This window comes from Actinoplanes sp. NPDC004185 (assembly GCF_053603475.1).
Genome location: NZ_JBSGFR010000005.1, coordinates 53,857 through 269,011, shown reverse-complemented (window position 1 = coordinate 269,011; position 215,155 = coordinate 53,857). Strand labels below are relative to the sequence as shown.

The window sequence follows — 215,155 nt, the reverse complement described above, 5'->3', positions numbered from 1 at the left end:
ACCGAGGTGGGCAGCCGAAATGAGAGCGACAGCCCGGACGTCTAGACCGAAGCCTGGCCGGGCCGCGGTCCTAGGGCAATGAAACAAGTAGCCGATGTCCGTGGAGGCCTACCTCGACCTCGGTGAGACAAACGAACGCATCGAGCTGTTCGACGGCAGCTTGTATCTGAGCGCTCGGGGTCATCCGCGGCATCAGTTCATCGTCGGCAGGATCATGGACGCTCTGCGCGCCGGTGCGGCAGCCTCCGATTGGCACCTGCTCGGCCGGGTCAACCTGCGACTCGGCCTGCAGCGGATAGCCAATCCCGACATGATCATGACCCGGGCCATCAACCTCGACGACCAGCTCGTCGACGCGTGCGCGGCCGTTCTCGTGGCCGAGGTGACGTCGCGGTCGGACGAGGTGAGCCGCGTCCTCAAGCGCCACTATTACGCGGCGGCCGGCATTCCCTGGTATCTCCTGGTCGAGCAGGAAAGTGCCACCCTGCACCTCTACCAGTTGCGCGGTGACTACTACGTCGAGCGTTCCGTCACCAGGCCCGGTGAGGTGCTCCATCTCGAGGAGCCGGTGACGGCCGATCTCGTACCTGAGGATCTACTTTCGCCCAACTGAGAAAACCGGACGCCCGCTGTCAGGTTTTGTGGACAGGGTCGACCGTATGACGAAGCAACCACTGACCGGAAAGGTCGCCCTCGTAGCCGGGGCGACACGCGGCGCCGGGCGGCAGATCGCCGTGCAGCTCGGTGCGGCCGGCGCCACCGTCTACGCCACCGGGCGCAGCACCCGCGCTCAACGCTCCGAGATGAACCGGTCCGAGACCATCGAGGAGACCGCCGAGCTCGTCACGGCCGCCGGGGGCACCGGCATCGCGGTTCCCGTCGACCATCTGGTCCCGGAGCAGGTCGAAGCCCTCGTGCAACGCATCGACACCGAGCAGGGCCGGCTGGATGTGCTGGTCAACGACGTGTGGGGCGGCGATCCGCTGGCCACCTGGCACAAGCCCGTCTGGGAGCAGGACCTGGACCCCGGGCTGCGGCTGCTCCGGCTGGCGGTCGACACGCACATCATCACCAGCCACTTCGCGCTGCCGCTGCTGATCCGTACGCCCGGCGGCCTGGTTGTGGAGATGGGTGACGGCACCACCGCCTACAACGCGGTGAACTACCGGCTGTCGGTCTTCTACGACCTGGCCAAGTGGTCGGTGAACCGGCTCGCCTTCGCGTGGTCGCAGGAGCTGGCGGAGCACGGCGCGACCGCGGTGGCGCTGACCCCGGGCTGGCTGCGCTCGGAGATGATGCTCGACAATTTCGACGTCACCGAGGAGAACTGGCAGCAGGCCACCGAGCGGGAGCCGCACTTCGCCATCTCGGAAACCCCGGCCTTCGTCGGGCGCGCGGTCGTCGCGCTGGCCGCCGACGAGGACCGGGCCCGGTGGAACGGCCGTTCGGTGTCCAGCGGCGAGCTGGCCCAGGTGTACGGCTTCACCGACCTCGACGGCAGCCGGCCGGACGCGTGGCGCTACCTGGTCGAGGTGCAGGATCCCGGCAAGCCCGCCGACGTGACCGGCTACCGGTAGAGCGCGCGCGTCCGCTCCGCGGCCGCGGCGACCCGGGACCGCAGCTCCGGCGGGTCGATCACTTCCACCTCCGGGCCGAGACTCAGCACGTACGTGTACGCCACGTCGGGCGACTCGACCGGCAGCCGGGTCCGGATCCAGCCGTCCGGGTCCGGCTCGCCGGCTGCCTGCTCGGCCTCCTGGCGGGCGATGGGCTCGACCACGTACCGCAGCAGCCGCAGACCGTCCGGGCTGAGCCGGACCGTGATGGTCTCGCGCAGCATCTGCCGGACGAAGTCCGCGGCCCGGCCCGCCCAGAACGACGGCAGGTCGAAGTCCGGCTCCCGTTCGAAGGTGTCCCCGGCCGGCTCCGCCGCGACGACCCGGTCCGCGCGGTAGACCCGCAGGTCGGCGCCGACCTTGCCGACGAGGTACCAGACGCCGTTCTTGAGGACCAGACCGTACGGCGCGACGGTACGGGTCACCTCGTCACGACTGCGGTACCGCAGGGTCAGGACCTGGTCGTGCCAGACCGCCCGGGCCAGGTCGGCCAGCAGCGGAGGCGGATCGGTGTCGCCGAACCAGCCCGGCGCGTCCAGGTGGAAGCGCTGACCGGCGCTCTGCGAGGCGTCCCGCAGCACCGGAGGCAGGGCGGCGAGCACTTTGCGCCGTACCGTCCGTACCGGCTCGGCCAGACCCATGTCCCGCGCCGGACCGGGGAGCCCGGCCAGGAACAATGCCTCGGCCTCGGCCGGGCTCAGCCCGGTCAGCCGGGTGCGGTAGCCGCCGACCAGGCGGTATCCGCCGGTGCGGCCCTGCTCGGCGTAGACCGGCACGCCGGCCGCCGACAACGCCAGCACGTCGCGGTACACGGTCCGCTCGGAGACCTCCAGCTCCGCGGCGAGCTCGGCCGCGGTCAGCATGCCGCGCGACTGCAGCAGCAGCACGAGGTTGATCAGCCGGGCAGCACGCACGGACCGATTCTGCACCCGGCACCGGGACGCCGGGCCGGCTCAGGCAGCGGCGAGCTGGTTACGGCCGGCCCGTTTGGCCGTGTAGAGGTGGGCGTCCGCGCGGTCGTAGAGGTCGCGGCCGCGTTCGCCGCTGTGGCAGGCGGCCAGGCCCATGCTGAGCGTCACCGTCAGGCCGGGCGCGATCGTGCTCCAGTCCCGGGCCAGGATCACCCGGCGGATGCGCTCGGCGATCTGCCGGGCCTCCTCCTCGCCGGTGGTCAGGAACATGGCGAACTCGTCCCCGCCGAAGCGGATGGCCACCTCGTCGTGCCGGCAGTGCGCGCGCAGCACCGCCGCGATCTCACCCAGCACCCGGTCGCCGACGCCGTGCGAGAACCGGTCGTTGATGTCCTTGAAGCGGTCCACGTCGATCAGCAGCAGCGAACCGCCGTCCGCGACCGTGTCGATCCGGCGGTCGAACATCCGGCGGTTGCCCAGGCCGGTCAGCGCGTCGGAGGTGGCGGCCAGGTCGGCGGTCGTACGGGCCGCCTCCAGCTCCACCCGGCGGTACGCCTGCCGCAGCATCGTGCGGCGGTCCAGCCGCAGCTGCCACAGCGCCTCGACGTGGCTGCGCAGCGATTCGAGCGCCGCCTGCGTCGCGTCGCCGGGGAACTCGTGCACGGCGGTGATGGCCAGCTCGTACTGGAACAGCAGCCGCTGCGACCGCAGCACGGACAGTTCCAGGGCGGCCCGGAACTCCCGGCGGGCGGCCCGCCATTGACCGGTGGCCCGCAGGGCCAGTCCGTGCGCGAGATGCAGCAGGCGGGCCTCGTGCTGCTGACCGGCCTCACGCATCTCCAGCAACAGCTCGTCGACCAGGGCGAACGCCTCCGCGACCCGGCCGCTCTTGGCGTGACAGACCGCGAGCAGCGCCACCCCGACCGGGGAGTCGATGCCCTGGTCGACCCAGTACTGCAGCACGGCCCCGCTCTTGTCGACCAGGGCGGCGGACTCCTCGGTCCGGCCCACCTGCTCCAGCCGCAGCGCCCACTCCAGCCACGTCTCGGCGTGGGTCAGCTCGGCGGCGGACCGGTACAGGTCGTCCGGCGACTCGAACGACTCCACACACAGGCGCATGGCGTGGTCGGCGAGCTCGAAGAGCTCCGCGCCGCGAGCGGCTTCGCCCAGCGACGACATGGCGGAGAAGTAGCGCAGTCCCTTGCGCGGCACCACTTCCAGCACGGCCATGGCCCGGGCGACATAGTGCAGGCCGTCGTCGATGCGGCCCAGGTGGATCAGCACCTCGGCGGTGTCGGCCATGATCTTGGCGTCGGTGGCCCGCGGACCACTCAGCTCGGCCGGATCGCTGACCAGCTCCTCGGCGATGGCCAGGGCCTCGTCGAGGCGGCCGAGGGCGCTCAGGGCGTACATCCGGCCCAGCCGGCTGACCCGGTAGGTGCGGCGGTCGCCGAGCAGCAGCGTGACCGCTTCCGCCTCGTCGGCGGCGACCAGGGTCTCCGCGTGATGGCCTCGGATGGTCAGGTCGTGCACGTGCAGAGCGAGGCCGGCGAAGGGACCGTACGGCGAGACCAGCACCGGCAGGCGGTTCATCGTCGTTCCCCGTTCCCCATGGCCCTATGGTCGGCTGATCCGGCCACGATGTGAGGGGTCCGCGCCGGACCGGGCAGAGAATGTCGGAGGGTTCGCCTAGGGTCTCGGGCATGAGCGTGGATCACTTCGACGAGGCCGGCACGGCGGTCCAGGCCGCTCTCGACGCCGGGGCCCGATACGCGGACGCACGGGTGATGCTGCGCCGCACCGAGACCATGAGCGCCCGGGACGGCGAGGTCGAGGACCTCAGCTCCGACGAGAGCGCGGGCATCGGCGTACGGGCGCTGGTCGGGTCCAGCTGGGGCTTCTACGCCGTGCCCGACCTGTCCGACGCCGCCGCCCGCGCGGCCGGCCGGCGGGCCGCCGAGATCGCCGCCGCCAGCGCCCTGGTGCCCGGTCCGGCGATCGACCTGGTCCCGACCGGCGCCGGCACGGCCAGCTGGGCCAGCGCCTGCGAGATCGACCCGCTGTCGGTGCCGCTGTCGGTCAAGGGTGACCTGCTGGTCGCCGCCACCGCGGCCGCCCGGGACGCCGGCGCCGACCTGGCCGAGGGCATCTACCAGATCTGGGACACCCGCAAGTGGTTCGCCTCCAGCGACGGTCACCGCATCGACCAGCACATCCGCGAGTGCGGCGCGGGCATCACCGCGAGCGCGTACGGCGACGGCGAGATCCAGCGCCGGTCCTGGCCCTCGCACCGCGGGCAGTACGGCACCCGCGGCTGGGAGCTCGTCGACGAGCTGGCCCTGACCGACAACGCCGCGCGGATGGCCGACGAGGCCCGGGCGCTGCTGACCGCCCCGCTCTGCCCGTCCGGCGAGACCACCCTGATCCTCGGCGGTGAGCAGCTCGCCCTGCAGATCCACGAGTCGGTGGGCCACGCCATCGAGCTCGACCGCATCCTCGGCTGGGAGGCGGCCTTCGCCGGCACCTCCTGGCTCGACCTGGACCAGCTCGGCACCCTGCGGTACGGCTCCGACCTGATGAACATCACCATCGACCCGACGATCCCGGGCGCCCTGGGCAGCTTCGGCTACGACGACGAGGGCTCACCGGCGGTCAAGCGCGACGCGGTCCGCAACGGCCGCTGGGTCGGCGTGCTGGCCGGACGTGACTCCGCGGCGATGGCCGGCCTGGACTACGCCGGCAGCGTGCGCTCCGACGGCTGGGCGCGGCTGCCGATGGTGCGGATGACCAACGTCGGCCTGGAGCCCGGCCCGCACACCCTCGACGAGATCGTCGCGGCGACCGACGACGGCGTGCTGATGGACATCAACCGGTCCTGGTCGATCGACGACCGCCGGCTCAACTTCCAGTTCGGCTGCGAGATCGGGTACGAGGTGAAGAACGGCAAGCGCGGGCGGATGCTGCGCAACCCGACGTACACGGGGATCGGCCCGAAGTTCTGGCAGTCGATGGACATGCTGTCCTCCGAGACGGTCGCGTGGGGCACGCCGAACTGCGGCAAGGGCCAGCCCGGCCAGATCGGGCACATTGGCCACCCGGCCGCCCCGGCCCGCTTCACCAACGTGCGCGTGGGGGTGCGGGGATGACCAGTCACGAGCAGCAGTCCGGCCGGCGAGACGGAGGATGCGCATGAGCGCCGAGCTTGATCTGGCGGCCCGGGTCGTCGAGCTGACCCGGCGGCTGGCCGGGCCGGGAGCGGAGGCCGAGGTGGTCGCGGCCCACTCCGCCGAGGCACTGACCCGCTTCGCGAACTCGGCGATCCACCAGAACGTCGCCGACGCCACCACAACCGTGCGCCTGCGCCTGCGCCTCGACGGCCGCACAGCCGGCGGCTCCACGACGGTGACCGACCCCGAGGGCCTGCAGTCGCTGGTCGAACGCACCATCGCCGCCTCCCGTCTCTCCCCGCCCGACCAGGCCTGGCCCGGCCTCACCCCACCCACACCGCTGCGGGAGTCCCCCGCCTTCGATGAGGCCACCGCCGCCGCGGGCCCGCACGAGCGCGCCGCCCGCGTCCGCGACTTCGTCCGGGCCGCCGACGGGCTGGAGACGGCCGGCTTCTGCCGGACGACATACTCCTCGGGCGGCTTCGCCAACACCGCCGGCCAAGCCGTCGAGGGCCGGGCCGCCGAGGCCGCGATGGACGGCATCGCCCGCCTCGCCGGGGCGGACGGCGTGGCCCGCCGCGCCAGCAGCCGCCTGACCGACCTGGACGGCACCGCGCTGGGTGCCCGAGCAGCAGCGAAGGCCCGCGCCGGCGGCCGCCCGATCGAGCTGCCCCCGGGCCGCTACGAGGTCGTCCTGGAGCCGACCGCGGTCGCCGACATCCTCGACAACCTGTCCACGTTCGGCTTCAACGGCAAAGCGTTCGCGCAGCACCAGTCCTTCGCCGAGCTGGGCGCCCAGCAGTTCGACCGGGCGGTGACCATCCTCGACGAGCCCCTGGGCGCGACCCTGCCGTTCGACCAGGAGGGCACGCCGCGCGACACCCTGATCCTGGTCGACGAGGGCACCACCACGGCGGTCAGCCACGACCGCACCTCAGCGGCCGAAGCCGGCTCCGTCTCCACCGGCCACGCCGGTGCGGCATCCCGCTCCTGGGGCCCGATCGCCGCCAACCTGCGGCTGGCGTCCCGGCCGGGCGGTGACTCCTCCCCCGAGACCGGCGAAGGCCCGACGGCGGCCTCGGCTCGCGCCCTGGTCAGCGGCATGCGGCGGGGTCTGCTGATCACCGACTTCTGGTACACCCGCGTGCTGGACCAGAAGAGCCTGGTCATCACCGGCCTGACCCGCAACGGTGTCTGGCTGGTGGAGGACGGCGAGGTGACGGCGGCGGTGGGAAACATGCGGTTCACGCAGTCCTACCCGCAGGCGCTGGGGCCGGGAGCGGTGCTCGGAGTGGGGGCGGAGGCGGTGGCGCTGCCGGACCGATGGTCCGGGGTCCGCTACACGGCACCGGCCCTGCATCTGCAGTCCTGGAACCTGACCGGCAACGCCTCCGGCTGACCCGCCTGCAGCGCGGTTCTTACGCTGGTCCCCGGCGTCACGCTCGCGCTTGGTCTCGGCGTCACGCCCGCGCCGGGCCCGGCGTCTAGCTGTAGTGCCCATGAGCGTTGTTGACGGCGTGTCGGCTTGAGATGTGAGAAGACCTCCGGCGAGGTGGAAGTTGCGACGCTTTCACCCTGACCGGAGGTCTCTATGGCCCACCGTAACGCCCGCCTGACCCTGCACGGCCGACGACTGCTCATCCAGCGTGTCGTCACCGATCGACGCCCGGTCGCCCACGTCGCCAAGGAACTCGGCGTGTCCCGCGCTACCGGCTACAAATGGCTAGCCCGATGGCGCGCCGAAGGCGACGCCGGGCTCCACGACCGGCCCAGCACCGCGCACCGTATCCCAGCCAAGACCACGCCCGAAGTCGAGGCCCGCATCTGCGCCCTACGCACCAGCCTCAAACGTGGCTCCCGCCGGCTCGCACCACTGCTGGGCATGCCCGCCTCAACGGTGCACGCCGTGCTGACCCGTCACGGTCTGCACCGCCTCGCCTGGCTCGACCGGCCCACCGGCCAGCTGATCCGCCGCTACGAACGCCAACGGCCCGGCGAACTCGTCCACGTCGACGTCAAGAAGATCGGTCGGCTCCGCGACGGCGGAGGCTGGCGCGCCCACGGCCGCGACAGCGACGCCCACCGCCGCGCCCGCACCAGCCCCCGCGTCGGCTACGAATACATCCACGCCGCGATCGATGACCACACCCGGCTGGCCTACGCCGAAATCCACCCCGACGAAACCAGCGCCACCAGCGCCGCGTTCCTACGCCGCGCAGCCGCCTACTTCACCCGGCTCGGCATCCCGGCCATCGAACGCGTCATGACCGACAACGCCCTGGCCTACCGACGCGGCCACGCCTGGCGCGACGCCCTGGCCGACCTCGGCGCCCAACCACGCTTCACCCGCCACTACCGTCCTCAGACCAACGGCAAAGCAGAACGCTTCAACCGCACCATGGCCGACGAATGGATCTACTCCAGGCCGTTCACCAGCAGCCAAGACCGCGCCGACGCACTGCCCAGCTGGTTACACACCTACAACCATCACCGCGGACACACCGCCCTCGCCGGCCAACCACCGATCACCCGCATCAACAACGGTGCTGGTCCCTACATCTAGCTCACGCCGGACCCGGCGGATTACTCCCGATTGGACCCGCGCCGGCAGCTCCACCGAGGATGAAGCGCCGGCGGGCTACCCGGGCGCGTCCCGGCCGGACCGCACCCGCAGCGGGCCGCCCGGGCCGGGCTGCCGGGTGGGACGGGTCCACGTCGCGCCACTGGGCGGGGCATTGACCGGCGTGTTTCACTGGGCCGGTGAGCGCTGGATCGATGAGTGACGGGCCGCGTGACCAGGAGTCCGACGGCTACCGCACGGCCGACGAGCCGACCACCGGCCCGCCCGCCGGTGCTGTCTCCGCGTCCGCCTTCGACGCCGACACGACATCGGAGACCCGAGCCGTGCCTCGAGCCACGGCCAGCACCGGGACCGCGAGCGGCGCCGGCAGCGCGAGCACCTACGGGACCGCAAGCAGCGCCGGTGGCGCGGGCAGCGCGAGCGGCGCCGGCAGCGGAACCGGCGCGGGCAGCCGGACCGGGACCGGCGGGGCGGAGCCATCCGATTCCGGCGAGGACGACGCCCCGAGCGGTGCATCAGCCGGACGCGACAGCCGGCTCGGCTCCGGGACCAGGCCCCGAGCGAGAACGACAAGGACGTCGAGCACACGCCCCGGGCAGCCGACCGGGTCCGAGGCCGAAACGAAGAAGCGCCGCCGCCGCCGGCTGTTCGTCGCCGGGATTTCGGTGGCCGCCGCCGTCATCGTCATCGTGCTCTGCGCCGGTGGGCTCGCCGTGCTGCGCGCCGTTTCCGGCTTCCGGGACGACGCCGCGGATGCCCGGGAGGATCGGCGCCTCCGCGACAGCGCCTGCCTCGAGCTCGAAGACCGGCTCAACCGGCTCGTCCCGCCCGGCGCCACCACCACCCCGCAGGCGCGGGCCGTCGCGGTCCGGGACGAGAACGCCGCCACCCGGATCTATGTCGGGCGGTTGGGCGATCAACGGGTCAGTGACGGCTGGCGGGAGCTGCTCGATGCGCGTACCGCCTTCGCCGAGGCGCTTGATGCGCAGGTCAAGTCCCGTACCCCCGCGTTTTTTGTCGCTCCCGCGCCCCGCGACGGGGTCTCGTCGGCCGATCAGCTGGCCCGGTGGTCGCCCGCCGCCTGCGCCGGGCCGATCCGCCGGCTGGCCGCCCCTGATCTGTAGCCGGTGGTAAGCCTTCCCTTACACAGCAGGAAGCTGACCTTCGTTGTAACGTGTGCCACACATTGCGGACGCACACCCCAAACAGGCGCGCCCGCCGGCAGATGCAGGCCACTGTCAGCACCGTCAGGGAGACGTCAATGACGACGACGGCAACGAGGTCGGATCCGGGGCGCTCGCGCGCTGCGATCGCGGCGAAGACGTTGCGTACGGACCGGTGGTGGTTCCCACCGCTGATCACCTTCGTGGGGTTGTCGGCGTGGGTGATCTACGCCACCGTCCGTGTGTTCATGCACAAGTGGTACTTCATCGAGGAGCACCACTACCTCACCCCGTTCTACTCACCGTGTCTGACCGACCGGTGCGTCGAGGGCTCGGCCCTGTTCGGCACCCCGCTGCCGAAGTTCTGGCTTCTGCCGGAAGCGGCGCTCACTCTGCCGTTCCTGCTGCTCTTCCGTCTCACCTGCTACTACTACCGCAAGGCCTACTACCGGGCCTTCTGGTTGTCGCCGCCGGCCTGTGCCGTCCCCGACGCGCACGAGAAGTACACCGGTGAGACGCGGTTCCCGCTGATCTTCCAGAACCTGCACCGGTACGCGTTCTACGCCGCCGCCATCATCTCCGTCATCAACACCTGGGACGCGATCATCGCCTTCCGGTCCGGTGACGAGTTCGGCTTCGGGCTGGGCAACGTCATCCTGGTCGGCAACGTGGTGATGCTGTGGGCGTACACGTTGTCCTGTCACTCCTGCCGGCACATCGCCGGCGGCCGGTTGAAGCACTTCTCCAAGCACCCGGTGCGCTACCGCTTCTGGACCTTCGTGTCGAAGCTCAACGCCCGGCACATGCTGCTCGCGTGGATCACGCTGGGCACCCTCGCCCTGACCGACTTCTACATCATGGCGCTCGCGGCCGGCTGGTGGCCCGACCTGCGCTTCATCAACTAGAGGGCCCCCATGACAACCCGAATCGAACGACACCACTACGACGTCGTCGTGATCGGCGCCGGCGGCGCCGGGCTGCGGGCGGCCATCGAGGCCCGGCTCGCCGGCAAGCGCACCGCGATCATCAGCAAGTCGCTGTTCGGCAAGGCGCACACGGTCATGGCCGAGGGCGGCGCGGCCGCGGCCATGGGCAACGTGAACAGCCGCGACAACTGGATGGTGCACTTCCGCGACACCATGCGCGGCGGCAAGTTCCTGAACAACTTCCGGATGGCCGAGCTGCACGCCAAGGAGGCGCCGGAGCGGATCTGGGAGCTGGAGACCTACGGTGCGCTGTTCGACCGCACCAAGGACGGCAAGATCTCCCAGCGCAACTTCGGCGGCCACGAGTATCCGCGGCTCGCGCACGTCGGCGACCGGACCGGCCTGGAGCTGATCCGCACCCTGCAGCAGAAGATCGTCTCGCTGCAGCAGGAGGACTTCGCGGAGACCGGCAACTACGACGCCAAGATCCGGGTCTTCTCCGAGACCACGATCACCGAGCTGCTGCTCGAGGGCGACCGGATCGCCGGGGCGTTCGGCTACTACCGCGAGTCCGGCGAGTTCATCCTGCTCGAGGCGCCCGCGGTCGTGCTGGCCACCGGCGGCGTCGGCCGCTCGTACAAGGTGACCTCGAACTCGTGGGAGTACACCGGGGACGGCCACGCGCTGGCCCTGCGGTCCGGCGCCACGCTGATCAACATGGAGTTCCTGCAGTTCCACCCGACCGGCATGGTGTGGCCGCCCAGCGTCAAGGGCATCCTGGTCACCGAGTCGGTCCGCGGTGACGGCGGCGTGCTCAAGAACACCGACGGCAAGCGGTTCATGTTCAACTACGTCCCCGACGTCTTCCGCAAGCAGTACGCGGAGACCGAGGAGGAGGCGGACCGCTGGTACAAGGACCCGGACAACAACCGGCGCCCGCCCGAGCTGCTGCCCCGCGACGAGGTCGCCCGGGCGATCAACAGCGAGGTCAAGGCCGGCCGGGGTACGAAGGCCGGCGGTGTCCTGCTCGACATCGCCAGCCGGCTCCCCGCCGAGGAGGTCCAGCGGCGCCTGCCGTCGATGTACCACCAGTTCAAGGAGCTGGCGGACGTCGACATCACCAAGGAGCCGATGGAGGTCGGCCCGACCTGTCACTACGTGATGGGCGGCGTCGAGGTGGACCCCGACACGGCGGCTGCTTTCGGCCACGTCGAGGGCCTGTTCGCGGCGGGTGAGGTCTCCGGCGGCATGCACGGTTCCAACCGGCTCGGCGGCAACTCGCTCTCCGACCTGCTGGTGTTCGGCAAGCGCGCCGGTGAGCACGCGGCCGCGTACGCCGACACGCTGGCCAAGCGGCCCAAGGTCGCCACCGGTGACGTGGAGAAGGCCGTGGACGCCGCGCTGGCCCCGCTGAGCCGGGAGAACGGCGAGAACCCGTACACGTTGCAGCAGGACCTGCAGGCCGTGATGGGCGACCTGGTCGGCATCATCCGCCGCGAGGGTGAGCTGACCGACGCGCTCAAGCGGCTCCAGGAGCTGAAGCTGCGGGTGGCCAACGTCGGCGCGGCCGGCGGACGCCGGTACAACCCGGGCTGGCACCTGGCGCTGGACCTGCGCAACATGCTCATCGTCTCCGAGTGCACCGCGAAGGCGGCGCTGGAGCGTGAGGAGTCCCGCGGCGGGCACACCCGGGAGGACTTCCCGAAGATGAGCCCGCAGTGGCGGCTCGTCAACCTGGTCTGCTCGCTGGACGAGGCGGGCGACGTGCACCTGGAACGCAAACCGGTGCCGGCGATGCGCACGGAGCTGATCCAGCTCTTCGAGCGCAGCGAGCTGAGCAAGTACATGACCGACGAAGAGCTCACGGAGGTGGAGTGATGAAGCGTCACTTTCGGGTGTGGCGGGGCGACGCTTCGGGCGGTGACCTCCAGGAGTTCGACGTCGAGGTGAACGAGGGCGAGGTCGTCCTCGACGTCATCCACCGGTTGCAGGCCACCGAGACCCCGGACCTGGCCTGCCGCTGGAACTGCAAGGCCGGCAAGTGCGGCTCCTGCTCGATGGAGATCAACGGCAAGCCCCGGCTCGGGTGCATGACGCGGATGTCCACCTTCGAGGAGGACGAGACCGTCACGATCACGCCGCTGCGCACGTTCCCGATCATCCGGGACCTGGTCACCGACGTCTCCTTCAACTACGAGAAGGCCCGCGAGACGCCGGCGTTCGCGCCGCCGCCCGGGGTCAAGCCGGGCGACTACCGGATGAAGCAGATCGACGTGGAACGCTCGCAGGAGTTCCGCAAGTGCATCGAATGCTTCCTGTGCCAGAACACCTGTCACGTGGTCCGCGACCACGAGGAGAACAAGCCGGCGTTCTCCGGTCCGCGCTACTTCATCCGCGCCGCCGAGCTGGACATGCACCCGCTCGACGACCGGACGGACCGCAAGAACTACTCCCAGGAGCACCAGGGCCTGGGCTACTGCAACATCACCAAGTGCTGCACCGAGGTCTGCCCGGAGCACATCAAGATCACGGACAACGCGATCATCCCGATGAAGGAACGGGTCGTGGACAACCGCTACGACCCGCTGGTCTGGCTGGGCCGCAAGATCTTCCGCCGGGACCAGCTCGAGAGCACCCCGGCCCACGCGGGCGGCGGCCGCAGCAACGGCAGCTCCGGCGGCGATTCGATGGCACCGAGCAACACCGAGGGTGTCACCGGGGTGGCGTCCGGGCTCGGACCTTCCGCCGCGCGCATGCCGGAGGGGCCTGCGGTCAACGCCGACGGCCGGCTGGACGTGGCCGAGCTGTTGTCGCACCAGGCCGGGGGACCGTCGCCGTTCGGCGACGACCAGGAATTCCCGCTGCGCGAGGACGGCATCACCTACCGGCATCCGGAGCAGGGCAAAAGCTGAGCAGCGTCACGAACGGCCCGCCTCCCCGGCGGGCCGTTCTGCTTGTCCGCCTCCGCCCGCCGCGTCGGCCAGGGCGGCCGACAACAACGCCCGCGCGGTCCAGCTCATCCGTCCGGGAATCTCCGACCGGGGCACCCCGGCGACGTCGGTGAGCCAGACGAGCGACTCGATCCCGGTGGCCGCCCGGATGGCCACGGCCAGCCGGGAAACGTCCAGGCCCGGGTGGGTGTCGCGCAGCGGGGCCAGCGCGTCCTCGATCCAGCCGATGGCCCGGCCCTGTCGCAGCGCGGGCCCTTCGCTCTCCGTCGGCGCGGTCAGCGACAGCCGCAGGGCCGCGCGGAGTTGCGGCTCCCACTCCAGGACGATGCGCGCGAACTCGGCCATGGTCAGGTCCAGCCGGGCGACGGGATCCTGCGGGCTGTCCGCGGGCAGCAGTGAGTCCTGCATGGTTTCCGGGTGGGCAGCCAGCACCAGGCTCCGCTGATTGGGGAAATAGCGGTACGCCGTCGTCCGCGAGATGCCGGCGGCCTCGGCGACCTCCTCCACGGTCGGCTCCGGCGCACCGCCCCGCAGCAGCTCACGTGCGGCATTGATCAGCGCTTCCCGGGTCCTGAGCTTCTGCCGAGATCGTCCGGTCGACTCATATGGTACTGGCATACCTTAATGGTACCGTCGTCCCACGAAGCCGAACCAGTCGCGAGGTGCACCATGAACCACGACCCAGTCGTCACCAATCCCGACCTCTACCGCGTGGTGATGGAGAACGAGCGCGTTCGCGTCCTCGCCTACGCCGACCGGCCGGGTGACCGCACCACCCCGCACCGGCACCCGGACAGCGTCATGGTGACGTTGAGCGACTTCCGGCGGTCACTGTCCTCCGGCGGACGCGAGATGCAGGTCGAGCTCGAGGCCGGCGAGGTGCGCTGGCTCGCCGCTCAGGAGCACTCGGGGGCGAACATCGGCGACACCGAGTGCCGGACGATCTTCATCGAGCTCAAGGAGCCTGCGCCGGGCGACGGGCGGCCACCGACCGGCGAGCAGCCGCTCGGGCCGGCTCCCTCATGACGGCAGCCGCCGGCCGTCCCGCAGAAACGCCGTGACGAGGTCCACGAACCGCTCGGGGTCGTCCAGCCACGGCTGGTGGCCCGCTCCCGGCTGCACTACCAGGGTCGCGTCCGGGAAGAACGCGGCGTAGTCGGCCACCGCGGGCGGCGGGCTGTTCAGGTCGACCTCACCGGCCAGCAACAGCACCGGTGCCGCGAAGGTCGCCAGGGCAGCCCGGGTCGCCTCCGGCGTGAACGCGCCGTCCGCCGCGACCGCTTCGGCGACGGCCAGGTTGGTCCGCTTGCTCAACTCCGCGTGGTGCTGCTGCGCCGCCGCGTCCCAGCGGCCGTACCGCAGCGGGGTGAGGGCTTCCCAGTCGGCCTCCGTGGCCGTGCCCGCCCCGATCGCGGCCAGGGCCGCGGCGGCGGCCGGGTACCACGGCTCGTCCTTGCGGAGCTGGGCGGTCGCACGACGCATCTCCGCGGGCACGGGGATGCCGACGCCGACGAGGCTGGGAGTGATCATGACCAGCTTGTTGAGCGTGTCCGGGTGGCGGGTCGCGTAGTGCACTGCCAGATTGGTGCCGCCGGAGTGGCCGAGCAGGTCCATCGTGCGCAGGCCGAGGTGGTCACGCAGGGCTTCGACGTCGCCGACCTGACGGTCGCAGCGGTACGACCCGGCGTCCGCCGGGGTCGCGGACTCCCCCGTGCCGCGCGGATCGAGCAGCACCAGCCGGCGGTGCCGGTCCAGGCCGCCAAGATCACCGAGGTACGCGGCGTCGGCCATCGGTCCCGGCAGGCAGACGAGCGGGTCACCCTCCCCGGCCGTGCGGTACGCGAGCCTGGTGCCGTCCGGCGCTGTGAAGGTGGGCATGGCGGGCAGCCTGGCAGCGTTATCCACACTGCCGGAAGCGATTTAGTACGCACGTACGAAGTCGCTGTAGAGTGGCGACGTGAGCGCTTACCAGCCTTCGATGCTCGACCTCATGGCCGGCCCGTCCGCCACCCTGGGCACCCTGCCCGGAAGCCTGGTCCGGCACCAGCTGACCGCCGGCGCCTGGGTCGACGTGTTCCCCGGCTGGGTGCAGGCCTCCGACGCGGTCTTCGAGACCCTCCTGACCGAGGTCGACTGGCGCGCCGAGCGCCGCCCGATGTACGACGGCGTGGTCGACGTCCCCCGCCTCCTACGCTGGTACGGCCGCGGCGAGACCCTCCCGCACCCGCTCCTGACCCAGGCCCGTGACCAGCTCTCCGCGCACTACGAGCCGGAGCTGGGCGAGGGTTTCGTGACCGCGGGCATGTGCCTCTACCGCGACGGCCGCGACAGCGTCGCCTGGCACGGCGACACCCTGGGCCGGTCCTCGCGGGAGGACACGATGGTGGCGATCGTGTCGTTCGGCTCCCCGCGCAACCTGATGCTGCGCCCCCGTGCGGGCGGCGCGGAGTCGCTGCGTTTCCCGCTGGGCCACGGCGACCTGATCGTGATGGGCGGCTCCTGCCAGCGCACCTGGGAGCACGCGATCCCGAAGACGGCGAAGCCGGTGGGTCCCCGGGTCAGCGTCCAGTTCCGCCCGATCAACGTGGCTTAGTCACAGACCGGCCACGGATCGTCGCCGACGCATCGACTTTCGGTAATGTTTTCCGGGCATTGACATGGCGTCTCAAGAACTTACACTCCAAGTGTAATAACTTGCGGCCGTACGATTCTCCATCGAGGACGGTGCGGCCAACCTCAGTGCCGAGGTGACGATGACCCGACCCGCGCCCGCCACCGATCCCGATTCCCAAGGCCTCTCCCTGCACCGGATCGGCGTCCGCTTCGGCGGCCTGGTCGCTCTCGACGACGTCTCCCTGCGGGTGCCACCCGGCCGTACGGTCGGCGTCATCGGCCCCAACGGCGCGGGCAAGACCACCCTCTTCAACGTGGTCTGCGGTTTCGTCGCACCGACCTCCGGCACCATCTCGCTCGACGGCCGTCCGCTGCGCCCCCGCCCGCACCGGCTGGCGCGGCTCGGCATCGCGCGCACGCTGCAGGGTGTCAACCTCTTCGCCGGCCTGACGGTCCTCGAGAACGTCATGGTCGGCGCCGAACACGCGGGCCAGAGACCCGAAAGCGCGTGGGAAGCACTCGAGCGCTGCGGCGTCGCCCCGCAGGCGCACGCGCTTCCCGGCGGCCTGCCGTACGCGGTCCGCAAGCGCGTCGCTCTGGCCCGCGCCCTCGTCGCCCAGCCGCGCCTGCTGCTGCTGGACGAGCCGGCCGGCGGACTCGGCGCCGACGAGATCGCCGAGCTGGGCGAGCTGATCACCGGCCTGTCCTGCGCGGTGCTGCTGGTCGAGCACCACATGGACCTGGTGATGGCGGTCTGCGACGAGATCCTGGTGCTGGACTTCGGCAAGCCGGTCGCGCACGGCACACCGGCCGAGATCCGCACCGACGAGGCAGTCGTGGACGCCTACCTCGGGGCCGCGGCATGACCGACTGCACCGCAGCGAAGCAAGGGCCACGAGGGCATGCCCCGGGAGGCACAGCATGACTGCGCTCTTGGAAGCCGAGCAGCTCACCGTCGGGTACGGTGCCGCGCCGGTTCTGCACAATGTGGACCTGACGGTGGCCGCGGGTTCCATCACCGCCGTCCTCGGGGCCAACGGTGCCGGCAAGACGACGCTGCTGCGTACCCTCTCGGGTCTGCTCCGTCCGGCCACCGGCCGGGTCGTGCTCGACGGGCAGGACCTGCGCGGGGTGAAGGTCGAGCAGATGGTGCGCCGGGGCGTGGCCCACGTGCCCGAGGGCCGCGGCGTGGTCACCGAGCTGACCGTGGACGAGAATCTGCGGCTCGGCGGGCTGTGGCGCCGCGACCGGGTGGACGCCAGGCGCGCCCTGGACGAGGTGTACGAGCTGTTCGAGCCGCTCGCCCGCCGCCGCCGCTTCCCCGGCCATCAGCTCTCCGGCGGGGAGCGGCAGATGCTCGCGCTCGGCCGGGCCCTGGTCGGCCGGCCGCGCCTGCTGCTGCTGGACGAGCCGTCACTGGGGCTGGCGCCCAAGGTGACCGCCCAGATCATGGGCCTGCTGCGCACCCTGCGGGACCGCACCGGGCTGACCGTGCTGCTCGTCGAGCAGAACGTACGCAGTGCCCTGTCGGTCGCCGACACGGGAATCGTGATGTCGCTGGGCCGGGTCGTCGCCAACGCGGACGCCGCCACCCTGCGCGACGACGAGGACATGCGGCACGCATACCTCGGTTTCTGATCAAGACAGGAGGGCGATGGACCGGTTCGTGTTCCTCACGTTCGACGGCCTGAGCCGGGGTGCGGTGTACGCCGCGTTCGCCCTGGCCCTGGTCCTGATCTGGCGAGCCACCCGGATCGTCAACTTCGCCCAGGGCGCGATGGCGGTCGCAACGGCGTACGTGGGCTATTCGGTGTCGGCGGCGACCGGCTCGTACTGGCTCGGTTTCGTCGTGGCGGTGCTCGGCGGGCTGCTGCTGGGGGCCGCGACCGAGCGGGTGGTGATGCGTTTCGTCGACCACTCCTCGCACCTCAACGGGGTGGTCGTGGCGCTCGGCCTGGTGCTGGTCATCCAGGGTGTGCTCGGCATGATCTACGGCAACGAGTTCCGGCCGGCCGAGGCGCCGTTCAGCCGCGAGGCCTTCACCGTGGGCGGGATCGCGCTGCTGTCACGCTTCGACCTGTTCGTCTTCGGCGCCGTCCTCGTCGTGGTGGCCCTGCTGGCATTGCTGTTCACCCGTACGTCGGTGGGCCTGCGGATGCGCGCCTCGGCGTTCGCACCCGACGTGTCCCGGCTGCTCGGCGTGAACGTCGGCGGGATGCTGACGCTGGGCTGGGCGCTGGCGGCGGCGGTCGGTTCGCTGGCCGGCATGCTGGTGCTGCCGACCGAGCTGGGTCTGCACCCGAACGCGATGGACATCGTCTTCGTGTCGTCCTTCACCGCGGCCGTGGTCGGCGGCCTGGACAGCACGATCGGCGCGGTGGCCGGCGGGCTGATCGTCGGGCTGCTGCTCTCCTACGTCAGCGGCTACCTGGGCGCCACCGTGGCCCCGATCGCGGTGCTGATCCTGCTGGTCGTGGTGCTGCTGGGCCGGCCCGGCGGGCTGTTCTCCCGATCGGCGGCGAGAGCCGTATGAGCGTCACGCTGGCTCCGAAGGTGGACGCGACCACCCGCATCCGCACCGTGCCCCGCAAGCATCGCCATCTGGTGTGGACGGTGGCCGCGGCCGTAGTGATCCTGGCGCTGACCTATGTGCTGCCGCCGTTCCGCAACTATCAGCTCGCGACCGTCGGGGCGTACCTGTGCGTCACGGCCGGGCTGACCGTCCTCACCGGGCTCAACGGGCAGCTCTCGCTCGGGCACGGCGCACTGATGGCCACCGGCGCCTACACGGTCGCGATGGTCCAGGAGAAGCTGGCCGGCCGGGGTCAGTGGACGCTGCTGGTCGCCGTACTGGCCGGGATCGCCGTGGCCACGGTGGCCGGCGGCATCGTCGGGCTGGCCGCGGCCCGGTTGCGCGGGCCCTATCTGGCCGGGCTCACGCTCGCGGTGGCCGTGGTGGTGCCGGCGATCGCCAGCACCTTCGACAAGACCTTCAACAGCGACCAGGGCCTGTCCGTGTACGTCGATCCGCCGCCGCTGGCGCTGGGCGCGACGTTCCCGTACGAACGCTGGCAGGCATGGCTGGCCTGGGCCGGCGCGCTGCTCACCGTGTTCCTCCTGGCGTTGCTGGTCAGAGGGCGGTTCGGCCGGGCGCTGCGGGCCGTACGCGATGACGAGGCCGCCGCCCGCATCGCCGGAGTGAACGTCGCCCGTACCCAGGTCCTGGCTTTTGTGGTCAGCGCGGCCTGCGCCGGCCTCGGCGGCGCGCTGTTCGCCGTGCTCGCCCAGAGCGTCTCCCCCGGCGCCTTCCCGATCTCGCTGTCGCTGTTCCTGGTGATGGCCATCGTGATCGGCGGCCTGGGCAGCCTGGCCGGCGCGGTCTGGGGCGCGGTCCTGCTGGTGGCCCTGCCCGCCCTCACCCACTCGCTCACCGAACTGTTCGACGTGTCGCCCGCGGTCGCCCAGCGGCTGGAGGGAAACCTGCCGCTGGCGCTGTTCGGCGTCACGTTGATCGTCGTCATGCTCGCCGCACCCGGCGGTATCGCTTCACTACGATTCAGAAGGAGAAAGGCATGAGACGTATATGGTCCACGCTCGCCGTGACGGCCCTGGTCGTCGCCGCCGCCGGTTGCAGCAGTGACGACGGGGGCGGAGGCAGCAGCGGGGGCGGCAGCGTTCCGGGCGTGACCGCCACCGAGATCCTGGTCGGCACGCACATGCCGCTGACCGGCCCGGCCGCGGCCGGCTATTCCAAGATCGCCCCGGCCACCAAGGCCTACTTCGACTACGTGAACGCCGCCGGCGGTGTGCACGGCCGCAAGATCACCTACAAGATCATGGACGACACCTACAACCCGGCGACGACCCAGCAGGTGGTCCGCGAGCTGGTGTTGCAGGACAAGGTCTTCGCGATCCTGAACGGACTGGGCACGCCCACGCACACCGGCGTGCTGGACTTCCTCAAGACCAACCGGGTCCCCGACCTGTTCGTGGCCTCCGGCAGCCGCAGCTGGGACCAGCCGGACAAATACCCCGGCACCTTCGGTTTCAACGTCGACTACACCACCGAGGGCAAGATCCTGGCCACCCACGTCAAGACCACCATGGCCGGCAAGAAGGTCTGCTTCCTGGGCCAGGACGACGACTTCGGCCGGGACGCCCTGGCCGGCATCGAGAAGATCCTCGGCCCGGTGACCGCCAAGCAGTCGTACGTGACCAGCAACCCGAACGTCGGACCGCAGATGGGCGCGCTCAAGCAGGCCGGCTGCCAGGTCGTGATGCTGGCGACCGTGCCCGGCTTCACCGCCCTCAGCCTCGGCACCGCGGCCAAGATCGCCTTCAAGCCGCAGTTCGGTCTCCCAGGTCGGCGCCGACCTCGGGACCCTGAGCAAGCAGCTGGGCGCGGCGGCACCGCTGACCGAGGGCCTGATCTCGGACAACTACCTGCCGCTGAGCAACGACGAAGCCAACCCGTGGATCCAGCTCTACAAGAAGGTCAACGCGGCCCACAACGGCAACGCCGAGTTCGACAACAACATCGTCTACGGCATGTCCGTCGGCTACCTCTTCGTGCAGAGCCTGCAGGCCGCGGGCAAGGACCTGACCCGCGAGGGGCTGATCTCGGCGATCGAGAAGAACGGCTTCCAGGGACCGGGCCTCGCGCCGCTGCGCTTCTCGGCCGACGACCATTCCGGGTACGGCGGCATGCAGCTCTCCAAGGTCTCCGGCGGCAAGCAGACCTACTTCGGCGAGCCGTTCGAGACCGATGACAAGGACGGGCCGGTGGCGGCGTACACGACACCGCCGGCCGCCCCGCCCGCCAACGGGATCCCGGCGGCCTCCTAGCCTGCCTGTGTCGGAGCAGTTGCGACTCGCCGCCGACCCGGGCAGGGTTGGCGGCGAGGAAGTTACTCACAAGTAGGAGGTTCTGACCGGATGACGAAGCTCAACGGCGCCGTGGCCGTCGTGACCGGGGCCAGCCGTGGAATCGGGTTCGCCATCGCCCAGCGCTTCGTCGCCGAGGGCGCCAAGGTGTGCATCACCGGACGCGACGCCGGCGCCCTGGAGAACGCGGCGAAGGACCTCGGCGGGCCGGACGTCGCCATCGGCGTCGCCGGCAAGGGCGATGACGCCGACCACCGGGCCGCCGTCATCGACACCGTGCTGGGCGCGTTCGGGCCGGTCACCGTGCTGGTCAACAACATCGGCATCAACCCCGCGTACGGGCCGCTGGGCTCGCTCGACCTGGGGGCGGCCCGCAAGATGATCGACGTCAACGTGCTCGGCACGCTGGGCTGGGTGCAGGAGGCGCTGCGCGGCGGGCTCGCCGAGCAGGGCGGCTCGATCGTCAACATCTCGTCGGTCTCCGGCGTACGCCCGGCCCCCGGCATCGCCTTCTACGGCGTGACCAAGGCCGCGCTGATCCACCTCACCGAGGAGCTGGCCGTGGAGCTGGCCCCGAAGATCCGGGTCAACGCGGTCGCCCCGGCCGTGATCAAGACCCGCTTCGCCACCGCGCTGTACGAGGGTCGCGAGGAGCAGGTCGCTGCCACGTACCCGCTGGGCCGCCTCGGCGTGCCCGAGGACGTGGCCGGCACGGTCGCGTTCCTCTGCTCGGCCGACGCCGCCTGGATCACCGGCCAGACCGTGGTCATCGACGGCGGCGTCACCCTGACAGGCGCGGTCCAGTGAGCCTGCGACGCGTGGTGGTCACCGGCGCCGGCAGCGGCATCGGTGCGGCCCTGGCCCGCCGATTCGCGGCCGACGGCGCCCGGGTGATCGTGAATGACCTGGACCCGGACGCCGCCGGGGCCGTGGCCGCCGAGATCGGTGGCGTGGCCGTCCCGGGCGACGCGGGCAGCGAGGACGACGTGCGCCGGCTCGTCGACACGGCGTGGGCCGAGCTCGGCGGCGTGGACCTGTTCTGCGCCAACGCCGGCATCCTGACCGCCGGATCGGCCGAGGCGCCCGACGACGCCTGGCAGCGAGCCTGGCAGATCAACGTCATGTCCCACGTGTACGTGGCCCGCGCGGTGCTCCCCCGCTGGCTGGAGAACGGTGGCGGGCGGCTGCTGTTCACCGTCTCCGCGGCGGGGCTGCTGACCCTGCTCGGCAGCGCGCCGTACTCGGTCACCAAGCACGCCGCGCTGGGCTTCGCCGAGTGGCTGCGCGCCACGTACGCCCACCGCGGCATCACCGTCCAGGCGCTCTGCCCGCAGGGGGTCCGCACCGACATGCTCGGCAGCGGCACGGACAGCGCCAGCCGGGCGCAGCTGGCCGCGACCGCCATGGACCCGGCCGAGGTCGCTGCCGTGGTCGTCGAGGCGCTGAAGGGCGACAGTTTCCTGGTGCTGCCCCATCCCGAGGTCGCCGAGTACTACCAGCGCCGCGCCACCGACACCGACCGCTGGCTGGGCGGGATGAACAAGATCCAGCGCAGCTTCGACACGGCGGCCACCGCATGACCGGCCCCCGCGGACTCGACCTGGAAAGGCTCCGGGCCCACCTCGGCTCCGGCCCGCTGACCGCCACCATGTTCGCCGGCGGACGGTCCAACCTCACGTACGCGGTCACCGACGGCACCGAGCGCTGGGTGCTGCGCCGTCCGCCGCTGGGTCACGTACTGCCGACCGCGCACGACATGGTCCGCGAGCACCGCGTGCTGCAGGCGTTGTCGGCGGCGGGCTTCCCGGCGCCCCGCCCGGTGCTGCTGTGCACAGACACGGACGTCATCGGCGCACCTTTCTATCTGATGGAGCACGTCGACGGCACGATCTACCGCGAGGTCGACGCGCTCGAGGCGATGGGTCCGGCGGCGATGCACACGCTGGTGCTCTCGCTGGTGGACACGCTGGCCGACCTGCACGCCCTGGACCCGGCCGAGATCGGGCTGGCCGACTTCGGCCGCCCGGAAGGTTTCAACGAGCGCCAGGTCCGCCGGTGGAAGAAGCAGCTCGACGCGTCCCGCAGCCGCGAGGTGCCGGGCGTCGAGGAGCTGCACGCCCGGCTGGCCGCGGACATCCCGGACGGCGCCGGCGCTGTGGTGCACGGCGACTACCGGCTCGACAACGTGCTGATCGGCCCGCGGATGGAGATCAACGCGGTGCTCGACTGGGAGATGTCGACGCTCGGTGATCCCCTCAGCGACGTGGCTCTGATGCTGGTCTACGCGGGCCGTCCACTGCTGCTGGGTGGCCGCTCGTCTATCTCCGTGCCCGGGCACCCGAGCCTCGCCGAGATGGCCGACCACTATGCCAAACGCTCCGGCCGGGACGTTTCCGACCTGCACTGGTATGTGGGCTTTGCCGCGTTCAAGCTCGCCGTCATCCTCGAGGGCGTGCACTACCGCTACGTTCAGGGCCAGACGGTGGGCGAGGGCTTCGACACAGTCGGCGCGCTCGTGGCGCCGCTGGTCGCGCAAGGTCATGAGTCGCTCGACGGAACGCTGGAGGGGAACTGATGGACTTCGCGTTCGATGCCCGCACCGAGAACTACCGCAAGCGCCTGCTCGCCTTCCTCGACGAGTACGTCTATCCCGCCGAGGCCACCTTCGACGAGGAGTACGCCGGCGACTGGTCCCCGCCGCCGGTCATCGCCCGGCTGCAGGCCAAGGCCCGCGAAGCCGGCCTGTGGAACCTCTTCCTGCCCGGCGAGCACGGCGCCGGCCTGACCAACCTGCAGTACGCGCCGCTGGCCGAGCTCACCGGCCGCAGCCCGGCGATCGCCCCGCCCGCGCTCAACTGCGCCGCCCCGGACACCGGCAACATGGAGGTGCTGGCCCAGTTCGGCCGCCCGGACCAGCAGGAACGCTGGCTGCGCCCGTTGCTGGAGGGCACCATCCGGTCGGCCTTCGCGATGACCGAGCCGCAGGTGGCATCGTCGGACGCGACGAACATCGGCACCCGGATCACCCGCGACGGCGACGACTACGTGATCAACGGCCGCAAGTTCTACATCTCCGGCGCGATGAACCCGAACTGCCGGATCTTCATCGTGATGGGCAAGACCGACCCCGAGGCCGCCCGCCACGTGCAGCAGAGCATGATCCTGGTCCCCCGGGACACGCCCGGCCTGACCGTGCAGCGCGGCATGACGGTCTTCGGCTACGACGACGGCGACCACGGCGGCCACGCCGAAATGATCTTCGACAACGTCCGGGTGCCGGCGGAGAACCTCATCGGCGAGGAAGGCTCCGGCTTCGCCATTTCCCAGGCCCGGCTGGGCCCCGGCCGGATCCACCACTGCATGCGCCTGATCGGCATGGCCGAACGCGCACTGGAACTGATGTGCCGCCGCGCGCTGACCCGCACCCCGTTCGGCAAGCCCCTGGCCGAGCAGGGCGTCGTGCAGGAATGGATCGCGGAATCCCGGGTCCGCATCGAGCAGGCCCGGCTGCTGGTCCTCAAAGCGGCCTGGCTGATGGACACGGTCGGCAACAAGGGCGCGCACACCGAGATCCAGGCCATCAAGATCATCGTGCCCGGCACCACCGAATGGATCATCGACAAGGCCATCCAGGCCCACGGCGCCGCCGGCGTCGGCCAGGACACCCCCCTCGCGCGCCTGTGGGCGCAGTCCCGCACACTACGACTCGCCGACGGCCCCGACGAAGTGCACAAGCGTTCGCTGGCGCGCCGCGAACTCAACCGCTATCGGAGCGCCTGATGCCGGCCGCCTCACCCCGCCCACCCCAGCGCATCGACGGCCGCACAGCCCGCTCGGAACGCACCCGCAACGCCATCGTCGAGGCCCACGTGGCGCTGATCCTGGAGGGAGATCTGCGCCCGACCGCGGACCGGATCGCCAAGCAGGCCGGGGTGTCCCTGCGCGCACTGTGGAGCCACTTCGCGGACATGGAAGCGCTGTTCGCGGCCAGCGGCGAACGAATCCTGGAACAGCGCGACGAGTCGCACCAGGCGGTACCGACGGACCTGCCGCTGGCGGCACGCATCGAGGCGTACTGCCAGCAGCGGGCCCGGCTCCTGGAACACATCGCCCCGGCGGCGAAGGCCTCGGCGCTGAAGGAACCGTTCTCCCCGGCACTGCAGAGTTACCGGCGCAGCCACACGGAACGGGTCCGGACTGAGCTGAAGATTCTGTTCGCCCGAGAGATCAACGGCGACGAGACCCTGCTGGCAGCCCTGACGGCGACGAGCATGTGGCCGACCTGGGGCACCCTGCGCGACGCGATGGGCCTGGAGCCGGACGCGGCCCGCCTCGTCTTGACCCGCGCGGTTACGGCGCTGCTCACCGCCACTCCCTGACCGCGTCGGCCTTCTGCTGCCCCTCTCGCTGCCCGCCCGCGTTCCCGCGGCTTCCCGCTCGCCCCCTTGGGTTCCTGCCGCTTCGCCGCTGGCCTTCTTGACGTCCCGGCTGACTTTCAACCGCCTTCTGGGCCTCGCGCATGCCCGCCTATCCCGCTGCCCACTCGCACCTCGATCCCCCGCGCTCCGCTCCGCCTTCGCGCCTCCCGCCGCCCCACCCGGCCGCCGCCGCCCCGCCCGTCCCGCCGCAGCCTCCGCCCGTCCTCCGTGGCCCCTGTGACCTCCCTGGCCTCCGTGGCCCCCGCCCCGCCTCCGCGCCTCCCGCCGCCACCCGGCCCGCCGCAGCCTCTCGCCGACCGGAGTCCCGGCGACACGCGAGAAAATCTGTCCGTGGAAAACTAGATTTCCTGGGCGATGGGGGCTAACGTACTGGTTGTCGAAACGAGAACGTCAAGACGCGGACGTACCCGCCCGGCCGTGAGGTCACGACGGGCGCAGCACCAGAAAGTGAGCAGTACCCACGCCTAAGCGGCGGGGTCTGCAGATCCGCCGCACGTGGCAGGGCCAAGTGGTTTGCGTGGGGCTCCACCACCGGCGGGGAAGTGCGCAGTACGCATCACGTCAGAGCAAGTGGAACGCAGAGGAAAGGGAGGGTTCACGCACCGTTGGATCGCCCGCTCCGACCGCTGTACCGGGTCGAGTGGACACCGCAGTTTCCATCGAACGAGAGGTGGTCTCCGGTCACGCTTACGCGATCCTCGCACCCGAAACCGTTACACACGGCCGGTGCGGATTAGACAAACCGACGCGACTGTCGGCAGATGGTGTTCTAAAACCCGATAACCCTGGGCCCCGGCGCGATCAGCGCCGGGGCCCTCGACACGGAGGTGACATGGCCCAACCCGACGACATGTTCGGTGACGAGGACTATCCGGCCTACACGATGGGCCGGGCCGCGGAAATCGTCGGCGTATCCCAGGACTTCCTGCGGAGGCTCGGCGACGCGAAGCTGATCGACCCGTTCCGCTCCCCTGGCGGACACCGGCGCTACTCCCGCTACCAGCTGAGGCTGGCGGCCCGCGCCAAGGAGATGGTGGACGAAGGTACGGCCCTGGAGGCGGCGTGCCGGATCATCATCCTGCAGGACCAGCTCGAAGAAGCGCTCCGGGTGAACGAGTCCCTGCGCAGAAACGAGAACAGCAACGCGGAATGACCACCCGCCGCCCCGGCACGCGGTCCCGCCCATAACCGGGTTGGGGCCGTTCGTCATTTCCGGCCTCCACTCGGCCCTACGCCCGAAACACCGCGGCGGATTCCACCTCGGCGCGCCCCCAGACAGGAGCGAGACCCGGCGGGGCCCAGGCTCGGCGGCACCTCGGCCGCATCCCGGCCGACAGCCCCCGGCTCGGCGGCACCCCGGCGCATTCGACCGGCGGCATCCCGGCTCAGCGACATCCCGGCCGACGAGCCGAGATTAGGGCGGCAAACACACTCAACGTCACGGTCAGCGGCCCAGGCAGCAGAAGGGCCAGACCCCGCAGCCTGCGATCCTGGCACCCAGGCCGACGGCGCCCAAGCTCAGCGACATCCCCCGCCGACAATCGCGGCAGTCACACTCAACGACGTGGGCAGCCCTTCCGGCAGCAGAAGGGCCACGGTCCCCCAGCCAGCGATCCCGGCACCCAGGCCGACGGCACCCAGGATCGGCGGCATCCGCTTTCGGCATGGTTACCCCATCGCCCCGCGCAAGGACTTCGCGCGGCGTCGCCGGCTGGAGCCGGAGCTGGTCACGGTGGCGGAGCCTGGGGACGGTCACGGTGGCGGAGCTGAGCGGTGTCCATGGTGGCGAAGCCCGGCGATAGTCACGGTGGCGACCATCGAGAAGGCCTCCCGTACCGGACGCGTCCCGCACCGCCAATGACCAAACCGGTGCGGGCCACACCCCCAGCTCACCTCAGCTCAGGTCGAACTCCTCGCCCCGCACCCCACGCAGAAAGTCCTGGAAAGTCTCCCGGCTGAACGACAGCACAGCACCCTGCGGATTCTTCGAGTCCCGGAGGTGGATCGCCTGCGGCCCGGCGCTCACCTCGACACAATTCCCGCTCGAGCTGCGCTTGCTCTTGCGCCACTGATGGACCTCGTCGGGCGTGTTCATCCGGCCTCCAGCTGTATAAGAGCGCCCGGCGCTCGAAGCGCCCGGGCTGATAAGTCTAATTTTACGTTTTTGTCCGCATCTGACCCGGAACTAACGCAAGCAAAACTGGATGCTAGACCATGCCGGTGCAAACATCCAGTTGCAAATTGCACTAGGGTAGTGAGATCCACGGTAGCCGACATCACCGGAGTTGATCATGAACGAGCCGGTCGGCCCAGCCATCGCGCGGCAGCGGCTGCACACCTATCTGCGGGAGCGACGGGAGACGCAGGGGCACACCGCTTCCGCTGTCGCCCGGAAGATGCGGTGGTCGCAGAGCAAGCTCAACCGCATCGAGAACGGCGTCGTCACGATCCAGCCGATCGAGGTCAAAGCCCTCCTGGAGTTCTACGACGTCCAGGATCCGGCCGAGGTCGAGCGGCTGATGGATCTCTCCGAGATCTCCCGCGAGCGCCGGTGGTGGCGTGAGGAGAAGCTGTCGCAGGAGTTCAAGGACTTCGTCGCCTTCGAGAGCGAGGCCTCCGGCCTGTACGGCTACTTCGCCCTGTTCATCCCCGGCCTCCTGCAGACCCCCGAGTACGCCACGGCCCTCAGCTCGCCGGTGATCAAGGAAGCGGTCGCCGACGCCACGGGCATGAACCTGACCGAGGTTCGCCGCAAGCGTCAGGAGACCCTGTTCGACCGGCTCGACAGCAGCCGTCCCCCGGTGCTCAACATGGCCGTGGACGAGGCCGTGCTGCTGCGCCCGGTCGGCGGGGCCGAGGTGATGGCCGCCCAGCTCGATCATCTGCTGGCCGTCTCCAAGCGTCCGACGGTGCATCTCACCGTGGTTCCGCTCGACCTCGGCGCCCACGGTGGCCTGGGCGGGACGTTCGAGCTGCTGGAGTTCGCCGGCCGCGAGGATGACGACGTGGTCTTCATCGAGACGCCGGCGGACGACTTCCTGCTGACCGACAAGACCAAGACGGAGACCTTCCGCAAGATCATGGACGACCTGCTCTCGTCGGGGCTGTCCGGCAAGCACGCCACCGACGAGATCAGCCGGGCCCGCCGGCGCCTGAAGGTCTGAGCGGATCACGGGAACGGGGAGCGGTTGATCTCGAGGGCCCGGATCAGCGCGCGGCGGACCCGTTCGAACTGGGCCCGGTGATCGGTGCCGTAGAGGACCACCTCCGTGCCCCGGTGCACGGCTCGGATCTCGCGCCAGCGCGGGCCGCGCCGGGGGTCGAGCACGACGGCGACGTCCTCCAGCTCGGGAACCCGGTAACGCTGGTGCTGCGTCTCGACGTACCAGCTGGTGACGATGATGCGGCGGTCGGCGTAGTAGACGGCCCAGCCGCATCGAGGGGCGCTCGGGGAAGTGCGGTCGATCGACATCTCGGTCCCCTTACCTCGATCCTGCCTCCGATTGTCCGCAGAAATTTCCGGACAGCAACAGTCTGGTCACAAATTTCTAACGGCTAAGCGCTATCTGCAAAATGCACTCCGGGCCGACGACCCTGGATCTTCACCCGGATAGAGTCTTGGTCTATCGATGAGCGCGCCGATTCGGCCTCGTCGTTTATCGTGGTGACACACCGGGACACCGAGTGGTCACGCAGCGAGAAACTGAAGGGGGAAGCGGCTCCCATCCAGCTCAGGACGACGGCGTAGTCGGACCTCACCAGTGGAAGAGGCTCGTCATGTCACAACCCACCGGACCGGCACTCGCGCGCGATCGGCTCCTGGCCCCGCTGAGCGAGCTGCGAGATTCACTGCGGCTGTCGTCTGATCACCGGGATCGGGACAGCGACTGGTGGGTGCTCCACCAGTTCACCAGCGAATACCCCCGCTTTCTCGACCATGAGGCCCGGGCCGCGCGGATCGGCGTGTGCCAGCCGCTGGTCGTGCCCGGCATCCTGCAGACCCCGGCGTACGCGCTGGCGGCGACCACGGCCATCACCGGGCGGGCCGCCGAGGACCCGGCCGCTCTGGCCCGCGTCGAGGTGCGCCTGGGACGGCAGTACGACCTGCTCGACCGGATGTGCGGGGCGGACCCGCCCAGGCTGACCGTGGTGCTGGACGAGTTCGTCCTGCGCCGGCCGGTCGGCGGCGTCGAGGTCCTGCGGGCGCAGCTGGACGACCTGCTCTACCTGGGCGAGCTCGAGACGGTGACGCTGGTGGTGAAGCCCACCGAGGACGGTGCGCATGCCGGCCTCGGCGGATACTTCGAGCTTCTGCGGTTCGCCGACGACAGCGCCGAGGTGCTCTTCCTGGAGTCGACCGCGACCGACTCGCTGCTCACCGACGCGGCGGCGACCAGGCCGTACAGCGACTGCCTGGACCGGCTGCTGGCCGGCACCGACGGCAACGCCGCGGCCCTGACCACCATCCGCCGGATCCGCGACTCGCTGATCTAGAAGACCACGACCCTAGAAGACCACGACCGAACGGGCCCCCTCGCCCCGGGCCATCCGCTCGAAGGCCGCCGGGACGCCGGCGAGCGCGATGCGGTCGGTGATCAGGTGGTCGAGTTTCAGCACGCCCGAGAGCACGTCCTGCGCCAGCGCCGGCACCTCGACGTCCGGGTCCGACGAGCCGTAGACCGAGGCCCGCAGCGTGCGGGCGCTGGAGAAGATGTCGAGCGCGCTCAGCTCCACCATGTCGTCCGCGCGGCCCATGCCCACCACCGTCACCTGGCCGCCGCGGCGGGTCGCCCGCCACGCCGCCCGGATGGTCGCCGCCCGGCCCACGCATTCGAAGGCGTGGTCCGCGCCCAGCCGGTCGGTGCGCGACCGGATGTCCTTGGACAGATTCTCCGACGAGACCACGAAGTCGGTCGCCCCCGCGGCTTCCGCGAGCGCCTTCTTGGCCTCCGAAACGTCCACCGCGATCACCGACGCGGCGCCGGCGGCCCGGGCCGCCGCGACCACCGACAGACCCACCCCGCCGAGGCCGATCACCACGACCGAGTCACCCTCGGCGACCCGCGCGGTGTTGCGCACCGCGCCGGTGCCGGTCAGCACCGCGCAGCCCAGCAGGGCCGCGCTTTCCCAGGCCAGATCATCCGGTACGGGGATGACGGCCCTTTCCGGCACCACGACCTGCTCGGCGAAGGCGCCCAGCCCCAGCGTCACGTGCACCGGCGCGCCGTCCAGCGTGCTGCCGTTCTCCAGCGCCGCGATGTTCGCCGTCGAGCACAGCCACGGCTCGCCGTGCGTGCAGAACCAGCATTCGCGGCAGGGCGGTGACCAGTTCAGCGCCACGTGGCTGCCCGCGCGTACCCGGGTCACTCCAGCGCCGGCCTCCACCACCTCGCCCGCCGCCTCGTGCCCGAGGACCAGGGGGTGCGGCGGGTTCAGGGTGCCGTTGACCATGGACAGGTCGGAGTGGCAGACGCCGGCCGCGCGGATGCGGATGCGGACCTGGCCGGGGCCGATCTCGGGCAGGCGCAGCTCCTCGACCGCGGGGGCCGTGCCGGCCTCCCGGACGACCAGGGCCTTGATGTAAGAGGTCACCGCTGAATCGCTTTCGTCTGCTGGAACTCGCTGAGGCCGTACGGGCCGAGCTCGCGGCCGAGGCCGGACTGCTTGTAGCCGCCGAACGGGGCCACCGGGTTGAACGAGCCCCCGTTGACGTCGACCGCGCCCGTACGCATCCGGCGGGCCACGGCCAGCGCCCGGTCCGGGGAGCCCCAGACGCCACCGGCCAGACCGTACTTCGAGTTGTTGGCGATCTCCACCGCGTGGTCGTCGTCGTCGAACGGGATCATCGCCAGCACCGGGCCGAAGACCTCCTCCTGGGCCAGCTCACTGGCCGGATCGACGTCCGCGAAGACGGTCGGCGCGACGAAGTAGCCCTTGTCCGGGACCGCGGCGTCGCCGGTCACCTGCCGGGCGTCGGCGCGGGTGATGAAGCCCCGGACCCGTTCGCGCTGCGCCGCGGACACCAGCGGCCCGAGCCGAGTGCCCTCGTCGAACGGGTCACCGGTGGTGTACGCGGAGGCGGCGGCCGCGGCGAGCTCGACCGCGGTGTCGTAGTGGCTGCGGTGCACCAGCATCCGGGTCCACGCCGTGCAGGTCTGGCCGGAGTTGAGGAAGGCGTTGCCCACGCCGACCTTGACCGCCTTGGTGAGGTCGGCGTCCTCGAGGATCACGTTGGCCGACTTGCCACCGAGCTCCAGGGCCACCCGGGCGATCCGGTCGGCGGCGGCATGGGTGATCGCCCGGCCGGTCGCGGTCGACCCGGTGAACGACACCATGTCCACGTCCGGGTGCCCGGCGATCGCCGCGCCCACCACCGGCCCGGTGCCGGGCACCAGGTTGAGCACCCCCGGCGGCAGCCCGGCCTCGTCGGCCGCGTCGATCAGCAGGTAAGCCACCAGCGGCGTCAGCTCACTGGGCTTGAGCACCACTGTGCAGCCGGCGGCCAGCGCGGCGGCCACCTTGGCGACGACCTGGTGCAACGGGTAGTTCCACGGGGTGATCGCCCCGACCACGCCGACCGGCTCGTGCGCGATCAGGGAGTTGCCGATGGTCTCCTCCGGCACCGGTTGGGCGGCCAGGTCGGCGTACCCCCGGAGGACCGTGAGCGGCAGTCCCGCCTGGACCGCCTTCGCGACCTTGAGCGGCGTGCCCAGCTCGAGCCCGACGGTGCGGGCGATGTCGCCCGCGCGGGCCGCGAGCGCCTCGTGCAGCTTGCCCAGCACGGCGCCGCGTTCGGCCATCGGCGTCTCCGCCCAGCCGGGGAAGGCCGCCCGGGCCGCCGCGACAGCCCGGTCCACGTCCTCGGCGGTGCCGGCGGGCACGTGGCCGAGGATCTCCTCGGTCGCCGGGTTCTCCACCGGGATGGTGCCGGTGCCGGACGGGGCCGCCCAGGCCCCGCCGAGGTAGATCCGGTCGCGGGAGAGGGTCATGTCAGGCTCCCTTTCAGCGGGTCGAGCCGGGCCTTGAGCGCGTCCAGGCCGGTGAGGACGGTTTCCAGACCGAGGGCGAACGCGCCTTCGTCGACGCTGCGCCGGTGTTCGGCCAGCAGGTGGGCGTCGCGCAGGTGCGGGTAGCGCTCGGCGTACAGCTGGGGGTCCTCGTCGAAGCCTAGGGCGAACGAGCCGAGGGCCGCACCGGTGACCAGATATCGCATGACCGCGCCGATGTGGGTGGCCCGGGCCGGCGGCCAGCCGGCGGCGATGAGACCGCCGTAGACGGTGTCGGCCATGGCCAGCGCGGCCGGCCGGCGGCCGGGGCCGTGGGCCAGGACGGGCACGATGTTCGGGTGGGCGGAGAGCTCGGCGTGATACGAGTACGCCCAGAGCCGCAACGCCTCCCGCCAGTCGTGCTTGCCGAAGAAGGAGACGTCCACCCGGGCCACCACCGCGTCGGCGACCGCGTCCAGGATCTCGGCCTTGGTCGGGAAGTGGTTGTAGAGCGAGGGGCCGGCGACGCCCAGTTCGGTGGCGAGCCGCCGCACCGAGACAGCCTCGAGTCCTTCGGCGTCGACCAGCTGGCCCGCCACCTCGACGATCCGCTCGCGGCTGAGCAGGGTGTGCCGGGGCCGGGCCATTTAACGCTCCTGAAACTCTGGACGGCACAAAACTTACACCGCTAGTTTTATCACGTGGACTTTCAACTCAGCGACGAGGAGCGGGCCGTTCGCGACACCGCCCGTCAATTCATCACCCGCGATGTCATGCCGCTGGAGCAGGAAGCTCTGCGGCGCGAGCGCAACCACCAGCCCGGGCTGGAGCGCAGCGAGCTGCGCGAGTTGCAGCTCAAGGCCAAGAAGTTCGGCTTCTGGGGCCTGTCGACCCCCGAGGAGTACGGCGGCATGGACCTCCCCGCGGTCCTGCAGTCCCTGATCTGGACCGAGGTCGGCCGCACGTTCGTGCAGTTCAAGTTCGGTGGCGAGGCCGACAACATCCTGTATTACGCCAACGACGCGCAAAAAGCCGAGTATCTGGTGCCGACCATCGAGGGCGACCGGATCTCCTGCTTCGCGATCACCGAGCCGGGCGCCGGCTCGGACGCGGCCAACATCAAGCTCAGCGCCCGCCAGGACGGTGACGACTGGATCCTCAACGGCGAGAAGACGTTCATCACCAACGGCAACGACGCGGACTTCGTCATCGTCGTGGCGGTCACCGACAAGGAGAAGGGCGTGCGCGGCGGCGGCACGACCGCCTTCCTGGTCGACCGGGACATGGGCTGGCGCTCGGAGTTCATCCAGACCATGGGCGAGGGCGGCCCGGCCGCGCTGATCTTCGACAACGTCCGGGTGCCGTCGCGCAACATCCTCGGCGAGATCGGCCAGGGCTTCGAGCTGGGCATGAAGTGGATCGGCAAGGGCCGCTACCTGATCCCGTCGAACGCGGTGGGCATCGCCGAGCGGGCCCTGGGCATGGCCATCGAGTACGCCAACACCCGCGAGACCTTCGGCCGCACGATCGGCTCCAACCAGGCCATCCAGTGGATGATCGCCGACTCCGAGGTCGAGCTGGAGGCGGCCCGCTGGCTGATCCTCAAGGCCGCCTGGACGGTGGACCAGGGCTGGGACCCGCGGCACGCGTCCTCGATGGCCAAGCTGTACGGCGCCAACATGGTCAACAACGTGGTCGACCGGGTCATGCAGATCCACGGCGGCATGGGCTACACCCGCGAGCTGCCGATCGAGCGCTGGTACCGCCAGGTCCGGCTGATGCGCATCTACGAGGGCACCGACGAGATGCAGCGCCTGATCATCTCCCGCGACCTGCTGCGCGGCTACACCAAGATCGGGGGTCACCTCTCATGACCATGCTGTCGCTGGCCGCGGTGCTGGCCGAGGGCGCGCGGCGGTATCCGGAGAAGGTCGCGGTCGTGGACCACGCCGAGCGGATCAGCTATCGCGACCTCTGGCAGCAGTCCCTGGCGTACGCGGCCGGGCTGCGGGAGCTGGGCATCGGGCCGGGTGACACCGTCGCCGTGCTGGTCCCCAACGTGGCCGACTTCCCCCGGGCGTACTACGGCGCGCTGGCGGTGGGCGCCCGGATCGTCCCGGTCCACCTGCTGCTCACCGCGGACGAGATGGCGTACGTCCTGCGCGACAGCCGGGCCGACCTGCTCGTGTCGCACTCCAGCCAGCTGAAGACCGCCATGGCCGCCGCGAGCATCTCCGGCACGCGGGTGGCCAGTGTCGGCCCGATGCCGCCGGGCGTGCCCGATGCCCCGCCGCGGCTGGAGGAGGTCTCGGCCGCGGTTCCGCCGCTGCCGACGTACGTGAGCCGCGAGGCCGAGGACGTCGCCGTGGTGTTCTACACCAGCGGCACCACCGGGGAGCCCAAGGGTGCCCTGCTCACCCACCTCAACCTGGTCATGAACGCGACCGTCAACGTCTTCGACGCCAACGAGGTCCGCGCCGACGACGTGGTCATGGGCTGCCTGCCGCTGTTCCACACCTTCGGCCAGACCGTCGGCATGAACGGCACTTTCCGGCTCGGCGGGACGCTGGTGCTGCTGGCCCGCTTCACCGGCGAGGCCGCGATCGACCTGATGGTGCGCGAGCGGGTGACGGTCTTCCACGGCGTGCCGACGATGTACATCGGCCTGCTGGAGGCGGCGGCGAAGGCCGACAAACTGCCGGAGCTGCGGATCTGCGTCTCGGGTGGCGCCTCCCTGCCGGTGGCGGTGCTGGAACGCTTCAGCGAGACCTTCCACTCGACGGTGTTCGAGGGCTACGGGCTGTCCGAGACCTCACCCACCGCGACCACCAACCAGCCGGCGTTCGGCACCCGGGCCGGCACCATCGGCCACCCGATCTGGGGCGTCGAGGTGGAGATCGCCCGCGCGGAGGTCGAGGAGCGCATCGAGCTGCTGCCCACCGGCGAGCTGGGCGAGATCGTGATCCGCGGTCACAACGTCTTCGCCGGCTACCTGAACCGGCCCGAGGCCACCGCCGAGGCGGTCGTCGACGGCTGGTTCCGCAGCGGTGACCTGGGCACCAAGGACGCCGACGGGTTCATCACGATCGTCGACCGCAAGAAGGACCTGGTGATCCGGGGCGGCTTCAACGTCTATCCGCGTGAGGTGGAGGAGGCGCTGGCCCGGCACCCGGCCGTCGTGCAGGTGGCGGTCATCGGCGTGCCCGACCCGGTGCACGGCGAGGAGATCTGCGCGGTCGTGGTGCCCGATCCGGGCGGCCTCACCGAGCAGGAGCTGATCGACTGGTCCCGGGAGAAGCTCGGCAAGCACAAGTACCCGCGGCAGATCCGCTTCGTGGAGGCGCTGCCGATGGGTCCCAGTTTCAAGGTGCTCAAGCGCGAGCTACGCCGCACCTTCGGCGAGTAGCACCGGTAGTTCCGCGACGATCGGCCTGTCCGCCGGCAGCCAGGGCACACTGTCCAGCTCGTCGGCGGCCAGCCAGCGCATCGCCGTGTGTTCGAGGGCGCGCGGCTCGTCGCCGTTCAGCAGCGTCACCGTGAAGACGCGCAGGACGGCCCGGCCGTGCGCCAGCGGCACGTCCGGCCCCACCCGGGCCCCGACGGCCACCCGTACGCCCAGCTCCTCCGCGCACTCGCGGGCCAGCGCCTGAGCGTCGGTCTCCCCGGCCTCGACCTTGCCGCCCGGGAACTCCCAGCGCCCGGCGACCTCCGGCGGCGCGGAGCGCTCGCAGGCGAGCACCCGGCCGTCCTGCACGATCACTGCCGCGACAATCACCCTCGGTGACGGACGGCCGTTGACGTGGCGTTCATGGGACATGAGCCAAGAGCGTGCCACAAAACTTGACCGATCAGGTTGAACGATGCGTCCCGATCGTCACGAGAACACGGATATGTGGGCGTGGACATAGTTGACGGGGAAGACAAGACTGTGGGCACCGACCATGACGACACGGCGACAGTTTGGCCACAAGCCGGCAACGACGCCAGGGAGGTGCGGCCATGCGGGGCAGGAAACTACGGGGTACCCGCTCCGACTACTTGAGTGACGCGCTCGCGGTGCTGGGCGGGTGGACCCAGGACGGGGTCCAGCTCAAGCGCATCCTCGCCTGTGACGACAGCCAGCATGCCGCTCTGACGGAGCGGATCAAGGTCGCCGCCGACACGTTGCGCCTTCGGCCCAGCATCCGGCGCATGGACGGTCACACCCAGATCCTGCTCGGCGCGTCCGACGGCGAGACCATCACCGACGGTGAGGTCACACTCGCGGCCCGGATCGAGGACGCGTACCGCACAGTGGTGGGGCCTCAGTAACCTCGGGATCATGACGGCTCCGATTTACGACAGCAAGGGCCAGCTCCAGCAGATCCAGAGCGGCCTGCTCGAGGGTGAACAGATCATCGCGGTGTACGACGCGGTCGGCGCCGGCACCGGCTTCATCGGGCTCACCACCCGTCGCGTGATCATCCAGGACAAGTCCTTCGTCGGGAAGCGCGTCGCGATCACCAGCATCCCGTATTCCAAGGTCAGCAGCGTGAGCGTGGTGAGCAACAAGAGCTGGGCCGGGCAGTTCTTCTCCACCGGCACCATCGCGATCAGCGTGGGCACGCACACCTACGAGGTCGAGTTCCGCGGCTCGGAGAAGACCCAGCACGTGCACAACGTGATCCTGCACTACGCGTCCTGACGCGTTCTTTCGTCATCACGATGCGTCGCCGACGTCGGGCGGCGCATCTTTTTGTTGCTATTGACGAAAGTCCATGCCGCCGTGTCAAAAGTATGGACAGCCGCGTAAGAAGTTACTAACGTTTGCTCACTGTTACACGCTGGTAACACGCGGCGCGGCCATTCCCCGGACCTCGCCATGCCTGGCAATTCCCCTACGTCAGGAAAGGGACGGTCACCCCATGTCCCCCAGATATCGACGCATGCCCAGATTTCGATACGCGGCCGGCGCGGCCCTGCTCGTCGCCGCGAGCCTGGTCGCCACCACCGCGCCGGCCGCGGCCCACGACATCAACCCCGCCGACTTCCAGCAGGTGACCTTGGCCAAGGGCGTCGCCGAGACCGGCGAGCCGATGGCCCTCGCGGTGCTGCCCGACTCCTCGGTGCTGCACACCGCCCGCAACGGCACGCTGCGGCGTACCGACAAGAACGGCACCACGACGGTCATCGGGACCCTCGCGGTCTACGGCCATGACGAGGAAGGACTGCAGGGCGTCGGGATCGACCCGGGCTTCGCCACCAACCGGCAGATCTACCTGTACTACGCGCCCCCGCTGAGCACCCCGGCCGGGGACGCCCCGGCCAGCGGCTCGGACTTCTCCGCCTGGAACGGTGTCAACCGGCTCTCCCGCTACACGCTCAACGCCGACTTCACCCTCAACACCGCCAGCAAGGTCGACGTGCTCGACGTGCCGGCGACGCGCGGCCTGTGCTGCCACGTCGGCGGTGACATCGACTTCGACGCGGCCGGCAACCTCTACCTGTCCACCGGGGACGACAGCAACCCGTTCGAGTCCGCCGGCTTCTCGCCGCTGGACGAGCGCACCGACCGCAACCCTGGATACGACGCGCAGCGCAGCGCCGGTAACACCAACGACCTGCGCGGCAAGGTGCTGCGGATCAAGGTGAACGCGAACGGGACGTACAGCGTCCCGGCGGGCAACCTGTTCGCACCGGGCACGGCGAACACCCGTCCCGAGATCTACGCGATGGGCTTCCGCAACCCGTTCCGGATGAGCGTGGACAAGGCCACCGGCGTCGTCTACCTCGGTGACTACGGCCCGGACGCCGGCTCCTCCGACCCCAACCGCGGACCCAGCGGCCAGGTCGAGTTCAACCGGATCACCAGCCCGGGCAACTACGGCTGGCCGTACTGCACCGGCAACAACACCAGCGCCGAGACCTACAACGAGTGGAACTTCGCCAACGGCACCACCGGCGCGAAGTACGACTGCGCCGGCGGGCCGACGAACAACTCGTTCCGCAACACCGGCCTGAGCAAGCTGCCCCCGGCCCGGGCGGCCTGGATCCGGTACGGGGGCGACGCCGGCACCCCGCCCGAGTTCGGCGGCGGCTCCGAGTCCCCGATGGCCGGCCCGGTCTACCGCTACAACGCGAACCTGAACTCCGGCACCAAGTTCCCCGCCTCGCTGGACGGTCACTTCTTCGCCGGCGAGCTCGGCCGCGGCTGGATCAAGCCGATCCACGTGGGCACCGACGGCTCGGTGGGTGAGATCTCGAACTTTCCCTGGGCCGGCAAGCAGGTGATGGACATGGCGTTCGGGCCCGAGGGCTCGCTGTACGTCCTGGACTACGGCACCGGCTACTTCAACGGTGACGTCAACTCGGCGCTGTACCGCTTCGACTACCTGGCCGGCTCCAACCGGGCACCGACCGCGGTGGCCGGCGCGAACCGGACCTCCGGGCAGGCGCCGCTGGCCGTGACGTTCTCCTCGGCCGGATCGTCCGATCCGGAGGGTGGCGCGCTGACGTACTCGTGGAACTTCGGTGACGGCACCACCTCCACCGCGGCCAACCCGTCGAAGACGTACACCGCCAACGGGACGTACCAGGTGACGCTGACGGCCAGGGACCCGGAGGGACTGACCGGCACGGCCAACGTCACCATCACGGTCGGCAACACCGCCCCGACGGTCACCATCAACAACCCGCCCAACGGCACGCTCTTCTCGTACGGCGAGAGCGTCCCGTTCTCGATCACGGTCACCGACCCCGAGGACGGCTCGATCAACTGCGCGGCCGTGAAGATGACCTACGTCCTCGGCCACGACAGCCACGGCCACCAGATCACCTCGCAGAACGGCTGCACCGGCTCGATCACCATCCCGGTCGACGGTGAGCACGACTCGGCGGCCAACATCTTCGCGGTCTTCGACGCCGAGTACACCGACGCCGGTGGCCTCACCACGCACACCCAGCACACCCTGCAGCCACGGCACCGGCAGGGCGAGCACTACAAGACGTCGTCCGGTGTGGACAAAATGACCAAGACGGCGGCCGAGGGCGGCCAGACCGTCGGCAACATCAACAACGGGGACTGGATCGCGTTCGAGCCGTACCGGCTCAGCGGGGTGACCTCCTTCACCGCCCGGGTCTCCTCCGGCGGTGTGGGCGGCACGCTGCAGCTGCGCACCGGCTCGGCGACTGGCACGGTCGTCGGCTCGGCCGCGGTGCCGGTGACCGGCGGCTGGGAGACCTTCACCGACGTCACCGGTACGGTCAGCGGCGCTCCGAACACCACCGGCCCGCTGTACCTGACCTTCGCGGGCGGCGCCGGCGCTCTGTTCGACCTCGACGCCTTCACCCTGAACGGCGCCGGTGCACGCGTCGGCCCGATCGTCGGACTCGCGAACAAGTGCCTCGACGTGGCCGGTGGCGCCACCACGGACGGTACGAAGATCCAGCTCTACACCTGCAACGGCAGCGCCGCGCAGACCTGGACCGTGGCTGCCGGCAGCACGGTCAAGGCCCTGGGCAAGTGCCTCGACGTGGCCGGGGGCGCCACCATCAACGGCACCAAGGTGCAGCTCTACACCTGCAACGGCAGCGCCGCGCAGACCTGGGCCGCCAACGCCGACGGCAGCCTGCGCAACCCCCAGTCGGGCCGATGCCTCGACGTCAGTCAGAACAGCCCGGCCGACGGGCAGCAGATCCACATCTGGGACTGCCTGGGCGCCGCCAACCAGAAGTGGGTGTTGCCATGATCGGCAAAGTGTTGACCGCCCTGCTGTTGATCCCGGCCTCGGTCGCGATCGCCTCCCCGGCCGTCGCCGCGGACGACCCCTACGACGTGCTGGTCTTCTCCCGCACGGCGGGCTTCCGGCACGACGCCATCCCGGCCGGCATCCAGACCATCCGGGAGCTGGGCGCGGCCAACGGTTTCTCGGTCACCGCGACCGAGGACCCGGCGGCGTTCACCACGGCCGGACTGGCCAATTACGAGGCCGTCGTCTTCCTCAACACCACGGGTGACGTGCTCAACGCCACCCAGCAGACCGCCTTCGAGGGCTACATCCGCGGTGGTGGCGGCTACGTCGGCGTGCACGCCGCGGCCGACACCGAGTACGACTGGCCGTTCTACGGGCAGCTGGTCGGCGCGTACTTCGCCTCGCACCCGGCGATCCAGCCGGCCACCGTGGTGGTCGAGGACCGCGCCCACTCGGCGACCGCGCACCTGCCGCAGCGCTGGAACCGCACCGACGAGTGGTACAACTACCGCACCAACGCCCGCTCCACGGCGCATGTACTGGCCACTCTGGACGAGAGCTCGTACTCGGGCGGGGGCATGGGCGCCGACCACCCGCACGTGTGGTGCAAGACCTACGAGGGCGGCCGGTCCTTCTACACCGGTGGCGGCCACACCATCGAGTCGTACGCGGACCCGGCCTTCCGGGCCCACCTGCTCGGCGGCATCCGGTACGCGGCCGAGGCCAGCAACGCCGACTGCCGCCCGGAGACGGGCTACACGCCGCTCTACAACGGCTCCACGGCCGGCTGGTCGCAGGCCGGTCCGGGCGCCTTCACCAACAGCGACGCGACCCTCACGTCGACCGGCGGTATGGGCCTGTTCTGGTACAGCCAGAAGCAGTTCACCAACTACTCGCTGAAGCTGGACTGGAAGCTGGCCGGTGACGACAACACGGGCGTCTTCATCGGTTTCCCGCCGTCGACCGACCCGTGGTCAGCGGTGAACAACGGCTACGAGGTGCAGATCGACGCGACCGACGCCGCCGACCGCACCACCGGCGCCGTCTACACGTTTAAGTCGGCGGACCTGGCGGCCCGCGACGCCGCGCTCAACCCGCCGGGCGAGTGGAACACCTACGAGCTGCTGGTCGAGGGTGAGCGGCTGCAGGTCTTCCTGAACGGCACGCGGATCAACGACTTCACCAACACCGATCCGGCGCGCTCGCTGGCCGGGCACATCGGACTGCAGAACCACGGTGACGGTGACGACGCCGCCTTCCGCAACGTCCGGATCAAGGAGCTCGGCGGCACCCAGCCGCCGCCCGCCGGCACCGGCCCGATCGTCGGGCTCGCCGGCAAGTGCCTGGACGTGGCCGGTGCCGGCACCGCCGACGGCACCAAGATCCAGCTCTACACCTGCAACAACAGCAACGCGCAGAAGTGGACCGTGACCGCGAACGGGCCGGTCAAGGCGCTGGGCAAGTGCCTCGACGTGGCCGGTGGCGCCACCGCCAACGGCACCAAGGCCCAGCTCTGGACCTGCAACGGCTCGGGCGCACAGGTCTGGTCGGCCCAGCCGGACCAGAGCCTGCGCAACCCGCAGTCGGGCCGGTGCCTGGACGTCAGCCAGAACAGCTCCGCCGACGGTCAGCAGATCCACATCTGGGACTGCCTCGGCGCTGCCAACCAGAAGTGGAAGCTGCCGGTCTAGTAGTCCAGCACTCGGGTGGGCAGCGGCGTCTCGGTCACCGAGCCGTCCGCTGCCCGCTTCAGTTCGTACCCCTGGGGTCCCTGCTTGTCGGCCACGACCTCCGCCAGGCGGGTGCCGCGGTAAACCAGCCCGGCCCCGTCGTCGGTCGCGTAGCCGTCGCCCAGGGTGCCGTCGCCGATGAGCTTGTGCATCGTCGGCCGGCGCTGCTCCTCGGCGTCGTAGTGCACCCCGTTGCTGTACGGCAGCCAGCCCAGCCCGTCGGTGAACGCCCGCAGGTCGGGGCCGAAGCTGTCGGTGCTGCCGCCCTGGTGCCAGCAGATCGAGCCGGCCGAGACGCCGCCGAGCACCACCCCGGCCTGCCACGCCTCGTGCAGGATCTCCTCGAGCCCGTGCACCCGCCAGACCGCCACGAGGTTGGCCACGCTGCCGCCGTTCACCCAGATCACGTCCTGGTCGAGCAGGTGGGCGCGGATGTCGTCGTGGTTGGGCATCGGGAAGAGCTGCAGGTGCGAGGCCCGGTAGCGGGTCTTGGCGAAGGCGGCGTAGGTGGCCCCGATCCAGTTGTCGGGGTCGCCGACGGCCTGGTGCAGGAAGCAGAACTTGGCGGTGTCCCCGGCGTTCGCCAGGTCGGCGGCGAAGCGGTGGACGGGGCCGGGACTCATGTCGAACGGGCCGTACCGGCCGCGGGTGAAGCCGGCGCTCGTGGCGAGGATGGTGGGTTGATCGGCGGTCATCGCGTCATCATGGCGCACGCGTCGGCGGTCTCCAGAACGAGGTCGGCGGCCGCGTCGAGCGCCGCGGTCAGATGCACCGGGTCGCCGTCCACCGCGGTGAAGACGGCGTCGACCTGCTCGCGGAACCGGGGCGGGGCGCCGGGCAGGGCGGCGGTCGCGGCGACGGCGCCCTTCTCGTTGACGAGCCAGCGGCCGGCGGCGCCGTGCAGGGCGTGCGTGCAGACGCCGACCAGACGGAACAGGCAGCCGGCCACGTAGGCCGCATCACCGCGGGTGACCGCCTTGCGGCCCAGCCCGACCAGGAAGTCGGCCTCCCAGAGCCCGGCCACCAGCGCCTCGCGCAACGCCGGCGGATAGGTCGACATCCGGGAGCGCAGGGCGGTCAGCTCACCCTCCGGGTCGGCCAGGACCACACCGAGGGCGACCTCACCCGCGTACGCGAAGTCGGGCACGCCCAGCGGATGGCCGGCCTGGGCGTGGAACGCGTACCGGCCCTGCTCGGCGTCCACCCAGGCGCCGGTGACCCGGTCGAGGTCTCGGTAGATCCAGTCGACGGCCGCGCCGTCCACGGTGAGCCACCCGCCGCCGTCCACCCACGGCCCCCAGCCGCCGACCGGCGTGACCTGCGCGGCCGGCCCGCCGAAGGTCCGGGCCAGCTCGCCGAGCACCGCCACGTCGAGCGGCCGGTGGTAGTAGACGCCCAGGTCGGTGTCGGACTCCGGGGTGTGGGTGCCGCGGGCCCGGCTCCCGCCCAGCAGCACCGCGGTCACGCCCGGCACCTCGGTCAGCCGCACCGCCAGCTCACCGAGCCGCTCGTCACTCAACGCCACGCCGCTCATCCTCGCCTACCTCAGCCGGGTTTGCGCGCCTCGATCAGGACCCGCCGGGCGTACGAGACGAACGGGCCGCCGGCCTGGATCCGGTCGTGCACGGCGCGCAGCTGGGGCAGGTACTTCTCGATACTGAAGCCGGGCACCGTCCAGACGACCTTGCGCAGGAAATAGGTCACCGCGGCCACGTCGAAGTACTCTGCCCGCAGGCTCTCCGCCCGTACGTCGAGTACGGTCAGGCCCGCCGCCCGGGCCGCCGCCGACAGTTTCTCCGGGTGCCGCGGGTCGGGCGGCGACAGCGGGCCGAGCATGGCCTCGGACAGCTCGCGGTTGGTGCCCGCACCGATCTGCTGGGACAGGAAGGTGCCGCCGGGCCGCAGCACCCGGGCGATCTCGTCCCACCGAGTCTCGACCGGATGCCGGCTCACCACCAGGTCGAACACAGCGTCGCGGAACGGCAGGCCGGGCGCGTCGGCGGCTTCCACGACCAGCGCCCCGAGGGGCCGCAGATTGCGGGCGGCGACCGGCAGGTTCGGACGCCAGGAGTCGGTCGCCACCAGCAGAGCGGGCGGTTCCGGCACGGTGGCCAGGACCTCCCCGCCACCGGTCTGCACGTCCAGCGCCGCCTCCGCGCGGGCCATCCGGTCGGCGATCAGCCGGGCGTAGCCCCACGACGGGCGCTGCTCGGTGGCCCGCCCGTCGAACCAGGAGAAGTCCCAGCCCTCCACCGGTACGGCCGCCGCCTCGGCGATCAGGTCCTCGAACGTCGCACCCATCGGGGCAGTGTCGGTCGCCGCACCCGGCCCCGGCCAGCGATTTACTCGGGCGCGGCCTCGGCCTGGCCGGCCTTGCTGTCCTCGTCCGGGCAGGGCAGCGTGAGCTCGAGCTCGTCGATGTCCGACGGGTCGAGCAGGCTCAGGTCGCCGTCGATGATGCTCTCCGGCCGGGCGTCGGACTTGTCGCCGTGGGTGCAGACCGCGCTCCGGCCCATCCGTACGCACGAGCCCAGCAGACGGCATTCGCGGTGGCCCTGCCCCCGGTCGTGCCGGCCACGGCCGCCACTGTTCTGGCCACCACCGCCGCGTCCCCGGTTGCCGAAGGCCACCACCCGGTCCTGCGGCTCGCGGGTCACCGTCGAGTCGAGCAGACGCCGGCTCGTCTCCCGGTCCCCGGTGTAGGTGACCTCGTAGCGCAGCAGCCGCTCGCCGGGCACGCCGGGCGTCTCGATCTCCCGGGTACCGGGGGGCAGCGACGGATCCCGGACCAGCGTGGTCCGGAACGGGATGGCCTCCGTCTCGGAGACCACCTCGGTGCGGACCTCCGGCGCGGCGGGTGCCCCGGCGGGAGCAGGCGCGGCCGCTGCGGCGCCGGCCGCGGGAGCACCGCCACCGCCACCCGTACGGCCGCGGCCGGCCGAGGTGGCGCGGCGTGGCGAGCGGGTCGCCGTGCGGTCCGCCTCGCCGGGCGCCGAGCGGGTCTCGTCGGCCTCCCGTTCGGCCTGGGCATGGCCGAGGACCCCGTCGCCGAGGCCGGTCGCGCCCGCCTGGGACGGGAGCGGCACCTCGGCCGCGGGCAGGTCGACGACCGGGGAATCCCGCCCCACGGCCGTCACGACACGCGTGTCTTCGCTGGTCAAGGCGGCGATCCCGCCTGCGGTGCCGGCCACGAGGGCGAGCACCCCGAGTCCGGCAGTGGCCATCCGTACCCCGAATGGCAGCCGCGCCCAGAGGGACTTACGCGGCATTTCGAGTAGATGCTGCCAGGAATCACTAGATGTCTGGTTTAGCACCAAAGCATTGTGCTGCCGCGGCGCCGCCGGACCAGCATCACAGCCGCACCCGAAAGGATGACGCCGAAACGCCCGACGGCTATCCGACACCGCCGAGAGGTGATCGATTTCGGTCCGCCGCGCCGCACTCGGTGTGCACCGCGCTGCCGCGCCACCGGCCGACAATGCTCCCGACCCGCCACGAAACCTGGAGGTACGGTGCGCAGAACGGTCAGCATCCTGGCAGCGGCAGCGGTGGCCCTCGCCGGCTCGTTCACGATCGGTGGCCCGGCCTCGGCCGCCTCACCCAGCCTGCGCTTCCACGGCGCCCAGTACGACTCGCCGGGCAAGGACACCCGCAGCAACGCCAGCCTCAACGCCGAGTGGATCTCGCTGGTCAACACCGGCAGCAAGGCGGTCAACCTCAAGGGCTACACCATCCGCGACGCGTCGCGGCACACGTACACGTTCGGCAGCACGACGATCGCGGCCAAGGGCGGCCGGATCTGGGTGAAGACCGGCAAGGGCACCAAGTCGGGCCGCAATGTCTTCTGGGGCAGCGGCAACTACATCTGGAACAACACGGGCGACACCGCGACCCTGCGCAACGCCTCGGGCAAGTCGCTCGACACCTGCTCGTGGAAGTCCAAGGCGAACCGCACCTGGGTCGCCTGCTGACGTCGCGCCACGCAGAGCGGGCCGCCGGGGTGCTCTGCTCACCCCGGCGGCCCGCCGTATCTGTGCTGCCGGATCGGGTCAGGCGGCGACAGCGGCCTGGCGCAGCGGCGCGAGGGCGGTGCTCCACGCCACGACCTGGTCCAGCACGGTGGTCAGCGCGCCGGCCTGGTGGGCGCCCGGGGTGAACTGGCTGTAGTTGACGAAGTCGGTGGCCAGCGACAGGGTGACCGCCGCACGGACGTCCGCCATCATCAGCTCGCCGGCGATGAGGCGCAGCGACTCCACGGCGCGCGCGCCGCCGACCGAGCCGTAGCCGACGAAGCCGACGGCCTTGTTGTTCCACTCGGCGAAGAGGAAGTCGATGGCGTTCTTGAGCACGCCGGAGGTGGCGTGGTTGTACTCCGGGGTGACCATCACGAAGCCGTCGAAGGACGCGATCTTGGCCGCCCACTCCAGGGTGTGGGCCTGGCTGTACTGCGCCATCGAGGGCGGTACCGGCTCGTCGAGGTGCGGCAGCTTGTAGTCGAGCAGGTCGACCAGCTCGAACTCCGCATCGGTGCGCTGCGACGCCAGGTCCAGGACCCACTTGGCGACAGCCTCACCGTTACGGCCGGGGCGGGTGCTGCCGAGAATGATTCCGATCTTGGTCATGACCAGTGCTCCGTTGCTCGATCCGTTGTTTGCTTCGTCAAGCAAATAGGTCTGGGCGGCGTGGTGTCAAGGTCGTAGGATCTTTGTCATGTCCGCCACTCCTCTCGCCGGACCCGCCGCGGTGGTGCCGCTGAGCCCCCCGGAGGAGGCGGTGATCCGGGCGCTGGGCCGGCTCATCCTGGTCATGCCCCGCGAGCTGGACGCAGACCTCCAGCACGAGCAGCGCATGTCGCTGAGTGAATACTCGGTCCTGCGGCACCTCTCGGAAGCCGAGCACGGTCGGATGCGGATGAACGAGCTCGCCGCCGCCTGCGACATGTCGATGAGCGGGATGACCCGGCTGGCCGCCAAGCTGGAAGCCCAGGGTCATCTGCACCGGATCCGCTGCGAGAACGACGCCCGCGGGCTGAACGCGGTGCTCACCGACGACGGCCTGGCCCGGCTCCGCGAGGCGTGGCCCACCCACCTGCGCAGTGTCCGGCGCCACATCGTGGATCACCTGGAAGGGTTGGATCTGTGCCGGCTCGCGACAGCCCTCGAGGCGATGGCGGGCGGTGCCGGGACCGCGTGTCAGAGTTCCCCGCATGACGTTCCACCCCGGTGACACCGTCGTCCGGCGCTTCCTGCACTCCGACCGGCGCCTCGCCGCCGTTCAGGCCGCCCGGGTGGTCAGCGACGACGACCGCGGTCTGCTGCTGTTCGTCGACCTCGGTGCCGAGTCGATGCGGCGCACGGACCTGACCGGCGCGCCGACCCGGCACCTGTCCGTGGCCGACGAGCTGGCCATGCCGACCATGCTGTCGCCCGTACGCCGCGAGACCTTCCGGTCGCTGCTGCTCCTGCCGCCCGGCGCGCCGCACTCCGTCTCGTGGAGCTGGCTGGCCGACGGCACCTTCGCCGGCTGGTACGCCAACCTGGAGACCCCGGCGCGCCGCTGGGCCGGTGGCGCCGACTCGCACGATCAGACGCTGGACGTCCTGGTCGGCGCCGACCGTTCCTGGTTCTTCAAGGACGAGGAGGACCTGGGCGCACTGGACCCCGCGGAGGCGGCGGCCGTCCGCGCGGAGGGCGAGCGGCTGGGCAAGCTGGCCGAGACCGCGACGTTCCCGTTCGACGGCACCTGGCTCGACTTCGCGCCGCCGCCGCAGTGGACGCCGGCCACCCTGCCGCCCTGGTGGGACGCCGTCACCCCGTAACGCATGCCGTTATGGGTATACGATCGGCCGATGGCACGAGCGGCGACGACGACGGACGCGTTCAACGCGGTGGCCGAGCCCCGGCGGCGGGAGATCCTCGACCTGCTGGCCGACGGTGAGCTCGGGGTCAACGACCTGGTCGCGCTGCTCGGCCTGGCCCAGCCGCAGGTCTCCAAGCACCTGCGGGTGCTGCGCGAGGTCGACCTGGTGCACGTCCGCGACCAGGGCCGCCGCCGGCTCTACCGGCTGAACCCGGAACCGCTCAAGCCCATCCAGGAATGGCTGAGCCAGTACGACTTCCTGCTCGATCTCCTCGCCCCGGCCGCCTGACCGGTGAGCGTCTCCACCGCCGACCGGACCGCCCGGATCGCCTCCGAGGTCCTCGCCCCCGCCGTCCTGGTCGCGGGCCTGCTGCTGGTGGTCGGCTGGCACGCCGGTGACCAGCCCGGCGTCTCCCGCTGGTGGGGCCTGCCGGGCGCCCTGTTCGCGGCCGGCATCCCGCTGGCCTACGTGCTGCGCGGCGTACGGCAGGGCCGGCTGACCAGCCACCACATCCCCGAACGCGAGCACCGCCGGCTCCCGCTGCTGTTCGGCATCGCCTCGGTGGCGGCCGGGCTGCTGGTGCTGGTGCTGCTCGGCGCCCCGCGCGAAGTGCTGGCCCTGCTGGCGGCGGGTGGCGTGGGCCTGGTCGTGTTCACGGTGGTGACCCACTGGTGGAAGATGTCGATCCACGCGGGTGTGGCGGCGGGCACCGCGACGACCCTGACGGTGGTCTACGGCCCGCTCGCTCTGCTCAGCGTGCCGCTGGTCCTGCTGGCCTGCTGGGCGCGGGTGCGCCTCTCCGCCCACACCGGCGCCCAGGTCATCGTCGGCGCCCTGGTCGGCGCGGTGATCGCCGGCACGGTCTTTCCCGTCCTGCGCTGACGGTCATCCGCTCGCCGCGACCCGGGCCCCGATCAGGACGGTCACCACTCCGAGCAGGGTGGTGAACACGAACGGGCCGGTGAACGGGGCCAGCGCGAACAGCAGGCCGGAGAAGGCCAGGGCCACGCTGCCGCCCACCGCATCGGTGATGCTCTTCGCCGCTGTGTTGAAGCCCTCCTCGCCCGGAGCCGACAACGCCAGCACCAGCGTGCTGATCCGCGGATACAGCGTGCCCATGCCCGCCCCCGCCGCGAACCAGCCGATCGCCGCCACCGCGGGATGCAGAGTCAGCACCACGGTGGCGAGTTCCAGGGCCGCCCCTCCCGCCAGCAGCGTGGCGCCGGCGCGGATCGCCGTACCCGGATCGAGCCGATCGCCCAGCCGGCCCTGCACCGCCGAGGCCAGCGCCCACGCGATCGCGCCCGCGGTCAGCGTGACGCCGGACAGCCAGGTCGGCAGGCCGTAGCGGTCGTGCAGCAGCAGCGGCAGGTAGACCTCGGTGCCGAAGAAGACCCCGCCGGCGACGCCGCAGAGCACCACCGTCGCCGGCAGACCGGCGCGGACCCGGTACGTGCCCGGCGGCACCAGGTGGCGCAGCGCGAAGCCGATCACCACCACGGCGATCGGGGCCAGCAGCCAGGCCGTCGCCCGGTCCAGCTCACCCAGCGAACTGAGCGCCACCACGGCGACCGCGACGACAGCCGCCTCGACGACCCGGCGCGCGTCCGCCGCCGACGCCGGCACCCGGTCGGCCGGCGTCCGGTCCCGGCCGCGTACGGCGGGCAGCATCAGCCCACCCGCCACCGCGACCAGCGCGACCACCCCGAGAAAGACCCAATGCCAGCTCAGGGTGTCGGCGACGAAGCCGGCGACGAACGGCCCGACCATCGACGGCAGCACCCAAGCGGACGCGAAGGCACCGAAGATCTTGATGTGCAGCGGGGTGGGATAGACGAGCGCGACGAGGACGTACAGCGCCACGGTCATCCCGCCCGAGCCGAGGCCCTGCAGGAAACGCGCCGCCACGAACACCGGCATCGACGTGGCCGTGCCCGCGACGGCCAGGCCGGCCGCGAAGACGGCGATCGCGGTGAACAGCGGGACCGCCGGCCCACGCCGGTCGGCCCACGAACCGATCGCGACCATGCCCACCACGCCGGCAGCCAGCGTCGACGAGAAGGCGAGGGCGTACAGGCCGCGCCCGTGCAGGTCGGTGGTGACGATCGGCATGATCGTCGTGACCGCCAGGGACTCGAACGCGGCCAGGAACACCAGGCTCCAGGCACCGACCGTGGTCAGGGCGTACGGCCGCCGCAGGATGCCGGCCCGGGTGATCTCGCTGTCGACGCTCACCGCAGAAACCTAGAACCTCACCCCGGGTTGAGGTCAAAGGCCGCGTCAGGTGGCGCCGGTCACCGCACGTCGACGTAGTCGCTTCCGCCGGTCACCGCGGTGGAGGCGGCGTCGCCCGGGTACGTCCAGCGGAACGAGCCGTCCGCCGTCGCCTTCACCGTGGTCTTGAGCTTGCCGCTGGAGTCGGTCTTGGCGGTCTTGACCGCCGTCCAGGTGGTCGTGCCCTTCTTCGAGTACTCCAGGGTGACCGTGCGGGAGCCGTACCCCTGGTAGGTCCAGCTCTCCCAGCCGGCGCGGGTCAGCGTGCCCGTCACGGTGATGGTCTTGCCCTTGGTGACCGGCTCCGGCGACGCGTCGGTCCCCAGCTTGCAGACCCGCTTCACGCCGACTGTCCCGGCGGCGTGCCGGTCGGTGAAACCGTCCCCGCCGGATGCCCGGGCCCACGCCGCGACGGTCCAGGCGCCGGACAGCGCGTTCCGGGCCACGTCGGCCTTGACGTCCATGCTGAACGGGACTGTGCAGACCGACGAGGTGTCACTGATCTTGTCGCAGTCGGCCGGGCCGGACGCGAGCAGCACACCGTCCGGCGCGGAGTAGCCACCGTGGTAGAGGTAGGCGTCCCCCGTGGCGATGCCGGCCGGATCCGTCGCGGTGAAGGCGACGGTGAAGACCCTGGTGCCGGATACGCCGTAGGTCACATCGGCACCCTTGTTGACCACGACGTTCGTGATCTTCGTGGCGCCGGTGGTCTCGTCGGCCGGAGCCGCCGGACCGGCGAAGGCGCGGATCACCGTACGCCGCAGCCGGCCGTCCTGGTCGCCGGTCGCGGTGACCCGCAGCGACACGAAGGCAGCCGTGGCCGGCGCGGTGAGCGAGGCGCCGTCGAGCTCGGTCCAGTCGGCGCCGTCGTTCGTCGAATACTCCACCTTGTCGACCGTGGCCGGGCCGCCGCCACGGGTGGACGCCGAGGTGGTGACTTGCACGGCCCCGGCCGCGCGGTTGAGCGAGTCCAGCCCGGAGACGTTGACGCCGAGGTCGATCAGCGGCAGCGGCCCGTCGTCGGGCGCCTGGAAGTCCCACTCGCTGCGGATCTTCGTGGAGAGCCGCGACCAGGCGACCCGCCGGGTGATGGTCTGGTCGTAGTGGTGGACGGCGCCGTCGGCGGTCAGCTTCCCGGCGACCGTGGCCCGGGCGTCCGAGCCGGGACTGCCGGCCGCGTCGGCGTACGAGGCGGGCTCGTCCATGCGCAGCTCGCCGCCGTCGCGGACCGAGGAACCCGGTCCACGCGGCAGGAAGGGTCCCGCGCCGAACGTCGTGCCGTCCGAGCTCCCGGCGGGCAGCGCGCGGTCGGGCAGCACCAGAGTGCTGTCCCCGGCGCCGAGGGTGAGCTTGCGGTGCAACGTCGGGCCGGGCGTGACGTACTCGGTGACCGAGCCCGGGAGCCGTACCGGCGACTCCAGATAGGACCCGCTCCACTTGTCCTTGAGCGCGGACCCCAGCGCGGCGTTGGTGGTGACGCCCTGCGCGCGCAGGGTGGTGACGGTCTTCGCGAGCTGGGCGGTGGTCACCTTGGAGATCGGCGCGGCGGGCACGCTGCGCCACGACGTCTGCAGGTCGTAGCGGTACGGGCTGGGCACGGAGGCCGACGAACCGGCCTTGGTCTGCAGCTCGTGCATGCGCATGGTCACCCCGGTCACGGCGTACGGCGTCACATAGGACTTGGCCGGACCGCCGCTGGCGAAGCCCACCCTGTCCCGGGGGCCGACCTCCAGCCAGAACGCCGACGTGGACCGCGTGGCGGTGGCGTCGTCGGTGCGGAAGCCGGTCTCCTTGGCGCCGGACTCGGCGAAGGAGACAGACAGCGCCGCGTTGGTGACCGTGAACGTACGGACCAGCAGATAGTTGCGCTGGCGGAAGTAGCCGTACCGCGCGACGGCGAAATAGTCGCCCGGAGGCAGCTGGGCAGTGCCGTTCGGGCTGTCACCGTCGCCCTGCACTACGTGGTACTGCCAGGTGTTGCGGTCCCAGACGTACATGAACTTGCCGGAGACGGCGGTGCTCGCGGTGATGGCGAACTTCACCTGATACGTCGTCGCGGCGCTCGCGGCCGGCGGTGCCAGCGTCAGACCCAGGGCAACCACCAGGGCGGCCGCGGCGGCCCGCAAGATTTTCACCATCGGGCCACATTAGAGCCGCAACGCCACGCGCGGGGTCCCCTTATCGGCCGCCCTCACCGGCCACACAGTCCAGCGGCTACAGGAACGACTCCGGATCAAAGGCATCGACCGGGATGATGCGTACGCGCGGCAGCACGCTGGTGAAGCAGCCGGCGTCGAGCTCCAGGTCGAACAGGGTCAGGCCACTGTCGGCCAGACCGGCGAAGCCGCCGTTGAAGAACTCCGGAAAACCGACCACCCCGACCCGCCGGTCGTCGTCACCCAGCAGGCGGGTGATGTGCGGCAGGAAATCACCGTCGTGACTGGCCAGCAGCACATCGCCCGACCGCCGGCCGATCGCGTCCAGCGTGCGCTGGATGCCGATGTCCACGACCTTCTGATGCGGCGCACCGGACAGCGGCACGGGCCGGTAACCCATCGACTGCAACGCCCGGATGAACGGCGTCGGCAACACCCCGGACGACGCGTTGAGGAAGAACAGAGCCGTGACCGGCTGACCCCACTGATCCTCGGCGAACTGCCGCAACCGCTCCCACCGAGGCCGCTCCTCGGAATTGGGCCGGCGCTCGAGGATCTGCTGCCCCAGCGTCGAATCGATGTTCTCGCCATCGATGATGAGGTACGTGACAGCGTCGGCCATGGTGGCTACCTCAGACGTCGGAGCGGAAATACCGAAGTTTAGATCCTCGGCAAAGCGCGAGCGCCCCGACCACGGAAGGAGAGCCCGAAACAGTGCGCCGGATCCATCGTTACGGAGTGCTACGGTGACGGCATGACTGCGGTGCCCGAGTGGATGCGGCCGCCCCGTCCCGAGGGTTGGTACGCCGAGGACCTCGACCGGCTTGCCGAAGCACCTCGCCACACCGAACTGATCGATGGAGCGCTCGTCTTCATGATGTCTCCCCAGCGGGTGTGGCACGCCCGAGTGATCACCGCACTGGTGAACTCCCTGACGAGTCAGGCGCCGGCAGGTATCGAGGTCGACCGGGAGATCACCATCCGCCTCGACAGATGGAACCGACCGGAACCCGATCTGCTGGCGACAACGGCAGCTTACGATCCGTCCCGCACCTATTACACGCCCGAAGAGACTGTCCTGGTCGTGGAGGTGGTCTCGGCCGAGTCGGCGCACCGCGACCGCAACGTCAAGTTGCGCAAGTACGCGGAGGCCGGCATCGCGAACTACTGGCGCATCGAGGACGAGGACGGATCACCGGTGGTCCACGCCTACGAACTCGATGCGCCGACCCGGTCGTACGTACCGACCGGGATCCACCGGCACGAGCTGCGGACGACGACGCCGTTCCCGATCAAGCTCGATCTGGACGGGTTGGTGCCTGGCCGCAAGAGCTGATCGGGCACCGGCTCCACCCGAGGTGGAACCGGACCATCACTACACGTTGAAGCGGAACTCCACGACGTCGCCGTCCTTCATGATGTAGTCCTTGCCTTCCATGCGGACCTTGCCCGCCGCCTTGGCCGCGGCCATCGAGCCCGCCGCCATCAGGTCGTCGTAGCTGACGATCTCGGCCTTGATGAAGCCGCGCTGGAAGTCGGAGTGGATCACGCCTGCGGCTTCCGGGGCGGTGGCGCCGACCGGGATCACCCAGGCGCGGGCCTCCTTCGGGCCGGCCGTCAGGTACGTCTGCAGGCCCAGGGTGTTGAAGCCGACCCGGATGAGCTGGTTGAGCCCCGGCTCGGTCTGGCCGGTCGACTCGAGCAACTCCATCGCCTCGTCCTCGGGCAGGTCGATGAGCTCCGACTCGATCTTCGCGTCCATGAAGACCGCCTCGGCCGGGGCCACCAGGGCCCGCATCTCGTCCAGGAACGCCGCGTTGCCCAGCTCGGCCTCGTCGACGTTGAAGACGTACAGGAAGGGCTTGGTGGTGAGCAGGTGCAGCTCGGCGAGCAGCTCCAGCTCGATGCCCGCGGCCTTGGCCCCCGTGTACAGGGTCGTGCCCTCGTCGAGCAGCTTGAACGCCGCCTCGGCGGCCGCGACGGTCGGCAGCCGGTCCTTCTTGAGCTTGGCTTCCTTCTGCAGGCGGGGCAGGGCCTTCTCGACCGTCTGGAGGTCGGCCAGGATCAGCTCGGTGTTGATCGTCTCGATGTCGTCGGCCGGCGCGACCTTGCCGTCGACGTGCAGCACGTTCGGGTCGGAGAACGCGCGGACCACCTGGCAGATCGCCGAGGCGTCGCGGATGTTGGCCAGGAAGGCGTTGCCCCGGCCCTGGCCCTTCGACGCGCCCCGGACCAGCCCGGCGATGTCGACGAACGAGACCGGCGCGGGCAGGATCTTCTCCGAGCCGAAGATCTCGGCGAGCTTGCCCAGCCGCTCGTCGGGCAGCCCGACCACGCCGACGTTGGGCTCGATCGTCGCGAACGGGTAGTTCGCGGCGAGCACGTCGTTCTTGGTCAGGGCGTTGAACAGAGTGCTCTTGCCGACGTTGGGCAGGCCGACGATCCCGATGGTAAGGCTCACGACAGGCCAGTCTACGGGGCGCGCCATTCGTGCAGGACGGTCCCGTCCTGGGTCCAGTCGGGGGTGATGACCTCACCGGCGACGACGGTGACCCGGGCCAGGATGCTGTACGTGTCCCCCGGCCCGTACCGCCGCTGGAGGTGGCTGCGGTTGCGGTCCCGGAAGCGCGGGTCGGTCAAGGTGCGGACGGCGGCGTACGTGCCCCGGCCGTGGACGCCGTTGCAGATGGTGACCGACCGCATGCGGTTGAACGGGTTCGGCGCCCGGCAGAAGTGGGCGACGTCCTCGACGAGGCGCTGGTCCGGCGCCGTGCCTTCCAGCCTCGAGCGGTACGTCACCGAACGCCCCTGCTCGTCGGTCACCCGGAATCCGGCCGCGTCCCGGTCCGGGGTGACCGGGAGGCTCAGGGCCTGCGTCACCCGGCGGGTCATCGGCCCCTCGATGCCGCCCAGCAGCACGAGGTGGTTGGTGACGTCACTCTGGTCCAGTTCGTCGGCGAGCTTGCGGTGCACCGGCACGCCGGGGTTGGCGGCGCAGACGTGACCGTAGAGCTCCATCAGGGCGTCGAGGTCGGCGTAGGCGTCCAGCTCGACGTGATCGGGGCTCTCCGGTGAGCTGTGCGCCCGCAGCCGGGCGCAGACCAGCGTGATCGGCGACCGGTCGGCGAAGTGCCACATGCCTTCCCACGGCAACCGGGTCGTCAGCTCGTCGATGCCCTGCTGCGCCGCCGGCGCGGCCGAGGTGGCGGCCGAGCGCAGCTCCAGCAGCTCACGACGCAGTTGCTCGAAGCGGTCCAGCTCCTCGCCGTGGAGCTCCTCCAGGGCCGGCAGCCGGCCTTCGGTACGCGCGCGGGCCCCGGCGAACAACCGGGCGTAGGCGGCCAGCCAGTCCTCGGACGGGACCGCCTTGCCCTTCTCCCACGAAGAGATCAGCGGAACGCTCTTGTGGAAGGCCCGCGCGACCACTTCCTGGGTGACCGGATCGCCGTTGAAGCCCGCCTCACGCAGGCCACGCAGGCGGTCGCCGAGGCGCCGCTTCCCGCCGTCCATCATCGCCGGCCCTTCAGCCCCACTTCAGTTTTCCACTGAACGTGCGCACCACGGTGGGTGCTACGGGCGGCGATTACCCCTGAAAGCCGCAATCATGCTTCAGCCGGGGCTGAAGTGCGGCTATCGGCTGGTGAGCCCGAGCGGGTTGTCGGCCATCGTGCGGAGCTGGGTCACCATGCTCCGGGCGTCGCCGTCCGGGTTGCCGGCCAGCGCCTCGGCCAGGGCCCGCAGCTGCGGTCCGGGCAGCTGCGCCATACCGACCCCGTGCAGCGGAACCGTGACGCCGGGACCGCCCGCCGGGTCCGTGGCGATCAGCGTCGGCGCCTGCATCACCGATTCGCGGCTGGTGCCCCGGTTACGGCGGTAAGCGGTCGCGCCCCCGGTGACCGTCGCCGTCGCCAGATCGACCGTGCGGCTGCGCAGCGCCGTACGCACCGTCACCCGGGTGCCCTCCAGCCAGGCCGCCGTGCGCAGGGCGCTGAGCGCCAGGTACAGCCCGACCAGCAGGAACGGGATGCCGAGCAGGCCGATCAGCCGCAGCGGGCCGAAGCCGTCGCCGCCGTTGAACCAGCTGCCGTCCGAGATGCACTCGCGGACCGACGGGGGCAGCATCTCCGGCGGGATGCCCGAGACCTCCGACGCGCCCGGGCAGGAGTCGTCCGCACCGAACGCCCGGCCCAGCCAGCCGTCCACCACGAACGGCAGCAGGGCGAAAGCCGCACCGGCGGCCGCGAAGATCAGGCCGAACGCGGCGCCGAAGGCCTTCTGCGCCGGTGGGGAGCCGATCGACAGCCGCAGTCGCTCAGTGATCACCGGCGAAGCATACGGCCCGCACGCTCATGTCCGAATCCCGCCAGCCGAGCGCCCGGTACGGGGAGCAGACTCAGTGGCATGGAGTTGGACTTCGAACGGTGTTACCGGGCCGTCGACAGCCGTGACCAGCGGTTCGACGGCTGGTTCTACACCGCGGTCCGGACCACCGGGATCTACTGCCGGCCGTCCTGTCCGGCGGTCACACCCAGACGCGAGAACGTCACCTTCTATCCCAGCGCCGCGGCCGCGCAGCGAGGCGGCTTCCGGGCCTGCCGCCGGTGCCGTCCCGACGCCGCCCCCGGCTCCCCCGAGTGGGACCTGCGGGCCGACCTGGTCGGCCGGGCCATGCGGCTCATCGCCGACGGGGTCGTCGACCGCGAGGGCGTGCCGGGCCTGGCGAGCCGGCTCGGCTACACCGAGCGGCACCTCAACCGGCTGCTCACCGCCGAACTCGGCGCCGGGCCGCTGGCCCTGGCCCGGGCCCAGCGCGCGCAGACCGCCCGCATCCTGATCGAGACCACCGATCTGGGCCTGGCCGACATCGCGTTCGCCGCCGGCTTCGGCAGCGTGCGCCAGTTCAACGACACCATCCTCGAGGTGTACGCGCGGTCGCCGAGTGCGCTGCGCGAACGCCGGACAGCCCGGCAGCCGGAGGCGGGCACGATCAGCTTGCGGCTGGCGTTCCGGGCACCCCTGCACGCGGGCGCGTTGCTCGGGTTCCTGGCGACCCGGGCACTGCCGGGCATCGAGGAGTGCGACGTCACGACGTACCGGCGGGGGTTGGATCTGCCGCACGGCAGCGGGACCGTCGCGCTCACGCCGGCCGACCGGTGGGTCTCCGCGACGCTGCGGCTCGCGGACGTCCGCGACCTCGCGCCCGCGGTCGCCCGCTGCCGGCGGCTGTTCGACCTGGACGCGGATCCGGTCGCCGTCGACGGCCTGCTGGGTGCCGATCCCGCGCTGGCGGCGGCGGTGCGGGCCGAGCCGGGGGTACGGGTCCCGCGCGCGGTCGACGGCTTCGAGCTGGCGGTACGCGCGATCGTCGGCCAGCAGGTCTCGGTCGCCGGGGCCCGCCTGACCTTGAGCCGCCTGCTGCCCCCGGCCGCCGCCGGTGAGCTGCGCGGCTTCCCGGACGCGGCCACGGTGGCCGAGCTGAGCGACACCGCGTTCCGGATGCCCGCCGCCCGCCGGCAGACCATCCGCGCGCTCGCCCAGGCGGTCGCCGACGGCAAGCTCGACCTGGAGCCCGGCGCCGATCGCGAGGAGTCCGTCGCCCGGCTGCTCGAGCTGCCCGGCATCGGCGCCTGGACCGCCGGTTACGTGGCCATGCGGGCCATCGGCGACCCCGACGTCTTCCTGCCCACCGACGTGGCGGTCCGGCGCGGCGCGCAAGCGCTCGGCCTGCCCGGCTCCCCCAAGGCGCTGGCCGCGCACGCCGACCGCTGGCGGCCCTGGCGCTCCTACGCCCTGATGAGACTCTGGAGATCAGCATGATGCAGTACTCGACCCTCGACACCCCGGCCGGACCGTTCACCTACGTCGTCAGCTCCGCCGGAGCGGTACGCGCCAGCGGTTTCACCACGGACACGCAGGCGCTGCTCGCCCTCGTCCATCCGGCACTGCTGGAGGAGGTGCGCCCGGTCGCCGACGCCGGTGGGATCGGCGCGGTGGTGCGGTCCTATCTGGACGGTGATCTCGGGGCGCTGGACGCCGTACCGGTGGAGCAGCGGACCGGCGGGCCGTTCATGACCCACGCCTGGCAGGTGATGCGCGAGATCAAGCCGGGCTCGCCGCTGACCTACCGGGGCTACGCCGAGCTGGCCGGGCGGCCCACCGCGATCCGGGCAGCCGCGGCCGCCTGTGCGCGCAATGCCGCCGCGTTGTTCGTGCCTTGCCACCGGGTGGTCGGCACCGACGGGACCCTGCGCGGTTACCGCTGGGGCCTGGACGTCAAGACGTGGCTGCTGGCCCACGAGAGCCACGGCGCGTAGCTGTTCGACATCGAAGATCAGCTGTTCGGCCGTACCCGTTGCCTTGATCCTTTGATTGGCTCGGACGTCCCCTGTCGTCCGTCCCGGGAAAGGTCTTCATGCGCACAGTGGCGCCGGTGCACCGCCGAGTCGTCCGGGCCGCCTTCGGCGTCGCGGTGATCCTGCTCTCGACGCTGACCCTGGCGCAGGCGGACGCGACCATGAGTGCCGGCGCGGCGCCGACCGTGCAGCCCGGCACCTTCTCCGGCCAGGCCTTCGACGCGTGCACGGCACCGTCCGGCACCAGCATGGCGGCATGGCGCAAAGCCTCGCCGTACCGCGGGATCGGCATCTACATCGGCGGCAACAACCGCGGCTGCACGCAGCAGAACCTCACCGCCAGCTGGGTACGCACCCAGGTAGCGGCCGGCTGGCACCTGATCCCGCTCTATGTCGGCCCGCAGGCGTCCTGCACGATCGCGACCAAGAAGAAGAACCTGATCAGCAACTCGAAGGCAGCCGCACAGGGGGCCACCGCCGCGCAGGACGCCGTGGTGCAGGCCCGCGCGCTCGGCCTGGCCGCGCAGAGCGTGCTGATCTACGACATGGAGGCGTACCGGACGGACGACGCCGCCTGCCGGAACGGCGTGCTGGCCTTCATGAGCGCCTGGACGGCCAAGCTGCACGACCTGGGCTACCTGTCCGGCTTCTACAGCAGCATGGGCTCCGGCGTGGCCGACCAGGTCGCCAACTACGCCGCCCCCGGGTACGTACGCCCCGACTACCTCGACTTCGCCCGCTGGGACACGGTCGCCACCCTGACCGACACCGGCCTGCCCGCCACCCACTGGTCACCGCGCCGCCGGATGAAGCAGTACCAGGGCGACCACAAGGAAACCTGGGGCGGCGTCACCATCAACATCGACAGCAACCTGGTCGACTTCGCCCCGCTGCCGGCGGCCAAACTGGCCGACTACAACCGCAACGGCTGGTCCGACGTCCTGGCCCGGACGTCGAGCACCGGCAACCTGTTCCTCTACCCGGGTAACGGCACCTACCCGGACGAGAAGACCCGCAAGAAGCTGGGCAGCGGCTGGGGCTCGATGAACGCGATCGAGCGGATCGGCGACCTCAACCGCGACGGCTACCCCGACGTGGTCGCCCGGGTGCGCTCCTCCGGCTACCTGTACTTCTACCCGGGCCGCAGCAACGGCACGCTCGGCTCACGCAAGCTGCTGTCGAAGAGCTTCAAGGCGATGCGCGAGATCACCGCGATCGGTGACCTGAACAAAGACGGCTACCCGGACCTGGTGGCCGCCCAGACCAGCAACCACAACCTGTACCTCTACCCGGGGGTGAAGGGCACGAAGCTGGGCACCCGCAAGCTGATCGCCGCAGGCGGCTGGGACCAGCGCAACGAACTGACCGGCGTGGGCGACTTCAACCGCGACGGCCACGCCGATCTGATGGTTCGCCAGGGCAAGGCCGGCCAGCTGTTCCTGTACCCGGGCCGTAAAGGGACGCTGGGCGCGAGGAAGCAGCTCGGGACGGGGTGGAACAACAAACGGGATCTGCTCGGGGTGGGCGACTTCGACCGGGACGGGTATACGGATCTGGTGGCGGTGCTCAAGACGCCGGGCAGCTTGATGCTCTATCGGGGGACGGGGAGCGGGCTGCGCTCGGGGCTGCAGCTTGCGACCGGCTACAAGGGACGGTCACCGCTCTTCTGAGCGGAGGAACGCGGCCGCGGCCTGCCGCAGACCGGATTCATCCAGGTCGCCCGGGTCACGCAGGCCGGGTTCGGCGCAGTATGCCTCCACGGCGTCGAAGAGGCGGCGAACCGCCAGCGCCACCTGCGGCTGGAACCGGTCGCCCTCGCCGCGGAAGACCGACAGGAAGACGGTCTCGAACTCCGGGCCTGACATCCTGCCTTCGACCAGGATCCGGCAGAGCGCCCGATACGGTTCCAGCTTCGCGACCATCTCCATCATCTCCACAGGTTTGTCGGCCGCTCCGCGGCGGTGCGACGGATGCGTCTGGTCCGGCCGGCCGAGCTCAGCCGGGAGATCACCTCGCGTTCCGGGGAGGTCTCGGCAAGACGTAGCTGGAGCCAGTCGGACCATTCCTGCTCGATGCCCTCCCCTAGCGAAGGCGCCAGCGGCCGGGTTTCCAGCACCTGCAGTTCCGCCGCCCGGCGGGCAGCGACCCGCCGCTGCGTGTCGCCGGTCAGCCTGTCGACCCACCGCTGCCGGTCGGCCTGCGGCACCACCTCGAGCTTCCGCAGCACGACGCTCAGCGCGACGTTGGGGTCCGGCTCGAGGCCGACAGCCTCCAGCAGCAGGTCGGCGCAGTCGTCAGCGTCCGCCGCCGGCGCATAGACCCGCCACCGAGCGTGCTCGTCCCGCACGTCGGTCACCGTGACACCGACCCGGGCCGCAAGGGACAGCAGCAACTCCTGCATCCGCTGGTCCAGGAACTTTCGGATGGCGCTCGCGGTGGCGGGGTTCGGCAGCGCGATGATGCTGATCGAGTCCTGCCAGGTGGTGCCGCCGATCAGCACGCCCTCATCCAGCGACAGCATCACGAACCCCGGCCGGCCCGGCGGGCCGCCGAGGACTCCGTTGTCGACGCCCGCGCCCACTACGTTCCACTGCTCCTCCAGCCTTACCCGCGCCCAGTGCGGTCTGGCCGGAACCTTCTGGTCCACGGGACCGACAGAGACGAGGAACGCGCGATCCTCGTCGAGCAGGCCGTACTCGACCGCGAGTTGCCACCAGGCTTCGTTCGCCTTGTCGACGAGACCGGGCTCGTCGAGGTCGAACGTGCGGTCGACCCTGCCGTCCTCGGACAGGCAGGCCGTCAGCATCCACGCCGCGTCGGCCGGCAGTGTCCGTAAGGGCCAGCTGAAGTCGAGCACGGCAATGCCCGCGGTCCGCAGTGACGCCGCAACGGCCTGCTCTCCAAACACCGCTGCTGCATGATCATCGATACCGCGGGCGAACTCCAGGATTCCGTCGGGGGATGTCGACGGGCGCCGGTCCCCGTCGCTCGCGGATACCGCTCGTCCTCCAGCCGCAACCGCCCTACGCTGGCCGCATGACGGAGCCTGCAAGCGGTCGGATGCCCGACCGCCCGACCCTCGACGGACTGGAAGACAAGTGGGCCACCCATTGGGAGGCCGAGGGGACCTACCGGTTCGACCGGTCGGTAGCCGAGCGGGCCAACGTGTACGCGATCGACACCCCGCCGCCGACTGTTTCCGGTGAGCTGCACATGGGGCACGTCTTCTCCTACACGCACACCGACACCGTCGCGCGGTTCCAGCGGATGCGGGGCAAGGCCGTCTTCTACCCGATGGGCTGGGACGACAACGGGCTGCCGACCGAGCGCCGGGTGCAGAACGTCTACGGCGTCTACTGCGACCCGTCGCTGCCGTACGACCCGCAGTGGCAGCCGCCCGCCGCGCCGCCCAAGCAGCCGCAGCCCGTGTCCCGGCGTAACTTCGTCGAGCTGTGCGGCCGGTTGACCGTCGAGGACGAGAAGGTCTTCGAGGCGTTGTGGCGGCGGCTCGGGCTGTCGGTCGACTGGGCGCTGACGTACACGACCATCGGCGCGCGGGCCCAGGCCGTTTCGCAGCGGGCGTTCCTCGACAACCTGGCCCGGGGCGAGGCGTACACGTCGGAGGCGCCGACGTTGTGGGACGTCGGGTTCCGTACCGCGGTCGCGCAGGCCGAGATCGAGGACCGGGAGCGGCCCGGGGCGTACCACCGGTTGCGTTTTCACGGCCCGGACGGGCCGGTCGAGGTCGACACCACCCGCCCGGAGCTGCTGCCGGCCTGCGTCGCGCTGGTCTGCCCGCCGGAGCATCCGCTGGCCGGCACCACCGTGCGCACGCCGCTGTTCGACGTCGAGGTGCCGGTGCGGGCCCATCCGCTGGCCGAGGCCGGCAAGGGCACCGGCATCGCGATGGTCTGCACCTTCGGCGACCTGACCGACGTCATCTGGTGGCGGGACCTGCAGCTGGAGACCCGGGTGGTGCTCGGCCGCGACGGCCGTTTCCTGGCCGATCGGCCGCCGGGCGTCCCGGCGGCGGCGTACGCGCAGTTCGCCGGGCTCACCGTCAACGCGGCCCGGCGGGAGATGGTCCGGCTGCTCACCGAGACCGGTGACCTGCTGGGCGAGCCGCGGCCGATCACCCATCCGGTCAAGTTCTACGAGCGGGGCGATTCGCCGCTGGAGATCGTCACCAGCCGGCAGTGGTTCATCCGCAACGGCGGGCGCGACGCTCAGCTGCGGGACGAGCTGGTGGCCCGCGGCGACGAGCTGACCTGGATCCCGCCGCACATGCGGCACCGCTACGACCACTGGGTCAACGGCCTGACCGGGGACTGGCTGGTCAGCCGGCAGCGGTTCTTCGGCGTGCCCGTGCCCATCTGGTACCGGCTCGACGACGCTGGCGAGCCGGACCACGACAAGCTTCTCATACCGGATGTTTCCGCGCTGCCGGTCGACCCTTCCTCGGAGTGTCCGCCGGGCTTCACCGAGGAGCAGCGCGACGCGCCCGGCGGCTTCACCGCCGACCCGGACGTCATGGACACCTGGGCCACCTCGTCCCTGACCCCGCAGATCGTCGGTGGCTGGGGCAGCGACGACGACCTCTTCCGGCGCGTCTTCCCGATGGACCTGCGGCCGCAGGGTCAGGAGATCATCCGGACCTGGCTGTTCTACTCGATCGTCCGCTCGCACGCCGCGCACGGCACGCTGCCGTGGCGCACCGCCGTGCTCTCCGGCTGGATCCTCGACCCCGACCGCAAGAAGATGTCCAAGTCCAAGGGCAACGTCGTGACGCCGATGGACCTGCTGGTGCAGAACGGTGCCGACGCGGTGCGCTACTGGGCTGCCAACGGGCGCCCCGGCGCCGACCTGGCGTTCGACCCGGCGCAGATCAAGGTCGGCCGGCGGCTCGCCACCAAACTGCTCAACGCGTCGAAGTTCGCCCTCGGGCTGGGTGCGGCGGACGCGCTGCGGCGGCCGGTCACCGCGGACCTGGACCGGGCGGTACTCGCCCGGCTGGCCGAGGTCGTGCAGGCGGCCACGGCGGCGTTCGACGCGTACGACCACACGACCGCGTTGCAGGTGAGCGAGGCGTTCTTCTGGACGTTCTGCGACGACTACATCGAGCTGGTCAAGGACCGGGCGTACGCCGAGGGGCCGGGCGGGGACTCGGCCCGGGCCACGCTGGCGGCCGGGCTGTCCGTGCTGCTGCGGCTGTTCGCGCCGTTCCTGCCGTACGCGACCGAGGAGATCTGGTCGTGGTGGCGCTACGGCTCGGTGCACACCTCGACGTGGCCGACGACGTACGAGCTGACCCGGGTCGCGCCGGACGGCGACGCCACCCTGCTCGACCTGGCCGGGGACGCCCTGCGTCAGGTCCGCCGGGCCAAGTCGGACCGCAAGCTGTCGATGAAGGCGGACGTGCCGCTCGCCGAGGCCCTGGGCCCGGCGGAGGTGCTGGACCGGCTCGCGCTGGTCGAGGACGACCTCAAGGCCGCGGGCCGGATCGCCAAGCTGGACCGGCTGCCCGGCCGCACGACGGAGCTGGTGATCGCCAGCGCTTTCTGAAGCTGGCACCGGGGGCGCCGCCGACACGGCAGCATAGGGGTCATGTCGATCCCGCCCGACGAGGTGGAGCCCCCGGCCGACGACGCGGTGCTCTTCCGCTCGTCGCCGTGGCGCACGTTCGCCCTGCTGGCCGGCACCCTGCTGGTCGCCTACGTCGTCGTGTCCCCGCTGGTCGCGATCGTCCTGGGTGCCCCGGACGACCCGTGGTGGTCCACGCTCGCGCAGGGCGCGGTGATCGCCGTCCTGGTCGCCGGGGCCTACTCGCTGTCCGCCCGCTCCGCGCTCAGCACCTGGGTGCGCGCCTCCTCGGGCGGGCTGGAGCTCGCCGCCCAGGGCAGCGACCCGGTGCTGCTGGCCTGGCCGGACATCGACCACGTGGTGGTACGCCGGGACGGCCTGCGCACGGTGCTGGACGTGACCCCGGTCGACCTGGACCGGGTGCACCCGGTCTCGGAGGAGGACGAGGGCTGGCCGGCGATCCGCGACGACGACGCCGATCCGCAGGGCCGGCCGGCGTTCACCGCGGACCTGACCCAGGTGTGGCCCGGCCCGCGGGCGCTGCGCCGGGAGCTGGCCCGCCGCATGCACTGAGCGTGGTCACCGTGTGCGGTGTCCACGCCCTGGGGATCAGAAGTCGCCGCCGCCGCCGAAGTCGCCGCCGCCGCCGAAGTCACTCCCGCCGAAGCCCCCGCCACCCCAGTCGCTGCCGCCACCACCGAAGTCGCTGCCGCCGCCACCGAAGTCGCCGGCCTGGATGGAGTCCCCACCGACGTCGCCGCCGCCGTCCCCGCCCACGTCACCGCCGGCCGCATCCTGGAAGCCGTCCTGGTAGCCGTCGCCGTAGCCCATGTCGCCGAAGCCCGGCGAGAGCAGCGCGTCGAAGATCAGCATGCCGCCGAGCACACCCGCGCCCGCACCCAGCGCTGTCTTCCAGACCGGCGTCGAATACCAGCCCGACGGGACCGGCCGGCCCTGCACCCGGCCGCCCGGGTAGTAGTAGGGGGTGTCCGGACCCGGCTGCGGGCCCGCCTTGTACTGGTGTCCCTGGACGCTGACCTCGCGCTCGCGGGTGAGCTGGCCGGCGCCCTGCGCACTGGTCAGCGGCGGCAGGTCGGGACCCGGGTCGATGCCCATGGCCAGCCGGGCCGCGCGCACGTACGCCAGTCCCTCCAGGGCCGACTCGCGGGCCAGCTCGAACTGGCGCACCGACCTGGCCTGCTGCAACTGCCCACCGGCGGCGTTGTAGCGCTCGCTCGCGTCGGCCAGCGCCTGCCGGGCCGCCGGGTCGTCGCCGTGCAGGTTCATCACCTGACCGCCGAGCCGCTCGTACCAGCGCTGGGCCTCGGCCCGGGCGTCCTCCAGCCGGCTCTGCTCGCGGGCCGCGCCGCTGCGCCGGGCGACCATGACGACGGCCAGGACCACGACGATGATGAGAACCAGAAGCAGCAACACCTTCATGTGTCGACGGTACCCTCGCCGATCTCGTCGTACCCCTCTGGCAAGCTCCGAGGGTGACCTTCTCGACGCTCGCAGTGGTGCTCATCTGTCTGGGGGTCGGCGCCGCACTCGGCTGGTCGGCCGCCCGGCTGCGTGCCGCCACCGACATCGCCCGGCTCGAGGCCACGCTGCAGGCCGGCAAGGACGGTGAGAGCCGGCTGGAGCAGTCCCTGCGGTCACTGTCCTACGAGGCCACGGCGCAGTCGCAGGAGGCGGTGGCCCGCGCGGTGGCGCCGCTGCACGAGACGTTGCGCCGCTACGAGCAGCGGGTGACCGAGCTGGAGCGCGACCGGGTGGACGCGTACGCCGAGTTGCGGGAGCAGGTCCGCTCGATGGGTGCGGTCTCCGGCGAGCTCCGCACCGAGACGAAACAGCTGGTCGCGGCGTTGCGCGCGCCGCAGGTCCGGGGCCGCTGGGGCGAGCACCAGCTGCGCCGCATCGTCGAGGCGGCCGGGCTGCTCGACCACTGCGACTTCAGTGAGCAGGTCACCGGGGCCACCGACCACCAGGGCGTACGCCCCGACATGCTGGTGCGGCTGCACGGTGGACGGTCGGTGGTGGTCGACGCGAAGGCGCCCTTCGACTCGTACCTGTCCGCCATGGAGGCCCGCGACGAGCGCACCCGCGACTCCCACCTCGACCAGCACGCCCGGGTGCTGCGCGGGCACGTGGACGCGCTGTCGGCCAAGGCGTACTGGACGGCGTTCGACCAGACGCCGGATTTCGTGGTGCTCTTCGTGCCGGCCGACCCGTTCCTGGACGCGGCCCTGCAGCGCGACGCCACCTTGATGGAGCACGCGTTCAGCCGCAACGTGGTGCTGGCGACCCCGGCCACCCTGGTCGCGCTGCTGCGCACGGTGGCCTACTCATGGCGGCAGGAGGCGCTGGCCCGCAACGCGCTGGAGGTGCACAGCCTGGCCCGCGAGCTCTACGGCCGGCTCGCCACTCTCGGCGACCACGTGGGCAAGCTGGGCAGCTCGCTCAGCGGCGCCGTGACCGCCTACAACCGCGCGGTCGGGTCGCTGGAGTCCCGGGTGCTGGTCAGCGCGCGCAAGCTGGCCGAGATGGGCGTCTCGGACGAGGAGCTGGCCGTGCCGGCGCAGGTCGAGCTGACCCCGCGCCAGCCGCAGGCCCCCGAGCTACTCGACGACAGCCGTGGCCTTTTTTAGCGCGGCCGCCGCCTTCATGTCGCGGCGCAGCTCCTGCGGCAGTGAGAAGGTCAGCCGCTCCTCGGCGGTGGTGAATTCGGTGACCTCGCCGAAGCCCCGGTCGGCCAGGTGCGCGAGCACCTCCATGACCAGGTCGTCGGGCACGCTGGCGCCCGAGCTGACCCCGACGGTGGTCGCGCCGGCCAGCCACTCGTCCTGGATCTCGGCGGCGTAGTCGACCAGGTGGCCGGCCCGCGCGCCGGCACCGAGCGCCACCTCGACCAGGCGCACCGAGTTCGACGAGTTGGTCGAGCCGACCACGATCACCACGTCGCACTCCGGGGCGATCTCCTTGATCACGTGCTGGCGGTTCGACGTGGCGTAGCAGATGTCGTCGCTGGGCGGCGACTGCAGCAGCGGCAGCCGGGTCTTGAGCCGGGCGACGGTCTCCATCGTCTCGTCCACCGACAGCGTGGTCTGGGAGAGCCAGACGACCTTGGCCGGGTCGCGGACCACGACGTTCTCCACGTCGTCCGGCCCGTCGACGAGCTGGATGTGCGCCGGGGCCTCGCCCGCGGTGCCGATGACCTCTTCGTGCCCCTCGTGCCCGATGAGCAGGATGTCGTAGTCGTCGGCGGCGAACCGCTTGGCCTCGTGGTGCACCTTGGTGACCAGCGGGCAGGTCGCGTCGATCGCCTTGAGGTTGCGCTCGCGGGCCTGCTCGTGCACCTCCGGCGCGACGCCGTGGGCGGAGAAGACGACGGTCGACCCCTCGGGGACCTCCTCGTTCTCCTCCACGAAGATCGCACCGCGGCTCTCCAGCGTGGTGACGACGTGCTTGTTGTGCACGATCTGCTTGCGCACGTAGACCGGGGCGCCGTAGAGCTTGAGCGCCTCCTCCACGGTCTGCACGGCGCGGTCGACACCGGCGCAGTAACCCCGCGGCTTGGCGAGGAGCACGCGCTTGCGTCCTGGGCTGATCGGGTCGGCAGTCACCCGGCCATGGTACGTGCCCCCGGCCGCCATCAGCAGGCGTGCGACGGGCGCCACAGCCCGGCGACCGGCCCGGCCCGCGCCGCCACGGCCTGAGCCAGGGTTGATCACGCGCCCGCGCGGCATACTCGTGCGGTGGATGCGACAAGCAAGACGATGCGGGACCGGGCCGGTGCCGCCGTACGGGGCGTGCTCGGCGCGGTGAGCCTCGTCGGCGGCCTGACCTGGATCCTGCTCAACCTGGGCGCGCCGAGGCCGGTGACCGACATGATCGTCGGCGTGGTGCTGGCGATCGGCGGCCTGGTGCTGCTCATGCCGCACCGCGTGACCCTGCCCGGCCGGACCACCGCGGCGGCGACGATCGGGGCCGCGGTGGCGGGCACCCTCGGTGGCTGCCTCGCCGAGAGCACCCAGCTCGGCGGCATGTACGTGTACCTGGCCAGCCGGGGCTGGCCGTCCGCCTGGCTCGCCCGGGCCGGCTCGGGCGGCGACCCGGCGACCGCCCGGCAGGTGGCCGAGCAGTCGCGCTGGCAGCTCGACGCGGTCAACCTCGCCGCGAACGTGTACTTCTGGGCGTTCGTGGGGCTGCTGCTGGTGACCGCCGCCGGGCTGATCCGCCGCGACGCGCGGACTTCGGAGCCCGCCCTCACCGGCCGTTTCGGCACGTAGCCCGGTCGCCGGGCGCGATACTCGGGCGATGAGCGCCGTGGGCAACGCCGGTGCACCCACCGGGGCGCCCGGCCTGTGGGGCTCATTCGGCGGTGGTCTACGGCTGCTGGTCGGCTGGTTCAGCGTGGCCATCGCGATCCTGAACGTGCTGGTCGACCTGGACCACGCGCCGGACCGGGCGTACCTGCTCTTCCACGCCATGCTGCTGGTCGGCGGGTCACTGCTGATCTCGCTCGGCCGGAGCGCCGCCGGCACCGGACCGGCGGGCTGCTCGGCCGGCGCGGCACTCCTGGTCGGCGGGATGCTGTTCAGCGCGCTGCCGGTCATCGACGCGGTGTGCTGCATGACCACCTTCTCGGTACGCCACGGCTACCCGTTCACCTTCCTGGCCCGCAACGACGGCGGCGGCTGGCACGTCGACGGTCAGCACCTGCTGGCCGATCTGCTGTTCTGGGCGTACGCGGGCCTCGTCCTGCTGGTCCTGCTGGCGCTGGCGCGCCGCGCCACCCGGCACCGCGCCGGGGGGTGAACCGCCCGTAGGCTGGCCCGGTGAGTCAGCCCGAGCAGCCCGCGAAGTCGAGCGCCGAGGAGCCCTGGCCGGTCCGGGTGGTCAGCCAGAAGATCGGCGCCTGGGTCGCCAAGCTGGGCTGGGTGTGGGTCGACGGCCAGGTCGCGCAGATCAGCCGCCGCCCCGGCGCCAGCGTGGTGTTCCTGACCCTGCGGGACCCGTCGGCCGACCTGAGCCTGACCGTCACCGCCCACCGCGACGTGCTCGACGCCGGTGCGCCCGAGCTGGCCGAGGGTGCCCGGGTCACGCTGCACGCCAAGCCCGAGTTCTATCCGGCCCGGGGCTCGCTGAGCCTGCGCGCCGACGAGATCCGCCAGGTCGGCCTGGGCGAGCTGCTCGCCCGGCTGGAACGGCTGAAGAAGCTGCTCGGCGCCGAGGGCCTGTTCGCCCGGGAGCGCAAGCGCCGGCTGCCGTTCCTGCCGCAGCGGGTCGGCCTGATCACCGGGCGGGCCTCCGCGGCGGAACGCGACGTGCTGATGAACACCCGCCGGCGCTGGCCGTCCGTGGACTTCCGGGTGATCAACGTGCCGGTCCAGGGGCCGACCGCGGTGCCGCAGATCATCGACGCGCTCAAGGTGCTGGACAACGACGACACGGTCGACGTGATCGTGCTGGCCCGCGGCGGAGGCAGCGTCGAGGACCTGCTGCCCTTCTCCGACGAGGCGCTGTGCCGGGCGGTGTTCGGGTGCCGTACGCCGGTGGTCAGCGCGATCGGTCATGAGACGGACGCGCCGCTGATCGACTATGTCGCCGACGTGCGCGCGTCCACCCCGACCGACGCGGCCAAGCGGATCGTGCCGGACCTGGGCGAGGAGACGGCGCTGATCGAGCAGGCCCGCCGCCGTCTCGACCGCGCGGTGATCACGCTGGTCGACCGGGAGACGCACCGGCTGGAGGCCTGGCGGTCACGGCCGGTGCTGGCCCGCCCCGAGGTCCTGGTGGACCAGCGGGCCGCGGACGTGACCGGCCTGCGGGACCGGGCCACGCGCAGCCTGGACCAGCGGCTGCGCCGCGCCGACGACGACCTGCGGCACACCCTGGCCCGGCTGCGGGCACTGTCACCGCGGGCGACCCTGGAACGCGGGTACGCGATCGTGCAACGGGCCGACGGCCATGTGGTCCGCGCGGCCGGCGAGGTGGGGACGGGAGACGTTCTCCGGGTACGGCTGGCCGACGGCGAGCTTCGAGCGGGAGTGCAGGAATGACGGACGAGAAACTCACCTACGAGCAGGCCCGGACCGAGCTGGCGACAGTGGTGGAACGGCTGGAGCAGGGCGGCAGCTCGCTCGAGGAGTCACTGGCGCTGTGGGAGCGCGGCGAGAAGCTGGCGGACGTCTGCCAGCGGTGGCTCGACGGCGCCCGCGAGCGGATCGAGGCCGCCCGGGCCGCCCGCACCGACAGGTGACGGTCAGCGCAGCGACGAGGCGAAGCGCTCCAGGCTCTTCGACTCCGCCTGGCCGACCACGATGATCGTGCGGCCCTTCTCCAGCAGGAGCAACGCGTTCTCGCCCTTGCGGGCCTCGTAGCGCTGCCAGGTGCGGGCCCCGTCGCTGTAGGTGCTGACCCCCTTGGGGTTCGCGCCCAGCTCGACCGGGAGCAGCTTCTCCGTCGGCACGCTGCTCTCGACGAGCAGGAGCGGGTCGTCGTCCGGGTCGACGTAGCCCAGCCGCAGCGTGGCGCCGTCGGTGTCGCGCTTGAAGGTCGCGCTCACCGTGTGCCAGTCGTCGCCCAGCCCCTGCGGCACGGCCACCGGGAAGACGGCGGCGCTGCGGGCCTGCTGGATCGTCGACTCGGCGTTCTCGATGCTGACCGGCTTGTCCCCGTCCAGCACGACCCGGTAGAAGAGCAGCAGCAGCACGATCGGCACCAGCAGGACGGCGAGCGACAGCGCCATGTCGCGCGGGGAACGGCCACCACGCTTGCCGACGGTCACGGGGTCGGCGGCTGCTTCGGGCACGGGTGCTGCGTCAGGGGTCGCCACCTCACCATTGTTAACCATGTCGCGGACACGGGACTTGGCGCATATCCGCGTGTGAGGATCTGTGCACCACACCCGCACCGTCGCGAGGAGGCCCCCATGCCCGTAGCGCAGAACCCGCAGGATCTCGACCGCAACATCGCCCTCGATCTGGTCCGCGTCACCGAGGCCGCCGCCATGGCGGCCGGCCGCTGGGTCGGCCGGGGCGACAAGGAGGGCGGCGACGGCGCCGCCGTCGACGCCATGCGCAAGCTGATCAACTCGATCCAGATGCGGGGCGTCGTCGTGATCGGCGAGGGCGAGAAGGACAACGCCCCCATGCTGTTCAACGGCGAGGAGGTCGGTGACGGCACCGGGCCGGAGGTGGACGTGGCGGTCGACCCGGTCGACGGCACGACGCTGATGAGCAAGGGGATGCCGGGTGCGGTCGCGGTGCTGGCCGTCGCCGAGCGGGGCGCGATGTTCGACCCGAGCGCCGTGTTCTACATGGAGAAGATCGCCGTCGGGCCGGACTGCGCCGACGTCATCGACATCAACGCGGGCGCGACCGAGAATCTGCGCCGCATCGCCAAGGCGAAGCGTTCCAGCGTCTCCGACGTGACCGTCTGCATCCTGGACCGGCCGCGGCACCAGAAGCTGGTCGAGGAGGTCCGCGCGGCCGGCGCGAACATCAAGTTCATCTCCGACGGCGACATCGCCGGCGCCATCTCGGCGGCCCGCACCGAGTCCGACGTCGACGTGCTGATGGGTATCGGCGGCACCCCCGAGGGCATCACGGCGGCGTGCGCGCTGAAGTGTCTCGGCGGCGAGATCCAGGCCAAGCTATGGCCGCTCGACGACTCCGAGCGGGAGAAGGCCCGGGCCGGCGGGCACGACCTGGACCGGGTGCTGACCACCGACGACCTGGTCACCGGCGACAACTGCTTCTTCGTGGCCACCGGCGTGACCAGCGGCGACCTGCTCAAGGGCGTGCGCTACCGGTCCGGCGGCGCGCACACCCAGTCGATCGTGATGCGTTCCAAGAGCGGCACGATCCGGGTCATCGACTCGTACCACCGGCTGGAGAAACTGGCGCTGTACTCGGCGGTGGACTTCGACGGGCATCTGCCGACGGTGCGCGAGTGACCCAGACCTCGGCTGCCCCGCCCGCGGTCTCGACCGCGCGCCGGGCCGGCGGGGCGGGTCTCGCGATGGTCGCGGGGATCGCCCTGGCCGTGCAGTCGAGGATCAACGGCGAGCTGGCGGTGCGCCTGGCCGACCCGATCGGCGCCGCGACCATCTCGTTCGGGTCCGGCCTGCTGGTGCTGGCGGTCCTCGTGCCGTTGCTGCCGGCCGGCCGGGCCGGGCTCGGCCACCTGCGCGCCGCCCTGCGCGAGGGACGCATCCGGCCCTGGCAGTGCGTGGGCGGGATGTGCGGCGGTTTCCTGGTCGCCACCCAGGGCCTGACCGTCCCGACGCTCGGCGTGGCTGTCTTCATCGTGGCCCTGGTCGCCGGCCAGTCGTCGAGCAGCCTGCTGGTGGACCGGGCGGGTGCCGGGCCGGCCGGTCCGCAGCCGGTGACCACCCCGCGGCTGGCCGGGGCGGTGCTGACCGTCTGCGCGGTGCTGCTGGCGGTCGGCGACCGGATCGGGCACCCCAGCACCCTGGCGCTGGCGGTGCTGCCGCTGGTGGCGGGCCTGGGCATCGCCTGGCAGCAGGCCGTGAACGGCCACGTCCGGGCCGTCTCCGGCAGCGCGCTGGTCGCGGGCCTGGTCAACTTCGTCATGGGTACGGCGGTGCTGGTGATCGCCTTCGCGGTGTCGGTGGCCGTGCGCGGCTTCCCCACCGACGTGCCCCGCGGCCCGTGGTGGCTCTACGCCGGGGGCACGATCGGCATCGTCTTCATCGCGCTGGGCGCTGCCGTGGTCCGCTATACCGGCGTGCTGCTGCTCGGCCTGGGCATGATCGCCGGCCAGGTCACCGGCGCGCTGCTGGTGGACGAAGTGGTCCCGGGGGACGCCGGCCGCCCGGGATGGAACACGATGCTCGGCGCGGCTCTGACCCTGACCGCGGTCGCCGTGGCAGTCCTGCCGTCCCGCCGCAGCCGAGCCTGATCAGCCCGCCCGGCGCGGCTCAGATGTCGGTGAGGGTTGGGCTGCCCGGGTCGTAGAGGGCCGGCGCGGGCCGCGGGCGCCGCCGGCGGAAGATGATCGCCGCGACCACGCCGCCGAGCAGGCCGAGCAGGTGGCCCTGCCAGGAGATCGGCTGGTCGGTCGGAAGCACGTTGTAGAGCTGGTACCAGTACAGCAGCCCGATGAACGCGGCCACGCCCAGATTCCACCAGCTGCGTTCGACGAAGCCGCGGGCCACCAGCAGGCCCAGGTAGCCGAAGACGACGCCGCTGGCGCCGACCACCACGCTGGTCGGGTCGCCGATGATCCATACGCCGAAGCCGCTGACCAGCACGATCACCAGGGTCGACCAGAGGAAGCGGCGGGTGCCGCCGGCCAGGGCGAAGGTGCCGACCAGGATCAGCGGGATGCTGTTGCCGTACAGGTGGTCCCAGCCGGCGTGCAGGAACGGGCTGAAGATGATGCCGTCCAGGCCGTCGATGCGGCGCGGGATGATGCCGCCCGCCACGTCGAGCCGGCCGGCGCCGAGGCCCACGTCGATCGCCTCGATCAGGAACAGCACCGGGATGACCGCGCACATCGCCACGAAGGCACGGCCGATGGAGGCGAAGAACGCCTCCGTGCCGAATCGCGCCGCCTGGTCCTCGCGCTCGCCGGGGTAGCTCATCCCCCGATGGTTGCCGATGGGCGCCAGCGACGCCAACCCGGTGTGGCGGATCGGACGCGCTCAGCTCAGCTTGCGGGTCGCCGCCTGGATGGCGTCGTGGAACTTCGACACCTGCGTGTAGACGCCGGGGTAGTTCCGCCGGGCACAGCCGAGACCGAAGCTGACGATGCCGGCCTGCACCCAGCGGCGGTCGGCGCGCTGGTGGATCATCGGCCCGCCGGAGTCGCCCTGGCAGGTGTCGACCCCTTTGCCGGCGGCGCAGATCGCCTCGTCCTGGACGAGTTCGACCCCGACCTTGCGGTACGCCTTGGCGCACTGCTTGTCGCCGACCGGGGAGACGGTGGCGTAGCGCAGCTTGTGCTGCTGGCGCATCGACGCCTCGCTGGTCTGGCCCCAGCCGAGGATGGTCATCGGGCCGGTCTCGTCGGGGCCGCCGCGGCCGAGCTCCAGCACCGGGAGGTCGAGCTTGCGGTCCAGCTTGACCAGCGCCCAGTCGTCCCCGCGGGTCTCGTCGCGGAAGCCGTCGGCCCGTACGACGGCGACCGAGCGGGCGTTGATAGCCGCGCCGGACTTGAGGTCGGTGGTCCCGGCGATCACGCCGATGGTGTCGTCCTTGCCGGAGCCGGTGACGCAATGACCGGCCGTGAGCACCACGCCGGGCGCGGTGAGCACGCCGCCGCAGCCCATCGAGAGTCGCACCATCCACGGGAACCGGCCGGTGGGGGCCAGGTTGCCGCCGACGACCTCGCGGACCGGCTCGCTGTGGTCGGCGGCCCGGGCCGCCGTGTGGCTGCCGGACAGCACGAGGGCGAGCACCCCGACCATGAACCCCGACGCGACTTTCCGGACCATCTGGTCATTTGATCACAGCCGGTGACGGCAAAAGGGGTACGCGCCGAAGCGCGTACCCCTTTTGTCACGCTGGGATCAGTACCAGCCCGTGTTCTGCGAGTGCGACCACGCGTTGCACGGGGTGTTGTAGCGGCCCTCGATGTAACCGAGGCCCCACTTGATCTGGGTGGCCGGGTTGGTCTTCCAGTCCGACCCTTCCGAGCCCATCTTCGAGCCGGGCAGCGCCTGCGGGATGCCGTACGCGCCCGAGCTGGGGTTCGAGGCCTTGTGGTTCCAGCCGCTTTCTTTCTTCCACAGCTTGTCCAGGCACGGGAACTGATCGATCTTGAAGCCCGCGTTGAGCATCAGGGCGCAGCCGGTGGCCCGGTTGCCGCTGTACTCGTCGCAGGAGGAAGGGATGTCGCCGGTGTAGGGCACCGTGCCGCCGGAGCTGGAGCTGGACGACGACTCGGCCTTCTTGGCGTCCGCCGCCTTCTTCTCCGCCGCCTTCTTCTCGATCAACTTCTTCTCGGCCGTGCGGGCCTTCGCGGCAGCCGCCTTGGCCTCCGTGGCCGCCTTCGTGGCTGCCTCGTCCTCGGCCTTCCGCTGGTAGGCGCGAGCCGCCGCGTGCTGGCCGTGCCGCTCCTTCAGGAGCTGCATCTCGGCCACATCGACCTGGGCGACGACGCTGGCCTGGGGGGCGCCCTGCGCCTGGACTTCCTGGTCCTTGCCGAGGTAGACCCCGCCGATCACGCCTGCCACGAGCAGGCCCACCGAGGCCACACGGATTCCGACCCGGCTCCAGAGCCGATTCACGAAGTATCCCTTCGTCGGGGGCAATGACGCGGCCGGAATTCACCGGGACGAATCCCGGCGACGCTTCCCGCCGCGAGCATCGACGACCCCTCGGGCCGTGCGACCCGGCGACTTCCGCCGGTCACGGTGACCCGCCAGATCGATCTCCGATCGGCCGGGGCACGCGAGTGATGCTCGCCAGCCACCATGGCGCACGGTGAAGTGGATGTGAAATGGCGACGCGCACCTGTGAAATGAATCACAGGACGTTTACGCGTTATTCCGGGCAAAAGCCCGCCATTTTCAGCACTTTCGAGGTAGCCAATTCCTCACTAAATGTAATTGCCCTCATTCGCAGCGTGAGGCGGGAACCCCTCGGATTCCCGCCTCGGCCGACTGCGGAGCGTTACTGCGGAATGTCCTCGAGCAGATCGGTGACGACCTCGGCGATCGGCGAGCGCTCGGACCTCGTGAGGGTGACATGGGCGAAGATGGGATGACCCTTCAGCGCCTCGATCACCGCCGTGACGCCGTCGTGCCGGCCCACCCGCAGGTTGTCGCGCTGGGCGACGTCGTGGGTCAGGACCACCCGGGAGCCCTGCCCGATCCTGGACAGCACCGTGAGCAGCACGTTGCGTTCCAGCGACTGGGCCTCGTCCACGATCACGAAGGAGTCGTGCAGGCTGCGGCCGCGGATGTGGGTCAGCGGCAGCACCTCGAGCAGCCCGCGGGCCATGACCTCCTCCATCACGTTGCCGTGCACCACCGCCCCGAGGGTGTCGAAGACCGCCTGGGCCCAGGGCGACATCTTCTCCGACTCGCTGCCGGGCAGATAGCCGAGCTCCTGGCCGCCCACGGCGTACAGCGGGCGGAAGACGACGACCTTCTTGTGACGGTTGCGCTCCATCGTCGCCTCGAGGCCCGCGCACAGCGCCAGGGCCGACTTGCCCGTGCCGGCCCGGCCGCCCAGCGAGACGATCCCGATCGACTCGTCGAGCAGCAGGTCCAGGGCGATCCGCTGCTCCGCCGAGCGGCCGCGCAGCCCGAACGCCTCCCGGTCACCGCGGACCAGCCGTACGGTCTTGTCCGGATTGACCCGGCCCAGCGCCGAACCACGGGCGGAGTGGATCACCAGGCCGGTGTGGCACGGCAGGGCCTCGGCCTCCTCGAGTTCGAGCTCCTCACCCGCGTACAGCTGGGCGACCTGGTCCTCGCTCAGTTTGAGGTCGGACATGCCCACCCAGGTCGGGTCGCTGGCCTGGCCGTGCCGGTACTCGTCGGCCGTCAGGCCGACCGACGCGGCCTTGACCCGCAGCGGCATGTCCTTGCTGACCAGCGTGACGTCGCGGCCCTCGGCGGCCAGCCCGAGCGCCACCGACAGGATCCGGGTGTCGTTCGAGTCGTTGCGGAAGCCCTGCGGCAGCACGCTCTGGTCGGCGTGGTTGAGCTCGACCCGCAGCGTGCCACCGGCGTCGTTGCAGAGCACGGGCTGGTCCAGGCGGCCGAACTTGATCCGCAGCTCGTCGAGCATGCGCAGCGACTGCCGGGCGAACCAGCCGAGCTCCGGATGGTGGCGCTTGCCCTCCAGTTCGGAGATCACCACGAGCGGAATGATCACCTCGTGGTCGGTGAACCGGCGGAACGCCGCCGGGTCGGACAGCAGGACCGAGGTGTCCAGCACGAATACCCGGCCGGCTGGGGCGGGCTCCGCGTCGGCGTGCCGATCGCGGGACGACCTGCGTCCCGTGCCGGTACGGCTGCTGGAGACGGTGGCGGCCGGGTCTTGCGAAGCCCCGGCGTCAGTACGGCGAGATGTCACAGGCCTGCTCCAGCGGGCGTGCAACCCGGTCCGCCCGCGGTCCGCCACGTCCGGCGCCCGTGCCTGGCACGGAGCCGGGATGCGGGGCCCCGTGGCGCTCTTGTCGCAGGTCCGGGCCGACCGGTTGGCCCGGGATGACCCCGTGCCATGACAAGAACGCTAGCGGTCAACCGCCACTGGCGGTAGTACCCGCGTGATCCGCCAATTCGGGGCGTCACGCCGACGTGCGCCGGGCCGCCCGGCGGGTAGGCTGGGACTCGTGCCTGAGTCCGAGCCGCACCCTGAGTTTGAACAGCACCTTGGGTCCGAACCGCAGCGGGGGCGCCCCACGCACCCGTTGAGCGCCGCCGAGGCCTGGCAGTTCACCGCCTCGCGGGCCGGGGACACGACTCTTTTCTTCGACTTCGACGGTGTGCTGTCACCCGTCACCGACGATCCCGACGCCTCCCAGCCGGTGCCGTCGGTGCTGGGCGTGCTCGAGGAGCTGGCCGGCGCGGTGGCCCGGGTGGCGATCGTCTCGGCCCGTCCGGTCAGCTTCCTGCGCTCGCGTTTCGAGTCGCTGGCCCACGTCGACCTCTACGGGCTCTACGGCCTCGAGGTGTGGCACGACGGCGCGGTTGTCACCGAGCCGGCCGCGCTGCCCTGGGTCCCGGCGATGGCCGAGCTGGCCGAGCGGGCCAAGGCCGAGCTGCCCGAGCCCATCCTGGTGGAATACAAGCGCCTGTCGGTGGCCCTGCACTACCGCACCGCGCCGCAGCTGGCCCAGACGGTCGAGCGCTGGGGGCACGAGCAGGCCGAGCGGCTGGGCCTGCGGATCCAGGGCGGCCGGATGGTCGTCGAGCTGAAGCCGCCGGTCGACCAGGACAAGGGCATGGTGATCGGCGAGGGCGTGCTGGACGCCCGCTGTGCCTGGTATTTCGGCGACGACATGTCCGACATCAAGGCGTTCGACGCGCTGCGCGCCCGCGAGGCGGTCGACCCGGACTTCTTCGGCATGTGCGTGGCGGTGGCCAACCCGGAGACCGGCGCGGAGGTGTCCAGCGCGGCCGACCTGACCCTGGAGTCACCCGAGGCCGTCGCCGGCTTCCTGGCCGACGCCCTGCACGCCTTCCGGCGCTGAGCCGGTCGCCCCGCCGCCCGGCACCTCGCCCTGAGACGTCGCACCGGCTGACGTCAGCGCTGACCAGCCGTAGGCGGTGCGGGCCAGCGCCAGCACCTCCCCGAGCTGGGCCGGCGGGTCGTCGCGCCACCAGGCCAGCCGCACCGAGATCCCGGGTGCGTGGCGCAGCACCCGGTAGGCGACGCCCGGCCGCGGATACTGGTGCGCTGTCGCCTCGGCGGTGACCCCGACGGCCTGCCCGGCCGCGATCAATGTCAGCCATTCATCGACCGCCGGCGTCTCCCGGACCGACGGGGGCCGGGAGTCCGCCGGCCACAGTTCCAGCGTCGTCGTACCCGTACGGGTGTCCATCGCGACGGTGAAACGGGACAGGTCCTCGATCCGCAGGGACCGGCGGCGGGCCAGGGAGCTGTCCGTGGCCACGGCGGCGTAACGGGACTCGCGGCCGATCTCGGCGGTGTCGAAGCGGAGGTCGTCGAGCGGGCGGCGGATGACGGCGAGGTCGGCCGTACCGTCGCTCAGGCCCGCGGTCGGGTCGTTGACCTGCACGAAAACCAGCGGTACGCGGGGATGCGCCGTGGCCCAGGCCTTCTGCAACCGCCGGGTGTGCCGGCCCAGCGCCGCCCACGCGTAACCCACCCGCACCTCGGTGCGCGCGTCCGTGGCGATGCGCTGGAGGTGGGCGATCTCGTCGAGGATGCGCCGGGCCTGGGCGACGATCCGGGTGCCGGTCGGGGTGAGGGCGACGTGCCGGGTGGTCCGCTGCAGCACCCGGGCGCCGAGGGCCTGCTCCAGGGCGGCGACCGAGCGGGAGACCGCCGCCTGGGAGATCCCGAGGGCCGTGGCCGCGTCGGTGAACGTACCCGCGTCGACCACGGCGACCAGGGCCCGGAGCTGGCGCACCCGCACATCCATACGGTCAGCGTATAGATCCGGCGGCCCGGTCATTTCCGTTCCCGGGCGGCGCCGCGAAGCCTGGATCGCATGAGATCTTCGCGGTTGGGTGGCCTGGCCACCATGCTCGCCGGCGCCGTCGGCAACCAGGCCGGCGCCGCGGTGGGGGCCCACGCGTTCGCCGGCGCCGGGCCGGCCGGGGTCGTCGCGGTACGCCAGCTCGTGGCCGCCGTGGCCCTGCTGGCGGTGGCCCGGCCCGACCTGCGCCGCTTCACCTGGCCGCAGTGGTGGCCGACGCTGCTGCTGGCCGGCACGTTCGCGGTGATGAACCTCAGCCTCTACACGGCGATCGACCGGATCGGTCTCGGCCCGGCCGTCACGCTGGAGGTGCTGGGCCCGCTGACGGTGGCGCTGGCCGGCTCCCGGACCCGCTTCGACCTGGCCTGCGCCCTCGCGGCCGGGGCCGGCGTCTACGTCCTCGTCCGGCCCGGACCGGCCAGCGACGTCGCCGGGATCGGCTGCGCGCTGCTGGCGGCGGCCGGTTGGGCCGCGTACATCCTGCTCAATCGAGTGCTGGGGGCGCGGGTGCCGGGGATCCAGGCGACCGCGGCGGCGACCACGGTGTCCGCGCTGGGCTATCTGCCGGTGGCTGTGACGCTTGTCGCACAGGGACGTCTCGGTGTCACCGGGCTGGTCTACGCCGGGTGTGCGGGGCTGCTCAGCACACTGCCGTACGCGCTCGATCTGATCGCCCTGCGCCGGGTCCCGGCCCGCTTGTTCGGGATGTTCATGAGCGTGCACCCAGTGCTCGCCGCGCTGGCCGGGCTGGTGCTGCTCGGCCAGGCCCTGCGCCCGCACGAGTGGGCGGGCATCACGATCGTCATCGCCGTGCTGGCGGTGAGCAGCCTCAGGCGCCGTAGCGACGCTGACGGCCCGCGTACGAGCGCAGGGCCCGCAGGAAGTCCGTCCGGCGGAAGTCCGGCCAGTTCGCGTCGTGGAAGTAGAACTCCGAGTGCGCCGACTGCCACAGCAGGAATCCGGACAGCCGCTGCTCCCCGCTCGTGCGGATGACCAGGTCGGGGTCGGGCTGGCCCTTGGTGTAGAGGTGCTCGGCGATGTGCTCGACGTCGAGGATCTCGGCCAGCTCCTCCAGCGTGCGCCCGGCCGCGGACTGTTCGTAGAGCAGCGACCGCACCGCGTCGGTGATCTCCCGGCGCCCGCCGTAGCCGACCGCGAGGTTGACCTCGACGCCCTCGACGCGGTCCCGGGTGCGCTCCTGCGCGGCCTTGAGCACGGTCGCCGTCGGGGCCGGCAGCACGTCGAGCGCGCCGACGATGCGCAGCCGCCACGGGTTGCCGTCCTCGGCCAGCTCGGTGGCCAGATCCTCGATGATCTTGACGAGCGGATCCAGCTCGGCGGCGGGGCGCTGCAGGTTGTCGGTGGCCAGCAGATAGAGCGTGACGTGCTTGATCCCCGCCTGGTCGCACCAGCCGAGCAGCTCCTTGATCCGGACCGCGCCGACCCGGTGCCCGTCGTTCGGGTCGACGTAGCCCATCTCGCGGGCCCAGCGACGGTTGCCGTCGCACATCACCCCGACATGCTGCGGCACCGGCCGGCCGGCGAGCTTGCCGGCGAGCCGTCGTTCGTACAGCGAATAGACCAGGGACCGCAGACTCATCCCGGCCAGCCTATCGAGAGCGCGCCGTGGCTCAAGAGGCCACGTCACGCTTCTGCAGCATCGCGGCCCCGATGCGTCCGATCGTGCGAAGGTCGAAAACCCCGTCACCCAGGCCCAGGTCCACCATCCGGTGGAAAACCGCACCATCTCGGCGGGCGGCCCGGACCGCGGCGTCGACCACGGAGGGCCGCCGGGTCAGCAGCGCGGCGAAGCCCGAGTGCCGCAGATGCCGGCCGAGCCGCCCACCGAAGGCCGCGGCGTAGCGCGCGGCGGCCCGCTGCGGACCCGCCACGGCGGCCGCGCCGGCCAGCGCACCGGAGAGCACGGCGTAGAAGATGCCCTCGCCGGTGAACGGGTTGATCAGCGACAGCGCGTCGCCGGCCAGCAGCACCGGGCCGCGTCCCGGCGGCGGCCGGCGGGTGGACAACGGCAGGTGGTGGGCCCGCAAGCCGGTCGGCGGACCGCCGGGCAGCAGCTCAGCCAGCCGGTCCAACAGGTACGCCTTCGTGAGCGGCGTCCCCCGCAGAGTCTCGCCGTAGCCGACGTTGGCGCGGCCGTCCCCGATCGGAAACGACCACGCGTACGCGGGCCAGCGCGCACTCGTCGTCCGGATGAGCTGCTCGGTGCCGACCGCCGGGGCGTAACCGCGGATCGCGATGGCCAGGTGCCCGTCCGGGTTGACCGGGTGGCCGAGCGCACGCCGTACCACCGAACCGGCGCCGTCCGCGCCGATCACCACCCGGGCCCGGATCCGGTCGTCGAGGGTGACGCCGTCCCGGTCGAGCCGGATGCTGCGCACGGCGTGCCGGCGCAGCTCAGCGCCCTGCGCGACGGCCGCCCGCACCAGCCGCTCATCGAACACCTTGCGCGGCACCGTGTGGGCCGGCCGCGGCAGGGGCCGGGCCACCTCGCCGCCACCGGGTGCGACCAGGCGCAGTCGTTCCACCGCCGGATATCCGTCGGTCACGCCGGTGACGCCCAGCTCGGCGAGCACGTCCACGGCGTCGGCCGCGATGCCGTCTCCGCACGGTTTGTCGCGGGGGAAGTCGGCCTTGTCCAGCAGCAGCACCGACGCGCCGGCCCGGCGGGCGGCCAGCGCCGCGGCGGCCCCGGCGGGCCCGGCCCCGACGACCGCGACATCGACTTGCTCAAGCGTCATCAGCTCGGACCCGCCCGCGACGCGCCACCGTGCGTGATCATGCTGGTGCTGCCGCGGTGGCGGAGTCGGTGGCGGCGGCCGTGCGGCCGGCCCGCCACACCGCGTAGCAGGCCAGCACCGCGGCGGCGACCAGCGGCGCCCCGTCGCGGATCAGTCCGTCCGTGCCGAGCAGCAGGTAGCAGAGCGGCAGATCGATCACGAGCACGCCCACGCTGACCCAGACCATCAACTGCCGGGCCCATGCCTTGCCGCGTTGCAGGAAGAAGGTGGTGAGCAGCACCGCGTAGCTGGCGCCGATGCCGACGAAGATCCAGAAAACCACCGCCAGGATGTACTCCGGCCGGCGGCCCAGCTCGCCGACCGAGATCACGGCGGGCACCAGGATCAGCGGGCTGTAGGTGAACGCGGCGACCCGCGCGGTGATCACCCAGGCTGCTACCGGTGGGCGGCGCGGCGCGGACTCGCGCCACTCCAGGCCCTTGCGGGTGGCCACCAGCTTGGCCGGATACCGGACCAGGTGGCCGCGCACGGTCGGGTGGCGGTAGAGCAGCACGACAACGGTGAGGCAGAGCGTGGTCAGCACACCGAAACCGACGAGGCCGGCCAGCGGCGGCACGCCGTCGCGCGGCACGATCAGGCGGCCGACGGCGAAGACGGTGGTCACGGCCAGGATCAGCCCGAGCGGCCGGGAGACCGCGCGGCTGCGCCGCACGTGCCAGACCAAGATCAACCAGCCGAGGGTACGCAGCAGCGCCCAGCCGGTGCGGACCGCGAGCCCGAAACCCTGCTCGGGCGCGTACCAGAAATTGAGCAGCTCGACCCCGGCGGTCGCCGCCGCCGTCGCGACCAGCAGCCAGGTCAGCGCCCGGACCGCGGGCGGCCGGATGTCGAGGGTTGTCACGGGGCTGAAGGTACCCAGGCCGCGCCCGCCTCGAACGCGAGGCGGGCGCGGGGTGTCAGCCGGCGTTCAAGCGGGACTTCAGTACATCCAGTTCGGACCAGAGCACAGCGGGAAGCTTGTCGCCGAACTTGGCGAACCACTCCTCCACCTGCGGGATCTCGGCCAGCCACTCGTCGGTGTCGACGCGCAGCACGGCCTCCAGGTCGGCCCGGCCGATGTCCAGGCCGCTGACGTCGAGGGCGTCCGGGGTCGGCACGTGGCCGATCGGGGTCTCCACCGCCTCGCCGGTGCCGTCCAGGCGCTCGACGATCCACTTCAGGACCCGGGAATTCTCCCCGAAGCCGGGCCAGAGGAAGCCACCGTCGGCGTCGCGGCGGAACCAGTTGACGTAGAAGATCTTCGGCAGCTTCTCGGCGTCGCCGGAAGCGGCCTTGCCCATCTCGATCCAGTGGTTGAAGTAGTCACCGGCGTGGTAGCCGATGAACGGCAGCATCGCCATCGGGTCCCGGCGCACCACGCCGACCTGGCCGACCGCCGCGGCGGTGGTCTCCGACGACAGCGTCGCGCCGAAGTAGACGCCGTGCACCCAGTCGCGGGCCTCGGTGACCAGCGGGACGGTCGTCTTGCGCCGGCCGCCGAACAGGATCGCGTCGATGGGTACGCCGCGCGGGTCGTCGTACTCGGGGGCGAGGATCGGGCACTGGTTGATGGGCGTGCAGAAGCGGCTGTTCGGGTGGCTGGACGGCGTGCCGGACTCCGGTGTCCAGTCGTTGCCCTTCCAGTCGATCAGGTGCGCGGGCGGCTCGCCCATGCCCTCCCACCAGATGTCGCCGTCGTCGGTCCGGGCCACGTTGGTGAAGACCGAGTTGCCCCGGGCCAGCGTGCGCATGGCGTTCGGGTTGGTGTGCTCGTCGGTGCCGGGCGCGACCCCGAACAGGCCGTACTCGGGGTTGGTGGCCCACAGCCGGCCGTCCTCCCCGAAGCGCATCCAGGCGATGTCGTCGCCGACGGTCTCGACCTTCCAGCCCGGCAGGGTCGGCTCGAGCATGGCCAGGTTGGTCTTGCCGCAAGCCGACGGGAAGGCCCCGGCGATGTAGCGGACCTGCCCGGCGGGCGAGGTCAGCTTCATGATCAGCATGTGCTCGGCCAGCCAGCCCTCGTCGCGGGCGGCGACGCTGGCGATCCGCAGCGCGAAGCACTTCTTGCCGAGCAGCGAGTTGCCGCCGTACCCGGAGCCGAACGACCAGATCTCGCGGGTCTCCGGGAAGTGCGAGATGTACTTGGTCTCGTTGCACGGCCACGGCACGTCGGCCTCACCCTCGGCCAGCGGCTTGCCCACCGAGTGCAGGGCCGGCACGAAGTCGGCGTCGTCGCCCATCGCCTCGAGCACGGTGGCGCCCATCCGGGTCATGATCCGCATGGAGGTGACCACGTACGCGCTGTCGGTGATCTCGACGCCGAACATCGGGTTGGGCGAGTCGAGCGGTCCCATGCAGAACGGGACGACGTACATCGTGCGTCCGCGCATGCAGCCGCGGTACAGCTGCGTCATCGTCGCTTTCATCTCGGCGGGGGCGGTCCAGTTGTTGGTCGGACCGGCGTCGGCCGGGTCGGCGGAGCAGATGAACGTCCGTTCCTCGACCCGCGCGACATCCCCGGGATCGGTACGGGCCCAGAACGAGTTCGGCCGCTTGCCGGGATCGAGGCGGACGAGCGAGCCGGCATCGACGAGCGCGTCGGTGAGCCGGGCCCACTCGGCGTCCGAGCCGTCGCACCAGACGACGCGGTCCGGCGTGGTCAGGGCGGCAACCTCGTCCACCCAGGTCAGGAGCTTGGTGTGAGCAGTGGGGGGCGCTGACATGTGATTCCCTTCGGTCGGCACTGACCTGTGACGAAGCAGGCCGGAGGACCGGCCGCTGTCACGGGAGTCACATCAGCCTAAGCCGAGGGAACGTTCAGTTCATCGGCGAATCCTGTGGACAACCGCACAAACTTCGGCCACGGTGCGCGATCACGACCGATTCTTCGCCGCTTGACGCACAAGCGCGCATCCGGACGTCCGGTGGTCACTCCCGGCCCGGCAATCGCCCGCTTTCACAAAACGGACGAAACGTCCTAAGCTTGCCGCTACTCGGGCTTTCCTCCCACTCCCGGCTACAGGAGGCAGGAATGACGATCCCGGCCGGCGACGGCGACGCCGACACAGACCTGCTCGCCGCCGTCCGCGCGGGCGACACCGCCGCGTACGGCGTCCTGTACCAGCGCCACCGGGCCGCCGCCCGGGCGCTGGCGTACGGCCTCGTGCACGACCCGGCCGACGCCGACGACCTGGTCGCCGAGACGTTCGCCAAGGTGTTCGCCAGCCTGCGGGCGGGGCGGGGGCCGCTGGTGGCGTTCCGCGCGTACCTGCACACGACCCTGCGGCACGTCTGCTACCACCGGGCGCGCCGGGACCGGCGGCTGGAGTTCACCGACGACCTGACCCGCTACGACGAGGGCGAGCCGTTCCTGGACCCCGCCCTCGACCGGCTGGAACGCACCTATGCCGCGCGGGCCTTCGAGGCGCTGCCGGACCGGTGGCGCGACGTGCTGTGGCGGACGGAGGTCGAGGGAGCCAGCCCGGCCGAGGTCGCACCGCAGCTCGGCCTCACCCCGAACGCCGTCGCCGTGCTCGCCCACCGGGCCCGGGAAGGCCTGCGCCGGCTCTACCTGCAGCAGCACGTGGCCGACGCCGGTCCGCCCGAGTGCCGGTGGACCGGGGACCGGCTCGGCGGGCACGTCCGGGGCCGGATCGCCCCGCGGGTGGCCGTCCGGCTGGAGGCCCACCTGGCCTACTGCGCCGGCTGCCGGGGCCGGCGCGCCGAGATCACCGAGATCAATCAGCGGGGTCACCGTCCGTACAAGCAGCGGGACCACGCTGCGGTGGAAGGGTTAAGAGTCGCTCACGAAAACGGCGGACAGTGACGCGCGCCGGTACTCTCGGGTGCGTGCCTGCCGCTTTCCTGCCCGCGCTGCGGGCACGCTTCGGGGCACTCGTGCGCGAGCTGAGCAAGTTCGGCACGGTCGGCGGCATCGCCTTCGCGATCGACTTCGCCATCTTCAACGTGCTGCTGCACCAGGGCTTCGAGTCGCTGCAGGCCAAGACCATCTCCACCGTGCTGGCCACCACCGTGGCCTTCGCCGGCAACCGGTACTGGACCTGGCGGCACCGCGAGCACGCCAACATGGCCCGCCAGTACACCCTGTTCTTCCTGCTCAACGCGGTCGGCCTGGGCATCGGGCTGACCTGCCTGGCGATCAGCCACTACGGCCTGGGCGCGTTCTGGCCCGAGTTCCAGACCCCGCTGGCCGACAACATCTCCGGCCAGTTCGTGGGCACCGCCGTGGGCACCCTGTTCCGCTTCTGGTCGTACCGCCGCTTCGTGTTCGGCGACACCGTGGTCCCGGATCCGACGCCCGAGCCGCCGGCGGAGGTCCCCACCAGGGAGTCCGCCACCACGCCGCCGTCCGCGCCGCCGCCCGCCCCGCGCGCTGTCCCGCGAATGTGACGTCGGAGTCACCGGCACGTCCGGCTCCGTTGTCCGCGCCCTTCCCCCCGTAAGGTTGGCCAATGCCTTCAGCTCGCCCGCTGGCGGAACGCCTGCGCAATCTCGCCCCCGAGGCGCTCGCCTTCGGCGCGATCGGCGCCGCCAACACGCTGCTCTACATGGCGATCACCTGGGCTCTGCTGCCCATCGGGGCCGTCAAGGCGAGCGTCGTCGCCACGATCGTCACCACCACCCTGGCGTACGTGGCCAACAGGTACTGGACCTACCGCAAGCACACCCGCAGCGCCCTGCGCCGGGAGTACACGCTGTTCTTCGGCTTCAACCTGGTCGGCATGATCATCCAGTCCGGCGCGGTGACCATCGGCAAGTACGGCTTCGGCCTCACCGAGGAGCACGACGAGCTGCTGTTCATGGGGGTCACCCTGCTCGGCATCGCGGTCGCCACGGTCTTCCGCTTCTGGGCGTACCGGACGTTCGTCTTCCTCAAGCCGCCCGTCGACGGTCACGAGGCCGTGGTGGCCGAGCTCGACGTGGTGGCCGGCCTGGCCGAGCTCAGCGCCGAGGCCGACGGCAGCCTCGACGAGGAGCTGGCCAAGGAGATCGACGCCCAGCGGCGAGCCGTCTGAGCCTCACCGCCGCCGGTTCCGCCCCCGCACGGGCTCCGGCTGCTCGTCGTCCTCGTCGTCGCCGTGCAGCTCCCGGCCCGTCTCGATGAGCTGGTAGAGCAGCGTCTGCACCTGCTGCACGTGCGGCACCGCGACGAGCACCGCGCTCTGGTCCCCGATCGAGTCGATCCGCAACGTGCCGCTGCCCAGCATCCGGTCCAGCAGCGACTGGCTCGTCACGTGATCGTTGACCCGGTTCAGCGGCAGGTCACGGCGCTCGCGGGCGATCACGCCGTCCTGCAGCAGGATCCGCTCGTCGGTGAAGACGTAGTGGGTGCCGCGCCAGACCAGCAGCGGCCACACCCCGCGGGTCACCGCCATGAACAGGGCCACGGCACCGACCAGGCAGACCCCGATCAGGCCACCGGTGGTCGGCGGCAGCATGATCCACACCCCGAGCACGGCGGCCAGGGCCACCAGCAGGACCAGGACCGGGCGTACGGCCGCCCGCGCGTGCGGGTGCAGATGGAGGACGACCTCTTCCTCGTCGGTCAGCACCTCGTCCGGGAAAGCCACGCGCTCAGCGTACGTGCAGGACGTCCCCCGCCGAGACGCGCCGCTCGCCGTCAGCCGTACGGACCACGAGCTGGCCGTCACCGTCCACCGTGGTCGCCGTACCGGTGAACTCACTCCTGTTGGGCAGCAGCACCCGCACGTCCCGCCCGATCGTCGAACAGTCCCGCTGGTACGCCGCGAGCAGCCCGCACATCTCGGCGTCGCCGCCGGCCTCGCGCCAGCCGCCGTACCACCGGGCGACGCCGCGCAGCAGTGCCCGCAGCAGCGGATCGCGGTCGGTGGCCGTGGCCCCGGCGATGCGCAGCGAGGTGGCCGGCAATCCGGTGGTCTCGGGCAGCTCCTCGGCCCGGGTCGTCACGTTGAGACCGATTCCGACGACCACCGCGTCGCCGGAGACCTCGGCCAGGATGCCGGCCGCCTTGGACTCCCCGGCGCCGGCGTCGAGCAGCAGATCGTTCGGCCACTTCAGTGCGGCGTCGACCTCGGCCAGACGCTGCACCGTCTCCCGCAGCGCCACCCCGGCCAGCAGAGGCAACCAGCCCCAGGTGCGCTGCGGCGCCGGAGCCCACCCGCGCTCGGCGTCGGCCACCCCGGGCCGCAACAGGAAACTCAACGTCAGCCCGGCCCGCGGCGGCGACACCCACTGCCGGTCGCGCCGGCCACGCCCGGCGACCTGCCGCTCGGCCACCACGACCAGCCCCTCGGCGGCGCCGGCCTGTCCGGCGGCCGCGGCATCGGCGTTGGTGGACCCGGTCTCGGCCCGGATCTCCAGCCGCTGCCAGAACCCGCCGGGCACGATGAGCGCCCGCTGCAGGGCCCGCTCACCCAGCGGCGGCCGGTCCAGATCCGTATAGGGCGAGGAAGCCATCAACCCACCCTAGACCGCCCTGATCAGCTCGGTTCGGCTGCGTGCCGGCTGACGTAGACGGTGCTTCGCGGCTCCGGCTGGCCGGCGCCCGGACGGGGACGGGGCCGGGGGCGGGCCCGCGGCTGATCGGGCCGGGCCGGCTCGACCGGGGGCAGCGCCTGGGTCGCTTCGGAGCCGGCGCCGCGACGGCGTCGCACCATGACGGCGGGACGGCGCGACCTGCGGGTGTCGTCCTGCGCTTCCTCCGGTGACCAGGTGAGGTCCGGCATGGCGGCTTCGGGCAGGTCGGGGACGGTCCAGATGGGGCCTTCCAGGCTTTCCTCGCGGGCCGCGTAGGGGCCGCTCTGATCGGTGGTCGGGCCGCGGCGCACCGGCACGCGGTTGGCGTTGGCGGTCCGGCGGTCCTTCCGGGCTCCCGCGTGCTCGGTGCCGCCGGTCGGGGCGTCCCGCGCAGGGCTTTCGGCCAGGCGGCGGGCTGCCTGAGCGCCCCGGCTGGAGCCGGGCCGGCCGGTCTCGTCCTCGTGGACGTGGGGGTTGGGGGCGAGCATGAGCCCGTCCGCGCCGAGGAACACCCGGTCGTCGGCGGCGGGCGCCGGCTCGTCGAAGCGCCGGCGACCGGTCACTTCCGGGGCCGGAGCGACCGCGTCGTCGCCGAACCGGCCCGCCGGCAGCTTCGCATCGCTGGGGAACCGGCCCGCCGGGGAGTTCGCCGGGCCGCTTTCCGCCGCGAGATCATCGACCTCGGCCACGTCGTCGACGCTCACCGGATCGGCGCTCTCCCCCAGATCGCCGTCCCTCAGCGGGTGGGCGGCTCCCTCCGAGAAGGCCGTAATGCCTTCGGCGGTTCCGGTGGAGTGAGAAATTGCCGCCGAGTCTGCGCCGGACTCCCGCCCGTGGTCCTCGATCGGCAGGTCAGCCACCGGCCGGAGCCCCACCGGCCCGCCCCGATCGACCGCCGTCCGGAACGCCGGACCGGTCCCGCCACCCCGGTGGGACCAGGAGCGCGGCAATTCGATCCGGTCGTCCGGGCGGGCCGGCGGCCACTGCGGCACCGGCCGGGTCGGTTCCGTCTCGATCTCCACCGGTACGTCGAAGCCGGACGACGGCGGGTACGGCGGCACCTCAGGAAGCCGTTCCACCGGGGTCGGCCAGCCGTACTCGGCCTCGTAGGAGTGCACCGGCGCGGGCGTCCAGTACTCCCCGGCGACGGGCTCGTCCGGGTATTCGGGGCGGACCCAGCCCTCGACCCGGTCGCCGTACCGCCGGTCGGCGCGTTCCGCCCAGGTGGGTCCGGCAGCCTCGTCGGGGACGGGGACGAAGCCGGTCTCGTCCGCGTCCTCCAGGGACGCGTCGGCGAAGAGGCCGGAGAACGTGCCGGTGCCTTCGGTGCCCGCCACCGAGTCGAACGGGCCGGAGAGGTCGGCGTCGTAGCCACCGTCCGGCGACTGCCGGCCGAGCAGGCCGAGGCCCGGCAGGTCCAGCGCGTGGGACCGGTCGGCCGGGTCGACGACGTCGGCGGCCCGGTCGAGGTCCTGGTCGATGTCCAGCTCCGGGTCGCCGGCCCGGTCGGCCGGTTCACCCGGATCGTCAGCCCGGCCGAGCGACGCCAGCCGCAGATCGGTCGGGGAGGCATCACCGACCGGCGCCGGGGCGCCGTCCTCGTCGAGTTCTACGAGCCGGCCGAACAAGGACCGGTCCGGGCGCTCGTCATCGGCCGGCGCGGTCCCCACGCCGGACTCCTCGGCGTCGACGTCCGGCTCAGGAGTGCCCGACGTCGGCCACAAGCGCCGCGAGCCCGGACCGGTGCGCCCGGCCCTGTCCGCTTCCAGCCGGGACCGGCCCGGACGGGCGGGATCGGCGTGACCGCGGGGGGCGGGAGCAGCCGGCTCGGCGGCGGCGGGATCGGCCCGACGGCCTCCGCGCGGCGCCGGCACGACCGCATCCGGTCCGGTGCCGTCCTCCTGGGAAGCAGCCGGCGCCGTGCGGGCCTTGGTCCGGGCGGTGGATCCGGCCCGCCCGCGGCGCCGCTGACGGCTCGGAGCTTCCCCGCCCCGGCCTGCGCCTGACGACGTATCGCCAGCGCCGGACGACGTACCGTCGGCGCCCGGGGAATCCGCGCGGCGGCGGGTCTCGCCGTGCTCGGCGACGCGCTGGTCGGTACGGGCGCTGCGGAACAGGGCGGCGCGGAAGACGATGAGCGTGGTGATGCCACCGACGATCAACGCCACGCCGACGGGGGTCATCCATGTCGTCACGGGGGTTGTAACGAATGGGGCATTGAGTGCGAAACGTCCTTTCCCTCGCACCCCCGCGTACGGGCACCGCGTGGCGGGTGCCGGAGCCTGGATACGATCTCTCCGGCGTGAATGCCGCCTGGCCGGCGGGCATGCGTGGTGAGCGGAGGACGGGGCATCGTGACGGCGCAGCAGGACGTGACGCAGCAGGATGACATCCACACGACGGCCGGCAAACTCGCCGACCTCGAACGGCGCACCGACGAGGCCGTGCACGCCGGCTCGGCCCGTGCGGTGGAGAAGCAGCACGCCCGCGGCAAGAAGACCGCCCGGGAACGCATCGAGATGCTGCTCGACGAGGGTTCCTTCGTGGAGCTCGACGGTCTGGCCCGGCACCGGTCCACCGCCTTCGGCCTGGAGAAGAACCGCCCGTACGGCGACGGCGTGGTCACCGGGCACGGCACGGTCGACGGCCGCCAGGTGTGCGTGTTCTCGCAGGACTTCACCGTGTTCGGCGGCTCGCTGGGCGAGGTCTTCGGCGAGAAGATCGTCAAGGTGCTCGACCTGGCCATGAAGATCGGCTGCCCGATCATCGGCATCAACGACTCCGGCGGCGCCCGGATCCAGGAGGGCGTCGTCGCGCTCGGCCTGTACGCCGACATCTTCTTCCGCAACGTGCGGGCCAGCGGCGTCATCCCGCAGATCTCGCTGATCATGGGCCCGTGCGCGGGCGGCGCGGTCTACTCCCCCGCGATCACCGACTTCACCGTCATGGTCGACCAGACCTCGCACATGTTCATCACCGGCCCGGACGTCATCCGCACGGTGACCGGCGAGGACGTCGGCATGGAAGAGCTGGGCGGCGCCCGCACGCACAACTCCCGCAGCGGCAACGCGCACTATCTGGCCAGCGACGAGGACGACGCGATCGACTACGTGCGCGCGCTGCTGTCGTACCTGCCCAGCAACAACCTGGACGAACCGACCACCTTCGACCTGCCCGCCGCGCTGGAGGTCTCGGACGCGGACCGCGGCCTGGACCAGCTCATCCCGGACTCGGCGAACCAGCCCTACGACATCAAGCGCGTGGTCGAGACCGTCGTCGACGACTTCCTCGAGGTCCAGCCGCTCTACGCGCAGAACATCGTTATCGGCTTCGGCCGGGTCGAGGGCCGGCCGGTCGGCGTCGTGGCCAACCAGCCGATGCACTTCGCCGGCACGCTGGACATCGCGGCATCCGAGAAGGCGGCGCGCTTCGTGCGCACCTGCGACGCCTTCAACATCCCGGTGCTGACCTTCGTGGACGTGCCCGGCTTCCTGCCGGGCACCGGCCAGGAGTGGGACGGCATCATCCGGCGCGGGGCCAAGCTGATCTACGCGTACGCGGAAGCGACCGTCCCCAAGGTCACGGTGATCACCCGCAAGGCGTACGGCGGCGCGTACGACGTGATGGGCTCGAAGCACCTCGGCGCGGACATGAACTTCGCCTGGCCCACGGCGCAGATCGCGGTGATGGGGGCCCAGGGCGCGGTCAACATCCTCTACCGGGGCGAACTGGCCGCCGCGGAGGACCCGGCGGCGCTGCGCACCGAGCTGATCAAGGAGTACGAGGACACGCTGGCGAACCCGTACATCGCGGCAGAGCGCGGTTACGTGGACGCCGTCATCGCGCCGTCGGCGACCCGGGCGCAGGTGACGCTGGCGTTGCGGACGTTGCGGACCAAGCGGGAGACCCTGCCGCCGAAGAAGCACGGCAACATCCCGTTGTGATCAACGCTGCCAGTGCAGCATGGTGACCCCGCCGTAGACCAGGGCCGACATGGTCGCGAGCCAGAACACGCCCAGCCACAAGACGTCCGGCAGCAGGGTCAGGCGCTGCAGCACCGCAGCGTCCGAGGTCGCGCTGCCCTTGTGCGTCGCCCAGAACAGGTCGGTGATCTTGCGAGTGCTGCCCATCAGCAGGAACCACACCCAGCTGTAGGCGAACGCCAGCTGTGCGGGGTCCGACCAATAGCGCGCCACCCAGTACAGGACGAACCCCGTACCGATGGCCACCGTGATGGACAGCGGATTGCGCATCTTCAGCAGGATGACCGCCAGCAGAGCGACGCTGATCCACAGCAGTGACTCCGGGCGGTCGTGCCGCAGCAGCCATACGCCACCGAGACCGACCGCCGACGGGCCGAGATAACCGACGAAGGTGATGACCAGATCCGCCAACCAGGGCATCTTCGGCGGCAGTGCGGTGGCGCCGCCCCGGCCGGGCACGAAGGTGATGCCGTCGACCTTCTGCTGGAAGACCACCGCTGCGGCCGTATGGAACCCCTCGTGCGCCGTGGTGATCGTCCACTTCGTGAACTTCCAGAAAGGCACGGCGGCCACAAAGCCGACGAGGGCCGTACTCCACGCCAGTCCGAGCGACCGGTCCATGGGGCGACGCTATCGACCGACCTCCGTGACGCGCATCACGACTTGGTACTCAAAGTGTTTCCGTTCGGCTACTCCAAGTCAGGGCGTGTTGCTGACAGCGGGCAGCCACTGGCCGGCCAGCATGAAACCGCCGATCACCAGTGCGGCCACGTCCACAGCCAGGAAGACGCCCACCCAGAACAGCGCGGGGACGTGGGTGACGCCGGCGAGCTGGTCGGCGTCGGACTCCGGCATCCGGCCGCGGCTGCGGAGCTTCTGCAGCTCGAAGACCGGGCGTACGCCGCCGATCAGCAGGAACCACACTCCGACGTACGCGAAAGCGGCCTGGACCTGCGGGGTCGCGTACCAGGAAACGCCGAAGACGATCGCCCCGGTGACCAGCACGGAGACCGCGCCGAACACATTGCGGATGTTGATCAGCATGAGCAGCAGCAGGACCACCGCGACCCACAGCAGCAGGGTGATCCGGTTGCCGCCGAGCAGCCAGGCGCCGCCCAGCCCGACCAGCGACGGCGCGATGTAGCCGGCCAGCAGGGTGAACATCATGCCGGGCCCGGTCGGGCGGCCGGCCGACAGGGTGAGCCCGGACGTGTCGAACTCCAGCCGGATGCCGCGGAGTTTGCGGCCCGTCAGCAGCGCGACCAGTGCGTGGCCACCCTCGTGGGCGATGGTGATGGCATTGCGGGCGATCCGCCACAGCGGCCGGAAGGCGACCACGGCCAGCGCGGTCACCGCCGTCACCAGGACGAGCAGGCCGGGCGGGTCCGGCTGGGCACCGAGCAGGGTGTCCCAGAGGTCACTTACCGAGTCGATCGACACAGCCCGCGAGCGTAGTCGATCAGCGCCGGACTAGGCGCGGCGGCGCAGCACAGACTCCTGCTGGGGCAGGGCGCGCCGCTGCAGCAGGAGGCGGCCGGCAATCGCTCCGGCAACGATCATCGCGCCGGCCAGCACCATCATCACGACCAGCGCACTGGCGGTCGCCACGACAAGCGCGACGTCGGCGATCGCGACGAGCATCCACAGGGCGAGCGTGGGTCTGCTGCCGTGTCGTCGAATCATCTTGCACCTCCATCCGTGGTGACCGATGAATACCCATTCACCCGTCGCTCACACCCAAAGGCCTACCGATCGGCCTTGAACCCCTGGTAGATGACCTGAAGATCCTTCTGCGAAGCCGCCCAGTCCTCCGGCGACGTGTACCAGGAGATGCTGTAGGCCTGCTTGCCGGGCGTGGTGATGAAACCCCGCTTGATCGCATGCTGCGGGTTGCCGCCCACCGTGGTGTAGGTGAACTCCCAGTCGGCGGCCTTGCCGAGATAGTTGAGCCCCTCGAGCCGGATCCGCTGGTAGTTCCGGTACTTCGTCCCCCGCCGATCCGCCTCCTGCTGCTTCCAGTCGGCGACGGGGTCGTCCTTGGGCTGCTCGGAGTGGTCGATGATGAGCAGTCGGTTGTTCTTGGTGAAGTACATCTCGGTGCCGTCGGGCCGCACCGAGGCGCCGTCCGGCACCGGCACCGAATAACCGTCGCCCTTGTAGACATACCAGCCCTTCGGAACCTTGCCGGTCGACGCGGGCTTACTGGCAGGCGCCGAAGGCTTGGCACTGGGCGTGACCGGCGCGGTGGTCGTCGGCACCGGCGCAGCACCGGCCGCGGAACTGGGCGCGCTGGACGGCTTGCCGGACGCAACCGGGGCGACCCCACCCGTACGGCCGTTGTCCTGCGCCTGATCCTCCTCGTCACCGAAAGCCCTGGGCACAAGAACAACAAGCGCCAGCAGTACGGCGACCAGCACACCGATGGCGATCACGGTCTGGCGGCGGGTGAGCGTGGTGCCGAAGACGGTGATGCCCCGGCCACCGGAGGAAGGGGCACGGACGGTCATCGGCTGCCAGGCCGGGCGGGCCGGCTGACCGAAACCCGGGGCGCCGGAGACCGGCACGGCGGCCTTGGCAGCCGCGGCGGTGCGAGGCGCAGCCTTGGCAGCTGGGATGACGGCGGTCTTGGCGGGGGCCGGGATGCCGGTCGGCTTGATGACCCGGGTACGGCCGGCCTCGGCGTCGCTCCTGGCGGGGGCGGACTGCTGGGCGGGCGTCTCAACCTTCGGAGCCGTGGTCGTCGCGGCGATGGCTTCGGCCGGCTTCGTGGACTCATCGCTCGTGTCACCCGTAGGAGCCTTGGTGCCGGCTGCCGGGGTGGTGCTGGTCGGCGCTACCTTGTCGGCCGGGGGCGCCTCGCCAAGAGAAGTCTGGGCTGCTGTCGCGACGCTCGGCTTGACCGCTGCCGCCGTGCGGCCCTTGCCCTTCTTCCGGGATGCCTTCGTGCCCGAACCAGCACCCGGACGAGTAGCCCCGGCGCCTGTCCGGCCGACGGGCGTTCCGTCAGTCGGCTTCTTGCTTGTCCCGGTTTCAGCGTTGCTTACGGCGGCGCTCGTCCCGGCCTCGGGTGCCGTGCTCTCCGTCTCGGGAGCTTCGCTTCCGGCCTTGGCTGTATCGGCCTCTGCTTGCGGAGCTTCGCTGGGCGCGGTGGTTTCCGCGGTGGCGCTGTCGCTTTCCGCTCCGGTCGCCTCGGTCCCTGCCGCAGCAGCGTCGCTTCCCGCCGTGGGCGTAGTCCCTGCCGGTGCCGCATCGCTTACCGCCGTGGGCGAAGTCCCTGCCGGTGCCGCATCGCTTACCGCCGTGGGCGAAGTCCCTGCCGGTGCCGCATCGCTTACCGTCTCCGGCGCACTCGACCCGGCCTTGGCTGCGGCGCTTTCCGCTGTCGGCGCGTCGCCGGTCTTGACCAGGTCGTCGGCTGCGTCCGGCGCACTGCTTTCATCGCTTGCGCCGCTGATCCCGGGGTCGGGCGTGTCCGAGACAGCCTCGGCTTTGTCGGCAGCTGGCGCCGTTTCGATTGCGCCCGCATCGCCGGCAGACTTCGCGTCGGAGGCCGCTGTCGTGCTCGTCTCGATCGCGGGCTTCGCCTCGTCGGCGTCGGCGTCGGCCGCTGCCGTCTCGGCGGCTTCGGCAACTGCGGTCATGCCGGCGACTGCCGCTACCGTGCCGGCAGCCTTGCTGGTCTGACCCTTGCCGCTCGCGGCGTCGGCGTCGCCTGCAGTTGCCGACTCGGCCGGCTTCTGAGCCAGATCACCCGAAGCGGCGGAGGCCGTTGGTGATGCGCTTGTAGACGACTTCGCACCGTCGGAGCCGGCTGACACCTTGGTGGCAGAGTCGGGGCGCGGTCCGAACGGCATGCGCGGGCCGGACTTTTTCTTCGCCGTAGTGGGGGTAGAGGTCGCGGCATCATCCGCCGACGAGTCACTCTCCTGCGTCGCCTTGTCCGGCGTCGCGCTACCCGAGGTCACCTCATCCAGCGTGGCTCCGCCTGGCGTCGCGCCGTCCTGCGTCGCGTCATCGCCTGGGGTCGCACCATCCCGCGTGGCCTCGCCCGGCGTCGCAGCGTCACCCGTCGCACTACCCGGGGTCGGGGCGTCGGGCGTGGCAGTGCCCGAGGTCCCGGCGCCGCGCATCGCGGCGCCCGAGGCCGTGGCGGTGCCCGAGCTCGCGGCGTCACGCGTCGCGGCGCCTGAGGCCGCGGCGTCGACCGTGGCGGCGTCTGGGGCCGCGACGTCGACCGTGGCAGCGCCCGAGCTCGCGGCGTCATGCGTCGCAGTGCCCGAGGCCGCGGCGTCGACCGGGGCGGCGCCCAAGGTGGCAGCGTCGCGCGTCGCAGGGCCTGAGGCCGCGGCGTCGCGCGTCGCAGTGCTCCGGGTCGCGGCGTCGACCGTGGGAGCGCCCGAGACTGCGGCGTCGCGCGTCGCAGCGCCCGAGACTGCGGCGTCGCGCGTCGCAGCGCCCGAGGCGTCGCGCGTCGCAGTGCCCGAGGTCGCGGCGTCGACCGCGGCGTCGACCGTGGCGGCGCCCGAGGTGGCGGCGTCGCGCGTCGCGGTGCCTGGGGTCTTGGTGTCGGGGCGTTCGGCGGTTGGGGCGGTGGCACCTGGTGAGGGCGGGGTTGCAGGCGGTGGGGTCGGCTTCTCCGCTGGGCGGGGGGCTGTGGGCCTGGCCGATGCCGTCACTCGGGCGGTGGCTGTTGTGCGGGGTGGCGGGGTGGTGGCCGGTGGCGTGGTGGACCGAGGGTCGGCCACGGCGGAGCCGGTGGCGGCTGCTCGCGGGGTTACCGGGGGTGACTTCGGGGGCTGGGTGGTCGGCCTGCGGGACTCCGGCGCGGTGGGTGGCTGGGTGGCAGGCGGCTGGGTGGTGGCTTGGCCCGGTGGGGTTGCGGCGCGCTTGCGGTGGGCGGCCACCTCGTCGGCCGTGATCGACCCGAAAGCGGAGCCCGACCCGCGCATCGTCGCGTCCAGGGCTGGACGGCGCGGAGCCGCGGCGTCCGCTCCTGGGGGCGGGGACGATGGTGTGCCCGTACCGAATCGGTTTTCGATCTTGGTGGCATCCAACTCGGGCGGCTTCGGGGCGTCGACCCGCGTCGGGGTTTCCGCCGGTGGGCGGCCCACCGAGGCCTTGCCGGGCGCGAAGATCGGCCCGCGGCCGCCCGTGGCGGGGCCCGCCGGCGGCCGACCCGGATTGACGGGAGGTCCTGGCGGGGCGTCCTGGGCGCGGGCCGGGATGATCGGCGGCCGAGCCGGGCTGACCGGCGGGCGGGCCGGAGTGATCGGCGGCCGCGCGGGAGTGACCGGCGGGCGCGGGCCGGGGACGACCGGCGCAGAGGCCGACACCCCAGGCACGACCGGGGGCGTCAGGCCCGCGGACGGGCGTTCGCGGCCGACGCCGGGGCGGCGCATCGTCGGGCTCATCGGGAAGCTCAGCTTCGACCGGCGGCCGGTCGCCCGCAGCAGCAACCGCTCCGCTTCCTCGGCGTTGATGCGGTGGGCCGGATCCTTGCGCAGCAGGCCGTTGAGCACCGGCTTGAGCGGTCCGGCGTTGCGGGCCGGCGGTGGATTCTCGGTGGCCAGCGCGGCCAGGGTGGCGATCGCGGACGGCCGCGCGAACGGCGACGCACCCTCGACGGCCGCGTAGAGCGTTGCGCCCAGTGACCACAGGTCGGCGCCGGGGCCCGCGGTGCCGTCGCGGGCGCGCTCCGGGGCGATGTAGGCCGGTGAGCCCAGCACCAGGCCGGTGCGGGTCACGTTCGGGTCGCCGGGGACCGTGGCCAGACCGAAGTCGGTGAGGACGACGCGACCGTCCTCGCTGATCAGCACGTTGCCCGGCTTCACGTCGCGGTGCACGACGCCGGCGCGGTGCGCGGCGCGCAGGGCGTTGAGCACGCCCAGGCCGATCTCCGCGGCGCGGACCGGCGCGAAGGGCCCGTCCGCGGCGAGAATGTCCTGCAAGGACCGCGACGGGACGTACTCCATGACGATCCACGGATCGGCATCGGTGCGCAGCACGTCGAAGACGCGGACCACGTTGATGTTGTTGAGCCGGGCGATGGCGCGCGCTTCCCGCAGCGAACGCTCGCGCATCTCCTGCCGTTCCTCGGGAGTCAGCCCCGGTGGCGGCACGAGCTCCTTGATGGCGACCTCGCGGTGCAGGACGACGTCGGTCGCCCGCCAGACACGACCCATCCCGCCCTGACCGAGCGGCGCAACGAGCCGGTAACGGTCAGCGACAATGAGCGGAGGGGAAGTAGACATCACGCAGAAAATACCCGGTCATGTCGAGCCGCAGCGAATCGATCAGCCGAGTGTGGGACACGTGTCACCGAGAACCTCCCGCAAGGCCTTAAGCTTGATCAATGGATGAGGAACCGCTGGTCAGCGTTGTGCGGGGCACACCGACCCCGGAAGAGCTGGCGGCGCTGGTGTGCGTGCTGGCCGGCCGAGCCGCGAGCGGCGATTCACGTTCACGCACGCCGAGCCTGACCGCGTGGACGAGAAGTGCCCGCCCGGCCGCGGTGCGGCCGTCCTGGCGATCCTCGGCGCAACCCCGCTGACATCGACGGGTCTCGGTATCGTTGCGACTGTCCATAGCCGTGGGTAGGGGCTGCAGCAACAAGCGGTGACAGACTACTCTCGCGGATGATTTCGCACTCTCGGGGGAGGGCTTGGACCATGATCGCAGACGACGGACCGCCGCCGCTGATCGGCAGTGAAAGCTCGATCGAGACGGACATCCGGGCGATGGAGGAGTTCGCGGCGACACTCGCGAACGAGGTTCAGACGGGATACGACCCGCAGCTGCAGAAGGTCATCCCGGCCATGCTGACTGTGCTGCCCAGGGCGAACTCGGACTTTCCCGAGCTGGAGAGCTTCCTGCACCTGCATCACGAGGTCCAGCAGCAGACCTTCTCCAACACCTTCAACTTCCGCGACGGCACCCACCACTTCGCGGTGGTCGCGCGTGACATCAGCAAGGAGTACGCCGACAGCGACGCCTTCGCCCAGGCGAAAGTCCGCGACGTCAACGAGGGCTTCGCAGCGGTGAGCGACCCGCAGCGGAGCGAGAACGAAACAGGGGAGAACCGCTGATGCTGATCGCTGACGGGGGCGGCGGCTATGGCGGCACCCACTGGTCTTCCAAGGAAGTGCCGGCCATGTGGGCGGCCATCGCCAATCAGGACACCGAACTGCACTACCAAGTGGTCGGCGGCTGGAGCAAGACGGCCGACCTGACCCTTGCGCATCTCGGTCAGGTCCGGGTCTACCGCGACAATCTGGCGAGCGTGTGGCCGCCGTCGAAGAGCCCGGCCGCGGCGGCGTACATCGCCCGGCTCGACAAGCTGATGGCCGACCTCCAGGCGACTCACGACGCGGCTTCGGCGAACTACACGGCTTTCTCGACGGTGACGCTGACGCTGAACCTGGCCCGGCGAAAGATCGAGGCGCTGTACGACAAGTACGAGAGCAACGCCAAGCAGAACTTCGTGTGGCAGCAGAAGCAGGAGGCCGCGGCGGCGTCTTCGACGCCTACGCCGATCCCGTCGCCGTCTCCGGGTCCGTCACCGACGGCCAAGACGCCGCCGGTGTCCGCGGCGCAGCAGGAAGAGCTGAATCGGCAGGCTCGGGTCATCATGTACGACCTGAGTAGCACGTTGTTGAGCGGACAGGCGGCCCTGCAGAAGCCGAAGCTCTATCGTCCTGGCCAAGACGGATTCGGGAAAGACGATAACGGCCAACGGATGGATGGAGGCGGAGGCGGCTTCGCCACTCCACCGATCATTCCTCCGCCCGGCGGAGGTGGCGGCGGGGCCTCCGGAGGATCAGTCATCCCGAATACGTCCTCCCATGTCACCCCGGTATCGCCGACAACGCACACCCCGGTGGGCAGTGGCCCTGTCACCGGTGGCGTTGGCACCGGCCCAGTTCTCGGCGGAGTCGGTAATACGCCAGTCATCACGCCGCCCAATCCGGGCCTTCAACCACCGGTTCCGACGCCCCCTACTCCCGGGCCTGGCCCAGTTCCAGGGCTCATCGGAACCCCCGGTGCGGGTGGCGTCCTCCCGACCAGCGGGCCGCTGCCGAACGGCACGGGGACGCCACGATCGGGCCTCGTCAAGCCGGGAATGCCTGCCGGCGCCGGCCGCATGACGATGCCCTCGGGAGGCGTTATCGGCGCCAACCCGGGCAGCGGCATGATCGGGCAGATGCCGACCGGCGCCCAGGGCGGTCGGTCACCCGGCGCGGCCCGGGTGAATCCCGTCGGTGGCGTCATCGGCCAGCAGGGCGGCGCCTCGCCCGGCCGAGGTGGCACGTCAGCCCACGGCATGCCCATGCAGAACGGGTCAATGACGGGTAACCAGGGACGCCCGCGGGGTCGACGCCAGGAAGGCGAGCAGCATCGCTGGGATCCGGACAACCCGTGGTCGACCGACGAAGGTGTCGATCCGGTCGTCCGCCCACCGGACGATTTCGGCCCTATTGATCCTGGTCCCGCTATCGGTTATCCGAGATGAGACGACAACTAATCGCCTTGTTCACGGCGGCGCTGGCGGGAGCCGGCGCCGCCGCTTATGGATCCCCCGCATTCGCGGACGTTCGGGACAACCAATGGCATCTCAGCTATCTGCATATAGACCAGGCGCATCGCATCAGTACCGGAAAAGGCGTCACTGTCGCCGTTATCGACTCGGGTGTGGCAAAGCACCCCGACCTCACCGGCGTTGTAAGTGGCACGGACATGCTCAAGCCCGGGGGTGACGGGCGGGCGGACGCGACAGGACACGGCACCAGCATGGCCGGCCTTATTGCCGCCCATGGCAACAGCCGTCAGCGCGCGCTGGGCATCGCTCCCGACGCAAAGATCCTGCCGATACGCGTGCTCGGCAAGGGCAAGACGATCATCAGCCTCGGCCCCGCTATCCGGTATGCAATTTCGCACGGCGCCAAGGTCATCAACCTGTCCCTTGGTGGGCAACTCGACCCGGACGACCTTGCAGGCGTCAAGGAAGCAGAGGAAGCCGACGTAGTGGTCGTAGCGTCGGCTGGCAATAAACCCGACGCCGTTTCCATTTCAGCGCCAGCCTTTCTTGAAAGCGTGGTCGCTGTAGGTGCGGTGGACCGTAACGGTAAGCAGGCGAAGATTTCGGTCTCGGGAAGTGCGCTCGACGTCGTCGCGCCTGGGGAAGACATCACGAGCACCAATCGGGAAGGCGGCTACAGCGTCCGCCAAGAAGGCACCTCCCATGCCGCGGCAATTGTTTCTGGGGCGGCCGCTCTAATCCGTAGCAAGTACCCCAGCATGAGCGCCGCTGAGGTTGTTGAGCGGCTTGAGTCCACCGCTGTCGACAAGGGTCCGCCCGGGGTTGACCCCGACTACGGGCACGGCATCATCGACATCGTCGCCGCGCTCAACGGGTCCGCCTCCACCCCGCCGTCGTCCGCCGCCGCGCCGGCCCCCGCCACGACCACCGCCCCGCCGGCTCCGACCCCCGCGCCGCGGGCGGAAGCCGAGCCGGCCAGCAGCAAGACCCCGCTCATCATCAGCGGCGTCGCCGTCCTCATCGTCCTCGGCGGACTCGCTGCCTTCCTTCTGGCGCGCCGTCGCTCCCACCCGCGCTCCTGATCATCCGGGCTTGTAGCGTTGACTCCCGTGCAGACCGACATCGCCCCTCGCTTGGTGCTTGCTTCCGCCAGCCCGGCCCGGCGCGCGCTGCTCGCCGCCGCCGGGATTGACGCGACGGTCCAGGTCAGTGGCGTCGATGAGTCCGTGGTGGAGGCTGACAACGCCGCGGATCTCTGTCTTGCGCTCGCCCGGATGAAGGCGCGGGCCGTCGCCGCCACGCTGCCCGCCGATCCTGACGTTCTGGTGCTCGGCTGTGATTCCGTGCTGGCCTTCGACGGGGAGATCCTCGGGAAGCCGCACAGTCCGGCCGAGGCCACCCGGCGCTGGCGGGCGATGCGGGGACGCTCCGGGGTGCTGCACACCGGGCATCACCTCACCGACCTGGTCAGCGGCAAGCAGGCCGAAGAGGTCGGGGCCACCGTGGTGCATTTCGCCGATATCACCGATGATGAGATCTTGGCCTACGTCGCCTCGGGCGAGCCTCTGCATGTTGCCGGGGCGTTCACCCTGGACGGCAAGGGCGGCGCGTTCGTCGAGCGGATCGAGGGGGATGCCGGCAATGTCATCGGGTTGTCGCTGCCGCTGCTCCGGCGGTTGCTCATGAGCTTCGGGCTCACCGTTCCCCAGCTGTGGAGGGCGCAGCCGTGAGTTTCAAGGAACTTCCGCTCACCCCTGAGCTGCACGACTACGTGCTCAGTCACAGCACGCCGGCCGACGAGGTCACCGCCGACCTCATCGCCGAGACGCGGGCCGTGGTGTCCGGGCATGCCAGCATGCAGGTCGCGCCGGAGCAGGCCGCGTTTCTGCGGTTGCTGACCTCGCTCCTCGGCGTACGGCATGCGGTTGAGGTCGGCACCTTCACCGGGTTGTCCGCGCTGTCCATCGCGCAGGGTCTCGCCGAAGGCGGGCAGCTGGTCTGTTTCGACATCTCCGAGCAGTTCACCCGGCTGGCGCACCGCTACTGGGAGCGGGCCGGGGTCGACGACCGGATCGATCTGCGGATCGGGCGGGCCGCTGAGCGGCTCAAGGAGTTGCCCGAGGAGCCTTACCTCGACCTGGTCTTCATCGACGCCGACAAGGGCGGCTACGTCACGTACTGGAACGAGCTGGTCCCGCGGGTGCGGCCCGGCGGCGTCATCCTGGTCGACAACACACTGTGGTCGGGCCGGGTCGTCGACCCGCGCAGTGAGTCCGACCGGTTCATCACCGGTTTCAACGACGTGGCCCGCAAAGACCCGCGCGTCGAGCTGGTCATCCTCCCGATCGCCGACGGCCTGACCATCGCCCGCCGGCTCCCCTGAGGAAGCCGGCGAATCGACAAAGGCCCCGGCAAGCCCGCGGATCGAGAAGGCCCCGGCAAGCCGGCGGATCGACAAGGACCGGGTCAGCGCACGCTGCGCGCGAACAGCCGAGCCGCCCAGGTCAAGGCCAGTGCGGCCAGCACGGCCATGATCAGCAGTCCCTGCCAGACGGCCGGAGCGCCCAGGTCGCCCAGGAACAACGCCCGCACCCCGTTGACCGCCCACGAGAACGGGTTCCAGTCCGCGACCGCCTGCAGCCAGCCCGGGGCGAAGGTCAACGGCAGCAGGATCCCGGACAACAGCAGTACGGGCTGAGCCACCGTGTTCATCACCGGCGCCAGCACGTCCTCGCTCTTGACCGCCAGCGCCACCCCATAGGACACCGCCGAGGTCATCAGCGAGATCAGGGCCAGCATCAGGTACGCCAGCAGCAGGTTGCCGATGAACACCCGCAGGTCGAAGGCGAGCGCCAGCAGCGTGATGATCACCGCCTGGGCCAGCAGGGACACGGTGTCGCGCAGTGACCGTCCCAGCAGCAGGGCGAACCGGCTGACCGGGGTGACCCGGGAACGCTCGATCACCCCCGCGCGCAGCTCGGCGATCAGGCCGAAGCCCTGGAACAGACCGCCGAAGATGGCCAGCAGGACCAGCAGGCCGGGCACGAAGATCTCGTACGCCTCGGCGTTGGTCCGCACTCCCAGCGCCGGCTTCAGCAGCGGCGCGAACAGCAGCAGATACATCACCGGCTGGAAGATGCCGACGACGATCCAGATCGGGTTGCGCAGCAGCAACAGCATCTGCCGCTGGAAGATCAGTGAGGTGTCGCGTACCAGTTTCACAGCTCAGCTCTCCCGCAGCGATCGGCCGGTCTTGGTCAGGAACACGTCGTCGAGGCTGGGCCGGTGCAGCTCGATCGTGCCCAGCGGCACGGACGCGCCGTCCAGCGCCCGCAGGATCAGCGGGATCGCGGTCGCGCCCTCGTCGACGTAGAGCCGGACGCTGTCCTCGTGGGTCTCCAGCTTGTTGACGAAGTCGGCCGAGCCCAGCACTTCGGCCGCCCGCGCCGGTGACGCCACCCCGACCCGGACCACGTCGCCGGAGATCTCCCGCTTGAGCGCCGCCGGGGTGCCCGAGGCGACGATCTCGCCGTTGTCCATGATCGAGATGCGGTCGCAGAGCGCGTCCGCCTCGTCCAGGTAGTGCGTGGTGATGAAGACGGTCATGCCCTCGGCGCGCAGCCGGCGGATCTCGTCCCACATGTGGGCGCGGCTCTGCGGGTCGAGGCCGGTGGTCGGCTCGTCGAGGAAGACCACCTTCGGCTCGTGGATGATGCCGAGCGCGATGTCGACCCGGCGGCGCTGGCCCCCGGAGTAGGTCTTGCACTTGCGGTCGGCGTACTCGCTGAGCTGGAAACCCTCCAGCACGCGGGCGGCCCGGTCGGTGGCGACGGACTTCGAGATGCCGTAGAGGCGGGCCTGCAGGACCAGCTCCTCCCGGGCGGTGGAGTCGTCCCAGGTGCTGCCGCCCTGGGCCACGTACCCGATGCGGCGCCGGACCTCGCCCGGGTCCTTGCGCAGGTCGGCGCCCGCGATGGTGGCCTCGCCGCCGTCGGGCTGGATGAGCGTGGCGAGCATGCGCAGCGTCGTGGTCTTGCCGGCCCCGTTCGGGCCGAGGAAGCCGAAGATCTCGCCCTCGTCGACGGTCAGGTCGACGCCCCGAACAGCGTCGACGGTCTTTTTCTCGCGGCCCTGACGGGACACGAAGGACTTCCGTAGCCCCCGCGTTTCGATCATGGTGACCCCCAGTCGTGGGCAGACGGACGCCCGCCCCGGTCGTGAGGCAGCGTAGGACCGGTCGCCGCGCTAGTCAAACTTGATTATTCAGTGATCATCCCGGCCGGGAAGTACGGCTCGTTCTTCTCGATCCGGGCCGCGGTGCGCTCACACCAGCGGATCTCCGCCTCGGCGCGATCGATCGACAGCTCCCACATCCAGCTGACGTGGACCGGCTTGTTGTCGGCCCAGTCGGCGCTGATCAGAGACTGGAGCTGCGTGATGCCGGCGCTGAGCTGGACTGCCCGGTTGCGCAGGGCAGCGGCGGCCTCGGTGCGCGGGAGGGCGGGCAGGAACGAGAACGCGGCCATGAACGGATCCGCCGGCGTGGCGAGCGACCACCAGTTGCCGCGCAGCAGCGACTGGAACTCGGCGATGCCTTTCTCGGTGATCTCGTACGTCGTGCGGGCCGGACGCGCCCCGACCTGCTCGGTCGCCACCTCGCGCAGCAGCTCCTCCTCGGCCAGCTTGCGCAGGGCGTGGTAGATCGAGCCGGGCTGGACGTTGGCCCACTTGTCGGCACTCCAGCTCAACAGCTCACGGCGTACGTCGTAGCCGTGCACGGGCTGCATCCACTGGACCAGACCGAGGATCATCATGCGGGTCGCCGACATATCTCACAGGTTAATAGCCAAACTTGACTGAGCGGCCCGCCGGTCCCGGACGATAGGCTCAGCCCCGTGCGCAAGGTACTGATCGCCAATCGCGGCGAGATCGCCGTCCGTGTCATCCGGGCCTGCCAGGACGCGGGCCTGACCAGCGTCGCCGTCTATGCGGACGCCGATCGCGACGCGCTGCCCGCGCGACTCGCCGACGAGGCGTACGCGCTGGAGGGCGAGACCGCGGCCGAGACCTATCTGCGCATCGACAAGCTGCTCGACGTCGCCGCCCGCAGTGGCGCCGACGCCGTCCACCCCGGCTACGGCTTCCTGTCGGAGAACGCCGACTTCGCTCAGGCCGTACAGGATGCGGGTCTGACCTGGATCGGCCCCACGCCGCAGGCGATCCGCGACCTGGGCGACAAGGTCACCGCCCGGCACATCGCGCAGCGGGCCGGCGCGCCGCTGGTGCCGGGCACGCCCGAGCCGGTCAAGCACGCCGACGAGATCATCGACTTCGCCCGCGAGCACGGCCTGCCGGTCGCCATCAAGGCGGCGTTCGGTGGCGGCGGCCGCGGTCTCAAGGTCGCCCGCACCGCCGAGGAGATCCCGGCGCTGTTCGAGTCGGCGACGCGCGAGGCGGTCGCCGCGTTCGGCCGCGGCGAGTGCTTCGTGGAGCGTTACCTGGACCGCCCCCGGCACGTCGAGGCGCAGGTCCTGGCCGACACCCACGGCAATGTGATCGTGGTCGGCACCCGCGACTGCTCCCTGCAGCGCCGCCACCAGAAGCTCGTCGAGGAGGCCCCGGCGCCGTTCCTCAGCGACGACCAGCGCGCGCGCATCCACACCAGCGCCAAGGCGATCTGCCGCGAGGCCGGCTATCACGGCGCCGGCACCGTCGAATACCTCGTCGGCCAGGACGGCACCATCTCGTTCCTCGAGGTCAACACCCGGCTGCAGGTCGAGCACCCGGTCAGCGAGGAGACCACCGGCCTCGACCTGGTGCGCGAGCAGTTCCGCATCGCCGACGGCGAGCGGCTGCCGTTCACCGAGGACCCGGTCCCGCGCGGGCACGCGATCGAGTTCCGGATCAACGGCGAGGACGCCGGCCGCAACTTCCTGCCGGCCCCGGGCCAGGTCACGAGCCTGACCTGGCCGTCCGGCCCGGGCGTGCGGGTGGACGCGGGCGTCGAGGCCGGCAACGTGATCGGCGGCAACTTCGACTCCCTGCTGGCGAAGATCATCGTGACCGGCGCCGACCGCACCGAGGCCCTGCAGCGCGCCCGCCGCGTGCTCGACGAGACGGTCATCGAGGGCATGGCCACGGTGCTGCCGTTCCACCGCCTGGTCGTGCGCGACCCGGCGTTCGTGGACTTCACCGTGCACACCAACTGGATCGAGACCGAATGGGCGGGCGGCGTCCCCGCCTTCACCCCGGTCCCGGTGCCCGACCAGGATCAAGAGCGCGAAACTGTCGTGGTCGAGGTCGGCGGCAAGCGCCTGGAAGTGCGCCTCCCGGCCAACCTTTCCGGTACGCGCACAGTCACCCCAGCCCGCCCCCATGCTCGCCGCTCGGGGTCCGGAGCCCAGGCCACAGGAGCAGGCGGCGCCGCCGCGCTGGCCGCCCCGATGCAGGGCACGATCGTGAAGGTCGCAGCCCAGAACGGCGACACCGTCGCGGAGGGCGACGTGATCGTGGTCGTCGAGGCGATGAAGATGGAGCAGCCCTTGCAGGCTCATCGGGCCGGCACGGTCTCAGGCCTTTCGGTCGAGGTCGGCGCCACCGTGACAGCCGGCACGACGATCTGCGAGATCGCCTGACCGGCCACCTCCTCGTCGGCTCAGCCGGCGGGGGGCAGGTGCCGGAGCACGGCCCGGGCTGCTTCGTCCGGCAGGTCCGGCATGTCGGGCAGGGCGCCGCTGAGCCACAGCGTCGCGAAGCCGTGCGCGAGCGACCACGCCGCCAGCCCCGTCTCCCGCACCTCCGCGCCGGCCTGACCGTCCGGCAGGTCAGCGACCCCTGAGTAGAGCGCGGCGCTCGACCGGGCCCGCGCGGCCAGCAACGCCGGGTCATCCGCGTGGTAGAGATCCGGTCGCCACATCACCTCGAAGTGCGCTCGATGCGTTGTCGCGAACCGCACGTAGGTCACCCCGAGCTCGAGGAAGCTGCCCGTCGCCGCCCGGGTCTCCCGCAGCGCCGCCGCGAGCAGGTCGAAGCCCTCGGCCGCCAGCGCTGTGAGCAGCCCTCGCTTGTCGCCGAAGTGGTGAGCCGGCGCGGCGTGCGAGACGCCGGCCCGCCGGGCGAGGTCGCGCAGGCTCAGCGCCGCCGGGCCTTCCTCGGCGATCGATGCAGCGGCCGCGGCCAGCAGAGCACGCCGCAGATCCCCATGGTGGTAGCTCATGTCACCAGCATAACTTTCCATTGACAAGATACGAGCGACCGAGGAATCTAGGCAGTGACAAGTTTGGAGGACATGAGATGGCAACTCTGTTCACTCTGTTCGCCGGCACGCTGCTGGCCCGCCTGCTCGGCCTGCTCGGCGTGGAGGCGCTCGACGGCTGGCTGCCCGCGCTGCGGGTGGGGCTGGCCCTGATGTTCCTGCTGACCGGCCTGGCGCACTTCGGTCTCGGCCGGCGCGCGAGCTTGGTTGCCATGGTCCCGCCGCGCCTGCCCCGGCCGGAGCTGCTGGTCACGGTCACCGGAGTCCTGGAGCTGGCCGGGGCCGCGGGGCTGCTGCTGCCGGCGACCTGTCGCCTAGCGGCCGGATGCCTGGCGCTGCTGATGCTGGCGATGTTCCCGGCCAATGTGTACGCGGCCCGGCACCACGTCGAGCTGGCCGGCAAGCCCGCCACCCCGCTGCCGCTGCGCACCGCCCTGCAGGCGGTCTTCGTAGCCGCAGCGCTCACCGCGGCGCTGGCCTGAGCCCCGGCCCGGGTCAGGCGGGATCAGCGGAGCCGGGTTATCGTCACCTCGACGGCCTGACCCGTGCTGGCCGGCCCCGCGTACACGCCCTTGAGCGGCGGCACATCGCCGTACTCCCGGCCGCGGCCGACCACGACGTGGCGCTCCCCCACCGGCACGCCGTTGGTCGGGTCGAAGGCCGTCCACCGGCCCACCCACCACTCCACCCACGCATGACTCTGGCCGACCACACTGTCCCCGATCGCCGCCGACGGTTTCGGGTGCAGATAGCCGGAGACGTAGCGGGCCGGCAGCCCCATCTCGCGCAGCAGCCCTACGGTCAGGTGGCTGATGTCCTGGCAGACGCCTTTGCGCTGCTCCCACGCGTGCAGTGCGTCGCTCTGCACGCCCGTGGCCCCGGGCTGGTAGGTCACCTCGCCGCGCACGAACTCGCAGACCGCCAGCGCAGCAGCATGGGGTGTCGCGTGCGCGGCGCGGATGTCGGCCGCGATCCCGGTCAGTTCGTCGTTCAGGCCGGTGCGCTTGGTGCCCAGCAGCAGCTCGTACCAGCGGTCGACGTTCTCCGGGACCGCCAGTTCGTCCCAGGCCGCGCCTTCGCCCTGCTCGATCAGGTCGCCCGGCGGCAGGGTCTCCACCGTGGACGTCGCCGTGACGGTCAGCGCCTCGTGCTTGGCGTGCACGTCGAAGGCCGTGACCACCGTGCCCCAGTAGTCCTCGTAGCGGTACGTGCGCGCCGGCGGCCACACCTCGACCCGGGCGTCCAGCACCGCCTGGTGGGTCTCGTTGCGCGGCCACATCCGGGCCTCGTTGTAGGACGACGACACCGGCCCGGCGTAGTCGAACCCGCTGCGGTGCTGGATCTTCAGCCGCCAGCTGTCCACCAAGGGGACACTCATGCGACCACCGCTCCCCGGACCCAGTTGACCGCGGTCGTCTGCCGGAAGTAGCGCCGCGAGACGGCCTCGTTGACCTGCGAACATGTCTTCTCCAGGCTGGCCAGCACCGGCCCGAGGTCGTCGATCAGCTCATCCGCGCCGCGGAACTCCAGGTTGGTGCGGGCCCGCCCGACGATCCGCTGGGCGTCCGTCGCCACGCCGGCCCGGCCGGGGTCCGGCTCGAGGTCGGCCAGGCAGCCCTCGGCGGTGGAGAGGGCGGCGAAGACCGAGCGCGGGAAGAGCCGGTCGAGCAGCAGGAACTCCGCCGCGTGGCGGTCGTCCAGCGATCCCCGGTACGTCCGCAGAAACGTCTCCCAGGCCCCGCTCGACCGCAGCAGCGTCAGCCAGGACGGAATGCTTCCGCCGGCCCGCTCGTGCGTGCGCAGCAGCCGCGCGGTCATGTCCACCCGTTCCACGCTGCGGCCCAGCACCAGGAACAGCCAGCCCTCGTCGCGGCTCATGGTGGCGTCGGTCAGTCCGGTCATCACCGCACAGCGCTCCCGCACCCAGCGGAAGAACGAGTGCACCCCCTGCTGCTCCACCCGGCGGCGCGCGTTGGGCAGGCCGTGCCAGGTCGAGTTGAGGCATTCCCACATCTCCGAGGAGACCGTCTCGCGGGCGCCCCGGGCGTTCTCCCGGGCCGCGGCCAGCGCGCCGACCACCGAGCTGGGGCTGCGCTCGTCCAGGCCGAGCAGGCCGACCACCCGGGCCGCGGTGAACGGCTCGTCCTCCATCGGCATGCCCATCACCGCGAGCAACGACCGGCAGGCCTGGTCCTCACTGGTCCACGGGTCGGCCAGGATGCGCTGCAGGTGCACGTCCAGGATCCGGGCGGTGTCCTCGGCGCGCTCGACGTAGCGACCGATCCAGTAGAGCGACTCGGCGATCCGGCTCAGCATCGCGACCCTCCCTGCTGCTGTTGCTGCTGTTGCTGCTGCTGGGAGTCAGCGGCGCCGGCGCCCGGGCCGGGCTCCGGGCTGGACGCCGAGGGCAGCGGCGCCGGGTCGGCCGACAGGTGCGGCACCTCGAACGGTGAGGTGTCGTCGGCGTCGGCGAGCACCCATGTGTCCTTCGACCCGCCGCCCTGGCTGGAGTTGACCACCAGGGCGCCCTCGGGCAGGGCCACCCGGGTCAGGCCGCCGGGCAGCACCCAGATCTTGTCGCCGTCGTTGACCGCGAACGGCCGCAGGTCGACGTGCCGGCCGCGCAGCCGGTTGCCGATCAGCGTCGGCACCATCGACAGCTTCACCTCGCGCTGGGCGATCCAGCCCCGCGGATCGGCGACGATCTTCGCGGTGACCTCGGCCAGCTCCGCCGCCGAGGCCTGCGAGCCGATCACGATGCCCGCGCCGCCGGCCCCGTCGACCGGCTTGAGGACCAGCTCACCGACGCGCGGCAGGACCTCCTCCAGCACCCCGGGCTCGTCCAGCCGGTACGTGTCCACGTTGGGCAGCAACGGCTCCTCGTCCAGGTAGTAGCGGATCAGGTCGGGCACGTACGTGTAGAGCAGTTTGTCGTCGGCGACGCCGTTGCCGACCGCGTTGGCGATGGTGACCCGCCCGGCCCGGGCCGCGTTGAGCAGGCCGGCCACGCCGATCACCGAGTCGGCCCGGAAATGCACCGGGTCGAGGAAGTCGTCGTCGATCCGCCGGTAGATGACGTCGACGCGCTGCTCACCCGCGGTGGTCCGCATCGCCACGTCGTTGCCGACGCACACCAGGTCGCGGCCCTCGACGAGCTCGACGCCCATCTCCCGGGCGATCAGGGCGTGCTCGAAGTAGGCGGAGTTGTAGACGCCCGGGCTGAGCACCACCACCGTGGGATCGGTGACGCCGACCGGGGCCGCGGCGCGCAGGGCCCGCAGCAGCATGCTCGGGTACGACTCCACCGGCAGGATCCGGGTGGCGGCGAACACCTCGGGCAGCACCTGGGCCATCGCCCGGCGGTTCTCCATCACGTAGCTGACCCCGGACGGGATCCGTACGTTGTCCTCCAGCACCCGGAAGGCGCCCTGCTCGTCGCGGATCAGGTCGACCCCGGCGACGTGGATCCGTACGCCGTTGGGCGGGTTGATCCCGGCCGCCGCCCGCAGGAAGTGCGCGCTGGTGGCGATGATCCGCCGCGGCACCACGCCGTCCGCGAGCACCTGGCCGGCGCCGTACACGTCGGCGAGGAACGCCTCGAGCGCGCGGATCCGCTGCGCGACGCCCAACTCGACCGTGCGCCACTCGGCGGCCGCGATGATCCGCGGGACGATGTCGAGGGGAAAGGGTCGTTCGACGCCCTTGAGCGCGAACGTGATGCCCTGGTCCAGGAAGGCCCGGGCCAGCACCTCGGCACGAACGCCCAGCTCAGCGCTCGACAGCGGCTGCAGCGTGGCGTGCAGGGCCTCGTAGGTCTCGCGAGGCATGCCGATCTCGCCGAACATCTCGTCCCAGCCGGGGCCGAGGCGGTACTCCTCGAAAAGATCCGCCATGGCCTGACCCTACGGGCGACTCGTTGCGCGCGGGTAACAGTGGTCACGGCCACTTCACCTGCGGCCGGCCGAGACATGCAGGGGACATGTGGGCGGGCCGCCGGTACGGGACCTACCGACGGCCCTGGCGCAACGAGCCCGGCAAGCAGCCGGGCCGGCGCCGCTCGCCCGAGACACCGAGAACGGGGGACCCGGCGTGTCGGGGACTGCACCCAGGCTACGCGTGCCCGGCCCGTACCAGAAGCGGCTAACCGTACCTAGATCGCCAGAGATTGGCAGAAATGCCTCGCGTCACGGGCCACACCAGCAACGTCCAGCCCGTACCGTGGCGGGCATCACCCTTAGCCGGGCCTGATCAGGGAGCATCCTGTACTCAGCTCATTCTCAGGGGCGCCCACGGAGAATGCCGTGAGCCCTGGAGCCGCGAGGTGGCCGACCGATGACCGATTTGTTGACCGTGATGGCAACACCGGCATGGGCGTACCTTGCGCTTTTCGGATTCCTGGCCGTCGATGCGATGGTGCCGGTGGTGCCGATCCAGGCCATCATGATCACGTCCGGCGCGCTCACCGTGTACGGCAACCTGAGCCTCCCCCTGGTCATCGCGGTCGGCGCCCTGGGCATGTTCACCGGCGACTCGATCGCGTTCGTGCTGGGTCGCACCGCCGGGCACGTCGGCGGTCACTGGCTCAGCGGACGACTGAGCGCCCTGCGGCAACGCTTCGCGCCCCGAAACGAGCAGGTGGACAAGCCGGAGTCGAAGACCCGCCGGGCCGCCGAGCGGTTCACCCGCGGTCTGCGCAAGCCCGGCCCGCTGGTGCTGCTGCTCTGCCGTTTCGTCCCCGGCGGCCGGATGGCGGCGGGTTACCACGCCGGCCGCAGCGGCTATCCGATCAAGCTCTTCGTGATCTACGACGGCGGGGCGGCGCTGTGCTGGGCCACCTACGGCGGCCTGGTCGGGCACGTGGGCGGCACCGCGATCACCCAGTCCGCCTGGCGGCTGTTCGCGATCGCGGCCTGCGCGGCGCTGATCTTCGGCACGGCCGGGTGGATCCTGGCCCTCTTCGGCGGCCGCAAGGACAACGCCGAGGAGATCGACGAGGACGAGGCAGCCGACGAGGACGCGCCGGCGCCGAATCCGGACGGCGAGCGGTCCGGCACCGGAGACGCGTCACCGCCGGACCGCCCGGTCCGCCTGCGGCGCTGACCGCCCCCGGTCGCCGAGACCAGCCCGGCCAGCCCAGCGGCCGGAACGCCCCGACCTGGACGCCCCGACCGGAACGCCCCGACCTGGACGCCCCGACCGGAGCGCCTACTGCAGCTCGTGCAGCATCAGCTGGCGGGCCGCCTCGGCGATCGACCCGGACAGCGACGGGTAGATCGTGATCGTGTGGGCCAGCTGGTCCACCGTCAGGTTGTTCTCGATCGCCATCGTGATCGGCAGGATCAGCTCGCTGGCCTTGGGCGCCACCACCACGCCGCCGACGATCTGGCCGGTTGCCGGGCGGCAGAAGAGCTTCACGAAGCCGTCCTTGAGGCCGGCCATCTTGGCCCGGGCGTTGCCGGTCAGCGGGAGCATCACCTGGCGGGCGGGCACCTTGCCGGCGTCGACGTCGTTCTGTGAGACGCCGACCGTGGCCAGCTCGGGGTCGGTGAAGACGTTGGCCGAGACCGTCCGCAGGCGCAGCGGCGCCACGGCCTCGCCCATGGCGTGCCAGACCGCGATCCGGCCCTGCATGGCGGCCACGCTGGCCAGGGGCAGCACGCCGGTGCAGTCGCCGGCCGCGTAGATGCCGGGGACGTTGGTGCGCGACACCCGGTCGACGGTCACGTAGCCGCCGTTGGCCACGTCCACGCCGTACTCGCGCAGGCCCAGGTCGGCGGTGTTGGGCACGGCGCCGACGGCCATCAGGGCGTGCGAGCCCTCGACCGTACGGCCGTCGGAGAGCGTGACCAGCACCCCGTCGCCGGTGTTGACCACCGAGTCGGCGCGGGACTGGTTGAGGATGGTCATGCCGCGCTCGCGGAAGACCCGTTCGATGGCCATGGCGGCGTCGGCGTCCTCGTGCGGCATCACCCGCTCGCGGCTGGAGACCAGGGTGACCTGCACGCCCATGGCCAGGTAGGCGCTGGCGAACTCGGCCCCGGTGACACCCGAGCCGATCACCACCAGGTGGCTGGGCAGCTCGTCGAGGTCGTAGACCTGGCGCCAGTCGAGGATGCGCTCGCCGTCGGGCACCGCGCTGGGCAGCACCCGTGGGGTGGAGCCGGTCGCGATCAGCACCGTCGTGGCGTCGACCGCGTACTCCGTGCCGCCGGCGGGGGTGATCAGGACCTGGTGGGTGTGACCCAGCGTGTCCTCGCCCATCCGGGCGCGGCCGGTCACCACGTCCACGCCCGCCTTGATCAGCTTGGCCTGGATGTCGCCGGACTGGGCCAGCGCGAGCCGCTTCACCCGGTCGTTGACCGCCTTGGCGTCGACCGTGACACCCTCCAGGCCGGCCGAGCGGATGCCGAAGCGCTCGTTGTGCCGGTATCCGGTCACCACCTCCGAGCTGGCGATGAAGGTCTTCGACGGCACGCAGTCGGAGAGCACGCAAGCGCCGCCGGCCCCGTCGGCCTCGACGAGGGTGACTTCCGCGTCGAGTTGTGCGGCGACGAGCGCCGCCTCGTACCCGCCCGGCCCACCGCCGATGATCACGATCCGGCTCACGATAGTCCGACCTCCATTGCAGTGTTTTGTCGCTTTCGTGCCGCAGATGTGCCGACACGCACACCTCGTATTCTCCACCACCGGCCGTCCGGGCTATCGTCATCGCCGTGGGTCACTACGCCGCGTACGGTTCCAACCTCGATCCAGCCCGGATGCGGGCCTACTGCCCGCACTCGCCCATGGTCGGCGTCGGGTGGGTGGAAGGCTGGCGCCTGACCTTCGCCGGCGAGGGCGACATGGGCTGGGAGGGCGCGGTCACCACGATCGTGGAGTCCCCGGGCGACCGGGTCTTCGTCTCGCTCTACGACGTGCACCCGTGGGACGCCGCCCAGCTCGACGAGGTCGAGGGGGTGACCGCGGGTGCGTACCAGAAGCTCACCGTGCGTGTCTCCACGCTCGAGGGCGAGTTCAGCGCCTGGGTCTACGTCTTCGACGGCTACGAGGGCGGCATGCCGACGGCCTGGTATCTCTCCGAGATCGCCAACGCGGCCGAGAAGGCCGGCGCGCCGGACGACTACGTGGCTGAGCTGCGCCAGCGGCCCACCCGCACCGCCTCGCCGGAGCTGTAGCGCTCAGACCGTCCGCTGGTAGATGTTGGCCTCGTAGAGCGGCCGCATCCCAACGGCGCGGTAGAGCCGCGCGGCCTCGGTCGGATTAGCCAGGTCGACCCCGAGGCCGGCCGTCGTGCGGCCCTTGGCCGCATAGGCCGCGAAAGCCCGGTGCAGCAGGGCCGCACCCACACCCCGCCGACGGTACGGCCGCAGCACCGCCAGCGACCGCACCCATCCGCCGTTGTCCTCGACGCCGGAGTCGGAGGACTGCAGCACCCCGGCCCACCGGCCGTCGACCTCACCGACGAACCACTCGTCCCAGGCGACGGTGGTCTCGCCGGCCACCTGCTGCCGCCAGGTGTCGTAGCCGGTGGCGTCGTGGTCGCTGTCGCGGAACGCCTCCTCGATGGTGGCGTGGAACCGGCGCAGCTCGGCCTCGTCGTCGTGGCGCACCGGCCGGACGGTGACACCGGGCGCGGGCTGCGGGACGGTGACCGGGCCGTCCAGCGACATGGTCATCCGCGCGTGCTGCTTGACGAAGGCGAAACCGGCGTCGGTGAGCGCCGAGATCCACGGGTGCTCGGTCGGGACCGCGCCCGCCCGGACCGCGTACGGGTCGTGCCCGAACTCCCGGCCCCGCTCCGTGACCCGGTCGAGCAGCCGGGCGAGCAGCGGGCGCAGGGCGGGCACCCCACGCTCGGGCCACACGTAGACCTCGATGAACTCGCGCGCGCCGCCCGAGGGGTTGTCCGGATAGGCCCAGCCGACGATCTCACCGGCGGGGTCCAGCGCCACCCAGCAGTCCCGGGCCGGGTCGGTGTGCGGCATGGTCAACGCCGCGCGCACCTCCTCGGCGGTGTAGTCGGGCTCACCGACCGCGGCGATGTCGCTCGCGTGGGTCAGCCGGAGGAGCTCCGGCACGTCGTCCAGGGTCGGCCGGCGGGTACGCCAGCCCTCGGGCAGTTCGGTCACCGGGAAATCTGAGCACGGCGGCGCGGCGCCACCAAGCGTTTTTACCGGCTCAGCCGGTGCGACAGCGAGGTCAGCAGCCCGATCAGCTCGATCCGCTCGGCCCGGTCGAGGCGCGCGTACGCCTGCCCGGCCAGTGAGTCGGCCACCGACTCGGCCCACATCAGCCGCCGCACGATCGGCCCCGGCGACGGGTACGGCGGCTGCCAGCCGAAGGCCACCGCGTCCGTCTCACCGTCCGGTCCCGCGATGATCGCCTCCAACGGGGTGAGCCCGCTGGCCCGGACCGCCACCACGTGCACGCCCAGCCGGTGCTCCTGCAGCAGGTGCAGCATCACCGCGGCCTGGGCGCCGGCCGAGGCGTCCGGCACCGGCATCGCCCGCCACGCCGCGAACAACGTCAGGCCCGCGGCGTCCACCGCCTCGACGACCCGCTTGGCCAGCTCCAGCAGCCGGGTCAGCCGGGGGAAGCCACCGAGCTCGTCCACGCCCCACCGGCACAGCTCGTGCAGGTGCCAGGTGGCCACCTCCACCGGTGGCGTCGTCTTGGCCGCGGCCTCCCAGCCGTCGGTCACCGCCTCGGGGGCGATGAAGCCGATCGCCGCGGCGACCGTCTCCGGGCGTACGTCGCCGAGCGCGCCGGCCCGGGCCGACACGTGGTACGCCCACCCGGACAACCCCATCAACCGCGCGCGGCGCAGTGTCTGCGGGGATTCGGCGAACGCCCCGACGAGGTTGGCGAGTCCCGGCTTGGCGTTGGCGGCTGCCTGTTCGGGGGTCACCTGAGCGATTCTGCTCCCCCTGACCGGTTCGTGAAAATGGCCTACTGATCCGGTTCATCCGCGTCGAGATCCTCCAGGGCCGCCTCGACGTCTCCGACCTCACGCCGGGCGGCTGATGCGTCCCGCTCCGCCGAGCGTCGCGCCAGCTTGCGCCGGGACACCTCGGCCTGCGCCACGATCCGCTGTCGTTCCAGCTCAGCGAGCTGTTCCTCGATCTCCTCGACGGCGTGGGCGGCCTCCTGCTCGGCCGCTTCGGCGCGTTCCAGCCGGGTCCGGGTCTTGGCCTCCGCGGCCCGGGCGGTGGTCAGCCGGCGTTTGAGTTCGCGGCGTCGTTCCGCGCGTTCCTGCCGGGCCTTCTCGGCCGCGCGGCGTTTGCGCTCCTCCAGCACGGTCGGCCGGGCCGCCCGCTCAGGCTCGGCGGCGACAGCGAACGGGTTCGGCGGCGTCTCCTCGTCCTCGTCGTCGTCCACTTCCTGCTCGTCCGGCTCGTCGGCGGTGACCAGGCGCAACCGCGGGCGCGGCACCTCACCGAATCCGGCGTACGTGGCCGCCTTGACCAGCCGTCCACTGCGTACCTGCTCGGCGATGTCCGGCTCGGCCAGGGCCGCGGTCAGCGTCGCCTCGACCTCGGCCATCGGCAGCTTCACCGTACGCAGCCCCGGGTCGTCCTCCACGGCGAGTTTCTGCGCGGCGTTGACCAGGGCGGACACCACCTGCCGGCGTTGCGTGGAGAGCTCGCGCAGCTGCTCGCCCTGCAGGCTGCGCTGGGCCGAGCGCAGCGCGGTGGACAGCTCCACCAGCTCGTCGATCAGCTCCGGGCGGCGCAGGGCCAGCAGGTTGACCAACCAGGCCGCCACGGTCGGCTTGCGCAGCGCGGCCAGGCGCTTGGCGGTGTCCTTGTCGCCGGCCCGTTTCGCCTCGTCGATCGCGGCGGCCCGGCCCGCGACGAAACCGTCCGGCGGCGCCTCGTAGAGCGCCCGGATCACGTCCTCGGTGCTGGTCGGCACGTCAGTCCAGCGTCGTGCCGGGCGCGACGCGGGCGTACCGGGTGCCGCCCAGGCGTTCGAGGTGGCCGTTGGAGACCTGCGCGCCGGTCTCGGTGAGCAGGGAGTCGTGCAGCGCGTAGGCCCGGCCCGGCTTGACCGCGCGGACGAAGTCGATGGCCTCGCTGAGCTTGAGCCAGGGGGCGTTGAGCGGCACGAACAGCGTGTCGACGTGCTCGTCGGGGGCGGTGAAGGAGTCGCCGGGGGTGTAGACCGAGCCGGAGTCGTCGGCGATCAGGAAGCCGAGATTCGCGATCCGGGGGATCTCGGGGTGGATCACGGCGTGCTGCCCGCCGTACGCCCGGACGGTGAAGCCCGCCGCGGTGAACTCGGTGCCCGCCTCGACTCCGGTGACCACGTCGGCGAAGGCGGTCAGCTTGGGCAGCACGTCGGGGTGGGCGTAGACCCGCAGGTCAGGCCGCTGGGCCACGGCATCGGCGAGCCCGTCGACGTCGAGATGGTCGAAGTGCTCGTGGGTGATCAGGACAGCGTCCGCGCCGGTCAGCGCCGACCGTTCGCTGAACGCCCCCGGGTCGACGACCAGGACGGCGCCGCCACCCTCGAGACGTAGACAGGAATGCGTGAACTTCGTGACGCGCACGTGAGCCCTCCGGTGCCGAATCGTGACCGCTCATCTCGCAGTCTGCCGGAACCGGCTCCCGCGCGCCGCACGTCCCAGGGGGCAGACCTCAACGGGGAACGGAGTATCCATGCGTGCTCGACGAAGGATCACCGCGGCGCTCGGCGCCGCCGGACTGGCCGTGACACTGGCTCTCGCCGGTTGCAGCGGCGACAGCGCGGACAACGGCGCCTCGTCGGCGGGCTCTGCCCCCCAGCTCGGCGAGCCGGCACCGGCCGAGGCTCCGGCCAAGGGTGAGGCGAACACCGCCGAGGGTGGCCAGGATCGGGCAGCCGAGGCGCCCGACCTGCGCGTGGACCAGCGCTCGATCGTCTACACCGGCGCCATCACGGTCCGCGTCGAGGACGTGAACATCGCCGCAGCCCGCGCCGCCGGCATCGCGACCGGAGCCGGCGGCTTCATCAGCGGCGACAAGCGCAACAGCGGCTCCGGCTCGCAGGACGCCACCCTGGAGCTGCGCGTACCGGCCGAGAAGTTCAACCCCGTGGTGGACCAGCTGGCCGGGCTGGGCAAGGAGGAGCAGCGCGGCATCAACACCGAGGACGTCACCGAGCAGACGATCGACCTGGACGCCCGGATCGCCACCCAGCAGGCCCGGGTGGACAGTGGCCGCAAACTGCTCGCCCAGGCCAAGTCGCTCAACGACCTGGTGATGCTGGAACGCGAGGTGGCGACCCGCGAGTCGGACCTGGCCTCCCTGCAGGCCAAGAAGCGCCGCCTGGCCGACCTGACCGCCCTGTCGACCATCACGGTGATCCTGCTCGACCCCGACGCTGTGGCCGTCGAGCAGGAAGAGGGTGCCCCCGGATTCCTGGCCGGCCTGCAGAACGGCTGGAAGGGCCTGCTGGCCTCGCTGGGAGTCGTCCTGACCGTGCTGGGCTGGCTCCTGCCCTGGCTGATCGTCCTGGCCCTGCCGGCCTGGGCGATCATCTGGCTCTACCGCCGCAACCGCGCCCGCCGCCCGTCCCGCACCCCGCAGCCCGCACAGGGCATGCCGGCCTACGCAATGGCCGGCCCGGCACCGACCTACCCACCCCGCACCCAGCCGGCCCGAACCCAGCCGGCCCAGCCCCAGCAGCCGCCTTCCACCAGCAAGGACGCCCCGCCGAAGCGCGCGGAGGAGTCCGGAGAGTAAGGCCGGCAACGCACGGACCTGGCAGGGTGAGGATGGCCGTCCATGAGCCGCCAGGCGATTGGCCATCCTCGCCCGGTCCCCGCGGGAGCGACGGTCAGCACCACTCACCCACCGTGGCAAGAAAGCCCTTGATCCAAGTTCTTAAAAAGCCCCCGTCGACAACGCCGCCAACGCGGTGTGGACCATCACCCTGACCCCGTAGCCGATGCACTTCTCGTCGACGTCGAAGTTCGAGGTGTGCAGGTCGTACTTGACCTCGGAGCCCGGCGTGCCCGTGCCGAGCCGGATCATCGCGCCCGGGACGTTGTCCAGGTAGAAGGCGAAGTCCTCGCCGCCCATGCTGATCTCGGCCTCGACCACGCGGTCGGCGCCCAGCGCCGCGCCGGCCGCGCCCGCGATCACCGCGGCCGCCATCCGGTCGTTGATCACCGGCGGCACGCCCCGGTTGTATTTGACCTCGACCTCGGCGCCGGTCGGTGCGACCACGTCGCGGATCAGCTTGGTGATCAGCTCCGGGGCTTCGCGCCAGGCCTCGCGGTTGAGGATGCGGACGGTGCCGCGGACGTAGCCCTCTCCGGGGATGGCGTTGAACGCCTCGCCGGCCTGCACCGCGCCCCACACCATGGAGACGCCCGCGCGGGGGTCGACGCGCCGGTCCAGCAGTGCGGGCACGTCGACGATGACCCGCCCCAGCGCGTGCACCAGGTCGGCGGTCAGGTGCGGCCGGGCGGTGTGCCCGCCGGGGCCGGTGAGGCGCACCTCGACGGTGTCGGCGGCCGCCGTGAACGGGCCGGAGCGGACCCCGACCAGGCCGGCCGGCAGCTGCGGGTAGCAATGCAGCGCGAAGATCCCCACGACATCCTTGAGCGCGCCGGAGGCGATCACCTCGGGGGCGCCGGAGGGCACGAACTCCTCGGCCGGCTGGAAGATCAACCGCACCCGGCCGGGCAGCTCGCCCTGCTCGTTGAGCTGGGCCAGGGCCAGACCGAGTCCGAGCAGGACGGTGGTGTGCACGTCGTGACCGCAGGCGTGGGCGACCTTGGCGACCGTCGAGCGGTACGGCACGTCCTTGGTGTCCTGCAGCGGCAGGGCGTCCAGGTCCGCGCGGAAGGCGATCACCCGGTCGCCCTCGCCGATGTCGCAGATCAGGCCGTTGCCCTTGGGCAGCAGCTGCGGGGTGAGGCCCGCGACGGCCAGCTCACGCGCGATCAGGGCGGCGGTCTCGAACTCGGCGTTCGACGGCTCCGGGTGCGCGTGGATGTGCCGCCGGATGGCCACGAGCTCGGCGCCCCGGGCGGCCAGCCAGCGGTCCAGCTGGCCGGGCAGCGGGTCGGCGCCGGGCGGGGGCCCCGGGAAAGGGGCCTGGGGTGAGCTGTCGGGCACGGTCAATGCACTCGTCACGTCGGATTCTCTATCGCTCTCGTCATTTGAACCGGTTTCCGCAACGCGCGAAAGCTTAGACCTCTTTCGGTGACGCTGTGCAACGTCATTCCCGTATTGATCGTCTCGCGCTGTGTTACCAATGCCCTGATAAGAGCGCTGTGCGGACGCCATCTCCTCCAACGGATGACAATTACCGGAGGTGACGCAGTTAAAAGTGTTCCACGGGTCGGTAGACGCCCCACACCCCGCGCAGCGTGGTGCAGACCTCGCCCACGGTGGCACGCAGGCGCAAGGCCTCGCGCATCGGCGGCAGCACGTTCTCGGTGCCCTCGGCCGCTTTGCGCAGGTCGGCGAGCGCCGCCTCGACGGCCGGCCCGTCCCGTTCGGCGCGCAGCTTCGCGAGCCGGGCGGCCTGGTCGGCCTCGATGGCCGGGTCGACGCGCAGCGGCTCGTACTTCTCCTCCTCGTCGCTCGCGAAGCGGTTGACCCCGACGACCACCCGCTCGCCGTTGTCGATCTCCTGGGAGATCCGGTACGCCGAGCTCTCGATCTCCTGCTTCTGGAAGCCCTGCTCGATGGCGTCCACCGAGGACCCGTAGCTGAACACCCGCTCGATCAGCGCGGTCGCCGCCGCCTCGACCTCGTCGGTCAGGGCCTCGATGACGTACGAGCCGGCGAACGGGTCGACGGTGTCCACCAGGCCGCTCTCGTACGCGAGGACCTGCTGGGTGCGCAGGGCCAGCCGGGCCGACTTCTGGGTGGGCAGGGCGATCGCCTCGTCGTACGCGTTGGTGTGCAGCGACTGGGTGCCACCGGCCACCGCGCCGAGCGCCTGGATCGCCACCCGGACCAGGTTGACCTCCGGCTGCTGGGCGGTGAGCTGCACGCCGGCGGTCTGGGTGTGGAAGCGCAGCATCAGCGACTTGGGATTCTTCGCCCCGAACTCGTCGCGCATGATCCGGGCCCACATCCGCCGGGCGGCCCGGAACTTGGCGATCTCCTCCAGCAGCGTGGTGCGGGCGACGAAGAAGAACGACAGCCGGGGCGCGAAGTCGTCGACGGCGAGCCCGGCCGCGAGCGCGGCGCGTACGTACTCGATGCCGTTGGCCAGGGTGAACGCGATCTCCTGAGCGGGCGTCGCGCCGGCCTCGGCCATGTGGTAGCCGGAGATGGAGATGGTGTTCCACTTCGGGATCTCGGCCCGGCAGTAGGCGAAGGTGTCGGCGACCAGCCGCAGCGACGGCTTGGGCGGGAAGATGTACGTCCCCCGGGCGATGTACTCCTTCAGGATGTCGTTCTGGATCGTGCCGGTCAGCGCCGCCCCGGGCACGCCCTGCTCCTCGGCCACCAGCTGGTAGAGCAGCAGCAGCAGCGAGCCGGGCGCGTTGATCGTCATCGACGTGGAGACCTTGTCGAGCGGGATCCCGGCGAACAGCTGCCGCATGTCGTCGATCGAGTCGATGGCCACGCCGACCTTGCCGACCTCACCGTGCGCGATCGGGTCGTCGGAGTCGTAGCCCATCTGGGTGGGCAGGTCGAAGGCGACGGACAGGCCCATCGTGCCGGCGGCCAGCAGCTGGTGGTAGCGGGCGTTGGACTCCACGGCGGTGCCGAAACCGGCGTACTGGCGCATGGTCCACGGGCGCTGGGTGTACATGGTCGGGTAGACGCCCCGGGTGTACGGGTAGGCACCGGGCTCGCCGAGCCGCTCGTCGACGTCCGGCGCCACGTCGCCGCGGTGGTAGACCGGTTTGATCTCGAACCCGGATTCTGCGTTCACAGAAGTGATCCTAAAGCAGCGTTAAGCACGGAAGAGCGAGGGATTTTGCACTCAGCGTCCGAAAAGTTCCACTGTACGCGACAGCGTGGCTACCCACGGTCGAGTTCACCAGAACACCCTTCCAGCGACTTTCCGAAAAGGGGTGGGAACCGGCAAGATAGCGGAGTTGGCCGACAGCCCCCTACACCCCCTTCGGTGGCATCTTCGTGACTCAGATTCCGACGTGGAGCGGTGGCAACTCCGCCCCGACCAGCGGACGCGCAGCCCCGGGCACGCTCATCGGCGGGCGGTACACCCTCCGCGCCGCGGTCGGGCACGGCGGCATGGGCACCGTCTGGCGGGCAGCGGACACGCTGCTGCGCCGCGACGTGGCCATCAAGGAGGTCATCCTCCCGCCCGGCCTGGCCCCCAGCGACCGCGACTCGATGTACGAGCGCACCATGCGCGAGGCCCGTGCCGCAGCCGCCCTGCAGCACCCGGCGGTCGTGCAGGTCTACGACGTGGTGCACGAGAACGGCCGGCCGTGGATCGTCATGGAGCTGCTGGAGGCGCGCAGCCTCGCCGACATGGTGATCGAGGACGGCCCGGTCAACCCGCGGGTGGTGGCCAAGATCGGCATCGCCCTGCTCGGCGCGCTCGAGGTGGCCCACGCGCACGGCGTGCTGCACCGCGACGTGAAGCCGGCCAACGTGCTGATCTGCACCGACGGCCGCTGCGTGCTCACCGACTTCGGCGTCGCCCGGATGCCCACCGACGTGCAGCTCACCACGCCCGGCATGGTGCTCGGCTCGCCGCACTTCATCTCGCCCGAGCGGGCCATGGGCAGCGACTTCGGCCCGCCCAGCGACCTCTTCTCCCTGGGTGTCACGCTCTACACCGCGATCGAGGGCCGGCCGCCGTTCGACAAGGGCGACCCGATCGAGACGATGCACGCCGTCGTCGAGGACCCGCCGACCCCGGCCGTACGCGCCGGCTCGCTGACGCCGGTGCTGATGGGCCTGCTGGAGAAGGACCCGGCCCGCCGCTTCGACGTGCCGACCGCCCGGACGATGCTGCGTCAGCAGCTCGCCGGCCCGCTGGCCAGCAAGGCCCCGCCGCACATGATGACGGACCCGTACTCGGTGGTCCCGGCGCAGCGCCCGCCGGCGGCCGAGACCCAGCCGATCCCGCCCGCCCAGCCGAAGCCCTCCGGTCAGATCGGCGGCCGGGCCATGCTCGCGCCCGACGAGTCGCTCACCGGGCGCCTGGCCAAGCTCAAGCAGGGCAGCGGTGGCGGCCGGCGCCGCGCCGCCGAGGCCACCGCGGCCAGCGCCCCGACCGGCGCCTATCCGCCCCCGCCGCCGATGGACAACGACCGGACCAGCGTGATCCCGCCGTCCGGGGGCTCGGAGAGCGACGAGACCAGCGTCCTGCCCCCGCGCCGGCAGTGGGACGGTGCCCGTGCGGCCCGCGACCCGCTGCCCGGCACGGTGGTGACCAGCCCGGCGGCCAAGCGCCGCGCGATGATCGACAACACGGTCGCCACCGTGCGCCGCACCACCGACAAGGCCGTCACGACGGTCAAGGGCTGGCCGCGCAACACCCAGCTCGCCGCCGGTGGTGGCGCCCTGGCCGTGGTGCTGCTGCTGGTCCTGGTCGTGGCCCTGAGCGGGGACGACGATCCCGGCACCCCGCCCAATCAGCCACCGGCCGCCAACCAGGTGGTGCCGGCCTCCTTCGCCACCCAGGACTACAAGGGTGACAAGGCCGTCACGGTCAAGGTGCCCAAGACCTGGGAGCGCGCCGCGACCGGTAACTGGGTCGACTACATCAACCCCGAGGACAAGTCGACGAAGGTCCGGGTGCTGGTCGAGAAGGGCTCGATCCCGCCGCGCAAGTTCGCCGACACCACCGCGCCCGGCACGCTGAAGAAGTCCAAGGCCTGCCCGAAGCCGTTCAAGCACCTGGGCACGACCGACGTCGAGATCTCCGGGCTGCCCGCCGCCCAGTTCGAGTACACCTGCGGCGAGGGCGACACCATGCGGCACGGGATCTGGCGGCAGACCACGACCGACGGCAAGATGTACTCCTTCTACCTCACCACCACCGAGGCCAAGTTCGCCGGCAGCAAGCAGTACTTCGACGAGATGGCCAAGACCTTCACCCTCAAGTCGAGCTGAGCCGCCGGGCCGTGCTATCCACTGAGCATGGCAACTGACGATCTCCGCAGGCTGGCCGAGACCTGGCTGGCCGACGATCCCGACCCGGCCGCGCGTGACGAGATCCGGGAGCTGCTCGCGCGGCTCCCGGAGAGCGCCGACGAGCTGGCCGACCGGTTCGCCGGCCCGCTGACCTTCGGCACGGCCGGGCTGCGCGGCCGGCTGCGGGCCGGACCGAACGGGATGAACCTCGCGGTGGTCACCCGCGCCGCGGCCGGCCTGATCGGCTGGCTGGGCGCGCAGGGCGGGCAGGGACCGCTGGTCATCGGGTACGACGCCCGGTACGGCTCCCGCGACTTCGCCGAGCAGACCGCCCGGGTGGCCACGGCGGCCGGGCGGCCCGCTCTGCTGCTCCCCCGCCCGCTGCCGACGCCGGTGCTGGCGTACGCGGTACGGCAGCTGGACGCCGTGGCCGGGGTCATGGTCACCGCCAGTCACAACCCGCCCCAGGACAACGGCTACAAGGTCTACCTCGGCGCCCAGCTGGGCGGTCCGGCCGGGGCCGGCGCGCAGATCGTGCCGCCCGCCGACGCGGGCATCGAGGCCGCCATCCAGGCGGTCGGGCCCCTCACCGAGGTCCCGCTGGGTGAGCCCGGCACGGTCCTCGACGAGACGATCGTCCAGGGGTACGTGGACAGCGCCGCCGCCGTCGTAGCCGCCGGTCCCCGCGACCTGAAGGTGGCGTACACGCCGCTGCACGGGGTCGGCGGCAAAGTGCTCGCCGCGACGTTCGCCGCGGCCGGTTTCGCCGCCCCGGCCGTGGTCGCCGAGCAGGCCGAGCCGGACCCGGCGTTCCCGACCGTCGCATTCCCCAACCCGGAGGAGCCGGGCGCGATGGACCTGCTGCTGGCCCTGGCCGGGCAGACCGGCGCCGACCTGGCCATCGCCAACGACCCGGACGCCGACCGGTGCGCCGTCGCGATCCCGGGCACCGAGCCGGGCAGCTGGCGGCCGCTGAGCGGGGACGAGCTGGGCGTGCTGCTGGCCGACCACCTGATCCGGCGCGGCGTGCCGGGCACGTACGCCACCACGATCGTCTCCTCGACGCTGCTGCGGGCCCTGTGCACCGCCCGGGGTGTGCCGTACGCGGAGACCCTGACCGGCTTCAAGTGGATCGTCCGCGGTGCCGAGGAGCTCGCGTACGGCTACGAGGAGGCGCTGGGCTACTGCGTCGCGCCGGGGCTGGTCCGCGACAAGGACGGCATCACCGCGGCGGTGACCGTGGCCGACCTGGCCGCCACGCTCAAGGCCGAGGGGCGTTCCCTGGCCGACCGTCTCGACGAGCTGGACGCCGAGTTCGGGGTGCACCGCACCGGGCAGGTCTCGATGCGGGTCGAGGACCTCGGACTGATCACGAGCACCATGGCCCGGATCCGCCAGAACCCGCCGAAGAGCCTGCTCGGTGACGCCGTGACCGAGGTCGAGGACCGGCTGCCGGACGCCGACGTGCTGACCCTGCGGACGGCGCGGGCCCGGGTGGTCATCCGGCCGTCCGGCACCGAGCCGAAGCTCAAGGCGTACCTGGAAGTGGTCGAGCCGGTGACCGACGGTGACCTGACCGGTGCCCGGTCACGCGCCCTGGCCGCGATGGACAGCGGGCTGCGCCCGGAGATCTCCGCCGCGCTCGGCCTGGCCTGAATGCCGGTGGCCGGGGCCGCCAGGGCCCCGGTCCCGCGTCAGATCACCTTCGGGGCGCCCAGGGCCGCGCTGATCGCCCGGCTCAGGGTGGCCACCACCAGGGCGACGCTCGGGCGCACGATCGAGTCCTCGAGGTTCATGGAGCCGGAGAAGCCGGCGCCGCTGGCGATCTGCTCCAGCCGCTGGTGGGCCCGGGCGGCCTCCTCCGGCGGGAGCCGCAGAGCCGGCTCCATCCGGGTCGCCACGAGCAGCGTGGCCAGGGCCGCGGTCCGCTCGTCCGGCGGCGCGTCGGTGATCAGCGCCTCGGCCAGCCGCTTGCGGATCTCCGCCTCGAACGCGGGGTCCGCGGTCGGATAGCGGTGCACGTGGATGTGACCCATCTGGGTCTCGTCCACGTCACGCACCACGCCCCGTTCGATCAGGTCCTGCAGGACCCGGTTACGGAGGTTGTGGCGCAGCCGCTGCACCCACTGGGCCGGGGTGTGCGGCTCGTCCGCGGCGGCCTTGGCGAGCACCAGGTCCGCGATCGGGTCGCCGATCGGTGTCGGGTCGTTGACGACCAGGTTCCCGTTCACGTAGGCGATCCGGCCGGCCAGCGCGAGGTCCACCAGCACGGCCGCGGACATGCCGAGGTCGAGCCCGATGCGGGAACCGGTCGCCTTGCCGGTCTGGTCGTCGTACGCGAGGAGGAGGAGTTCCTCAGCGAGCGCGATGGAGGTCATGGCAAAACGATAGTGGCCTCAGTCACGTCGCCTCCACCGCCACTCCCCTTTCGGCCGGCCGCGAGCAACCAGTCGACCAGCCGCTCGGCCGCCCGGCCGTCCCGCGCGGTCGCATATGTCTCCGCGAACGCCTTGGCCGCCCCCGCGTGGTCGGCAGCGACGGTGTCGAGCGCACCCACCGCCGCAGCCACCTCGGCGGAGGTGCTGAGCAGCGGTCCGGGAGCCACGGTGCCGAGGTCGACGTTGAGCCCCGGGGAAGCCTGGAACTCCGCCAGGTCGGGCACGTAGAGCAAGGCCGGCCGGCCGGTGACCGCGAAGTCGGCCAGCAGGGTCGAGTAGTCGGTGATCAGCGCGTCGGCCGCCAGCAGCAGCTCGCCCACCTGGGGATAGCCGGACACGTCGAGCACACCGGGCACCAGGCCCAGCACGTCGTCGCCGAGGGCCGGATGCCGGCGGACCAGCAACGTGTGACCGGGCGGCAGAGCGGCCACGACGGCCGGCAGATCCAGCAACTTGCCGGGGTCGCTCCAGCCCCGCTTGCGCCAGTCCATCGGGCGCCGGGTGGGCGCGTACAGGATCAGCCGGGTGCCGGCGGGCAACCCCAGGCGCGCGAGCACCGCGGCCCGGGCGGTCTCGGCGTCCATGGTGGTGAGCAGGTCGTCGGCCGGACGCCCCCACTCCAGGACCGGGCCGTCGAACCGCAGCTCCCGGCGCAGCACCGGGGTGGCCGAGGGGCTCGGCGACGCGAGGGCTGTCCAGCTCGCCGCATCGGAGTCGAGCTGATCGATCAGCTCCTGGCCGAGCGGGTGGGCGACCGCCGTGGCCCCCGAGCGCGCGATCGGCCAGCCGCCGGCGAGCCGGAGCACCACCTGGCCGTCGGCCGGCCGGAACCAGCGCGGCAGGTCGTCGTTGGTGACGATCCAGCGGCTGGTGGTCAGGGCGGCGTACCAGGCCTCACTGCCGTGGGTGACCGGCTCGGCGCCGGGCGGCACCGGCTGGCCGCGCTCGACCGTCCAGCGGGCGACCGGGGCCCGCGGCCGGCGGGCCAGCTCGGCCAGCAGAGCGGCCGGGTCGTCGGCGAAGCGCCGGCCCGGTGCGGCGTCGAAGAGCACCGCGTCCCGCAGGGCGGGCCGGGCCCCGGGCAGGGTGTACGCGGCGCGCAGACGGTCCTGCTCGGCCGGGTCGGGCTCGGGGGTCTCGACGACCAGGATCGTGCGCTCCTCGCCGGCCGAGCGCAGCACGGTGCGTACCCCGTCGGCCGCGGTGGCCGAAGCCGGCAGGCTCGCGGTGACCGCGCCGGTGAAACCGAGGGCGGCGATGGTGAGGTGGTGCACCCCGGCGGACCGGAACGACAGATCCCACATGCCCGCCACCAGGGGCAACGGTCCGCCCAGGCCGGGCATCGCGGCCGGGTCGACGATCACCTGCCAGCGCCCGTCCACCGCCCGCAACGGCAGACTGTGGTCCTTGCGGCGGCCGCGCAGCCGCAGCAGCAGCTCCCCCTCGATGTCTTCCGGGCTGTCGCCACTGAGCACCAGAGCACCGTCGGGACGCCAATCGGCTGACGTCACCACCGGGCCGGCCGGGCGGGTACGCAGGAAGACGTGCCCGGCGGCCGAGACGGCGGTGTAGACCTCGTCGGTGCCCCGCACTGTCCGCAACGGCTCGTAGCCGTCGTCGGCCACGAGCTGGACCGGCTTGTCCCGGACCACGATGTCGATCTGGAAGCGCTGGGCGTACAGGCCCGCGGCGTGGTTGTCGTCGGTGACGTCGAGGCCGATGCCGGCCAGCGGAAGTCGCGCGGTGAAGGCGAAGCCGTCCGGGACCGGGCTCACCTCGGCCGGCACCCGGTGCGTGACGATGCCCCGGACCCGGCTCAGCTCGATCCGGACCGGGCCCGCCGGGCGGCCGCGCAGCATGCCCGACAGCACCAGATCGTCACCGTCGCGGTGGCTCGCGGTGAGCCAGCCGTCCGACTTGCTGATCCGCAGCCGCAGCCGGCCCTTGGTCTCGATCGGGGCGACCCAGACCCCCGGCTCCAGCTGCTTGCGCGGCAGCGGGTCGCTCCAGCCCTCGGGCATGCGCAACCCCGCGCGGCGGACCGTGATGCCACGGGCCGCGGCAACCGCGACCGTCCAGCTGCCGCTGCGCCAGACCTTGCCGTTGCGCATGACGGCCGGATCGATCGAGACGATGAAACCCGCTGCCTGCTCGGCCGGGCGGGCCCCGGGATCACGGTGGGCGCGCGCCCGCAGCGGGAGCCGGCGCCGGCCGCCGTCGCTGGAGAGCCACAGCAGCCGCATCGAGCCGAACCGCCGCGGCGGGCCGCCGGGCACGTAGGCGTAACCGGTCAGCTCCAGCCGGCCGTCGCGCCAGACCAGGCTGCGGACGGCGGACTCCAGCGGCCGCTGCGGTGCCGCCTTCGGCTTACGGAAACCGCGGTCGATCAGCTCGACCAGGTCGTCGAGCCGGCGCTCCCGGATCAGCTGCCAATGCCGGCGGACCTTGGCCGGCTGCCGTTCGACGGCGCCCGGGTCGAGCTCGGCGAGATAGCCCGTGGCCAGCCGCAGGAACGTCTCCCGGAACTCCGGTGAGGCCGCCGGCAGGAACCTGAGGTAGCTGCTGAGCTTGTCCCAGATCGCCTGCTCCTCGTACACCCGGCGGAGGTCGTCCTGGCCGGCGTCCGTGAGCAGCTTGCGGGTCAGCTCGACCGAGAAGAAGCGGTCGACGAGGTTGCGCAGGTCGTTGTTGGACTGGGTGATCGAGCGGACCGCGCCCTCGCGGACCCGCCAGAAGTAGATCGGCTCGTTGACGACCGCGACGCTGGTCGCCAGGGCATGCGCCGGCACGGTGACCGGCACGTCCTCGAAGAGCCGGCCGACCGGGAACTCGAAGCCGTGCGCGTCGTAGAAGGAGCGGCGGTACAGCTTGTTCCAGATCGTGCGGTCGCGCAGCAGCTCCGGCCGGCGGGTGACGTGCGTGTCCAGGTCGGTAGTGGCGATCGCCTCGTTGTGCGGCGCCCCCCGGTATGCGCCGCGCGAGGAATACCGCCGGACGGCGCCGCTGGCGAAGTCCGCGCCGCCGGCCAGCGCCTGCACCAGCAGCTCGTACGCGTGCGCGGCCAGCACGTCGTCACTGTCGACGAAAGCCAGGTATTCGCCCCGCGCAGCCGGCACGGCCACGTTGCGGGCGGCGCTGAGCCCGGCGTTGGCCTGCCGGATGAGCTCGAACCGGGAATCCCTCGCCGCGAACTCTGCCGCGACGGCCGCAGACCCGTCGGTGCTGCCGTCATCGACCATCAGCACCTGGAGGTCGGTGTATGTCTGCGCCCGCAGCGAGTCGAGGCAGTCGCGCAGGAACGGCTCCACGTTGTAGATCGGCACGATCACGCTGACCAGGCCGGGGATGCGTTCAGACATCGGCGAACACCCGCCGGACCACCCGCTCGGCAGCGTGGCCGTCCTCCAGGGCGCAGAACCGCGCCCGGAAGCGGGCCCGGACCGCGGTCGCCTCGGGACTGTCGACCTGGCCGGTGCGGAAGGCGGCCACCAGCTCGTCGAACGTCCGGGTGAACGTGCCCGGGTGCTCGGTCTCCAGGTCGAACGTGACACCGCGCACGGCCCGGTAGATCTCCCAGTCCGGCGCGAAGATGATCAGCGGCCGGTCCAGCACGGCATAGTCGAACATCACCGACGAGAAGTCGGTGATCAGAGCGTCGGCGGCCAGGTAGAGCGTCTCCACCGTGGGGAACGCGGACACGTCGGTGACCCGTGGGTGCAGGGCCGGGAAGCCGGCCAGCCCGTAGAAGTAGTGGCCGCGCAGCAGCACCCGGGTGTCCGGGCCCAGCGCCTCGGCCAGCGCGTCGACGTCGAGCATTGGGGTGAAGGTCGCGTGCCACTCGCGGTGGGTCGGGGTGTAGAGCACCACCCGCTCGCCGGGCGCGATGCCGAGCTCGGCGCGGGCCGCCGCGACGTCCTGCTCGGTGGCCAGGGCCAGCCGGTCGTTGCGCGGATAGCCGGTCTCCAGCGTCTCGCCCTTGATCGGGAACTGCCTGTCCCACAGCAGGGTGGTGTGCCGGTTGGCGGTGATGCTGAAGTCCCACTTGGCGATGTTGCGGCGCATCCGCTCGGCGTTGAAGGTGACCGTGGAGGCCGGGAACTTCGGCTGGTCGAGGCCCATCGTCTTGAGCGGCGTGCCGTGGTGGGTCTGCACGTGGACCGCGCCCGGCCGCTTCACCACCTCCGGCGGGAAGGTGGCGTTGTTGATCAGATACTTGGCGCGGGCGATGGTGCGGTAGTAGGCCCGGCTGCCGGCGGTGACGTGGTCGACACCCGCGGGCAGCGGCCGGTGGCCCCGCTTGACCACCCAGACGCCCCGGACGCCGGGAGCCAGCTCCTTGGCCTTCTCGAAGATGGCGGCCGGGTTGCAGGCATAACCGCGATACCAGTACGCCGCGTACACGGCCAGGCTCTCGTCGATCGGACGGCGCAGCTGCCACTTGTAGTACCAGCGCAGGGCCGGCTTGCGCAGGCGGGCTTTCGCCGTGCGCGGCACCCGGCGGACCGAGCGAGCCACGCTGGCCGCCCCGCGCAACGCCCGGTAGGCGGTGAAGGAGTCAGCGGCGAGCAGCTTGAGCCGCAGACCGGCGGCACCACCGGGACGGGCCGCGGCCCCGGCCTCGTGCTTGCGCAGCAGCTCGGACACCGCGGTGAACATCGCCCGGCGGGCCGCGCGGGGCATCCGGGTGTCGTCCTCGACGATCGCGAGCAGTTCGGTGACGGCCCGGCCCAGCGCGCGCCGGCGCAGCTTGGCGGAGGAGGCGGTGACCACGGGACGGCTCAGCGCGTCGTCGTACTGCGCGACCGCGTCGGCGTGCCGGGCCGAGCGGGTGGTGCGGATCGAGCCGTCGCGGTCCAGCCGGCGGATGTAACAGGCCGGCTCGAAGGTCGTGACGGTGCCCGCCTCGGCCAGCACCGCGTACGCGAAAGCCACATCCTCGTACCAGCCCGGCCGGAAACGGATGCCGGAGTCGAGCAGGAACTGCCGTCGCACGATCAACGCGCCGAGCGGAGGTGCCGCCCGGGTCAACGCCTCGGCCCCGGTGGCCGCGGACTCCGGCGTACGCCAGCCGGACACCGACCTGTTCCACCGTTCCCGAGCGGCCCCGACGACCAGCACGTCCGGCTTCTCCTCGCGCAGCCGGGCCTCGACCGCGGCGAGCGCGCCGGGCACGATCCGGTCGTCGCCGTCGACGAACCAGACGTATTCGCCGGTGGCTCGGTCCAGGCCGGCGTTACGGGCCGGGCCCGGGCCGCCGTTGGTCGTGAGGTGCACCACAGTCAACCGGGAGTCGCGGGCGGCCCGCTCGTCGAGGACCTCGCCGCCATGATCGGGCGACGCGTCATCGACGCCGATCACCTCGGCGTCCACCGTCTGCTGATCGAGGACCGAGGACAACGCCTCGACGAGATATCCCTGAACGCTCCACGCGGGAACGACGACGCTGATCATGGTCATGGTGGGGCGCGGGCCGTCCGTACGAGGTCTGAAAGAGGGGAACGCCCAGATTAGCACCGGCGAGATTCCGGAATTGTTTCCCCGATTTCGGGTGTGCGCTCCGCAGGGCTCACACTGCTCTGATGGATCACACCCACAATGACACCGACGCCGCCGGCGCCCGGCCGCCGTTCGTGCACCCCTCCGCGGACGTGGAGGAGGGTGCCACGCTCGGCGCCGGCACCAAGGTCTGGCACCTCGCACACGTCCGCTCGTCCGCCGTGGTCGGCGACGACTGCGTGATCGGGCGCAACGTCTACCTCGACGCCAACGCCGTCGTGGGCAGCCGCGTCAAGATTCAGAACAACGTCTCCGTCTACCAGGGCGTCACGATCGAGGACGAGGTCTTCGTCGGCCCCTGCGCGGTCTTCACCAACGACCTGCGGCCCCGGGCCCAGAACCCGGACTGGAAGATCACCCCGACCCTGGTCCGCCGGGGCGCCTCGATCGGCGCGAACGCGACGTTGATCTGCGGCATCGAGGTCGGCGAGTACGCCATGATCGCGGCCGGCTCGGTCGTGACCAAGGACGTCCAGCCCTACCAGCTGGTGGCCGGCAACCCGGCCCGGCCCAAGGGCTGGGTCGACGAGAGCGGCGAGATCGTCAGCCGCGAGATCGAGCGGGGCTGACCGGCCGGACGTTGCCCGGGGCGGCCGGAGCCGCCCCGGGACTGCACGTCAGCCGCCGATGACGATCCGGCGAATGCCTTCGAGGCGCTCCGGGTCGGTGGTGCGCCGGCCGTCGACGATCACCTTGACGCCGGGCAGGTCCGCGGCGGTCAGGCTGCGGTACTCGGCGTGGTCGGCCTGCACGACCGCCGCGCCCAACTCCTCGCCGTTCCACGGGGGCAGGCCCAGAGCGGTCAGCTCGGCGGTGGAGTACATCGGGTCGGACACGTACGGCTTCGCGCCGCGGCGGCGCAGCTCCTCCACGGCCGGGAAGACGCCGGAGAACGCCGTCTCCTTGACCCCGCCCCGGTAGGCGGCCCCGAGCACCAGCACGCCCAGCCCGTCGAGGTCACCGACCGCGGCGGCCAGCAGGTCGACCGCGTACGCCGGCATCGCCGCGTTGGCCTCGCGGGCCGAGCGGACCACCGTGGCCGACGGGTCGTTCCACAGGTAGAGCCGCGGGTACACCGGGATGCAGTGCCCGCCGACCGCGATGCCCGGCCGGTGGATGTGGCTGTACGGCTGGGTGTTGCAGGCGTCGATGACCAGGTTGACGTCGACGTCGATGGTGTCGGCGTACCGGGCGAACTGGTTGGCCAGCCCGATGTTGACGTCGCGGTACGTGGTCTCGGCCAGCTTCGCCAGCTCGGCGGCCTCGGCCGAACCGAGGTCCCAGACGCCGTTCGGGCGCTCCAGGTCGGGCCGGTCGTCGAAGTCGAGCACGGCCTCGTAGAACTCGACACCGCGCTGGGCCGACGCCGCGTCGACGCCGCCGACCAGCTTCGGGTACTTGCGCAGGTCGGCGAAGACCCGGCCGGTGAGCACCCGCTCGGGGCTGAAGACCAGGTGGAAGTCGCGCCCGGCGACCAGGCCGGAGCCCTCCTCCAGCAGCGGCGCCCAGCGGGTGCGGGTGGTGCCGACCGGCAGGGTGGTCTCGTAGCTGACCAGGGTGCCCGGACGCAGGCCACGGGCGATGTCGCGGGTGGCGGACTCCATCCAGCCGAAGTCCGGCACGCCCTCGCCGTCGACGAACAGCGGCACGACCACGACCACGGCCTCGGCCTCGGCCACGGCGGCCGCGGTGTCGGTGGTGGCCGTCAGCAGACCGGCGTTGACCGCCTGCTTGAGCTTGACATCGAGGTCGGCCTCGCCCGGGAAGGGCACCAGGCCGTCGTTGACGGTGCGCACCGTCGGCTCGGAGACGTCCGCCCCGATCACGGTGTGCCCCTTGGACGCGAACTGGACGGCGAGCGGCAGCCCGATCTTGCCCAGGGCGACGACACAGATCTTCATGCTGGGGTACATCCTCCTTGGCGCGGGTCAGCGCTTGGGGCGAAGCCGGCGCGCGAGACGGCCGGCGATCCGGCGGGGGGTGACGGTGGTGCTCACGACGTGCAGCCGGGCCTTCTCGTCGAGCTCGGCGCCGACGAGGTGAAAACGTAGGCCACGTCGATGGAGGATACGCGTCGCCCGCGAGAGGTCGAACGCGGTCACCGGAAGACTGTACGACTCGCCGCGGGTGGTCCAGCTGAAGCGCACGCGCCGGCGCTGCCGCCGCTTGGTCTGCCCGGCGATGATGTCGTCGACGGTCAGATAGCCCAGGACCCGGGTGCCGCCGTCGTCGTCGTTGGCGGACTCGGTGAGGGTGGCCGGGCGGTCGCCCGCGGACACCTGCGGAGCCGGACCGTCGCCGCTGTTCAGGTTGGGCAGGGACGTGTGCCAGCCGACCAGCAGGGCGCGCCGGCCGTCCGGGGTCCGGCCCCAGCGCACGTCGGCCGGGCCGGTCTGGTGGACGAGCTGGCGGACGTGCGAGGTCGCGTCGAACCACTCGTCGGGGAAGCCGAGGGCCTGATCACGGAAGCCGGGGAAGTTCAGGTAGTAGCGCTCACCCTCGGCGACCACAGGTGACAGGCCGTGCTCGGCGAAGTGCTTCGCGACGGTCAGCAGGTCCTGGACCGTGCCGTACTGGGCGACGCTGAGCGGGATCCGGTGCCGCACGTCCAGGCTCGCCCGGATCTCCTCGGTCAGGTAGGTGTCGGCCAGTTTGCGGACACCCTCCTGCACGCGGATCCGTTCCTCCTGGTCCGCCTCGAGGAACCGCTTGCCCAGCAGCTTGCCCAGCTCCCAGGTGAAGTGCCGGCGGAACACCGCGTCGCGGGCCTCCGGGTCGGTGATGACGTCGGCGACCGTGTCCATGATCAGCGCGGCGTCCTGCACGAAGCCGGACAGCGAGGTGCGGTACGTGATGTTGCTGGAGTCCGTGCGCCGCACCGCGTAGTAGAACTCGTAGTCGGCCCGGACGGCGATCCGCCGGGCCGCCATCACCGCGCGGATGGTGAACGGCTGGTCACTGCCGGACCGCAGCTCCTCCGGATAGCGGATGTGGTGCTCCTCCAGCAGGGAGCGGCGGAACAGCTTGGTGTTGGACAACGCCCAGGGCAGCGCCGAGTTGACCAGCGTGATGTCGTCGCGGTTGCCCGGGGTGAAGACGGCCTGGTTGACCACGCGACCGCCGGCGCCGACCAGGCGGCCCAGCACGATGTCGGCCTCCAGCTCGTCGGCCGCGGTGACGAGCCGGTGCAGCGCCTCGGTGCCGAGGTAGTCGTCGGCGCCGAGGAAGAACACGTACCGGCCGGTGGCCAGGTCCAGGGCGCGGTTGCTCGGGCCGGCCGGACCGCCGGAATTCTCCTGGTGCAGCACCTTGAACGTGTCCGGATACTCCGCCGCCCAGCGGTCGAGCTCGGCACCGCTGCCGTCGGTGGACCCGTCGTCGACGGTGATGATCTCCAGCCGGTCGACCCCGATCGTCTGGTCGACCAGCGAGCGCAGACACTCCGTCAGGTACGGCATCGTGTTGTACACGGCCACCACCACACTGACGTCGGGTCCGCTCACCGCTACCTCTTTTCTCCGCTGCACTCGCAGGGGACGCGAGGTGCTCGGGAGTCTATGACACCCGCACACGCGCTGTGGTGCCCGACGCCGGGACGCCATCCTTTCCGCGTGGTTTCCCGGCGGTTAACTCCTGCCACGTTCATGGCCGTCCGAACCGTGACCGGAAATCCCTTACCGATCATGTACGCCGTGCGCGCTCCCCCGGCGTATATTGTCGCCCTGTTCACCCGTCACGACGAAGGCGGTACGGCGGCATGGTGCTCCTCAACGACGCGGAAGCGTTGGCGTACTGGAACGAGCGGCACCAGCGGGAGAGCGATCTGCGCTCCGGCGGCCACATGGCGTACGACGAGGCCACCAACCGCATGTTCTACATGCGGCGGCTCAGCCTGCTGATGGATCTGGTCGGCCTGCAGTCCTCCCCGGTGGCCCCGATGTACCTGCTGGACGCCGGCTGCGGCAAGGGCTGGTTCAGCCGCGAGCTGGCCCGCTTCGGCCACCAGCTCGACGGCATCGACGGCAGCCCGGCTGCCCTCGAGCACGGCCGCAACGAGGGCGGCGGCCCCCGGTACCACCTCTCGACGCTGTCCGGCTGGCGCAGCCCGTGGCTCTACGACGTGGTGTTCTCCGTCGACGTGATGTTCCACATCCTCGACGACGCCGAGTGGGAGCGCTCGATGCGCAACCTGGCGTCGCTGGTCCGGCTGGGCGGGCGGCTCGTCGTCGCCGACTGGGGCGAGGACGGCTCCCAGGTGCTCGGCAACTACCAGGTGCTGCGCGGCCGCAAGAGCTACCTGCCGCTGATGGACGGCTGCGGCATGCGGTTCGACGGCTGGCACCCGTACGACTTCCGGGGCAGCGTCATCGGCCTGTACGCCTTCACCCGCACCCACTGACTGATCGGCGAGGACATGCTGCTCAAGGAACTGCCCGCGGTGGCCGGTGGCGCCACCACCATCGTGTCGGTCAGCGGCGACGCCACTCTCGACATGCTGACCCTGCCGGAGTCGATGCGGCGGGCGGCGTACGACCCGGACGACACCACCACCTTCGACAGCGAGACGCTGCTGGTCGCCTTCGTCGGGCCGGACCCGGAGGCGCACGTCGACGCGGAGGCGCTGGCGGCGGCGCTCGGGCGGCTCCCGGTCGGCGGACGCGTCGTGGTGCTCATCGGCTGGCCGATCGCGGAGCTGCCGTACCACGTGCTGCTCGGGCCGCTGGTCGACGCGGGCTGCCAGGTGCTGCAGGCGGTGCCGCTGGACAAGGCGGCACGGCACGGCGCGCACTGCGCGGTCGTCGCGGCGCGGGTGAGCCGGCTGGCGCCGCTCCGGCCGTACCTGGACGACTCGCCGATCACCCTCAGCGACGAGCCCGACCTGCCGGCCCTGCTCCGGCTCACCGGCGAGTACACGTTCAGCGACCTGGTGGCCCGGCCGATGCGCCGCAAGCTGGCCGAGCAGAACGACCGGGTGGCCGCCCAGCAGAACAAGATCCGGCGGCTGGAGCAGGAGGTGCAGGCCCGCGACGCGAAGCTGAAGGCGACGCAGGAACGCCTGGCCGCCTCGCGGGAGAGCCTCGCCCGGTTGCGTTCCTCCGCCACGTTCCAGGTGGGCAGCACGATGGTGCAGGGCGCCCGGCGGCCCGGGCGGGCGATCGTCTCCGTGCCGGCCGGCCTGGTGCGGGTGTGGCGCAGCCGCCGCACGGACAACGGCGGCCCGGCGGCGACCTGACGGCAATGATCCTGTGGGCCTCCGGATCCGGGCCTCAGCACTCGACCAGGTGATCCAGCGACAAGCAGCGGCCCCGGACAGCGTCCGGGGCCGCTGACGTATGCGACGGAAACACAGCAATGTCCCAGGAGCGCGAAGCTCCCGGGACATTGCCCTGCTGTGTCAGCGATCGATCAGAACAGGCGGTAGTTGGCCCAGCCCGAGCCGATCTCGACGTCGCCCTCCCAGTCGGCCGCGAACAGGATCAGCGCGCCGTCCTTGCCCTGCCACAGCGTGTCCGGGGTCGGGACCCACTGGGCGTCGGAGGCCAGGTCGCCCATGCCGACCATGTTCTTGAGGTAGTTGCCGACGTCGCCGTCCGGGATGACGGTGGTCCGCGTCCCGATCGGGTTGGAGCCGGCCCGGCTCTCGTACATGTACACGACGCCGGACGAGTTACGGAACTGGAACTCGGTGCGGCCGTCGCCGGTCAGGTCGCCCATCGCGGTGAGCAGGCTGCCCTTCCAACCGGTGCCGATGATCTTGCCCTTGGCACCGAACGGCGCGGCCGGGTTGTTGGTGCCGGTGTAGAGAGCCAGCTCCCCGTTGGTCTTCTGGCCCAGCAGGTCGTCCCGGCCGTCACCGGTCAGGTCGCCCGCGCCGGTGATGGACGTGAAGTTGCCCCAGCCGGTGCCGGCCTGGGTGCCCTTCTTGAACATCCCGAGCGGGTTGCCGGTGCCGGCGTAGAAGAACAGCTTGCCCGAGGAGTCCCGGGTCAGGATGTCCTGCTTGCCGTCGCCGTTGAAGTCGCCGTGGCGGACCAGGCTGGTGAACTTGCCCCAGCCGGTGCCGACCTTGATCCGCGCGCTGAAGAACGAGGTCGACCGGGTGCCGGTGCCCGGGTACACGTACCGCTTGCCGGGGTAGACCCACATCGTGCCGCTGCTGTCGATCGCGGCCAGGTCGGCCTTGCCGTCGCCGGTGAGGTCACCGAAGTCGCTCTCGTCGGTGGCCGCGAGGGCCCGGGCCGTGCTCGACGACTCCTTGACCGAGAACTTCTTGGCGGCAGTGGCGGCCTCGGCGAGGGCCACGGAGGGGTTGGCCTTGGTCGTGTCGGCGCTGGCAGAGCCGTTCGTCAGGATCGTGCCGGTGACGGCAACAGCGACGACAACCGCGCTGACGGCGATCGGCAGGCCGGCACGCCGGAGACGCAGGTTCACCATAGATAGAACTCCCCGTTGGAGTGGATGCCGGCCGAGAGGTGGCAGGCCTAGAGACCGGAAGAACGTACCGTAAGACGAAGCTTTTTTGTGTCCCGCCTTCGGGGACAAAACTTGGCCGTACGTACCGGTTTCCGGCGCATATCTCCGGGGATGTCCAACCAGGATTTCTGCGGGCCCGAGAGCTCACATGACGAAGATCACTACGAAGCTGTCAGGCCTCGAGCAGCCGGCGGTACACCGAGTTCAGCACCTCGGCCTGCGCCGCCCAGGTCCAGCCGTCGAGCAGGCCGGGCTTGTCGTACGCCGCCCGGTAACGCTCCGGGTCGGCGAGCACGGCCGTCACGGCCCGAAGGTAGTCGTCGACGTCCTCGGCCGTGAACACCTCGCCCTGCCCGGTCGCCCGCACCGTGGCCGACATCGTCCGCACGTCGCTGACCACGAGCGGCAGCCGGGCGTGCGAATACTCGAAGAACTTGGTGATCAGCGCGATCTCGTGGTTGGGCCAGTGGTGGATCGGGATCACCCCGACGTCGGCGCCGGACAGCATCGGCACCACCTGCCAGTGCGGCACGTACGGCAGGAAGTGCACCCGGTCCAGCACGCCCAGTGCGTTGGCCCGCTTGCGCAGACCGCCCATGTAGCCACTGGTCTGGTTGTTGGTGATCAGCGCCACGTGCACGCCGGGCTGCTGCGGCAGCGCCTCGATCATGATGCCCAGGCCGCGCTGCGGTGAGGCGGCGCCGCTGTAGACCACCAACGGCACATCCGGCCCGACCTCGCACATCGCGCGCAGGTCGGCCGCGGGGGCGTCGGCCGGCACGCCGTCGGTCAGCTCGTCGGGCACGTGCTCGACAGCCGGGGTGTTCAGCACGACCAAGGGGCGCTCGGCGAGGCCGTGGGCCTCCTGCAGCATGCCGGCCAGGTCGTCGGAGACGGTGACGGCAGCATCGGCGTAAGGCACGTACTCGCGCTCGTGGGCCATGTGCCCGGCCTTCCACCGCAGGTGGTCGGTCCACGGGCGGACGCCGGGCAGGAACTCGTGCGCGTCCCAGACCAGCTTGATGTCGCGGCCGCGGGCCTTCGCCCGGATCTTGGCCCGGGCGCCGACGCCGAGCATGCGGAAGTCGTTGGCGTGGATCAGGTCCGGCTTGAGCTTGTCGATCACCGGTCCGTAGGCCAGCTCCCAGTCCCACAGCTGCGGCTCGAGCTTGCGCCAGGCGCGGTCCTTCAGCGCCGTCTGGAAGAACCAGGTGTAGAGCTTGTCGCTGGGCGCGTCCAGGCGCTTGCGCGCCGCCAGCGCCTTCTTGGTCTGCCGCTGCCGGATCGACACCCAGCGGTTGAGCACGCGGGAGGCCTGCCACTGGGCCTCGGTGGCGGCCCGGCGCGGACCGCCCGGCTGCAGCAGCCTGTTCGTGTTGAGGTCGGCCCGCCAGGCCCGCACCTTCTGGGCGCGGTGCTCGGAGACACCGGTCTGCGGATACGCCAGCGGGGCCATCAGCCAGCGCCGGCGGAACTCGTGCGGGCGCTTGCCCAGCGGGAACGGGGTGGGCAGCAGACGCACCTTGGCCGGCCCGAGCGTCCAGGTGTGTTCCTTGGTGTCCGGCGACTTGCCGAGCAGGGTCACGTCCCAGCCCGCCTCGGCGGCGGAACGCGCTTCCTTCTGCACCCGGGAATCGCCGTTCACGCCGTTGTCGACGAGCATGACGATCCGGCGCCGTCGCTCCGGCGCCACGTCGGAAACCATGAAAGCCCCTGCTCCCGCTTCGTTGTCCACGTCGAGGACCCTAAACGGTGGCTTCCACCCGCCGCCGCGAACGGTCACCACGGACCTTAGAGGTGGGCGCCGCCGCGAAGCAATTCGCCCGGGCGGAGCGCCTGATCCCGGCAGAGAACGAATGGCATAGATTGGGGGACCTTCCGTCCCCTCCGCACGCAGAGGCGTATACCCCGCATGAATCCCGAGGTTCTGATCATCGCGGCCGGAGCGCCCGGCGCGCCCGGCACGCTTGCCGACACGGTGGCGCAGCTGCAGGCCGGCGGCGCGCGCGTGACCGTCGCCGTGGGCTGCCCGGCGGACCAGGTGACCCTCGCGCCGGACGTCGCGGAGGTGCTCGAGCTGCCCGCGGTCCGGACGCTGCCGGCCGACGACCGCCGCGAGCACCGGACCGCCGGCAAGGGCCGCAAGCTGTGGCTGCGGGTGCGGCACGACCCCCGGGTAAGCCGCCGGGCTGCGACCGCGGCAGTGATCGTCGCACTGGACGGCGCCGCCGCGTACACGGTCCGTCAGCTGGGTCGCCGCCACCGCGCCGCGGACGCGGTGACCGACCTGGCCGCCGCACGGGCCGCGCTGGCCGAGCGCGCCGCCCATCCGTCCCGGTACGCCACCCGGCGGATGCTGCGCCCCGGCCCCAGCCCGTCCGTGGCCGTGGACGCGGTGCGCGAGCGGACCAGGCGTTTCGTCCGCAAGGCGGGCCACCGCGTCGTCGGCAAGGCGCTGAGCGACCCGCGGGGCCGCCGCGCCGGTCAGGCGCTGCTGACCGCGCCGGGCCTCAGCGACGCCCGCCGCCGGGGCCTGGGCCGGCGGATCGCCGGCAAGCTGGGCACCCTCGGCCTGCCCGCCGAGGCCAGCGCCGCCCGGCTGGCCGTGGCGGAGCGGATGCACGATCCGGCCGCCCGGGCCGAATGGCTGATGACGGCGGCCCGCGACGACCTGTCGGCCGGCCGTATCCCGCCGTTCCTCACCGAGGCCGCGGCCGCCGAGCTCGCCGTCGCCGACGGGGCGCTGACCCGCGGCGACTTCGACGCGGCGACCCGCTCGGTCAACCAGGTGATGCAGCTGCTGTTCCACCGGGCGGTGCACTTCGACTGGCTGACCTCGCCGATGGCGCCCGATCCGACCGCATTCCTGGCGCCGCTGCACAACAGCCTCGTCGGCCGGACCATGGCCGCGCCGCGCGGCCGCCGGGAGCCGGCCGCAGCGCCGCCCAACGGCCGGCCGCACCGGCTGCTGTTCGTCAGCCGCGGCAACGAGAACTTCCTCGGGGAGATCCGGTCGCGCTACGCCGGCGACCCCGACTTCGAGGTACGGACGCTCAACCTGCTCGCCGACCCGGAGAAGCAGGCGCTGGTCCGGATCCCGTTCCTGCTCAAGCACAAGCTCGGCGGGGACCCCGAATACGCCGACAAGATCCAGGAGTGGCTGGGCCCGCACCTGGAGTGGGCCGACACGGTCTTCGTCGAGTGGTGCCTGGTGCAGGCCGCACTGTTCACCATGCTGGACCCGGGCACCACGCGGATCATCGTGCGGCTGCACCTGTTCGAGGCGTTCACCATGTTCCCGCACCTGGTGGACGCTTCCCTGCTGGACGACCTGGTGTTCGTCTCGGACCCGCTGCTCGACTACACCCTGGACGTGGCGCCGCGGCTGCGCGAGCCGGGCGGGCCACGCACCCACGTGGTCACCAACGCGGCCCGGCTGGACCGGTACCGCCGCCCCAAGCACCCGGACGCCCGGTTCACCCTGGCCCAGATCGGCCAGAGCCGGATCGCCAAGGACCCGCGGTGGACTTTCGAGGTGCTGCGCGAGCTGCGCCGCCGCGACGAGCGGTACAACCTGATCCTCGTCGGCGCGGACCTGGACGGCACGCCGACCCCGCAGGCCGCCGCCTACCACCAGGCGTACGTCGAGGAACTGGCCGAGCTCGAAGCCCAGGGCGCGGTGCGCCGGCTCGGGCAGACCGACGACGTGCCGGGCGCGCTCACCGACGTGGGCGTCATCCTCAGCGCGTCGGTGCGGGAGAGCTTCCACCTCGGCGTGATCGAGGGTGCGGCCAGCGGCGCCGTGCCGGTCGTCCGGGACTGGCCGTTCTTCGCCGGCCGGGCGCACAGCGCCCGCAGCATCTTCCCGGCCGACTGGATGGTGGAGACCCCGGCTGAGGCGGTGGAGCGGATCGTCGCGCACACCACCTCGGCGGAGGTCTGGCGCAAGACCGGCGACGCGGCGGCCGACCACGCGATGGCCACCTGGGACTGGTCGGTCGTCCAGGCTCAGTACGACCGGCTCCTCCAGCAGCCCTGAGACACAGCGCCGGCCGGCACGTGAGTGCCGGCCGGCTATCGTGGAGCTGTTCTGTTACGAGCGGTCGCCCTCGGGCAGCTTGAGCGTGGTGCTGACCGGCACGTCCGGATAGCGCCGGGCGATCTGCCAGCCGATCCGCTCACCCAGCGCGCCGTGCACCACCACCCGGCGGACCCGGGTCATGTCGACCTCCGGCAGCACGTGCCGGGCCGACCGCCACAGCGCCTGCGGCCGGGAGAGGGCGGACGGCAGGGCCGACACCTTGCCGCGCAGCTTCTTCGCCCGGCGCTGCACCTCACGCGCCAGCACGGCGGGCATCGGCGAGCCGGAGAGCCGTACCGTCCGGTCGCCACCGCCCGCAGAAGGCGACGGGCCGATCGCGTGCACCCGGATGCCGGAATCCGCCTCGCGGGCCCACTTCCCCGGGTCCGGAACCATCAGGTCGACGCCGAGGCCCTGCTCGCGTGCCTTGGCGATGAACTCGCGGATCCGGGCCGGGCGCGGCGGATAGACCGCGACCACGAGGATCCGGTCGGCCGGCTCCGCGGCTGCCACCGGCTCCGGCGCGGGCGCAGCGAGTGGCTGGTGGTACGCGGCCAGCACCTGCTCGCCGACCGCCTCGTTGCCGTACCGCTCGCGCAGCCGGACCCGGGCGGTCGCCAGGTCCAGCGCGGGCCACTGCTCGCACAGCCGCCGGTACGCCGCCACCAGGACCGCCGGATCCTTGGTCACCGGGAACAGTGTGCCGGCCACCCCGTCGAGCCCGCGCAGCGTCTCGGCCGGCCCGGCACTCTCGGCGACCAGCACCGGCGTTCCGGTGGCGACCGCCTCGACGATGGTCATGCCGAACGTCTCCGCCCGGCTGGCGTGCACCAGCAGGTCGTGCTCGTGCATCAGCGCGGTCATCTCGTCCGGCGCCACGGGTGGGCGCTGCACGACCCGGCCGACCAGGCCGAGCTCCTTGATGCGGTCGCGCACGGCGTCGTCGAGCTTGCCGTTGCCGACCAGGGTGAGCGAGACCGCCGGGTCCTCCGCGGCGATCGCGGCGAAGGCGTCGACCAGCGTGAGCACGCCCTTGTGCTCCAGCATCCGACCGGCGTAGAGCCAGCGCGCCGGGCGTTCCGGCGGGGCCGGGCGCACGGCGAACCGGTCGAAGTCGATCGGGTTCGGCACGACCTTCAGCTTGTGCGCGTGCTGCGGGAACTCGGCGGCGATCTGGTCGCGCAGGTGACCGCTGACGCAGAGCACCTGATCGACGCGCTCCAGCATGGTGGCGTACTGCTCGCGGGCGATCGGCTGGGCGAACACGTGCCGCAGGAACGTGGCGTGCTCGGTGACGATGATGCGGGCATCGGGCCGGGCCAGTTCGGTCGCCATCACCCCGCCGAAGTGGCCGGTGTGCGCGTGCACCAGCGGCGCCTCGATCCGGCCGGTGGGCAGCGCCGCCCGCAGCCGGCGCACCTGCTCGTCGGCCCACACGTGGTACGGCTGCTTGCGGGGCTGAGGCGCGACCACCCGGGTCAGCTCGCCCTCCGGCAGGTCCACGACGGTCAGGCCCCCGGCGCGGGCCAGTTCACGCTGGGTGGTGATGTCGATCAGGTAGCCGGGCATCCGCCACGGCGGATAGAACCAGTGCTCGGTGTGCAGGATGGACACCGACCCGGCCTGCCCGCCCACGCTCTGGACGGCGGCCTGCACGAACGCCCCGGCGAACGGGTCGTTCGGCGACGGATACCAGGGGGTCACCACGGCGAGGTCCGCCGGTGCCGGCCGGCGCTCCGGGTCGGTCATCGGCTCGGTGCGGATCTCCAGCCCCGGCCGGGCGCGGCGCGCGGCGTCGGCGACGGGCATGGCGTGCGGGTCGCCCGCGATCAGCAGGTCGGCCCCGGCCAGCAACGGCCGCACGGTGCGCCACGGGTGCTCGCCGGCCCGGCGTACGGTCACGCCCGCCGCCGGCTTCGCGTCCTTCCACGACGGATGGTCGCCGACGACGAGGGTGACCTTCGCCCCCGCGGCGGCCAGCTCGGCGGTGTAGGTCAGCGCCGCGCGGATCCGGAACTCGCCCAGCGCGACGTAGACCACGGAGGTGTACGAGCGGCTCATCGTCCGCCCTCGGCCAGTGCTCGTAGCCGGTGCTCCCACGGGGTCAGCGTCGCCTCCCGGGTGTACCGGCCGGCGTGCTGCAAGGCCGCCTCGAAGGTCGGCCGGTCCAGGTCGCGGGCCGCCTTCGCGGCGGCGATGAACGACTCGGCCACGCTCTCCTCGTCCAGTTTTGCGCCGTTGTACCAGAGCGGATATCCGTTGAGGACGTCGGCGGCGGCGATGCCGCTCTCGTGCACCGACACGATCGGCTTGCCGGTCGCCATGTACTCGAAGACCTTGCCGGAGGTCACGAACCGGGCGCCGGGCACGCAGAACACCAGGGCGTCACTCTCGGCGTACGCCTTGGCCGCCTCGGTCTTGGCGAACGGCCCGCGGTAGACCACACCCACGTCGGCCCCGGCGTCCAGGCGGGGCCGGATCATCGCCGCGTCGGCCGGGAAGAAGCCCAGGTGACCGTGGATGTCGAGCTCGGCGTCGGCCAGCAGCGGATGGCTGCGGGCCAGCCGCCAGCCTCCGATCAGGACCTCGAGCGGCAGGTACGCCGTGACCGTGCCCAGGTAGCTGAAGCGCAGCGGGCGGTCGGGCTCGGGCTCGTGGTAGGCCGGGCGGCCCAGCAGCTCGGGCTCCCAGCCGTTGGGGACGACCTCCATCCGCTTCGCGGCGGACGGGTAACGGTCGGCGTACCACCGGCGCATGCCGTCGTTGACGAAGACGACCTCGGCGGCGTCCCGGACGACCTTCTCCTCCCAGCGCATCATCTTCCCGCCCTCGGGGAAGCGGATCTGCTCGGTGAACTGGTTGAAGATCCAGGCGTCCCGGAAGTCGACGACGTAGGGGATCTTGAACAGCTTGCCGAGCTCGTGCGCGGCGGCGAACGAGACGAACGGGTTGCCCGTCGCCAGCACCAGATCGAAGCGACGGCGCAGGTGGTGCGTCACGGCGGTGCGCACGACGCCGGGGATCCAGCCCAGGTACGGCTCACCGAAGATGTGCTTCTGCGAGGCGTGGTAGAGCTTGCTGGCGATGTTCGGGAACGTGCGCCGGAAACGGCTGAAGCGGCGCACGTCGTGCTCGTAGTGGTAGGCGTTCATGGCGGGGCGCTCGACCCGGACCCGGGGGTCGACCGTCTCCTCCAGCGCCGGGTCCTCGGCGCCGTCGAGGTGGTAACGGAAGAACTCCCGGGGCGCGGTCAGCACGGTCACGTCCCAGCCGGCCTGGGCCAGGTGATTCGCGGTCGCGCGGGCCCGGAACACCCCGCTGGCCCGGCTCGGCGGGAAGTAGAACGACAGGTACAGAACGCGTGGCCGTCGCTCCTTCCCGCCCGAGCCCGAGGAGGGAGACTTGCCGGACATCAACTCTCCTGCCCCCGCGGCACCTGGACGACGCTTCCCTCACGGGCCGACTGCAGGACGGCCGAGGCCACCTGCACCGTACGCATACCCTGCCGCAGCGTGACGATGTCGCTGTCCTTGCCCTCCACGGCGTCCCGGAAGCGCTCGTGCTCGACCAGCAGCGGCTCGCGCTTCGGGATCGCGTAGCGGACCATGTCGCCCTCGGCCACGCCGCGGAACGCCCGCAGCGCCTCCCACTCGGTGTCGACCGCGCCGTTGGCGTAGAAGGTCAGGTCGGCGGTCAGGGTGTCGGCGACGAAGCTGCCCTTGGCCCCGGTGATCACCGTGGACCGCTCCTTGAACGGGCTGAGCCAGTTCACGAGGTGGTTGGCCATGAGGCCGCCGCCCAGCGAAGCCACCGCGGAGACCATGTCCTCGTGCGGGCGACCGCTGCGCGAGACCGTGCGGGCGGAGACGTCCACGTACTCGTGGCCGGTCACCCAGGCGGTCAGGTCGATGTCGTGGGTGGCCAGGTCCATCACCACGCCGACGTCGGCGATGCGGCCCGGGAACGGGCCCTGGCGCCGGGTCACGACCTGGTAGATGTCGCCCAGCTCGCCGGCCTCCAGCCGGTTGCGCAGGCTCTGCAGCGACGGGTTGTAGCGCTCGATGTGGCCGACCGCGCCGACCAGGTTGCGGCTCTCGAACGCCTCGACCAGCTTGGCCGAGGCCTCCACCGAGGGGGCCAGCGGCTTCTCGATCAGCGCGTGAACGCCGGCCTCGGCGAGCCGCAGGCCGATCTCCTCGTGCAGCCCGGTCGGGCAGGCGATGACGGCATAGTCCAGCCCCAGCGCGATCAGCTGCTCGAGGTCGGTGACCACCGGCACGCCGGCCGGGGCGACAGCGCCGGGCGCCGGGTCCAGCACGCCGACGAAGTCGACGCCGTCCAGCAGATTGAGGACGCGGGCGTGGTTGCGACCCATTGCGCCGAGGCCGATGAGGCCGGCGCGCAGACCCTTCACCGCGCTCATGAGCGCGCCGCCACGGTGTTGACGCCCTCGACGATGCGGTCGAGCTGCTCCTGGGTCAGGCTGGGGAACACCGGCAGCGACACGACCTCGCGGGCCGCGCGGTCGGTCTCCGGCAACTTCCAGTCGCCGGCCTGGCCGTCCTCGTTCAGGTACGGGCGCAGCTCGTGGATCGGCGTCGGGTAGTAGACGGCGTTGCCGATGCCCAGCTCCTTGAGCCCGGCCTGGAACGCGTCCCGGTCGCCCTGCACCCGGACCGTGTACTGGTGGTAGACGTGGCGGGCGCCCGCGGACACCGGCGGCACCGTCACCCCGGTGAGGTTGGCGTCGAAGTACGCGGCGTTGGCGCGGCGCTTCTCCGTCCAGGCCTCGAGCTGTCCGAGCTGGACGCGGCCGATCGCGGCGGCCACGTCGGTCATCCGCATGTTGGCGCCGACGATCTCGTTCTGGTAGCGCGCCTCCATGCCCTGGTTGCGCAGCAGACGCAGGGTGCGGGCGAGCTGGGCGTCCCCGGTGCTGATCATGCCGCCCTCGAGCGAGTGCATGTTCTTGGTCGGGTAGAAGCTGAAGCACCCGGCCGCGCCGAAGCTGCCGACGGGCTTGCCGTCTAGGGCCGCGGCGTGCGCCTGGGCGGCGTCCTCCACCACGGCGAGGCTGTGCTGCTCGGCGATCTGCATGATGCGGTCCATCGCGGCCGGGTGGCCGTACAGGTGGACCGGCATGATGGCGACGGTGCGCGGGGTGACCGCGGCGGCGACCGCGTCCGGGTCCAGGCAGAAGCTGCCGGCCTCGATGTCGGCGAACACCGGGGTGGCGCCGACCAGGCGGACCGCGTTCGCGCTGGCGGCGAACGAGAACGACGGGACGATGATCTCGTCGCCCGGGCCGAAGCCCAGCGCCATCAGCGAGAGTTGCAGCGCCGACGTGCCGGAGTTGACGGCCACGCAGTGCCGGCCGCCGACGACCTCGCCGAACTCGGCTTCGAAGGCGGCGACCTCGGGGCCCTGCACGACCATGCCGCTGCGCAGGACACGAACGGCGGCCTCGATCTCGGCCTCACCGATGACCGGACGAGCGGGCGGAATGGCGTCCTGCAGCCCAGACATGGGCGGTCCTCCTGTGTACACGTGGCTGATGCAACGCCGGGAGTGAGCATGTGACGTGGCTCGACGGCACCGGCACGGCGCTTGGCGGCCGGAACAGTACCTTACCGAGACGTGAGATCGCCTACCGTACGCATCGGCCGCAACCATCACTGACGTGCCATAGGGCTACCAGAAACGCCCCGCGCTTGTCACTTTCCGTGAGCCGTTTCGCAGTTCGTCCGGGGAAATCCCCACCGTATGTCTCGCGCTGTGATCCGTCCCCCACGCCGCGCTACCGGCGGCGTTCATCAGGATTTCATCCCTTCAGAACCGCGGCATGCCGCCGAACTGACGGTCGCCCGCGTCACCGAGGCCGGGGACGATGTACATCTTCTCGTTGAGGCCCTCGTCGATCGACGCGGTGACCAGCCGCAGCGGCAGGCCGGAAGCGCGCAGCCGCTCGATGCCCTCCGGGGCGGCGAGCACGCAGCAGACGATGACGTCGGTGCAGCCCCGGTCGACCAGCAGCTGGCAGCAGTGCACCAGGGAGCCGCCGGTGGCGAGCATCGGGTCGAGCACGAGCACGGGCAGCCCGGCGAGGTCGCCGGGCAGCGACTCCATGTAGGCGCGCGGCTCGTAGGTGGCCTCGTCGCGGGCCAGGCCCACGAAGCCCATCGACGACTCGGGCAGCAGCGCCAGGGCGGCGTCGGCCATGCCCAGGCCGGCCCGCAGCACCGGCACGATCAGCGGCGGGTTGGCCAGCCGGGTGCCCTGGGTCGGCGCCACCGGGGTGCTGACCGGGAACTGCTCGACGGCGAAGGTGCGGGCGGCCTCGTACACGACCATGGTGGTCAGCTCGTGCAGGGCGGCGCGGAAGGCTCCGGAGTCGCTCTGCGCGTCACGCATGACGGTGAGTCGGGACTGGGCCAACGGATGATCAACGACGAGTACGTCCACGCCGATCAACCTACCGGGGTTCTCCAAGATCAACTGTCGGCGGGCCGCGTAGAATCCCTCTCATGACTGCGACAGCGACGTCGAGGCTGCCTCACATGTCCGGTTCCGCCTTCAACCTCCGGTCTTTCCTGCACGGACTGCCCGGGGTCGACAAGGTCGGCGTCGAGGCACGGGCGGCCGCCCTCGGCACCCGGTCGGTGAAGACCACCGCGAAGGCGAAGGCGATCGACCTGGCCATCCGGATGGTCGACCTGACCACCCTCGAGGGCGCGGACACCCCCGGCAAGGTCCGGGCCCTGTCGGCCAAGGCGCTGCGCCCCGACCCCTCGGACCCCACCTGCCCCAGCGTGGCCGCCGTCTGCGTCTACCCGGCCATGGTCCCGGTCGCGGCCGAGGTGCTGGCCGGCTCCGGCGTGCACCTGGCCAGCGTGGCCACGGCGTTCCCGTCCGGGCAGGCCCCGCTCGACGTCAAGCTGGCCGACACCCGCGACGCCGTCGCCGGCGGCGCCGACGAGATCGACATGGTGATCAGCCGGGGCGCCTTCCTGTCCGGTCGCTACGACTTCGTGTACGAGGAGATCGTCGCGGTCAAGGAAGCCTGCGGGCCCGCCCACCTCAAGGTGATCCTCGAGACCGGGGAGCTGGGGACGTACGACAACGTGCGCCGCGCCTCCTGGCTGGCCATGCTGGCCGGCGCCGACTTCATCAAGACCTCCACCGGCAAGGTGCCCGTGGCCGCGACGCTGCCGGTGACGCTGGTCATGCTCGAAGCGGTCCGGGACTTCCGGGCGCAGACCGGGCGCCAGGTCGGCGTCAAGCCCGCCGGCGGCATCCGCACCACCAAGGACGCCATCAAATACCTGGTGCTGATCAACGAGACGGCCGGCGACGACTGGCTCGACCCGGACTGGTTCCGCTTCGGCGCCTCCTCGCTGCTCAACGACCTGCTGATGCAGCGGACCAAGCTCACGACCGGCCACTACGCCGGCCCGGACTACTTCACGCTGGACTGAGGCCATGTCTTTCCTGCAGTACGCGCCCGCCCCCGAGTCCCGCTCGGTGGTCGACATCGCACCCTCCTACGGGCTGTTCATCGACGGCGCCTTCGTGCCCGCCTCGGCCTCCGGCGGGGTCTTCAAGACCGTCAACCCGGCCTCCGAGGAGGTCCTCGCCGAGGTCGCCTCGGCCGGCGCCGAGGACGTCGACCGGGCAGTCGCCGCCGCCCGCCGCGCCTTCGGCCCCTGGTCGGCCCTGCCCGGCGCCGAACGCGCCAAGTACCTCTTCCGGATCGCCCGCATCGTCCAGGAACGCTCCCGCGAGCTGGCCGTGCTGGAGTCCCTGGACAACGGCAAGCCGATCCGCGAATCCCGCGACGTCGACGTGCCCCTGGTCGCCGCGCACTTCTTCTATTACGCGGGCTGGGCCGACAAGCTCAAGTACGCCGGCTTCGGCTCCGACCCCCGGCCGCTGGGCGTCGCCGCGCAGGTCATCCCCTGGAACTTCCCGCTGCTGATGCTGGCCTGGAAGATCGCGCCCGCGCTGGCCGCGGGCAACACCGTCGTGCTGAAGCCGGCCGAGACCACGCCGCTGTCCGCCCTCTTCTTCGCCGACATCTGCCAGCAGGCCGAGCTGCCGCCGGGCGTCGTCAACATCATCACCGGCGCCGGCGAGACCGGCCGCACCCTGGTCGAGCACCCCGGCGTCGACAAGGTCGCCTTCACCGGCTCGACCGAGGTCGGCCGGCAGATCGCCCGGTCGGTCGCCGGCACCAGCAAGCGCCTGACCCTCGAGCTGGGCGGCAAGGCGGCCAACATCGTCTTCGACGACGCGCCCATCGACCAGGCGGTCGAAGGCATCGTCAACGGCATCTTCTTCAACCAGGGGCACGTCTGCTGCGCCGGGTCGCGGCTGCTGGTCCAGGAGTCCGCGTACGACGAGGTGCTCACCGCCCTCAAACGCCGGATGGCGACGCTGCGGGTCGGTGACCCGCTGGACAAGAACACGGACGTCGGCGCGATCAACTCGGCGGCGCAGCTCGCCCGCATCCGCGAGCTCTCCGACGTCGGCGCCGCCGAAGGGGCCGAGCGCTGGTCACCGCCGTGCGAGCTGCCGGCCCAGGGCTTCTGGTTCGCCCCGACGATCTTCACGGGGGTCACCCAGGCGCACCGGATCGCCCGCGAGGAGATCTTCGGACCGGTGCTGTCGGTGCTGACCTTCCGCACCCCGGACGAGGCGATCGAAAAGGCCAACAACACGCCGTACGGTCTGTCGGCCGGCATCTGGACCGACAAGGGCTCACTGATCCTGGCGATGGCCGACAAGCTCCGCGCCGGCGTGGTCTGGGCCAACACGTTCAACAAGTTCGACCCGACGTCGCCGTTCGGCGGCTACAAGGAGTCCGGTTACGGCCGCGAGGGCGGCCGGCACGGCCTGGAGGCGTACCTTGCCTAAGTCCCCGTCCCCCGCCAAGGCAGCGTCCCGCGCCAAGGGCGACCGCGCCGCCGCCCGGGTCAAGGGCGATCCTGTCGCCGCCGGCGATCTTGTCGCTGCTCCGGCCGAGGGCGGCTCGGCCGCTTCCTCTCACCAGGGCGATCCGGCCGCCACCTCCGCCGCCGCGAGCGGCCGCGCCGCCGCGCCTGCCGAGACCGGGCGTGCTGCCCGGGGTGGTCGGCTCGCAGTGCGCAAGACCTACAAGCTGTACATCGGCGGGGCTTTTCCGCGCAGCGAATCAGGACGGACCTATCTCGTGGACGGCGACAACGTGGCCCTCGCCTCCCGCAAGGACGCCCGCGACGCCGTCGTGGCCGCCCGCAAGGCGCAGCCGAAGTGGGCCGGCGCCACCGCCTACAACCGCGGTCAGGTGCTCTACCGGATCGCCGAGATGGTCGAGGCACGCCGCGACGAGTTCATCGCGCTGGGCGTCGCGGCCGGCGAGCTCGACGCGGCCGTCGACCGCTGGGTCTGGTACGCGGGCTGGTCCGACAAGATCGCCCAGGTGCACGGCAGCGCCAACCCGGTCGCCGGCCCGTACTTCAACATCTCCGCGCCGGAGCCCACGGGCGTTGTCGGTGTCGTCGCCCCGGCCTCGTTCCTCGGGCTGGTCAGCGTCATCGCACCGGCGATCGTCACCGGCAACACGGTCGTGGTGCTCGCCGCCGCGCCGCAGGTCGCCGTCACCCTCGCCGAGGTGCTGGCCACCTCCGACGTCCCGGGCGGGGTGGTGAACATTCTCACCGGCCACGCCGCCGAGACCGCGCCCTGGCTCGCCTCGCACGACGACGTCAACGCGCTCGATCTCACCGGCGTGGCCGACCCGGAGCTCGCCACCGAGCTGGAGCGGTCCGCCGCTGGCAACCTCAAGCGGGTCGTCCGCCCGCCGGCCGACACGCCCGACTTCACCGCCGATCCGGGACTGCGGCCGATGACGGCGCTGCTGGAGACCAAGACGGTCTGGCATCCGAAGGGTTTCTGACCTCGGTCGGTCTCCTTTCAGGACCGCACACTAAGGTGTGTGCCCAGACTCACCCGTCCGAACAGCTCGCTTGAACCAACCCGGAGGTCACCGTGACCAGCCAGTCGCCCGAAGAGGGCTCGACGGTCAAGGAGGAGAAGGCCGTCGTCAAGGACGGGCTCTCCGGCCGTGAGCTGTGGGACGAGGTACGAATCTCGCCCGTCGAGATCGCCATGCCGGGCGGCGTGGGGCTGACGCTGCGGGCGTACCGGCTCGCCTCGGAGCTCACGCCGACCGAGATCGAGACCGACGAGGACGACCCGTTCGACGCCCGGGAGCGTGCGGCCGCGGCCCGCGCGGCCGAGGAGGACGGCGTCATCGTCGACGACGAGTTCGCCGCCCTGGTCGCCGAGGGTGACGCGGGCACGAAGTCGGAGCGCAAGTCCGACGGCACGGTCACCACCGAGGACGGCGAGGTCGTGGCCGAGCCCGACCCGGCCGACTTCGCCGACGAGCCGGAAGAGGCCGCTGAGGCCGAGGAGGAGGACGAAGAGGTCCCCATCTTCCTGAGCCACCGCGGCAAGCTGCTCACCTTCAAGACCCCGGAGTCGCTGGTCTCCTTCATTCGTTCGGGTGCACCGCACGACCTGGCCCAGCTCGACACGTGGCCGACCGTCGTGGAACGGGTACAGTCGAGCGACATCGACCCGGCGCAGGACGATCGCTACGAGCTGGACCTCGTGGTGGAGAACCTGCGCGGTGGTCACGACACGTGGGATCTGCCGCTGCTCATCGCCGCCGGCGAGGTGGCCCGAGACCTGGGCCACGCCCTGCGCCTCAAGCCCGTGATCCTGGCCCTGGCGCCGGGATCGCCGCTCGACGACCTGGACGAGTCTCTCCGGTCGGCCGAGAGTGGCGGAATGGGCGGTTTCTTCGGACGGCGCAAGCTGCGTAAAATCGGGGCGCAACAGGCGAGTCTGGGTTGGCGCTCGATTATCGGCAAGATCTCTGCCGCTGTGGACTGGCGCGACTGACCCCTCAACAGGGACCATCAGTCCTTGGCCGAATACAGCACTCCCGGGGAGGAGGACGACGCCGTGGCGCTCGTGCGCGTGTACTGCGGTCTGGCGTCGGCTGATGAGACGGTGCGGACGGCCTCGGCCGGCTCGCAACTGACCATCGCCGTGGTGGACGACACGGGAAGGCTGCTCGGCGTCCACGAGATCAGCGACGACCCGGGGGGCTATGCCCAGCTCGGCACGCTGCTCGTGGAACGGACGAGTGGCTTCGCGGACGCCGCGGTCGCCGCCGACAGCGACGACCACATGGTCACGTCGCTGCTGACCGCAGCCGGCCGTCCCCTCGCCGTCGCCGACGACGACTCAGCCGACGACTTCGCCGAACGGTTCGCCGACGACGACTCCGCCGAGGAGATGTCCGCCTCACCGGCGGCCCGTCGCGCCGTGGGCCTCGCCCGCGCGCTGCAGGCCGGAGCCCTCACGGCCGCCACCATCCCGGCGCCGCGCGAGCTGGTCAGCTACAAGCCGGTGCTCGCTGCCCACGTCGCGATGCTCAACGGCCGGCACGCCGCTGCCACGTCGCTGCGCGAGGTGCTGCGCGAGCTGTATCCGGCGGCGCTGCGGGCGTACCCGGATCCGGCCCATCCCCTGGCCCTCGCGGTGCTGGACGCGCTGCCGGAGCCCGGCCGCCTCACCGGCCGCGGTCACGACAGTGACCAGGTCGCCGAAGACGTGGCAGCGGAGCTGACCCGCGCCGGCGCCGGCACCGACGACCAGGTCGTCGCCGCTGTCACCGCGCTCGTCGTGGCGATCAGCGAATCCCCCCGCCGAGGCGGGATCAACAAATCTCTGTCGTCGGCTGCGGCCGACACCGTGCGGCACGCGATCGGCGCTGTCCGGTCCTGCGACTCCGCCTGCGAGGCCATGGTCGGCACCCTCGTCGCCCGCGTGACCCCGCAGTCGCTGAGCGGCAGCCCCGGCCGCCGCCAGGCCGGTTCCCGCCGGGCCGCCGAGCCCGCCGCCAACCAGCGCACCGCCGAGACCGGCACCCGCGTGCCCCGCCCGATGGACACCGGCACCCGCCTGCCCCGTCCGGTGGACACCGGCACCCGGATGCCCCGTCCCGCCGCCGCTGCCGACACGGGCACCCGCCTGCGTCCGGCCGAGACCGGCACCCGGCTGGGTCGCCGCAACCGTCCTGAGCCGGCCGCGGCGAGCCACGCTCCCGCGATGCCGCGCCCGCTGACCAGCCCGCCCGTCGCGCCCGAGCCGGTCATGCCGCCGCCGCTCGCGCCGCGTCCGGTCACCCCGCCGCCGGTTGCTCCGGCTGCCGCGTCGGGTCTGCCCAGCCGCACCCCCGATCCGGGCCCGGCCAGCCGGCCCGTCTCGGTCCCGCCGCCCCCGCCGGGCATGACGCCGATCGTCCCGGGCTCGCGCCCGTCGTCGGTGCCGCCGGCGGACAGCGGCCAGCCGTTCCGCCCGACGCTGACCAACGCGGCGATGAGCAGCGCCCGCGCCGAACGCCAGCGCACGGTCATCCCGCCCCGGGCCAACACCCGGAACGGACAGCCGGCCGCGAACGGTGCGACGGACTATTCGCTGCCGATGCCGGCCCAGCGCTCGACGCAGGAGACCCCGGAGCCCGGGTCCCGTGCCAACTGGCCGCTGTTGAACACCAGCGACGAGGCACCGGCCACGCCGCCGCCGGCCGCGGTGAGCAGCCCGCCGTCGGACGGACGGGTGCGCCCGCCGTGGCAGGACATGCCGCAGGAGCCGCCGTCCCTGCGCCTGGTGGAGTCGGTCCTCAACGGCCTGACCAACACCCCGGCCGACGTGACGGCGATCACCGAGCCCCCGCCGCTGCGCCTGGTCGACGACCGCGGCGGCCGCAACGGCCGAGCGGCAGCCCGCCGCACGACCCTGACGGCCCTGGACCGCAGCACCTCACCCCCGGTCCCGGCCGAAGGCGACGGCGACCTGCTGATCTTCGCGGCGGCCCGGTCGGCCTGGTTCACGGGCCACGACGAGGAAGCCTCGACCAACCTGGACTGGACGAACCCGTCCGACACAGGCTGGCGCGCGGCGGAAAAGGCAGCAACGCCGTCGGTGGCGGCCGAGACGTCAGCCGGCCTGCCGAAGCGGGTCCCGCAGGCCAACCTGGTCCCGGGCTCGCCCCTGCGGGAAGAGCGCCCACTCCGCATCGTCCGCGACGCGGCGAGCATCGCGGCGCACACCACGGGCTACTTCCGCGGGTGGCGTCGCGGGCAGGAGATCGGCGGCTACGCGATCGGCGGCCGCCCGGGCCGGGAAGCGGCGGGCGGCTGGGACTTCAGCCGTGACGGCGGTGCTCAGCAGGAGGACTTCCGCAACGCGGGGTATCGCAGCAGCTGACCTAACGCTTTGACGGAACGGCCACGCCCTCATGCGGGGGTGTGGCCGTTCTCTTTTGTGGACGCTTTGCGTCGTGGGAGCTGGCGCTGGTGCTGCCGCCCGGGCACCTGGACCACCACGATCAAGGGTCGATAGCGGGAGCTTCGGCGGGGCCGCTCGGTGGGCGCATTTCGCGACAAGGCTCAGTACCCGAACGCCTGCGGCGAGGGGCACGAGGAGGCCGGGCTCGGTCGGAGTTGTGGGCACGCTGTTCCGGGAGGGGCAAACTCGTTGTGCTGGCGGTTTGCGGGAGGGCGAGCTCGTTTTCCAGCAGGGGAGCTTCGCGCTGGGGTGGCGTGAGCAGTCTGCAGCGGCTGAGCAGTCCGCGAGCGGCTGTGCAATCCGCGGGGCCGACCCCCGCGAACGGCCGGGCTCCCCGAACAGCCGGCCGACCGTGAGCCGCACGGCCCGCGTCGGCGCGGGATGGCGTGGGTCGGCGTGGGTCGGCGTGGGTCGGCGCGGGTCGGCGCGGGTCGGCGTAGGTCGGGCAACGTCGCACAGCTCGGACCACGGAGTCTCGTCCGGCCGCTCTCCGCGCCGTAGAGGGCCGCCGAGCTGGCTTGGGTTGGGGCCAGCAGGCCGATAGGGGCCAGCAGGCCGATAGGGGCCAGCAGGCCGATAGGGGCCAGCAGGCCGATAGGGGCCGGGCTGGCCCGGTAGGCAGGCAGCAGCGGGTCGTGCAGGCACGGTGGCCTGGCGGGCCGGTAAGGCTGGACAGGCCGAGAGCGGGCCGGGCACGCCGGTCACCTGCAGGTTGACTGCACCGACCCGGTCTGCCGGTGCGAGCGGCAGAGGTGCCTGGAGGCGGGCAGGCCGGGCCAGGCCGGGCCGGGTCAGGCCGGGTCAGGCCGGGCCGGGTCAGGCCGGGCCGGGTCAGGCCAGGCCGGGTCAGGCAGGCCGGGCCGAGCTAGCCGTAGGCGGCAGCGGACCGGGCGGGCTGGGAGCGGGCCAGGTCAGGCCGGGCAGGCCCGGCAGGACGAGCCGGTAGGGCCGAGCTGGCCGTAGGCGGCAGCGGACCGGGCGGGCTGGGAACGGGCCGGACACGCCGGGGAGCGGGCGGGGCAGGCCGGAAACGGACTGGCCCGGAGATGCCGGAAGCGAGCGGGACCGGACAGGCCGGAAGCGAGCCTACCGAGGGGCCGAAGGCCACCAGCTGCCGCAAAACCGCTGCGGGCATGCAAAAGTCCCGCTCTGTCGAGCAGAGCGGGACCTTCAGCAGCCTGTCAGGCCGGCGCTACCGCACGCGAGCGACGCATAGTCAGCACATACTCGACCAGCGAGATCAGTACGTTCTTCGTCGACTCACGGTTACGGGCGTCGCAGCTCACCACCGGCACGTCGCTGGAGATCGCGAGCGCGTCGCGAACGTCCTGGGCGTTGTGGTACTGCATACCGTCGAAGCAGTTTATGGCGACCAGGTACGGCAGCCGTCGGTGCTCGAAGAAGTCGATGGCGGCGAAGCAGTCGGCGAGCCGACGCGTGTCCACCATGACCACCGCACCGATGGCTCCCCTGACCAGTTCGTCCCACATGAACCAGAACCGCGTCTGGCCAGGCGTGCCGAACAGGTAGAGGATCAGATCCCGGTCGATGCTGATCCGGCCGAAGTCCATTGCCACCGTGGTCGTCGTCTTACCCGGCACCTGCCGGTTGTCGTCGACACCAACACCGGCGGAGGTCATGATCGCCTCGGTGGTCAGCGGGGTGATCTCAGAGACCGACCCCACCAGCGTCGTCCTACCGACGCCGAAACCACCGGCGATGACAATCTTCGCCGATGTCACACGCCCGGCGGCCGGCCGGCGCGACATGTCAGAGCCTGCGAAGTCCACTCAGCACCCTTTCCAGCAGTTCCGTACCCACCGCATCGGACTCATCATCAAGCGATGTCGGCTCGTACACCGCGACCAGGCCATCGGTGGCCATGTCCGCGACGATCACTCGAGCCACCCCGAGCGGCAGTTGCATGCGTGCGGCGATCTCGGCCAGCGACTGCACTCTGCCGCCGTCGCACATCGCCGCGATGTACTGGTGTTCGCTCCCGCCCCTGCCCGCTCCGGTGGAACGGCCACGCACGGTGGTCTCGACGAGCGCTTCCAGCGCGATTTCCAGCTTCGGCCGGGTCCGGCCACGGGTCACGGCGTACGGTCTGACCAGTGCTCCGGTCGGCTCATCGCGTTCGGGCATCGTCACCGCTCACCCCATCCCTTGGCCCATAGAAGTGTCTCGTGTTGTCAAGCTTTTGGACAGATGCCGACCGGAGCCGACAATGCATCCGTTCAGCCGAGCACCCCGGCGGCGGAGCGCGGCGCGGGCGTGAGCGCCTCGCCGACCCGGTCGACCAGGAGCGCCATCTCGTAGCCCACCTGACCGACGTCGCAGCTGCGGGCTGCGAGCACGGCGAACGACGAACCGTCGGAGATCGACATCAGGAAGAGGAACCCGTTGTCCATCTCGACGACCGTCTGCAGCACCGCACCACCCTCGAAGCACCGCGCGGCGCCCTGAGTGAGGCTGACCAGGCCGGAGGCGATGGCCGCCAGCTGGTCGGCGCGGTCACGCGGAAGGTCCCTGGAGGCCGCGAGAAGCAGACCGTCGGCGGAAACCGCGATCGCGTGCGCCACTCCGGGAACGCGGTCGGCAAAGTTGGCGAGCAGCCAACCCAGATCCTGCGTACTTGTCATGCCTCATGCTCCTTGCCAGCCTGCGAGGACTGCTGCCCTCCCGGAGTCTCCTCCGGGTTGGTCGAATTTTCCTTCGTGCGACCCCGCTGCACCCCGCGATGGTAAGCGGACAGGAGCCCGCGAACCGCCTCGGGTGTGCGGCGTTGTACGGAGGTCTCGGCCCGGTCGACGCCACCCGGCACGAGCTGTGCCATCGGCGTGCGGCGCGGCAGACCTGCCGTCGTCGTGGTGTCGACCGGCATCTCGGCCGCCTTGCGGGCGGCCTGCCAGCCGTCGTCCGCGGCGGTCTGCCACGGGCTCGAGACGGCGCCGTTCAGTGAGCTGTTGCCGTTTCCGTTCGCTGCGACCGCGCCGACCGGGGCCGGCTCTCGGTCTCCGCGGGACTCCGGGGAGGCCTGCTGCGGCACCCCGACCGAGCGCGCCGGTTCCCCGGTGGAGAAGCGCTGGGTGGTGACCACCGAGTCGGCGTTGTCGTCGTTCGACGGCGCCGGGGTGGCGGCGGGGGCCTGCTTCGCGGGCTCGCTGGGCCGGGCCGTGGTGAACCAGGCCGACTCGAGCTCGCGGAAGATCGGCAGTTCCATGGTCTCGTCGGCGAACTGCGCCGGCGTCTCCCCGGACTGTCGCTGACGCGCCGCGGCCTGGGCGGCGGCGATCTGCGCGGCGGCGGTCGCCTGAGCGGCGGCTGCCTGCGCGGTCGCTGCCTCGTGGGCGGCTGCGGCGGCCGCGGCCGACCGTTCCGCCTCGGACTGCGGCGTGGCGTTCTGCGGGTTGGTCGGGCGGGCAACCTGGGGCTGCGAGCTCGAGGCACCGCGGTCGGAGCGGTAGCGGGGCAGCTCCGCCGTCATGTCCAGGGCGGCCGCGAGGCTCTCCGGGACGTGCGGGGCGCTGCTGCTGCCGGACTCGCGCTCCGCGCTGACCGGCGGCCAGGCGGGCGGGGCCGGAGCGGCCGACTGCGGCGCGGGCGGCGCCGAGCTGGGCCTGTTCTGGCCGGGCTGCTGACCCTGGTACGGCGGTGCGGAAGCCGGCGGGGCCGACGACACGGGCGGCGCGGAGACCGGCCGGCCAGCACCGTACGGCGGGGCGGACGGCACCGGCGGCGCGGACACCGGCGGGACCGGGGGCGCGGAGACCGGCGGCACGAACGTGTTGCGACCCTGCGACTCCGGGTTGGCCGGCAGCTGACGCGGGATGGTGTGGCCGTACGAGCCGGTGTCCTCCGGCCGGTAGGCGTCACCGTTGCGGCGCTGCGGCAGCCCGTCGGGACCGCTGAAGCCCTGCGGGCCGGCCGGCGACTGCGGCCGCGGCGGGATCGGCTCGTTGCTGCGGGGGCCGTGGAAGCCGTTGGCCCCGTTTGCGCCGTTGCCGGAGCCGTTGGCACCGCCGAAGCCGTTGCTCGGGCCGCCGAAGCCGTTGCTGGGGCCACCGAAGCCGTTGCTCGGACCGCCGAAGCCGTTGCCGTTGCCGGCGGGCTCGAAGCCGTTCGAGGGGGCGCCGGTCAGATCCGACCAGGCCGGGACCGAACGGTTGCCGTTGCCACCGGCACCGAGCATGCCACCGGCGGGCATCGGCGGGTTGGGGTCGAACGGGCGCCCGGTGGGGTAGCCACCGCGGCCGTTGGAGCTGCTCTCGAGGGCCAGCGGCGGCTCGGTGAACGCGTTGCGCGCCGGCTGGTCGAACGAGTTGGAGCCGGGCTGCTGGCGGGCCACCGCCGAGGCGGAGACCATGACGCTGGCCGGCAGGCCCACGTCGGCGACCGTGCCGCGCTCGGTGTCGGCCGGGCGCAGCTCGACCTTGACGCCGTGCCGGTTGGCCAGGCGGGCGACCACGACCAGGCCCATCATCCGGGAGACGGCCACATCCACCATCGGCGGCTGGGCGAGCCGCTCGTTGAGGTCGCGCAGCTGCTCGCGGCTGATGCCGATGCCGCGGTCCTCGACCGAGAGCACCGCGCCGTCGCCCAGGCGCCGGGCCTCGACGATGACGTGCGAGTTCGGCGGGGAGAACGCGGTCGCGTTGTCGAAGAGCTCGGCGACCAGGTGGACCATGTCGTTGACCGCGTGCGCGGACACCTCGATGTCCCGGTCGATCATGCCGAACTCGATGCGGGTGTAGTGCTCGACCTCGGACTGCGCGGCGCGGAGCACGTCGATCAGGGCCGCCGGCTCCCGCTGCACACGGGTCGAGTCGGCACCGGCGAGGACCAGGAGGTTCTCGTCGTTGCGACGCATCCGGGTGGCGAGGTGGTCGAGCTGGAAGAGCTCGGCCAGGCGGTCCGGGTCCTCCTCGCCGCGTTCGAGGCGGTCGAGGTGGCCGATGAGCCGGTCGACCAGGATCTGCGAACGGCGGGCCAGGTTGACGAACATCGTCGCGACCGAGGACCGCAGGGCGGCCTGCTCGGCGGCGGTGCGGACGGCTTCGAGGTGGACCGCGTTGAACGCCTCGGTCACCTGCCCGAACTCGTCCCGGCTGCGCACCGGCAGCGGCTCGGCGACCTGGTCGGCGACCTGCGCCGGGGTCAGCGAACCGGTGAGGGCCGGATCCCGCAGCCGCTCGACCGCCTGGGGCAGGCCGAACTGGGCGACGTTCAGGGCACCCTGGCGCAGCTCGCGCAGCGAGCGCGCCATCGAGCGGGCGACCAGGGCGGCGAAGACGATGGAGAGCAGCAGCAGGCCGAGCAGGACGCTGGTCTCGACGAAGACCTGGGTCTGCACGTCGTCGCGGATGTCGGTGGCCTGCTCCACGATTTGGCTGTCGAGGCGGTTCTCGACGTTGCGGAACAGGTCGTTGTATCCCAGCATCGCCGTTTCCCACTGGGAGCGGTTGAACGGGATCGACCTGGAGTTGTTCGTGGCCAGGCCCTGCAGCGGGCCGGTGAGGTTGGTGGCGGCGCGCTTGGCCGGGCCGCTGACGACCCGATCGAAGAGTGCCTTGTCCTCGTCGGTCGCGACCTGGCGCATAGCGGCGTTGGAGATCGCGAACCCGGTGTCGGTGAGCAGGAACTTGCGCCGCAGGGGGGGCGTGAAGTCCTCGGTGCCCAGCACTTCGAGGCCGACAGCGCGCTGCTGGGAGATGTAGTCCTTGCCCCGGGCGACGGCGGCGACGACCCGCAACCGGTCGCTGAGGTTGGTGTCCTGGGCGAGCTGCGCGGACGCGTCGCGGACGTTCAGCAGGTCGTTGATCAGGGGGTCGTAATTGGCCCTGAGGTCGTCGGGACCGAAGTCGCCGTTGGCGGTGCGGCTGCGGATCGACGGCAGCTCGAGCAGGTTGCTGTCGAGCCGCTTGAGCAGGATGTCGACCTGATCCGGCACGTCGTCGAGGGCGGCCTTCTGCTGCGAGTACGGCAGCTTCGCCGCGTCCACCTTCGGGTGCTCGGCCTTGTAGGCGGAGTCCGCAGTCCTGCGCTCGGGTGTGTCCTTCTTGGTGGTCGCGATCATCACGCCGTAGGCGCGTTCGTTCTGCAGGTGATCGACAAGGCCACCGGCGGCCTGTGAGAGCACCGCCAGGGTGCGGGCGCGCTCGGCGTCACTGGCCTCGTTGATGTGGTCGATCAGGCCGCTGGTGCCGACGACGACTGTCGCCAGCGTGGGCACGAGCATGATGAGCCCGAGCTTCGACCAGATCGGCAGATCCCGCAGCCGGCCGGCCGGCCGTCCGAGACGCGACATGACAGCGTTCGCCGTCTTGGGGCGCTTGCTCACGTCACCGTCCTCCTGATTCGGACCCGGCCATCGGATCACCGGGCACCGCACACGGCCGACTCACCGGGTCGGGCCCCCGAGATTCCATCACGACGAGTGTCAAAGAGAAAGAGCAGCCTGACCCGGACCGTTTGTGTGATGCGATGTTGCGTCCGAAGAGTTGGACATCGCCGGCCAGCCATCACTGCTCGTATAAGGGCGCTTCTCTTTAAGTCACTCGCTCCGAACGGCGCCACGGGGTTCCCGCACACACCGGCCGGACCCGATCCAGCTTCGATCGGGCAGCACAGACGATTGCTCGCACGGGAGCCGACGGCAAGGCAAGATGCCGGATTGTGCAGTGTTTGAGACAGCACTCTGTCCGAAAGGATGAGGCGGCTGACCGAATCGGCAGTTTCGGGAGACGAAAGTACGGACGTGTCGCCAATGCCGCTTAAAAGCGGACTTTAGGACATCAACTTCGCGTACGCCGGCTTGATCACATCGTTGATGATCGCCAGCCGCTCGTCGTACGGGATGAACGCCGACTTCATCGCGTTGATCGTGAACCACTGCAGTTCACTCCAGCCCCACCCGAAGGCCTCGGCCAGCAGCGCCATCTCGCGCGACATCGACGTACCGCTCATCAGCCGGTTGTCGGTGTTGACGGTGACCCGGAAGCGCAGGTCGTGCAGCAGCCCGATGGGGTGCTCGGCGATCGACGGCGCCGCGCCGGTCTGCACGTTGGACGACGGGCAGAGCTCCAGCGGGATCCGCTTGTCCCGCACGTACGACGACAGCCGCCCCAGGCTGGTCCCGGTGATGTCGTCCACGATCCGCACCCCGTGGCCCAGCCGGTCGGCGCCGCACCACTGGATCGCCTGCCAGATCGACGGCAGCCCGAAGGCCTCGCCGGCGTGGATGGTGAAGTGGAAGTTCTCCCGCTGCAGGTACTCGAACGCGTCCAGGTGCCGGGTGGGCGGGAAGCCGGCCTCCGCACCGGCGATGTCGAAGCCGACCACCCCGGTGTCGCGGTAACGCACCGCCAGCTCGGCGATCTCCTGCGACCGGGCGGCGTGCCGCATCGCGGTCAGCAGCGTGCCGATCCGGATGTGGTGACCCTGGGCGGCCGCCTCGGCGCAACCCTCGCGGAATCCGGCGTGCACCGCGTCGACGACCGCGTCCAGGCTCAGCCCGCGCTCCAGGTGCTGCTCCGGGGCGTACCGGATCTCGGCGTAGACGACGCCGTCGGCGGCCAGGTCCAGCGCGCACTCCTTGGCCACCCGGTGCAGGCCCGCCTCGGTCTGCATCACCGCGACGGTGTGGGCGAAGGTCTCCAGGTAGCGTTCCAGCGACCCGGAGTCGGCCGCGGCGACGAACCAGTTCCCCAGCCGGTCCGGGTCGGTCTCGGGCAGTTCGTGCCCGATCTCGGCGGCGAGCTCCACGATCGTGGCGGGCCGCAGCCCACCGTCGAGGTGGTCGTGCAGCAGGGCCTTCGGGGCGTTGACGATGTCGGCGTGGGTGATGGCGACCATCAACAGATGCTAGAGGGAAGCAGCGGATGATCGACGGAGCATTGCCGTACCTGCGCTGCCCGGTGTGCGGCGAAGGGCTGGCCCGGCCGGACGACCAGGCCCTGCGGTGCCGCCAGGGGCACAGCTTCGACATCGCGCGGCAGGGCTACGTGAACCTGACGGCGGGCCGGTCGCCCCATCCGGGCGACTCGGCCGAGATGATCGCGGACCGGGCGGCCTTCCTGGCCGAAGGCCATTACGCCTTCATCGCCGAGGCGCTGGCCGAGACGGTACGGGCGGACGACGGCCTGGTCCTCGACGCGGGTACGGGCACCGGCGACTACCTGGCCCACGTCCTCGACGCCCTGCCGGCAGCCCAGGGCCTCGGCCTCGACGTGTCGAAACCCGCCCTGCGCCGCGCCGCTCGCGCTCATCCCCGGGCCGGCGCGGCCCTGGCCGACCTGTGGCGTCCCCTGCCGCTGGCCGATGCCTCGGTCTCGGTCCTGCTGAACGTCTTCGCCCCGCGCAACGGCCCGGAGTTCCACCGGGTCCTGCGCCGCGACGGCATGCTCCTCGTCGTCACCCCGGCCCCGGAGCACCTCCGGGAGCTGGTGACCGCCCATGGCCTGATCCAGGTCGATCCGGCCAAGGCGGACCGGGTGGCGCAGACCCTGGGCCCCGCCTTCCGCGCGGACGGCACGACCACCCATCGCCGCCGGCTCAGCCTGACCGCCTCGGAGACCCGGACCCTGATCGGTATGACCCCGAGCGCCCGCCACGTCCCCCTGGACAAGATCAGGGCAGCGGAGCAGACCGTCACCGCGGCGGTGAACCTGACCGTCTACCGCCCGGTCTAGGACCTACACGGAGAGGTCGACCTCTTCCCATTCCGGCGGCTCCTCGTGGTACGGCCCCACGAACACCACCCCCCACTCGAGCGCCCACCGGCGCTGCCCGATGGCGTTGCTGTCCATCTCCCCCGGCACCGGCACGCCGGCCTTCTCCGACTCCTGGAACGCCCAGTCCAGGCAGTAGTAGAGGTCGAGCAGCACCGCCGCCTCGATCGCGTCCCGCGGCGCCACCAGCGACCGCGACCGCCACCGGTCGAACAGCTCCCCGCCGGGCAGGTCCGGCATCTGCTGCATCAGCCTGTCCTCGGGCGGCTCGGTCGGATCGAGGTGCCGGCTCAGCCCCAGCAGCCAGGCCAGCGCGAACACCGCGTCGTGGTGCAGCACGAAAGACCGGTGGTCACCCTTGCCGCCGGCCACGAACTGCCATTCCGGCGGGGTGACGAAATCCACCAGGTGTGAGCTGAGCAGCCAGGTCATCGCCGCCTCGGTGGGCATGCCGAAGCAGCGGGCCACCACCACGTGCAGCACCGCCGCCCGGGCCTCCAGCTCGGTCGTCGGTCGCAGCTCCACGCCGTCCCCCGGCTCCCACACCAGCGGGAACGCCGGTGGCGGCAGCGGCAGGCCGAGCCGGTGCAGCTCGTCCAGGCTGGCGTCGCGCACCGCTCGGGGATCGGGGGCGGCCTTCATGACCGATCAGGCTATGCGGTCGATCAGCAGCGGCGCGGGGGCGGGCGCGCTCGGCGCGATGCGGACCGCGCCCTCGGCGGTGGCCAGCGCCGCCGGGATCCGGCCGGCGTCATCGGTACGCAGTTCCAGCAGCACGTCGCCGGCCCGTACGGTGTCCCCCGGGCGCACCTTGAGCATGATCCCGGCACCGAAGCTCACCGGGTCCTCCTTGCGGGCCCGTCCCGCGCCGAGCCGCCAGGCCGCCAGCCCCACGTCCAGCGCGTCGATGCCCGCGACCACACCGTCGGCCCCGGCCCGGAGCACCTCGGTCTCGCGGGCGGTGGGCAGCGCCGCGTCCGGATCGCCGCCCTGGGCCCGGATCATCGCCCGCCACGAGTCCATCGCGGCGCCGGACCTGAGCACCTCGGCCGGGTCGGTGTCCAGACCGGCCGCGGCGAGCATCTCCCGGGCCAGGGCCAGGGTCAGCTCCACCACGTCGGCCGGACCGCCACCGGCCAGCACCTCCAGCGACTCCTGGACCTCGACCGCGTTGCCGACGGCCAGGCCCAGCGGGGTGTTCATGTCGGTGAGCAGGGCGACCGTCCGGACGCCGTGCGCGGTGCCGAGCTCGACCATGGTCCGGGCCAGCTCGCGGGCGGTGTCCACGTCCTTCATGAACGCGCCGGTGCCGACCTTGACGTCGAGCACCAGCGCGCCGGTGCCCTCGGCGATCTTCTTGCTCATGATCGAGCTGGCGATCAGCGGGATGGCCTCGACCGTGCCGGTGACGTCGCGCAGGGCGTACAGCTTGCGGTCGGCGGGGGCGAGCCCGTCGCCGGCCGCGCAGATGACCGCACCGACGTCCTGGAGCTGGCGCACGAACTCGTCGTTGCTCAGAGCGGCCCGCCAGCCCGGGATCGACTCGAGCTTGTCGAGGGTGCCGCCGGTGTGCCCGAGCCCGCGCCCGGAGAGCTGCGGCACGGCGGCGCCGCAGGCGGCGACCAGCGGGGTGAGCGGCAACGTGATCTTGTCGCCGACGCCGCCGGTGGAGTGCTTGTCCACGGTCGGCCGGGAGACGGCCGACAGGTCCAGGCGCTCGCCGCTGGCGATCATCGCCGCGGTCCAGCGGGCGATCTCCGCGGGGTTCATCCCGCGCAGCAGGATGGCCATGGCGAGCGCGGACATCTGCTCATCGGCCACGACACCCCTGGTGTAGGCGTCCACGACCCAGTCGATCGCGGCGTCGGAGAGCACCCCGCCGTCCCGCTTGGTCCGGATGACGTCGACCGCGGCGAACTCGCTCATCGTTGCTCCCACTTGGTTCCGATGCCTTCCGGCGGCTCCCCCTCGCCGGCCCAGGACAGGCCGCCCTCGGCGTCGACGACCACGACCCTGGGGGTACGGGTGAGCCCCCAGGTCACCGCCGCACCGGCGGTCGGGAAGTTCGGTCCCTCCTCCAGGACGCCCTTCTCCGCCTCGGCCTCACCGGGGCTGCCGGCCGACCGCTCCCAGTAGCCGGTCCACACCTGCTCCCCGCCGGAGAGGTCCGGGTGCACGAAAACCGTCCCGCGGCCGCGCCACTTGGCGAGCTGGGCGGGCACGGCCGGCACCGCGGACGGCCCGGTGACCTTCTCGATGTCGTCGGGCCCGAACGCGTTCGGCAGCAGCTCCGCCATGCGCAGCGGCCGGGGCAGCGCCTCCACCAGGCAGTCGGCCCCGCCGTGCTCGTACAGCAGCTGACGGCAGCGGCCGCACGGCATCAGCGGCAGGCCGTTGGCGTCCACGCACGAGACGGCCACCAGCCGGCCCCCGCCCGTCGCGTGCAGCGAGCTGACCAGACCGCACTCGGCGCAGAGGCCGACGCCGTACGACGCGTTCTCCACGTTGCAGCCGACCACGACCCGGCCGTCGTCGACGAGCCCGGCCACCCCGACCGGGAAGTCGGAGTACGGGGCGTAGGCGCGGCGCATGGCCTCGATGGCGGCGGCCCGCAGCGAGCCCCAGTCGATCTCCATGCCGCCGATTCTGCCCCACCACCGTTCCGGCCGGTCGCGGCTCCCCTGAACGGCCGGTCAGCTCTTGATGTAGGGCTGCCCGTCGGCGGCCGGCGCGCGGACCCGGCCGACCAGCCCGGCCACCGCGATGATGGTCGCCAGGTACGGCAGCATGTTGAGGAACTGGCTCGGCACCGAGCTGCCCGCGACGCTCAGATACGTCGCCAGCTTCTGCGCGAAGCCGAAGAACAGTGCCGCTCCGAGCGCCCCGAACGGCGTCCAGCGACCGAAGATCAGTGCGGCCAGGGCGATGAAGCCGGCGCCCGCGGTCATGTTCTTGTTGAAGCTGCCCGTGGCCACCAGCGTGAAGTAGGCGCCACCGGCACCGGCGATCACGCCGCCCAGCAGCACGTTGAGGTAGCGCAGGCCGCGTACCCGGATGCCGACCGTGTCCGCCGCCGTCGGGTGCTCGCCGACCGCCCGGGTCCGCAGGCCCCAGCGGGTCCGGGTGAGCGCGAAGTGGATCACGAAGACCAGGATCAGGGCCAGCCAGACCAGCAGGTTCGTGTCGAACAGGACCGGACCGACGACCGGGATGTCGGCCAGGCCGGGGATGCGCCACTCGGGCATCCGCGGCGGCTGGTTGTACGACTGCGCGTCGGTCTGCATGAGCCGTTCGTAGAGGAAGCCGGTCATGCCCAGCGCCAGCAGGTTGAGCACGATGCCGACCACGACCTGGTCGACCAGGTAGCGGATGGCCAGCACGGCCAGGATCGCCGCGATGATCACGCCGCCGACCGCGGCGCTGAACAGGCCGACCCAGACGCTGGTCGCCATCGTGCCGACCAGGGCCGCGCCGAACGCGCCCATCAGGAACTGGCCCTCGATGGCCACGTTGACCACGCCGGAGCGTTCGCCGAGCACGCCGGCCAGGGCACCCAGCACCAGCGGGACCGCGAGCTGCAGCGTGCCGCTGGCCGTGTCGACCAGCGGCAGGAACTTGCCCGCCACCTGCCAGCACAGGAACGACAGCACGAACGCGAGGATGCCCAGGCTCAGCACGGACGTCTGGTACCGCCGGGCCAGCCCGGCCAGCAGCACCGCGCCCGCCGCCACCGCGACCAGACCGAACAGGATGGTGCCGAGCTGGCCGTTGATCGACAGCGCCGCGCCCGCGGCGTCCTCGCTCAGGGTGAACCGGGCGGTCTTCGAGGGGGCGAGCGGCCCGAAGACGGCCGTCGCGATCAGGCCGATCAGGACCACGCCGACCCCGAGCCGCCGCTGCCGGTCCCAGAACCGGGCCGGGGCCGCGGTCTGTGTCAGGTCGTCCACTGTCGCCGTCGACACCGGGGTCACCAGCCCTTCGCCATCGATGCGCCGAGCCGCGCGGAGCGGGCGGCACGCAGGTGGAAGATCGCCTTCACGAGGGCCGGAGCGGCGATGAAGATGACGATCAGGGCCTGGAGCACGGTCACCAGCTCCAGGGAGATGCTCGAGAACGACTGCATCCGGTTGCCGCCGGCCCGCAGCGCGCCGAACAGCACCGCGGCGGCCAGGGTGCCCCAGGGCCGGTTGCGGCCGAGCAGGGCGACCAGCAGGCCGTCGAAGCCGATGTTGCCGGCCACCTGGGTGGTCAGGGCATGCGCGGTGCCCAGCACCTGGGTCGCGCCGCCCAGCCCGGCCAGGCCACCGGCCGTGACCATGAGCAGGGTGTACGTCCGCGCGACGCTGATGCCCGCGGTGCGGGCGGCGGCCGGGTTGGCCCCGACCGCGCGCAGCTCGAAGCCGAACGCCGACCGGTTGAGCAGCCAGGCGACCGCCGCGGTGGCCAGTACGGCCAGCACGATGCCCAGGTTGACGCGGACCTCGCCGCCGACGGCCGGCAGCTGCGCCGAGGAGTCGACCGGCTCGCTGATCGCGTCGCTGCGCCCGCTCTGCTGGATGCCCTTCTGCAGGATCAGCCAGCTCAGGAACAGGTTGGCGGTGTAGTTCAGCATGATCGTGACGATGACCTCGTGGGCGCCGGTGCGGGCCTTGAGGATGCCCGGCACGAAGCCCCAGAGCGCGCCGCCGAGCAGGCCGGCGACGAGCGCGGCGATCAGGTGGATCACCGGCGGCAGCGGCAGCAGGAAGCCGGCCAGCGCGGCGCAGATCGTGCCGACGACCGCCTGGCCCTGGCCACCGATGTTGAACAGGCCGCCGCGGAACGCCAGCGCCACCGACAGGCCGGTGAAGACCAGCGGGGCCGCGTACGTCAGCGTCTCGGAGATCGGGAAGACGACCTGGCGCCAGGTGCCGGTGCCGTTGCTCCAGGCGGTGATGGCGGCCGGGTCGACGATCGCGCCCTTGAACAGGTCCGCGTACGCGTTGCTGACCACGGTCCAGCTGGCGTTGAGCGCGTCGCCGGGCCGGGCGGTGAGGTACGAGAACGTGTCCAGCACCGCCGGGTCGGACACGATGATCAGGATCGCGCCGATGACCATGGCCATGAGGACGGACAGCACCGTCACCGTGACCGTGTTGGCCGCCCACAGGTTGCGCACGAACTGGTTCAGGAAGGTGTCTTCGTCGCCCGGCTTGTCCGGGGCCGGGCCGGCGGCCGGCTTGTCCTGCACGCCCGTGGCGGCTGCCGGGTCCGCGGCCGGCTCGTCGGCCGGCTTCCGCGGTGCGCCGACCGGTTCGTCGGTGGTCACTTGGTCCCCTTCTCTGCGGCCCCGTCGCCGTCCGCTGCCGGCCCGGTGCCCGGCTCGGTGGCCGTTGCAGCCGGCGCCGCGGCCGCGGGGTCCGTGATGCCGGCCATCAGCAGGCCGATCTCCTCGCGGGGCGTGTCCGGCGAGACGATCGCCAGGATCCGGCCCCTGTACATGACGGCGATCCGGTCGGCCAGCGCCGCGACCTCGTCCAGCTCGCTGGAGACCACCAGCACCGCGGTGCCGACGTCGCGCTCGTGCACGACGCGGCCGTGGATGAACTCGATCGAGCCGACGTCCACGCCGCGGGTCGGCTGCGAGGCGATGAACAGCCGCAGCGGCCGGGACAGCTCCCGGGCCACCACGACCTTCTGCTGGTTGCCGCCGGAGAGGGTGCTGACCGCCGCGTCCGGCGAGGACGTACGGATGTCGAACTGCTCCACCCGCTCGCGGGCCGCCGCCGCGACCGCCGCCGGGTTGAGCCGGAAGGCGTTGCCGTACGGCGCCCGGTCGTACTGGTCGAGCACCAGATTCTCGGCGACGGTGAACTCCTTGACCACGCCGTCGAGACTGCGGTCCTCGGGCACGTAGCCGACGCCGGACCGCAGGATCTGCTTGGTGGTCATGCCGGTCAGGTCCTCGTTGTCGACCTGGATGGTCCCGGCCCGCGGCTCGCGCAGGCCCATCACGGCCTCCACCAGCTCGGTCTGGCCGTTGCCCTGCACGCCCGCGACGCCGAGCACCTCGCCGGCCCGCACGACCAGGTCGACGCCGTCCACGGCGCGTACGCCGCGGTCGTCGTCGACGATCAGGCCGGAGATCTTGAGGACCTCCCGGCCCGGCTCGGCCGGGGCCTTGGTGACCTCCAGGTTGACCGCCCGGCCGACCATCAGGGCGGCCAGCTCGTCCTCGGGGGTCTCGGGGGCGGCGGTACCCACTGTCCGGCCCCGGCGGATCACCGTGATCCGGTCGGCGATCTCCTTGACCTCTTTGAGCTTGTGGGTGATGAAGACGATCGACTTGCCGGTGGCGGCGAGGCTGCGCATGACGGCCAGCAGCTCGCTGGTCTCCTGCGGGGTGAGCACCGCGGTCGGCTCGTCCAGGATCAGCAGGTCGACGTCGCGGGTCAGCGCCTTGACGATCTCGACCCGCTGCTGGGCGCCGACCGGGAGGTTCTCCACCAGCGCGTCCGGGTCGACCGGCAGGCCGTAGCGCTCGGAGACCTCGAGCACCTCGCGCCGGGCCCGGCGCCGGTCCAGGAAGCCGGCCCGCGCCTTCTCCGCGCCGAGGGCGATGTTCTCCGCCACGGTGAAGACCGGTACGAGCATGAAGTGCTGGTGCACCATGCCGATGCCGGCCGCGATGGCGTCGCGGGGGCTGCGGAAGGTCCGCGCCACGCCGTCGACGAGCACCTCGCCCTCGTCGGGCTGCAGCAGCCCGTACAGCTGGTTCATCAGGGTGGACTTGCCCGCGCCGTTCTCACCGAGCAGGGCGTGCACCTCACCCGGTTCGACGGTCAGGTCGATGTGGTCGTTGGCCACCAGGTCGCCGAAGCGCTTGGTGATGCCGCGCAGTTCGAGTCTCAGCGGAATCTCCTGCAGACGAGAGGCTGGTGATCAACGGGGGGACGTTAGCAGCCTGAGCAGAGCCGCCGCGCAGGCCGCGGGGGGTGGACCCCACGACCGCGCGGCGGCCGGATTGCTAGCTCGTGACCCGGTGTCCCGGGAAACGGATCACTTGGGGGCGTTGACCGACTCGACCTTGACCGTACCCGCGATGATGTCCGCCTTGAGCTTGTCGACCTCGGACTTGAGTCCGGCGTCGACCTTGCTGTCGAACTGGTTGTACGGCGCGATGGAGACACCGTTGTTCTCCAGCGTGCCCAGGTAGCCCGGGGTGGCCGTGAGCGGCTTGCCGGAGGCGCCCTCGGAGACAGCCGTCTCGACCGCGTCGGTGATGTTCTTGACCACCGTGGTCAGGAAGACGTCGCAGTACTGCTCGGCGCTCTTGCAGCCGTCCTGGTCGACCCAGATGACCGACACCTTGCCGCCGGACGCCTTGGCGACGTCCGCCGTGCCCAGGCCGGTGCCGCCGGCCACCGGCATGACCACGTCGGCGCCCTGGGCGACGAACGTGTTGGTGATCGACTTGCCCTTGTTCTGGTCGCCGAAGTTCTCGGCGAAGGTGCCGTTCTGCTTGGCCTTGTCCCAGCCGAGCACGGCGACGTTCTTGCCCTTGGCCTTGTTGTACTGCGCGACGCCGTCGGCGAAGCCGTCCATGAAGACGGTGACCGGCGGGATCTTCAGGCCGCCGTAGGTGGCCACCTTGCCGGACTTGGAGTAGCCCGCGGCGAGGTAACCGGCCAGGAAGGCCGCCTGCTCGGTGGCGAACTGCATCGGGAAGACGTTGTTCGCCCCCGCGATGCTGCTGTCCACGATGCCGAACTGCTGGGTGGCGTTCTCGGCCGCGACCTTCTTGGTGGCGTCGCCCATCAGGCCGCCGACCGCGAGGATGAAGTTGCACTTCTGCGTGACGAACTGACGCAGGTTGGGTTCGTAGTCCTCCGGAGCGGTCGACGCCACGTACTTCGGGTCGACGTTGCTCTGGGCCTCCTTCGCGGCCTGCATGCCGGCCCACGCCGAGGCGTTGAACGAGCGGTCGTCGATGCCACCGGTGTCGGTGACCATGCACGCCTTATATGCGGCGGCGGCGCTGCTGGCGCCCCCGCTCGGGGTCTCGTCCGGGGCGTCGCCACAGGCAGCGGCGGCGAGCGAGAGCCCACCCGCCGCGAGAATCGCAACGATTCGCTTCCCACGTACTGGGCGCAAGACGCCCTCCTTCCACAGCGCACCGGCACTTCGCGGTGCGTCTCAGGTCGGGAGCGTAGCCGCAGGCCACGGCGGCGTCAGGAAATCGGGCCGGACTGTTGGCGCACCGTTATCTGGCCGCGACCGGCCGGGCCCCTGAACGCCGCTTTAGCAAGGCTGGGGCGGGAAATGCCCGGTTGCCGGAGTAACCCGCCGTTAATCTTTCGGCGGCAGCGGACTCACGGCCGCGTTTTCTTCGGCGCGTCGGGGCGCGGGGGCCGCCGCGCGCCAGGCCCGGACCCCCAGCACGCCGACCGTCGTGCCGATCACCAGCGACGCGGCGATCAGCAGTGCGTGCACCCAGAGGAACGACGTCGGGCTGCCGCCGGCGAACGACCGGTCGTCGCGGTAGATCGCCAGGCCGAACCGGGGCCAGATGAGCCACGTCCAGACACCGACCAGGACCAGGAACGCCGACCACCGTCGTGAGAGCACCACGACACGAGTATGCCCGCCCGGCCGGACGGCTCCCGGGTCAGCCGCCCGAGGTGAGCTTGGCGGCGATGCGGGCGAAGCCGGCGCGTACCTCGGCCTCGGACGGTGGCCGGCCCGGCGTCGTGCGCAGCGGTCCCTCGGCGTCCAGGTCGGTCGCGGTGGTGTCGATGTCCTGACCGGAGCGGGCCAGCTCGATCTCCGCGCGGATGGCGTCGGCGTCGGCCAGCGGCAGCAGCGGTTCGACGACCGCCATCAGGTCCTCGTCGGCCACCACGGCCTGGGCCAGCGCGAGCGCGTGCGGCCGCTCGTACGGCCCGCAGACCAGCGGCTCCCACTCCTCCTCGTCGTCCAGCGCGCCGATGGTGATGATCCAGGGCAGGTTCGCCACCGGCGAGTCCGGCGGCAGGTGCAGCGTCACGAGGGTCCCCACCTGCTCATCATTCCGGGCGGTGGTGCCGAATCCAGGTATTTTGCCCCACCGGAGCGGTTTTATCGTCAGCTGACAGGTCCACCACGCGACCGTGCGGGCTGGTCGCCGCCCAGGCCGCGCCGAACAGCAGCAGCTGGTTGAAGACGTACAGGTACACCAGCACGCCCACCGCGCTGGCGACGAGGCCGTACGCCGGGTTGCGCTCGACCAGGCCGAGCAGCGAGCGGCCCACCGTGTTGAGCAGGGTGATGCCGATGCCGACCTGCAGCACCGGCGGGGCCATCCGGCGCGCGGTCATCCGCAGCCGCGGCACGGCGGCCAGCAGGGCGGCCGCCAGCAGCATGTTGATGCCCAGCGTGAGGATGAGGCTGACCATGGCCCGCAGGAACGACACGTGCCCGCCGGCCAGCCACTCCAGCAGCGACTCCAGGCCGTAGACAGCGAACACGGAGACGCCCAGCAGCAGCATTATCCCGATCATCACGAGCAGGTCGACGGCCTGGCGGACGCCGATGTAGCCGGGTTGCTCGTTGAGTCGCCAGATCAGCCGCTGCGAGGAGCGGATCGCCTCGACCCAGCCGATGCCGGTCAGCACCAGGCCGACGATGCCGACGATGCCGACGGTCCGGCCGCTGGCCACGATCGCCTCGACGTCCAGGAACGGCAGATTCTCCCCGAGGAAGTCCTGGACGATCTGGAACAGCCCGGAGTTGCTCTTGATCAGGAAGCCGAAGACCGAGTAGCCGATCAGCGCCAGGGCGAAGACCGCGAAGAAGCCGTAGTAGGCGATCGCCGCGGCCAGCCGGCCACCCAGCACCTCGTCGTAGCGCAGCAACGCGCGGCACAGGTGGTCGAAGTACCGCGAGCGGTGCCGCAGGGCCATGATCCGGATCTCGACCGCGGCGTACGCCCGGTCGATGGCGTTCACGCCGCCGACCGTACCGAATGCGGCGGGGTCTGTCCGCGCAGGCCCGGGCTCTTCCGGCGGGCCGGGCTGGCTAACGCAGGCCGCCGAGCGGGTAGTCGCGCCGGCGCTGCCAGGGGCCCTCGCCACCGTGCGAGAAGAGCGTGAATCCGCCGACGTCGAAGCGCGCCGAGAAGCCGGCCAGATCCTCGAAGACCGCGTCCAGCGCGTCGCTCGGCACGTCCTGGGCGACCGTCACGTGCGGGTGGTACGGGAACCGGGTGTCCCGGTTGATCGCCTCGGACGCGGTGATCGCGGCGGACAGCAGCTCGCACTCGCTGATGCCGACCGCGAGGGTCACGAAGACCACCTCGGTGACCGGCCGGAACGTGCCGGTGCCGCGCAGGTGGATGGTGAACGGCTGCTGGGCCGAGGCGACCGCCTCGAGGTGCTTCTCGACGTCGGGCAACGCCTCCGTGCGGATCTCGGTCGGGCCGAGCAGGGTGACGTGGGCCGGTGTGTACGCCGCCTGCGGATCGCCCGCCGCGCCCCGGCGGCGGGTCAGCTCCGAGCCCCACGGCTCGGGGATGTCGATCGCGACGCCGATGCGCGTCGTGCCCTCGGCCACGCGGGTCAGACCTCGCGCGCCGGGCTGAGGAACCCGAGGTGCTGGTAGGCGTTGGCCAGCGTGACCGCGGATACCGCCCGGGCCTTGTCGGCGCCGACCGCGAGGACCTTGTCGAGGTAGCCCGGGTCCTCCAGGTAGGTGCGGGTGCGCTCCTGGACCGGCTTGACGAACTCGACGAAGACCTCGGCGAGGTCCTTCTTGAGGTCGCCGTAGCCGCGGCCGTCGTACTCCTCGAGCAGTTCGTCTATGGTCCGCTGGGTCAGCGCCGCGTACATGGTCAGCAGGTTGCTGATGCCGGGCTTGTTCTCCTCGTCGTAGAGGATCTCCCGGCCGGTGTCGGTGACCGCCGACTTGATCTTCTTGGCCGACCGGGCCGGGTCGTCCAGCAGCTCGAGGATGCCGTTGGGCGACGACGCCGACTTCGACATCTTCGCGGTCGGCTCCTGCAGGTCGGTGATCTTGGCGGTGTCGCGCACGATGTACGCCGCCGGCACGGTGAAGGTCGGGCCGAACCGGGTGTTGAACCGCTGGGCCAGGTCACGGGTGAGCTCGAGGTGCTGGCGCTGGTCCTCGCCCACGGGCACGGCGTCGGCCTGGTAGAGCAGGATGTCGGCGGCCTGCAGGATCGGGTAGGTGAACAGCCCGACGCTGGTGGTGTCCGAGCCCTGCTTGGCCGACTTGTCCTTGAACTGGACCATCCGGCCGGCCTCGCCGAAGCCGGTGATGCAGCTCAGCACCCAGGCGAGCTGCGCGTGCTCGGGGACGTGCGACTGCACGAAGAGGGTGCAGCGCTCCGGGTCCAGCCCCAGGGCGAGCAGCTGCGCGACCGACAGACGGGTGCGGTTGCGCAGGGCCACCGGGTCGTGCCCCATGGTGATCGCGTGCAGGTCCACGACGCAATAGAAGGCGTCGGCGGTCTCCTGCATGGCCACCCAGTTACGGACCGCGCCGAGGTAGTTGCCGAGGTGGAAGGAATCGGCGGTCGGCTGGATGCCGGAGAGCACCCGGGGACGGTGGTCGGCGTCGGACATGAGCGCCATTGTGTCAGCTTCGCGGGGCTTTCCGTCAAACGCCCGGCACCGGATTGTCTGATGTTTGAACGTGTTGACTTATGAGCGTTCTTAGTGGAAAGCTATTCTGAAGACAGCGCGTCCGTCCAGCATCCGCTACGAAAGGTCACGACGTGAAACTGCTCGTCACGGGAGGGGCCGGATATATCGGCAGCGTCACCAGCCGCCTGCTGCTCGACGCCGGTCACGAGGTCACCGTCCTGGACAACCTCAGCACCGGCTTCCGGGAAGCGGTCGCGCCCGACGCCACCTTCGTGCAGGCCGACATCGCCGAGGCCGCGAGCGTGCTGACCCCGCAGGCCGGCTTCGACGCGGTGGTGCACTTCGCGGGCCTGATCGCCGCCGGCGAATCGATGGTCAAGCCGGAGCTGTACTGGGACCACAACCTGGTCCGCTCGCTGGCCCTGCTGGACGCCGTCCGCAGCGCCGGGGTGCCGCGCATCGTCTTCTCCTCCACCGCCGCGGTCTACGGCAACCCCACCGAGCTGCCCATCACCGAGGCCGCGGTCAAGGCCCCGACCAGCACGTACGGCGCCACCAAGCTGGCCTTCGACTTCGCGTTGACCTCCGAGACGTTCGCGCACCGGCTGGCCGCGGTCTCGCTGCGCTACTTCAACGTGGCCGGCGCGCTGATCCGCCCCGACGGCACCGCCATCGGCGAGCGGCACGACCCGGAGACCCACCTCATCCCGATCGCCCTGCAGGTGGCCGCGGGCAAGCGGGAAAAGCTCCAGCTCTTCGGCGACGACTACCCGACCGTCGACGGCACCTGCGTGCGCGACTACATCCACGTCGAGGATCTGGCCCGAGCCCACCTGCTGGCGCTCGACGCGGCCACCCCGGGCGAGCACAAGATCTACAACCTGGGCAACGGCAACGGCTTCTCCAACCGCCAGGTCGCCGAGGTGGCCCGCGAGGTCACCGGGGCCGAGCTGCCGGTCGAGGTGGCGCCGCGCCGCGACGGTGACCCGGCCAGCCTGGTCGCCTCGTCGCAGCGGGCCCGCGACGAGCTCGGCTGGGTGCCGGAGAAGGACACGCTGACCGACATGATCGGCGACGCCTGGGCGTTCTACCGCAGCCACGTCGCGTGATCTGATCATGGACATGACTGTTGCATCCTCCGCGGCGCAGGCCTTCCGCGACGCCTACGGCGCTGAGCCGACCGGACTGTGGGCGGCGCCCGGCCGGGTCAACCTCATCGGCGAGCACACCGACTACAACGACGGCTTCGTGCTCCCGTTCGCCCTGCCGCAGCACGTGGTCGCGGCGGCGTCCCCGGCCGAGGGCCCGGACTGGACGGTGTGCTCGACCTTCACGGAGGGCTCGGTCTCGTTCGGCGCCACCCAGCCCGGCGGCGTCGAAGGCTGGGCCGGTTACGTGGCCGGCATCGTGTGGGCCCTGCGGGAGGCCGGCTTCGACGTGCCGCCGGCCCGGATCGCGTTCGCCTCGGACGTGCCCGTGGGCGCCGGAGTCTCGTCGTCCGCGGCCCTGGAGTCGGCCACGCTGACTGCCCTGGTCGAGCTGGGCGGGCTGGAGCTGCCGGTGGCCGACCGGCCGGCGCTGGCCCAGCGCGCGGAGAACGTCTACGTCGGCGCGCCGACCGGGATCATGGACCAGTCGGCCTCGATCCGCTGCACCGAGGGCCGGGCGCTGTTCCTGGACTGCCGGTCGCTGGCGGTCGAGCAGATCCCGTTCGACCTGGCGGCCGACGGCCTGGCCATCCTGATCATCAACAGCAACGCGCCGCACCAGCACGTCGACGGCGAGTACGGCGCCCGCCGCAAGTCGTGCGAGGAGGCCGCCCGCATTCTCGGCGTCCCGGCCCTGCGGGACGTGACCCTCGACGGCCTCGACGCCGCGCTGGCCCGGCTCGACGACGACGTGACCCGCCGCCGGGTGCGGCACATCGTGACCGAGAACCAGCGGGTCCTCGACACGGTGGAGCTGCTGCGGTCCGGCCGGATCCGGCAGATCGGCCCGCTGATGACGGCGTCGCACGCCTCGATGCGCGACGACTTCGAGATCACGGTGGCGCAGGTCGACGTCGCGGTCGAGGCGGCGCTGGCGGCGGGCGCGTACGGGGCCCGGATGACCGGCGGCGGCTTCGGCGGTTGTGTGCTGGCCCTGATCGACGCGGACCGGGCGGACGAGACCACGGCGGCGGTCGAGCGCGCGTACGCGGAGCATGATTTCACCGCCCCGACCACCTGGTCGGCTGTCCCCGGCCCGGGGGCGGCCCGCCTGCCCTGACGGGTGGGGTGTCAGCGGTCGCGCGGCGGGTATTGCTCCGGTCATGACTGCGCAATCCGAATCGAATCAGCCGAACGAGTTCGGCTTCGCCGGTGGCGCCACCGCGCCGCAGCCCGAGCCCGAGCAGGACCCGGCCGACCGGGTCGACGCCGAGCGGGTCGCGGTGCCGTCCGACGACCTCACCGGAGCCATCTCCGACGGCATCGACAACATGACGCAGGGCGACGACGCGAAGCACTGACCGGCAGGGCACCGGGCGGACCCGAGGAGGGCCGCCCGATGACCGGTCAGCGGGGTAGCGGCTGCGGCTCGGCGTTCGGGCCGCGCACGACCGGACGGCCGTCCACCCAGTCGACCCGGTCCAGCCACAGCTGGCGGCCCGGGGCGACGCTGCCGATCGCCTCCGGTGGCCACGCGTGGTAGAGCAGCCAGGTCTCCCCGGCCGGCGTGGTGACCAGGAAGCTGTGCCCGGGACCGGCCGCGGCCGGGGTCGAGCGCAGGATCGGGTTCTCGGCCGCCTTGCGGCACGGCCCCAGCGGGCTGTCGCACTCGGCGTAGCCCACGGCGTAGACGTCCTTGTCGAAGGCGTTCGCCGAGTAGAACAGGAACAGCTTGTCGTCGTGGCGGACCAGCTGCGGCGCCTCGATGACGTGGTCCTCCCAGCCGGCGTCGTTGGTCAGCAGCCGGACCGGCTCCCCCACCAGCGACCGGCCGTCCGGGCTGAGCCGGCTGCCGTAGAGGTGGGTCGGCTCCCCGATGTGGTTGCCGTCGTTCTTCCAGTGCAGCCAGAGATTGCCGTCGGCGTCGGCGTACGGGCTGGCGTCGATCGAGCCGCCCTCGTCGGCCTGGCAGATCAGCGGCTTCGCGGCGTCGTCGACGAACGGGCCTTGCGGGGACCCGGCCCGGGCGACGCCGATGCACTGCAGGTTCGCCGCCGTCGACCGGGCCGTGTAGTAGAGCAGGTAACCGCCGTCCGCGGCGATGACCTCGGGCGCCCACGTGTTGCCCCGCTCGGCCCACGTGCCCACCTCGGGCAGCGCGTCCCCGACCGGGGTCCAGGTGACCAGGTCGGGCGAGGTCATGACCGGCACGTTCTGGCTGGTGTTGTTGGTGCCGTAGGCGTACCAGGTGCCGTTGTCGAGGATGACCCCCGGATCGGGGAAGTTCTCCAGGAACACCGGGTTGGTGAAGGTCGGCTGGGCCACGGTCGGCTCCTTCGTACCGCCGCCGCATCCGGCGGCGAGCATTCCGATGGACAGGATGCTGATCAGGCGTCTCACCACCGGCGGAACCGCAGGTAGTCGAAGGACGCGGTGACGGCCGGCTGGGCGCCGCCGTGGGCGATCAGCCCGATCCGCGGCTGTGAGTCCGCGGGCAGGGTCCACACACCGCCCCAGGTCCAGGTCCGGCCGTCCCGGCTCACCCCGGCCCGGTACTCGTGCTCCCCGTTGACCCGGTCGACGTGGTGGGCCAGCCGTAGCCAGGTGGTGGTCAGGCCGGGGGTGCCGGCGATGGTGCCGCCGTACGAGGTGGTGCCCGCGTACGGGATCTCGTGGCCGAACTCGACCTGGCGGGTGTTCCAGATGGCCACGGCGGACAGCCGCGCGAACTCGTCGTCCCCGGCGTACGCGATGAGCCCGGCCTGCTGGTAGTTGCGCACCGAGTCCTCGCCCAGGTCGAGCGTCAGCTTCGTCTCGGCGATCCAGCTGCCGTCCGGTGCGTCGCGCAGCAGCACGCCCGCGTTGTTCGAGGTGCCGGTCAGGTCGGCGTTCTGCACCGGCCAGCGCAGCGCACCGCCGCTGACGGTCGCCGCCGGGTCGGGCCGCACGAACGTCCAGGCCGGGCTCAGCGCCGAGCCGGTGAACTCGTCGGAGTAGGCACTCAGCAGCCGCCCGGGTTCGGGCACGGCAGCCGCCCGGCGGACCGGTTCGGCCAGCGGACCCACGCTGACGTTGTCCACCTCGGCGCCGGCCCGCGCGGTGACCGCGATGACGTGCTTGCTGCGCTCGGCGATCCGGGCGCTCACGACGGTCGTGTCGTCGAGCGTGGCGGTGAGCCGGCCGTCGCGGACGTCCACGGCCAGGTGGTGCCCGGCCGTCGCGTCGAAGCCGGCGGGCAGCGCGGTCCGGCGCGAACCGGCGACCAGGGCGCCCCCGTCGATCCCCACCGTCGTGGTGTCGATCATCAGCCCGGCCGGGCCGCGGACGTCGGCTTCCACGCGCAGGTCGCCCCGCTGAGGCGACCGGGCGACGAGCGTGCCGCGGCCGCGCAGCCGGCCGTCGGCCACCGCCCAGCTGCCGTCGGCGGTCCGCCACTGCCGGGCCGAGAGCGTGTTGAAGTCGTCCTGCAACGGCGTGCGGGTGACCGGCGCGGCGACGGGACGCTCGGACGCCCAGGCGCCGGCCCGCACGGTCGGCCAGCCGCCGATCCAGTCGAGGCGGTCCAGCAGCATCGGACGCTCATTGATCCCGAACGGCTCGTCCAGGTACGGGTCGGCCCGGTCGATGGCGTGGTACGCGAGCCAGTCCTGGCCGGCCAGGTCGGTGATCAGCCCGTTGTGGCCGGTGCCGACCCACTTGTTGCCGTTGGGGGCGACGACCGGGGTGCCACCGGCCCGGGACACGTCCAGCCGCAGGCCGTCGCGGTCGGTGAACGGACCACGCGGGTCACGGGAGCGTCCCACCGAGACGGAGTAGCCCGTGGTCGGGCCCGCGCAGCAGTTGGCCGAGGAGGCGAACAGGTAGTACCAGCCGTCGCGGCGGACGACGTACGCGCCCTCGAACTTGTTGTCGATCGCCACCCGGGTCGCCGTGCCGGTGATGCGCAGGCCGTCCGCGGACAGCTCGCTGACCCAGATGCCGCCGAAGTAGCTGCCGTAGTAGAGGTAGCTGCGGCCGTCCGGGGTGGTGAGCTGGGCCGGGTCGAAGGTCCACAGCCAGCCGCCGTCACCGCTGGGCCGGGGTGCGACCACCGGCTCATCCACGAAGGTCCAGGGGCCGGCCGGGGTCGGCGCGGTGGCCGCCCCGATCGCCGACCGGCCGGGGCCGCCCGTGGTTTCGGTGACGGTCACGTACATGACCCAACACTGGGGTTGCGATTTGCAGTGCGGCGAAGCCGCCTTGGCGGCACTGTCGCCGATGCGACGCACGTCGGGGGCCCAGAAGGCGGCGTTGTCGGCGGCGAAGGCCGGGCGCTGGCCCTCGGCGAACGCGTCACCCACGTATGTCCACGACACCAGGTCGGTCGAGCGGGCGGTGGGGATGCGGTGCGCGACCTTCTCGCCCTCGCGCAGCGGGTCGGTGGTGCCGTACGCGTACCAGAAACCGTCGTCGCCCCGCACGACCATCGGGTCGGCGAACGTGTCCGCGAAGGACGCGGAGACCGGGTTGGTGTAGGTCTGCCGCTGCGGCGCGGCCTGCGCCGCAGCGGGGGTGAGCAGCAGAATCGCCGCGGCGAGCGCGGCCGTGCACCGTCGCATGAGATCAGCCCTTCAGGCCGGACCGGGAGACACCCTCGATGATGTAGCGCTGGCTGACCATGAACAGGATCAGCGCCGGGATGCTGGCCAGCGCGGCGCCGGCCATGATCACCGGATAGTTGATGTTGTAGGCGCCTTGCAGCGTGCCCAGGCCGGGCGGCAGCGTGAAGTTGTCCGGGCTGAACAGCGTGTAGACCGGCCAGATGAAGTCGTTCCAGTTGGTCAGGAAGCTGATCACGGCCAGGGTGGCCAGGGCCGGCTTGGACAGCGGCAGGATCACCTTGGTGAAGATCTGCCAGGAGTTGGCCCCCTCCAGCAGCGCGGCCTCCTCCAGCTCCCGGGGCAGCCCCAGGAAGAACTGCCGCAGGAAGAAGACGCCGAAGGCGCTGGCGGCGCCGGGCACGATCAGCGCCATGAGGGTGTCCAGCCAGCCGAGCCGGTCGATGATCAGGAAGTTCGGGATGATCAACGTGAAGATCGGCACGAACAGCGTTCCGATGATCAGCGCGAAGACGAGCTTCTTGCCGCGGAACTCCATCCGGGCCAGCGCGTACGCGGCCATCGAGGCGACGATGAGCACCAGCAGCGCCTGCCCGCTCGCGGCGATCAGGCTGTTGAGGAACCAGCGCAGCACCGGCGTCTGCGAGTCACCGGCGAACAACGTGTCGTACGCGCTGGTCGTCGGGTCGGCCGGCAGGATCGTCGGCGGCACCCGGGTGGCCTCGTCGGCGCTCTTGAACGAGGTGGTCAGCATCCACACGATCGGGGCGATGAAGACCAGGCTGAGCAGGCCCAGCAGGGAGTACCAGGCGATACCGCGGAATCTGCCCATGGCTAGTCCTTCTCCCGGAACAGGCGGAAAGTGATCATGCTGACCAGCAGCAGGCCCAGCGTGAGCAGGTAGCTCATCGCGGCCGCGCTGCCCATCCGGTAGTTGCGCAGGCCCTCCTCGGCGATGTACATGATCGCCGTGCGGGTCTCGACACCCGGCGCGCCCTGCGTGATCAGGTACGCCTGGCCGAACATGTTGCTGGAGGCCAGGATCGTGTTGATCACGATGAACAGCAGCACCGGCCGGAGCCCGGGCAGGGTCACGTGGCGGAACTCGGCCCAGCGGCCGGCCCCGTCCACCTTGGCCGCGTCGTAGAGCTCCCGGGGGATGTCCTGCAGCCCGGCCAGGTAGATGACCGCGTTGAACCCCAGCGTCCACCAGACGGTCACGCCGACCAGCGAGATCCACGCCCACGGCAGACCTGTGGTCCAGGCGGTGTCGTCGGGCAGGCCGATCGCGCCCAGCATGGCGTTGATCGCGCCCAGGTTGGGGTCGAGCAGGAAGCGCCACAGCACGCCGATGACCGCCACACCCAGCACGTACGGCGCGAAGTACACCGCCCGGAAGAAGGTGCGGCCCTTGAACGAGCGGTTCAGCAGCAGCGCGATCGCCAGGGGCACGGTGACCAGCAGCGGCACGCTGAACACCGTGAAGATCGCGGTGGCCTGCATGCTCTGCCAGAAGAAGTCGAACACCGGCGACGCGCTGTCGAACAGCGCCTGGTAGTTGTCCAGCCCCACGAAGGGCTTGCCGGGCAGCAGGTAGTCCCAATCGTGCAGGCTGATCCAGAGCCCGTAGCCGGCCGGCACGAGCGTGAAGGTCGTGAACAGCAGCGCGTAGGGCAGCAGGTACAGGTATGGGGTGACGCCCGCCCCCCGCCTCGGCGCCCGGGTCGCGGGCGCCGAGGCCGAGGTGGTGGCCGTCTCCAGCACGTCCACCATGGTGGTCAGCCGCCGTACTTCTTGCGGTTCTGCTCGAGAATCTGGTTGGCCTTGGCGGCCGCGTCGGCCAGCGCCTTGCCGGGCTCCTTGCGCAGCAGGATCGCCTCGTTGACCGCGGTGTCCACGGTGGCCAGAGCGTCCGGGATGCCCGGCACGGACGGCGGGAAGTGCAGGTTGTCGATCTGCGTGCCGATCGCCGCCTGCTCCTTGAGCGCCGCGAACTCGGTGCTGTCGCGGATCTCCTTGCGGGCCGGCACCTGGCCGCCCTTGGCCCACTCCAGCGACTGCTGGCTGATGAAGTTGATGAAGACCTTGCCGGCCTGCAGCTTGTTGGCATCCTGGGTGCGCTGCTTGAACTGCACGAACTGGTGCGAGCCGGCCCACGCGGCGGGCTGGGAGCCGATCTGCGGCAGCGCCGAGACGCCCCACTCCATGCCCTTGACCCCGCGCAGCGTGTTGATCGTCCAGATGCCGTTCCAGTTGAACGCGGCCTTGCCGTTCTGCAGGGCGATCAGGTCGGCGTCCTGGGCCACGTTCTTCGGGCTGTAGCCGTTCTTGACCAGGTCGGTGAGCCAGGTCAGGGCCTGCACGCCGGGCTGCTCGGCGAACAGCGGCTTGGTCGCCTTCTCGTCGAACAGCTGGCCGCCGAACTGCCAGGTCAGCGCCTCGAACTGGAGCGTGCCGGTGAACGGGAACGGCGTCGCCCAGTGTCCCTGGATGCCCTTGGACTTGAGCTTGTCCAGGGCCGCCATGTACTCCTCGTTGGTGGTCGGCGCCTTCTCCGGGTCCAGCCCGGCGCTCTGGAGCACCTTCTTGTTCCAGAACATGCCCAGCGGGTGCACGTCCAGCGGGATCGAGTACCGCTTGCCGTTGTAGACCCCGGCCTGCCACACCGGCGGCGAGAAGTCGCTCTCGGTCAGCTGCAGGGACTTGGCCAGGTCGTCCAGCGGCAGGACCACGCCGCGGGCGGCGTTGGTGGCGACCTGGTCGACGTGCATGATGCCCAGGTCCGGGCCGTTGCCGGTGGACACGGCGGCGGGGACCTTCTGGTAGTAGTCGGCCCACTCGTACACGTTCATCGTGACCTTGATGTTGGGGTTCGCGGTGTTGAACTTGTCCACCAGCGACTTCATCACCGGGCCGTCACCGCCGGTGAAGCCGTTCCAGAAGGTCAGGGCGACGTTGGGACCGGTGTAGTTGGTGGCCGCGGGCTGGGCGTTCTCGCCGCCACCGCCGACGACGGGATTGGGGCCGTCGTCACCGCAGGCGCCGAGCAGGACGGCGCCACCGGCGCCTACGCCGAGCCCGAGCAGGCCGCGGCGGGTGAGATGTGGTTTCACGGTTTCTCCTCGGGGGTGAAGCTCAGGGCGTGCCAGGAGACAGGGGGAAGCAGGACGGTGGCGCGGCCACCGTCGAGGGCAGGCATTTCTTCGGTACGGGGACGGACGCGATCAGGAGCAGCGGCGGTGTTGCCGATGGACGGGTCGTCCTCGGCGAGCCGGATCCACTGTCCCGGGCGCAGTCCGGGGAAAGCCCGCAGGTCGATGTCCAGCGGGACAGCTTCGGTGCCGCGGTTGACGGCGAAGACGGCGAGCCGGCCGGTGCGCTCGTCGAGGGTGGCGACCGCGTCCACCGCCGGCACCTCGCCGTAGCGGCCGGTGGACATGGTCGGCGACTGCACGCCCGCCCGCAGCACGGTGCCGTGGGCGAGGCGGGCGGTGTGGGCGAACGGGTGGTAGATGGTCTGCCGCCAGGCGGGTCCGCCGGGCGTGGTCCGGATCGGCGCGATGATGTTGACCAGCTGCGCCTGCGCGCCGACGGTGACCCGGTCGGCGTGGCGCAGCATGCTGATCAGCAGGTTGCCCACCACCATCGCGTCGGTGACGGTGTAGTCGTCCTCGATGAGCGCCGGGGTGTCCTCGATCGGCCGGTCCTCCGGCTCGGTGAAGCGGGACTGGTACCAGACGTTCCACTCGTCGAGGGCGAGGTTGATCCGCTTCTGCCGGCGCAGCTTGGCCCGTACGTGGTCGGCCGTGGCCACGATGTCGTCGATGAAACCGTCGAGGTTGACGGCGGCGGCCCGGAAGCTCGCGTCGTCCTGGCTCTCCGGGTCGTAGTAGCTGTGCAGGGACAGGTAGTCGACGTGGTCGTAGGTCTGCTCCAGGACCGTCGCCTCCCACCCGGCGAAGGTCGGCATGTCGGCCTTGGAGCTGCCGCAGGCGACCAGCTGGATGGTGGGGTCGACGCGCTTCATGGCGTGTCCGGCGCGGGCGGCGAGGCGGCCGTACTCCAGGGCCGTCAGGCTGCCGATCTGCCAGGGCCCGTCCATCTCGTTGCCCAGGCACCAGAGCCGGATGTCGTGCGGGCGGGCCACGCCGTGCTTGCGGCGCAGGTCGGCGGCCGCGGTGCCGTCGGGCAGGTTGCAGTACTCGACCAGTTCGGCGGCCTCGACGATGCCGCGGGTGCCCAGGTTGACCGCCATCATCGGCTCGACCCCGGCCAGCTCGGCCCAGCGCATGAACTCGTTGAGCCCGAACGCGTTGCTCTCCAGCGACCGCCAGGCCAGGTCGAGGCGGCGCGGCCGGTCGCCGACCGGGCCGACCCCGTCCTCCCAGCGGTAGTTGGAGACGAAGTTGCCGCCCGGGTAGCGGACCAGCGTGACGCCCAGCTCGCGGACCAGCTCGAGCACGTCGGTGCGCAGCCCGTCGGCGTCGGCCGCGGGGTGGCCGGGCTCGAAGATGCCGGTGTAGACGCAGCGACCCATGTGCTCCACGAACGAGCCGAAGAGCCGCCGGTCCACCGCACCGATGGCGAAGGCGGGGTCGAGGGTCAGCCGAGCCTTGTCCACGTAGCGCTCCTGTCCGCAGGTCTGTGTGCCGCCTCACACTGTTTACAACGTTGGAACCAACGTTGTAAAGAGGTCGACACATGGTCGTTACCTGGGACGATGCGATTTGTGGTGCTTAGCGGGAGTCTCGCCCTACGGTGCTTTCCCGGGCGACCAGTCGGTGGCTCACCTTGAGCTCGCGCGGTGGGCCCGCGGCAGCCTCACCCTCACCGAGGCGCTCGGCCAGCAGATCGACGGCGAGTTCGGCGATCCGGCCGAGGTCCGGGGCGATGGTGCTCAGGGTCGGCGTGCTGAACCGGCCGTCCTCGATGTCGTCGAAGCCGATCACCGCCACGTCGCCGGGCACCGAGCAGCCCCGCTCCAGCAACGTGCGGATGGCCCCGAGAGCCAACAGATCGTTGAAGCAGAACACCGCGTCGGGCGGCTGCGGGCCGTCCAGCAGCCGGGCCATCGCCGCGGCGCCGTCGGCCCGGTGGAAGCTCTCCACCTCGGCGACCAGCGCCGGATCGGCCGGCAACCCGGCCTGTCCCAGCGCCGCGCGGTAACCGGCGAGCCGCTGCTGGGCGGTCACCGCCGATGGGAAGTCCTGCGCCCCGATCGCCGCGATGCGCCGGCGCCCCGATGCCGCCAGGTGCCGCGTCGCGTCGGCCGCCGCGGCGGTGTTGTCGATGGCGACATGGTCGGCCGGGCCGTGCGACACGCGCTCACCGAGCAGCACCATCGGGGTCTCGTCGCCGCCGCGCGCCAGCTCCTCACCGGCCAGCGCCAGCGGGCTGAAGATCAGCCCGTCGATCGCGTGGCGGCGCAACCCGGCGACCAGGTTGCGCTCGCGCTCGGCGTGCCCGTCGGTCTGGTCGATCAGCACGGTCCAGGACCGGCGCTCCGCCGCGTGCACGATCCGCCCGGCCAGCTCGGCGAAGTACGGCGACTGCAGCTCCGGCACGGCCAGTGCGATCACCCCGGACCGGCCGCTGCGCAACTGCCGGGCCGCCATGTTCGGCTTGTAGCCCAGGGCGTCGATGGCCTGCTGCACCCGGGCGCGGGTCTCCGGTGCGACGTGCACGTAGCCGTTGACCACATTGGAGACGGTCTTGATCGACACGCCTGCCTGTGCGGCCACGTCCTTCAGACCCGGAGGCACCGGCCTCGCCCACTCTCATCGCCCGGCTGCGCCCGGACTATACAACGATGCAAACCGCCCCGTCCCGCCCTTTCCCGGCGCGGGCCGGGGCGTGCCCGGTCTCCCCTACTGAGCCTCGATGATCATGCCGGCGCCGACCGTACGGTTGGTCGACTCGTCGATCAGGATGAAGCCACCGGTGGTGCGGTTACGGCGGTACTCGTCCGCGAGCAGCGGCACCGTGGTGCGCAGCTTGACCCGGCCGATCTCGTTCAGGCCCAGCTGCGGCGCGTTCTCGTCGCGGTGCAACGTGTTCACGTCGAGGCGGTACTGCAGGCCACGGACCACCGTGCGGGCCGTACGGGTGGTGTGCTTGATCGTGTATTTCGCACCGACCCGCAGCGGCGCCGTCTCGTCCATCCAGCAGATCATCGCCTCGACGTCCTGGGCCACCGCCGGGGCGTTGTTGGGCCGGCAGATCATGTCGCCCCGGGAGATGTCGATCTCGTCGGTCAGCCGGACCGTCACCGACATCGGCGGGAAGGCCTCGTCGACCGGGCCGTCCGCGGTGTCGATCGCGGCGATCTTGCTGGTCATCCCGGACGGCAGCACCATCACGTCGTCACCGGGCTTGAGCACGCCCGAGGCGACCTGGCCGGCGTAGCCCCGGTAGTCGGTGACGTCCTTGGACTGCGGGCGGATCACGTACTGCACCGGGAACCGCACGTCGACCAGGTTGCGGTCCGAGGCGATGTGCACGTGCTCCAGGTGGTGCAGCAGCGACGGGCCTTCGTACCAGGGGCTCTTCTCCGAGCGCGAGGCGATGTTGTCGCCCTCCAGCGCCGAGATCGGGATGACCGTCAGGTCGGGCGCGTCGAGCTTGGCCGCGAACGAGGTGAACTCGTCGGCGATCTTCTCGTAGACGCCACGGTCCCAGTCGACCAGGTCCATCTTGTTGACGCAGAGCACCAGGTGCGGCACCCGAAGCAGGCTGGTCAGGAACGCGTGCCGGCGGGACTGCTCGACCAGGCCCTTGCGCGCGTCCACCAGGATCAGCGCCAGGTCGGCCGTCGAGGCGCCGGTGACCATGTTGCGGGTGTACTGGATGTGCCCGGGGGTGTCGGCGATGATGAACTTGCGCCGCGGCGTCGCGAAGTAGCGGTACGCCACGTCGATGGTGATGCCCTGCTCCCGCTCGGCGCGCAGGCCGTCGGTGAGCAGCGCCAGGTTGGTGTATTCGTCGCCGCGCGCGGCACTGACCGCCTCGACCGCCTCGAGCTGGTCGGCGAAGATGGTCTTGGTGTCGTAGAGCAGCCGGCCGATCAGCGTCGACTTGCCGTCGTCCACGCTGCCCGCGGTGGCGAACCGCAGCAGGTCCATCGGACGGGCCGTCGCCTCGTCGGGCTCCAGAACTGCCTGACTCATCAGAAGTAGCCTTCCCGCTTGCGGTCTTCCATCGCGGCCTCGCTGACCTTGTCGTCGCCCCGGGTGGCACCGCGTTCGGTGATCCGGGTCGCCGCGACCTCGTCGATGACCTTGTCGACCGTGTCGGCCTCGGACAGCACGGCGGCGGTCTGCGACGCGTCGCCGACGGTGCGGTACCGCACCCGGCGGGTCTCGACCGTCTCGCCGTCCCGGGGCACGATGAACTCGTTGACCGCGTAGAACATCCCCGCGCGCTCGACGACCTCCCGGTCGTGGGCGTAGTAGATGCTCGGCAGCGCGATGCGCTCCTTGGCGATGTAGTGCCAGACGTCCAGCTCGGTCCAGTTGGACAGCGGGAACACCCGGATCGACTCGCCGGGGTGGTGCCGGCCGTTGTAGAGCGACCACAGCTCGGGACGCTGGTTCTTCGGGTCCCACTGGCCGAACTCGTCGCGGAAGCTGAACATCCGCTCCTTGGCCCGGGCCTTCTCCTCGTCGCGGCGGGCGCCGCCGAAGAGCGCGTCGAAGCGGTATTTCTCCACCGCGGCCAGCAGCACCGGGGTCTGGATCCGGTTGCGGGTGCCGTCCGGCAGCTCGCGCACCAGGCCGGAGTCGATGGCCTCCTGCACGCTGGCGATCACCAGGTTGAGACCCAGCTCGGCGACCCGGGTGTCGCGGTACTCCAGCACCTCGGGGAAGTTGTGACCGGTGTCGATGTGCATGACCGGGAACGGGATGCGCGCGGGCGCGAACGCCTTCTCCGCGAGGCGCAGCATCACGATCGAGTCCTTGCCGCCGGAGAAGAGCAGCACGGGCCGCTCGAACTCGGCCATGACCTCACGCATGACGAAGATGCTCTCGGCCTCGAGAGCGTCGAGATGCGAGACGCGATAGGGCTTCGTCTGGCTCATGGGTTCCAGACCTTTCCGATGTCGGCCGAACTCATCCGGGGGGACTTATGGGAGGTGTCGCTGCAACGCTGCGAGCAGACGGGGCGCAAGGTCCTTGCGACAGACCACCAGATCCGGCAACTTCGGATCGGCCTGGTTGTATTTCAGCGCAGTTCCGTCGATACGGGAAGCATGCAGTCCAGTGGCCGACGCCACAGCCACCGGAGCGGCACTGTCCCACTCGTACTGGCCGCCGGCGTGCACGTAGGCGTCCGCGTCCCCGTTGATCACCGCGGCGATCTTGACCCCGGCCGATCCCATCGGGACCAGCTCGGCGCCGATGTCCTCGGCCAGGGCGGTGACGAACGCCGGCGGGCGGGTGCGGCTGGCGGCGATCCGGATCGGTCCCCCGGTCGCGGCGGCCAGCGGCAGCGGCGGGTACGCGGGCGGCTGGTCGGTGGCGAGCGTACGGTGCCGGGCCGGCATCGCCACGGCACCGGCGGACAGGCAGCTGGGGCTGGAGCAGTCGGCGGTCCAGAGCGCCACGTGCACGGCCCAGTCGGTGCGGCCCTCCTCGGAGAACTCCCGGGTGCCGTCCAGCGGGTCGATGATCCAGACCCGGGAGGCGTCCAGGCGGTCCGGGCGTACGGCGTCGTGCCGGTCGTCCGCCCACGCCACGCGCGAGTGGTCGTCCTCCTCCGACAGCACGGCATCCGCCGGGCGCCACCGGGCGAGCTCGGCCCGCAGCAGGTCGTGCGCGGCTTTGTCACCGGCGGCCTTGAGCAGCTTGCCGTCCGCGTACCCGATCTCCTCGCGGACCTGGAGCAGCACCTGGCCGGCCCGGTCCGCCAGCCAGCGCGCGAACGCGGCGTCGATGACCGGCGGCGTGCCACCGTCACCGGCGGGCTCCCGCTGCCCGGCAATGCGCGCCGACGTCCCTGTCTGCTCGCTCATCCAACCGCTCCCTGTCCGTTCAGTAGGCCCCTGACGACCGGACCACGGCCGTCATGGTGCGCAAAAGGATCACCAGGTCCAAGCTGAGAGACCAGTTCTCCACATAGCGAAGGTCCAGCCGTACCGTCTCCTCCCACGACAGGTCCGATCGTCCGGAAACCTGCCATAGGCCCGTCATGCCGGGCTTGACGGCAAGACGGCGGCGCACGTCGTCGGCGTAGACGGCAACCTCGGACGGCAACGGCGGTCGCGGCCCGACCAGCGACATCTGCCCGGCGATCACGTTCAGCAGCTGCGGCAGCTCGTCCAGGGACAGCCTCCGCAACCACCGGCCGACCGGGGTCACGCGCGGGTCGTCGCGCATTTTGAAGAGCACACCGTCGTGCTCGTTGAGATGCCGGAGCTCGGCCAGCCGGGCCTCGGCGTCGACGTACATGCTGCGGAACTTGAAGATGCGGAACTCGGACCCGTCACGCCCGACCCGCACCTGCCGAAAGAGTACCGGGCCGCGTGAGGTCACCCGGACGCAGAGTGCGACGGCCAGCAGCAGCGGACCGAAGAGAATGAGCAGGGCCAGGGCCCCGACCCGGTCCACGAGGTCCTTGACGACCCGCGCGCCGCCGTGCAGCCGTGGGTGCTCGACGTGCAGCATGGGCAGCCCGTCGAACGGCCGGATGGTGGTGCGCGCCCCGGCCACGTCGATGAGCGCGCTGGCCACCACCAGGTCGACCTCGTCGCGCTCCAGGCGCCAGGCCAGCCGGCGCAACGCCGCACCGTCCAGCTCCGGGCAGCTCAGCACCACCACGGTGTCCGCGTCGGCGGCGTCGACCGCGGTCGCGACATCGTCGAACGTGCCGAAGACCGGCAGGTCGATGACCCCGTCATGGTCCGGCGGCAGGCACGCGCCGACCACCTCCAGCCCGTGGTACCGCTCCCGGCGCAGCTGCCGGGTGATGCCGATGACCGACAGCTCATGACCGACCACGATCACCCGGCGCAGCCGCTCGCCGCGCGACCGGGCGATGTGCAGCCGCTTGCGCAGCGCGAACCGCAGGACCACGGCGGAGACCATCGCGGTGGGCAGCGCGGCCAGGACGTAGGACCGGGCCAGATCAAGATCGAGCGCGTACGACACGACGGCCACACCCGCGATCAGGCCGACCCCGCCCCGGAACACCCGCTGGTACTCGTCCGTGCCGACGAACAGGAAGCGGCGCTCGTACGCCCGGCTCACCACCAGCACCGCCAGCAGGGCCAGCGGCAGCAACGCCGACAGCCACAGGTACGACCGGTTGTAGGTGGTCACCTCGTCACCGAAGCGCAGCCCGAAGGTCACCGCGCCCGCCGCGATGCCGGCCAGCAGGTCACACAGGACCAGGGCGCGCACGTACTGCCGCTCCCAGCGCTGGCGCCGCGACATCGCCGCGTGCCGCCCCCGGACCCGCACGAACGGCCGGTTGGCGGGCCGGGCCGCGGCCGAACGGTTCGGCTCGGCCGACCAGTGCCGCTCGACGGCCCGGTTACGGGCCCGGCCGGCGGGAACCCGGCCACCGGCGCCGGCCAGCGGCGGCGCGTTGTCGGCGACGTCCTCACCGGCGTCGTCACCGGCCGAGCGGGCCGGCGACGGGATCTTGCTGTTGCGGGCCCGGTACGGCGACGGCCGGTGCGGGCGGGGGCCGTGGTTGCCGGGCGGATGGTTGGCCGGACCGTGGTGCTCCAGCGGCTCCGAGGGGACCACGTCACGGCGCTGCACCGTCGGCAGCACCACCGTCGGCTCACCCAATGTCGCCTCGTGGCTCTCGGAGAGTTCCTGCCGCACCCGAACCTCCCCCGTACCGCGTGGTGTCCGCACACCGTTTGGGTGCGCTACGTGACCAACGCGCTAACCGGGGGAGGCGTCACGGGACCGATAGACGGACAAAACAGTCTTATGGATCTGTCCGTTTCGGCCATATCCCGCTAACTTCCATGGTATTTGTTCTGGGCCCACTCCACGCCTTCGAGCACCACGGCCTCCACCACGTCGGCCGCCCGGTCGACCAGGAACTCCAGCTCCTTGCGCTCGGCACCGGCGAAATCCGACAGCACGTAGTCCGCGGGATCCTGGCGCCCCGGCGGCCGGCCGATGCCGAACCGGACCCGGGCGTACTCCTTGCTGCCCAGCGACTTCGACATCGAACGCAGCCCGTTGTGACCACCCTCACCGCCGCCGCGCTTCACCCGGACCTGCCCGTACGGCACGTCCAGCTCGTCGTGCACAGCCACGACGTTGTCCACCGGCACCTTGAAGAACTGGGCCAGCGCCACCACCGGCGCGCCGGACAGGTTCATGAACGTCAGCGGCTTGACCAGGATCAGCTTCGGGCCGCCGAAACCCAGCCGGCCCTCCGCCACTTCGGCCACCGCCCGCTTGGCCCGGCCGAACTTGCCGCCCACCCGCGAGGCCAGCAGATCAGCCACCATGAAACCGACGTTGTGCCGGTTGCCCGCGTACTCCCGGCCGGGATTGCCCAGGCCGACCACCAGCCAGGGTGCGTCCTCGGTCACGCTGAACCTCCTTCGTCATGCCCTTCCGGCCCTCGCGGTCCAGGCCGCAACTCGCCACAGCCAGGCGTCGCTCGGTGCAGTCGGTCATGACCCCCTCCGTACGACAACAGGGAAAGTGCCGACGGCACTTTCCCTGCAGATCGCGGTTCTCGGGTCAGACGGTGCTAGCTCAGGAAGCGGCTTCCTCGGTGGACGCCTCGGCCTCGGCGGCGGCCGCGGCCTCACCGGCGTCGGCGGAGTCACCCTCGAGCTGCTCGGCGGTCTGCGCCGCGGTCACCATCGCCAGCACGAAGTCGGCGTCGACAGCCAGCTCGGTGCCCTCGGGCAGCGTCACGTCGCCCGCGGTGACCTGCGAACCGGCCTCCAGGCCCTCGATCGAGACCTCGAAGCCGCTGGGCAGGTGCATCGCCTCGGCGGTGACCGCCAGGGTGTTGGACTCGTTGACGACCAGCGTGTTGCGGGCGGCCTCGCCGACCAGCGTCACCGGGACGTCGACCTGGACCTTCTCGCCACGCTTGACGATGATCAGGTCGACGTGCTCGTACGTCTCCTTGATCGGGTCACGCTGGATCGCCTTCGGCAGGGCCAGCGTCGCGCCCGTGCCACCGACGACGTCGATCGTGAAGACCTGGTTGAGGCCACCGTGGCGGATCGCGGCGGCGAACTCACGGGCGGGAAGCGCGATGTGGACGGGGGCTTCGCCGTGTCCGTACAGCACGGCGGGCACCAGGCCGGCCCGGCGCGTGCGGCGGGCACCACCCTTGCCGAACTCGGTACGGGGCTCGGCGCTGATCTTTACCTCGGACACGGGGATACTCCTGAAAACGTTGGAACGGGCGGCGTGAGAAGTCGGCGGGCTGCGGGCAATCGGCGCTCGGCGAAGGGGCGCGCGGGCACAGGCCCGGAGCACCGCGTCGATCACGGTGCCTCAAGCGAACTCTGCAAACTGCAGCAGACCGCGTGGCACCCTCGCCGTGGCAACCGCACCAGCTTACCTGGCACTGCTACGGGCAAACCGGCGGGTCCCGCCGGATCACTCTCCCTGCGGAAATTTCACTCGCACGAATGCACCTTGCATCGCCGATCAAGCCACTTCCCGCCACAAACCGGACGCCCGGCCTGAGCCGTCAGCTCAACCCGCCGAACAACGTGGTGACGGAGCCGTCATCGAAGACCTCCCGGATCGCCCGCGCCAGCAGCGGCGCGATCGACAACACAGTGATCTTGTCGAGCTGCTTCTCGGCCGGCAACGGCAACGTGTTGGTCACCACGAGCTCACTGATCCGGCTGTTCTTCAGCCGCTCGGTCGCCGGATCCGACAGCAACGCGTGCGTCGACGCCACGATCACATCGGCGGCCCCCGAGTCGAACAGGATGTCCGCGGCCTTCGTGATCGTGCCACCGGTGTCGATCATGTCGTCGACGATCAGGCACACCCGGCCCTCGACCTCACCGACCACCCGGTTGGCCACCACCTGGTTCGGCTTCAACGGGTCCCGCGTCTTGTGGATGAACGCCAGCGGGCAGCCGCCCAGCCGGTCCGTCCACCGCTCGGCCACCCGCACCCGGCCCGAATCCGGCGCCACGACCGTCATCGGCCGGCCCTCGAACTTCTTGATGATGTGCTCGGCGAGGATGTCCATCGCGAACAGGTGATCCACCGGGCCGTCGAAGAAGCCCTGGATCTGCGCGGTGTGCAGGTCAACGGTCAGGATCCGGTTGGCCCCCGCCTGCTTCAACAGGTCGGCGATCAGCCGCGCCGAGATCGGCTCCCGGCCACGGTGCTTCTTGTCCTGCCGCGAATACGGATAGAACGGCAGCACGACCGTGATCCGCTTCGCCGATCCGCGTTTCAAGGCGTCGACCATGATCAGCGTTTCCATGACCCAGGTGTTGATGCCCTCGGTCATCGACTGCACCACGAACGCGTCCGAGCCGCGCACCGAGTCCTTGAACCGGACGAAGATCTCCCCGTTGGCGAACTCGAACGAGTCGGAACGGGTCGGCGCGACGCCGAGCACCTGCCCGATCTCCTCCGCCAGCTCCGGGAAGCCCCGGCCGGAGAAAAGCATCAAACTCTTACGGTTCTCCGCGACGATGCTGCCCATCGGCTCGTCCGCTCCCGTGCAATCGAGGGGGTTGTCACCTGAAGTATTACCCGCGGCCGTACCGGTGCCACGAACGGCAGCCCGGTCGTGGGATGCCTCACCCCAGCTTGCGCCGGTTACGCCCCGGTGTCCTCAGTCTCCGGCTTCCCGGCCCGATCCGCAGCGTCGGCCGAAACAGTGCCCGGCCGCTTGCGCGCCACCCACCCCTCGATGTTGCGCTGCGGCGCCCGGGTCACCCCCAGATTGCCCGCCGGCACGTCCTTGCCGACCGCACTGCCGGCGGCCACATAAGCACCCGGCCCGATCTCCACGGGAGCGATCAGCACGGCGTCGCTGCCGACGAAAGCGGCCTCGCCCACGGTGGTGTGATGCTTGTTGACGCCGTCGTAGTTGGCGAAGATCGTGCCCGCCCCGATGTTCGCCTTGGGGCCGATCGTCGCGTCACCCACATACGTCAGGTGCGGCACCTTGGCCCCCGCGCCCAGCTCGGCGTTCTTCGTCTCGACGAAACCGCCGACCTTGGACTTGCGGCCCAGCCGGGTCCCCGGCCGCAGGAAAGAGAACGGACCCACCGTGGCATCCGGCCCGATCTGCGCGCCGATGGAATGCGTCCGCAGCACCGTGGCACCGGCCGCGACCACCGTGTCGATCAGCGTCGTGTCCGGCCCGATCACCGCGCCGGTCGCCACCGTCGTCGCACCCTGCAGCTGCGAATTCTGATCCACCACGGCATCGGGCTCGAGGGTGACGGTCACGTCGATCCAGGTCGTCGCCGGATCGAGGATCGACACCCCGGCCCGCATCCACTCGGTGTTGACCCGGTCCCGCAGCAGACCCCGCAGCCGCGCCAGCTCGGCCCGGTCGTTGCACCCCAGGGTCTCCAACGCGTCGGCGGCCACATGCACCCCGACCGCGTGCCCGACCGCGGCGAGCAGCCCGAACACGTCGGTCAGATACTCCTCACCCTGATCGTTGTCGGTGGAGAGCTTGCCCAGCGCCTCCCGCAGCAACGCGGCATCGAAGGCGTAGATGCCGGCGTTGACCTCCCGCACGGCCCGCACCTCGGCCGAAGCGTCCCGCTCCTCCACGATGCGCTCCAGATTGCCGGCACCGTCCCGCACGATCCGGCCCAGCCCGGTCGGATCGGGAACCTCGGCGGCGAGCACGGTGGCACCCCGGCTCGTCGACTCGTGCGCGGCGACCAGCGCCTCGACGGTGCCGGGCCGCAGCAACGGCACATCGGCGTTGAGCACGACCACAGTGCCGGTGGCCTCGGGAATGGCATCCAGGGCGATCCGGACGGCGTGGCCGGTGCCGTTCTGCTCGGCCTGCAGGACCGGGGTGGCACCGGGGGCGATCTCGGTGAGGTGCGCGCGGACCTGGTCGGCCTTGTGCCCGACGACCACGACGGTGCGGGAGGCGCGCGCGGCCTCGGCGGCGTGCAGGACGTGGCCGAGCAGGGTGCGCCCGAGCAGCGGGTGCAGCATCTTCGGCGTGGCGGACTTCATCCGCTTGCCCTCACCGGCGGCAAGAACGACGACGGTACGGCTCCGGGCCTGGCTCACGCGGACTCCATTGATCGCAGTGGCGGTGCAGAACGCGGCGCCGACTCAGCCGCGGACACAGAGCTCCCGAGAGAGGATTCGAACCCCTATAATCACCACCAAAGGGTGACGTCCTGCCCTTAGACGACTCGGGAGGGCAAAGCGGACATAACCGTGAGGTCATGTTCGCGGGCTACATCTTAACCTCTTCGATCGAGCCCATCGCGGCGGTGATCCCACCCATCAGACCTTCGACCTTCCAGTAGAGGGCGCGCGAGTCGGGCACGTCCACCACCAGGCAGCCACGATAAGGGTCTCCGACGTTGTGCCGCACCGTGGACGGATTGTGCGTCTTGAGGGTCGGGCGCCGAAAAATCTCGAACGGCACTCCGGCCACGTCGGCCCACCACCGGCCCGCCGCCTCCGCGTCGGCGGACTCGTGGATGCTGACGCGATACTTCAGCTGCTGCCGGTCCTCTCCCCACTGCTCCAGGAAGCGCAGGAACAAGCGGATGAGCCCCGGATCACTGTTGATGAAGGTGACCCGGCAGCGGTTCGGCTGCCAGGGCTTGGCCTTGGTGCCCTCGCACCAGTAGGCCACCGCTCCGAGCAGCCGCACCTCGCGGTCCGACAGCTCGTCCACCCACTCCGCCTCGGCGGCGTTGGTCGCCGCCCGGTCCGCGTCGCGCTGCCGGCGCAGCGGCTCCCACCGCGTCTCCGCGACGCGGCGTGAGTGCTCCCGGCGGCGCTCCTGGGCCTGCTCGCTGGTCTGGTCGAGCGGCAGGTGCTTGACCCAGAGGTAGGCGGTGGACTTGGAGACGGACAACGCCTCGGCGATCTCCGGCACCGTCGCCCGGGCCTGCCGCATGGTGACGGCCCGGGCGCGCAGGTCGTCCTTGGCGCGCGGCCGGCGGGTCCATTCCGGAGTCGGCTGGTCCCACAGCCAGGTGGCCATGGTGTCGCGGCTGACGCCGAAGTGTTCCCTGAGCTGGGCGAGCGACATCCGGCTCTCGGCTCGCAGGCGCCGGGCTTCGCCGGCGCGCGGGTCTTCCTCAAGAGGTGTGCGCATGTCGATATCTTACTAGGCGCACGACTAGTTGTCATGGGTCGCATCGATGGGCCGGCCCGGCGCGCAGGGCGGTGCGGGCCTCGACCGGCTGGCAGGATGGCCGGGTGACTGAGCAGAGCGAGCCGGCCCGGGAGCCGCGCGCCCGGCGGGCACCCCGCGCCGTCGCCGCGTCCACCAAGGGCACTGCCCGGGTTCGCATGCCGGCCGCGCAGCGGCGTGAGCAGTTGATCGCGATCGGCCGCCAGCTGTTCGCCGAGCGCGGTTTCGACGCCACGTCGATCGAGGAGGTGGCGGCCCGCGCGAAGGTGTCCAAGCCGGTCGTCTACGAGCATTTCGGCGGCAAGGAGGGCCTGTACGCCGTGGTCGTGGACCGGGAGGTGCGGGCGCTGCTGGAGCGGATCACGGGGGCGTTGACGGCCGGGGATCCGCGGGAGTTGCTGGAGCAGGCGGCGTTGGCGTTGCTGGACTACATCGATCAGGAGCCGCACGGTTTCCAGGTGCTGGTGCGGGAGTCACCCGTGTTGTCGCCGGGCGGGAATTTCTCCAGCGTCATGAACGATGTGGCGCATCAGGTGGAGCACATTCTGGGGGCCGAGTTCAAGGCGCGGGAGCTGGATCCGAAGCTGGCCGAGCTGTATTCGCAGGCGCTGGTCGGCATGGTGGCGCTGGTGGGTCAGTGGTGGCGGGAGGCCCGCAAGCCGAAGAAGGAGACGGTGGCGGCCCACCTGGTCAATCTGGCTTGGAACGGGCTCTCCCACCTGGAGGCGAAGCCGGCCTTGTCGACGCGCCCCCGCTGACGGGTCAGGCGGACTGCGACTGGCGTTCGCGGGCCTGGCGCGGCGGGCTGGCCTGCTCCGGCGGGGCGACCTTGCTGTAGTACGCCGCCATGATGAGCACCAGGCCGAGCAGGTAGGTGACGACGACCGTGGAGATGCTGAAGTTGAGGAAGTTGGCGTCGGTGCGGATCGCGGCGAGCTCGTAGCTGCCGATGACCAGCAGGCCCCAGCCGAAGTACCTGTCGATCAGGGTGTCGGAGTTGCGGCCGATCACGGTGGCGATGAGCACGATGGCGCCGACCAGCACGCAGACGATGGACCAGAACAGGTTGGTCTGCTGGCCGAGGACGCGGTCGTCGCCGTTGCCGAACAGGCCGTCGTCGGCGGTGACGATGGCGCCGAGGACGCCGAAGAGCACCAGGTAGGCCCCGGTCAGCGCGCCCAGAGCGCGGTAGATCGGCCGCAGCGGGTGGTTGACCGGATTGTGTCCCATGGTGTCCGTCTCCAACGTCGGGTGGTGTCGTAGGGGATTCTCGCGCATCGCCGGATTCGGCGCAGGGGCACCCCCGGATCATGGTGGTGCCGGGGGTGCGGGTCAGCTCTCGGGCACGCGTTCGGCGAGCTCGAGCCAGGCTTCCTCGACCTGGCCGCGTTCTTCCTGTACGGCTTTGAGCTGGGCGTCCAGCTCCATGATCTTGTCGTAGTCGCTGCCGTGCACGGCCAGGCTCTCGTTGATCTTGAGAATGCGCTCGTCGAGCTTGGCGACCTGGCGTTCGAGCCGGGACAGGTCCTTGCGGGCGGCGCGCAGCTCGGCCGCCGACATGCCGGACGGGTCCGTCGGGGCCTTGCCGCCGGCGGTCAGCAGCTCGCCGGGCGGGGCGGCGGGGTTGCCGGCCCGGGACAGGTATTCGTCGATGCCGCCGGGCAGGTGCACCAGCCGGCCGTCGCCGAACATCCCGTACGCGGTGTCGGTCACGCGTTCGACCAGGTAGCGGTCGTGGCTGGCGACGATCATGGTGCCCGGCCAGGAGTCGAGCAGGTCCTCCAGCGACGCCAGCGTGTCGGTGTCGAGGTCGTTGGTGGGCTCGTCGAGCAGCAGCACGTTGGGCTCGGTGGCCAGCAGCCGCAGCAGTTGCAGGCGCCGCCGCTCGCCGCCGGACAGGTCGCTGACCGGGGTCCAGATCCGCTTGTCGGTGAAGCCGAACACCTCGGCGAGCTGGCCCGCGGAGAGCTCCCGGTCGCCGAGCTGCACCCGCCGGGCGACCTCCTCGACCGCTTCGAGCAGCCGCAGGTGCCCGGGCAGCTCCCGGAGCTCCTGGGAGAGGAAGGCCGCTTTCACCGTCGAGCCGGTGACCAGCCGCCCGCCGTCGGGCTTGGTGATCCCGGCGAGCAGGCGCAGCAGGGTGGTCTTGCCGGCGCCGTTGGCGCCGAGGATGGCGATCCGGTCGCCCGGACCGACCTGCCAGGTCAGGTTCTGGAAGATCGGCTTGGGGCCGGCGTGCAGGGTGACGTCCGCCAGGTCGTAGACCTGCTTGCCGAGTCGGGTGGTGGCCAGCCGCTGCAGGCTGACCTGGTCGCGGACCGGCGGCACGTCGGCGATCAGCGCGTTGGCCGCGTCGATCCGGAACTGCGGCTTGGAGGTCCGGGCCGGCGGGCCGCGGCGCAGCCAGGCGATCTCCTTGCGGAGCAGGTTCTGCCGGCGGGACTCCACTGCGGCGGCGACCCGCAGGCGCTCGGCCCGGGACAGGGTCCAGGCCGCGTAGCCGCCCTCGTACGCGTACACCTGCTCGTCGACGACCTCCCAGGTCGCGGTGCAGACGGCGTCGAGGAACCAGCGGTCGTGGGTGACCACGACGAGCGAGCCGCGCCGGCCCAGCAGGTAGCGGGCCAGCCAGTCGACGCCGGCCACGTCCAGGTGGTTGGTGGGCTCGTCGAGGATGAGCAGGTCGGACTCGCGGACCAGCAGGGCGGCCAGCGCGACCCGGCGGCGTTCGCCCCCGGACATCGGCCCGACCGGGGTCTCCAGGCCGAGGTGGCCCATGCCGAGGCCGGTGAGGATCTCCCGGACGCCGGCGTCGCCGGCCCACTCGTGCTCGGCGCCCATGCCCTCGCTGAGCCAGGCGGTGCCCAGCACGACATCGCGGACGGTCGCCTCGGGGGCGAGCGTCAGCGTCTGCGGAAGTGCGGCGACGCGCAGATCACGACGGTGCGTGACCCGGCCGGAGTCCGGCTCCTCGAGCTTGGCGAGCATGCGCAGCAGGGTGGACTTGCCGGCCCCGTTGAGGCCGACGATGCCCACCCGGGCGTCGTCGTCCAGCCCCAGGGAAACGTCGGTAAGCAGCTGACCGGCGGCTCCGTAGCCCTTGTTCACCCGGTCCAGATTGATGATGTTGGCCACGATGCCTCTAGGTTACCCGGGCCCCCGGCATCGGTCCCCGCGCGGTGAGGGCGGTGCGGCACACCCCGGCCTCGTTGAGGCGGGCCGCGACCCGTTCGGCGTGCGTGCCGTCGGTGGCGAGGAACACACAGGTGGGTCCGGAGCCGGAGACGATGCCGGCGACCGCGCCCGCGTCGTAGCCGGCCTTGAGCACGTCGGCCAGGGCGGGCCGCAGCGACAACGCGGCGGGCTGCAGGTCGTTGGCGAGCGCGGCCCCGAGCACCTCGGGTTTGCGCTGGCGCAGGGCGCCCATCAGCTCGTCCGCGCTCTCCAGGGCCGTGGGCGGCCACGGGCTGTCGCGCAGCCGGTCGAGCTCGCGGTAGACCTCGGGGGTGGACAGGCCGCCGTCGGCGATGGCGACCACCCAGTGCCAGGTGGTCGGCCGGGCCAGGATCGGGCTGACGGTCTCGCCGTGCCCGGTGCCCAGGGCCGTGCCGCCGTGCAGCAGGAACGGCACGTCCGAGCCGAGCTCGGCGCCGATCTCGGCCAGCTCGTCCTTGCTGTAGCCGGTCCCCCAGAGCAGATCGCAGGCGAGCAGCGTGGCCGCCGCGTCGGCGCTGCCGCCGGCCAGGCCGCCGGCGAGCGGGATGGACTTGCGCAGGTGCAGCCGGGCATGCGCGGGTACGCGCGCCTTGGCGGCCAGCGCCCGGGCGGCCCGCATGATCAGGTTGCTGTCGTCGAGGGCGAGCTCACCGGCGCCCTCGCCTTCCATGGTCAGCGCGAGGGTGTCGCCGCGGCGCGCGGTCAGCTCGTCGAAGAGGCTGATCGCGTGGTAGACCGTGTTCAGCTCGTGGAAGCCGTCGGCGCGCAGCGGCCCGACCCCGAGGTGCAGGTTGATCTTCGAGGGCACGCGGACCTTCACCGGGCCGGCGAACCGGCGGGGCTTGTCGTCGTCCGGCCCCCACGCCTCCGTCACGGAGTGACGTCCGCGATCGGCCGCCGGATCCCGGACGGCGCGGCCGGCCGCTGCTTGATCGGGTCGGGGGTCCCCATGACGTGGCCGGTCGGTCGCGCTGTCATGAGTCCACCTCCTCGTGCCGCCTGCCGGACGCGCTGAGCTTACCGCCGTACCCCGGGCCGGTGGCGGCAGCCGCGATCGCGGCGAACTGCTGCACCGAGAGCGACTCCCCGCGGGCCTGCGGGCTGATCCCGGCGGTGACCAGGACCTTCTCGGCCTCACCGGCGCCGCCGGCCCAGCCGGCCAGCGCGGCCCGCAGCGTCTTGCGGCGCTGGGCGAAGGCCGCGTCGACCACCTGGAAGACCGTCCGGCGGTCCACGCCGGCGGGCGGGGTGCGGGCCGCGAACGCCACCAGTCCGGAATCCACGTTCGGCACCGGCCAGAACACCGCGGGCGGGACCTTGCCGGCCGCGCGCGCCTCGGCGTACCAGGCGAGTTTGACCGACGGGACGCCGTACACCTTCGAGCCGGGGCCGGCCACCAGCCGGTCCGCGACCTCCTTCTGCACCATCACCAGGCCGCCGCGCAGCGTGGGGAGCTCGGCGAGCAGGTGCAGCACGACCGGCACCGCCACGTTGTACGGCAGGTTCGCCACGAGCATCGTCGGCGCCGGGAGCAGCTCGGCCGCCCGGATCCGCAGGGCGTCGGCGTGGTGCACGGTCAGTTTGGCGACATCGGCCCGTTCCGCCACCGTCGCCGGCAGCGCGGCGGCGAGCACCGGGTCGAGCTCGACGGCGTGTACGTGCGCGGCCGTCCCGAGCAGTCCCAGCGTCAGCGAGCCCAGCCCGGGCCCCACCTCCAGGACCACGTCGTCGCTGGTCAGTGCGGCCGCGGCGACGATCCGGCGGACCGTGTTGGGGTCGTGCACGAAGTTCTGGCCGAGCTTCTTGGTCGGCGCGACGCCGAGGCGCGCGGCGAGCTCCCGGATCTCCGCCGGGCCGAGCAGTGCGTCAGCCATGAGGTCAGAGCCTACGGCCGCCGGGGAGTGACGGGACCGCACGGGGCAGCGGTGACCGGCCCCGACACGGTAGAACGAGGTCATGACGGAGCTGCTCGAGCTGCGCGGCGTGGTGGAAGCCGCCCCGGACGACGTCGCCGGTGTGCTGCTCGACGCCCGGCCCGGTGGGCGTTCGCCGCTGGCCGCGACCGGCTCCGCGACCCCGGCGCGGGGTGACGAGTTCACCGTCACGCTGGAGGGCAGCACGATCACGGTGACCCTCGACCGCGCCGCCCGCTCGATCGCCCAGCAGGGCGAGTGGTGGTATCGCGGGGTCACCAGCGTCGAGCCGGACGAGCGCGGCTCGCTGGTGCTCTACCGCATCTTCAACGTGGCGCCGGGGCACCGCTGGGCGGTCCGGTTCGTCTCCCGGGGACCGCTGGCGGCGGCGCCCACGGCGTTCGCCAAGCTGCTGGGCGGGCTGGGCGAGCAGCTCGACTGCGCCGCCTATCCGCTGGCCTGATCAGCGCCAGGGCCCGAAGGCCCGCTCGCCGTTGGCCGAGACGGCCGCGCAGAGCGCGTCCAGGTCGGTGCCGGTGGTCCCGGCCAGGGCCCGCATGGTGAGCGGGATCAGGTACGAGGCGTTGGGCCGGCCCCGGTACGGCACCGGCGTCAGGTACGGCGCGTCGGTCTCGACCAGCAGCTGCTCGGGCGGGGTCAGCGCCGCCGCCTCGCGCAGGTGGCCGGCGCTGGCGAAGGTGACCGTCCCGGCGAAGCTGAGCAGGTAGCCGCGGCGTACGCACTCGGCGGCGAAGTCGGCGTCACCGGAGAAGCAGTGCAGCACCACGACCTCCGGGGCGCCTTCCTCGTCCAGCACGCGCAGCACGTCGGCGTGGGCCTCGCGGTCGTGGATGATCAGCGGTTTGGCGTACCGCTTGGCGACCGCGATGTGGGCCCGGAAGCTGAGCTCCTGGGCGGCCCGGCCGTCGTCGCCGGTGCGGAACGTGTCCAGCCCGGTCTCGCCGAGGCCGCGGACGCGGGGCTGGGCGGCGAGGGCCTCGATCTCGCGCAGCGCCTCGTCGAGATCGGCCAGCCGCGGCGCCTCGTTCGGGTGCAGCGCCACCGCGGCCAGCACCGACGGGTTGCGCTCGGCCAGCTCGGCGCTCCACACCGAGGACGCCACGTCGACGCCGACCTGCAGCAGCCGGTCCACACCGGACTTGGCGGCGGCGTCGATGAGCGCCTGCACCGGGTCGTCGGTGCCGGCGCCGCCCGGTACCGAGCCGCCGGGCACGCCGGCCTCGTGGACGGTGATGTCGAGATGGGTGTGGCTGTCGAAGACCGGAACCGCCAGTGGCTCGGGTGCGGGCGGGAACTCACCCGCGCGCCGGGCGGCCCGGGCTTTACGGGACTCGGAAGGCTGAGAACTGTTCATCGCTGTCCAGGATCACACAGCACCACGGGTAACCCGGCGTTCATCCCCGGTACACCCGCCGGGCCTAGTTTGCTCTGGTGACCGTGACCGGTGAGGCCGCCGACGTCGGTACCGACCCTCTCGAGCCGCCCCTGACGGCTCCGCTCCGCCGCGATCTGACCTGGGAACGGGTGCAGTCGATGGCCCAGTCCGCCGGTCACCGCGATGACGTGGTGCTGCGACAGATCCGCGCCACCGCCGCCGTACGCCGCGGCACCCGGATGACCAAGGTGCTGTCCGCCGCCCAGTTCGCCGGTCACCTGGCCGGCTGGATGCCGTACGGCTTCTGCTACCGCGCCTGCGACATCGCCCACCTGCGTCTGCCCGGCGAGCTGGCGTTGCTGCGCACGGACGGGGCCGGCGACTCCCAGGTCGCGTACGCGTTGCGCTGGCGCGCGGTCGACCCGAGTGACTACGAGATCCCGATGGGTGCCGTCCAGCCGGGACTGTCCGCCCTGCCGGCCCACTCACGGATCGGCCCGATGGTGCTGGGCACCGGTTTCACGCCGAGCACCGACGACCTGATCCCGGAGTTCGTCACCGCGGACTTCGCCGACCTGCCGCTGCCGGCCAACGCACAGCTGCTGGCCTACCCGGGCACGGGCGACGAGGTGGTGCTCTACACGTACCAGCCGGAGCAGCACGGCTGGCTGCGGCTGGCCGGCCCGCGCTGGCGGCACCTGCTGGAGGGGCTGCCCGGGGTGAGCCCGGACCGCGAGTACGTGCCGTGCACCGACGCGGGCTCGGCCCGGCTGATCGGGCGGATCAACGATCACGAGTATCAGGCCGTCGCCGACCCGCCGGAGGAGTTCCGGGCCCGGGCGCTGACCCGCGCGGCCCGCTATCCGGTGACGACGCTGAGCCGCCGGGCCGAGAAGGCGCTCTGGCGCGAGGTTCCGTGCTGGGTGTTGCAGCGTGACGACAGCTGGGCCCGGCTGCGGCTGGTGCGGCCCGACGCCGACGCGGTGGCCGCCGTAGGTGCGCGCTGTTACGAGCGCGGTGTCTACGAGGTGTGGGCGCCGATGCGGGAGCTCACCGACCACCACATCGCCGAGTTGCCGTACCAGTTGTGACGGGGCCGGCGAAGGCCGGCCCCGTTCCTCGGTGCACGGTGCTCAGCTGCGGGTGATCTTCGCCTCGACCGTCGCGAACTTGCCCCAGTTGGCCGACACGTCCTGGGTCGACGCGTCGACCCACAGGGTGCCCTTGGCGACGCCCTTGAGCCGCAAGGTCCACTTGCCCTTCTTGGCCTTCACGTAGTGCGCCACGCAGTACTTGTCGTACTGCGCCTCGTTCTTCACGAGCTTCCACGTGTTGTTCGAGCTGTAGCAGTAGTACTTGCCGCCGGACAGGCGGGAGGCGAACACCGCGACGCGGTACACACCGGATCCCTTGTCCTTGGCCGTACCGGTGGCGTACTTCCAGCTCTTGAGCCGGTTGCTCTTCTTCGGCTTCTTGACGGTGGCGGTGGGCTTCCAGCTGTCCTGCTTGACCGCGACCTTGCCGATCACGATGGCCGACGACGCACCGTACTTGTTGTAGAAGGTCGCCCGCGACGTGACGGATCCCTTGACGTAGCTGCCGCCCTTGCGGATGTAGTAGTAGAGCCTGGCGGTCTGGTTCTTACCCTCGAGCGTCACCACCCAGCCGTCGCCCTGGTCGAAGACGATCTTCATGGTGCCCTTCGGCACGCTGGAGAAGGTGACCGAGAACGGCTCGTGCGCCCAGACGGTGGTCTTGCTGAACTTGAACTTGCCCGGCGTCGTGATGGTGACGGTCGAGGTCGCCTTGCTGCTGTTGCCCGCGGCGTCCTGGTAGGTCACCGTGACCGTGAACTTGCCGTTGGCGGTGTACTTGTGGGTGTACTGCGCCGTGTCCGCCGCGAGCGTGGTCGACGTGCCGTCGCCCCAGGTCGCCACGCGGGTGACCTGCTCGGCGGGGGTGGTGTCATCGGTGACCGCACCCTGGGTGAGGCTGACCGACTGACCGATCCACAGCGCCCGTGAGTTCAGCGAGAACTTGCCGACCGGGGCGGCCGTGTCGGCCGGGTCCGGCTCGGGCGTGACAGTGTCCGTCGGCTCCGGCGCGGGGTCCTCGGTGTCCGTCGGGTCCGGCACAGGGACGGTCGGGTCCGGCGTCGGGTCGTCCTGCACCGACGCGTCCGTCGAGGCCGGGGAGGTGGGTTCGGCCGAGGCGGGTCCGCCGACCAGGGTGCCCCCGGCCACCAGCGCGCCGCTGATCGCGAACGCCAGCAGCGGACGCGTGAGACGTGACTTCATCAAGCTCCTTCGAGGGGAAGACCGCACGAAGGAAGCACGCCATCGGTACGGCGACGTCAGAACGTCGCCGTACCGATGAAACGCTTGCGTATCCCCCGTGGTTCGCGCCGAAGGTACCGGACGACCACAAGGTTCATCAATCCGGTTGACGGTCAGGACCCCAGGCGCTCGAGCTCCTCCTCGACCACCGACGGGTCCAGCTTGCGGAAGACCGGCTTGGGCGCGGCCAGCGGTGTGCCGGCCACCAGCGGCACCGACTCCCACCGGGCGCCGACCGTGTAGTCGCCGGTGAGCACCGGATAGCCCGGGCCGCCGTCGAGGTCGTCGACCTCCACGATGGACGGCATCGGCGCGTGCACCCCGGTGCCACCGAGCAGATCGTGCACCTTCTGCGCGGAGTGCGGTAGGAACGGGGTCAGCAGCGTGTTCAAGTCGCTGATCGCCTGCAGCGCGGTCGCCAGGACGGTGCCCATCCGCGGCTTGGACGCCTCGTCCTTGAGCTTCCACGGGGCCTGGTCGGAGAGGTACTTGTTGGCCTCGGCGACCAGGCGCATGGCCTCGCCGATCGCGGCCTTCTGCCGGTGCTTGCCGATCAGCTCACCGACGCTGGTGAAGCCCGCCCGCACCGAGGCGAGCAGCGCGAGGTCCTCCTCCTGCGGGTCGGCGAGCGGCGGGATCGCGCCGAAGTTCTTCGCCGCCATCGAGATGGACCGGTTGACCAGGTTGCCCCAGCCGGCGACCAGCTCGTCGTTGTTGCGCCGGACGAACTCGGCCCAGGTGAAGTCGGTGTCGTTGGACTCCGGGCCGGCGGCCGCGATGAAGTAGCGCAGGGCGTCGGCGTCGTAGCGCTCCAGGAAGTCACGGACGTAGATGACGACCTTGCGCGACGAGGAGAACTTGCGGCCCTCCATGGTCAGATACTCGCTGGAGACGACCTCGGTGGGCAGGTTGAGCGCGCCCAGCGAGCCGGGCTGGCCACCCTTGTCACCCGCACCCGAGTAGCCGAGCAGCAACGACGGCCAGATCACCGAGTGGAAGACGATGTTGTCCTTGCCCATGAAGTAGTAGCCGAGCGACTCGTCGTCCTGCCACCACTTGCGCCACGCGTCCGGGTCACCGGACCGGCGGGCCCACTCGATGGACGCCGACAGGTAGCCGATGACCGCGTCGAACCACACGTAGATGCGCTTGTCCGGGCGGTCCCGCCAGCCGTCGAGCGGGATCGGGATGCCCCACTCCAGGTCCCGGGTGATCGCCCGGGGCTGCAGGTCCTCCAGCAGGTTCTTGGAAAACTTCAGCACGTTGGGACGCCAGCCGTCGCGGGTGTCGAGCCACTTGCCCAGCGCCGCGGCGAAGGCCGGCAGATCCAGGAAGAAGTGCTCGGTCTCGACGAACTGCGGGGTCTCGCCGTTGATCCGGGAGCGGGGGTTGATCAGCTGCTCCGGGTCGAGCTGGTTGCCGCAGTTGTCGCACTGGTCGCCGCGGGCGCTCTCGTAACCGCAGATCGGGCAGGTGCCCTCGATGTAGCGGTCCGGCAGGGTGCGGCCGGTGGACGGCGAGATCGCGCCCAGCGTCGTCTTGGCCACGATGTAGCCGTTGGCGTGCAGGCCGGTGAACAGCTCCTGCACGACGGCGTAGTGGTTGCCGGTGGTGGTCCGGGTGAACAGGTCGTACGACAGGCCGAGGCCGTGCAGGTCCTCGACGATCACCCGGTTGTAGCGGTCGGCGAGCTCACGGGGCGTCACCCCGTCCGCGTCGGCCTGGACCTGGATCGGCGTGCCGTGCTCGTCGGTCCCCGAGACCATGAGCACGTCGTGCCCGGACATCCGCATGTACCGGCTGAAGACGTCGGAGGGCACCCCGAAGCCGGAGACATGACCGATGTGGCGCGGGCCGTTGGCGTAGGGCCAGGCGACCGCGGCGAGAACGTGACTCATGGGGACCAAGCGTAGTGACCTCGGCGTCCGGCCTGCGAACGGCTGGCGGGCCGCCCTTTTTGTCCCGACACGCCCCTCATCTCCCTGATCGCCGCGGAAACCCGTAGTCCAATGGGAGTCATGACGGGTGACGCGCCACAGCCTGGGGAAACCTCCCGCGACGACGGCAGCCCGTGGTCGCACGCGGACCCCGCCTCCCCCTGGTGGCGCGCCGACGAGCAGGACACCGGCGCCGACCGTCCGCACGCCCAGCGCCGGCGGACCACCCCGGCGGCGGCTGCCGCGGCTGCGTCGTCCGCGACGCCGACCCTGGACCCGCCGCCGGCGGCCCAGCACACCGGCGAGGCCGCCGAGGCCCACCGGGCCGGCGCCGAGGACGTACGCGCGGCCCTCACCGGCGAAGCACCCCGCCCGGCGACCGCGGAGCCCGGCGTCCGTGAACCGGCAGCCCCCCGACACGCCCAACCCCAGCAGGTCCAGCCCCAGCCACCGCAGGGCCCGCAACAGCAGGCGGCCGAGCCGAAGCAGGCCGCCCCTGCCAAGGCCGGGGACGCCCGCCCGGAGAGTGACAAGGCCACCGAGCAGAACCACGACCGGGTGGACTCCGAGCGCTTCAACACCGCCGGCGAGGGCACCGTCTACGCCACCCGCAACCGGGTCCGTCCCGCCGAGCCCCAGCGGGACACCACGATCGTCGACGCGCTCACCGCCGTACCGGTCGAGCCGCCGCAGGCGGAAGCCCCCGAGGTGATGGTCCTGCCGGAGCCGGACCGCAACCGGCCCACCGTGGCCCTGGACCGCACCGCGGTGCCCGGCCAGCCGCCCTCCGGGCTGTCCCGGCTCGGCCGCACCCGGCACGATCCGGCCCGGGCCGACCGGGCCCTGCAGGACCGGGTACGCCAGGAGCGCACCGCCGCGCTGCTCGAGACGTCCCCGTTCTGGAAGGCCGAGGAGGAACGCCGCGCGCTGTCCGCACCACCGGCCGAGGCCCCCGAGAAGGTCGCCGAGGTCCGCCAGCGGGCCCGTCGCCGCGCGCCCGAGCCTCGCCGTCCCGCCGCCGGCCTGGTCGGGCTGCTCGCCCTCGGGCTGATCGCCACCTTCTTCGCCTGGGTCAGCGCCGAGCCGTTCTGGCTCGCCGTCGGGCACGGCGACCGGGGTTCCGCGACCGTCACCCGGTGCACCGGCTCGGGGGTCAGCCAGCGCTGCACCGGCCAGTTCACCGCCGCGAACGGCACCTATCGGGTGGACCGGCTGGCCCTGTTCGGCATCGAGCCGGCCCAGCGGGCGCCCGGGACGAGCGCGCCGGCCCGGATGGTGAGCAGCGACAGCCGGCAGGCGTACGCGGGTGACACCGGTGTGCTCGTGCACCTGCGCTGGGCGCTGAGCTTCGTGCTGGTGCTGCTCTGCGGTCTGGGCATCGCCGCGCTGACCGGGGCCCGGCGGCTGGAGACGGCCCGGGCGCGGCGCGCGGCTCTGCTGGTCAGCCTGGCCGGTCCGCTGGTCCTGCTCGCAGGGTTCCTCTACGTCACTTATTGACGGTGTGCACCAGGGCGTAGACGTCGCGTTTGCGCAGCCCGTACATGTCGGCCACGGCCTGGATCGCGTCGCGCCGCGACTCGCCCGCGGCCTCGCGCTCGACGACCGCCGCGCGCAGATCGTCGTCGGCCGGCCGCTCGGCCGGCCCGGCGGGCGCCCCGGCCACCACCACGGTGATCTCCCCGCGCGGCGCGGCCTCGGCGGACCACGCCGCCAGCTCGCCCAGCGGGCCCCGGCGGATCTCCTCGTAGGTCTTGGTCAGCTCGCGGCAGACCGCCGCCTCCCGCTCGGCGCCGAACGCACCCGCCAGGTCGGTCAGCGCCGCCGAGATCCGGTGCGGCGCCTCGAAGAAGACCAGCGTGCGCGGCTCGGTGGCGAGCTCGCGCAGCCGTGACCGGCGGCCGGAGCCGCCGCGCGGCAGGAAACCCTCGAAGCAGAACCGGTCGCTGGGCAGCCCGGAGAGCGCCAGGGCGGTGGTCACGGCGCTGGGTCCGGGGGCGGCGGTGACCGGGAAGCCGGCGTCCAGCGCGGCCCGGACCAGGCGGTAGCCCGGGTCGGAGACGCTGGGCATGCCGCCGTCGGTGACGACAGCGACGACCGCGCCGTCGCGCAGGGCGGTGACCAGATCTGGGGTACGGCGCTCCTCGTTGCCCTCGAAATACGACACGATCCGCCCGGACACGGTGACGTCCAGGTCCCGGGCCAGGCGCAGCAGCCGGCGGGTGTCCTCCGCGGCGACCACGTCCGCGCTGGCCAGCACCTCGCGCAGCCGGGTGGACGCGTCACCGGCGTTGCCCAGCGGCGCGCCGACCAGCACGACCCGGCCCGTACTCATGTCCGCCACCCGGGAAGTCCATCACATGAAGACGCGCGGGCGCCGAGCGCCGTGGACTTGTCCCGCGGCCTACGATCGCGGGGTGACTTCGGCGACAGCTGAAACAGAGATCAGCGCAGACATCCCTGCGGACGAGCCACCGGACGCCACGGCGGCCACGGGCGCCGGAGGTGTGCCCGACGCGGTGCGCCGCCGGCTGGCGACCCTGGACCGGTGGTGGAACCCGTACTCGTGGCTGGTCACCGGGGTGATCGTGGCGATCGCGGCGATCCTGCGGCTGGTCGGGCTGACCAAGCCGAAGGGGTACATCTTCGACGAGGTCTACTACCCGACCGACGCCTGGGACATGCTCCAGCACGGCGTGGAGTGGGACGAGAAGAACAACGGCCCGGCGTACGTGGTGCATCCGCCGCTGGGCAAGTGGCTGATCGCGCTCGGCGAGAAGGCGTTCGGCAACAACGAGCTGGGCTGGCGGATCTCGGGGGCGATCGCCGGCACCCTGATGATCCTGATCCTGATCCGGATCGCCTACCGGCTGTTCCACTCGATCGTGCTGGCCGGCATCGCGGGCCTGCTGATGACGCTCGACGGTTTCCAGCTGGTGCTGTCGCGCACGTCGCTGCTCGACATCTTCCTGGGGCTGTTCATCCTGGCCACCTTCGGGGCGCTGGTGCTGGACCGCGACCACTACCGCCGGCGCTGGCTGCGGGCCCTGGAGGACGGCTACGACCCGGCGACCGCCCACGGCCTGCCCCGCGTCTTCCCGTGGTGGCTGCTCACCGCCGGGGTGCTCTTCGGCCTGGCCTGCGGCGTCAAGTGGAGTGCGCTGTTCTTCGCGCCCTTCTACGGCCTGCTGGTGATCGTGTGGCGGGCCCAGGCGCGGCGCTCGGCGGGCGTACGCCGGCCGGCGCGGCGGGGCCTGCTCGGCGACCTCGGCTACCTGGTGCTGAGCTTCGTGCTGACGATCATCTTCTACCTGGCCTCGTGGACCGGCTGGTTCGTCACCGACACCGGCTACTTCCGGCACTACCGCGAGGCGAACGGGCTCAGCGAACCGCCGATCCTGGGCCCGCTGCTGAACCTGCTGCACTACCACTCCGAGGCGTACAACTTCCACAGCGGACTGACCGACCGGCACGTGTACCAGTCCTGGCCGTGGCAGTGGCTGCTGCTGGGCCGCCCGGTGGCGTTCTACTGGAACGGCAACGGCAGCTGCGGGGCCCCGAGCTGCGCCGCGGAGATCTTGCTGCTGGGCACGCCGATCCTGTGGTGGTCGTTCCTGCCCGCGCTGGGCGCGCTGGTGTGGTTCGGCATCGCCCGGCGGGACTGGCGGGCCTTCGCCATCGGTACGGGCGTGGTGGCCGGCCTGCTCCCGTGGTTCTACTTCGCGATCGCCGACGGACGCACCATGTTCGCCTTCTACGTGCTGCCGGCGCTGCCGTTCCTGATCCTGGCCGTCGTCTACGTGCTCGGCGCGATCATGACGCCACCGGAAGGGACGGCCACGGGGGCGGCACGCACGGACAGACAGCTGGTCGGCACGGTGGTGGCAGGTGTCTATGTGTTGCTGGTCGCGCTGTGCTTCGCGTACTTCTATCCGATCTTCGTGGGGCAGCTGATCCCCTACGCCGACTGGTCGGCCCGGATGTGGCTGGGCGGCCGCTGGATCTAGCGAGCCGGAAACACGGAAACGCCCGTCGCGGTCAGCGGCGGGCGTTTCTCGTGAGCCGTACTTCTTCAGACAAGACGTCTGGAGACAAGACTTCTACAGACAAGGCGCGCGCCCCGATCGCCTGCCACGGGGGAAGCGGGCGATAGAGGCGCGCATGGAGAAGCTTAACGACAGCCGATGACGGACACAACGGGTGGACTTACTCAGTTGCCGGGAAACTTGCCGCAGGTCGTCATCGGACTGTGACCAGGCGCGTACGCCGCTTCCACCCATGACAAAAGGTACATAGCGCTATATTGGTTTTAATGGTACTTATCTCTTGGTGAAAACCATTCGGATAATGGCGCGCACGACAGTCGGGAATGCGACAGGAAATCGTCGGCGAAAACGGCGTAACCTTTGCCTCCGGCACCCTTGCCCGCAGGTCAGCGAGACCTCCGGAAATGCGACGCACACCATCTTCAGCAGGTCAAACGTGAACACTCACCGTTTCGGCTGATTCCGGTCCCACGTTCGGCGGTCATCAGAACCGGTGACTGCCGTCAAGATCGCCGTAGATGTTCCTAAGCTCGCCGCGTGACATTGCAGGAGCCCCAAAACCCGCCAATCGCCGACGTCGACATGCCTGACACCGAGGTGATCGTCGTCGCGCATCCCTCGCCGGTGTTCGTGGACTCGACCGGCCGCCGCAGCCGCATGCTGCGCCGGGTCGCGTACGGCTTCGGTGCCCTCTGCATGGTCTACGGGGGGCTGATCA

The 215,155-nt window shown here is 71.4% G+C and carries 191 protein-coding genes, 1 tRNA gene and 4 pseudogenes (1 of these 196 cut by a window edge); 86 read left to right on the top strand and 110 right to left on the bottom strand.

The annotated features are described in order from the left end of the window. Nucleotides 1–94 precede the first annotated feature (94 nt). Together ACWEOZ_RS07825 and ACWEOZ_RS07820 are read left to right on the top strand one after the other, a co-directional pair. Nucleotides 95–613: a Uma2 family endonuclease gene (locus ACWEOZ_RS07825; protein WP_451909948.1), complete on the top strand. Its 519-nt coding sequence runs from the start codon at nucleotides 95–97 to the stop codon at nucleotides 611–613. Nucleotides 614–659: 46 nt separating this feature from the next. Then, nucleotides 660–1,577, top strand: coding sequence for an SDR family oxidoreductase (locus ACWEOZ_RS07820; RefSeq protein WP_451909947.1), 918 nt, complete (start codon nucleotides 660–662; stop codon nucleotides 1,575–1,577). On the opposite strand, the gene ACWEOZ_RS07815 is transcribed toward ACWEOZ_RS07820, so the two are convergent. Together ACWEOZ_RS07815 and ACWEOZ_RS07810 are read right to left on the bottom strand one after the other, a co-directional pair. Next, complete coding sequence (locus ACWEOZ_RS07815) at nucleotides 1,568–2,530, bottom strand: helix-turn-helix transcriptional regulator (protein ID WP_451909946.1); 963 nt, start codon at nucleotides 2,528–2,530, stop codon at nucleotides 1,568–1,570. The two genes, ACWEOZ_RS07820 and ACWEOZ_RS07815, sit on opposite strands and share 10 nt — an antisense overlap. 39 nt (nucleotides 2,531–2,569) lie before the next feature. Continuing rightward, nucleotides 2,570–4,120 (bottom strand): diguanylate cyclase, encoded by a 1,551-nt coding sequence (locus tag ACWEOZ_RS07810; protein ID WP_451909945.1) that lies wholly within the window; start codon nucleotides 4,118–4,120, stop codon nucleotides 2,570–2,572. Between the two features lie 116 nt (nucleotides 4,121–4,236). Between ACWEOZ_RS07810 and ACWEOZ_RS07805 the strand changes: the two genes are divergently transcribed. The 7 genes from ACWEOZ_RS07805 to ACWEOZ_RS07775 all read left to right on the top strand — a co-directional run bounded on the left by ACWEOZ_RS07805 (nucleotide 4,237) and on the right by ACWEOZ_RS07775 (nucleotide 13,276). Then, entirely contained in the window at nucleotides 4,237–5,673 is a 1,437-nt protein-coding gene (locus ACWEOZ_RS07805) for a TldD/PmbA family protein (protein ID WP_451909963.1), read from the top strand. A gap of 43 nt (nucleotides 5,674–5,716) precedes the next feature. Then, nucleotides 5,717–7,093, top strand: coding sequence for a TldD/PmbA family protein (locus ACWEOZ_RS07800; RefSeq protein WP_451909944.1), 1,377 nt, complete (start codon nucleotides 5,717–5,719; stop codon nucleotides 7,091–7,093). Between the two features lie 192 nt (nucleotides 7,094–7,285). Then, the gene (locus ACWEOZ_RS07795; protein ID WP_451909943.1) at nucleotides 7,286–8,257 is read left to right on the top strand and encodes an IS481 family transposase; all 972 of its coding nucleotides are present in this window, start codon (nucleotides 7,286–7,288) and stop codon (nucleotides 8,255–8,257) included. Between the two features lie 212 nt (nucleotides 8,258–8,469). Continuing rightward, complete coding sequence (locus ACWEOZ_RS07790) at nucleotides 8,470–9,399, top strand: hypothetical protein (protein ID WP_451909942.1); 930 nt, start codon at nucleotides 8,470–8,472, stop codon at nucleotides 9,397–9,399. Nucleotides 9,400–9,536: 137 nt separating this feature from the next. Continuing rightward, the gene (locus tag ACWEOZ_RS07785; RefSeq protein WP_451909941.1) at nucleotides 9,537–10,343 is read left to right on the top strand and encodes a hypothetical protein; all 807 of its coding nucleotides are present in this window, start codon (nucleotides 9,537–9,539) and stop codon (nucleotides 10,341–10,343) included. Between the two features lie 9 nt (nucleotides 10,344–10,352). After that, nucleotides 10,353–12,242, top strand: a complete 1,890-nt coding sequence (locus ACWEOZ_RS07780; protein ID WP_451909940.1) for a fumarate reductase/succinate dehydrogenase flavoprotein subunit — start codon at nucleotides 10,353–10,355, stop codon at nucleotides 12,240–12,242. Continuing rightward, on the top strand, nucleotides 12,242–13,276 hold the full coding sequence (locus ACWEOZ_RS07775) for a succinate dehydrogenase/fumarate reductase iron-sulfur subunit (RefSeq protein ID WP_451909939.1): 1,035 nt from the start codon (nucleotides 12,242–12,244) through the stop codon (nucleotides 13,274–13,276). Before ACWEOZ_RS07780 ends, ACWEOZ_RS07775 begins: the two co-directional genes overlap by 1 nt. A 6-nt stretch (nucleotides 13,277–13,282) precedes the next feature. On the opposite strand, the gene ACWEOZ_RS07770 is transcribed toward ACWEOZ_RS07775, so the two are convergent. Beyond that, nucleotides 13,283–13,933 (bottom strand): TetR/AcrR family transcriptional regulator, encoded by a 651-nt coding sequence (locus ACWEOZ_RS07770; protein ID WP_451909938.1) that lies wholly within the window; start codon nucleotides 13,931–13,933, stop codon nucleotides 13,283–13,285. 51 nt (nucleotides 13,934–13,984) lie between these two features. Here ACWEOZ_RS07770 and ACWEOZ_RS07765 point away from each other — a divergent pair, with 51 nt between their 5' ends. Beyond that, on the top strand, nucleotides 13,985–14,341 hold the full coding sequence (locus ACWEOZ_RS07765; protein ID WP_451909937.1) for a cytoplasmic protein: 357 nt from the start codon (nucleotides 13,985–13,987) through the stop codon (nucleotides 14,339–14,341). Here ACWEOZ_RS07765 and ACWEOZ_RS07760 read toward each other — a convergent pair. Next, a complete protein-coding gene (locus ACWEOZ_RS07760) occupies nucleotides 14,336–15,193 on the bottom strand; it encodes an alpha/beta fold hydrolase (protein ID WP_451909936.1) in 858 nt (285 codons plus the stop codon). The two genes, ACWEOZ_RS07765 and ACWEOZ_RS07760, sit on opposite strands and share 6 nt — an antisense overlap. Before the next feature lie 100 nt (nucleotides 15,194–15,293). On the opposite strand from ACWEOZ_RS07760, the gene ACWEOZ_RS07755 reads away from it, so the two are divergent. From ACWEOZ_RS07755 to ACWEOZ_RS07700, 12 genes and pseudogenes are all read left to right on the top strand, one after another. Further along, the gene (locus ACWEOZ_RS07755; RefSeq protein WP_451909962.1) at nucleotides 15,294–15,908 is read left to right on the top strand and encodes an alpha-ketoglutarate-dependent dioxygenase AlkB; all 615 of its coding nucleotides are present in this window, start codon (nucleotides 15,294–15,296) and stop codon (nucleotides 15,906–15,908) included. Nucleotides 15,909–16,068: 160 nt separating this feature from the next. Next, nucleotides 16,069–16,794, top strand: a complete 726-nt coding sequence (locus tag ACWEOZ_RS07750) for an ABC transporter ATP-binding protein (protein ID WP_451909935.1) — start codon at nucleotides 16,069–16,071, stop codon at nucleotides 16,792–16,794. Nucleotides 16,795–16,849: 55 nt separating this feature from the next. Beyond that, nucleotides 16,850–17,566, top strand: coding sequence for an ABC transporter ATP-binding protein (locus ACWEOZ_RS07745; RefSeq protein WP_451909934.1), 717 nt, complete (start codon nucleotides 16,850–16,852; stop codon nucleotides 17,564–17,566). A gap of 16 nt (nucleotides 17,567–17,582) precedes the next feature. After that, nucleotides 17,583–18,461: a branched-chain amino acid ABC transporter permease gene (locus ACWEOZ_RS07740; protein ID WP_360545201.1), complete on the top strand. Its 879-nt coding sequence runs from the start codon at nucleotides 17,583–17,585 to the stop codon at nucleotides 18,459–18,461. After that, nucleotides 18,458–19,504 (top strand): branched-chain amino acid ABC transporter permease, encoded by a 1,047-nt coding sequence (locus tag ACWEOZ_RS07735; RefSeq protein ID WP_451909933.1) that lies wholly within the window; start codon nucleotides 18,458–18,460, stop codon nucleotides 19,502–19,504. Before ACWEOZ_RS07740 ends, ACWEOZ_RS07735 begins: the two co-directional genes overlap by 4 nt. Beyond that, a pseudogene (locus tag ACWEOZ_RS07730) lies at nucleotides 19,501–20,773 on the top strand (ABC transporter substrate-binding protein). The gene ACWEOZ_RS07735 and the pseudogene ACWEOZ_RS07730 overlap by 4 nt, the downstream one beginning before the upstream one ends. Nucleotides 20,774–20,863: 90 nt before the next feature. Then, nucleotides 20,864–21,619, top strand: coding sequence for an SDR family oxidoreductase (locus ACWEOZ_RS07725; protein WP_360816707.1), 756 nt, complete (start codon nucleotides 20,864–20,866; stop codon nucleotides 21,617–21,619). Next, complete coding sequence (locus ACWEOZ_RS07720) at nucleotides 21,616–22,392, top strand: SDR family oxidoreductase (protein WP_451909932.1); 777 nt, start codon at nucleotides 21,616–21,618, stop codon at nucleotides 22,390–22,392. Before ACWEOZ_RS07725 ends, ACWEOZ_RS07720 begins: the two co-directional genes overlap by 4 nt. After that, complete coding sequence (locus ACWEOZ_RS07715) at nucleotides 22,389–23,387, top strand: phosphotransferase family protein (protein WP_451909931.1); 999 nt, start codon at nucleotides 22,389–22,391, stop codon at nucleotides 23,385–23,387. Before ACWEOZ_RS07720 ends, ACWEOZ_RS07715 begins: the two co-directional genes overlap by 4 nt. Next, entirely contained in the window at nucleotides 23,387–24,592 is a 1,206-nt protein-coding gene (locus ACWEOZ_RS07710; protein ID WP_451909930.1) for an acyl-CoA dehydrogenase family protein, read from the top strand. The genes ACWEOZ_RS07715 and ACWEOZ_RS07710 overlap by 1 nt, the downstream gene beginning before the upstream one ends. After that, nucleotides 24,592–25,191, top strand: a complete 600-nt coding sequence (locus ACWEOZ_RS07705) for a TetR/AcrR family transcriptional regulator (RefSeq protein WP_451909929.1) — start codon at nucleotides 24,592–24,594, stop codon at nucleotides 25,189–25,191. The genes ACWEOZ_RS07710 and ACWEOZ_RS07705 overlap by 1 nt, the downstream gene beginning before the upstream one ends. Before the next feature lie 892 nt (nucleotides 25,192–26,083). Beyond that, the gene (locus ACWEOZ_RS07700) at nucleotides 26,084–26,404 is read left to right on the top strand and encodes a MerR family transcriptional regulator (RefSeq protein WP_433722003.1); all 321 of its coding nucleotides are present in this window, start codon (nucleotides 26,084–26,086) and stop codon (nucleotides 26,402–26,404) included. Between the two features lie 741 nt (nucleotides 26,405–27,145). Here the strand turns inward: ACWEOZ_RS07700 and ACWEOZ_RS07695 are convergent. Then, nucleotides 27,146–27,346 (bottom strand): DUF397 domain-containing protein, encoded by a 201-nt coding sequence (locus tag ACWEOZ_RS07695; protein ID WP_451909928.1) that lies wholly within the window; start codon nucleotides 27,344–27,346, stop codon nucleotides 27,146–27,148. 196 nt (nucleotides 27,347–27,542) lie between these two features. On the opposite strand from ACWEOZ_RS07695, the gene ACWEOZ_RS07690 reads away from it, so the two are divergent. Then, nucleotides 27,543–28,415 (top strand): helix-turn-helix domain-containing protein, encoded by an 873-nt coding sequence (locus ACWEOZ_RS07690; protein WP_451909927.1) that lies wholly within the window; start codon nucleotides 27,543–27,545, stop codon nucleotides 28,413–28,415. Nucleotides 28,416–28,420: 5 nt separating this feature from the next. Here ACWEOZ_RS07690 and ACWEOZ_RS07685 read toward each other — a convergent pair whose 3' ends face one another. Continuing rightward, on the bottom strand, nucleotides 28,421–28,723 hold the full coding sequence (locus ACWEOZ_RS07685; RefSeq protein WP_451909926.1) for a DUF6232 family protein: 303 nt from the start codon (nucleotides 28,721–28,723) through the stop codon (nucleotides 28,421–28,423). A 305-nt stretch (nucleotides 28,724–29,028) separates the two neighbouring features. On the opposite strand from ACWEOZ_RS07685, the gene ACWEOZ_RS07680 reads away from it, so the two are divergent. Continuing rightward, nucleotides 29,029–29,745, top strand: a complete 717-nt coding sequence (locus tag ACWEOZ_RS07680) for a DUF5753 domain-containing protein (protein ID WP_451909925.1) — start codon at nucleotides 29,029–29,031, stop codon at nucleotides 29,743–29,745. A gap of 12 nt (nucleotides 29,746–29,757) precedes the next feature. Here ACWEOZ_RS07680 and ACWEOZ_RS07675 read toward each other — a convergent pair whose 3' ends face one another. From ACWEOZ_RS07675 to ACWEOZ_RS07665, 3 genes are read right to left on the bottom strand one after another with little or no spacing between them, the layout of a single operon-like run. Beyond that, nucleotides 29,758–30,843 (bottom strand): alcohol dehydrogenase catalytic domain-containing protein, encoded by a 1,086-nt coding sequence (locus tag ACWEOZ_RS07675; RefSeq protein WP_451909924.1) that lies wholly within the window; start codon nucleotides 30,841–30,843, stop codon nucleotides 29,758–29,760. Next, nucleotides 30,840–32,240, bottom strand: coding sequence for an aldehyde dehydrogenase family protein (locus tag ACWEOZ_RS07670; protein ID WP_451909923.1), 1,401 nt, complete (start codon nucleotides 32,238–32,240; stop codon nucleotides 30,840–30,842). The genes ACWEOZ_RS07675 and ACWEOZ_RS07670 overlap by 4 nt, the downstream gene beginning before the upstream one ends. After that, nucleotides 32,237–32,884: a TetR/AcrR family transcriptional regulator gene (locus tag ACWEOZ_RS07665; RefSeq protein WP_451909922.1), complete on the bottom strand. Its 648-nt coding sequence runs from the start codon at nucleotides 32,882–32,884 to the stop codon at nucleotides 32,237–32,239. Before ACWEOZ_RS07665 ends, ACWEOZ_RS07670 begins: the two co-directional genes overlap by 4 nt. A gap of 54 nt (nucleotides 32,885–32,938) precedes the next feature. Here ACWEOZ_RS07665 and ACWEOZ_RS07660 point away from each other — a divergent pair, with 54 nt between their 5' ends. Both ACWEOZ_RS07660 and ACWEOZ_RS07655 read left to right on the top strand, forming a co-directional pair. Then, a complete protein-coding gene (locus ACWEOZ_RS07660; RefSeq protein ID WP_451909921.1) occupies nucleotides 32,939–34,111 on the top strand; it encodes an acyl-CoA dehydrogenase family protein in 1,173 nt (390 codons plus the stop codon). Then, a complete protein-coding gene (locus tag ACWEOZ_RS07655) occupies nucleotides 34,108–35,643 on the top strand; it encodes a long-chain-fatty-acid--CoA ligase (protein ID WP_451909920.1) in 1,536 nt (511 codons plus the stop codon). The genes ACWEOZ_RS07660 and ACWEOZ_RS07655 overlap by 4 nt, the downstream gene beginning before the upstream one ends. On the opposite strand, the gene ACWEOZ_RS07650 is transcribed toward ACWEOZ_RS07655, so the two are convergent. Continuing rightward, nucleotides 35,620–36,054 carry a (deoxy)nucleoside triphosphate pyrophosphohydrolase gene (locus ACWEOZ_RS07650; protein WP_451909919.1) on the bottom strand — a complete coding sequence of 145 codons (435 nt, stop codon included), beginning with the start codon at nucleotides 36,052–36,054 and terminating at the stop codon, nucleotides 35,620–35,622. The genes ACWEOZ_RS07655 and ACWEOZ_RS07650 overlap by 24 nt on opposite strands. A gap of 182 nt (nucleotides 36,055–36,236) precedes the next feature. Between ACWEOZ_RS07650 and ACWEOZ_RS07645 the strand changes: the two genes are divergently transcribed. From ACWEOZ_RS07645 to ACWEOZ_RS07630, 4 genes are all read left to right on the top strand, one after another. Continuing rightward, on the top strand, nucleotides 36,237–36,548 hold the full coding sequence (locus ACWEOZ_RS07645; RefSeq protein ID WP_360545238.1) for a pterin dehydratase: 312 nt from the start codon (nucleotides 36,237–36,239) through the stop codon (nucleotides 36,546–36,548). A gap of 10 nt (nucleotides 36,549–36,558) precedes the next feature. Beyond that, nucleotides 36,559–36,921, top strand: a complete 363-nt coding sequence (locus ACWEOZ_RS07640; protein WP_451909918.1) for a PH domain-containing protein — start codon at nucleotides 36,559–36,561, stop codon at nucleotides 36,919–36,921. Nucleotides 36,922–37,162: 241 nt separating this feature from the next. Beyond that, nucleotides 37,163–39,964 (top strand): PQQ-dependent sugar dehydrogenase, encoded by a 2,802-nt coding sequence (locus ACWEOZ_RS07635; protein ID WP_451909917.1) that lies wholly within the window; start codon nucleotides 37,163–37,165, stop codon nucleotides 39,962–39,964. Further along, a complete protein-coding gene (locus ACWEOZ_RS07630; protein WP_451909916.1) occupies nucleotides 39,961–41,658 on the top strand; it encodes a ThuA domain-containing protein in 1,698 nt (565 codons plus the stop codon). Before ACWEOZ_RS07635 ends, ACWEOZ_RS07630 begins: the two co-directional genes overlap by 4 nt. Here the strand turns inward: ACWEOZ_RS07630 and ACWEOZ_RS07625 are convergent. The 4 genes from ACWEOZ_RS07625 to ACWEOZ_RS07610 are packed head-to-tail and all read right to left on the bottom strand — an operon-like array spanning nucleotide 41,655 to nucleotide 44,966. Beyond that, nucleotides 41,655–42,392 carry a Type 1 glutamine amidotransferase-like domain-containing protein gene (locus tag ACWEOZ_RS07625; RefSeq protein ID WP_451909915.1) on the bottom strand — a complete coding sequence of 246 codons (738 nt, stop codon included), beginning with the start codon at nucleotides 42,390–42,392 and terminating at the stop codon, nucleotides 41,655–41,657. The genes ACWEOZ_RS07630 and ACWEOZ_RS07625 overlap by 4 nt on opposite strands. Next, complete coding sequence (locus ACWEOZ_RS07620; RefSeq protein ID WP_451909914.1) at nucleotides 42,389–43,231, bottom strand: nucleotidyltransferase domain-containing protein; 843 nt, start codon at nucleotides 43,229–43,231, stop codon at nucleotides 42,389–42,391. Before ACWEOZ_RS07620 ends, ACWEOZ_RS07625 begins: the two co-directional genes overlap by 4 nt. A gap of 11 nt (nucleotides 43,232–43,242) precedes the next feature. Further along, entirely contained in the window at nucleotides 43,243–43,998 is a 756-nt protein-coding gene (locus tag ACWEOZ_RS07615) for a class I SAM-dependent methyltransferase (RefSeq protein ID WP_451909913.1), read from the bottom strand. Between the two features lie 41 nt (nucleotides 43,999–44,039). Further along, complete coding sequence (locus ACWEOZ_RS07610; protein ID WP_451909912.1) at nucleotides 44,040–44,966, bottom strand: G5 domain-containing protein; 927 nt, start codon at nucleotides 44,964–44,966, stop codon at nucleotides 44,040–44,042. A gap of 243 nt (nucleotides 44,967–45,209) precedes the next feature. Between ACWEOZ_RS07610 and ACWEOZ_RS07605 the strand changes: the two genes are divergently transcribed. After that, on the top strand, nucleotides 45,210–45,668 hold the full coding sequence (locus ACWEOZ_RS07605) for a lamin tail domain-containing protein (protein ID WP_451909911.1): 459 nt from the start codon (nucleotides 45,210–45,212) through the stop codon (nucleotides 45,666–45,668). A gap of 78 nt (nucleotides 45,669–45,746) precedes the next feature. Here the strand turns inward: ACWEOZ_RS07605 and ACWEOZ_RS07600 are convergent, their stop codons facing one another. Continuing rightward, the gene (locus ACWEOZ_RS07600) at nucleotides 45,747–46,319 is read right to left on the bottom strand and encodes an NADPH-dependent FMN reductase (RefSeq protein WP_451909910.1); all 573 of its coding nucleotides are present in this window, start codon (nucleotides 46,317–46,319) and stop codon (nucleotides 45,747–45,749) included. Between the two features lie 88 nt (nucleotides 46,320–46,407). Here ACWEOZ_RS07600 and ACWEOZ_RS07595 point away from each other — a divergent pair, with 88 nt between their 5' ends. The 4 genes from ACWEOZ_RS07595 to ACWEOZ_RS07580 are packed head-to-tail and all read left to right on the top strand — an operon-like array spanning nucleotide 46,408 to nucleotide 48,439. Next, a complete protein-coding gene (locus tag ACWEOZ_RS07595) occupies nucleotides 46,408–46,923 on the top strand; it encodes a MarR family winged helix-turn-helix transcriptional regulator (RefSeq protein ID WP_451909909.1) in 516 nt (171 codons plus the stop codon). Further along, entirely contained in the window at nucleotides 46,904–47,515 is a 612-nt protein-coding gene (locus ACWEOZ_RS07590; RefSeq protein WP_451909908.1) for a DUF402 domain-containing protein, read from the top strand. Before ACWEOZ_RS07595 ends, ACWEOZ_RS07590 begins: the two co-directional genes overlap by 20 nt. A gap of 30 nt (nucleotides 47,516–47,545) precedes the next feature. Continuing rightward, the gene (locus ACWEOZ_RS07585) at nucleotides 47,546–47,845 is read left to right on the top strand and encodes an ArsR/SmtB family transcription factor (RefSeq protein WP_451909907.1); all 300 of its coding nucleotides are present in this window, start codon (nucleotides 47,546–47,548) and stop codon (nucleotides 47,843–47,845) included. Nucleotides 47,846–47,848: 3 nt separating this feature from the next. Further along, nucleotides 47,849–48,439 carry a phosphoesterase PA-phosphatase gene (locus ACWEOZ_RS07580; RefSeq protein WP_451909906.1) on the top strand — a complete coding sequence of 197 codons (591 nt, stop codon included), beginning with the start codon at nucleotides 47,849–47,851 and terminating at the stop codon, nucleotides 48,437–48,439. 3 nt (nucleotides 48,440–48,442) lie between these two features. Here ACWEOZ_RS07580 and ACWEOZ_RS07575 read toward each other — a convergent pair whose 3' ends face one another. The 3 genes from ACWEOZ_RS07575 to ACWEOZ_RS07565 all read right to left on the bottom strand — a co-directional run bounded on the left by ACWEOZ_RS07575 (nucleotide 48,443) and on the right by ACWEOZ_RS07565 (nucleotide 52,609). Then, the gene (locus ACWEOZ_RS07575; protein ID WP_451909905.1) at nucleotides 48,443–49,792 is read right to left on the bottom strand and encodes an MFS transporter; all 1,350 of its coding nucleotides are present in this window, start codon (nucleotides 49,790–49,792) and stop codon (nucleotides 48,443–48,445) included. Nucleotides 49,793–49,851: 59 nt separating this feature from the next. Beyond that, nucleotides 49,852–51,969, bottom strand: a complete 2,118-nt coding sequence (locus ACWEOZ_RS07570) for a hypothetical protein (protein ID WP_451909904.1) — start codon at nucleotides 51,967–51,969, stop codon at nucleotides 49,852–49,854. A 76-nt stretch (nucleotides 51,970–52,045) separates the two neighbouring features. After that, nucleotides 52,046–52,609: an NYN domain-containing protein gene (locus ACWEOZ_RS07565; RefSeq protein ID WP_451909903.1), complete on the bottom strand. Its 564-nt coding sequence runs from the start codon at nucleotides 52,607–52,609 to the stop codon at nucleotides 52,046–52,048. A gap of 132 nt (nucleotides 52,610–52,741) precedes the next feature. Here ACWEOZ_RS07565 and ACWEOZ_RS07560 point away from each other — a divergent pair, with 132 nt between their 5' ends. Continuing rightward, entirely contained in the window at nucleotides 52,742–53,323 is a 582-nt protein-coding gene (locus ACWEOZ_RS07560) for a Uma2 family endonuclease (RefSeq protein WP_451909902.1), read from the top strand. 39 nt (nucleotides 53,324–53,362) lie between these two features. On the opposite strand, the gene ychF is transcribed toward ACWEOZ_RS07560, so the two are convergent. The 3 genes from ychF to ACWEOZ_RS07545 form a co-directional block, all read right to left on the bottom strand. Then, entirely contained in the window at nucleotides 53,363–54,448 is a 1,086-nt protein-coding gene (gene ychF / locus ACWEOZ_RS07555; protein WP_451909901.1) for a redox-regulated ATPase YchF, read from the bottom strand. 11 nt (nucleotides 54,449–54,459) lie between these two features. Further along, entirely contained in the window at nucleotides 54,460–55,500 is a 1,041-nt protein-coding gene (locus ACWEOZ_RS07550) for a helix-turn-helix domain-containing protein (protein ID WP_451909900.1), read from the bottom strand. 117 nt (nucleotides 55,501–55,617) lie between these two features. Further along, the gene (locus tag ACWEOZ_RS07545; RefSeq protein WP_451909899.1) at nucleotides 55,618–56,310 is read right to left on the bottom strand and encodes a hypothetical protein; all 693 of its coding nucleotides are present in this window, start codon (nucleotides 56,308–56,310) and stop codon (nucleotides 55,618–55,620) included. A 78-nt stretch (nucleotides 56,311–56,388) separates the two neighbouring features. Between ACWEOZ_RS07545 and ACWEOZ_RS07540 the strand changes: the two genes are divergently transcribed. The 3 genes from ACWEOZ_RS07540 to ACWEOZ_RS07530 all read left to right on the top strand — a co-directional run bounded on the left by ACWEOZ_RS07540 (nucleotide 56,389) and on the right by ACWEOZ_RS07530 (nucleotide 60,010). Beyond that, nucleotides 56,389–57,804, top strand: coding sequence for an AlkA N-terminal domain-containing protein (locus ACWEOZ_RS07540; RefSeq protein WP_451909898.1), 1,416 nt, complete (start codon nucleotides 56,389–56,391; stop codon nucleotides 57,802–57,804). Continuing rightward, nucleotides 57,801–58,301 (top strand): methylated-DNA--[protein]-cysteine S-methyltransferase, encoded by a 501-nt coding sequence (locus tag ACWEOZ_RS07535; protein WP_451909897.1) that lies wholly within the window; start codon nucleotides 57,801–57,803, stop codon nucleotides 58,299–58,301. Before ACWEOZ_RS07540 ends, ACWEOZ_RS07535 begins: the two co-directional genes overlap by 4 nt. A gap of 116 nt (nucleotides 58,302–58,417) precedes the next feature. Continuing rightward, nucleotides 58,418–60,010, top strand: coding sequence for a glycoside hydrolase domain-containing protein (locus ACWEOZ_RS07530; protein WP_451909896.1), 1,593 nt, complete (start codon nucleotides 58,418–58,420; stop codon nucleotides 60,008–60,010). On the opposite strand, the gene ACWEOZ_RS07525 is transcribed toward ACWEOZ_RS07530, so the two are convergent. Both ACWEOZ_RS07525 and ACWEOZ_RS07520 read right to left on the bottom strand, forming a co-directional pair. Next, entirely contained in the window at nucleotides 59,996–60,262 is a 267-nt protein-coding gene (locus ACWEOZ_RS07525; protein WP_451909895.1) for a colicin immunity domain-containing protein, read from the bottom strand. The genes ACWEOZ_RS07530 and ACWEOZ_RS07525 overlap by 15 nt on opposite strands. 5 nt (nucleotides 60,263–60,267) lie before the next feature. After that, complete coding sequence (locus ACWEOZ_RS07520) at nucleotides 60,268–61,248, bottom strand: hypothetical protein (protein WP_451909894.1); 981 nt, start codon at nucleotides 61,246–61,248, stop codon at nucleotides 60,268–60,270. 128 nt (nucleotides 61,249–61,376) lie between these two features. On the opposite strand from ACWEOZ_RS07520, the gene valS reads away from it, so the two are divergent. After that, nucleotides 61,377–63,902, top strand: a complete 2,526-nt coding sequence (gene valS / locus ACWEOZ_RS07515) for a valine--tRNA ligase (RefSeq protein WP_451909893.1) — start codon at nucleotides 61,377–61,379, stop codon at nucleotides 63,900–63,902. 42 nt (nucleotides 63,903–63,944) lie between these two features. After that, entirely contained in the window at nucleotides 63,945–64,493 is a 549-nt protein-coding gene (locus tag ACWEOZ_RS07510; RefSeq protein WP_451909892.1) for a hypothetical protein, read from the top strand. A 36-nt stretch (nucleotides 64,494–64,529) separates the two neighbouring features. On the opposite strand, the gene ACWEOZ_RS07505 is transcribed toward ACWEOZ_RS07510, so the two are convergent. Further along, on the bottom strand, nucleotides 64,530–65,360 hold the full coding sequence (locus ACWEOZ_RS07505) for a hypothetical protein (RefSeq protein ID WP_451909891.1): 831 nt from the start codon (nucleotides 65,358–65,360) through the stop codon (nucleotides 64,530–64,532). A gap of 53 nt (nucleotides 65,361–65,413) precedes the next feature. On the opposite strand from ACWEOZ_RS07505, the gene ACWEOZ_RS07500 reads away from it, so the two are divergent. Next, the gene (locus tag ACWEOZ_RS07500; RefSeq protein WP_451909890.1) at nucleotides 65,414–66,568 is read left to right on the top strand and encodes a DNA recombination protein RmuC; all 1,155 of its coding nucleotides are present in this window, start codon (nucleotides 65,414–65,416) and stop codon (nucleotides 66,566–66,568) included. On the opposite strand, the gene ACWEOZ_RS07495 is transcribed toward ACWEOZ_RS07500, so the two are convergent. Next, nucleotides 66,539–67,573, bottom strand: coding sequence for a 4-hydroxy-3-methylbut-2-enyl diphosphate reductase (locus ACWEOZ_RS07495; protein WP_360547050.1), 1,035 nt, complete (start codon nucleotides 67,571–67,573; stop codon nucleotides 66,539–66,541). The two genes, ACWEOZ_RS07500 and ACWEOZ_RS07495, sit on opposite strands and share 30 nt — an antisense overlap. A 102-nt stretch (nucleotides 67,574–67,675) precedes the next feature. On the opposite strand from ACWEOZ_RS07495, the gene ACWEOZ_RS07490 reads away from it, so the two are divergent. Genes ACWEOZ_RS07490 through ACWEOZ_RS07475 form a run of 4 tightly spaced genes read left to right on the top strand, consistent with a single transcriptional unit; the run spans nucleotide 67,676 to nucleotide 70,182 of the window. Next, a complete protein-coding gene (locus tag ACWEOZ_RS07490; RefSeq protein WP_451909889.1) occupies nucleotides 67,676–68,209 on the top strand; it encodes a hypothetical protein in 534 nt (177 codons plus the stop codon). A 28-nt stretch (nucleotides 68,210–68,237) separates the two neighbouring features. Beyond that, a complete protein-coding gene (locus tag ACWEOZ_RS07485) occupies nucleotides 68,238–68,738 on the top strand; it encodes a hypothetical protein (RefSeq protein WP_451909888.1) in 501 nt (166 codons plus the stop codon). Nucleotides 68,739–68,758: 20 nt separating this feature from the next. Next, nucleotides 68,759–69,982, top strand: a complete 1,224-nt coding sequence (xseA, locus tag ACWEOZ_RS07480) for an exodeoxyribonuclease VII large subunit (RefSeq protein ID WP_451909887.1) — start codon at nucleotides 68,759–68,761, stop codon at nucleotides 69,980–69,982. Beyond that, nucleotides 69,979–70,182 (top strand): exodeoxyribonuclease VII small subunit, encoded by a 204-nt coding sequence (locus ACWEOZ_RS07475; protein WP_451909886.1) that lies wholly within the window; start codon nucleotides 69,979–69,981, stop codon nucleotides 70,180–70,182. The genes xseA and ACWEOZ_RS07475 overlap by 4 nt, the downstream gene beginning before the upstream one ends. A gap of 3 nt (nucleotides 70,183–70,185) precedes the next feature. Here the strand turns inward: ACWEOZ_RS07475 and ACWEOZ_RS07470 are convergent, their stop codons facing one another. Beyond that, entirely contained in the window at nucleotides 70,186–70,758 is a 573-nt protein-coding gene (locus ACWEOZ_RS07470) for a DUF4245 domain-containing protein (RefSeq protein WP_451909885.1), read from the bottom strand. 96 nt (nucleotides 70,759–70,854) lie between these two features. Between ACWEOZ_RS07470 and glpX the strand changes: the two genes are divergently transcribed. Continuing rightward, on the top strand, nucleotides 70,855–71,880 hold the full coding sequence (gene glpX, locus ACWEOZ_RS07465; protein WP_451909884.1) for a class II fructose-bisphosphatase: 1,026 nt from the start codon (nucleotides 70,855–70,857) through the stop codon (nucleotides 71,878–71,880). 65 nt (nucleotides 71,881–71,945) lie between these two features. Continuing rightward, complete coding sequence (locus ACWEOZ_RS07460; protein WP_451909961.1) at nucleotides 71,946–72,848, top strand: DMT family transporter; 903 nt, start codon at nucleotides 71,946–71,948, stop codon at nucleotides 72,846–72,848. 19 nt (nucleotides 72,849–72,867) lie between these two features. Here ACWEOZ_RS07460 and ACWEOZ_RS07455 read toward each other — a convergent pair whose 3' ends face one another. From ACWEOZ_RS07455 to ACWEOZ_RS07440, 4 genes are all read right to left on the bottom strand, one after another. Continuing rightward, on the bottom strand, nucleotides 72,868–73,533 hold the full coding sequence (locus ACWEOZ_RS07455) for a rhomboid family intramembrane serine protease (RefSeq protein WP_451909883.1): 666 nt from the start codon (nucleotides 73,531–73,533) through the stop codon (nucleotides 72,868–72,870). A 60-nt stretch (nucleotides 73,534–73,593) separates the two neighbouring features. Next, on the bottom strand, nucleotides 73,594–74,385 hold the full coding sequence (locus tag ACWEOZ_RS07450) for a S1 family serine peptidase (RefSeq protein ID WP_451909882.1): 792 nt from the start codon (nucleotides 74,383–74,385) through the stop codon (nucleotides 73,594–73,596). A gap of 75 nt (nucleotides 74,386–74,460) precedes the next feature. Beyond that, nucleotides 74,461–75,180 carry an aggregation-promoting factor C-terminal-like domain-containing protein gene (locus ACWEOZ_RS07445; protein ID WP_451909881.1) on the bottom strand — a complete coding sequence of 240 codons (720 nt, stop codon included), beginning with the start codon at nucleotides 75,178–75,180 and terminating at the stop codon, nucleotides 74,461–74,463. Nucleotides 75,181–75,565: 385 nt separating this feature from the next. Next, the gene (locus tag ACWEOZ_RS07440; RefSeq protein WP_451909880.1) at nucleotides 75,566–76,978 is read right to left on the bottom strand and encodes a PhoH family protein; all 1,413 of its coding nucleotides are present in this window, start codon (nucleotides 76,976–76,978) and stop codon (nucleotides 75,566–75,568) included. A gap of 337 nt (nucleotides 76,979–77,315) precedes the next feature. Between ACWEOZ_RS07440 and otsB the strand changes: the two genes are divergently transcribed. Further along, the gene (gene otsB / locus ACWEOZ_RS07435) at nucleotides 77,316–78,098 is read left to right on the top strand and encodes a trehalose-phosphatase (protein ID WP_451909879.1); all 783 of its coding nucleotides are present in this window, start codon (nucleotides 77,316–77,318) and stop codon (nucleotides 78,096–78,098) included. Here the strand turns inward: otsB and ACWEOZ_RS07430 are convergent. Next, entirely contained in the window at nucleotides 78,042–79,013 is a 972-nt protein-coding gene (locus tag ACWEOZ_RS07430) for a LysR family transcriptional regulator (RefSeq protein ID WP_451909878.1), read from the bottom strand. The genes otsB and ACWEOZ_RS07430 overlap by 57 nt on opposite strands. 69 nt (nucleotides 79,014–79,082) lie before the next feature. On the opposite strand from ACWEOZ_RS07430, the pseudogene ACWEOZ_RS07425 reads away from it, so the two are divergent. Next, nucleotides 79,083–79,883, top strand: a pseudogene (locus ACWEOZ_RS07425) (EamA family transporter); the annotation flags it as partial. Nucleotides 79,884–79,899: 16 nt separating this feature from the next. Here the strand turns inward: ACWEOZ_RS07425 and ACWEOZ_RS07420 are convergent. The 4 genes from ACWEOZ_RS07420 to ACWEOZ_RS07405 are packed head-to-tail and all read right to left on the bottom strand — an operon-like array spanning nucleotide 79,900 to nucleotide 84,591. Further along, the gene (locus ACWEOZ_RS07420) at nucleotides 79,900–80,670 is read right to left on the bottom strand and encodes an isoprenyl transferase (protein WP_360545320.1); all 771 of its coding nucleotides are present in this window, start codon (nucleotides 80,668–80,670) and stop codon (nucleotides 79,900–79,902) included. A 31-nt stretch (nucleotides 80,671–80,701) separates the two neighbouring features. Next, on the bottom strand, nucleotides 80,702–81,829 hold the full coding sequence (locus ACWEOZ_RS07415) for an NAD(P)/FAD-dependent oxidoreductase (RefSeq protein ID WP_451909877.1): 1,128 nt from the start codon (nucleotides 81,827–81,829) through the stop codon (nucleotides 80,702–80,704). A gap of 37 nt (nucleotides 81,830–81,866) precedes the next feature. After that, nucleotides 81,867–82,730, bottom strand: coding sequence for a hypothetical protein (locus tag ACWEOZ_RS07410; protein WP_451909876.1), 864 nt, complete (start codon nucleotides 82,728–82,730; stop codon nucleotides 81,867–81,869). 55 nt (nucleotides 82,731–82,785) lie between these two features. After that, the gene (locus ACWEOZ_RS07405) at nucleotides 82,786–84,591 is read right to left on the bottom strand and encodes a phosphoenolpyruvate carboxykinase (GTP) (protein ID WP_451909875.1); all 1,806 of its coding nucleotides are present in this window, start codon (nucleotides 84,589–84,591) and stop codon (nucleotides 82,786–82,788) included. 308 nt (nucleotides 84,592–84,899) lie between these two features. Here ACWEOZ_RS07405 and ACWEOZ_RS07400 point away from each other — a divergent pair, with 308 nt between their 5' ends. From ACWEOZ_RS07400 to ACWEOZ_RS07390, 3 genes are all read left to right on the top strand, one after another. Beyond that, on the top strand, nucleotides 84,900–85,694 hold the full coding sequence (locus ACWEOZ_RS07400) for a sigma-70 family RNA polymerase sigma factor (protein ID WP_451909874.1): 795 nt from the start codon (nucleotides 84,900–84,902) through the stop codon (nucleotides 85,692–85,694). 23 nt (nucleotides 85,695–85,717) lie between these two features. Continuing rightward, a complete protein-coding gene (locus tag ACWEOZ_RS07395) occupies nucleotides 85,718–86,278 on the top strand; it encodes a GtrA family protein (protein WP_451909873.1) in 561 nt (186 codons plus the stop codon). Nucleotides 86,279–86,340: 62 nt separating this feature from the next. After that, entirely contained in the window at nucleotides 86,341–86,904 is a 564-nt protein-coding gene (locus tag ACWEOZ_RS07390; RefSeq protein ID WP_360827355.1) for a GtrA family protein, read from the top strand. A 3-nt stretch (nucleotides 86,905–86,907) separates the two neighbouring features. Here ACWEOZ_RS07390 and ACWEOZ_RS07385 read toward each other — a convergent pair whose 3' ends face one another. From ACWEOZ_RS07385 to ACWEOZ_RS07375, 3 genes are read right to left on the bottom strand one after another with little or no spacing between them, the layout of a single operon-like run. Next, nucleotides 86,908–87,459, bottom strand: a complete 552-nt coding sequence (locus ACWEOZ_RS07385) for a PH domain-containing protein (protein WP_451909872.1) — start codon at nucleotides 87,457–87,459, stop codon at nucleotides 86,908–86,910. 4 nt (nucleotides 87,460–87,463) lie between these two features. Further along, complete coding sequence (locus ACWEOZ_RS07380; RefSeq protein ID WP_451909871.1) at nucleotides 87,464–88,327, bottom strand: biotin--[acetyl-CoA-carboxylase] ligase; 864 nt, start codon at nucleotides 88,325–88,327, stop codon at nucleotides 87,464–87,466. A gap of 23 nt (nucleotides 88,328–88,350) precedes the next feature. Then, a complete protein-coding gene (locus ACWEOZ_RS07375; RefSeq protein WP_451909870.1) occupies nucleotides 88,351–90,582 on the bottom strand; it encodes a hypothetical protein in 2,232 nt (743 codons plus the stop codon). Between the two features lie 177 nt (nucleotides 90,583–90,759). On the opposite strand from ACWEOZ_RS07375, the gene ACWEOZ_RS07370 reads away from it, so the two are divergent. After that, nucleotides 90,760–92,331, top strand: a complete 1,572-nt coding sequence (locus ACWEOZ_RS07370) for an acyl-CoA carboxylase subunit beta (protein WP_451909960.1) — start codon at nucleotides 90,760–90,762, stop codon at nucleotides 92,329–92,331. On the opposite strand, the gene ACWEOZ_RS07365 is transcribed toward ACWEOZ_RS07370, so the two are convergent. From ACWEOZ_RS07365 to ACWEOZ_RS07350, 4 genes and pseudogenes are all read right to left on the bottom strand, one after another. Beyond that, a complete protein-coding gene (locus ACWEOZ_RS07365; RefSeq protein WP_451909869.1) occupies nucleotides 92,332–92,991 on the bottom strand; it encodes a M50 family metallopeptidase in 660 nt (219 codons plus the stop codon). Between the two features lie 78 nt (nucleotides 92,992–93,069). Beyond that, nucleotides 93,070–93,810 carry a M50 family metallopeptidase gene (locus ACWEOZ_RS07360; protein ID WP_451909868.1) on the bottom strand — a complete coding sequence of 247 codons (741 nt, stop codon included), beginning with the start codon at nucleotides 93,808–93,810 and terminating at the stop codon, nucleotides 93,070–93,072. Between the two features lie 30 nt (nucleotides 93,811–93,840). After that, entirely contained in the window at nucleotides 93,841–94,053 is a 213-nt protein-coding gene (locus ACWEOZ_RS07355) for a hypothetical protein (RefSeq protein ID WP_451909867.1), read from the bottom strand. A gap of 3,275 nt (nucleotides 94,054–97,328) precedes the next feature. After that, nucleotides 97,329–98,621, bottom strand: a pseudogene (locus ACWEOZ_RS07350) (protein kinase domain-containing protein); the annotation flags it as partial. Between the two features lie 101 nt (nucleotides 98,622–98,722). Between ACWEOZ_RS07350 and ACWEOZ_RS07345 the strand changes: the two are divergent. The 6 genes from ACWEOZ_RS07345 (at nucleotide 98,723) to ACWEOZ_RS07320 (ending at nucleotide 103,289) form a co-directional block, all read left to right on the top strand. Further along, nucleotides 98,723–98,920 (top strand): acyl-CoA carboxylase subunit epsilon, encoded by a 198-nt coding sequence (locus ACWEOZ_RS07345; protein WP_451909866.1) that lies wholly within the window; start codon nucleotides 98,723–98,725, stop codon nucleotides 98,918–98,920. Between the two features lie 118 nt (nucleotides 98,921–99,038). Further along, nucleotides 99,039–99,455 (top strand): hypothetical protein, encoded by a 417-nt coding sequence (locus ACWEOZ_RS07340; RefSeq protein ID WP_451909865.1) that lies wholly within the window; start codon nucleotides 99,039–99,041, stop codon nucleotides 99,453–99,455. Next, a complete protein-coding gene (locus ACWEOZ_RS07335) occupies nucleotides 99,455–100,879 on the top strand; it encodes a hypothetical protein (protein WP_451909864.1) in 1,425 nt (474 codons plus the stop codon). Before ACWEOZ_RS07340 ends, ACWEOZ_RS07335 begins: the two co-directional genes overlap by 1 nt. Further along, nucleotides 100,876–101,988 carry a type VII secretion-associated serine protease mycosin gene (mycP, locus tag ACWEOZ_RS07330; protein WP_451909863.1) on the top strand — a complete coding sequence of 371 codons (1,113 nt, stop codon included), beginning with the start codon at nucleotides 100,876–100,878 and terminating at the stop codon, nucleotides 101,986–101,988. The genes ACWEOZ_RS07335 and mycP overlap by 4 nt, the downstream gene beginning before the upstream one ends. Before the next feature lie 27 nt (nucleotides 101,989–102,015). Then, complete coding sequence (locus ACWEOZ_RS07325) at nucleotides 102,016–102,636, top strand: Maf family protein (RefSeq protein WP_451909862.1); 621 nt, start codon at nucleotides 102,016–102,018, stop codon at nucleotides 102,634–102,636. Continuing rightward, the gene (locus tag ACWEOZ_RS07320) at nucleotides 102,633–103,289 is read left to right on the top strand and encodes an O-methyltransferase (protein ID WP_451909861.1); all 657 of its coding nucleotides are present in this window, start codon (nucleotides 102,633–102,635) and stop codon (nucleotides 103,287–103,289) included. Before ACWEOZ_RS07325 ends, ACWEOZ_RS07320 begins: the two co-directional genes overlap by 4 nt. 83 nt (nucleotides 103,290–103,372) lie before the next feature. On the opposite strand, the gene ACWEOZ_RS07315 is transcribed toward ACWEOZ_RS07320, so the two are convergent. From ACWEOZ_RS07315 to ACWEOZ_RS07305, 3 genes are all read right to left on the bottom strand, one after another. Next, on the bottom strand, nucleotides 103,373–104,128 hold the full coding sequence (locus ACWEOZ_RS07315; RefSeq protein WP_451909860.1) for an ABC transporter permease: 756 nt from the start codon (nucleotides 104,126–104,128) through the stop codon (nucleotides 103,373–103,375). Between the two features lie 3 nt (nucleotides 104,129–104,131). Beyond that, nucleotides 104,132–105,082 carry an ATP-binding cassette domain-containing protein gene (locus ACWEOZ_RS07310; RefSeq protein WP_451909859.1) on the bottom strand — a complete coding sequence of 317 codons (951 nt, stop codon included), beginning with the start codon at nucleotides 105,080–105,082 and terminating at the stop codon, nucleotides 104,132–104,134. A gap of 83 nt (nucleotides 105,083–105,165) precedes the next feature. Next, on the bottom strand, nucleotides 105,166–105,735 hold the full coding sequence (locus tag ACWEOZ_RS07305; RefSeq protein WP_451909858.1) for a PadR family transcriptional regulator: 570 nt from the start codon (nucleotides 105,733–105,735) through the stop codon (nucleotides 105,166–105,168). Between the two features lie 66 nt (nucleotides 105,736–105,801). On the opposite strand from ACWEOZ_RS07305, the gene ACWEOZ_RS07300 reads away from it, so the two are divergent. After that, nucleotides 105,802–107,541 carry an acetyl/propionyl/methylcrotonyl-CoA carboxylase subunit alpha gene (locus ACWEOZ_RS07300; protein WP_451909857.1) on the top strand — a complete coding sequence of 580 codons (1,740 nt, stop codon included), beginning with the start codon at nucleotides 105,802–105,804 and terminating at the stop codon, nucleotides 107,539–107,541. 20 nt (nucleotides 107,542–107,561) lie between these two features. Here ACWEOZ_RS07300 and ACWEOZ_RS07295 read toward each other — a convergent pair whose 3' ends face one another. Further along, the gene (locus ACWEOZ_RS07295; RefSeq protein WP_451909856.1) at nucleotides 107,562–108,143 is read right to left on the bottom strand and encodes a TetR/AcrR family transcriptional regulator; all 582 of its coding nucleotides are present in this window, start codon (nucleotides 108,141–108,143) and stop codon (nucleotides 107,562–107,564) included. A 56-nt stretch (nucleotides 108,144–108,199) separates the two neighbouring features. Here ACWEOZ_RS07295 and ACWEOZ_RS07290 point away from each other — a divergent pair, with 56 nt between their 5' ends. Next, nucleotides 108,200–108,643 carry a DoxX family protein gene (locus ACWEOZ_RS07290; RefSeq protein ID WP_451909855.1) on the top strand — a complete coding sequence of 148 codons (444 nt, stop codon included), beginning with the start codon at nucleotides 108,200–108,202 and terminating at the stop codon, nucleotides 108,641–108,643. Nucleotides 108,644–108,666: 23 nt separating this feature from the next. Here the strand turns inward: ACWEOZ_RS07290 and ACWEOZ_RS07285 are convergent, their stop codons facing one another. Genes ACWEOZ_RS07285 through ACWEOZ_RS07275 form a run of 3 tightly spaced genes read right to left on the bottom strand, consistent with a single transcriptional unit; the run spans nucleotide 108,667 to nucleotide 112,054 of the window. Then, the gene (locus ACWEOZ_RS07285) at nucleotides 108,667–109,539 is read right to left on the bottom strand and encodes a transglutaminase family protein (RefSeq protein WP_451909854.1); all 873 of its coding nucleotides are present in this window, start codon (nucleotides 109,537–109,539) and stop codon (nucleotides 108,667–108,669) included. After that, the gene (locus ACWEOZ_RS07280; protein WP_360545372.1) at nucleotides 109,536–110,477 is read right to left on the bottom strand and encodes an alpha-E domain-containing protein; all 942 of its coding nucleotides are present in this window, start codon (nucleotides 110,475–110,477) and stop codon (nucleotides 109,536–109,538) included. Before ACWEOZ_RS07280 ends, ACWEOZ_RS07285 begins: the two co-directional genes overlap by 4 nt. Further along, on the bottom strand, nucleotides 110,471–112,054 hold the full coding sequence (locus tag ACWEOZ_RS07275; RefSeq protein WP_451909853.1) for a circularly permuted type 2 ATP-grasp protein: 1,584 nt from the start codon (nucleotides 112,052–112,054) through the stop codon (nucleotides 110,471–110,473). The genes ACWEOZ_RS07280 and ACWEOZ_RS07275 overlap by 7 nt, the downstream gene beginning before the upstream one ends. Before the next feature lie 439 nt (nucleotides 112,055–112,493). Here ACWEOZ_RS07275 and ACWEOZ_RS07270 point away from each other — a divergent pair, with 439 nt between their 5' ends. Further along, nucleotides 112,494–113,261, top strand: a complete 768-nt coding sequence (locus ACWEOZ_RS07270) for a DedA family protein (protein ID WP_451909852.1) — start codon at nucleotides 112,494–112,496, stop codon at nucleotides 113,259–113,261. A 105-nt stretch (nucleotides 113,262–113,366) separates the two neighbouring features. On the opposite strand, the gene ACWEOZ_RS07265 is transcribed toward ACWEOZ_RS07270, so the two are convergent. Continuing rightward, on the bottom strand, nucleotides 113,367–114,767 hold the full coding sequence (locus tag ACWEOZ_RS07265; protein WP_451909851.1) for an NAD(P)H-quinone dehydrogenase: 1,401 nt from the start codon (nucleotides 114,765–114,767) through the stop codon (nucleotides 113,367–113,369). Nucleotides 114,768–114,874: 107 nt separating this feature from the next. Here ACWEOZ_RS07265 and ACWEOZ_RS07260 point away from each other — a divergent pair, with 107 nt between their 5' ends. After that, on the top strand, nucleotides 114,875–115,336 hold the full coding sequence (locus tag ACWEOZ_RS07260) for a gamma-glutamylcyclotransferase (protein ID WP_212994286.1): 462 nt from the start codon (nucleotides 114,875–114,877) through the stop codon (nucleotides 115,334–115,336). A gap of 3 nt (nucleotides 115,337–115,339) precedes the next feature. Here ACWEOZ_RS07260 and ACWEOZ_RS07255 read toward each other — a convergent pair whose 3' ends face one another. Genes ACWEOZ_RS07255 through ACWEOZ_RS07240 form a run of 4 tightly spaced genes read right to left on the bottom strand, consistent with a single transcriptional unit; the run spans nucleotide 115,340 to nucleotide 118,713 of the window. Continuing rightward, on the bottom strand, nucleotides 115,340–116,290 hold the full coding sequence (locus tag ACWEOZ_RS07255) for a GNAT family N-acetyltransferase (protein WP_451909850.1): 951 nt from the start codon (nucleotides 116,288–116,290) through the stop codon (nucleotides 115,340–115,342). A gap of 41 nt (nucleotides 116,291–116,331) precedes the next feature. Next, nucleotides 116,332–117,069, bottom strand: coding sequence for an SCO6745 family protein (locus tag ACWEOZ_RS07250; RefSeq protein ID WP_360814917.1), 738 nt, complete (start codon nucleotides 117,067–117,069; stop codon nucleotides 116,332–116,334). Nucleotides 117,070–117,110: 41 nt separating this feature from the next. After that, nucleotides 117,111–118,076, bottom strand: a complete 966-nt coding sequence (locus tag ACWEOZ_RS07245; RefSeq protein ID WP_451909849.1) for a hypothetical protein — start codon at nucleotides 118,074–118,076, stop codon at nucleotides 117,111–117,113. 1 nt (nucleotide 118,077) lies between these two features. Then, nucleotides 118,078–118,713: an MBL fold metallo-hydrolase gene (locus tag ACWEOZ_RS07240; RefSeq protein WP_451909848.1), complete on the bottom strand. Its 636-nt coding sequence runs from the start codon at nucleotides 118,711–118,713 to the stop codon at nucleotides 118,078–118,080. A 109-nt stretch (nucleotides 118,714–118,822) separates the two neighbouring features. Here ACWEOZ_RS07240 and ACWEOZ_RS07235 point away from each other — a divergent pair, with 109 nt between their 5' ends. Continuing rightward, nucleotides 118,823–119,887 carry a DUF4349 domain-containing protein gene (locus ACWEOZ_RS07235; RefSeq protein ID WP_451909847.1) on the top strand — a complete coding sequence of 355 codons (1,065 nt, stop codon included), beginning with the start codon at nucleotides 118,823–118,825 and terminating at the stop codon, nucleotides 119,885–119,887. Between the two features lie 141 nt (nucleotides 119,888–120,028). Here the strand turns inward: ACWEOZ_RS07235 and ACWEOZ_RS07230 are convergent, their stop codons facing one another. Further along, the gene (locus tag ACWEOZ_RS07230) at nucleotides 120,029–121,288 is read right to left on the bottom strand and encodes an amidohydrolase (protein ID WP_451909846.1); all 1,260 of its coding nucleotides are present in this window, start codon (nucleotides 121,286–121,288) and stop codon (nucleotides 120,029–120,031) included. Nucleotides 121,289–121,478: 190 nt separating this feature from the next. Then, entirely contained in the window at nucleotides 121,479–123,050 is a 1,572-nt protein-coding gene (locus ACWEOZ_RS07225; protein WP_451909845.1) for an acyl-CoA mutase large subunit family protein, read from the bottom strand. Nucleotides 123,051–123,256: 206 nt separating this feature from the next. Here ACWEOZ_RS07225 and ACWEOZ_RS07220 point away from each other — a divergent pair, with 206 nt between their 5' ends. Then, on the top strand, nucleotides 123,257–125,209 hold the full coding sequence (locus ACWEOZ_RS07220) for a serine/threonine-protein kinase (protein WP_451909844.1): 1,953 nt from the start codon (nucleotides 123,257–123,259) through the stop codon (nucleotides 125,207–125,209). Between the two features lie 27 nt (nucleotides 125,210–125,236). After that, nucleotides 125,237–126,886, top strand: a complete 1,650-nt coding sequence (locus ACWEOZ_RS07215) for a phospho-sugar mutase (protein WP_451909843.1) — start codon at nucleotides 125,237–125,239, stop codon at nucleotides 126,884–126,886. A 38-nt stretch (nucleotides 126,887–126,924) separates the two neighbouring features. Here the strand turns inward: ACWEOZ_RS07215 and ACWEOZ_RS07210 are convergent, their stop codons facing one another. The 3 genes from ACWEOZ_RS07210 to ACWEOZ_RS07200 are packed head-to-tail and all read right to left on the bottom strand — an operon-like array spanning nucleotide 126,925 to nucleotide 133,125. After that, complete coding sequence (locus ACWEOZ_RS07210) at nucleotides 126,925–127,608, bottom strand: GOLPH3/VPS74 family protein (RefSeq protein ID WP_451909842.1); 684 nt, start codon at nucleotides 127,606–127,608, stop codon at nucleotides 126,925–126,927. Continuing rightward, nucleotides 127,605–131,027 carry a CDP-glycerol glycerophosphotransferase family protein gene (locus tag ACWEOZ_RS07205; RefSeq protein WP_451909841.1) on the bottom strand — a complete coding sequence of 1,141 codons (3,423 nt, stop codon included), beginning with the start codon at nucleotides 131,025–131,027 and terminating at the stop codon, nucleotides 127,605–127,607. Before ACWEOZ_RS07205 ends, ACWEOZ_RS07210 begins: the two co-directional genes overlap by 4 nt. Further along, entirely contained in the window at nucleotides 131,020–133,125 is a 2,106-nt protein-coding gene (locus tag ACWEOZ_RS07200; RefSeq protein WP_451909840.1) for a bifunctional glycosyltransferase/CDP-glycerol:glycerophosphate glycerophosphotransferase, read from the bottom strand. Before ACWEOZ_RS07200 ends, ACWEOZ_RS07205 begins: the two co-directional genes overlap by 8 nt. A gap of 122 nt (nucleotides 133,126–133,247) precedes the next feature. Between ACWEOZ_RS07200 and ACWEOZ_RS07195 the strand changes: the two genes are divergently transcribed. After that, entirely contained in the window at nucleotides 133,248–133,793 is a 546-nt protein-coding gene (locus ACWEOZ_RS07195) for an acyltransferase (RefSeq protein WP_360817296.1), read from the top strand. Nucleotides 133,794–133,841: 48 nt separating this feature from the next. On the opposite strand, the gene ACWEOZ_RS07190 is transcribed toward ACWEOZ_RS07195, so the two are convergent. Together ACWEOZ_RS07190 and ACWEOZ_RS07185 are read right to left on the bottom strand one after the other, a co-directional pair. Further along, nucleotides 133,842–135,125, bottom strand: a complete 1,284-nt coding sequence (locus tag ACWEOZ_RS07190) for a nucleotide sugar dehydrogenase (RefSeq protein WP_451909839.1) — start codon at nucleotides 135,123–135,125, stop codon at nucleotides 133,842–133,844. A gap of 27 nt (nucleotides 135,126–135,152) precedes the next feature. Beyond that, complete coding sequence (locus ACWEOZ_RS07185; RefSeq protein ID WP_451909838.1) at nucleotides 135,153–136,727, bottom strand: glycosyltransferase family 2 protein; 1,575 nt, start codon at nucleotides 136,725–136,727, stop codon at nucleotides 135,153–135,155. A 254-nt stretch (nucleotides 136,728–136,981) separates the two neighbouring features. On the opposite strand from ACWEOZ_RS07185, the gene ACWEOZ_RS07180 reads away from it, so the two are divergent. Further along, the gene (locus tag ACWEOZ_RS07180) at nucleotides 136,982–137,623 is read left to right on the top strand and encodes a class I SAM-dependent methyltransferase (protein ID WP_451909837.1); all 642 of its coding nucleotides are present in this window, start codon (nucleotides 136,982–136,984) and stop codon (nucleotides 137,621–137,623) included. A gap of 15 nt (nucleotides 137,624–137,638) precedes the next feature. Beyond that, on the top strand, nucleotides 137,639–138,457 hold the full coding sequence (locus tag ACWEOZ_RS07175) for a hypothetical protein (protein WP_451909836.1): 819 nt from the start codon (nucleotides 137,639–137,641) through the stop codon (nucleotides 138,455–138,457). A gap of 173 nt (nucleotides 138,458–138,630) precedes the next feature. Here the strand turns inward: ACWEOZ_RS07175 and ACWEOZ_RS07170 are convergent, their stop codons facing one another. Both ACWEOZ_RS07170 and ACWEOZ_RS07165 read right to left on the bottom strand, forming a co-directional pair. Further along, complete coding sequence (locus ACWEOZ_RS07170) at nucleotides 138,631–139,659, bottom strand: FG-GAP repeat domain-containing protein (RefSeq protein ID WP_451909835.1); 1,029 nt, start codon at nucleotides 139,657–139,659, stop codon at nucleotides 138,631–138,633. A 211-nt stretch (nucleotides 139,660–139,870) separates the two neighbouring features. Then, nucleotides 139,871–141,361 (bottom strand): glycosyltransferase family 4 protein, encoded by a 1,491-nt coding sequence (locus ACWEOZ_RS07165; protein ID WP_451909959.1) that lies wholly within the window; start codon nucleotides 141,359–141,361, stop codon nucleotides 139,871–139,873. Nucleotides 141,362–141,610: 249 nt separating this feature from the next. Here ACWEOZ_RS07165 and ACWEOZ_RS07160 point away from each other — a divergent pair, with 249 nt between their 5' ends. Continuing rightward, the gene (locus ACWEOZ_RS07160; RefSeq protein WP_451909834.1) at nucleotides 141,611–143,737 is read left to right on the top strand and encodes a glycosyltransferase family 1 protein; all 2,127 of its coding nucleotides are present in this window, start codon (nucleotides 141,611–141,613) and stop codon (nucleotides 143,735–143,737) included. Nucleotides 143,738–143,791: 54 nt separating this feature from the next. Here ACWEOZ_RS07160 and ACWEOZ_RS07155 read toward each other — a convergent pair whose 3' ends face one another. From ACWEOZ_RS07155 to upp, 5 genes are all read right to left on the bottom strand, one after another. Next, nucleotides 143,792–145,840: a glycosyltransferase family 4 protein gene (locus tag ACWEOZ_RS07155; RefSeq protein ID WP_451909833.1), complete on the bottom strand. Its 2,049-nt coding sequence runs from the start codon at nucleotides 145,838–145,840 to the stop codon at nucleotides 143,792–143,794. Then, nucleotides 145,837–147,192, bottom strand: coding sequence for a glycosyltransferase (locus ACWEOZ_RS07150; protein ID WP_451909832.1), 1,356 nt, complete (start codon nucleotides 147,190–147,192; stop codon nucleotides 145,837–145,839). Before ACWEOZ_RS07150 ends, ACWEOZ_RS07155 begins: the two co-directional genes overlap by 4 nt. After that, nucleotides 147,192–148,202: a Gfo/Idh/MocA family protein gene (locus ACWEOZ_RS07145; RefSeq protein ID WP_451909831.1), complete on the bottom strand. Its 1,011-nt coding sequence runs from the start codon at nucleotides 148,200–148,202 to the stop codon at nucleotides 147,192–147,194. Before ACWEOZ_RS07145 ends, ACWEOZ_RS07150 begins: the two co-directional genes overlap by 1 nt. After that, a complete protein-coding gene (locus ACWEOZ_RS07140) occupies nucleotides 148,199–149,305 on the bottom strand; it encodes a DegT/DnrJ/EryC1/StrS family aminotransferase (RefSeq protein WP_451909830.1) in 1,107 nt (368 codons plus the stop codon). Before ACWEOZ_RS07140 ends, ACWEOZ_RS07145 begins: the two co-directional genes overlap by 4 nt. Before the next feature lie 303 nt (nucleotides 149,306–149,608). Further along, nucleotides 149,609–150,241 carry a uracil phosphoribosyltransferase gene (upp, locus tag ACWEOZ_RS07135; protein WP_451909829.1) on the bottom strand — a complete coding sequence of 211 codons (633 nt, stop codon included), beginning with the start codon at nucleotides 150,239–150,241 and terminating at the stop codon, nucleotides 149,609–149,611. A gap of 62 nt (nucleotides 150,242–150,303) precedes the next feature. Here upp and deoC point away from each other — a divergent pair, with 62 nt between their 5' ends. From deoC to ACWEOZ_RS07110, 5 genes are all read left to right on the top strand, one after another. Beyond that, nucleotides 150,304–151,254 carry a deoxyribose-phosphate aldolase gene (gene deoC, locus ACWEOZ_RS07130; RefSeq protein ID WP_451909828.1) on the top strand — a complete coding sequence of 317 codons (951 nt, stop codon included), beginning with the start codon at nucleotides 150,304–150,306 and terminating at the stop codon, nucleotides 151,252–151,254. 4 nt (nucleotides 151,255–151,258) lie between these two features. Continuing rightward, complete coding sequence (locus ACWEOZ_RS07125) at nucleotides 151,259–152,692, top strand: aldehyde dehydrogenase family protein (protein WP_451909827.1); 1,434 nt, start codon at nucleotides 151,259–151,261, stop codon at nucleotides 152,690–152,692. A 226-nt stretch (nucleotides 152,693–152,918) separates the two neighbouring features. After that, a complete protein-coding gene (locus ACWEOZ_RS07120; RefSeq protein WP_451909958.1) occupies nucleotides 152,919–153,713 on the top strand; it encodes an aldehyde dehydrogenase family protein in 795 nt (264 codons plus the stop codon). Nucleotides 153,714–153,805: 92 nt separating this feature from the next. Next, nucleotides 153,806–154,726, top strand: a complete 921-nt coding sequence (locus ACWEOZ_RS07115) for a DNA primase (RefSeq protein WP_451909826.1) — start codon at nucleotides 153,806–153,808, stop codon at nucleotides 154,724–154,726. 24 nt (nucleotides 154,727–154,750) lie between these two features. Next, entirely contained in the window at nucleotides 154,751–157,102 is a 2,352-nt protein-coding gene (locus ACWEOZ_RS07110) for a transposase (RefSeq protein WP_451909825.1), read from the top strand. Between the two features lie 1,262 nt (nucleotides 157,103–158,364). Here the strand turns inward: ACWEOZ_RS07110 and ACWEOZ_RS07105 are convergent. The 5 genes from ACWEOZ_RS07105 to ACWEOZ_RS07085 form a co-directional block, all read right to left on the bottom strand. Continuing rightward, on the bottom strand, nucleotides 158,365–158,952 hold the full coding sequence (locus tag ACWEOZ_RS07105; protein ID WP_451909957.1) for a GTP-binding protein: 588 nt from the start codon (nucleotides 158,950–158,952) through the stop codon (nucleotides 158,365–158,367). 1 nt (nucleotide 158,953) lies between these two features. After that, the gene (locus ACWEOZ_RS07100) at nucleotides 158,954–159,328 is read right to left on the bottom strand and encodes a DUF742 domain-containing protein (protein ID WP_184998576.1); all 375 of its coding nucleotides are present in this window, start codon (nucleotides 159,326–159,328) and stop codon (nucleotides 158,954–158,956) included. Nucleotides 159,329–159,420: 92 nt separating this feature from the next. Continuing rightward, nucleotides 159,421–159,825, bottom strand: coding sequence for a roadblock/LC7 domain-containing protein (locus ACWEOZ_RS07095; protein ID WP_014447580.1), 405 nt, complete (start codon nucleotides 159,823–159,825; stop codon nucleotides 159,421–159,423). Further along, complete coding sequence (locus ACWEOZ_RS07090) at nucleotides 159,822–163,523, bottom strand: sensor histidine kinase (RefSeq protein WP_451909824.1); 3,702 nt, start codon at nucleotides 163,521–163,523, stop codon at nucleotides 159,822–159,824. Before ACWEOZ_RS07090 ends, ACWEOZ_RS07095 begins: the two co-directional genes overlap by 4 nt. 446 nt (nucleotides 163,524–163,969) lie before the next feature. Continuing rightward, nucleotides 163,970–165,037, bottom strand: a complete 1,068-nt coding sequence (locus ACWEOZ_RS07085; RefSeq protein ID WP_451909823.1) for an adenosine deaminase — start codon at nucleotides 165,035–165,037, stop codon at nucleotides 163,970–163,972. Nucleotides 165,038–165,063: 26 nt separating this feature from the next. Here ACWEOZ_RS07085 and ACWEOZ_RS07080 point away from each other — a divergent pair, with 26 nt between their 5' ends. Further along, nucleotides 165,064–165,873, top strand: a complete 810-nt coding sequence (locus ACWEOZ_RS07080; RefSeq protein ID WP_451909822.1) for a putative RNA methyltransferase — start codon at nucleotides 165,064–165,066, stop codon at nucleotides 165,871–165,873. A 3-nt stretch (nucleotides 165,874–165,876) separates the two neighbouring features. Here the strand turns inward: ACWEOZ_RS07080 and ACWEOZ_RS07075 are convergent, their stop codons facing one another. The 12 genes from ACWEOZ_RS07075 to trpS all read right to left on the bottom strand — a co-directional run bounded on the left by ACWEOZ_RS07075 (nucleotide 165,877) and on the right by trpS (nucleotide 177,512). Further along, nucleotides 165,877–166,554 (bottom strand): DUF4272 domain-containing protein, encoded by a 678-nt coding sequence (locus ACWEOZ_RS07075; protein ID WP_451909821.1) that lies wholly within the window; start codon nucleotides 166,552–166,554, stop codon nucleotides 165,877–165,879. A gap of 6 nt (nucleotides 166,555–166,560) precedes the next feature. Beyond that, nucleotides 166,561–167,838: a thymidine phosphorylase gene (locus tag ACWEOZ_RS07070; protein ID WP_451909820.1), complete on the bottom strand. Its 1,278-nt coding sequence runs from the start codon at nucleotides 167,836–167,838 to the stop codon at nucleotides 166,561–166,563. After that, nucleotides 167,835–168,548 (bottom strand): cytidine deaminase, encoded by a 714-nt coding sequence (locus ACWEOZ_RS07065; protein WP_451909819.1) that lies wholly within the window; start codon nucleotides 168,546–168,548, stop codon nucleotides 167,835–167,837. Before ACWEOZ_RS07065 ends, ACWEOZ_RS07070 begins: the two co-directional genes overlap by 4 nt. A gap of 57 nt (nucleotides 168,549–168,605) precedes the next feature. Next, entirely contained in the window at nucleotides 168,606–169,874 is a 1,269-nt protein-coding gene (locus ACWEOZ_RS07060; RefSeq protein WP_451909818.1) for an ABC transporter permease, read from the bottom strand. A gap of 5 nt (nucleotides 169,875–169,879) precedes the next feature. Continuing rightward, the gene (locus ACWEOZ_RS07055; RefSeq protein WP_451909956.1) at nucleotides 169,880–171,082 is read right to left on the bottom strand and encodes an ABC transporter permease; all 1,203 of its coding nucleotides are present in this window, start codon (nucleotides 171,080–171,082) and stop codon (nucleotides 169,880–169,882) included. A gap of 134 nt (nucleotides 171,083–171,216) precedes the next feature. Then, nucleotides 171,217–172,758, bottom strand: a complete 1,542-nt coding sequence (locus ACWEOZ_RS07050) for an ABC transporter ATP-binding protein (RefSeq protein WP_451909817.1) — start codon at nucleotides 172,756–172,758, stop codon at nucleotides 171,217–171,219. A gap of 192 nt (nucleotides 172,759–172,950) precedes the next feature. Then, a complete protein-coding gene (locus ACWEOZ_RS07045) occupies nucleotides 172,951–174,045 on the bottom strand; it encodes a BMP family lipoprotein (RefSeq protein WP_451909816.1) in 1,095 nt (364 codons plus the stop codon). 195 nt (nucleotides 174,046–174,240) lie between these two features. Next, nucleotides 174,241–174,522, bottom strand: coding sequence for an SCO4848 family membrane protein (locus ACWEOZ_RS07040; protein ID WP_451909815.1), 282 nt, complete (start codon nucleotides 174,520–174,522; stop codon nucleotides 174,241–174,243). A gap of 37 nt (nucleotides 174,523–174,559) precedes the next feature. Then, nucleotides 174,560–174,949 (bottom strand): hypothetical protein, encoded by a 390-nt coding sequence (locus ACWEOZ_RS07035; protein ID WP_451909814.1) that lies wholly within the window; start codon nucleotides 174,947–174,949, stop codon nucleotides 174,560–174,562. Between the two features lie 7 nt (nucleotides 174,950–174,956). After that, nucleotides 174,957–175,877, bottom strand: coding sequence for a YihY/virulence factor BrkB family protein (locus tag ACWEOZ_RS07030; RefSeq protein ID WP_451909813.1), 921 nt, complete (start codon nucleotides 175,875–175,877; stop codon nucleotides 174,957–174,959). Nucleotides 175,878–175,947: 70 nt separating this feature from the next. Continuing rightward, nucleotides 175,948–176,490 carry a 2'-5' RNA ligase family protein gene (locus ACWEOZ_RS07025; RefSeq protein WP_451909955.1) on the bottom strand — a complete coding sequence of 181 codons (543 nt, stop codon included), beginning with the start codon at nucleotides 176,488–176,490 and terminating at the stop codon, nucleotides 175,948–175,950. Further along, nucleotides 176,487–177,512, bottom strand: coding sequence for a tryptophan--tRNA ligase (trpS, locus tag ACWEOZ_RS07020; RefSeq protein ID WP_451909812.1), 1,026 nt, complete (start codon nucleotides 177,510–177,512; stop codon nucleotides 176,487–176,489). Before trpS ends, ACWEOZ_RS07025 begins: the two co-directional genes overlap by 4 nt. A gap of 152 nt (nucleotides 177,513–177,664) precedes the next feature. On the opposite strand from trpS, the gene galE reads away from it, so the two are divergent. Genes galE through ACWEOZ_RS07005 form a run of 3 tightly spaced genes read left to right on the top strand, consistent with a single transcriptional unit; the run spans nucleotide 177,665 to nucleotide 180,042 of the window. Next, nucleotides 177,665–178,642, top strand: coding sequence for a UDP-glucose 4-epimerase GalE (gene galE / locus ACWEOZ_RS07015; RefSeq protein WP_451909811.1), 978 nt, complete (start codon nucleotides 177,665–177,667; stop codon nucleotides 178,640–178,642). A 13-nt stretch (nucleotides 178,643–178,655) separates the two neighbouring features. Further along, on the top strand, nucleotides 178,656–179,801 hold the full coding sequence (galK, locus tag ACWEOZ_RS07010; RefSeq protein WP_451909810.1) for a galactokinase: 1,146 nt from the start codon (nucleotides 178,656–178,658) through the stop codon (nucleotides 179,799–179,801). A 43-nt stretch (nucleotides 179,802–179,844) separates the two neighbouring features. After that, entirely contained in the window at nucleotides 179,845–180,042 is a 198-nt protein-coding gene (locus ACWEOZ_RS07005) for a hypothetical protein (protein WP_451909809.1), read from the top strand. A gap of 46 nt (nucleotides 180,043–180,088) precedes the next feature. On the opposite strand, the gene ACWEOZ_RS07000 is transcribed toward ACWEOZ_RS07005, so the two are convergent. The 17 genes and pseudogenes from ACWEOZ_RS07000 to ACWEOZ_RS06920 form a co-directional block, all read right to left on the bottom strand. Continuing rightward, a complete protein-coding gene (locus tag ACWEOZ_RS07000; RefSeq protein WP_451909808.1) occupies nucleotides 180,089–181,084 on the bottom strand; it encodes a glycoside hydrolase family 43 protein in 996 nt (331 codons plus the stop codon). Further along, nucleotides 181,078–183,279 carry a family 43 glycosylhydrolase gene (locus tag ACWEOZ_RS06995; RefSeq protein ID WP_451909807.1) on the bottom strand — a complete coding sequence of 734 codons (2,202 nt, stop codon included), beginning with the start codon at nucleotides 183,277–183,279 and terminating at the stop codon, nucleotides 181,078–181,080. Before ACWEOZ_RS06995 ends, ACWEOZ_RS07000 begins: the two co-directional genes overlap by 7 nt. A gap of 4 nt (nucleotides 183,280–183,283) precedes the next feature. Further along, on the bottom strand, nucleotides 183,284–184,111 hold the full coding sequence (locus tag ACWEOZ_RS06990; RefSeq protein WP_451909806.1) for a carbohydrate ABC transporter permease: 828 nt from the start codon (nucleotides 184,109–184,111) through the stop codon (nucleotides 183,284–183,286). A 2-nt stretch (nucleotides 184,112–184,113) separates the two neighbouring features. Further along, a complete protein-coding gene (locus ACWEOZ_RS06985; RefSeq protein WP_451909805.1) occupies nucleotides 184,114–185,052 on the bottom strand; it encodes a carbohydrate ABC transporter permease in 939 nt (312 codons plus the stop codon). 5 nt (nucleotides 185,053–185,057) lie between these two features. Then, nucleotides 185,058–186,392 (bottom strand): ABC transporter substrate-binding protein, encoded by a 1,335-nt coding sequence (locus ACWEOZ_RS06980; RefSeq protein WP_451909804.1) that lies wholly within the window; start codon nucleotides 186,390–186,392, stop codon nucleotides 185,058–185,060. Beyond that, nucleotides 186,389–187,900 carry an arabinosylfuranosidase ArfA gene (arfA, locus tag ACWEOZ_RS06975; protein WP_451909803.1) on the bottom strand — a complete coding sequence of 504 codons (1,512 nt, stop codon included), beginning with the start codon at nucleotides 187,898–187,900 and terminating at the stop codon, nucleotides 186,389–186,391. The genes ACWEOZ_RS06980 and arfA overlap by 4 nt, the downstream gene beginning before the upstream one ends. Nucleotides 187,901–188,015: 115 nt before the next feature. Continuing rightward, nucleotides 188,016–189,020 (bottom strand): LacI family DNA-binding transcriptional regulator, encoded by a 1,005-nt coding sequence (locus tag ACWEOZ_RS06970; RefSeq protein ID WP_451909802.1) that lies wholly within the window; start codon nucleotides 189,018–189,020, stop codon nucleotides 188,016–188,018. A gap of 126 nt (nucleotides 189,021–189,146) precedes the next feature. Beyond that, nucleotides 189,147–190,445, bottom strand: a complete 1,299-nt coding sequence (gene cysN, locus ACWEOZ_RS06965) for a sulfate adenylyltransferase subunit CysN (protein ID WP_451909801.1) — start codon at nucleotides 190,443–190,445, stop codon at nucleotides 189,147–189,149. After that, complete coding sequence (gene cysD / locus ACWEOZ_RS06960; RefSeq protein ID WP_451909800.1) at nucleotides 190,445–191,356, bottom strand: sulfate adenylyltransferase subunit CysD; 912 nt, start codon at nucleotides 191,354–191,356, stop codon at nucleotides 190,445–190,447. The genes cysN and cysD overlap by 1 nt, the downstream gene beginning before the upstream one ends. 45 nt (nucleotides 191,357–191,401) lie before the next feature. Further along, the gene (locus ACWEOZ_RS06955) at nucleotides 191,402–192,289 is read right to left on the bottom strand and encodes an inositol monophosphatase family protein (protein WP_451909799.1); all 888 of its coding nucleotides are present in this window, start codon (nucleotides 192,287–192,289) and stop codon (nucleotides 191,402–191,404) included. Between the two features lie 19 nt (nucleotides 192,290–192,308). After that, entirely contained in the window at nucleotides 192,309–193,709 is a 1,401-nt protein-coding gene (locus ACWEOZ_RS06950) for a sugar transferase (protein ID WP_451909954.1), read from the bottom strand. A gap of 539 nt (nucleotides 193,710–194,248) precedes the next feature. Beyond that, nucleotides 194,249–194,836, bottom strand: coding sequence for an aminoacyl-tRNA hydrolase (gene pth, locus ACWEOZ_RS06945; RefSeq protein WP_451909798.1), 588 nt, complete (start codon nucleotides 194,834–194,836; stop codon nucleotides 194,249–194,251). 169 nt (nucleotides 194,837–195,005) lie between these two features. Then, nucleotides 195,006–195,644, bottom strand: coding sequence for a 50S ribosomal protein L25/general stress protein Ctc (locus ACWEOZ_RS06940; protein WP_451909797.1), 639 nt, complete (start codon nucleotides 195,642–195,644; stop codon nucleotides 195,006–195,008). Nucleotides 195,645–195,963: 319 nt separating this feature from the next. After that, nucleotides 195,964–196,944, bottom strand: a complete 981-nt coding sequence (locus ACWEOZ_RS06935) for a ribose-phosphate diphosphokinase (protein WP_451909953.1) — start codon at nucleotides 196,942–196,944, stop codon at nucleotides 195,964–195,966. Nucleotides 196,945–196,977: 33 nt separating this feature from the next. Next, a pseudogene (gene glmU / locus ACWEOZ_RS06930) lies at nucleotides 196,978–198,452 on the bottom strand (bifunctional UDP-N-acetylglucosamine diphosphorylase/glucosamine-1-phosphate N-acetyltransferase GlmU); the annotation flags it as partial. Nucleotides 198,453–198,572: 120 nt separating this feature from the next. Beyond that, nucleotides 198,573–198,643 (bottom strand) — tRNA-Gln (locus tag ACWEOZ_RS06925). A 38-nt stretch (nucleotides 198,644–198,681) separates the two neighbouring features. Then, nucleotides 198,682–199,557 carry a helix-turn-helix domain-containing protein gene (locus ACWEOZ_RS06920; protein ID WP_451909796.1) on the bottom strand — a complete coding sequence of 292 codons (876 nt, stop codon included), beginning with the start codon at nucleotides 199,555–199,557 and terminating at the stop codon, nucleotides 198,682–198,684. 197 nt (nucleotides 199,558–199,754) lie between these two features. On the opposite strand from ACWEOZ_RS06920, the gene ACWEOZ_RS06915 reads away from it, so the two are divergent. Continuing rightward, complete coding sequence (locus ACWEOZ_RS06915) at nucleotides 199,755–200,354, top strand: TetR family transcriptional regulator (RefSeq protein ID WP_451909952.1); 600 nt, start codon at nucleotides 199,755–199,757, stop codon at nucleotides 200,352–200,354. A 4-nt stretch (nucleotides 200,355–200,358) separates the two neighbouring features. Here ACWEOZ_RS06915 and ACWEOZ_RS06910 read toward each other — a convergent pair whose 3' ends face one another. From ACWEOZ_RS06910 to rsmA, 4 genes are all read right to left on the bottom strand, one after another. After that, nucleotides 200,359–200,826, bottom strand: coding sequence for a DUF4383 domain-containing protein (locus ACWEOZ_RS06910; protein ID WP_451909951.1), 468 nt, complete (start codon nucleotides 200,824–200,826; stop codon nucleotides 200,359–200,361). A gap of 102 nt (nucleotides 200,827–200,928) precedes the next feature. After that, nucleotides 200,929–202,731 carry an ABC-F family ATP-binding cassette domain-containing protein gene (locus ACWEOZ_RS06905; protein ID WP_451909795.1) on the bottom strand — a complete coding sequence of 601 codons (1,803 nt, stop codon included), beginning with the start codon at nucleotides 202,729–202,731 and terminating at the stop codon, nucleotides 200,929–200,931. 7 nt (nucleotides 202,732–202,738) lie between these two features. Beyond that, the gene (locus ACWEOZ_RS06900; protein WP_451909794.1) at nucleotides 202,739–203,686 is read right to left on the bottom strand and encodes a 4-(cytidine 5'-diphospho)-2-C-methyl-D-erythritol kinase; all 948 of its coding nucleotides are present in this window, start codon (nucleotides 203,684–203,686) and stop codon (nucleotides 202,739–202,741) included. A 100-nt stretch (nucleotides 203,687–203,786) separates the two neighbouring features. Beyond that, a complete protein-coding gene (rsmA, locus tag ACWEOZ_RS06895; RefSeq protein WP_360828686.1) occupies nucleotides 203,787–204,686 on the bottom strand; it encodes a 16S rRNA (adenine(1518)-N(6)/adenine(1519)-N(6))-dimethyltransferase RsmA in 900 nt (299 codons plus the stop codon). Nucleotides 204,687–204,768: 82 nt separating this feature from the next. Here rsmA and ACWEOZ_RS06890 point away from each other — a divergent pair, with 82 nt between their 5' ends. After that, nucleotides 204,769–205,188 carry a hypothetical protein gene (locus tag ACWEOZ_RS06890; RefSeq protein WP_451909793.1) on the top strand — a complete coding sequence of 140 codons (420 nt, stop codon included), beginning with the start codon at nucleotides 204,769–204,771 and terminating at the stop codon, nucleotides 205,186–205,188. On the opposite strand, the gene ACWEOZ_RS06885 is transcribed toward ACWEOZ_RS06890, so the two are convergent. After that, the gene (locus ACWEOZ_RS06885; protein WP_451909792.1) at nucleotides 205,189–206,100 is read right to left on the bottom strand and encodes a TatD family hydrolase; all 912 of its coding nucleotides are present in this window, start codon (nucleotides 206,098–206,100) and stop codon (nucleotides 205,189–205,191) included. Between the two features lie 77 nt (nucleotides 206,101–206,177). Here ACWEOZ_RS06885 and ACWEOZ_RS06880 point away from each other — a divergent pair, with 77 nt between their 5' ends. After that, entirely contained in the window at nucleotides 206,178–207,212 is a 1,035-nt protein-coding gene (locus ACWEOZ_RS06880; protein WP_451909791.1) for a hypothetical protein, read from the top strand. Nucleotides 207,213–207,254: 42 nt separating this feature from the next. On the opposite strand, the gene ACWEOZ_RS06875 is transcribed toward ACWEOZ_RS06880, so the two are convergent. Then, a complete protein-coding gene (locus tag ACWEOZ_RS06875) occupies nucleotides 207,255–208,418 on the bottom strand; it encodes a PKD domain-containing protein (protein ID WP_451909790.1) in 1,164 nt (387 codons plus the stop codon). A 152-nt stretch (nucleotides 208,419–208,570) separates the two neighbouring features. Beyond that, the gene (metG, locus tag ACWEOZ_RS06870) at nucleotides 208,571–210,355 is read right to left on the bottom strand and encodes a methionine--tRNA ligase (protein WP_451909789.1); all 1,785 of its coding nucleotides are present in this window, start codon (nucleotides 210,353–210,355) and stop codon (nucleotides 208,571–208,573) included. 120 nt (nucleotides 210,356–210,475) lie between these two features. Between metG and ACWEOZ_RS06865 the strand changes: the two genes are divergently transcribed. Next, nucleotides 210,476–211,891, top strand: a complete 1,416-nt coding sequence (locus tag ACWEOZ_RS06865) for a hypothetical protein (protein WP_451909788.1) — start codon at nucleotides 210,476–210,478, stop codon at nucleotides 211,889–211,891. Here ACWEOZ_RS06865 and rsmI read toward each other — a convergent pair. Further along, nucleotides 211,881–212,726 carry a 16S rRNA (cytidine(1402)-2'-O)-methyltransferase gene (gene rsmI / locus ACWEOZ_RS06860; protein ID WP_451909787.1) on the bottom strand — a complete coding sequence of 282 codons (846 nt, stop codon included), beginning with the start codon at nucleotides 212,724–212,726 and terminating at the stop codon, nucleotides 211,881–211,883. The two genes, ACWEOZ_RS06865 and rsmI, sit on opposite strands and share 11 nt — an antisense overlap. A gap of 25 nt (nucleotides 212,727–212,751) precedes the next feature. Here rsmI and ACWEOZ_RS06855 point away from each other — a divergent pair, with 25 nt between their 5' ends. Both ACWEOZ_RS06855 and ACWEOZ_RS06850 read left to right on the top strand, forming a co-directional pair. Next, complete coding sequence (locus tag ACWEOZ_RS06855) at nucleotides 212,752–214,398, top strand: dolichyl-phosphate-mannose--protein mannosyltransferase (protein ID WP_451909786.1); 1,647 nt, start codon at nucleotides 212,752–212,754, stop codon at nucleotides 214,396–214,398. A 621-nt stretch (nucleotides 214,399–215,019) separates the two neighbouring features. After that, nucleotides 215,020–215,155, top strand: partial view of a hypothetical protein gene (locus tag ACWEOZ_RS06850; protein ID WP_451909785.1) — the 5' portion only. Its footprint extends 752 nt past the window's final position; only the first 136 of its 888 coding nucleotides appear in the window; the start codon lies at nucleotides 215,020–215,022; its stop codon lies off the right edge, out of view.

Coding starts and splice junctions, on each gene's coding strand:
- ACWEOZ_RS07825 (WP_451909948.1), top strand. CDS start 95: ATGTCCGTGGAGGCCTACCTCGACCTCGGTGAGACAAACGAACGCATC.
- ACWEOZ_RS07820 (WP_451909947.1), top strand. CDS start 660: ATGACGAAGCAACCACTGACCGGAAAGGTCGCCCTCGTAGCCGGGGCG.
- ACWEOZ_RS07810 (WP_451909945.1), bottom strand. CDS start 4,120: ATGAACCGCCTGCCGGTGCTGGTCTCGCCGTACGGTCCCTTCGCCGGC.
- ACWEOZ_RS07800 (WP_451909944.1), top strand. CDS start 5,717: ATGAGCGCCGAGCTTGATCTGGCGGCCCGGGTCGTCGAGCTGACCCGG.
- ACWEOZ_RS07795 (WP_451909943.1), top strand. CDS start 7,286: ATGGCCCACCGTAACGCCCGCCTGACCCTGCACGGCCGACGACTGCTC.
- ACWEOZ_RS07790 (WP_451909942.1), top strand. CDS start 8,470: ATGAGTGACGGGCCGCGTGACCAGGAGTCCGACGGCTACCGCACGGCC.
- ACWEOZ_RS07785 (WP_451909941.1), top strand. CDS start 9,537: ATGACGACGACGGCAACGAGGTCGGATCCGGGGCGCTCGCGCGCTGCG.
- ACWEOZ_RS07780 (WP_451909940.1), top strand. CDS start 10,353: ATGACAACCCGAATCGAACGACACCACTACGACGTCGTCGTGATCGGC.
- ACWEOZ_RS07775 (WP_451909939.1), top strand. CDS start 12,242: ATGAAGCGTCACTTTCGGGTGTGGCGGGGCGACGCTTCGGGCGGTGAC.
- ACWEOZ_RS07770 (WP_451909938.1), bottom strand. CDS start 13,933: ATGCCAGTACCATATGAGTCGACCGGACGATCTCGGCAGAAGCTCAGG.
- ACWEOZ_RS07765 (WP_451909937.1), top strand. CDS start 13,985: ATGAACCACGACCCAGTCGTCACCAATCCCGACCTCTACCGCGTGGTG.
- ACWEOZ_RS07760 (WP_451909936.1), bottom strand. CDS start 15,193: ATGCCCACCTTCACAGCGCCGGACGGCACCAGGCTCGCGTACCGCACG.
- ACWEOZ_RS07755 (WP_451909962.1), top strand. CDS start 15,294: ATGCTCGACCTCATGGCCGGCCCGTCCGCCACCCTGGGCACCCTGCCC.
- ACWEOZ_RS07750 (WP_451909935.1), top strand. CDS start 16,069: ATGACCCGACCCGCGCCCGCCACCGATCCCGATTCCCAAGGCCTCTCC.
- ACWEOZ_RS07745 (WP_451909934.1), top strand. CDS start 16,850: ATGACTGCGCTCTTGGAAGCCGAGCAGCTCACCGTCGGGTACGGTGCC.
- ACWEOZ_RS07740 (WP_360545201.1), top strand. CDS start 17,583: ATGGACCGGTTCGTGTTCCTCACGTTCGACGGCCTGAGCCGGGGTGCG.
- ACWEOZ_RS07735 (WP_451909933.1), top strand. CDS start 18,458: ATGAGCGTCACGCTGGCTCCGAAGGTGGACGCGACCACCCGCATCCGC.
- ACWEOZ_RS07725 (WP_360816707.1), top strand. CDS start 20,864: ATGACGAAGCTCAACGGCGCCGTGGCCGTCGTGACCGGGGCCAGCCGT.
- ACWEOZ_RS07715 (WP_451909931.1), top strand. CDS start 22,389: ATGACCGGCCCCCGCGGACTCGACCTGGAAAGGCTCCGGGCCCACCTC.
- ACWEOZ_RS07710 (WP_451909930.1), top strand. CDS start 23,387: ATGGACTTCGCGTTCGATGCCCGCACCGAGAACTACCGCAAGCGCCTG.
- ACWEOZ_RS07705 (WP_451909929.1), top strand. CDS start 24,592: ATGCCGGCCGCCTCACCCCGCCCACCCCAGCGCATCGACGGCCGCACA.
- ACWEOZ_RS07700 (WP_433722003.1), top strand. CDS start 26,084: ATGGCCCAACCCGACGACATGTTCGGTGACGAGGACTATCCGGCCTAC.
- ACWEOZ_RS07695 (WP_451909928.1), bottom strand. CDS start 27,346: ATGAACACGCCCGACGAGGTCCATCAGTGGCGCAAGAGCAAGCGCAGC.
- ACWEOZ_RS07690 (WP_451909927.1), top strand. CDS start 27,543: ATGAACGAGCCGGTCGGCCCAGCCATCGCGCGGCAGCGGCTGCACACC.
- ACWEOZ_RS07685 (WP_451909926.1), bottom strand. CDS start 28,723: ATGTCGATCGACCGCACTTCCCCGAGCGCCCCTCGATGCGGCTGGGCC.
- ACWEOZ_RS07680 (WP_451909925.1), top strand. CDS start 29,029: ATGTCACAACCCACCGGACCGGCACTCGCGCGCGATCGGCTCCTGGCC.
- ACWEOZ_RS07670 (WP_451909923.1), bottom strand. CDS start 32,240: ATGACCCTCTCCCGCGACCGGATCTACCTCGGCGGGGCCTGGGCGGCC.
- ACWEOZ_RS07665 (WP_451909922.1), bottom strand. CDS start 32,884: ATGGCCCGGCCCCGGCACACCCTGCTCAGCCGCGAGCGGATCGTCGAG.
- ACWEOZ_RS07655 (WP_451909920.1), top strand. CDS start 34,108: ATGACCATGCTGTCGCTGGCCGCGGTGCTGGCCGAGGGCGCGCGGCGG.
- ACWEOZ_RS07650 (WP_451909919.1), bottom strand. CDS start 36,054: ATGTCCCATGAACGCCACGTCAACGGCCGTCCGTCACCGAGGGTGATT.
- ACWEOZ_RS07645 (WP_360545238.1), top strand. CDS start 36,237: ATGCGGGGCAGGAAACTACGGGGTACCCGCTCCGACTACTTGAGTGAC.
- ACWEOZ_RS07640 (WP_451909918.1), top strand. CDS start 36,559: ATGACGGCTCCGATTTACGACAGCAAGGGCCAGCTCCAGCAGATCCAG.
- ACWEOZ_RS07635 (WP_451909917.1), top strand. CDS start 37,163: ATGCCCAGATTTCGATACGCGGCCGGCGCGGCCCTGCTCGTCGCCGCG.
- ACWEOZ_RS07630 (WP_451909916.1), top strand. CDS start 39,961: ATGATCGGCAAAGTGTTGACCGCCCTGCTGTTGATCCCGGCCTCGGTC.
- ACWEOZ_RS07625 (WP_451909915.1), bottom strand. CDS start 42,392: ATGACCGCCGATCAACCCACCATCCTCGCCACGAGCGCCGGCTTCACC.
- ACWEOZ_RS07620 (WP_451909914.1), bottom strand. CDS start 43,231: ATGAGCGGCGTGGCGTTGAGTGACGAGCGGCTCGGTGAGCTGGCGGTG.
- ACWEOZ_RS07615 (WP_451909913.1), bottom strand. CDS start 43,998: ATGGGTGCGACGTTCGAGGACCTGATCGCCGAGGCGGCGGCCGTACCG.
- ACWEOZ_RS07610 (WP_451909912.1), bottom strand. CDS start 44,966: ATGCCGCGTAAGTCCCTCTGGGCGCGGCTGCCATTCGGGGTACGGATG.
- ACWEOZ_RS07600 (WP_451909910.1), bottom strand. CDS start 46,319: ATGACCAAGATCGGAATCATTCTCGGCAGCACCCGCCCCGGCCGTAAC.
- ACWEOZ_RS07595 (WP_451909909.1), top strand. CDS start 46,408: ATGTCCGCCACTCCTCTCGCCGGACCCGCCGCGGTGGTGCCGCTGAGC.
- ACWEOZ_RS07590 (WP_451909908.1), top strand. CDS start 46,904: ATGACGTTCCACCCCGGTGACACCGTCGTCCGGCGCTTCCTGCACTCC.
- ACWEOZ_RS07585 (WP_451909907.1), top strand. CDS start 47,546: ATGGCACGAGCGGCGACGACGACGGACGCGTTCAACGCGGTGGCCGAG.
- ACWEOZ_RS07570 (WP_451909904.1), bottom strand. CDS start 51,969: ATGGTGAAAATCTTGCGGGCCGCCGCGGCCGCCCTGGTGGTTGCCCTG.
- ACWEOZ_RS07565 (WP_451909903.1), bottom strand. CDS start 52,609: ATGGCCGACGCTGTCACGTACCTCATCATCGATGGCGAGAACATCGAT.
- ACWEOZ_RS07560 (WP_451909902.1), top strand. CDS start 52,742: ATGACTGCGGTGCCCGAGTGGATGCGGCCGCCCCGTCCCGAGGGTTGG.
- ACWEOZ_RS07550 (WP_451909900.1), bottom strand. CDS start 55,500: ATGATGGACGGCGGGAAGCGGCGCCTCGGCGACCGCCTGCGTGGCCTG.
- ACWEOZ_RS07540 (WP_451909898.1), top strand. CDS start 56,389: ATGGAGTTGGACTTCGAACGGTGTTACCGGGCCGTCGACAGCCGTGAC.
- ACWEOZ_RS07535 (WP_451909897.1), top strand. CDS start 57,801: ATGATGCAGTACTCGACCCTCGACACCCCGGCCGGACCGTTCACCTAC.
- ACWEOZ_RS07525 (WP_451909895.1), bottom strand. CDS start 60,262: ATGGTCGCGAAGCTGGAACCGTATCGGGCGCTCTGCCGGATCCTGGTC.
- valS (WP_451909893.1), top strand. CDS start 61,377: ATGACGGAGCCTGCAAGCGGTCGGATGCCCGACCGCCCGACCCTCGAC.
- ACWEOZ_RS07510 (WP_451909892.1), top strand. CDS start 63,945: ATGTCGATCCCGCCCGACGAGGTGGAGCCCCCGGCCGACGACGCGGTG.
- ACWEOZ_RS07505 (WP_451909891.1), bottom strand. CDS start 65,360: ATGAAGGTGTTGCTGCTTCTGGTTCTCATCATCGTCGTGGTCCTGGCC.
- ACWEOZ_RS07495 (WP_360547050.1), bottom strand. CDS start 67,573: ATGGCGGCCGGGGGCACGTACCATGGCCGGGTGACTGCCGACCCGATC.
- ACWEOZ_RS07485 (WP_451909888.1), top strand. CDS start 68,238: ATGAGCGCCGTGGGCAACGCCGGTGCACCCACCGGGGCGCCCGGCCTG.
- ACWEOZ_RS07475 (WP_451909886.1), top strand. CDS start 69,979: ATGACGGACGAGAAACTCACCTACGAGCAGGCCCGGACCGAGCTGGCG.
- glpX (WP_451909884.1), top strand. CDS start 70,855: ATGCCCGTAGCGCAGAACCCGCAGGATCTCGACCGCAACATCGCCCTC.
- ACWEOZ_RS07460 (WP_451909961.1), top strand. CDS start 71,946: ATGGTCGCGGGGATCGCCCTGGCCGTGCAGTCGAGGATCAACGGCGAG.
- ACWEOZ_RS07455 (WP_451909883.1), bottom strand. CDS start 73,533: ATGAGCTACCCCGGCGAGCGCGAGGACCAGGCGGCGCGATTCGGCACG.
- ACWEOZ_RS07450 (WP_451909882.1), bottom strand. CDS start 74,385: ATGGTCCGGAAAGTCGCGTCGGGGTTCATGGTCGGGGTGCTCGCCCTC.
- ACWEOZ_RS07430 (WP_451909878.1), bottom strand. CDS start 79,013: ATGGATGTGCGGGTGCGCCAGCTCCGGGCCCTGGTCGCCGTGGTCGAC.
- ACWEOZ_RS07420 (WP_360545320.1), bottom strand. CDS start 80,670: ATGAGTCTGCGGTCCCTGGTCTATTCGCTGTACGAACGACGGCTCGCC.
- ACWEOZ_RS07415 (WP_451909877.1), bottom strand. CDS start 81,829: ATGACGCTTGAGCAAGTCGATGTCGCGGTCGTCGGGGCCGGGCCCGCC.
- ACWEOZ_RS07405 (WP_451909875.1), bottom strand. CDS start 84,591: ATGTCAGCGCCCCCCACTGCTCACACCAAGCTCCTGACCTGGGTGGAC.
- ACWEOZ_RS07400 (WP_451909874.1), top strand. CDS start 84,900: ATGACGATCCCGGCCGGCGACGGCGACGCCGACACAGACCTGCTCGCC.
- ACWEOZ_RS07390 (WP_360827355.1), top strand. CDS start 86,341: ATGCCTTCAGCTCGCCCGCTGGCGGAACGCCTGCGCAATCTCGCCCCC.
- ACWEOZ_RS07380 (WP_451909871.1), bottom strand. CDS start 88,327: ATGGCTTCCTCGCCCTATACGGATCTGGACCGGCCGCCGCTGGGTGAG.
- ACWEOZ_RS07365 (WP_451909869.1), bottom strand. CDS start 92,991: ATGGACCGGTCGCTCGGACTGGCGTGGAGTACGGCCCTCGTCGGCTTT.
- ACWEOZ_RS07355 (WP_451909867.1), bottom strand. CDS start 94,053: ATGATTCGACGACACGGCAGCAGACCCACGCTCGCCCTGTGGATGCTC.
- ACWEOZ_RS07345 (WP_451909866.1), top strand. CDS start 98,723: ATGGATGAGGAACCGCTGGTCAGCGTTGTGCGGGGCACACCGACCCCG.
- ACWEOZ_RS07340 (WP_451909865.1), top strand. CDS start 99,039: ATGATCGCAGACGACGGACCGCCGCCGCTGATCGGCAGTGAAAGCTCG.
- ACWEOZ_RS07335 (WP_451909864.1), top strand. CDS start 99,455: ATGCTGATCGCTGACGGGGGCGGCGGCTATGGCGGCACCCACTGGTCT.
- mycP (WP_451909863.1), top strand. CDS start 100,876: ATGAGACGACAACTAATCGCCTTGTTCACGGCGGCGCTGGCGGGAGCC.
- ACWEOZ_RS07310 (WP_451909859.1), bottom strand. CDS start 105,082: ATGATCGAAACGCGGGGGCTACGGAAGTCCTTCGTGTCCCGTCAGGGC.
- ACWEOZ_RS07305 (WP_451909858.1), bottom strand. CDS start 105,735: ATGTCGGCGACCCGCATGATGATCCTCGGTCTGGTCCAGTGGATGCAG.
- ACWEOZ_RS07295 (WP_451909856.1), bottom strand. CDS start 108,143: ATGGAAAGTTATGCTGGTGACATGAGCTACCACCATGGGGATCTGCGG.
- ACWEOZ_RS07290 (WP_451909855.1), top strand. CDS start 108,200: ATGGCAACTCTGTTCACTCTGTTCGCCGGCACGCTGCTGGCCCGCCTG.
- ACWEOZ_RS07285 (WP_451909854.1), bottom strand. CDS start 109,539: ATGAGTGTCCCCTTGGTGGACAGCTGGCGGCTGAAGATCCAGCACCGC.
- ACWEOZ_RS07280 (WP_360545372.1), bottom strand. CDS start 110,477: ATGCTGAGCCGGATCGCCGAGTCGCTCTACTGGATCGGTCGCTACGTC.
- ACWEOZ_RS07275 (WP_451909853.1), bottom strand. CDS start 112,054: ATGGCGGATCTTTTCGAGGAGTACCGCCTCGGCCCCGGCTGGGACGAG.
- ACWEOZ_RS07270 (WP_451909852.1), top strand. CDS start 112,494: ATGACCGATTTGTTGACCGTGATGGCAACACCGGCATGGGCGTACCTT.
- ACWEOZ_RS07235 (WP_451909847.1), top strand. CDS start 118,823: ATGCGTGCTCGACGAAGGATCACCGCGGCGCTCGGCGCCGCCGGACTG.
- ACWEOZ_RS07215 (WP_451909843.1), top strand. CDS start 125,237: ATGGCAACTGACGATCTCCGCAGGCTGGCCGAGACCTGGCTGGCCGAC.
- ACWEOZ_RS07210 (WP_451909842.1), bottom strand. CDS start 127,608: ATGACCTCCATCGCGCTCGCTGAGGAACTCCTCCTCCTCGCGTACGAC.
- ACWEOZ_RS07205 (WP_451909841.1), bottom strand. CDS start 131,027: ATGTCTGAACGCATCCCCGGCCTGGTCAGCGTGATCGTGCCGATCTAC.
- ACWEOZ_RS07200 (WP_451909840.1), bottom strand. CDS start 133,125: ATGACCATGATCAGCGTCGTCGTTCCCGCGTGGAGCGTTCAGGGATAT.
- ACWEOZ_RS07195 (WP_360817296.1), top strand. CDS start 133,248: ATGGATCACACCCACAATGACACCGACGCCGCCGGCGCCCGGCCGCCG.
- ACWEOZ_RS07190 (WP_451909839.1), bottom strand. CDS start 135,125: ATGAAGATCTGTGTCGTCGCCCTGGGCAAGATCGGGCTGCCGCTCGCC.
- ACWEOZ_RS07180 (WP_451909837.1), top strand. CDS start 136,982: ATGGTGCTCCTCAACGACGCGGAAGCGTTGGCGTACTGGAACGAGCGG.
- ACWEOZ_RS07175 (WP_451909836.1), top strand. CDS start 137,639: ATGCTGCTCAAGGAACTGCCCGCGGTGGCCGGTGGCGCCACCACCATC.
- ACWEOZ_RS07170 (WP_451909835.1), bottom strand. CDS start 139,659: ATGGTGAACCTGCGTCTCCGGCGTGCCGGCCTGCCGATCGCCGTCAGC.
- ACWEOZ_RS07165 (WP_451909959.1), bottom strand. CDS start 141,361: ATGCTCGTCGACAACGGCGTGAACGGCGATTCCCGGGTGCAGAAGGAA.
- ACWEOZ_RS07160 (WP_451909834.1), top strand. CDS start 141,611: ATGAATCCCGAGGTTCTGATCATCGCGGCCGGAGCGCCCGGCGCGCCC.
- ACWEOZ_RS07155 (WP_451909833.1), bottom strand. CDS start 145,840: ATGAGCCGCTCGTACACCTCCGTGGTCTACGTCGCGCTGGGCGAGTTC.
- ACWEOZ_RS07150 (WP_451909832.1), bottom strand. CDS start 147,192: ATGTCCGGCAAGTCTCCCTCCTCGGGCTCGGGCGGGAAGGAGCGACGG.
- ACWEOZ_RS07145 (WP_451909831.1), bottom strand. CDS start 148,202: ATGAGCGCGGTGAAGGGTCTGCGCGCCGGCCTCATCGGCCTCGGCGCA.
- ACWEOZ_RS07140 (WP_451909830.1), bottom strand. CDS start 149,305: ATGTCTGGGCTGCAGGACGCCATTCCGCCCGCTCGTCCGGTCATCGGT.
- deoC (WP_451909828.1), top strand. CDS start 150,304: ATGACTGCGACAGCGACGTCGAGGCTGCCTCACATGTCCGGTTCCGCC.
- ACWEOZ_RS07125 (WP_451909827.1), top strand. CDS start 151,259: ATGTCTTTCCTGCAGTACGCGCCCGCCCCCGAGTCCCGCTCGGTGGTC.
- ACWEOZ_RS07105 (WP_451909957.1), bottom strand. CDS start 158,952: ATGTCGCGCCGGCCGGCCGCCGGGCGTGTGACATCGGCGAAGATTGTC.
- ACWEOZ_RS07100 (WP_184998576.1), bottom strand. CDS start 159,328: ATGCCCGAACGCGATGAGCCGACCGGAGCACTGGTCAGACCGTACGCC.
- ACWEOZ_RS07095 (WP_014447580.1), bottom strand. CDS start 159,825: ATGACAAGTACGCAGGATCTGGGTTGGCTGCTCGCCAACTTTGCCGAC.
- ACWEOZ_RS07085 (WP_451909823.1), bottom strand. CDS start 165,037: ATGGTCGCCATCACCCACGCCGACATCGTCAACGCCCCGAAGGCCCTG.
- ACWEOZ_RS07080 (WP_451909822.1), top strand. CDS start 165,064: ATGATCGACGGAGCATTGCCGTACCTGCGCTGCCCGGTGTGCGGCGAA.
- ACWEOZ_RS07075 (WP_451909821.1), bottom strand. CDS start 166,554: ATGAAGGCCGCCCCCGATCCCCGAGCGGTGCGCGACGCCAGCCTGGAC.
- ACWEOZ_RS07070 (WP_451909820.1), bottom strand. CDS start 167,838: ATGAGCGAGTTCGCCGCGGTCGACGTCATCCGGACCAAGCGGGACGGC.
- ACWEOZ_RS07065 (WP_451909819.1), bottom strand. CDS start 168,548: ATGGAGATCGACTGGGGCTCGCTGCGGGCCGCCGCCATCGAGGCCATG.
- trpS (WP_451909812.1), bottom strand. CDS start 177,512: ATGTCCGACGCCGACCACCGTCCCCGGGTGCTCTCCGGCATCCAGCCG.
- galK (WP_451909810.1), top strand. CDS start 178,656: ATGACTGTTGCATCCTCCGCGGCGCAGGCCTTCCGCGACGCCTACGGC.
- ACWEOZ_RS07005 (WP_451909809.1), top strand. CDS start 179,845: ATGACTGCGCAATCCGAATCGAATCAGCCGAACGAGTTCGGCTTCGCC.
- ACWEOZ_RS06995 (WP_451909807.1), bottom strand. CDS start 183,279: ATGCGACGGTGCACGGCCGCGCTCGCCGCGGCGATTCTGCTGCTCACC.
- ACWEOZ_RS06990 (WP_451909806.1), bottom strand. CDS start 184,111: ATGGGCAGATTCCGCGGTATCGCCTGGTACTCCCTGCTGGGCCTGCTC.
- ACWEOZ_RS06985 (WP_451909805.1), bottom strand. CDS start 185,052: ATGGTGGACGTGCTGGAGACGGCCACCACCTCGGCCTCGGCGCCCGCG.
- cysN (WP_451909801.1), bottom strand. CDS start 190,445: ATGAGTCAGGCAGTTCTGGAGCCCGACGAGGCGACGGCCCGTCCGATG.
- cysD (WP_451909800.1), bottom strand. CDS start 191,356: ATGAGCCAGACGAAGCCCTATCGCGTCTCGCATCTCGACGCTCTCGAG.
- ACWEOZ_RS06955 (WP_451909799.1), bottom strand. CDS start 192,289: ATGAGCGAGCAGACAGGGACGTCGGCGCGCATTGCCGGGCAGCGGGAG.
- ACWEOZ_RS06950 (WP_451909954.1), bottom strand. CDS start 193,709: ATGTCGCGGCGCCAGCGCTGGGAGCGGCAGTACGTGCGCGCCCTGGTC.
- ACWEOZ_RS06935 (WP_451909953.1), bottom strand. CDS start 196,944: ATGGGCAGCATCGTCGCGGAGAACCGTAAGAGTTTGATGCTTTTCTCC.
- ACWEOZ_RS06920 (WP_451909796.1), bottom strand. CDS start 199,557: ATGCGCACACCTCTTGAGGAAGACCCGCGCGCCGGCGAAGCCCGGCGC.
- ACWEOZ_RS06915 (WP_451909952.1), top strand. CDS start 199,755: ATGCCGGCCGCGCAGCGGCGTGAGCAGTTGATCGCGATCGGCCGCCAG.
- ACWEOZ_RS06910 (WP_451909951.1), bottom strand. CDS start 200,826: ATGGGACACAATCCGGTCAACCACCCGCTGCGGCCGATCTACCGCGCT.
- rsmA (WP_360828686.1), bottom strand. CDS start 204,686: ATGGCTGACGCACTGCTCGGCCCGGCGGAGATCCGGGAGCTCGCCGCG.
- ACWEOZ_RS06890 (WP_451909793.1), top strand. CDS start 204,769: ATGACGGAGCTGCTCGAGCTGCGCGGCGTGGTGGAAGCCGCCCCGGAC.
- ACWEOZ_RS06885 (WP_451909792.1), bottom strand. CDS start 206,100: ATGAACAGTTCTCAGCCTTCCGAGTCCCGTAAAGCCCGGGCCGCCCGG.
- ACWEOZ_RS06875 (WP_451909790.1), bottom strand. CDS start 208,418: ATGAAGTCACGTCTCACGCGTCCGCTGCTGGCGTTCGCGATCAGCGGC.
- metG (WP_451909789.1), bottom strand. CDS start 210,355: ATGAGTCACGTTCTCGCCGCGGTCGCCTGGCCCTACGCCAACGGCCCG.
- ACWEOZ_RS06865 (WP_451909788.1), top strand. CDS start 210,476: ATGACGGGTGACGCGCCACAGCCTGGGGAAACCTCCCGCGACGACGGC.
- rsmI (WP_451909787.1), bottom strand. CDS start 212,726: ATGAGTACGGGCCGGGTCGTGCTGGTCGGCGCGCCGCTGGGCAACGCC.
- ACWEOZ_RS06855 (WP_451909786.1), top strand. CDS start 212,752: ATGAAGACGCGCGGGCGCCGAGCGCCGTGGACTTGTCCCGCGGCCTAC.